Source organism: Streptomyces angustmyceticus (assembly GCF_040701845.1).
Lineage (GTDB): Bacteria > Actinomycetota > Actinomycetes > Streptomycetales > Streptomycetaceae > Streptomyces > Streptomyces angustmyceticus_A.
Map to the genome: position 1 here is coordinate 172,738 of NZ_JBFBHQ010000006.1, position 230,686 is coordinate 403,423.

At 71.7% G+C, this 230,686-nt stretch carries 195 protein-coding genes and 5 pseudogenes (1 of these 200 cut by a window edge); 128 read left to right on the forward strand and 72 right to left on the reverse strand.

Annotated elements, in window-relative coordinates; genetic code table 11:
• The first annotated feature begins 150 nt into the window (after positions 1-150).
• The 3 genes from AB0411_RS16330 (at position 151) to AB0411_RS16340 (ending at position 4,136) form a co-directional block, all read left to right on the forward strand.
• A complete protein-coding gene (locus AB0411_RS16330; RefSeq protein WP_366417954.1) occupies positions 151-1,569 on the forward strand; it encodes a purine-cytosine permease family protein in 1,419 nt (472 codons plus the stop codon).
• A gap of 445 nt (positions 1,570-2,014) precedes the next feature.
• Positions 2,015-3,148 carry a CPBP family glutamic-type intramembrane protease gene (locus AB0411_RS16335; protein WP_366417955.1) on the forward strand — a complete coding sequence of 378 codons (1,134 nt, stop codon included), beginning with the start codon at positions 2,015-2,017 and terminating at the stop codon, positions 3,146-3,148.
• 550 nt (positions 3,149-3,698) lie between these two features.
• Entirely contained in the window at positions 3,699-4,136 is a 438-nt protein-coding gene (locus tag AB0411_RS16340) for an ATP-binding protein (protein ID WP_366417956.1), read from the forward strand.
• A gap of 410 nt (positions 4,137-4,546) precedes the next feature.
• Here AB0411_RS16340 and fabV read toward each other — a convergent pair whose 3' ends face one another.
• Positions 4,547-5,755 (reverse strand): enoyl-[acyl-carrier-protein] reductase FabV, encoded by a 1,209-nt coding sequence (gene fabV / locus AB0411_RS16345; protein WP_366417957.1) that lies wholly within the window; start codon positions 5,753-5,755, stop codon positions 4,547-4,549.
• 670 nt (positions 5,756-6,425) lie between these two features.
• Here fabV and AB0411_RS16350 point away from each other — a divergent pair.
• The 7 genes from AB0411_RS16350 to AB0411_RS16380 all read left to right on the forward strand — a co-directional run bounded on the left by AB0411_RS16350 (position 6,426) and on the right by AB0411_RS16380 (position 15,287).
• Positions 6,426-7,724: a helix-turn-helix domain-containing protein gene (locus AB0411_RS16350; RefSeq protein ID WP_366418238.1), complete on the forward strand. Its 1,299-nt coding sequence runs from the start codon at positions 6,426-6,428 to the stop codon at positions 7,722-7,724.
• Positions 7,725-7,955: 231 nt separating this feature from the next.
• Positions 7,956-8,564, forward strand: coding sequence for a toll/interleukin-1 receptor domain-containing protein (locus AB0411_RS16355; RefSeq protein ID WP_366417958.1), 609 nt, complete (start codon positions 7,956-7,958; stop codon positions 8,562-8,564).
• Entirely contained in the window at positions 8,561-10,876 is a 2,316-nt protein-coding gene (locus AB0411_RS16360; protein WP_366417959.1) for a hypothetical protein, read from the forward strand. Before AB0411_RS16355 ends, AB0411_RS16360 begins: the two co-directional genes overlap by 4 nt.
• 30 nt (positions 10,877-10,906) lie before the next feature.
• Positions 10,907-11,812 carry a hypothetical protein gene (locus AB0411_RS16365; RefSeq protein ID WP_366417960.1) on the forward strand — a complete coding sequence of 302 codons (906 nt, stop codon included), beginning with the start codon at positions 10,907-10,909 and terminating at the stop codon, positions 11,810-11,812.
• Positions 11,809-13,032, forward strand: a complete 1,224-nt coding sequence (locus tag AB0411_RS16370) for an OmpA family protein (RefSeq protein WP_366417961.1) — start codon at positions 11,809-11,811, stop codon at positions 13,030-13,032. The genes AB0411_RS16365 and AB0411_RS16370 overlap by 4 nt, the downstream gene beginning before the upstream one ends.
• Before the next feature lie 15 nt (positions 13,033-13,047).
• A complete protein-coding gene (locus AB0411_RS16375; RefSeq protein ID WP_366417962.1) occupies positions 13,048-14,871 on the forward strand; it encodes a hypothetical protein in 1,824 nt (607 codons plus the stop codon).
• Positions 14,868-15,287, forward strand: coding sequence for a hypothetical protein (locus AB0411_RS16380; protein ID WP_366417963.1), 420 nt, complete (start codon positions 14,868-14,870; stop codon positions 15,285-15,287). Before AB0411_RS16375 ends, AB0411_RS16380 begins: the two co-directional genes overlap by 4 nt.
• Before the next feature lie 14 nt (positions 15,288-15,301).
• Here AB0411_RS16380 and AB0411_RS16385 read toward each other — a convergent pair whose 3' ends face one another.
• The gene (locus AB0411_RS16385) at positions 15,302-15,742 is read right to left on the reverse strand and encodes an HIT family protein (RefSeq protein ID WP_366417964.1); all 441 of its coding nucleotides are present in this window, start codon (positions 15,740-15,742) and stop codon (positions 15,302-15,304) included.
• Between the two features lie 242 nt (positions 15,743-15,984).
• Complete coding sequence (locus tag AB0411_RS16390) at positions 15,985-16,551, reverse strand: GNAT family N-acetyltransferase (RefSeq protein ID WP_366418239.1); 567 nt, start codon at positions 16,549-16,551, stop codon at positions 15,985-15,987.
• A gap of 182 nt (positions 16,552-16,733) precedes the next feature.
• Here AB0411_RS16390 and AB0411_RS16395 point away from each other — a divergent pair, with 182 nt between their 5' ends.
• Entirely contained in the window at positions 16,734-17,120 is a 387-nt protein-coding gene (locus AB0411_RS16395; RefSeq protein ID WP_403148846.1) for a DUF3662 domain-containing protein, read from the forward strand.
• 42 nt (positions 17,121-17,162) lie between these two features.
• Here AB0411_RS16395 and AB0411_RS16400 read toward each other — a convergent pair whose 3' ends face one another.
• Positions 17,163-17,474, reverse strand: coding sequence for a DUF4326 domain-containing protein (locus AB0411_RS16400; RefSeq protein WP_366417966.1), 312 nt, complete (start codon positions 17,472-17,474; stop codon positions 17,163-17,165).
• A 151-nt stretch (positions 17,475-17,625) separates the two neighbouring features.
• Positions 17,626-17,922: a putative quinol monooxygenase gene (locus AB0411_RS16405; RefSeq protein WP_366417967.1), complete on the reverse strand. Its 297-nt coding sequence runs from the start codon at positions 17,920-17,922 to the stop codon at positions 17,626-17,628.
• 415 nt (positions 17,923-18,337) lie between these two features.
• Between AB0411_RS16405 and AB0411_RS16410 the strand changes: the two genes are divergently transcribed.
• Positions 18,338-19,000, forward strand: a complete 663-nt coding sequence (locus AB0411_RS16410; RefSeq protein ID WP_366418240.1) for a GlxA family transcriptional regulator — start codon at positions 18,338-18,340, stop codon at positions 18,998-19,000.
• 336 nt (positions 19,001-19,336) lie between these two features.
• Here the strand turns inward: AB0411_RS16410 and AB0411_RS16415 are convergent, their stop codons facing one another.
• Complete coding sequence (locus AB0411_RS16415) at positions 19,337-19,633, reverse strand: hypothetical protein (protein ID WP_366417968.1); 297 nt, start codon at positions 19,631-19,633, stop codon at positions 19,337-19,339.
• Positions 19,634-20,150: 517 nt separating this feature from the next.
• Between AB0411_RS16415 and AB0411_RS16420 the strand changes: the two genes are divergently transcribed.
• From AB0411_RS16420 to AB0411_RS16455, 8 genes are all read left to right on the forward strand, one after another.
• Positions 20,151-20,762, forward strand: coding sequence for a flavodoxin family protein (locus AB0411_RS16420; protein ID WP_086720870.1), 612 nt, complete (start codon positions 20,151-20,153; stop codon positions 20,760-20,762).
• Between the two features lie 1,019 nt (positions 20,763-21,781).
• Entirely contained in the window at positions 21,782-22,786 is a 1,005-nt protein-coding gene (locus tag AB0411_RS16425) for a methyltransferase (protein ID WP_366417969.1), read from the forward strand.
• Between the two features lie 29 nt (positions 22,787-22,815).
• Positions 22,816-23,466 carry a thermostable hemolysin gene (locus AB0411_RS16430; protein ID WP_366417970.1) on the forward strand — a complete coding sequence of 217 codons (651 nt, stop codon included), beginning with the start codon at positions 22,816-22,818 and terminating at the stop codon, positions 23,464-23,466.
• Positions 23,453-25,021 carry an AMP-binding protein gene (locus AB0411_RS16435; RefSeq protein ID WP_366417971.1) on the forward strand — a complete coding sequence of 523 codons (1,569 nt, stop codon included), beginning with the start codon at positions 23,453-23,455 and terminating at the stop codon, positions 25,019-25,021. Before AB0411_RS16430 ends, AB0411_RS16435 begins: the two co-directional genes overlap by 14 nt.
• Positions 25,018-25,959 (forward strand): TauD/TfdA family dioxygenase, encoded by a 942-nt coding sequence (locus AB0411_RS16440; RefSeq protein WP_366417972.1) that lies wholly within the window; start codon positions 25,018-25,020, stop codon positions 25,957-25,959. The genes AB0411_RS16435 and AB0411_RS16440 overlap by 4 nt, the downstream gene beginning before the upstream one ends.
• On the forward strand, positions 25,956-26,633 hold the full coding sequence (locus AB0411_RS16445) for an O-methyltransferase (protein ID WP_366417973.1): 678 nt from the start codon (positions 25,956-25,958) through the stop codon (positions 26,631-26,633). Before AB0411_RS16440 ends, AB0411_RS16445 begins: the two co-directional genes overlap by 4 nt.
• 77 nt (positions 26,634-26,710) lie before the next feature.
• Complete coding sequence (locus AB0411_RS16450) at positions 26,711-27,238, forward strand: nuclear transport factor 2 family protein (RefSeq protein ID WP_366417974.1); 528 nt, start codon at positions 26,711-26,713, stop codon at positions 27,236-27,238.
• Positions 27,235-28,494 (forward strand): amidohydrolase family protein, encoded by a 1,260-nt coding sequence (locus AB0411_RS16455; RefSeq protein WP_366417975.1) that lies wholly within the window; start codon positions 27,235-27,237, stop codon positions 28,492-28,494. Before AB0411_RS16450 ends, AB0411_RS16455 begins: the two co-directional genes overlap by 4 nt.
• Positions 28,495-28,503: 9 nt before the next feature.
• Here the strand turns inward: AB0411_RS16455 and AB0411_RS16460 are convergent, their stop codons facing one another.
• Positions 28,504-29,013, reverse strand: a complete 510-nt coding sequence (locus AB0411_RS16460; RefSeq protein WP_366417976.1) for a MarR family winged helix-turn-helix transcriptional regulator — start codon at positions 29,011-29,013, stop codon at positions 28,504-28,506.
• Positions 29,014-29,185: 172 nt separating this feature from the next.
• On the opposite strand from AB0411_RS16460, the gene AB0411_RS16465 reads away from it, so the two are divergent.
• Positions 29,186-29,995, forward strand: coding sequence for an alpha/beta hydrolase (locus AB0411_RS16465; protein WP_366417977.1), 810 nt, complete (start codon positions 29,186-29,188; stop codon positions 29,993-29,995).
• Positions 29,996-30,154: 159 nt separating this feature from the next.
• On the opposite strand, the gene AB0411_RS16470 is transcribed toward AB0411_RS16465, so the two are convergent.
• A complete protein-coding gene (locus AB0411_RS16470; protein ID WP_366417978.1) occupies positions 30,155-31,081 on the reverse strand; it encodes a CAP domain-containing protein in 927 nt (308 codons plus the stop codon).
• Between the two features lie 344 nt (positions 31,082-31,425).
• Between AB0411_RS16470 and AB0411_RS16475 the strand changes: the two genes are divergently transcribed.
• Positions 31,426-32,943, forward strand: coding sequence for a sigma-70 family RNA polymerase sigma factor (locus AB0411_RS16475; RefSeq protein WP_366417979.1), 1,518 nt, complete (start codon positions 31,426-31,428; stop codon positions 32,941-32,943).
• 162 nt (positions 32,944-33,105) lie between these two features.
• Here AB0411_RS16475 and AB0411_RS16480 read toward each other — a convergent pair whose 3' ends face one another.
• Positions 33,106-34,446, reverse strand: coding sequence for a M64 family metallopeptidase (locus AB0411_RS16480; protein ID WP_366417980.1), 1,341 nt, complete (start codon positions 34,444-34,446; stop codon positions 33,106-33,108).
• Positions 34,447-34,826: 380 nt separating this feature from the next.
• On the opposite strand from AB0411_RS16480, the gene AB0411_RS16485 reads away from it, so the two are divergent.
• Positions 34,827-35,288 carry a lamin tail domain-containing protein gene (locus AB0411_RS16485; RefSeq protein ID WP_366417981.1) on the forward strand — a complete coding sequence of 154 codons (462 nt, stop codon included), beginning with the start codon at positions 34,827-34,829 and terminating at the stop codon, positions 35,286-35,288.
• 128 nt (positions 35,289-35,416) lie between these two features.
• Here AB0411_RS16485 and AB0411_RS16490 read toward each other — a convergent pair whose 3' ends face one another.
• Positions 35,417-36,352: an NADP-dependent oxidoreductase gene (locus AB0411_RS16490; RefSeq protein WP_366417982.1), complete on the reverse strand. Its 936-nt coding sequence runs from the start codon at positions 36,350-36,352 to the stop codon at positions 35,417-35,419.
• 173 nt (positions 36,353-36,525) lie between these two features.
• Here AB0411_RS16490 and AB0411_RS16495 point away from each other — a divergent pair, with 173 nt between their 5' ends.
• Positions 36,526-37,779: a LuxR C-terminal-related transcriptional regulator gene (locus AB0411_RS16495; protein WP_366417983.1), complete on the forward strand. Its 1,254-nt coding sequence runs from the start codon at positions 36,526-36,528 to the stop codon at positions 37,777-37,779.
• A 95-nt stretch (positions 37,780-37,874) separates the two neighbouring features.
• Here AB0411_RS16495 and AB0411_RS16500 read toward each other — a convergent pair whose 3' ends face one another.
• A complete protein-coding gene (locus AB0411_RS16500; protein WP_366417984.1) occupies positions 37,875-38,765 on the reverse strand; it encodes an AraC family transcriptional regulator in 891 nt (296 codons plus the stop codon).
• 262 nt (positions 38,766-39,027) lie between these two features.
• Between AB0411_RS16500 and AB0411_RS16505 the strand changes: the two genes are divergently transcribed.
• The 3 genes from AB0411_RS16505 (at position 39,028) to AB0411_RS16515 (ending at position 41,412) form a co-directional block, all read left to right on the forward strand.
• A complete protein-coding gene (locus AB0411_RS16505) occupies positions 39,028-39,618 on the forward strand; it encodes a non-oxidative hydroxyarylic acid decarboxylases subunit B (protein WP_366417985.1) in 591 nt (196 codons plus the stop codon).
• Between the two features lie 33 nt (positions 39,619-39,651).
• Positions 39,652-41,076 carry a non-oxidative hydroxyarylic acid decarboxylases subunit C gene (locus AB0411_RS16510; protein ID WP_366417986.1) on the forward strand — a complete coding sequence of 475 codons (1,425 nt, stop codon included), beginning with the start codon at positions 39,652-39,654 and terminating at the stop codon, positions 41,074-41,076.
• 87 nt (positions 41,077-41,163) lie between these two features.
• A complete protein-coding gene (locus AB0411_RS16515) occupies positions 41,164-41,412 on the forward strand; it encodes a non-oxidative hydroxyarylic acid decarboxylases subunit D (RefSeq protein WP_366417987.1) in 249 nt (82 codons plus the stop codon).
• A gap of 44 nt (positions 41,413-41,456) precedes the next feature.
• Here the strand turns inward: AB0411_RS16515 and AB0411_RS16520 are convergent, their stop codons facing one another.
• The 3 genes from AB0411_RS16520 to AB0411_RS16530 all read right to left on the reverse strand — a co-directional run bounded on the left by AB0411_RS16520 (position 41,457) and on the right by AB0411_RS16530 (position 46,319).
• Positions 41,457-42,917, reverse strand: coding sequence for an amino acid permease (locus AB0411_RS16520; protein ID WP_366417988.1), 1,461 nt, complete (start codon positions 42,915-42,917; stop codon positions 41,457-41,459).
• Positions 42,918-43,000: 83 nt separating this feature from the next.
• Positions 43,001-44,359, reverse strand: a complete 1,359-nt coding sequence (gene alr / locus AB0411_RS16525) for an alanine racemase (RefSeq protein WP_366417989.1) — start codon at positions 44,357-44,359, stop codon at positions 43,001-43,003.
• Positions 44,360-44,786: 427 nt separating this feature from the next.
• Positions 44,787-46,319: a PucR family transcriptional regulator gene (locus tag AB0411_RS16530; RefSeq protein ID WP_366417990.1), complete on the reverse strand. Its 1,533-nt coding sequence runs from the start codon at positions 46,317-46,319 to the stop codon at positions 44,787-44,789.
• A gap of 512 nt (positions 46,320-46,831) precedes the next feature.
• On the opposite strand from AB0411_RS16530, the gene AB0411_RS16535 reads away from it, so the two are divergent.
• From AB0411_RS16535 to AB0411_RS16545, 3 genes are all read left to right on the forward strand, one after another.
• On the forward strand, positions 46,832-47,170 hold the full coding sequence (locus tag AB0411_RS16535) for a hypothetical protein (protein ID WP_366417991.1): 339 nt from the start codon (positions 46,832-46,834) through the stop codon (positions 47,168-47,170).
• 551 nt (positions 47,171-47,721) lie between these two features.
• Complete coding sequence (locus AB0411_RS16540) at positions 47,722-49,206, forward strand: cytochrome ubiquinol oxidase subunit I (RefSeq protein WP_366417992.1); 1,485 nt, start codon at positions 47,722-47,724, stop codon at positions 49,204-49,206.
• On the forward strand, positions 49,206-50,336 hold the full coding sequence (locus AB0411_RS16545; RefSeq protein WP_366417993.1) for a cytochrome d ubiquinol oxidase subunit II: 1,131 nt from the start codon (positions 49,206-49,208) through the stop codon (positions 50,334-50,336). Before AB0411_RS16540 ends, AB0411_RS16545 begins: the two co-directional genes overlap by 1 nt.
• 137 nt (positions 50,337-50,473) lie before the next feature.
• Here the strand turns inward: AB0411_RS16545 and AB0411_RS16550 are convergent, their stop codons facing one another.
• The 3 genes from AB0411_RS16550 to AB0411_RS16560 all read right to left on the reverse strand — a co-directional run bounded on the left by AB0411_RS16550 (position 50,474) and on the right by AB0411_RS16560 (position 53,089).
• Complete coding sequence (locus AB0411_RS16550) at positions 50,474-51,286, reverse strand: endo alpha-1,4 polygalactosaminidase (RefSeq protein WP_403149023.1); 813 nt, start codon at positions 51,284-51,286, stop codon at positions 50,474-50,476.
• A 326-nt stretch (positions 51,287-51,612) separates the two neighbouring features.
• On the reverse strand, positions 51,613-52,287 hold the full coding sequence (locus tag AB0411_RS16555) for a hypothetical protein (RefSeq protein ID WP_366417995.1): 675 nt from the start codon (positions 52,285-52,287) through the stop codon (positions 51,613-51,615).
• Positions 52,288-52,498: 211 nt separating this feature from the next.
• A complete protein-coding gene (locus AB0411_RS16560) occupies positions 52,499-53,089 on the reverse strand; it encodes a TetR/AcrR family transcriptional regulator (RefSeq protein ID WP_366417996.1) in 591 nt (196 codons plus the stop codon).
• Positions 53,090-53,151: 62 nt separating this feature from the next.
• Here AB0411_RS16560 and AB0411_RS16565 point away from each other — a divergent pair, with 62 nt between their 5' ends.
• The 3 genes from AB0411_RS16565 to AB0411_RS16575 all read left to right on the forward strand — a co-directional run bounded on the left by AB0411_RS16565 (position 53,152) and on the right by AB0411_RS16575 (position 55,527).
• Positions 53,152-53,907, forward strand: a complete 756-nt coding sequence (locus tag AB0411_RS16565; protein ID WP_366417997.1) for an alpha/beta fold hydrolase — start codon at positions 53,152-53,154, stop codon at positions 53,905-53,907.
• The gene (locus AB0411_RS16570; RefSeq protein WP_366417998.1) at positions 53,904-54,374 is read left to right on the forward strand and encodes an SRPBCC family protein; all 471 of its coding nucleotides are present in this window, start codon (positions 53,904-53,906) and stop codon (positions 54,372-54,374) included. The genes AB0411_RS16565 and AB0411_RS16570 overlap by 4 nt, the downstream gene beginning before the upstream one ends.
• A 238-nt stretch (positions 54,375-54,612) precedes the next feature.
• On the forward strand, positions 54,613-55,527 hold the full coding sequence (locus tag AB0411_RS16575; protein WP_366418000.1) for an MBL fold metallo-hydrolase: 915 nt from the start codon (positions 54,613-54,615) through the stop codon (positions 55,525-55,527).
• Positions 55,528-55,540: 13 nt separating this feature from the next.
• On the opposite strand, the gene AB0411_RS16580 is transcribed toward AB0411_RS16575, so the two are convergent.
• Positions 55,541-56,272 (reverse strand): class I SAM-dependent methyltransferase, encoded by a 732-nt coding sequence (locus AB0411_RS16580; RefSeq protein ID WP_366418002.1) that lies wholly within the window; start codon positions 56,270-56,272, stop codon positions 55,541-55,543.
• 366 nt (positions 56,273-56,638) lie between these two features.
• Between AB0411_RS16580 and rho the strand changes: the two genes are divergently transcribed.
• Together rho and AB0411_RS16590 are read left to right on the forward strand one after the other, a co-directional pair.
• Entirely contained in the window at positions 56,639-57,817 is a 1,179-nt protein-coding gene (rho, locus tag AB0411_RS16585; RefSeq protein WP_366418003.1) for a transcription termination factor Rho, read from the forward strand.
• A gap of 175 nt (positions 57,818-57,992) precedes the next feature.
• A pseudogene (locus AB0411_RS16590) lies at positions 57,993-58,549 on the forward strand (MmyB family transcriptional regulator); the annotation flags it as partial.
• Positions 58,550-58,603: 54 nt separating this feature from the next.
• Here AB0411_RS16590 and AB0411_RS16595 read toward each other — a convergent pair.
• On the reverse strand, positions 58,604-60,286 hold the full coding sequence (locus tag AB0411_RS16595; RefSeq protein ID WP_366418004.1) for a purine-cytosine permease family protein: 1,683 nt from the start codon (positions 60,284-60,286) through the stop codon (positions 58,604-58,606).
• Between the two features lie 340 nt (positions 60,287-60,626).
• On the opposite strand from AB0411_RS16595, the gene AB0411_RS16600 reads away from it, so the two are divergent.
• Entirely contained in the window at positions 60,627-62,021 is a 1,395-nt protein-coding gene (locus AB0411_RS16600) for a tetratricopeptide repeat protein (RefSeq protein WP_366418005.1), read from the forward strand.
• 9 nt (positions 62,022-62,030) lie between these two features.
• On the opposite strand, the gene AB0411_RS16605 is transcribed toward AB0411_RS16600, so the two are convergent.
• The gene (locus tag AB0411_RS16605; protein WP_366418006.1) at positions 62,031-63,380 is read right to left on the reverse strand and encodes an MFS transporter; all 1,350 of its coding nucleotides are present in this window, start codon (positions 63,378-63,380) and stop codon (positions 62,031-62,033) included.
• 227 nt (positions 63,381-63,607) lie between these two features.
• On the opposite strand from AB0411_RS16605, the gene AB0411_RS16610 reads away from it, so the two are divergent.
• From AB0411_RS16610 to AB0411_RS16640, 7 genes are all read left to right on the forward strand, one after another.
• Positions 63,608-64,648 (forward strand): NAD(P)-dependent alcohol dehydrogenase, encoded by a 1,041-nt coding sequence (locus AB0411_RS16610; RefSeq protein ID WP_366418007.1) that lies wholly within the window; start codon positions 63,608-63,610, stop codon positions 64,646-64,648.
• Positions 64,649-64,686: 38 nt separating this feature from the next.
• On the forward strand, positions 64,687-65,475 hold the full coding sequence (locus AB0411_RS16615; protein WP_366418008.1) for a DeoR/GlpR family DNA-binding transcription regulator: 789 nt from the start codon (positions 64,687-64,689) through the stop codon (positions 65,473-65,475).
• 158 nt (positions 65,476-65,633) lie between these two features.
• Complete coding sequence (locus tag AB0411_RS16620) at positions 65,634-66,206, forward strand: AMIN-like domain-containing (lipo)protein (RefSeq protein ID WP_366418009.1); 573 nt, start codon at positions 65,634-65,636, stop codon at positions 66,204-66,206.
• A gap of 227 nt (positions 66,207-66,433) precedes the next feature.
• Positions 66,434-68,689 carry a HelD family protein gene (locus AB0411_RS16625; RefSeq protein ID WP_366418010.1) on the forward strand — a complete coding sequence of 752 codons (2,256 nt, stop codon included), beginning with the start codon at positions 66,434-66,436 and terminating at the stop codon, positions 68,687-68,689.
• Between the two features lie 218 nt (positions 68,690-68,907).
• Complete coding sequence (locus AB0411_RS16630; protein WP_366418011.1) at positions 68,908-70,425, forward strand: FAD-dependent oxidoreductase; 1,518 nt, start codon at positions 68,908-68,910, stop codon at positions 70,423-70,425.
• A gap of 63 nt (positions 70,426-70,488) precedes the next feature.
• On the forward strand, positions 70,489-71,151 hold the full coding sequence (locus AB0411_RS16635) for an SGNH/GDSL hydrolase family protein (RefSeq protein ID WP_366418012.1): 663 nt from the start codon (positions 70,489-70,491) through the stop codon (positions 71,149-71,151).
• A 194-nt stretch (positions 71,152-71,345) separates the two neighbouring features.
• Entirely contained in the window at positions 71,346-71,669 is a 324-nt protein-coding gene (locus AB0411_RS16640) for a hypothetical protein (protein ID WP_366418013.1), read from the forward strand.
• Between the two features lie 130 nt (positions 71,670-71,799).
• Here the strand turns inward: AB0411_RS16640 and AB0411_RS16645 are convergent, their stop codons facing one another.
• The 5 genes from AB0411_RS16645 to AB0411_RS16665 form a co-directional block, all read right to left on the reverse strand.
• Positions 71,800-72,681, reverse strand: a complete 882-nt coding sequence (locus AB0411_RS16645) for a carbohydrate ABC transporter permease (RefSeq protein ID WP_366418014.1) — start codon at positions 72,679-72,681, stop codon at positions 71,800-71,802.
• Entirely contained in the window at positions 72,678-74,081 is a 1,404-nt protein-coding gene (locus tag AB0411_RS16650; protein WP_366418015.1) for an ABC transporter permease subunit, read from the reverse strand. Before AB0411_RS16650 ends, AB0411_RS16645 begins: the two co-directional genes overlap by 4 nt.
• Before the next feature lie 18 nt (positions 74,082-74,099).
• Positions 74,100-75,434, reverse strand: a complete 1,335-nt coding sequence (locus AB0411_RS16655; protein WP_366418016.1) for an ABC transporter substrate-binding protein — start codon at positions 75,432-75,434, stop codon at positions 74,100-74,102.
• A 51-nt stretch (positions 75,435-75,485) separates the two neighbouring features.
• Positions 75,486-77,249: a glycoside hydrolase family 13 protein gene (locus tag AB0411_RS16660; protein ID WP_366418017.1), complete on the reverse strand. Its 1,764-nt coding sequence runs from the start codon at positions 77,247-77,249 to the stop codon at positions 75,486-75,488.
• A gap of 197 nt (positions 77,250-77,446) precedes the next feature.
• Entirely contained in the window at positions 77,447-78,718 is a 1,272-nt protein-coding gene (locus AB0411_RS16665; RefSeq protein ID WP_366418018.1) for an ABC transporter substrate-binding protein, read from the reverse strand.
• 172 nt (positions 78,719-78,890) lie between these two features.
• Between AB0411_RS16665 and AB0411_RS16670 the strand changes: the two genes are divergently transcribed.
• The 3 genes from AB0411_RS16670 to AB0411_RS16680 are packed head-to-tail and all read left to right on the forward strand — an operon-like array spanning position 78,891 to position 82,498.
• On the forward strand, positions 78,891-79,397 hold the full coding sequence (locus AB0411_RS16670; protein WP_366418019.1) for a PadR family transcriptional regulator: 507 nt from the start codon (positions 78,891-78,893) through the stop codon (positions 79,395-79,397).
• Positions 79,394-80,155 (forward strand): ABC transporter ATP-binding protein, encoded by a 762-nt coding sequence (locus AB0411_RS16675; protein ID WP_366418020.1) that lies wholly within the window; start codon positions 79,394-79,396, stop codon positions 80,153-80,155. Before AB0411_RS16670 ends, AB0411_RS16675 begins: the two co-directional genes overlap by 4 nt.
• A 3-nt stretch (positions 80,156-80,158) precedes the next feature.
• Positions 80,159-82,498: an ABC transporter permease gene (locus tag AB0411_RS16680; protein WP_366418021.1), complete on the forward strand. Its 2,340-nt coding sequence runs from the start codon at positions 80,159-80,161 to the stop codon at positions 82,496-82,498.
• Positions 82,499-82,547: 49 nt separating this feature from the next.
• On the opposite strand, the gene AB0411_RS16685 is transcribed toward AB0411_RS16680, so the two are convergent.
• From AB0411_RS16685 to AB0411_RS16695, 3 genes are all read right to left on the reverse strand, one after another.
• Entirely contained in the window at positions 82,548-84,953 is a 2,406-nt protein-coding gene (locus AB0411_RS16685) for an excinuclease ABC subunit UvrA (protein WP_366418023.1), read from the reverse strand.
• Positions 84,954-85,164: 211 nt separating this feature from the next.
• Positions 85,165-85,521 carry a VOC family protein gene (locus AB0411_RS16690; protein WP_366418024.1) on the reverse strand — a complete coding sequence of 119 codons (357 nt, stop codon included), beginning with the start codon at positions 85,519-85,521 and terminating at the stop codon, positions 85,165-85,167.
• Between the two features lie 199 nt (positions 85,522-85,720).
• Positions 85,721-86,368, reverse strand: coding sequence for a CAP domain-containing protein (locus tag AB0411_RS16695; protein ID WP_366418025.1), 648 nt, complete (start codon positions 86,366-86,368; stop codon positions 85,721-85,723).
• A gap of 492 nt (positions 86,369-86,860) precedes the next feature.
• Here AB0411_RS16695 and AB0411_RS16700 point away from each other — a divergent pair, with 492 nt between their 5' ends.
• From AB0411_RS16700 to AB0411_RS16710, 3 genes are all read left to right on the forward strand, one after another.
• Complete coding sequence (locus AB0411_RS16700) at positions 86,861-87,484, forward strand: histidine phosphatase family protein (RefSeq protein ID WP_366418026.1); 624 nt, start codon at positions 86,861-86,863, stop codon at positions 87,482-87,484.
• Positions 87,485-87,573: 89 nt separating this feature from the next.
• Entirely contained in the window at positions 87,574-87,780 is a 207-nt protein-coding gene (locus AB0411_RS16705) for a DUF2180 family protein (RefSeq protein ID WP_366418027.1), read from the forward strand.
• A gap of 99 nt (positions 87,781-87,879) precedes the next feature.
• Positions 87,880-88,608: an alpha/beta fold hydrolase gene (locus AB0411_RS16710; protein ID WP_366418028.1), complete on the forward strand. Its 729-nt coding sequence runs from the start codon at positions 87,880-87,882 to the stop codon at positions 88,606-88,608.
• A 183-nt stretch (positions 88,609-88,791) separates the two neighbouring features.
• Here the strand turns inward: AB0411_RS16710 and AB0411_RS16715 are convergent, their stop codons facing one another.
• Positions 88,792-89,403, reverse strand: coding sequence for a hypothetical protein (locus AB0411_RS16715; protein WP_366418029.1), 612 nt, complete (start codon positions 89,401-89,403; stop codon positions 88,792-88,794).
• A gap of 162 nt (positions 89,404-89,565) precedes the next feature.
• Between AB0411_RS16715 and AB0411_RS16720 the strand changes: the two genes are divergently transcribed.
• Together AB0411_RS16720 and AB0411_RS16725 are read left to right on the forward strand one after the other, a co-directional pair.
• On the forward strand, positions 89,566-90,201 hold the full coding sequence (locus AB0411_RS16720; protein ID WP_366418030.1) for a DUF4232 domain-containing protein: 636 nt from the start codon (positions 89,566-89,568) through the stop codon (positions 90,199-90,201).
• Positions 90,202-90,458: 257 nt separating this feature from the next.
• A complete protein-coding gene (locus AB0411_RS16725; RefSeq protein WP_366418031.1) occupies positions 90,459-91,112 on the forward strand; it encodes a DUF2238 domain-containing protein in 654 nt (217 codons plus the stop codon).
• A 166-nt stretch (positions 91,113-91,278) separates the two neighbouring features.
• Here the strand turns inward: AB0411_RS16725 and gntA are convergent, their stop codons facing one another.
• Positions 91,279-91,956, reverse strand: coding sequence for a guanitoxin biosynthesis heme-dependent pre-guanitoxin N-hydroxylase GntA (gene gntA / locus AB0411_RS16730; RefSeq protein ID WP_366418032.1), 678 nt, complete (start codon positions 91,954-91,956; stop codon positions 91,279-91,281).
• Between the two features lie 483 nt (positions 91,957-92,439).
• Complete coding sequence (locus AB0411_RS16735) at positions 92,440-93,066, reverse strand: hypothetical protein (RefSeq protein ID WP_366418033.1); 627 nt, start codon at positions 93,064-93,066, stop codon at positions 92,440-92,442.
• Positions 93,067-93,950: 884 nt separating this feature from the next.
• Here AB0411_RS16735 and AB0411_RS16740 point away from each other — a divergent pair.
• The 6 genes from AB0411_RS16740 (at position 93,951) to AB0411_RS16765 (ending at position 99,378) form a co-directional block, all read left to right on the forward strand.
• Positions 93,951-94,859 (forward strand): LPXTG cell wall anchor domain-containing protein, encoded by a 909-nt coding sequence (locus AB0411_RS16740; protein ID WP_366418034.1) that lies wholly within the window; start codon positions 93,951-93,953, stop codon positions 94,857-94,859.
• A gap of 111 nt (positions 94,860-94,970) precedes the next feature.
• Positions 94,971-95,564 carry a hypothetical protein gene (locus AB0411_RS16745; RefSeq protein WP_366418035.1) on the forward strand — a complete coding sequence of 198 codons (594 nt, stop codon included), beginning with the start codon at positions 94,971-94,973 and terminating at the stop codon, positions 95,562-95,564.
• A 193-nt stretch (positions 95,565-95,757) separates the two neighbouring features.
• The gene (locus AB0411_RS16750) at positions 95,758-95,967 is read left to right on the forward strand and encodes a ferredoxin (protein WP_366418036.1); all 210 of its coding nucleotides are present in this window, start codon (positions 95,758-95,760) and stop codon (positions 95,965-95,967) included.
• Positions 95,957-97,321, forward strand: a complete 1,365-nt coding sequence (locus AB0411_RS16755) for an NAD(P)/FAD-dependent oxidoreductase (protein WP_366418037.1) — start codon at positions 95,957-95,959, stop codon at positions 97,319-97,321. Before AB0411_RS16750 ends, AB0411_RS16755 begins: the two co-directional genes overlap by 11 nt.
• A 35-nt stretch (positions 97,322-97,356) precedes the next feature.
• On the forward strand, positions 97,357-98,589 hold the full coding sequence (locus AB0411_RS16760) for a cytochrome P450 (RefSeq protein ID WP_366418038.1): 1,233 nt from the start codon (positions 97,357-97,359) through the stop codon (positions 98,587-98,589).
• A 129-nt stretch (positions 98,590-98,718) separates the two neighbouring features.
• Positions 98,719-99,378, forward strand: a complete 660-nt coding sequence (locus AB0411_RS16765) for a CatB-related O-acetyltransferase (protein WP_403148721.1) — start codon at positions 98,719-98,721, stop codon at positions 99,376-99,378.
• Between the two features lie 49 nt (positions 99,379-99,427).
• Here AB0411_RS16765 and AB0411_RS16770 read toward each other — a convergent pair whose 3' ends face one another.
• Entirely contained in the window at positions 99,428-100,915 is a 1,488-nt protein-coding gene (locus tag AB0411_RS16770; protein WP_366418040.1) for an alpha/beta hydrolase, read from the reverse strand.
• 172 nt (positions 100,916-101,087) lie between these two features.
• On the opposite strand from AB0411_RS16770, the gene AB0411_RS16775 reads away from it, so the two are divergent.
• From AB0411_RS16775 to AB0411_RS16830, 12 genes and pseudogenes are all read left to right on the forward strand, one after another.
• Positions 101,088-102,344 (forward strand): ATP-grasp domain-containing protein, encoded by a 1,257-nt coding sequence (locus AB0411_RS16775; RefSeq protein WP_366418041.1) that lies wholly within the window; start codon positions 101,088-101,090, stop codon positions 102,342-102,344.
• Positions 102,341-103,201: a Rossmann-like domain-containing protein gene (locus tag AB0411_RS16780; protein ID WP_366418042.1), complete on the forward strand. Its 861-nt coding sequence runs from the start codon at positions 102,341-102,343 to the stop codon at positions 103,199-103,201. Before AB0411_RS16775 ends, AB0411_RS16780 begins: the two co-directional genes overlap by 4 nt.
• Positions 103,198-104,397 carry a PLP-dependent cysteine synthase family protein gene (locus tag AB0411_RS16785; protein ID WP_366418043.1) on the forward strand — a complete coding sequence of 400 codons (1,200 nt, stop codon included), beginning with the start codon at positions 103,198-103,200 and terminating at the stop codon, positions 104,395-104,397. The genes AB0411_RS16780 and AB0411_RS16785 overlap by 4 nt, the downstream gene beginning before the upstream one ends.
• The gene (locus tag AB0411_RS16790) at positions 104,394-105,614 is read left to right on the forward strand and encodes a mandelate racemase/muconate lactonizing enzyme family protein (RefSeq protein WP_366418044.1); all 1,221 of its coding nucleotides are present in this window, start codon (positions 104,394-104,396) and stop codon (positions 105,612-105,614) included. Before AB0411_RS16785 ends, AB0411_RS16790 begins: the two co-directional genes overlap by 4 nt.
• A complete protein-coding gene (locus tag AB0411_RS16795; protein WP_366418045.1) occupies positions 105,611-106,888 on the forward strand; it encodes an MFS transporter in 1,278 nt (425 codons plus the stop codon). The genes AB0411_RS16790 and AB0411_RS16795 overlap by 4 nt, the downstream gene beginning before the upstream one ends.
• Before the next feature lie 8 nt (positions 106,889-106,896).
• The gene (locus AB0411_RS16800) at positions 106,897-107,826 is read left to right on the forward strand and encodes a class I SAM-dependent DNA methyltransferase (protein WP_366418046.1); all 930 of its coding nucleotides are present in this window, start codon (positions 106,897-106,899) and stop codon (positions 107,824-107,826) included.
• Positions 107,827-107,884: 58 nt separating this feature from the next.
• A complete protein-coding gene (locus AB0411_RS16805; protein WP_366418047.1) occupies positions 107,885-109,471 on the forward strand; it encodes an ABC transporter substrate-binding protein in 1,587 nt (528 codons plus the stop codon).
• Positions 109,468-110,421 (forward strand): ABC transporter permease, encoded by a 954-nt coding sequence (locus AB0411_RS16810; protein ID WP_366418048.1) that lies wholly within the window; start codon positions 109,468-109,470, stop codon positions 110,419-110,421. Before AB0411_RS16805 ends, AB0411_RS16810 begins: the two co-directional genes overlap by 4 nt.
• Positions 110,418-111,230, forward strand: a pseudogene (locus AB0411_RS16815) (ABC transporter permease subunit); the annotation flags it as partial. The gene AB0411_RS16810 and the pseudogene AB0411_RS16815, both read left to right, overlap by 4 nt.
• A gap of 185 nt (positions 111,231-111,415) precedes the next feature.
• On the forward strand, positions 111,416-113,173 hold the full coding sequence (locus AB0411_RS16820; protein ID WP_366418050.1) for an ABC transporter ATP-binding protein: 1,758 nt from the start codon (positions 111,416-111,418) through the stop codon (positions 113,171-113,173).
• Entirely contained in the window at positions 113,166-113,324 is a 159-nt protein-coding gene (locus tag AB0411_RS16825; protein ID WP_366418051.1) for a hypothetical protein, read from the forward strand. Before AB0411_RS16820 ends, AB0411_RS16825 begins: the two co-directional genes overlap by 8 nt.
• Positions 113,325-113,635: 311 nt before the next feature.
• On the forward strand, positions 113,636-113,935 hold the full coding sequence (locus AB0411_RS16830) for a hypothetical protein (RefSeq protein ID WP_366418052.1): 300 nt from the start codon (positions 113,636-113,638) through the stop codon (positions 113,933-113,935).
• A gap of 126 nt (positions 113,936-114,061) precedes the next feature.
• Here the strand turns inward: AB0411_RS16830 and AB0411_RS16835 are convergent, their stop codons facing one another.
• Together AB0411_RS16835 and AB0411_RS16840 are read right to left on the reverse strand one after the other, a co-directional pair.
• Positions 114,062-115,351, reverse strand: coding sequence for a cytochrome P450 (locus tag AB0411_RS16835; protein ID WP_366418053.1), 1,290 nt, complete (start codon positions 115,349-115,351; stop codon positions 114,062-114,064).
• Positions 115,348-116,142, reverse strand: coding sequence for an alpha/beta fold hydrolase (locus AB0411_RS16840; protein WP_366418054.1), 795 nt, complete (start codon positions 116,140-116,142; stop codon positions 115,348-115,350). The genes AB0411_RS16835 and AB0411_RS16840 overlap by 4 nt, the downstream gene beginning before the upstream one ends.
• A gap of 261 nt (positions 116,143-116,403) precedes the next feature.
• Here AB0411_RS16840 and AB0411_RS16845 point away from each other — a divergent pair, with 261 nt between their 5' ends.
• Positions 116,404-118,173: an MOSC and FAD-binding oxidoreductase domain-containing protein gene (locus AB0411_RS16845; RefSeq protein ID WP_366418055.1), complete on the forward strand. Its 1,770-nt coding sequence runs from the start codon at positions 116,404-116,406 to the stop codon at positions 118,171-118,173.
• Positions 118,174-118,223: 50 nt separating this feature from the next.
• Here the strand turns inward: AB0411_RS16845 and AB0411_RS16850 are convergent, their stop codons facing one another.
• Positions 118,224-119,624, reverse strand: coding sequence for an alpha/beta hydrolase family protein (locus AB0411_RS16850; RefSeq protein ID WP_366418056.1), 1,401 nt, complete (start codon positions 119,622-119,624; stop codon positions 118,224-118,226).
• A 131-nt stretch (positions 119,625-119,755) separates the two neighbouring features.
• The gene (locus tag AB0411_RS16855; RefSeq protein ID WP_366418057.1) at positions 119,756-120,409 is read right to left on the reverse strand and encodes a TMEM175 family protein; all 654 of its coding nucleotides are present in this window, start codon (positions 120,407-120,409) and stop codon (positions 119,756-119,758) included.
• A gap of 406 nt (positions 120,410-120,815) precedes the next feature.
• Here AB0411_RS16855 and AB0411_RS16860 point away from each other — a divergent pair, with 406 nt between their 5' ends.
• From AB0411_RS16860 to AB0411_RS16875, 4 genes are all read left to right on the forward strand, one after another.
• Positions 120,816-121,796, forward strand: coding sequence for an ABC transporter permease (locus AB0411_RS16860; RefSeq protein WP_366418058.1), 981 nt, complete (start codon positions 120,816-120,818; stop codon positions 121,794-121,796).
• A gap of 78 nt (positions 121,797-121,874) precedes the next feature.
• Positions 121,875-122,939 (forward strand): ABC transporter permease, encoded by a 1,065-nt coding sequence (locus AB0411_RS16865; RefSeq protein WP_366418059.1) that lies wholly within the window; start codon positions 121,875-121,877, stop codon positions 122,937-122,939.
• Positions 122,940-123,003: 64 nt separating this feature from the next.
• Positions 123,004-125,139 (forward strand): ABC transporter ATP-binding protein, encoded by a 2,136-nt coding sequence (locus tag AB0411_RS16870; protein WP_366418060.1) that lies wholly within the window; start codon positions 123,004-123,006, stop codon positions 125,137-125,139.
• Between the two features lie 73 nt (positions 125,140-125,212).
• Positions 125,213-126,910, forward strand: a complete 1,698-nt coding sequence (locus tag AB0411_RS16875) for an ABC transporter family substrate-binding protein (protein WP_366418061.1) — start codon at positions 125,213-125,215, stop codon at positions 126,908-126,910.
• Between the two features lie 133 nt (positions 126,911-127,043).
• Here the strand turns inward: AB0411_RS16875 and AB0411_RS16880 are convergent, their stop codons facing one another.
• Positions 127,044-128,234: a cytochrome P450 family protein gene (locus tag AB0411_RS16880; protein ID WP_366418241.1), complete on the reverse strand. Its 1,191-nt coding sequence runs from the start codon at positions 128,232-128,234 to the stop codon at positions 127,044-127,046.
• 447 nt (positions 128,235-128,681) lie between these two features.
• Here AB0411_RS16880 and AB0411_RS16885 point away from each other — a divergent pair, with 447 nt between their 5' ends.
• The 3 genes from AB0411_RS16885 (at position 128,682) to AB0411_RS16895 (ending at position 132,535) form a co-directional block, all read left to right on the forward strand.
• Positions 128,682-129,383: a class I SAM-dependent DNA methyltransferase gene (locus tag AB0411_RS16885; protein WP_366418062.1), complete on the forward strand. Its 702-nt coding sequence runs from the start codon at positions 128,682-128,684 to the stop codon at positions 129,381-129,383.
• 50 nt (positions 129,384-129,433) lie between these two features.
• Positions 129,434-131,401, forward strand: coding sequence for an ATP-binding SpoIIE family protein phosphatase (locus AB0411_RS16890; RefSeq protein ID WP_366418063.1), 1,968 nt, complete (start codon positions 129,434-129,436; stop codon positions 131,399-131,401).
• 435 nt (positions 131,402-131,836) lie between these two features.
• The gene (locus AB0411_RS16895; protein ID WP_366418064.1) at positions 131,837-132,535 is read left to right on the forward strand and encodes a hypothetical protein; all 699 of its coding nucleotides are present in this window, start codon (positions 131,837-131,839) and stop codon (positions 132,533-132,535) included.
• A gap of 61 nt (positions 132,536-132,596) precedes the next feature.
• On the opposite strand, the gene AB0411_RS16900 is transcribed toward AB0411_RS16895, so the two are convergent.
• Together AB0411_RS16900 and AB0411_RS16905 are read right to left on the reverse strand one after the other, a co-directional pair.
• Positions 132,597-133,823 (reverse strand): RNA polymerase sigma factor, encoded by a 1,227-nt coding sequence (locus tag AB0411_RS16900; RefSeq protein WP_366418065.1) that lies wholly within the window; start codon positions 133,821-133,823, stop codon positions 132,597-132,599.
• 8 nt (positions 133,824-133,831) lie between these two features.
• Entirely contained in the window at positions 133,832-134,191 is a 360-nt protein-coding gene (locus AB0411_RS16905; protein ID WP_366418066.1) for a YciI family protein, read from the reverse strand.
• Positions 134,192-134,758: 567 nt separating this feature from the next.
• Here AB0411_RS16905 and AB0411_RS16910 point away from each other — a divergent pair.
• The 3 genes from AB0411_RS16910 (at position 134,759) to AB0411_RS16920 (ending at position 137,408) form a co-directional block, all read left to right on the forward strand.
• Positions 134,759-135,853, forward strand: a complete 1,095-nt coding sequence (locus tag AB0411_RS16910; RefSeq protein WP_366418067.1) for an AI-2E family transporter — start codon at positions 134,759-134,761, stop codon at positions 135,851-135,853.
• A 279-nt stretch (positions 135,854-136,132) separates the two neighbouring features.
• Positions 136,133-136,978 carry an AAA family ATPase gene (locus AB0411_RS16915; RefSeq protein WP_366418068.1) on the forward strand — a complete coding sequence of 282 codons (846 nt, stop codon included), beginning with the start codon at positions 136,133-136,135 and terminating at the stop codon, positions 136,976-136,978.
• A 154-nt stretch (positions 136,979-137,132) separates the two neighbouring features.
• Positions 137,133-137,408 carry a hypothetical protein gene (locus AB0411_RS16920; RefSeq protein ID WP_086721627.1) on the forward strand — a complete coding sequence of 92 codons (276 nt, stop codon included), beginning with the start codon at positions 137,133-137,135 and terminating at the stop codon, positions 137,406-137,408.
• A 70-nt stretch (positions 137,409-137,478) separates the two neighbouring features.
• On the opposite strand, the gene AB0411_RS16925 is transcribed toward AB0411_RS16920, so the two are convergent.
• Entirely contained in the window at positions 137,479-137,778 is a 300-nt protein-coding gene (locus AB0411_RS16925) for a hypothetical protein (RefSeq protein WP_366418069.1), read from the reverse strand.
• 900 nt (positions 137,779-138,678) lie between these two features.
• On the opposite strand from AB0411_RS16925, the gene AB0411_RS16930 reads away from it, so the two are divergent.
• A complete protein-coding gene (locus tag AB0411_RS16930; protein WP_366418070.1) occupies positions 138,679-139,158 on the forward strand; it encodes a lamin tail domain-containing protein in 480 nt (159 codons plus the stop codon).
• 238 nt (positions 139,159-139,396) lie between these two features.
• Here AB0411_RS16930 and AB0411_RS16935 read toward each other — a convergent pair whose 3' ends face one another.
• The 5 genes from AB0411_RS16935 to tap form a co-directional block, all read right to left on the reverse strand.
• Positions 139,397-141,736 (reverse strand): tetratricopeptide repeat protein, encoded by a 2,340-nt coding sequence (locus tag AB0411_RS16935; protein ID WP_366418071.1) that lies wholly within the window; start codon positions 141,734-141,736, stop codon positions 139,397-139,399.
• A complete protein-coding gene (locus AB0411_RS16940) occupies positions 141,733-142,152 on the reverse strand; it encodes a hypothetical protein (RefSeq protein WP_366418072.1) in 420 nt (139 codons plus the stop codon). Before AB0411_RS16940 ends, AB0411_RS16935 begins: the two co-directional genes overlap by 4 nt.
• A 667-nt stretch (positions 142,153-142,819) precedes the next feature.
• Positions 142,820-143,140, reverse strand: coding sequence for a hypothetical protein (locus AB0411_RS16945; RefSeq protein ID WP_366418073.1), 321 nt, complete (start codon positions 143,138-143,140; stop codon positions 142,820-142,822).
• A gap of 207 nt (positions 143,141-143,347) precedes the next feature.
• Positions 143,348-143,905 (reverse strand): telomere-protecting terminal protein Tpg, encoded by a 558-nt coding sequence (tpg, locus tag AB0411_RS16950; protein WP_366418074.1) that lies wholly within the window; start codon positions 143,903-143,905, stop codon positions 143,348-143,350.
• 9 nt (positions 143,906-143,914) lie between these two features.
• Positions 143,915-146,071 carry a telomere-associated protein Tap gene (gene tap / locus AB0411_RS16955; protein ID WP_366418075.1) on the reverse strand — a complete coding sequence of 719 codons (2,157 nt, stop codon included), beginning with the start codon at positions 146,069-146,071 and terminating at the stop codon, positions 143,915-143,917.
• Between the two features lie 172 nt (positions 146,072-146,243).
• Between tap and AB0411_RS16960 the strand changes: the two genes are divergently transcribed.
• The 8 genes from AB0411_RS16960 (at position 146,244) to AB0411_RS16995 (ending at position 155,701) form a co-directional block, all read left to right on the forward strand.
• A complete protein-coding gene (locus AB0411_RS16960; RefSeq protein WP_366418076.1) occupies positions 146,244-147,503 on the forward strand; it encodes a hypothetical protein in 1,260 nt (419 codons plus the stop codon).
• Positions 147,504-148,160: 657 nt separating this feature from the next.
• Entirely contained in the window at positions 148,161-148,985 is an 825-nt protein-coding gene (locus tag AB0411_RS16965) for an LLM class F420-dependent oxidoreductase (RefSeq protein ID WP_366418077.1), read from the forward strand.
• A 16-nt stretch (positions 148,986-149,001) separates the two neighbouring features.
• On the forward strand, positions 149,002-149,436 hold the full coding sequence (locus AB0411_RS16970; protein WP_366418078.1) for a TIGR03668 family PPOX class F420-dependent oxidoreductase: 435 nt from the start codon (positions 149,002-149,004) through the stop codon (positions 149,434-149,436).
• A 528-nt stretch (positions 149,437-149,964) separates the two neighbouring features.
• A complete protein-coding gene (gene ggt / locus AB0411_RS16975; protein ID WP_366418079.1) occupies positions 149,965-151,806 on the forward strand; it encodes a gamma-glutamyltransferase in 1,842 nt (613 codons plus the stop codon).
• 272 nt (positions 151,807-152,078) lie between these two features.
• A complete protein-coding gene (locus tag AB0411_RS16980; protein ID WP_366418080.1) occupies positions 152,079-152,999 on the forward strand; it encodes a hypothetical protein in 921 nt (306 codons plus the stop codon).
• Positions 153,000-153,434: 435 nt separating this feature from the next.
• Positions 153,435-154,088, forward strand: a complete 654-nt coding sequence (locus AB0411_RS16985; protein ID WP_366418081.1) for a hypothetical protein — start codon at positions 153,435-153,437, stop codon at positions 154,086-154,088.
• Positions 154,069-155,001 (forward strand): inositol monophosphatase family protein, encoded by a 933-nt coding sequence (locus AB0411_RS16990; RefSeq protein ID WP_366418082.1) that lies wholly within the window; start codon positions 154,069-154,071, stop codon positions 154,999-155,001. Before AB0411_RS16985 ends, AB0411_RS16990 begins: the two co-directional genes overlap by 20 nt.
• A 226-nt stretch (positions 155,002-155,227) precedes the next feature.
• Entirely contained in the window at positions 155,228-155,701 is a 474-nt protein-coding gene (locus AB0411_RS16995) for an NUDIX hydrolase (RefSeq protein ID WP_366418083.1), read from the forward strand.
• A gap of 82 nt (positions 155,702-155,783) precedes the next feature.
• On the opposite strand, the gene AB0411_RS17000 is transcribed toward AB0411_RS16995, so the two are convergent.
• Positions 155,784-156,974 carry an SLC13 family permease gene (locus AB0411_RS17000; RefSeq protein ID WP_366418084.1) on the reverse strand — a complete coding sequence of 397 codons (1,191 nt, stop codon included), beginning with the start codon at positions 156,972-156,974 and terminating at the stop codon, positions 155,784-155,786.
• A 56-nt stretch (positions 156,975-157,030) separates the two neighbouring features.
• Between AB0411_RS17000 and AB0411_RS17005 the strand changes: the two genes are divergently transcribed.
• The gene (locus tag AB0411_RS17005; RefSeq protein WP_366418085.1) at positions 157,031-163,021 is read left to right on the forward strand and encodes a TIR domain-containing protein; all 5,991 of its coding nucleotides are present in this window, start codon (positions 157,031-157,033) and stop codon (positions 163,019-163,021) included.
• 117 nt (positions 163,022-163,138) lie between these two features.
• Here AB0411_RS17005 and AB0411_RS17010 read toward each other — a convergent pair whose 3' ends face one another.
• The 3 genes from AB0411_RS17010 to AB0411_RS17020 all read right to left on the reverse strand — a co-directional run bounded on the left by AB0411_RS17010 (position 163,139) and on the right by AB0411_RS17020 (position 165,334).
• The gene (locus AB0411_RS17010; RefSeq protein ID WP_366418086.1) at positions 163,139-163,672 is read right to left on the reverse strand and encodes an LppU/SCO3897 family protein; all 534 of its coding nucleotides are present in this window, start codon (positions 163,670-163,672) and stop codon (positions 163,139-163,141) included.
• A gap of 124 nt (positions 163,673-163,796) precedes the next feature.
• A complete protein-coding gene (locus tag AB0411_RS17015) occupies positions 163,797-164,612 on the reverse strand; it encodes a thioesterase family protein (RefSeq protein ID WP_366418087.1) in 816 nt (271 codons plus the stop codon).
• Between the two features lie 62 nt (positions 164,613-164,674).
• Positions 164,675-165,334: a ScbR family autoregulator-binding transcription factor gene (locus AB0411_RS17020; RefSeq protein WP_403148643.1), complete on the reverse strand. Its 660-nt coding sequence runs from the start codon at positions 165,332-165,334 to the stop codon at positions 164,675-164,677.
• 99 nt (positions 165,335-165,433) lie between these two features.
• Here AB0411_RS17020 and AB0411_RS17025 point away from each other — a divergent pair, with 99 nt between their 5' ends.
• The 7 genes from AB0411_RS17025 (at position 165,434) to AB0411_RS17055 (ending at position 172,547) form a co-directional block, all read left to right on the forward strand.
• Positions 165,434-166,354: a ScbA/BarX family gamma-butyrolactone biosynthesis protein gene (locus AB0411_RS17025; protein WP_366418088.1), complete on the forward strand. Its 921-nt coding sequence runs from the start codon at positions 165,434-165,436 to the stop codon at positions 166,352-166,354.
• Positions 166,355-166,584: 230 nt separating this feature from the next.
• A complete protein-coding gene (locus AB0411_RS17030; RefSeq protein WP_366418089.1) occupies positions 166,585-167,304 on the forward strand; it encodes an HAD family hydrolase in 720 nt (239 codons plus the stop codon).
• 388 nt (positions 167,305-167,692) lie between these two features.
• Positions 167,693-168,781: a chitinase gene (locus AB0411_RS17035; RefSeq protein ID WP_366418090.1), complete on the forward strand. Its 1,089-nt coding sequence runs from the start codon at positions 167,693-167,695 to the stop codon at positions 168,779-168,781.
• 79 nt (positions 168,782-168,860) lie between these two features.
• Entirely contained in the window at positions 168,861-169,598 is a 738-nt protein-coding gene (locus tag AB0411_RS17040) for an SAM-dependent methyltransferase (protein WP_366418091.1), read from the forward strand.
• A gap of 180 nt (positions 169,599-169,778) precedes the next feature.
• Positions 169,779-171,377, forward strand: a complete 1,599-nt coding sequence (locus tag AB0411_RS17045) for a zinc ribbon domain-containing protein (RefSeq protein WP_366418092.1) — start codon at positions 169,779-169,781, stop codon at positions 171,375-171,377.
• A 26-nt stretch (positions 171,378-171,403) separates the two neighbouring features.
• Positions 171,404-171,775 (forward strand): hypothetical protein, encoded by a 372-nt coding sequence (locus AB0411_RS17050; protein WP_366418093.1) that lies wholly within the window; start codon positions 171,404-171,406, stop codon positions 171,773-171,775.
• A gap of 46 nt (positions 171,776-171,821) precedes the next feature.
• The gene (locus AB0411_RS17055; protein ID WP_366418094.1) at positions 171,822-172,547 is read left to right on the forward strand and encodes a hypothetical protein; all 726 of its coding nucleotides are present in this window, start codon (positions 171,822-171,824) and stop codon (positions 172,545-172,547) included.
• A gap of 59 nt (positions 172,548-172,606) precedes the next feature.
• Here AB0411_RS17055 and AB0411_RS17060 read toward each other — a convergent pair whose 3' ends face one another.
• On the reverse strand, positions 172,607-172,924 hold the full coding sequence (locus AB0411_RS17060; protein WP_366418095.1) for a UBP-type zinc finger domain-containing protein: 318 nt from the start codon (positions 172,922-172,924) through the stop codon (positions 172,607-172,609).
• A 728-nt stretch (positions 172,925-173,652) separates the two neighbouring features.
• Between AB0411_RS17060 and AB0411_RS17065 the strand changes: the two genes are divergently transcribed.
• Both AB0411_RS17065 and AB0411_RS38125 read left to right on the forward strand, forming a co-directional pair.
• Complete coding sequence (locus AB0411_RS17065; RefSeq protein WP_366418096.1) at positions 173,653-174,138, forward strand: peroxiredoxin; 486 nt, start codon at positions 173,653-173,655, stop codon at positions 174,136-174,138.
• A 301-nt stretch (positions 174,139-174,439) separates the two neighbouring features.
• Positions 174,440-174,535, forward strand: coding sequence for a hypothetical protein (locus AB0411_RS38125; RefSeq protein WP_437042326.1), 96 nt, complete (start codon positions 174,440-174,442; stop codon positions 174,533-174,535).
• Positions 174,536-174,591: 56 nt separating this feature from the next.
• Here the strand turns inward: AB0411_RS38125 and AB0411_RS17075 are convergent, their stop codons facing one another.
• Positions 174,592-175,614: an NADP-dependent oxidoreductase gene (locus AB0411_RS17075; RefSeq protein WP_366418097.1), complete on the reverse strand. Its 1,023-nt coding sequence runs from the start codon at positions 175,612-175,614 to the stop codon at positions 174,592-174,594.
• A gap of 154 nt (positions 175,615-175,768) precedes the next feature.
• Between AB0411_RS17075 and AB0411_RS17080 the strand changes: the two genes are divergently transcribed.
• From AB0411_RS17080 to AB0411_RS17095, 4 genes and pseudogenes are all read left to right on the forward strand, one after another.
• Entirely contained in the window at positions 175,769-176,425 is a 657-nt protein-coding gene (locus AB0411_RS17080; RefSeq protein ID WP_366418098.1) for a TetR/AcrR family transcriptional regulator, read from the forward strand.
• A gap of 180 nt (positions 176,426-176,605) precedes the next feature.
• A pseudogene (locus AB0411_RS17085) lies at positions 176,606-176,969 on the forward strand (molybdopterin-binding oxidoreductase); the annotation flags it as partial.
• 147 nt (positions 176,970-177,116) lie between these two features.
• The gene (locus tag AB0411_RS17090) at positions 177,117-178,355 is read left to right on the forward strand and encodes an FUSC family protein (RefSeq protein WP_366418099.1); all 1,239 of its coding nucleotides are present in this window, start codon (positions 177,117-177,119) and stop codon (positions 178,353-178,355) included.
• Positions 178,356-178,512: 157 nt separating this feature from the next.
• Positions 178,513-179,739 (forward strand): cytochrome P450, encoded by a 1,227-nt coding sequence (locus tag AB0411_RS17095; RefSeq protein WP_366418100.1) that lies wholly within the window; start codon positions 178,513-178,515, stop codon positions 179,737-179,739.
• 71 nt (positions 179,740-179,810) lie between these two features.
• On the opposite strand, the gene AB0411_RS17100 is transcribed toward AB0411_RS17095, so the two are convergent.
• Positions 179,811-182,954, reverse strand: coding sequence for a BTAD domain-containing putative transcriptional regulator (locus tag AB0411_RS17100; protein WP_366418101.1), 3,144 nt, complete (start codon positions 182,952-182,954; stop codon positions 179,811-179,813).
• 65 nt (positions 182,955-183,019) lie between these two features.
• Complete coding sequence (locus tag AB0411_RS17105) at positions 183,020-185,008, reverse strand: ABC transporter ATP-binding protein (protein ID WP_366418102.1); 1,989 nt, start codon at positions 185,006-185,008, stop codon at positions 183,020-183,022.
• Positions 185,009-185,433: 425 nt separating this feature from the next.
• On the opposite strand from AB0411_RS17105, the gene AB0411_RS17110 reads away from it, so the two are divergent.
• Both AB0411_RS17110 and AB0411_RS17115 read left to right on the forward strand, forming a co-directional pair.
• Entirely contained in the window at positions 185,434-185,727 is a 294-nt protein-coding gene (locus tag AB0411_RS17110) for a hypothetical protein (protein ID WP_366418103.1), read from the forward strand.
• A gap of 74 nt (positions 185,728-185,801) precedes the next feature.
• A complete protein-coding gene (locus tag AB0411_RS17115) occupies positions 185,802-186,296 on the forward strand; it encodes a hypothetical protein (protein WP_366418104.1) in 495 nt (164 codons plus the stop codon).
• A 149-nt stretch (positions 186,297-186,445) separates the two neighbouring features.
• Here the strand turns inward: AB0411_RS17115 and AB0411_RS17120 are convergent, their stop codons facing one another.
• Positions 186,446-187,387: a LysR family transcriptional regulator gene (locus AB0411_RS17120; protein ID WP_366418105.1), complete on the reverse strand. Its 942-nt coding sequence runs from the start codon at positions 187,385-187,387 to the stop codon at positions 186,446-186,448.
• A gap of 120 nt (positions 187,388-187,507) precedes the next feature.
• Here AB0411_RS17120 and AB0411_RS17125 point away from each other — a divergent pair, with 120 nt between their 5' ends.
• Positions 187,508-187,927 carry a tautomerase family protein gene (locus AB0411_RS17125; protein ID WP_366418106.1) on the forward strand — a complete coding sequence of 140 codons (420 nt, stop codon included), beginning with the start codon at positions 187,508-187,510 and terminating at the stop codon, positions 187,925-187,927.
• Between the two features lie 67 nt (positions 187,928-187,994).
• On the opposite strand, the gene AB0411_RS17130 is transcribed toward AB0411_RS17125, so the two are convergent.
• From AB0411_RS17130 to AB0411_RS17155, 6 genes are all read right to left on the reverse strand, one after another.
• The gene (locus AB0411_RS17130) at positions 187,995-188,705 is read right to left on the reverse strand and encodes a haloacid dehalogenase type II (RefSeq protein ID WP_366418107.1); all 711 of its coding nucleotides are present in this window, start codon (positions 188,703-188,705) and stop codon (positions 187,995-187,997) included.
• A gap of 189 nt (positions 188,706-188,894) precedes the next feature.
• Positions 188,895-189,263 (reverse strand): hypothetical protein, encoded by a 369-nt coding sequence (locus AB0411_RS17135; protein ID WP_366418108.1) that lies wholly within the window; start codon positions 189,261-189,263, stop codon positions 188,895-188,897.
• Positions 189,264-189,453: 190 nt separating this feature from the next.
• Positions 189,454-190,089 (reverse strand): DUF305 domain-containing protein, encoded by a 636-nt coding sequence (locus AB0411_RS17140; RefSeq protein WP_366418109.1) that lies wholly within the window; start codon positions 190,087-190,089, stop codon positions 189,454-189,456.
• Positions 190,090-190,170: 81 nt separating this feature from the next.
• Positions 190,171-190,566, reverse strand: coding sequence for a DUF6153 family protein (locus tag AB0411_RS17145; RefSeq protein ID WP_366418110.1), 396 nt, complete (start codon positions 190,564-190,566; stop codon positions 190,171-190,173).
• 118 nt (positions 190,567-190,684) lie between these two features.
• Positions 190,685-192,304 (reverse strand): M4 family metallopeptidase, encoded by a 1,620-nt coding sequence (locus tag AB0411_RS17150; RefSeq protein WP_366418111.1) that lies wholly within the window; start codon positions 192,302-192,304, stop codon positions 190,685-190,687.
• Positions 192,305-192,581: 277 nt separating this feature from the next.
• Positions 192,582-193,796, reverse strand: a complete 1,215-nt coding sequence (locus tag AB0411_RS17155) for a chitinase (protein ID WP_366418112.1) — start codon at positions 193,794-193,796, stop codon at positions 192,582-192,584.
• 202 nt (positions 193,797-193,998) lie between these two features.
• On the opposite strand from AB0411_RS17155, the gene AB0411_RS17160 reads away from it, so the two are divergent.
• On the forward strand, positions 193,999-194,775 hold the full coding sequence (locus AB0411_RS17160; RefSeq protein ID WP_366418113.1) for a GNAT family N-acetyltransferase: 777 nt from the start codon (positions 193,999-194,001) through the stop codon (positions 194,773-194,775).
• Positions 194,776-194,948: 173 nt separating this feature from the next.
• On the opposite strand, the gene AB0411_RS17165 is transcribed toward AB0411_RS17160, so the two are convergent.
• Both AB0411_RS17165 and AB0411_RS17170 read right to left on the reverse strand, forming a co-directional pair.
• Positions 194,949-195,179, reverse strand: coding sequence for a DUF6480 family protein (locus tag AB0411_RS17165; protein WP_366418114.1), 231 nt, complete (start codon positions 195,177-195,179; stop codon positions 194,949-194,951).
• Between the two features lie 147 nt (positions 195,180-195,326).
• Positions 195,327-195,521: a hypothetical protein gene (locus AB0411_RS17170; RefSeq protein ID WP_366418115.1), complete on the reverse strand. Its 195-nt coding sequence runs from the start codon at positions 195,519-195,521 to the stop codon at positions 195,327-195,329.
• A gap of 176 nt (positions 195,522-195,697) precedes the next feature.
• On the opposite strand from AB0411_RS17170, the gene AB0411_RS17175 reads away from it, so the two are divergent.
• Positions 195,698-196,831 (forward strand): glutathione-independent formaldehyde dehydrogenase, encoded by a 1,134-nt coding sequence (locus AB0411_RS17175; protein WP_366418116.1) that lies wholly within the window; start codon positions 195,698-195,700, stop codon positions 196,829-196,831.
• A 182-nt stretch (positions 196,832-197,013) separates the two neighbouring features.
• Positions 197,014-197,424, forward strand: coding sequence for an STAS domain-containing protein (locus AB0411_RS17180; RefSeq protein WP_366418117.1), 411 nt, complete (start codon positions 197,014-197,016; stop codon positions 197,422-197,424).
• 82 nt (positions 197,425-197,506) lie between these two features.
• Here the strand turns inward: AB0411_RS17180 and AB0411_RS17185 are convergent.
• Both AB0411_RS17185 and katG (AB0411_RS17190) read right to left on the reverse strand, forming a co-directional pair.
• Positions 197,507-198,453, reverse strand: a pseudogene (locus AB0411_RS17185) (SDR family NAD(P)-dependent oxidoreductase).
• 87 nt (positions 198,454-198,540) lie between these two features.
• Positions 198,541-200,772, reverse strand: a complete 2,232-nt coding sequence (gene katG / locus AB0411_RS17190; RefSeq protein WP_366418118.1) for a catalase/peroxidase HPI — start codon at positions 200,770-200,772, stop codon at positions 198,541-198,543.
• A 715-nt stretch (positions 200,773-201,487) separates the two neighbouring features.
• Here katG (AB0411_RS17190) and AB0411_RS17195 point away from each other — a divergent pair.
• Together AB0411_RS17195 and AB0411_RS17200 are read left to right on the forward strand one after the other, a co-directional pair.
• Entirely contained in the window at positions 201,488-201,904 is a 417-nt protein-coding gene (locus AB0411_RS17195; protein ID WP_366418119.1) for a Fur family transcriptional regulator, read from the forward strand.
• Between the two features lie 306 nt (positions 201,905-202,210).
• Positions 202,211-202,615 (forward strand): hypothetical protein, encoded by a 405-nt coding sequence (locus AB0411_RS17200; protein WP_366418120.1) that lies wholly within the window; start codon positions 202,211-202,213, stop codon positions 202,613-202,615.
• 369 nt (positions 202,616-202,984) lie between these two features.
• Here AB0411_RS17200 and AB0411_RS17205 read toward each other — a convergent pair whose 3' ends face one another.
• The 4 genes from AB0411_RS17205 to AB0411_RS17220 form a co-directional block, all read right to left on the reverse strand.
• The gene (locus tag AB0411_RS17205; RefSeq protein ID WP_366418121.1) at positions 202,985-203,593 is read right to left on the reverse strand and encodes a TetR family transcriptional regulator; all 609 of its coding nucleotides are present in this window, start codon (positions 203,591-203,593) and stop codon (positions 202,985-202,987) included.
• Positions 203,594-203,922: 329 nt separating this feature from the next.
• Positions 203,923-205,110, reverse strand: a complete 1,188-nt coding sequence (locus tag AB0411_RS17210; RefSeq protein WP_366418122.1) for a glycosyltransferase — start codon at positions 205,108-205,110, stop codon at positions 203,923-203,925.
• 414 nt (positions 205,111-205,524) lie between these two features.
• Positions 205,525-206,151: a chloramphenicol phosphotransferase CPT family protein gene (locus tag AB0411_RS17215; protein WP_366418123.1), complete on the reverse strand. Its 627-nt coding sequence runs from the start codon at positions 206,149-206,151 to the stop codon at positions 205,525-205,527.
• A 588-nt stretch (positions 206,152-206,739) separates the two neighbouring features.
• Positions 206,740-206,958: an EF-hand domain-containing protein gene (locus AB0411_RS17220; protein ID WP_366418124.1), complete on the reverse strand. Its 219-nt coding sequence runs from the start codon at positions 206,956-206,958 to the stop codon at positions 206,740-206,742.
• A gap of 575 nt (positions 206,959-207,533) precedes the next feature.
• On the opposite strand from AB0411_RS17220, the gene AB0411_RS17225 reads away from it, so the two are divergent.
• From AB0411_RS17225 to AB0411_RS17240, 4 genes are all read left to right on the forward strand, one after another.
• The gene (locus AB0411_RS17225; protein WP_366418125.1) at positions 207,534-208,652 is read left to right on the forward strand and encodes a hypothetical protein; all 1,119 of its coding nucleotides are present in this window, start codon (positions 207,534-207,536) and stop codon (positions 208,650-208,652) included.
• 8 nt (positions 208,653-208,660) lie between these two features.
• The gene (locus AB0411_RS17230; RefSeq protein WP_366418126.1) at positions 208,661-209,098 is read left to right on the forward strand and encodes a hypothetical protein; all 438 of its coding nucleotides are present in this window, start codon (positions 208,661-208,663) and stop codon (positions 209,096-209,098) included.
• 178 nt (positions 209,099-209,276) lie between these two features.
• Entirely contained in the window at positions 209,277-210,065 is a 789-nt protein-coding gene (locus tag AB0411_RS17235; protein ID WP_437042405.1) for an AraC family transcriptional regulator, read from the forward strand.
• Positions 210,066-210,222: 157 nt separating this feature from the next.
• The gene (locus AB0411_RS17240; protein ID WP_366418127.1) at positions 210,223-211,401 is read left to right on the forward strand and encodes a 4-hydroxybenzoate 3-monooxygenase; all 1,179 of its coding nucleotides are present in this window, start codon (positions 210,223-210,225) and stop codon (positions 211,399-211,401) included.
• A gap of 121 nt (positions 211,402-211,522) precedes the next feature.
• Here the strand turns inward: AB0411_RS17240 and AB0411_RS17245 are convergent, their stop codons facing one another.
• Both AB0411_RS17245 and AB0411_RS17250 read right to left on the reverse strand, forming a co-directional pair.
• A complete protein-coding gene (locus AB0411_RS17245; protein WP_366418128.1) occupies positions 211,523-212,638 on the reverse strand; it encodes a hypothetical protein in 1,116 nt (371 codons plus the stop codon).
• Positions 212,639-213,771: 1,133 nt separating this feature from the next.
• Positions 213,772-213,993, reverse strand: coding sequence for a DUF7489 domain-containing protein (locus AB0411_RS17250; RefSeq protein WP_366418129.1), 222 nt, complete (start codon positions 213,991-213,993; stop codon positions 213,772-213,774).
• Between the two features lie 533 nt (positions 213,994-214,526).
• On the opposite strand from AB0411_RS17250, the gene AB0411_RS17255 reads away from it, so the two are divergent.
• The 6 genes and pseudogenes from AB0411_RS17255 (at position 214,527) to AB0411_RS17280 (ending at position 219,082) form a co-directional block, all read left to right on the forward strand.
• Positions 214,527-215,894, forward strand: a complete 1,368-nt coding sequence (locus AB0411_RS17255; protein WP_366418130.1) for a HEAT repeat domain-containing protein — start codon at positions 214,527-214,529, stop codon at positions 215,892-215,894.
• 238 nt (positions 215,895-216,132) lie between these two features.
• A complete protein-coding gene (locus AB0411_RS38130; protein WP_437042343.1) occupies positions 216,133-217,209 on the forward strand; it encodes an MFS transporter in 1,077 nt (358 codons plus the stop codon).
• 87 nt (positions 217,210-217,296) lie between these two features.
• Positions 217,297-217,518, forward strand: a pseudogene (locus AB0411_RS17265) (aminoglycoside phosphotransferase family protein); the annotation flags it as partial.
• A gap of 168 nt (positions 217,519-217,686) precedes the next feature.
• Positions 217,687-217,854, forward strand: coding sequence for a hypothetical protein (locus AB0411_RS17270; protein ID WP_366418131.1), 168 nt, complete (start codon positions 217,687-217,689; stop codon positions 217,852-217,854).
• Positions 217,855-217,863: 9 nt separating this feature from the next.
• Positions 217,864-218,175 carry a GNAT family N-acetyltransferase gene (locus AB0411_RS17275; RefSeq protein ID WP_366418244.1) on the forward strand — a complete coding sequence of 104 codons (312 nt, stop codon included), beginning with the start codon at positions 217,864-217,866 and terminating at the stop codon, positions 218,173-218,175.
• 202 nt (positions 218,176-218,377) lie between these two features.
• On the forward strand, positions 218,378-219,082 hold the full coding sequence (locus AB0411_RS17280; RefSeq protein ID WP_366418132.1) for a DUF4232 domain-containing protein: 705 nt from the start codon (positions 218,378-218,380) through the stop codon (positions 219,080-219,082).
• Positions 219,083-219,324: 242 nt separating this feature from the next.
• Here AB0411_RS17280 and AB0411_RS17285 read toward each other — a convergent pair whose 3' ends face one another.
• A complete protein-coding gene (locus tag AB0411_RS17285) occupies positions 219,325-219,453 on the reverse strand; it encodes a hypothetical protein (protein WP_366418133.1) in 129 nt (42 codons plus the stop codon).
• Positions 219,454-220,295: 842 nt separating this feature from the next.
• On the opposite strand from AB0411_RS17285, the gene katG (AB0411_RS17290) reads away from it, so the two are divergent.
• Both katG (AB0411_RS17290) and AB0411_RS17295 read left to right on the forward strand, forming a co-directional pair.
• The gene (katG, locus tag AB0411_RS17290) at positions 220,296-222,485 is read left to right on the forward strand and encodes a catalase/peroxidase HPI (RefSeq protein WP_366418134.1); all 2,190 of its coding nucleotides are present in this window, start codon (positions 220,296-220,298) and stop codon (positions 222,483-222,485) included.
• Between the two features lie 631 nt (positions 222,486-223,116).
• On the forward strand, positions 223,117-223,695 hold the full coding sequence (locus tag AB0411_RS17295) for a TetR/AcrR family transcriptional regulator (RefSeq protein ID WP_366418135.1): 579 nt from the start codon (positions 223,117-223,119) through the stop codon (positions 223,693-223,695).
• A 63-nt stretch (positions 223,696-223,758) separates the two neighbouring features.
• Here the strand turns inward: AB0411_RS17295 and AB0411_RS17300 are convergent, their stop codons facing one another.
• Positions 223,759-224,424, reverse strand: a complete 666-nt coding sequence (locus AB0411_RS17300; protein WP_366418136.1) for a rhomboid family intramembrane serine protease — start codon at positions 224,422-224,424, stop codon at positions 223,759-223,761.
• Positions 224,425-224,826: 402 nt separating this feature from the next.
• On the opposite strand from AB0411_RS17300, the gene AB0411_RS17305 reads away from it, so the two are divergent.
• The 5 genes from AB0411_RS17305 to AB0411_RS17325 form a co-directional block, all read left to right on the forward strand.
• Positions 224,827-226,236, forward strand: a complete 1,410-nt coding sequence (locus AB0411_RS17305; RefSeq protein WP_366418137.1) for a PucR family transcriptional regulator — start codon at positions 224,827-224,829, stop codon at positions 226,234-226,236.
• 209 nt (positions 226,237-226,445) lie between these two features.
• The gene (locus AB0411_RS17310; RefSeq protein WP_437042348.1) at positions 226,446-227,930 is read left to right on the forward strand and encodes a purine-cytosine permease family protein; all 1,485 of its coding nucleotides are present in this window, start codon (positions 226,446-226,448) and stop codon (positions 227,928-227,930) included.
• A gap of 64 nt (positions 227,931-227,994) precedes the next feature.
• On the forward strand, positions 227,995-229,305 hold the full coding sequence (locus tag AB0411_RS17315; protein WP_366418138.1) for a flavin monoamine oxidase family protein: 1,311 nt from the start codon (positions 227,995-227,997) through the stop codon (positions 229,303-229,305).
• Between the two features lie 294 nt (positions 229,306-229,599).
• Entirely contained in the window at positions 229,600-230,058 is a 459-nt protein-coding gene (locus AB0411_RS17320; RefSeq protein WP_366418139.1) for a hypothetical protein, read from the forward strand.
• A gap of 95 nt (positions 230,059-230,153) precedes the next feature.
• On the forward strand, positions 230,154-230,686 hold the 5' end (the start) of the coding sequence (locus tag AB0411_RS17325) for a sensor histidine kinase (protein ID WP_366418246.1). 568 nt of this gene lie beyond the right edge of the window; the window shows 533 of its 1,101 coding nt (coding positions 1-533); its start codon is at positions 230,154-230,156; the stop codon falls past the right edge of the window.

Here is a 230,686-nt window from a genome sequence, read left to right on the forward strand (position 1 = left end):
ATCCCGTGGACGGCCCTGATCCCGGCCACCCCTGGGACGGCACACGCCTCGGCACGGCACCGGCCGGCGGTGCCGTGCCAGGGGGCCGTGACGGGCGGGCCGCCCGCGCGGCCTACCGTAGGGCGGCGCATCTGTTGAGCCTGGAGAGTCATGACCATCGAAGAATCCGCCTTCCGAGGGCGGATGCCTGCCCGGACCGGTGACCTGGCGGTCGAGCGGCACGGCATCGAGCCGGTGCCCGAGAACAACCGCTATGGCAAATCCGCCCGCCTTTTCACCGTGTGGTTCGCCCCCAACCTCACCATGACGGGGGTGTTCTCCGGCACCGTGGGCATCTCCCTGGGGCTGGACTTCTGGACGGCGCTCACGGCCATGGTGCTCGGCACGATCGTCGGCGCGGTGCCCGCCGCGTACCTCGGCACCTGGGGAAGCCAGACCGGGACGGGCCAGCTGCCGCTGTCGCGGCTGGCCTTCGGCCGCGGTGTGGCGCTGCCCGGCATCATGCAGTGGCTCTCCTCCGTCGCCTGGGACGCGCTCATCGGCCTCTTCGGCGGTGAGGCACTGGCCCAGCTGCTCGGCTGGCCGTTCTGGCCGGGCGCGCTGGTGGTCCTGCTGCTCCAGGGAGCCGTCGGCGTCTTCGGCTACGAGGCGCTGCACCAGCTCCAACGGGTGATGACCTTTGTGCTGGGCGCCGCCTTCCTGGTCCTGAGCGTCAAGCTGCTGGACGGGGTGCCGCTTCCCGCATCGGGGTCGGCGCATGGTGCCGACCGGCTCGGGGCCTTCGTCCTGACCAGCACCATCGCGCTCAGCCTGGCCATCTCGTGGGCCCCGTACGCCTCGGACTTCAGCCGTTATCTGCCCCGTACGACGTCCCGGCCCCGGATGTTCTGGTACTCCGTGCTCGGCATGGTGCTCTCGTTCGGCTGGGTCCAGGCGCTCGGGCTGTGGGGAGCCGGGCTGTTCACCGATCAGACCGCCGCGGGGGTGCACGGCCTGCTGGGCGGCGGGGTCCTCGGCGCCTGCGGCCTGCTCGCCATCGCGGCCGCCGCGGTGTGCAGCAACGCCATGAACGACTACAGCGGCTCCCTGGCGCTCCAGACGGCCGGCATCCGGGTGCCGCGGCCGCTCGCCGCGGCGGCAGCGGCCGTACTCGGCTTCCTGCTGGTGCTGTGGATGCACGCCGCGGACACCACGACGCGCTTCCAGAACCTGCTGTTGTTCGTGGGCTACTGGATCCCCGGTTTCGTGGGCATCGTGCTCGTCGACGCGCGACTGCGCGCCAGGGCCCGCCGCGGCGCGCCGATCGACGTCGTGGCCGAGTTCGCCCGCCCCCAGCCGTGGTGGCCGGCGTGCCTCGCGTTCGTCGTCGCGTTCGCCGCGGCCGTGCCCTTCATGGACACGAGCCTGTTCGTCGGCCCGGTCGCGGCCGCGCTGCACGGTGCCGATCTCGCGTACTACGTCGCGTTCGTGGTTTCCATAGCGGTCTATGCCCCTTTGCGGCTCATGCTGAGTGCGCGTGCGGAACGCCGGGCGGAGCCGGCCGCGGCCGCGCCGGTCGCGGGCGGGTAGCCGGGCTCAGGGGACGGGCGGTGCGGATCGACACGGGTCACGCCGCGCGGCGCCGGGCCACGCCGGCAGTACGGGCGGCGAACGGGCGGCACCGGGCGCGGTGCCGCCCGTCGCCGTGCCGTCATCGGGTTCCTCCGCCGCTTCGGGTACGGCGGCTGGGCCGGGGGATGTAGTCCCCGGGCGCGCCAGGTCATGCCGTAGGAGGGTTTGCCGGTCCGTTCGTGTCGGGCCTGGCGGAGGGCGGCTTCATCGCCGGTGTCAAGGGCACACGTAGCTCTCGAAAGCTTGCGGGGTGCGGCGGTCCGGTGCCCGCCCGGGTGCTTCCGGTGCCGGGGCCACGAGTCCCACCGGCCCGGTTCGCTGCGCACGGAGGATTCCGGCGGACGACGCGAACGCACACGGACGTACCCGGACGCCCCTCCCGCCGGACGCGAAGGGAGAGCCGATGACCACGACGCACGGCACGACGCCGGCTCGGGGCTCCGCGGGGCGGGCCTGGGGGAGAGCGCTGCTCGGCGGCGCGGTGATGGCGTGTGCACTGGGGGCCGGGAACGCGCTGGGGGAAGCCCTCGCCCGCATGCTCGGCGCCGACGGCTATGCGCGGCAGCTGCTGCCCGCCGTCCTGGTGAGCGCGCTGGCCGTCCCCGCCGTACTGGGCTTACGGGCCGTGCGGTCGACGAGGCGGCTTCCGCTGGGGCTCGGGCCCCGGTCGGCGGCGCCGCTCGGCTTCCTCCGTGGCATGGCCGTCACCGCCTCCTGCGCCGCAGCCGTTCTCGGCGCGGGCACGGCACTCGGGTGGGTCCGCTGGTCCGGCCTGGACCCGGCCGACCTTGCCACGTTCCTGGTGAGCAACGCCCTGGTGGCCGTGCTGCTGGAGGCGCTGCCCGAGGAGGCGACGCTGCGGGGCTACGCCTGGGTCTCCTTGCGCGACCGGCTCGGCGGCGTGGTCTCCGCGCTGGGGACGACGGCGGTCTTCCTGCTGGTGCCCGCGGCATCCACGGTGGTGCAGGCCGGGGTGTCCCGTCTGGTGGGCGTGGCGCCCGTGCCGATGGGACTCAGTCCCGCGGGACAGGACCCGATCGCCTATCTGGTGCTGCTCACGGTCTTCGGTCTCACGCTGGTGGCCGCACGGACGGCGCCGGGAGCCGCGCCGCTGTGGACGGCGATCGGCACCCATGTGGCCTTCCTGAGTGTCAATCGCGTCGTGTTCGAGGGCGTGCAACGCGATGCGGGCTGGTCGGCGAAGGTCGCCCCGGCCCATGCCGCGGTCCTCGAACTGGGGTATCTGGCGGCCACGGCGCTGGTCTTCGTCATGGCACGGCTGGCATCGTCCCTGGTGAGGGCGCGGGCGCGGCGGCTCAGGGCCGGGCATCCGTCGGCGGCGACCGCACACAGCGTGGGCGACTGGACCAGGGTCGGTCCACTGCTCGTCCCGGCCGAGCGGGAAGGGCGGTCGTCCTCGGACATCGAGCGGACGCGGTCGTCCTCGGGCGTCGAGCAGCTCCGTGCGGCGGGGGCCGGGCGGGAGTGGCTGTCGTATGACCGAGGTGCGCGGGTATTCCGGCGTAGCGGAGTTTAACGGCTATGGGTTAATTGTCCGTTTTTATCGGTGTGGAGTGAAAGTGATCGGCCGGGTGGCGGGCCGGTCCGGCCCGGGAGTCGGCGCGGGGCGGCGAGGGGCCGGCGGGCAGCACCGGAATCCCTTCCGCCCTTGCCGTGCAACGCCGTGAAGGGGTCGACTCTTACCCATCGGATCGAGAAGCAAACAGCCGTAATTTCCGATTGTCCGCGGTGGATTCGGGCACGCGATTGTCTGGAGGACGATGACGGTGGTTCCGCATCTGCCGGTACCCGTTTCTCGCGCTGATCCTTTCGGCGCGGATGCGCAGGGCAGGCCTTATGGGCATGGCGGTGACCGCGCTCGCCGTCCGGCTGCCGAGGCGGCGTGAGGTGTTCCGCATCACGCCGCTTGCCCTTGTCCGCTAAGGGCGGGCGCGGGGTCGGCCATTCCACCGTCGTGGCGAAACAAAACATTTCGTCCGACCTCGGAGAATTGTGGTTGATAGCCCGGGAAGAGGGCACGCTTTCCGGCCTGAAGGCAAGTCCACGCGATTGAGGTGAGCTTTATCATGAGCACCGCCGAGGCTCCGCGCACCCTTACGGCGTCGCCGGTGCTGGAGCTTCAACTGGACTGTCGATCCGAAGCTGTCGGGCCCGCACGGCACCTTGCCACCGCCTTTCTGGAGCAACTGGAACCCGCCGTGGAGAAGGACGCCAAGGAGGCGGTGATCCTGGTGGTCTCCGAACTGGTGACCAATGCGGTGCGGCACGCGGGCGGCACGGTCTGCGCCCTGCGCCTGAGGGCCGGCCCGGAGTCGGTGGTGGTCGACGTGCACGACTCCAGCTCCGCCCTTCCCCGCCCCCGTACCCCTGACGTCACCGGTGAGGGCGGCGGTTTTGGCTGGTCGATGGTCTGCCGCATTGCGAGCGTCGTGAAGGTGAACCGGGAATCGGCCGGTAAAACCGTGACCGCGATCATTCCCCGTCTGGGGCGCGGTTCTTCTTGACCGGCCGGGCCGTGGCGGGTGAGCCACGGCCGAGCGCAAGCGGTCCGCCGCGCCGGAGCACCGGGTCGACCGACCGGCCCCGGATGACGCGAGGAATATCTCCCCTGCCGGACCGCCCGATTACCCCGGGGTGGGAGTACGTCACCTTTCGGTGAACCTTCGTCGATCTCCCGCCGTCTGAATTCCCGGACGGCGGAACCGAATTCACCGCGCCGACGCGCGAACGGCCCTACGCGGCCCGCACCGGCCCCGCACATCATCCGGAAAACCGTCCTCGCCGCAACGGGTCTTCCGCACGGAGAGCGCGATTGCGTGATCTCTTGTCCAAGGGACGCAGGCGTCGTTCCCGTCATCAGGCGCGGGGCACCCGTCGCGAAACCTCACCCCTCCGGTCGGTGGAGGGCCGCGGATCAGGCGGTGGCGTCCGGCCAGGGAACCTGCGTCGCGGTGGGGGCCGTGTAGTCGATGCCCGGTACCGCGAAACCGTAGAGGCGCTGGACCTCGGCGTGGAACCAGTCGAGATCGGCGAGGCGGGTGATGGTCTCGGTGGTGGCGGACTCCCACCGTTCGGTGACGGCGGCCTGGACGGCGCTGTTGAGCTCCCAGCCGTCGAGCCGGACCCGGCCGTCCTCGTCGGTCTCCAGCGGGCGGACGCCGGTCAGCTGGTCCCACAGGTCGGCCAGCTGGGCGATCGGCGGCACCATCCCCTCGCCGAGTGCTCCGCGCAGCAGACCGACGTACAGGGCGATGCCGGGGATGGCGGTGGAGGACTGGGTGACCGCGGCACCGTTGACGGAGGTCACCGCGCGGCCGCCGACCAGCTTGCCCAGGCGCTCGTCGAGCGTGCGGGCGGTCGCTTCGAGATGGGTCTTGGCGGCGCCGATGGTGCCCTGCCGGTAGATACCGTCCGTCAGCGGGGAACCGATGTACGACAGGGCCGCCGTGCTGAATCCGTCGGCGAGCAGACCGCGGTCGGCGAGATGGTCGACCCACCGTTCCCAGTCCGCGCCGCCCATCACCGCCACGGTCTGCTCGATGTCGTCGCCCTCGGCCGGTGCGGTCTCCACCTCCTTGACCTCCGGCGTCCCGTCACCGTCGAAGACGAGGGTCTTGGTGCGGTACGCCTCGCCGATGGGCTTGAGGGCCGAGGCGTAGACGGCGCCGGTCTCCGGGTCGGTGCGCCGTGGTGCGGCAACCGAGTAGATCAGGTGGTCCAGACGGCCGAAGCGCTGCCGGAGGACGTCGGCGACCTGGTCCTTCATCGCGTCGGAGAACGCATCGCCGTTGAGGAACACCATCTCGTGGCCGTGCCGGCGGGCGAGTTCGGCGGTCGCGGCGGTCCGGTACCAGCCGGCGGTGGCCGTGCGCCGCTCGGTAGGGGCCTTCTCGAAGCAGACGCCGATGCCGCGGATGCCCGCCCGGGCGAGGCCGGCGATCGTCGCGGCCAGCCCGTAGCCCGCCGAGGAGCCGACGATCAGCGCCACCGGAGCGTCATTCGGGACGCGGGCGGGTCCGGGGGCGGCCTGCCACATCTCCTGCACCAGGCGCTCGCAGCCGGCCGGGTGGGAGTCGAGGAAGAGGAAGCCACGGCTGCGCGGGCTGATGACTCGTTCGCTCATGACGTACGTCCTTCGGATCGTCGAGTTCGTCGAGGTGGAGAAGCGGCCGTCACCGGAGTACCTGCCGCCCTGCCAGTCTGCGCCGTCGTACCTCCCCATGATCGTCTTGGCGGACACAGTATTGGCGGGATGGTTTTGGAGGGTTCTCCTCAGTTCGGGCTCCGACAGGTCTTTCCTACCCTTCGCGCGTCGAATGTCCTGGGGTGGGCGGCGGCATCACCCGGATCCCCCGGAGGGAGTGCGCCGGTCGGCGGTTCCGTCCGCAGGGGCAGGCGACGGCATGCGCCCGTGGCGGCGGCCGCCTCGTCCTCCGTGGGGGCGCGCCGGGTCGACTCGTCACCCGCCGGCCGGTCGGCGTGGGCTCTTCGCGGGGCGGGCGCAATGACCCCGAGGCCCTCGGCACACGCTTCCGCCGCACCGGCGAATGCGCCGAGTTCGGGGGGCGGATTCATGATCTCCACAGCTTTCGGAACGGCGGAGGGTGGCGAAGTGCCCGCTGCGTAAGCGCCCCTTCCTGCGGAGAAGCGGATTTCCCCGGTACGAAGCGGAGCGTGATGAAACCGATAGCAAGCAATGTGTGGAGAGTATGTGAGAGTCGGTGTGATGCGTGGCACACTCCCTTCACCGGTCGCGAGCGACGAGGGGGGCGAGCGGGGTGCAGCGGATTCCTGTGTGGTTCGGTGCGGAGTTACGCCGACGAAGGATCGAAGCGGGGCTGTCGCTGGGGGAACTGGCGCACCTCATTTGCTTTTCCAAAGGCCACTTGAGCAAGATCGAACGCGGCGTGAAGGCGCCCAGTCACGATCTTGCCCAGTTATGCGACAGCGCCCTCAATGCCGGCGGGCAACTCAGCGGACTGATTTCCGCACCCGAGCGCAGCACCGTCACGACACCTCTCGCCGAAGCGGATGTCACCACGCCCTGGACATTACGTATGCACGCCGGCGGCGAGAGCGACTTCGCGGCATGGGACCCGGCGTCGTTCGGTGCCGGGGCCATGCCCGCCACCCTGGTGAGTTGGTCCCTCGCACCCCCTCCCTTCGAAAGCGGGGAGTCGAATGCGGCATTGCCGTACTTCCGCAATGTCTTCGACGAGTTCCGCAGGATGGGCCAGCTCTTCGGGCCGGCGGTGGTCGCCCAACTCTGCATCGCCGCCACCAGCGCCCTGCGCGGCATGGCGCACCAGACACGGCCCGCCCACCGGGACGCCGTCCTCCGACTGGCGTCCCGGTTCGCGGAGTACACCGGCTGGATGGCGCAGGAGGCGGGCAGCGACGCGGCGTCGCTGTGGTGGACCGAGCAGGCGGTCCAGCTCGCCGCGGACAGCGGGGACCACGAACTGGCCGCCTACGCCCTGGTCCGCCGGGCCGAACTCGCCCTGTACACAGGCGATTCGATGGCCACCGTCCAACTCGCCCGGCGGGCCGCGCAGCAGGCCCGCAGTGCGCGCATCCGCGGTCTCGCCGCGCAGCGCGAGGCACAGGGGCACGCGCTGGTGGGCGACCGTGACGCCTGCCGCCGGGCCCTCGACCGCGGCGCGGAACTGACGGCCGGCGCGGCGCCACCGGGCGGTGGGGAGCCGGTTCTCGGCAGCATCCACCTGCCGGATCTGACGGCCTTCGTCGCCGGCTGGTGCATGCACGACCTCGGCTCCCCGGCGGAGGCGGTCACCCTGCTCGGGGACGGTCTGGATGCCATTCCGCCGGAATCCCGGCGGGCCAGGGCCCGATATGGCGCCCGGCTCGCGCTTGCACTGGCGAACGTCGGCGACATCGAACAGGCCTGTGCGATCGCCGAATTGGTCGCCTCCCATGTTGCCCTCATCGACTCGGCCACGATCCGTGCCGATCTTCTGCGGCTGAGTCGCGCACTCAATCGTTGGCCAAAGAATCCCACCGTCCGCCGGACCCTTCCGCACCTCGCGATCGGTCTGCACACCCACCGGACCGGCCCGGAAACTCCGGCCTGACGTCTCGCCCCTCGGCCGGCCCCATGCGAAGGCCTTCCGAAGAACCTCGTCCTGCCCCATCCGTGGTGTTCCGTTGCCCGGCCAAAAGGCCCGGGGCAACGCGTTGACCGCGCCCGAAACCCCTGTGAATCTCGGCTTCATCCCCCCTGCGCCCAGCGACAGCCCGAGTGGCCCGTGCAGCACACGGCTGCCGTAATCCACCGCTGTCACCGTGAGGAAAGGCAGAACAACATGGCCGGCGTTTTCATCAACTACCGGACCGGCGACGGTGCCGAAGCAGCCGTCCTGCTCGACGAGGAATTGAAGGACGTATTCGGTCCGGAGAATGTCTTCCGGGACCGCCGCGCCATTCCGGCCGGTGCACACTTTCCGCCCGACCTGTGGCGGGCGCTCGAGAACTGCGGGGTCCTCCTCGTACTCATCGGCCCGAACTGGCTCACCCTGCGCGACGCCGACGGCCGCCGCCGGATCGACGTACCGGGCGACTACGTCCACGACGAGATCCGCTGCGCCCTGGAGTGGCGCAGGACCGTCGTCCCGGTGCTGATCGACGCGGCCGCGCTGCCCACCAAGGCGCAACTGCCCGCAAGCATCGCCGGGTTGGCGGAACGGCAGGTCATGCACCTGCGTGTGCCGTACGCGCACCTCGACCTCCCCGTCATCGCGGAGGCCCTGCGCCCCCACGTTCCGGTGAGCGGGACCGCGCGGGAGCCGTCGCACCCCGCCGGCGGGGGGCCGCACGCGGGCCGGGACATCACGTACAAGCGCAGCGCCGTCAGCTACGGCGGACCCGCCACCTACCACGAGAACCGGGACGCGAAGGGCGGAGAGCAGCGGTGAGCGACACCGAACAGCCCGGCACGGAAGGCGCCGTGGCGGAGGACGTACCAGGTGAGGACCTCGCCGCCGCCGCTCCGGACGAGCCGGCACCGAGCGCGCCCGAACCGGTCGGGACCGACGCGGACGCACCGTCCGGTGGGACCGAGGCGGCCGCAGCGGGCCCGGCCGACGAGCCGGCGGCAGCGGACCGGAACGGCGACACCCGCCCGCCGGCCCAGGACACCGGCCGGCCCGTCCGCCGTCGGGAAACCGGCGACGGCGGCGACTTCACCCGCTACCAGCAGGCCCGGCAGCAGAACGCCCTCAACAAGCTCAAGCGCAGCGCCGTCGCCCACGGCAGCGGGTCCGCCTTCTACGCCGAGCAGCTGACCATCGGCGCGGACACCGGCGTCGAGATCCAGGTGCTGAACGTCTCCGCGCTCACCGTCGCCCAGCAACTGGACTCCCATCAGGACGTCGACCAGCAGGCGCAGATGGCCGCCCGGCTCGCGGCCCAGCACATCGTGGTGCTTGCCGGGAAACCGGGAAGCGGCCGGCAGTCCACGGCACTGACGCTGCTCGCCGGCTGCTGCCCCGACGACAGCGTCAGGATCCTGCACAGCGAGGCCCCGGGCATCCTCCAGGCGCTGTGCCGGCGCGCCGACGAACTGCTGACGCCGGGCGGCTACGTGGTGGACCTCGACGACCAGCCGCTGAAGCTGTCGACACTCGAAACCCTCGGACACCTCGCTCGCAAACAGCGCGCCTTCCTCGTCGTCATCGGCGAACCGGGCCCGGTGGACCCCGACCGCCTGCGGCCCCACGCCTTCGAGCACCGGCGCCCCGCCCTCGGGGACGTCCTGGCGGTGCACCTGCGCCGACTGCTGGCGGGGCACCCCGGCGTCTGCACCCGGCAGGACTGCACCGACGTCGACGCCACGGCCTTCGTCACCCGGATGCTGGAGTCGCCGCAGGTGCAGCGCACCCTCGACGGGGCCCCGTCCGTGGGCAGCGTCGTGGAGTTCGCCGAGGTCCTGGCGCAGAGCGTGCACAGCGAGGACACCAGCCTCGGCGAGGTCATCAACCAGTGGCGCGACCGGCTGCGCCGGCTGGCGAAACAACTCCTGCACGTCTCCGCGGAGACCGCACAGGGCCCGGTCCTCGACCCGCACCGCCAGGCGTTCCGTATCGCCTACGCCTTCTTCCACGGCCACCCGCTCTCCGATGTCTTCGAGGCGGGCGAGGTCCTCAGGGCCACCGTCCTGCCGCGCTACGAGACCCGTGAACCGGCGCCCCTCAACCACGTCTTCGAGCGGGAGCTGGACCAGCTGATCCCGCAGGAGATGCGTGCCGCCGCGGACGCCACGCCCGGCGGCGCCGACGACAACCCCCGGCGGGCCAGGCTCGTGGACGAGGAGTTGATGCACGCCGTCATCGAGGTCGTGTGGCACGACTACGACAGTCTGCGCGACCCGCTGCGGGAGTGGCTGACGGCGCTGGTCGCCGGGCCGCTGGAGCGCATCCGGGTGCGTGCCGCGCAGATCGCGGGGATCCTGCTCAGCCATGACTTCGACAGCGTCTACCGGGACCTGATCCGGCACTGGGCAGGGGACTCCGCGGCCTACCGGCAGTCCGCCGCGCTGGCACTGGAGATGGCGGCCCACGACCCCCGGTTGGTGCACCGGGTGCGCGGCCAGATCAGAAGCTGGCTGAGCAGCCCCCGCTGGCAGCTCCAGGACAGCGCGGCCCGGGCGTACGGAACCCTGGTCGGCGCGCAGGACGTCCCGGACACCCTCTGGGCGCTGCGCGAACTCGGCACCCGGCCGGAGCTGGCGCTCAGCAGCTCGGTGGCCTTCTCGATGTCCTGGCTCTACCTCGCCGGTGCCCCCGGGCCGACCGCCGACGCCCTCGACCACTGGATCACCTCGGACAACGACCATCTGCACCGGCACGCGATCCGCACCCTGCTGATCCTCAGCCGCTACGGCGCGGGCCCGGACCGCCGCGACCGGCCCGTCCTGGCCGACACCGCCATGACCGACCAGGAACGTGCCGATGCCCTGGTGCGCCTGTGGCGCCATGCGCTGATGGGGAAGGACAGCTCGACCCGCGCCTGGGACCTCCTGCGGCGCTGGCTGCTCGCGGGCGACGCCGACAAGGAACTCGCCGGCTTCCTGGAGGTCCTCGTACCGCGCATCTGCGCCCGGCCGCTCTCCCTGCGCGCCGGCTTCTACCTCGGCATATGGGCCGGCCGCCACCCGGACTCGCGCACCATACGCCAGCTCCGTCACCAGCCGGTCCGAGGCGGCGTCGCGACCGGCTCCGCGTCCTGACCGACGCCCCGTACGAAGAGGAGAACGACCATGTCAGAGCGCAACGGACTGCGCACCAGGATCCGCAACTGGTGGCACCGGATCACGGGCAGGAACGACGCCCGGACCGTGGAGGGGACCGAGCCCGCCGACGAGCCGGAGGCGGGCACCGGCACCGCGCCGGCCCACCCGGCGGCACAGGCCGAGATGGCGGTCGAGCTGCCGCCGGGCGACGAGGTGCTGTCGGTGGCGGCCCGCGGGGACGTGTTCGCCTTCGAGGTCGTCCCGCACTTCCGCTGGAGCAGCCGGGAGATGACGCTGGAGACCCTGCGTGAGCGCGCGGTGCTCCTGGAGGAGGCGGCCCGGTGCAAGCTGCTGCGCCGCGCCTGGTCCGTTGCCCGGACCTTCGACCCGGGCGATCCGGTGGCCGCGGAGAAGGCCGTCAACAAGGAGCTGCGCGGCGGGTGGTGCTACAACGACGAGAAGGGACTGATCCGCTGCCGGGCGTCGGTGCGGATGCGTATCGACCCGGGCCTGCGCGAACATGTGCTGCCCTTCCACCTCGCCGAACTGAGGCTGACGGAGGAACACCGCCTCGGTGAGCTCAAGGCGGGACAGGTGCAGGCGCGCACCGAGCGCTGGCTGCGGGTGATGAGCGAGCTGGAGCTCCTCGGCACCCTGGGCCCGGCCGAGCGGCGGCTGCTGGTGCCGTTCGCCGCTGCCCTCGCCGACGAGGACTTCTTCAAGGTCATGCAGGCGCTCAAGAACACCCGCCGCAACGGGGCGCAGGCGCTCGCCGACGTCCTCACCGCCGCGACCAAGCACCACGAGCAGGTGGGGCTGTTCGAGTACGCCAACGCCTACGACAAGGCGTTGGGCGAGTTCTGCCGGCAGATGGGACTGAGCCCCTTCTCATGGGTGGACACCGTGACCGACGTCGAGGAGCTGGCCCCGTGAACCGCGTGCCCCCGCTCGCCGGAGCCGTGGGAGTGGCGCTGCTGGCCGGCCTCCTCGGGGCATGCGGCGACTCCCCGCGCCTGGACGCCTGCGCCTGGATGAAGGAACCCGTGGACTCCGCCGGCCGGACGGTGGTCCTCGTCGACGACTCCGCCTCCGTACGGGGCCGGAACGCCGGACGCGACTACGCCCACGGCATCGGCGCGCTCCTCGCGAAGGTGGTCGCGCGCAAGGACATGGTCTCGGTGGGCAGCTTCAGCGGCGACTCGGCACAGATCACCTGGATCGCCAGGGACCGGTCGGCCGACTGGGCGACGCACAACGACAACGCCATCAACCGGGAGAAGCGCAAACAGCAGGCCGTCGGCTGCCTGACCGGCCTGGTCGGCAAGGCCGCGAGCGCCGCCCCGCACAGCGGCGGCAGCAACGTCCTCGCGGCCCTCACGGCAGGCGCCTCCTCCCTGGAGGAGGCGTCCGGCCGCCGCAGTCTGCTCGTCCTGACCGACGGGCTCTCCACCACGGGCTGCGCCGATCTCCGGTCGGCCGCTTTCCGGGACCCGAGCGAGATCCACGCCATCGCCCGGGTCTGCGCCGCCCGTGACGAGACCCCGCACCTGACCGGAGTGCACGTCACGCTCGCCGGCCTGGGCCAGCCGGCCGCCGACCAGCCCGCCCCCACCGCGGCCCAGCGCACCTGGCTGACCGCCCTGTGGCGCACCCTGTGCGGCGCAGGCGACCGGGCTGCTCCGGGCACCTCCTGCACCGTCGCCCGTACGGCCATCGGCACTGCCGCACACCGCGCGGCGCGCAAGAAGCCGCCGCAGGACCCGGTCGTCCACTACGCCGACGACCGTCCCGAGACCTACCGACTCCCCGGCGCCGCACTCTTCGACACCAACTCCTCCGCCGTCCGCGGCCGGGCACTGCCGCTGCTCAACGATGTCGCGGTCCGGGCCCGCACCACCCCCGGCAGCAGAGTCACCGTCTCCGGCTACGTCGACCCGCGCGGCCGGCCGGACAACAACCAGCAGCTGTCGCAGGCGCGGGCGAACGCGGTGAAGAAGGTCCTGATCGGGCTGGGGGCGAAGCGGGTGACGGCACACGGCAGGGGCCTGCCGACAGGGTGCGCGAAGCCGGCCCGCTCCGCCGCGGGCCGGATGACGGCCGAGGAAAGGCTGCAGTGCGACCGGCGCGTCGACATCGACATCATCAGAAAGTGAGGGTGGCGGTCAGCGATGAACACCACCAACGGAAAGCACCGGCCGGGGCCGGCCGCGCGGTATCAGGCGGCCGTCGACTGCACCGGCCAGAACCCCGCCTTCGTCGAACTGGACGTCGAGAAGCGCCCCTCGTCCCGGCCGGCGGACCAGACCGACAACCGGGAACGGGCCGCCCTCATGCGGGCCTTCACCGACGCCAACACCGTACTGACCGCCGCCCAGCCCACACTCGGCACCGCGGCCACCGCGGTCGCCCGCACCTTCCAGGAGGCGCGGACCACCATCGAAGCGGCCGAGCGGTTCACCGTCGCCCGGTCCTCCCGGCGGGCCCAGGAGCAGATCGGGGAACTGCAGGCCCGGCACGCCGGCGACGGGCCGGAGAGCCTGCGCCGCCGCCCGGTGCTCTGGCGGCGTCTGCTGTGGCCCACCCTGGTCGCGGGGGTGGCCTTCGACACCATGTTCATCGGCACCCTGATGCAGCGGTTCTTCGGACTCGGAGAGGGCCAACTCGCCTACTACCTGGCGTACTTGCCCGGGTTCGGGGTCGCCGTCTGTCTGCTGGCCGCGGGCAGCCTGCTGGCCGAATCCCTCTTCCGCCGGCGCACCCGGACCGCGCGCACGCTGGAGCGCACCCGCCGCGGTCCCATCGCCGCCCTGCGCGAGGCGCTCTGGCCCGGGACGCCGCGTACGGAGCGGCGCAGGCCCGGTGAACTGCCCTGGCCGAACGCGGCCGGCCCGGTGCTCTTCGCCCTGGCCATCCTCACGATGGTCGGCATCTGGGCCCGGATGCGCGCGGCCGACGCGGTACGCGAGCACGTCGATCTGGCGCCGGACCAGAGCGCCGTCGTCATCCTCACCCTGGTGCTCAGCACCGCCGCCATCGTGGTCAAGGTGCTCGCCCACAACCCCTGTGCCGACAGCGACCGGGAGGCCGAGCGGTCCGTCGTCGCCGCGGAGAAGAGCGGCCGGCAGCTGCTCGGGGACGCGCGACGCAGGCTGGTCGGGCACACCGAGACCTGGTGGCGACTGCACTCCACCGTCGAGGCGGCGGCGAGCGACGCCCACCGCACGCTCGAAGAGGCATGCATCCGCATCGTCGAGGAACGCGCCCGCACCGGCGTGGCCGGCCGGTACGACTTCCCCCTCACCGTGCCCGCCTGGCCGTACCCCGCGCCGGCACGCAACGGCGCCGCCCCTGCCACAGCCGCGGGCGACCGGGCGTCCGGCCGCCCCACCCCGCCCCGGGCGCGCCTCGAACTCCTCGATCGCGCCTACGCCGTCCTCGCGCGCTACGCTCCCGAACCGCTGGAGGACCGTCTCAACGGCATCGCCGATGACCTGAACGGGCAGTTCCGTGCGACCGCCGGGCAGCGGTCGGCGGAGCAGACCGGGGCGGCAGCCGGCTCCGGCGAGGATCGGGAACGGGAGGAGGCGCAAGTCTCCGGAGGGGGTCAAATCCCCGGTGAGGCCGCGGTTTCCGGTGAGGCCGCGGTTTCCGGTGAGGCCGCGGTCCCGGGGGAGGCCGCGGTCCCGGGGGAGGCCGCGGTCCCGGGGGAGGCCCGAGGTTCCGGCGCGACCCGGGCCGCCGACGAGGGCGCGATGTCCCACGGCACCCGCGACTCCGACGAGCCCCGGATCCCCGAGGGCTCCCCGGCACCGCCCGAGCAGGCCCGCATATCCGCGGCGGCCCCGGTCTCCGCGGCGGCGCCGGACCCCGAGGCCGACCGGCCGGCCGGTGAGCCCGGGGCGGCCCCCGCGCAGGAGCCCCGTCCCGCCGCTCCGGACGCTCCCGCTGCCCCGGGCGGCCCGCCGCGTGCGGAAGGAGACCCGGCGAAATGACCACGCCACCGCGCTTTTGCCCGGAGGAAGTGAAGCACCTGGAGTTCCTCCAGGCCGTGATCGCCCGGCACGCCCATACCTCCTTCCTCGTGAAGAGTTGGGCCATGACCGTCAGCGGTGCCTTCATCGCGATCGCCACCCGGGGCCCGAGCTGGAAGACGGCCGCGGTCGCCCTGGCGCTGGCGGCGGGCTTCTGGCTGCTCGACAGCTACTACCTCCGCCAGGAGCGGAGGTTCCGCACCCTCTACGAGAAGGTCGCCGACCGCGGGACCCCGCGGGTGATGCCGTTCACGATGGACGCCGAGCAGTACGGCGACCCGGTGCCCTGGCGCGCGGTGGCGCTGTCCAGGACCATGCTCCTCTCCTACGGGGTCCTGGTCGCCATCGACACCATGACGGTCGTCTTCCTCGCCTGAGGGCGGGGGAGCGGTCACCTTCCCGCGGGCCGGGCGGCGGTCCACGGCAGCAGCAGGCCGTCGCCGTCGGCGCGCGGGACGACGTGGAGATGGAGGTGGCGGACGGTCTGGGTGGCCGACGGACCGCGTGAGGTGATCACATTGCAGTCCCCGGCCTCCGCCGCGAGTTCGGCGGCGCGCAGCATCGTGGTCGCGGACACCTCCGGGTCCTCGGCGACATCCGCGACATGCACCCGGGGGATGACCAGGACGTGTCCCTCGGTGACACCTCCGTGGCGGGGCCGGATGGCGATGGTCTCCGGCCACTCGCGCAGCACCGTGGCCGGCGCCCGGCCCCGGACGATGAGACAGAAGGGGCACCCGGGCCGCTGTGCCCCGCGGGAAGTGCGCGGCAGGCGCGGGCAGGGAGCCGGCACCTCACCGGTCACGTCGTGGAACTCCCCATGACCGACCATGAATCCTCCGCACGGGGCTGTTCGGACCCGGCCGCACCGGTGGGCCGGTCGTACGGGTGGCGCCTGCCGTACCGGCCCGGCGGGCCGACGGGACCGGACCGGTGACGGCGGGCGCACCTCTGCTGCGTCCATCGCTGCGTCAATGATCGACCATGGAATCCGCTCAGGGGCGGCTTCGCCCCGTTCCGGACATGTGACTGCGGCGTTGCCGTCCGGGTGCTGCGGTCCGGCCCGGGCCCTCGTCACCACAGCTTGTCGATCTCTCCCGGGTGCAACTCGATCCGGGAGTGCGGGAAAGCGGAACGGTGCCGCCGGCCGTGGGGCGAGAAGAAGTCGGCCATGGTGACCTTGTCGAAGCCGGGGCGGTCGCTGGGGAACGGGGCCGTCGGCGTACCGCCGACGAGCACCGCGCCGGGCAGATGGTGCCAGCCCGCGCTTTCGTAGAAGGCGCGGAGCGGGCGGTCGCAGGTGAACAGGCCGAGGTCCAGGTCCATGCCGGCCATCGCCGCGTGCGCCGCCGTCACCAGCCGGCGGCCGTGGCCCCGGCTGCGTGCGGTGCCGCGGGTCACCACCGTGCTCAGCCCCGCGGCCCGGTAGCGCTCGCCGCCATGGACGAGCTGCTTGCTGAGGATGTCGAGGGCGGCGAGCACCGTGGCCCCGTCGACGAGCAGCATCGACACCGGTTGCAGGGCCGGGTCGTGAGCGAACGTGCCGGGCGCCGAAGGGGATTCCGGGGGCCAGGCCTCGTCCTGCAGCTCCGCCACCTGCGTACGCAGCGCGGGCGGGACGTCGCCTTCCGGGAATGTCATGATCGGCACTCGCCCATTGTGGCTGTCCCTGCAAGACGGGCCAAGGGCTTTCCCGCGGCCCGGCCGGCCGGGCGCCTCGCGCTCCACGGGGCTCCGGCGATCCACGACCGGCCGGCAGCATGCTTGCGTGTGCGCTGCATGTGCCCCCTGCCCCAGGGCAGACGCACTCCATGGGATTGCTGATGCGTATGGAACGTGCGGTGGAGGAATACGAGAGCGCGCTGCTCGCCAAGATTTTCCGGACCGACCCGGTCCAACTGCTCGACGCGCTACGGCAGGAGTGCGACGCCCACGCGGTCGTCTGCAGCCAGAGCCGCGTCCTGGTGCCCAATGACTACACGGTCGAGCTCGCACGGAAGGTGCACGACGAACTGGCCGCACGCGGCGGCGAGGTGGGGCGGCATCTGACCGATGTGCTGGCCCGGCACGCCGCCGACCGCGGATACGAATGGGCGGGCCCGCTCACCGTTCACGTCACCATCGGCGAGGTGCCGAACGGCCGGTACCGGATATCGAGCGCGGCCCTCGCGCACATACCCGCGGATGCCGCCGGCCCACGAGGGATGTGACCAGGGCCGGGCCCCGAACCGGCCCGGCCCCCGCCGGTCTCCTCACTCCGCCGCGTCGGCGAGCTCGGCGATCACCTGGGCATGGCAGGGCTCCGGAAGGCACCAGCAGCCGAGCCGCCGTCCGCGCAGCTCCGGCAGGAGCGCGAGCAGGTCGGGACGCTCCAGCAGATGGGCGCGGTACTTCGCCAGGACCTCCGCGCGGGACCCGTCCCGGCCCGGCCGGAACGGGCTGGCCAGCGGCGATGCGGCGAGATGCCATCCGCCGCGGTGCATCGCCCGCCCGACGTAGACCACGTCGGCGTACTCGGGATCGTCCCGATGGCCCTTGAGATTGACGACCGTCGTGCGTTTCATGCCTTCATCCTCACGCCGCCCACCGCATCCGGCAGCGTCGCGATGACCGCGCAGGGCGTGCTCGCCGGGCGCGTGGACACCGGGCCGGCCGGATGCGGTGGACCGTCTCATGTGTCGTTCTCCTGCAGTCGGATGTGCCGGGCGGCCGCCCTCAGGGGAGCTTGACCGCCAGCAGGTCCACGGGGCGGATGTCGGGGGCCGAGCGCAGCATGGTCCCCGCCGCTTCCGTCAGCGCCGCGGCGATCCGGCCCTGGAGATGACCGGTGCGGCCCTCCTCGTCGTGAAAGGTGTCGAAGACCCCGAAGGTGGTGGCGTCCTCGCGGAACGCGAACCAGGTGACGGTGTGCTCCTCCTGCCGCGCGAGCTCCAGCGCGTCGCCCAGCAGCGTCGCGACCTGCTCGGCGTACTCCGGCTGCGCCTCGATGCGTGCCAGTAGCCCGATTTTCATGTGTGTGACTCCTCGTGTCGGTGTGTGCCCTCCGTCGGGCACACACCGAACGTACGGCGGGGCAGCGCCGGCACGACAGTGTCGTAAACGACGCTGCTGATAGCGTTTCCGACATGGATGTGGCAGTGCTGGCCTACGACGGTGTCTTCGACTCCGGGCTCGCGGCGATCCTCGACGTACTCGACGGTGCCAATGCGATGCGCGGGGAGCTGGCGCAGCCGCCGCCCGCCTGGCAGGTCACCACGATCGGGTTCCGGCGCCGGGTGCGCACGGGGGCGGGACACCTGGTGAACACCGCTCCGGTGAGCGCGGCGGCGGACGCCGATCTGCTGCTGGTCCGGCCCTCGCCGAGCGACGTCCCGAAGCCCTCATCGCGCACGTCTCAGGTACCGCGTCCGCCCAGGTCCGCCGGCTGCTGGCGACCACTCGGGACCGCCGCACCCCCGTCGCCTCGGCCTGTACCGGCACGTTCCTGCTGGCGGAGTCCGGGGTGCTGGACGGGCGCCGGGCCACCACGAGCTGGTGGCTGGCACCGGTCTTCCGCACCCGCTACCCCGCGGTGGAGGTCGACCAGTCCCGCATGGTCATCACCTCGGACGGGGTCACCACGGCCGGCGCCGCCTTCGGCCACGTCGACCTGGCACTCGCCGTCGTACGGATGAGCAGCCCCGCGCTGGCGGATCTGGTGGCCCGCTATCTGGTGGTCGACGAACGCCCCTCCCAGTCGGCGTACACCATCCCCAGCGCCCTCGCCCGGAGCGACCCTCTGGTGTCGGCCTTCGAGCGCTGGGTCCGCGCCCGTCTCGACCAGCCGATCAGCATCGGCGAGGCCGCCCGCACGCTGGGCGTCAGCGAACGCACCCTGCAGCGCACGGTCCAACGGACCCTGGGCACCTCCCCGGTGCGCTTTGTGCAGGACGTCCGGGTGGAGCAGGCGTCACATCTGCTGCGGACCACCGAACTGTCCCTGGAGTCCATCGCCCGCAAGGTGGGCTACGAGCACGCCAACACCCTCCGTGTCCTGCTGCGCCGGCTCACGGGCCGGACGGTGGGGACCTTCCGCGGGCCCGACGTCTGACCGCACGCCACGCCACGCCACGCCACGCCACGGCGCGGCCGGACGGCGGCCGAAGCCGTCACCCGACCGCGCCCTCTGGCCCCCCTGGCGCAAGGTGCTCCTGCCTGCGCCGAGCGGCCGGCTGTGCGACCGTCCCCCGGGTCGTCCTGCTCGCGGTCCCCCCCCGCGACCGGCCGACCGACCGTCCCGTCCCCCGCGCGACCAGCCGGCCGGCTCCCCCGTGACCGACCGGGCGGCCGTCCCTCCCTCCCCGGCGGAGGAGTTGCGTGGGACGGACCGCCCGGTGCGGGATCGCTGCCCGCGGCTAACCGTCAGCCGCCCGATGCGGCGAGCGGTTTAGAGGGGCCGGGCCCACAGGTCCCACTGGAGACCCCCGCCGTCGCAGAAGGGGTCGGCCCACTTGCCGCTGCTGACCAGGTCGGTGCCCGCGGCCTGGCAGCCGCCGAGCGTCCAGAACTTCTTGCCGGTCCACACGGTTCCGGGCGGGCCGTCCATCGGCTTGGCCTGGACGTGGGCGGCGGCCGGTGCGGCCGCGGCTCCGGTGGCGGCGTGGGCCTGGGCGGCACCGCCCAGGCCCATGACCGTGAGTGCGGCGGCCGCGAGCGCAGTGGTGAAAATTCGCCTGTTACGCACGTGATGTCCTTTCCCCGTAGCGGCGGGCCCCGTGTGGGCCCGTCACCCTGCATACGGATAAGGCCGCTTCGCCGTATGACACGTCGCTGTGTGACGTGGGTCACATACGCGAGGGTGCTCTCCCCGCGTGTGGGCGGCGCGCCCTGCCGCCGTTCCGGTCGGTCTGAACCGGCATGGCTGAAAAGTTATTTGACGAAGCGTCACACCTCGGCGGCGACCCCGTACGTCTGATCGTGAAGTGTGTGGGGGCGTCCGATTTTGTCCGTCCGGGTGGCGTCGCGGCCGTGGCGGTTCCGGGGGTGCGGTGCCGGGCCGCGCGTGCGGGCGTCCGGAGGGCGGAAGGGGAGGTCGGCGAGTGAACTATTCCGACCTGCCGGTTTACCTGTTCTTTTCAGGGTGTTGTCCGGAGGCGCTTGCCTTGGGAGTGCGGGCATGGATAGCGTAACCAGCACCTAAAGCTTTCGAGACAGCTTTAGTGAAAGCTAAACATCGTATTGGTCCCGGGTGGGGGAGAAGTATGCAGATCAAGGTTGCGGTGGCGTACCACAGTGGATACGGCCACACCGCAAAGCAGGCGGCGGCCGTCGCGGCCGGCGCGGAGAAGGTTCCCGACACTCAGGTGCGCCTGGTCTCCCTCGCCGAGCTGAACGACGAACTGTGGGAGGTGCTGCAGGAGTCCGACGCCCTGATCTTCGGCACGCCGACCTACATGGGCGGCAGCAGCGCCGTCTTCCGCGCATTCGTCGAGGCCACCAGCCAGGTCTGGGGCGACAACATGCGCTGGAAGAACAAGATCGCGGGTGGGTTCACCAACAGCGGCAACATGGCGGGCGACAAGCTCAACGCGCTGATCGACATCGCGCTGTTCGCCGCCCAGCACGGCATGATCTGGGTCGGTCTCGCCGAGTACGGAGGCTGGAACACCTCCGCCGGCAGCCCCGAGGACATCAACCGGCTCGGCAGCTGGCTGGGCGCCATGTCCCAGTCGAACAACGACGAGGGCCCCGACGTCACGCCCTGCGCCAGCGATCTGCGGACCGCGGAGGCGCTCGGCCGCCGGATCGCCGAGACCGCCCATGTGCACCGGGCCGGCCGTGCGGCCGTCGGGTTCGACGAGGTCTCCGCCTGACCTTCGACAGCCCGTACCGAGGCAGCTGCGACCGGGGAGGGGGACCCGATGCACAGCCGTCAGCGGCACCTGACGCCGACCGTGGACACACCGTCCGAGGCGGCCCGCGGCGACGTGCCCGGCCGTCACGCCGGTAGCGGGGCGGCTGTCGCACCGGGCGCGACCGCTCGCACCGCACCGGCGGGGGCGCCGCGTCCGGCCCCGCCGGCGTCGTCCCTGTCGTCGGTGCGCGCAACTCCCTTCGTGGCAGCGCCCTCTGCCGCGGGACCCTCGGGGTCGAGTCCCCCGCATCCGGCTCGCCCGCCCCGACGGCGACGGCCCGTCGACCCGTGCGGCGCCCGATGTGGCGACGGGCATCGACTCTGCCGTCGGCCGCTCGACTCCGGGTGGAGCGGTGGTCGTGGATCCCACGGGGTCTGCGGTCTCCGATCAGGTGCCTCCCCGGGCGCTCCCCGGGCCGGGTCCGGCCGTGCCCGGCGGCTTCCGCGAGACCGGGAGGGTGCCACGGCACGGTTCTGTCCCGACGCCTGATCACCCGGCTCGCCACCGAGCCGCTTCCTCTCGACCGCACTCACCGCATCACGCGGCCGCGAACGCCGCCGTCCGCACGCCGCCACGGCAACGGACACGGCAGCGGCCGGGGAGTGCGCCGGCCCGGCACCCCGGGACCGCGATGCCCCCGGCGAACGGCCGGTCCCGCCCGTGCCGTAACGGGGCCGGGGCGCGGTCGCGGTCGTCGCCGCCGGAACACGCAACCGCACACCACCCGAGGGGCCCGCCCATCGGTGTGGAGTGCCACGGCCCGCACGGCGTGGCGCACCTCCTTCGCCCTTGTGGCACGGCCGGAGCCGTATCGCCCCGACGCATCTCCGCTCCCCGGTCCCGGCCGGCTGAAGCTCGTCCCCGTTCGGCAGTCCCATCGCTCTTCACCGTGCCCGCGGGCCGCCGCGAGCACGGCAAGCCCTGGCCGCGTGCCGTCCGCGCGGCCGTCGTCACCTGCCTTCCCGAGGAGATCAGCCATGTTCAAGACCACCACCGACGCCGAGTTGGCGGGCAACCCGATCGACGAGGTGATCGGCTCGACCATCCGCTACGCGGCCCTCACCTCGGCCGCCAAGCTCGGCATCTTCCGCACCCTGGAGGAGAACGGCCCCCAGACCCTCGACGAACTGGCCACGGCGATCGGCGCCGGTACGGACGGCACCCGCGCGGTGGCCGACGTCGCCGCGGTGCTGGGCTGGCTCACCCTGGAGGACGGCCGCTACCGCAACGGCCCGCTCGCCGAACGCTGGCTGGGCAAGAACGCCGAGTACGACTTCACCCCCGCGCTGCTGTGGGCGTACGAACTCACCAACGTCATGTGGGAACTGCCGCAGGCCGTGCGCGACGGCAAGCCCACCCAGTCGCTGTGGGAGCGCTGGGCCGACAACCCCGAGGCCGGGCGGGACTTCTCCGCGTACATGCGGGTCAAGTCGCGCCTGACCGTGCAGGCCATCGTCGACGCCGTCCCGGTGCCCGAAGGGGCGCGGCGCCTCCTCGACCTGGGCGGTTCGCACGGGCTGCACTCCATGGCCATGTGCCGGCGCCACCCCGAGCTGTCCGCGACCATCCTCGACCTGCCCGAGGCGCTCGCCGACACCGGCGCCGCGGTCGCCGAGGCGGGGCTGGCCGACCGGATCGTCCTGCAGCGCGGCAGCTTCCTCAGCGGCGACCTGGGCACCGGATACGACGTGGTCTTCCTCTTCGAGATCGTGCACAACCACACCGACGAGGAGAACCAGGACCTGATCGCGCGGGCCGCCGAGGCGCTGCGGCCCGGCGGCAAGATCGTGGTGCTCGAGGACGTCCGCGGCGAGGAGCTCGACGAGCACAACGCGGCGTTCTCGCTCGCGATGTACGCCTGCTCCGGCGACCGCACCTACAGCCTGCCGGAGATCTCCGGATGGCTCACCGGGGCGGGCCTGAAGACCGTCGAGCGGATCGCACTGCCCTCATCCGTGTCTCTGGTCGTCGGCACCAAGTAAGTCCGGCAGCCGGGGAAGGGGGGAGCACCGTGCAGATCGATCTGGCACACCGGGCGACCAGCTCATGGCTGGACGCCGCGGACCTCGCTCGCGAGGTGTACGCCCAGGCATATGGCGCCGATGTGGCGCCCCGGCCCGACTCGTTCATCGTCGCCCGGCCGGCCTGCGGCGGGGCGACCGAGCCCTGCCCGCCACTGGCCTGCGCGGGGCTCACCTTCGGCAGGGACCAAGAACTGTTCTCCGAGCGGTATCTCGACACGGGGGTCGAGGACGCCGCGCTGGCCCACCTCGGGGTCACCGTGGACCGCAGACGCGTGGTGGAGGTGGGGGCGCTGGCCACCCGCCGCGCCTCCGTCGGCCGCGAACTGATCAGAGCCACCCCGATCATCTCCTGGTGCCTGGGCATGGAGTACATCCTGTGCACCGTCACCCGGAGCCTGATCACGATGCTGGGCCGGACCGGCATCTGCTTCGTACCGTTCGGGCCCGCCGACCCCGGCCGGCTGTCTCCCGACGAGGCGGCGCGCTGGGGCTCGTACTACGACCACGAACCACAGGTCGGCGTCATCGCGCTGAACGCCCTGGACCGCCTCTTCTCCGACACCACGGGACGCTACTCGGTCACCGACCTCCAACTGAGCATCAGCGCCATGGAGGTGGCCGGTCATGCGGGTCATTAGGGAGAGCCTGGTCAGGTTCGGCGAGTCCGCGCGCCCGATGATCGAGGTGCTGGGGGAGGACGGCGTCCCGGCACGGACCCTCAGCTACCAGGAGGTCACCCGCCGGGCCGCCGAACTCGCCGACCGGATCGGTCCGGGGGACGGCCGGCCGCCGCGGGTCGGCGTGGTCTGCGGCAACACCCCCGAATTCGTGGTCGCCGACCTGGCGCTGATCGCGGCACGCGCCATCGAGGTGCCGGTCCCGCTGGCCTTCTCCGCCGAGCAGGCCGCCGGTCTGCTGGAGGAGACCGACCTGTGCCTGGCGGACGCGGCCGGGCAGGAGCGCCTGGAGCAGTGGGGGAGGGACCGGGTCCTGCGCCCGCAGTGCAGGGTGCTGCCGCTGTCCGTGGACGAGCCGGCGCCGGCCGCGCCGCTGGTGCTGCGGCCGGCCGACGCCGGCACGGACTGGGAGTGCAAGGTCATCCACACCTCCGGCACGACCTCGCGCCCCAAGGGCGTGCGGATCAGGGCGGCGGCGCTGAACGAACTGCTGGGCTCGCTGCGGTCGGTGATGCCCCGCGGAGCCTTCGCCCGCTACCTCTCCCTCGTCCCGTTCAGCCTGCTCATCGAGCAGGTCACCGGCCTCTATCTGGTCCTGCTCGACGGCGGCACGCTGGTCCTGATGCCGCCGGGCAAGGCGCTGGTCGGCACCGCGGCGGCGGCCGCCACCGACGCCCTGCCGTATGTGGCGGCGTCCCGCCCGACCGCGATGGTCGCCACCCCCGCGCTCGTCGACGCCTTCGCCACCGCCGCCGACGAGGCCGCTGACCGCGGACGCCCCGCGGCGGAGGCCCTGTTCGGGACGCCCGGCGCACCGCTCATCTGCTGCGGCGGCGCGCCCGTGCACCCCGAGCTGCTGCGCCGTCTGGAGGAGCACGGCCTGCCCGTCCACGAGGGGTACGGGCTGTCCGAGAACAGTTCCGTGGTCAGCTGGAACACCCCGTCCGCCCGGCGCCCGGGCACCGTGGGCCGCCCGCTGCCGCACGTCCGCGTCAAGATCGCCGACGACGGTGAACTCCTGGTCAAGAGCACCTCGCTGTTCGCCGGTTACACCCGCGACGACCCCTCCAGCCTCGTCCTCACCGATGACGGCTGGCTGCGCACCGGCGACCTGGCCCGGGTCGACGAGGAGGGCTTCCTCAGCATCACCGGGCGCAAGAAGAACGTCATCATCACCGCCGCCGGCCGCAACGTGGCCCCCGAATGGGTCGAGGCACAGTACGCCCGGCTTCCGTTCGTCCGCGCCGTCGCGGTGGTCGGCGACGGACTCACCGTCCTCCACGGGCTCTTCCTCGTCGACGGATCCACCGATCTCGCGGCGGCCGGGGCGGCCGTGCGGGAGTTCGGCGAGGCACACCTCTCGGAGGTGGAACGGGTCGCCGTACCGCACCTCGCGGTGGCCGACGAACGCCTCTACCGCAGGTTCTTCACCGTCACCGGCAGGCCCATGCGGGCGGCCGTCCGCACCGCGCTGTCCAACGGAACGCTGTACGACCACCAAGGAGCTGACGCATGACCACGACCGCTGACGTCCGGCCCTACGGCGCCGCCACCGGCCGGCTCGTGCAACCCGCGGGGGACAGCTCGCTGGGTGCCCTGGACCCGGCATGGGTCACCGGCCTGCTCGCCGACGCCGGCTTCCTGCTCTTCCGCGGCTTCCGCACCGACCTGGAGGAGTTCACCTCGTTCGTGAAGGCGCACTCCAGCCGGATCACCCTCGACCCGGCCCGCTCCTTCCACGGCGGCGAGGTCGCGCAGAAGGTGGACGCGGGCACCGGCGCGGTAGGCCTCCACCTGGAGAACGGCAACAGCCCCTTCGGCCCCGACCTGACCTGGTTCCTGTGCGAGAAGGCCGCCGCCAGCGGCTCGCAGACCACGGTCTGCGACGGCTACCGGGTCTGGGACGCGGCCGGTGACACGGCCCGCGCGGTCTTCGGCATCAAGGACATCATGTACAGCCGCCGGGTCGAGGAGCCCAAGTGGAAGGCGTTCGTCTGCCACCAGACCGAGGGCCGCAAGAAGCTCGACGACATCACCTTCGCCGATATGAAGGAGCTGGTGGGCGGCAATGTGTCGACCACCCTCCAGCTCAACGACGACGGCTCCCTGCACTACGCGTTCCGCACCGGCGCCGCCCATGCCACGCTCTTCGGCAGCCGCCTCGCCTGGGCCAACAGCATCTTCGGCCCCTCGTACAACTATGAGGCCCCGCACATCACCTTCGCCGACGGCACCGACATACCCGACGACCTCCTCGAGGAATTCCGCCGCCTCACCACCGAGATCACCGAGGAACTCGACTGGCGGGACGGCGACCTGGCGCTGATCGACAACACCCGGGTGATGCACGGCCGGCGCGAGGTCCTCGACACCGACCGGACCGTCTACAACGCACAGAGCTACCTCGACCCCGCGCTGCTGGCCGCCGTGCGGGACGGGAGGGCCGAGCGATGACGACCGCACCCACCGGCCTCGACGACACCCGGGTGAGCGCCGTGCTGGACGAGATCGCCCGCACCGCCGAGCACCACGACCCGGAGGTGATGAAACGCGCCTACGCCACCGCGGCGGACTGGCCGCAGCCGCCCACCGCCCAGGAGGCCGCCGACCTCTGTGCCCAGGCCGCGCTGCCCGTGCACCCCCAGGTCGGTACCTTCCTGTACCAGCTCGTACGGAGCCTGCGGCCGGCCCTCGTCGTGGAGTTCGGCACGTCCTTCGGCGCTTCGACGCTCTATGCGGCAGCCGCCCTGCGCGACAATGGCGGCGGCCGCATCATCGGCTCGGAGCTCCACCCCGGCAAGGCCGACCGTGCGCGCGGCCACCTGGAGCGCGCCGGGCTCGGTGCCTACGCCGAGATCCGGACCGGTGAGGCCCGCGAACAGCTCGCCACCCTCCCCGGCCCGGTCGACCTGGTGCTGCTGGACGGATGGAAGGAGCTCTACCTGCCGGTCCTCAAAGTGCTCGAACCCGCCCTGCGGGCCGGCTCCCTGGTCGTCTCCGACAACCTGCCGATGCTGCCGCCCGAGTTCACCGACCACGTCCGAACCGCCGGCAACGGCTACCTCTCCCAGCAGCTTCCGCTGGGCGACGGCATCGAGTTCTCGCTCCGCCTGCAGGACCCGGCATGACGCCGCCGCCGGCCCGGCCCCGCGCCCGGGCCGGCCGGCGCACCACCCCGTACGCACCGAAAGGGCACTGAAGACCCGTGAACCCCCGCACCCCACGCCGCACCCTGCTCCGGGCCGGCCTCGCCGCACTTCCCCTGGCGGCCGTCGCACCGACCGCCCACGCCGCCGAGCAGACCGGCCGCCTCACCGTCGCCGACGTCTCCCGCTGGACCGACGCCTACCTGGAGGCCTGGCGGACCAAGAACGACACCGCCGCGGTCCGGCTGTTCACCCCCGACGCCCTGTACGAGGCGGTGCCCGGCGTCCCGGCGCAGACCTTCCGCGGCCGCGATGCCATCGGCCGCTACTGGCGCGACATCACCGCCGGCCAGAGCGAGATGACCGGCCGTCACGGCACCCCCGTCGTCACCGGGAACCGGGCGGCCGTCGAACTCTGGGTCACCCTGAAGGCCCCCGCCATCAACCCCGACGGCGACCACTGGGTCACCTTCCTGGAGAGCAACATCCTGCTCTTCGCCCCCGACGGCCGCTGCCGGCGCAACACCGAGTACTGGAACCTCCAGATGGGCCGCCTGGAACCGCCGCAGGGGTGGGGCACTGCATGACCGTCGCCCGCTCGCTCGTCACCGGGGGCCGCGTCCTGACCATGGACCCGGCCCTCGGTGAACTGCCGTCCGCCGACATCCTGGTGGAGGACGGCCGGATCACCGCCGTCCGCCCCGGCATCGACGCGCCGGGGGTGGACGAGCGCATCGATGCCCGCGGGTGCCTCGTGCTCCCCGGCTTCGTCGACACCCACCGGCACATGTGGCAGGCGGCGCTGCGCGGCAGCGGCGCCGACCAGACCCTCGACCAGTACTTCGCGACCGTACTGCACACCCAGGCCCCCCGGCTCACCGCCGACGACCTCCACCTCGGCAACCTGCTCAGCGCGCTGGGCGCCCTGGACGCGGGGGTGACCACCGTCCAGGACATCTCCAACGTCCCCAAGCCGACCGAGGAGCACACCGACGCCCTGCTCGACGCCCTCACCGGCTCCGGGCTGCGCAGCGTCTTCGCGTACGGACACGGCACGGCCCAGGACGCCCGCCGGGTCCGCACGGGCAGACTGCACGCCGGGGAAGCCCTGGTGACCATGGCGCTCAACGCCGAGGCCGGCAGCGACGAGACCATCCGGCGCGGCTGGTCCCTGGCCCGTGAACTGGACCTGCCGACCGCCCTGCACGTCCGGGGCGGCAGCCCCGTCTCCCGGCTGCGCCGCCTGGGCGTCCTGCGGCCCGGGACGGTGTTCATCCACGGCACCGGGATGGACGCCGGTGAGCTGCGGCTGATCCACGACAGCGGCGGGGCCCTGTCGGTCGCGCCCGCCATCGAAATGACCATGGGCCACGGGCTGCCGCCGTTCGCCGCGGCGGTGGCCGCCGGGCTGCGGCCCAGCCTCAGCGCCGACGTCGAAGTCGCCGCGGCCGGCGACATGTTCACGCAGATGCGGGCCGCCTTCCAGATCGGCCGCTTCGCTGCGCTGCAGGGCCATGCGGGCCCGGACGCCCCCCTGCTCACGGTGCGGGAGGTCCTGGAGTTCGCCACGCTCGGCGGCGCCGAGGCGCTCGGGATGGCGGACCGCATCGGCTCGCTGACCCCGGGCAAGCAGGCGGATCTGATCGTGCTGCGGACCGACCGGCCCGGTGTGGCGCCGGTGTACGACGCCGCCGCGGCCGTCGTGTCGTCGATGGACCGCGCCGATGTCGACACCGTGCTGGTCGCCGGGCGGATCGCCAAGCGGCAGGGGAGGCTGGCGTACGCCGGGCTGCCGGGGCTGCTGGCCCGGGCCCAGGAGGTGCGCGACCGGCTGGCCGGCTGACCCGCTGCGTCAGCGGCGGATCAGCACGCCCTCCTCGATGGCGGCCAGCGCGATCCGCAGCTGCTCGCTGAGGGCCTTCGCGGTGCGCTCCGGGATGCGGTCGACGAGGCGCGCGTGCACGGCGGTGGTGGCGCGCACCGCCGCCTCGGCGGTCTCCACCCCGCGCGGCGTGAGCTGCACCCAGCTGCTGCGGGCATCGTCCTCGGCCGCGGCGCGGGTGACATGGCCGGCGGCCACCAGGCGCTTGACGACATTGCTGGTGCCGCCGGAGGACAGCAGGAGGGCGTGGGTGAGGTCGGTCGGCTTGAGACGGTAGGGAGCGCCGATCCGCCGCAGGGTGGCGAGGACGCCGTACTCGGCCTGGGTGAGCCCCAGCTTCTCCAGTTCGGCACCGGCGGCGACATCGAAGGCCGAAACGAGCAGGGCGCTCCTTTTGGCCAATTCCAGGGGGAGACCGGCGATTTCGGGCAGCTCGTGTCCCCATGCCGAGATGATCTCGTCTACGTGGTCAGGCTCCACCGAGAACCGCCTTCCCTCTACCGAATAGCTCAGTCCAAAGATATCTCACCGTCCGGACAGGTGCGTTCTGACCTGGGGAGACCGTGTGACTGCCGCATGCAGACACCGTGAAAAGCTTTCCATCTACCTTTCAATATAGCTTTTCTCAATGCTTTCTCTCTATGCTTCTCGTATGGTCAAGCGTGAGTCCAAGCGTGCAGCGACCCTGACGGTGGCCCTGCTTCTGGCGCTGACCGGTGTCACCTCCTGCGCCGGTCGCGCCACGGACACCGCCCCACAAGGGGGCGAGGTGGCGGAAAAGCGACGCTCCACCCAGGAAGGAATCGTCGGAATGCGAGAGTTCAGCGCCGCACCGGACCAGCTGCCGTCGTGCTACCGCGGTGCCCGGGACGCCACCGCGTACCGTCTGCCCGGCTCCTCGGGCCGCGGCCGTATGGTCACCGTGGGCAGCGGCCCCCGCGGGGTGGTCTTCGCGCCCATCTCCTGGGGCGACGCCTGCGAGTGGGCATCCGAGGCCAAGCGGCTCGCGGCCGGCGGCTACCACGTCGTCACCTTCGACTGGGGAACGGACCGCCGCCGGACCGTGTCCGACGCCACCCGGCTGCTCCGTTCCCGCGGCACCTCGAACGTGGCCTGGGTCGGCGGCTGCATGGGCGGCACCTTGATGCTCGGCATGCTGACGGACCGTACCGCCCGCCCCATTGGCGTCGCCGGGATCAGCCCGCTGGCCTCACTGGGCGGCTACTCCGCCGGGAGCGGCGCCTCCTACAAGGGGGAACTGCTGCTCCTGGGGACGGCCGACGACCCGCTCTCGGACGAAGGGAAGCTGCGCGAGGTGGCCCGCAGCTTCCCCGAGGCCGAGGTCACCGTGCTGCCCGGCACCCTCCACGCCGCCGAGATCTTCACCGGCCCGCACGGCGACACGGCCCGGCGCAGCCTGGACGGCTTCCTCGACCGCACCTTCGCCCCGGTACCCGGCTGACCCCGCGGTGCCGCGGCATCGCGGCCCGGGGCCAGGGCCGGCCCGGGCCGCCGGACCCCCGGGCCGCCCCCGCCCCCGTCTCTGCCGGAGAAGTCGGAGAAGGAGCGAGGGCGGCGCCGGGCCGGACCGTCCGGGGGCCGGCCAGGGCTCGGTGGCGGATCAGGAGTGGGTGGCGAAGTCCTGGGTCCACCACGGTCCGTTGGCGCTGAGATTGACGCCCACGCCGGTGGACTTGTAGGAGCAGTTGAGGATGTTGTCCCGGTGGCCCGGGCTCTTCATCCAGCCGTCCATCGCCGTGGCCGGGTCCTTGGGGCTCTTGAAGATGTTCTCCGCCCAACTGGCCCACGGGAAACCGGCCTTGGTCATCCGGGTGCCCGGGTCGACGCCCTCCGGGGTGTTGTGCTCGTAGTAGTTGCGCGCGGCCATGTCGTCCGAGTGGGCCTGCGCCGCGGCCTGCAGTCGGCGGTCGACGCTGAGCGGCCCGCAACCGTGCTGCGCCCGCTGGGCGTTGACCAACTCGACGATCTTCTGCGCGAACGCCGCCGCGGTGCCCTTCGCGGCACCCGTGCCGGCCGGGGCGCCGCCCCCTGTGCCCGACCCGGGGCGGGCCGCGCGGGGCGTGACGCTCTTGGCCGGGTCCGCGCTGCCGCCGGTGCGGGAGGCCTGCGGCCGGGGCGTCGCGTGCCGCTTGCGGTGCCGCTCGGTCGCGGACGGGGAGGCCGCGGGCTCATGGCTCTTGGGCGAGCGCGAAGCGGTCGGCTCCGGGGAGGCGGGGGTGGTGGCGGCCGGAGCGGCCTGCGCGGCCCCGTCCGCCGCGAGCGCCCGGTCGGCCCCGGAGTCGGGACGTATCAGCACCACGCAGGACCCGCCCACGACGACCACGGAGGCCACCGCCAGCAGGGTGGCCTTCCGCCCGGGGCGGCTGCCACCGCGGTGCAGGCCGCCGTTGCGTCCGTGCCGGCCGCCCGAACGGCCGCCGCCGGCCGGGCCGGAACGCCGATGCGCGGCGGACGCGTCCGCCCGGCGGCCGTTCCCGGTCGGGGCCTCGTCGTGGAACTCGGGCTGCAGGTGGTGGTCGTTGTTCATGGTTCCGTTTCCTGTGGGGGTCGGGGATCTGCCGGCCGGCGGTGCCGCGCGGCGCATGGCCCGTACGGCGGTCCGTGGCGGCCGACACAAGGGGAGACCCCGGGGCCGGGCGCCGATAACGGAAAGCGGGAAAAAAGTTTTGCCGCGTTTTCCCGGGCGCCCCACAGCCCTCTCCGGGCCGGCGCCACGACCCCTCACCGGACCACGACTCGTCGGACGACGCCCGGGCCGTTCCCCGTGCGTCGTCGCTCTCCGGATCCGCGTAGGTTTTTCTGTTATCGCGACGAGCCCACGGGATCACCTGGGTGCGGGGGCTACGAGTACGCACGAACGAACAGGGATGAATGGGCGTGAAGCAGGAAAACGGGACGGCAGCCGTCGAGGCCGCCAAGGCCGGGGACGAGCATGCCCGGGAGGAACTCCTGGCCTCCTACCTGCCGCTGATCTACAACGTCGTGGGACGTGCACTGGACGGCCATGCGGACGTCGACGACGTGGTGCAGGAGACCATGCTGCGCGTCCTGGAGTCGCTGGCGGACCTGCGGGAGCCGGCGTCCTTCCGCTCCTGGCTCGTGGCCATCGCCATGAACCAGGTGCGCCGCCGGTGGACCACCGACCGCAAGGCGCCCCTCGTCGGCCTGGACCAGGCGCCGGAACGGGCCGACCGCTCCGCCGACTTCGTGGACCTGACCATCCTGAAACTGGGACTCTCCGGCCAGCGTCGTGAAGTCGCCGCGGCCACCCGGTGGCTGGACGAGGGGGACCGGTCGCTGTTGTCCCTGTGGTGGCTGGAGGCCGCCGGGGAGATCACCAGGACGGAGCTGGTCGCCGCCGTCGGGATCGGCTCACGTCATGCGGCGGTCCGGGTGCAGCGCATGAAGGAGCAACTGGAGGCCGGACGCGTGGTGGTGCGCGCGCTCGCGGCCGATCCGCCGTGCCCCGATCTGACCCGGTTGACGGCCACATGGGACAACGAACCCTGCGCCCTCTGGCGCAAACGCATATCCCGCCACGCCCGCCGGTGCGCGGCCTGCTCCGGACACTGGAAGGACCTGCTGCCCGCCGAGGGGCTGCTGGCCGGCCTCGCCCTGCTGCCGCTGCCGTCGCACCTCGCCCCGCCCGCCGCACCGGCCCCCACCGCCGCGACGGTGGCGACGACCGCGGCACCCGCGCACCACGGCTCCGGCATACCCGGCACCCATCCGCTGCCGAAGCGGCTGCCCCGGCCGCGCCGGGTGACGAAGGGCACCGCCGTCACGGGGACCGCCACCCTCGCCGTGGCCGTCGCCGCCGCCCTGTGGTGGTGGCCCGGTGCCCCGCCGGCCGACCGGAAGGCGGAACGGAAGACGGAGCCGAAGGCGGCACGCACGGTGGCCGCGCCCTCGCCGACGCGGCACCCCACACCCACCCCGACCCCCACGCCCTCGCGCACCGCGACCGCGTCCCCCACCCCGTCCGCGACACCGTCCCCCACCCCGCCCAGCCTCGAAGAACAGGCCACCGCACTCATCAACACCCGGCGGGCCCGGGCCGGCTGCGGGCCGCTGCGCATCGACCGCAGACTCCACACCGCGGCGCGCCGGCACTCCGCCGACATGGCGGCACGGCAGTACTACGAGCACGACGCCCCGGACGGCACCGGACCCGACGACCGGATCACCGCCGCCGGATACCAGTGGAGCAGCTGGGGCGAGAACCTCGACCGCGGCCCGCGCACCGCCGCCGCGGCGGTCAACGACTGGATGGGCGACGCCATGCACCGCGGCAACCTGCTCGACTGCACGTTCACTGCGGTCGGCATCGGCGTCGTCGAGGGACCGGGCGGACCCTGGTGGACCCAGGACCTCGCGGCGCCGCGCTGAGCTGCGCGCGCCGGGCACCACTGCCGACCGCGTTCCCGTGGGGTGGCCGGGCGGCGGGCGTGAACCCGCCCGCCCCGCCACCCGCCCGGCACCAAGACGCCCGGCACCGGGGCGGCAAGGCACCGCCGCCCCGGCCCAGCGGCAGGAGTGTGACGACAGGCCCTAGCGGGCCACCCGCCAGCTCAGCTTCGCCGACAGCTGTTTGCGCAGCGCCGGGTCACGGACCGCGGCCGTACGGTCGGTGGCCCTGGCCGTGACCGTATGGGTGCGACCGTCGTGCGGGACGCCGAGGGCCCGTACGACGACCGTGGACCGGCCGCGCGCGGCCTTGCGCTCGCGCCCGTCGACATACCACTTCACCTGCGCGGAGGCGGGTGCGCCGACCCGGAGACGGGCCGTGCGGGGCACGGCGCGGTCGGTCGGCACGGGGCTGCTCAGCACGCTCGCATAGCGGTAGAAGCCCGCGATCATGCCCTCCCGGCCGGGGAGGTTGAACTCCCGGCCGAGCGTCCGCATGATCGAGTTCTCGGTGGGCCGGTTGAGCCCGTGCTCGTAATAGCCGCCGCCCTCGAACGCGCCGACCGCACCGCCGTCCGGCGACTCCTGGCCGATCCAGCGGTACCACTTCTGCCGCTGTGCGGTCATCTGGTCGGCGGAGAGTGTGGTGAGGTTGGCCTCGGCGGGCTCGGGGCCCGAGTAGGTGCCGGACTCGCCGTAGTCGTACTCGTCGGCGAGCTTGCCGAGCGAATGGCCCGTCTCGTGCACCGCGATCTGGTCGGACCGGTCGTTGTCGGAGGAGGCGGTGGCGATGCCGTCGTAACCGACCTGCGAGGAGACGTCGTTGTAACCGGCGCCGCCGTACTTGGTGGAGTTGGCGAGCACTACGACGAGGTCGGCGGCCGGGGCCTTGGAGGCGTACGACTCGACCTTGCCGGTGTCGACGCACAGCAGCCGCTCGGTGCCGTCGCAGAAGAAGGCGGAGTCGAGGGCGGTGTCGCGGACCACGTCCTGGGTGGGGTCCCCGGAGACGCCGGACTCGTTGGAGACGGCGTCGACGGCCCAGACGTTGAACAGTCCGGCGTACGAGGCGTAGGGCTCGACGGCGGACATCTTGGCCCACTTGGCGCGGACGTCGGCGTGGAAGTCCTCCTGCTGGGCGGCGGTGTAGCCGTCGCCGACGAAGACCACATCGAGCTTGGTGCCGACCGGGCCGTTCTGCACGATCGAGGTGACATCGCCGTCGCCGGCGATCGCGGTCTTCTCGGCGGGGGAGAGCGGTGGGGAGGCCGGAACGGTGGTGTGCCGGGGGTGGCCGGTCGTTTCGGTGAAGTACTCGACCTGCTGGGTGCGCGGCCCGTGCGGGGCGGGGGACGAGGGCGGGGCGGCGCCTTGGGCGGTGGCCGCGGTGGCCGTTGCGGCCAGTGTCACCGTGGCGAGGGCGGCCGACACCGCGGTGCGTATGGACAGGCGTCTGGGGGTGTCCTTGGAGGTGCGTCTGCGCATGGGGGGTTCCTCCCGAAGCCCGCCGCACAGGCGGCGGGTTGAGCCGGATTCAGGCGCGCTCAACGTAGAGGCTCCGGGGGTTCCAAGCAACGCATGAGGTCCAAGTTTCGTAGTGGTCAGGCGAGTTGCGGGAGGAGCGGGGTGTCCCCGGTGCCCCTTCCGGCGCGGATACGTGTATGTGGCGTTGTGGGGGGCGGGGCAAGCGCGGGGGCGTGCGCGCCTGGCGCGGTGTGGTGGTGCAGATGTCTGTGTTGTGTCACATCAAAGGGCATTTCCCCTGCCAAGGGGTGACGGGCGGTCAATCTATGGAGGCCCGGTCAAACCGGCCGGGCGTCCGGTTTTTGGGCGCCCGCACAGGGCTGCCCCTTGCAGGAGGTTCGATGTTCCCCAACGCTTCGCGTGTTGCCATGGTGGTCCTGGGCTCCGCGGCCCTCGCAGCCACCGCCGCCCTCCCGGCCACCGCGGCCGGCCACCATGCTCCGCACCCCACGCGGTCCGCGGTCGTGCTGGGGGCGGTCCAGTACGACAGCCCCGGACGGGACGACCGCTCCAACCGGAGCCTGAACGCGGAGTGGGTGACGGTACGGAACACCGGCCGCACGCCCGTCAACATCAAGGGCTGGAGCCTGTCCGACAAGAGCGGGCACACCTACCGCTTCGGCAACCTGCGGCTGAACGGCCGCAGCCAGGTCCGGGTCCACACCGGCATCGGCCGCGACAACCGTCATGACGTCTACCAGAACCGCCGGGCCTACGTCTGGGACAACCTCCGGGACGAAGCGACCCTGCGCAGCGACCGCCACCGGGTCGTCGACACCGTGGCGTGGGGGCGCCGTCACTGACCCGGAACGCAGGTGACCGGTGAGGGGGTCGCCCCTCCCTCACCGGCCGGAGCTTGTGCCACCCGGTGCGCCGCAGACGGCCTGTCTGCGGCGCACCGCCGTGCGGGAGCCGCCGAACGCCGCACGGCTCACACCTTGATGATCAGCTTTCCCCGCACATGCCCCGCCTCGCTCAGCTCCTGGGCCTTCGCGGCGTCGGCGAGCGCGAAGGTCTCGACGACGGGTATGGCGAGCTTGCCCTCGACGGCCAGGCGGGCGTGCGCGGCCATGATCGCCCGAACCTGCTCCGGTGGCGTACCGCCCGCGGAGAAGACCACCCCATGGTCCGCGGCGTGCATATCGGCGATGGTGACGATGCGGTCGGTCGTGCCGCCGCGCAGGGCGATCGAGACCGGCAGCGCGTCCTGGCCGGCCGCGTCGAGGACCGCGTCGACGCCCTGCGGCGCGGCCGCCCGTACCCGGTCGGCCAGGCCCGCCCCGTAGGCCACCGGGACCGCGCCCAGGGCACGCAGGAAATCGTGGTTGGCCGGGGACGCCGTGCCGACCACGGTGGCGCCCGACGCCACCGCGAGCTGGACCGCGGCCTGGCCGACGGCCCCCGCCGCACCGTGCAGCAGCAGCGTCTCGCCCGTCATCAGGCCGAGTGTGCCGAGAACCCGCTGCGCCGTCTCGCCGGCCACCGGGAGGGCGGCCGCGGCTTCGAAGGAGAGCGCGGCGGGCTTGCGGGCGACGTGCTCCGCGAGGGCGTACTCCGCGTAGGAACCCGTGCTGGTCAAGCCGAAGACCTCGTCGCCGACGGCGAGCGCCTCTCCCGAGAGGGGCCCGTGGCCGTCCGCGTCGCCGATCGCGTCCACCACCCCGGCGAACTCCAGCCCCGGCACGGCGGGAAACGTCGTCGGGTAGAAGTGCTCCACCCACCCGTAGCGCCGCTTGTGGTCCAGCGGATTGACGCCGGCCGCCACCACCTTCACCCGTACTTGCCCCGGTCCGGGCACCGGCTTGTCGGTGTGCCCGAGGGCGAGGACGTCAGGTCCGCCGAATTCGTTGTAGATGATCGCTCGCATGGAGGTCTCCCCGTTCCAGGCATGGGATATGGGACTCATCGAAGGTGTGGACCGCAACGGATGCACGGCTTCAGCTTCGGGTGCGAAGAGCGGCGCTGCGCCGGCCATCGGGACAGTTGGGCCTGGCCGAACGGCCGGGCCCCGCCCCGGCGCGTCTGGCTACGCTGAGGCATATGGAGTTGACCGGATCCGTGCCCGCCCTGACCGCCGCGTACGAGGTGATCCGCCAGCCCCTGGGCGAGATCCTGCCCCGGCTCTCCGCCGTTCTGGCCGGATCCGTGCCGCACCGGGCGGTCGCCGAACTCTCCACGCACTGCGCGCACTCCCCGTTCAAGACGTACGGCGATGCGGAGCTCACCGGCCGGCTGTCCACCGCCCACCTGGCGCCGCTGCTCGCCTCGGGCATCCCGGTCCGCCCGTGGCAGGGCACGCTCGCCGGCGTCGACCTGCCCGTCCTCGCGGTGACGAGCCACGCGACCCTCCGGGGCGCCGTCCTGCTGCTGGTCAGGGACGGTGACGCCGCCCCGGTCGACGAACCGGCGGCCGTCCTGGTGCAGGCCCTGTGGGACGTGGTCACCAGCCACTTCGACCGGTTGGCGGCGGAGGCCGTGCCCGGTGCGCTGGCCCGCTCGCGGACCGCCGCCGGGACCCGGGCCCGGGTGATCGCGGAACTGGGCGAGGCCTGTTCGGCCGCGCTCACCGGGGTGTTGGGCGTGCTGCGCAGTCGCACCCTCGACGATGCGGCGGCCCGCGCCACCGCCACGGACCTGGCGGTCTCGGCCCTGGTGGAGCTGCGGGCCGAGGCGGAACGGGACCAGGAGATCGCCGAGGAGCCGGCCGCACAGGCCTTCGCCCGGCTCGCCGACTCGCTGCGGCCGCTGGTGCGTTACAGCCCCGTACGGCTGGAGCTGGGCGCGCCGGACTCCGCCCGGACGGTGGCGGCCGACGTGGCGCACACCGCGCGGGCCGTCGTGCGGACGCTGCTGCTGAGGGTGCTGGAGCAGGCGGAGGTGAGCCGCGTCCACATCGGCTGGCAGCTCACCGACGACGTACTGCGCGCGACGGTGCGCGACGACGGGCCCGGCACGCTCACCCGCGACGAGGTGGCGCACGGCGGGGTCCTCGCGCGCCTCGACGTGCTCGACGGGCGGCTGGACGTCGACGCCGTACCCGGGTGGGGGACCACGGTCTCGGCGTCGATCCCGCTGCGCATCTCCCCGGACCCGGCCCCCGACCCGCTCACCTCGCTGGGCGAGCGGGAACTGGAAGTGCTGGCCCGGCTGGCGCTCGGCCGCCGCAACCGTGCGATCGCGCAGGAGCTGCACATCAGCGAGTCGACGGTGAAGTTCCATGTCGCCAAGATCCTCACCAAACTGGGCGTCGGCTCACGCGGCGAGGCGGCGGCGCTCTTCCACACGGTGGCGTAACGGCTGCGGGCCGGGTGCATCGGCTGCCCCGTGGCGTGCCACGAGTGCGTCGACAGGCGGCCGGCCGTCGTGGTGCCCGCGGACCCGGCGCCGGGTCACGGACGGTTCCCCCGGGCGCGGTTGCGGAAGGTGGCCGGGGTCTCGCCGGCCCGCTGGCGGAAGAACTTGGTGAAGACCGTGGCGTCCGGGAAGCCCAGCCGGTCGCCGATGGCGGTGGCGGTGAGGCCGGTGTGCACCAGCAGACGCTTGGCCTCCAGGAGGACCCGGTCGTCGATGTAGCGCTTGGCGCCGCACCCGGCGGCGGCGTGGGCTGCGCGGGTGAGCGTGCGGACGCTGTAGCCCAGCTTCCTGGCGTACTCCTCCACCCGGTGGCTGCGGGCGAAGTCGGCCTCCACGGCCTGCTGGAAACTCCGGAAGGCCGCACTGCCCGCCTCGTCCCCGCCCTGCGCGCCGCGCACCTGCGCCAGCCGCAGGACGAGGACGGCGAGCAGATGGCGCACCACCTCCAGATGCACCTCCAGCGGCAGGCCGGCCAACTGCCGGTACTCGCTCTCCAGCAGTTCCAGGACGCGCCGTACGGCATCCCCCTCCGCGCCCTGCGGGGCCAGGGGCCGGGTCCCGTCCAGCCGGTCGACGCGGGCGGCATCCGCGGTGGCCGGGCTGAGGAAGCCCGGCAGGAACAGGACGATGGTGCCCTCGGCCCGGGTGAGGTCGGACCGGTACTGACTGATCTGGCCGGGGCGCACCCACAGCCAGCTGCCCGGGGTCAGCTCGTGCTCGGTGAAGTCGACCGAGCAGCGCAGGGTGCCGGTGCGCACCGCGATCAGCTCGTGGAAGGCGAGGCGTTTGGTCGCGTACGGGTCGATGCCGTGCCCCTGTGCGCGGGCGAGCAGATCGGCGAAACCGAGGACCTCCGCGCCGGGCGGGGCTCCCGCCGAGGCCCGGAAGGGGACCTCGGTGACATCAGACGGTCCGTTTCTGTCCATAGCGTGTCCTCAGCGTACTGCTTCGAAGGGGCGACTCGCGCCTAGCGTGAGAGGTGACGAGGCCGGTCGGGCCACGTGCGGGCGGACGCGACCCGAATCCGGCATGACGATGCGGTGACCGAAAGGTCCAGTGCACCTCCACCGGTGCCAAGGCTCTGCCGGCCTGCCGTGCACCGGCCTGCCGTGCACCGGCCTCGGCACCCACCGTGCACCGGTCTCGCACCGCCCGGGTGCCGTCCGACGAACCGAGGAGCTGACCACTGTGCGACTGATCGTGGGGATGACGGGAGCGACGGGCGCCGTGTTCGGCGTCCGGCTCCTGGAGGCCCTGGCCGAACTGCCGGACGTCGAGACCCATCTCGTCCTCTCCCGCTGGGCGCGGACCACCATCGAGCTGGAGACCGGCCGTTCGGTCGCCGGGGTGAGCGCGCTCGCCGATGTCACCCACCGGCCCGAGGACCAGGGCGCGACCCTCGCTTCGGGCTCGTTCCGCACGGACGGCATGGTGATCGCGCCGTGCTCGATGAAGACGCTGGCGGGCATCCGGGCCGGCTATGCCGACGGGCTGCTGGGGCGTGCTGCGGACGTGGTGCTCAAGGAGCGCCGCCCGCTCGTGCTCGTACCGCGCGAGACACCGCTGAGCGAGATCCATCTGGAGAACATGCTCGCCCTCGCACGCCAGGGCGTGCAGATGGTGCCGCCGATGCCCGCCTTCTACCACCACCCGCAGACGGTGGACGACCTCGTCGACCACCTCACCGCGCGGATCCTCGACCAGTTCGGCCTGCCCGCGCCCGACGCCAAGCGCTGGGAGGGCATGCGCGCCGCCCGCGCGGTCAAGCCCGCCGCCTGACCCCCGACACCCCCGCCCCACCGAGGAGCACCCATGGCATACGACGACCTCCGCAGCTTCCTGGCGGCCCTCGACGAGGAGGGCCAACTGCTGCACATCACCGAAGAAGTGCGGCCCGAGCCGGACATCGCCGCGGCCGCCAACGCGGCCCCGCGCCTGGGCGACGCGGCGCCGGCCCTGTACTTCGACCGCGTGCGCGGCTTCACCGACGCCCGTATCGCGATGAACGTGCACGGCTCCTGGGCCAATCACGCCCTGGCGCTGGGTCTGCCCAAGGAGACGGGGACCAAGGAGCAGGTGGCGGAGTTCATCCGCCGCTGGGCGCGGTTCCCCGTCGCGCCGGAGTGGCGCGGCGCCCCGCCGTGGGCCGAGAACACCATGGACGGCGACGCGGTCGACATCTTCACGGTGCTCCCGCTGATCCGCCTCAACGACGGCGACGGCGGCTTCTACCTCGACAAGGCCGCGGTCGTCTCCAAGGACCCCGAGGACCCCGGCCACAGCGGCAAGCAGAACGTCGGGATCTACCGCGCCGAGGTCAAGGGCCGCCGCAGGCTCGCACTGCAGCCGGTGCCGATGCACGACGTCGCCCAGCACCTGCGCAAGGCCGAGGAGGCCGGCGAGGACCTGCCGGTCGCCCTCGCCCTCGGCAACGAGCCGGTCATCTCCCTCGTCGCCTCGACCCCCATGAAGTACGACGAGAACGAGTACGAACTGGCCGGTGCCCTGCGCGGCGCCCCGGCACCGCTCGCGAAGGCCCCGCTGACCGGCCTGCCGGTGCCGTGGGGATCGGAGGTGGTCATCGAGGGCGTCACCGAGGGCCGCAAGCGCGAAATCGAGGGCCCCTTCGGCGAGTTCACCGGTCACTACTCCGGCGGCCGCAGACTGCCCGTCCTGCGCATCGACAAGATCTCCTACCGCACGCACCCGGTCTTCGAACACCTCTACCTCGGCATGCCGTGGACCGAGGTCGACTACCTGATCGCCGCCAACACCTGTGTCCCGCTGTACCAGCAGCTGAAGACGGACTTCCCCGAGGTCCAGGCGGTCAACGCGATGTACACCCATGGCCTGGTCGTCATCGTCTCGACGAGGAAGCGCTACGGAGGCTTCGCCAAGGCGGTCGGCATGCGGGTGCTGACCACGCCGCACGGCCTCGGCTACGCCGCCACCGTCATCGTCGTCGACGAGGACGTCGACCCGTTCGACCTCCCGCAGGTGATGTGGGCGCTGTCCACCAAGATGAACCCGGCGGGCGACCTCGTCCAGGTCCCTCGGCTGCCCGTCCTCGAACTGGCGCCGCAGGCACAGCCCGCCGGTATCGTCGACAAGCTCATCATCGACGCGACCACCCCTGTCGCCCCCGACGGCCGCGGCAACTACGGCAACCAGGTCCGCGACCTGCCCGAGACGGGCCACTGGCTCGCCAAGCTCCAGCAGCTCGCCGGCCGGCGCTGACGCCGCCTCACACGACTCCCCTCCACACGACTCCCCTCCACGTGACTCCCCGCCACGTGACTCCCCTCCATGAAAGGACAGCACGCCATGACCGAGGCCGCCGCCACCTGCTGCCCGCGCTGTGCGCACACCACCCTCGCGCACCTCTTCGCCTCGCCCGTCCCCGGTGTCTGGGACGTCCTGCAGTGCGCACGCTGCCTCTACTGCTGGCGCACCGATGAGCCGGACCGTCGCACCCGCCGCGACGCCTACCCCGACGGCTTCCGGCTGACCGCCGACGACATCGACCACGCCCCGGACGTGCCTGCCGTCCCTCCCTTGCGGACCTCCGCATGAGGAACGGTCCGGGCACCAGGCCCGGACCGCTCCCACGACCCCGTTCAGGCGAGCCGCGACGGCTGTGCGGTCTCCTCGTCGGGCGGTGTCTCCGGCAGGACGGCGGCCCGGGTGCGGCGGGTGAGGCGGTAGCCGGCCACGAGGATCACCGCCCACACCGGAGCCACGTACAGCGCGATCCTGGTCTCGGCGTCGAAGGCGAGCAGGACGAGGACGAGACCGAGGAAGGCGAGGACGAAGTAGTTCGACGCCGGCGCCAGCGGCATGCGGAAGGCGACCGGCCGCAGCCGCCCGGCGCGGACCGCCGCCCGGTAGCGCAGATGGGCGCAGACGATGATGCCCCAGGTGAAGACCGCGGCAATGGTCGCCACGCTCGTCACGTACGCGAAGGCCTCCTTCGGGACGAAGTAGTTCGCGGCCACGCCCAGCAGCATGACCGCCATGGACGCGAGGATGCCCGCGGCGGGGACGCCCTGGCGGCTGACCTTCCCGAACGCGGCCGGCGCGTGCCGGTCGCCGGCCAGGGTGAGCAGCATCCGGCCGGTGGAGAACACCCCGCTGTTGCAGGAGGACAGCGCGGCGGTGAGCACGACCATGTTCACCACGCCGGCCGCGGCGGGCACCCCGACCTTGGCGAAGACCAGCACGAACGGGCTGACGTCCGGGTCGAGTTGGGTCCAGGGGACCAGTGCCATGACCGCGGTGAGGGCACCGAGGTAGAACAGCCCGATCCGCCAGATCACCCGCCGCACGGCGGAGGGCAGGGTCTTCTCGGGGTCCTTGCTCTCCCCGGCGGTCACACCGAGCAGTTCGACCCCGACGAAGGCGAACACGACCACCTGGAGGGCGAGCAACGGTCCGGCCATGCCGTGCGGGAAGAAGCCCCCGTGCGTCCAGATGTTGCTCAGCGCGGCGGTCTTCCCCAGGGGGCCGAAGCCGAAGACCAGGATGGCGGCGGCCATGACCAGCAGGACGACGATGGTGGCGACCTTGATGATGGCGAACCAGAACTCGAACTCCCCGAACAGCCGCACCGCCAGGAGATTGGCCACGCCGAGGACCGCCAGGGCGATGAGGCCCGGCAGCCACTGGGGCACCTCGGGCCACCAGTACCGGACGTAGATCCCGGCCGCGGTCAGCTCCGCCGTACCGGTGACGACCCACATCAGCCAGTAGCTCCAGCCGGTGGCGAACCCGGCCCACTTGCCGATGAACTCCTCCGCGTAGGTGGCGAACGAGCCGGACACGGGCCGGTGGACCAGCAGCTCACCGAGGGCGCGCATCACGAAGAAGACCACCAGGCCCGCCACCGCGTAGGTGATCAGCAGACCCGGGCCGGCATCGTGCAGCGCCTGGGCGGACCCGAGGAACAACCCGACGCCGATCGTCCCTCCGATGGCGATCATCTGGATGTGACGGGGCTGCAGATTCCGCTGGAGGTGCTCGGAGCCGGGGTCGTCGGGGCCGGTGGGACGTGGTGGGGAGGGCGGGGACTGGTGGGTCATGGTGCGGCCCTTTCGTCGGTGGCGGTCGGACGGGGGAGACGGTGTCGGTGGTCCAACGGGGCGGGGCGGTGGTCGGTATCGGCTCAGCACGTGCCGGCGGGTGCGTCGCCGGTGTAGGTGCGGGGCACCCGGGTGCCGATGCGGGTGACGATGTCGTGCGAGATCGTGTGGGCGGCGCGGGCCCAGTCCTGTGCGGCGGGCTCCCCGCGGTCGCCGGGCCCGAAGAGCACGACCTCGTCCCCGGGCGCGGCGGGGGAGTCGCCGAGGTCGACCACGAACTGGTCCATGCACACGGTGCCCGCCACCGTGTGCCGCCGGCCGGCCACGAGAACCGGTCCGGCCTGCGAGGCATGCCGGGGCACGCCGTCGGCATAGCCGAGGGGGACCAGACCGAGCGTGCTCTCGCGGGCGGTGCGGTAGCGGTGCCCGTAGGAGACGCCGTGCCCGGCCGGTACCCGCTTGACGGAGGCGAGCCGGGCGGTGAGGGTCATCGCCGGGCGCAGCCCCAGTTCCGCGGGCCCGGCCCGGTCGGGCACCGGGCTCAGTCCGTAGACGGCGAGCCCGGGACGCACCAGGTCGAAGCGGGCCTCCGGCAGGGTCAGGGTGGCGGCCGAGTTGGACAGATGAAGGACCTCGGGGGTGAGCCCGGCCCGCCGGGCGCGTGCGACGGCCGAGCGGAAGTGCGCCAACTGCCGGTCGCAGCCCGGGTGTCCGGGCTCGTCGGCCCGTGCGAGGTGCGACCACACCCCGACGACGTGCACGGAACCGGCCGCTTCGGCGCGCGCCACGGTGTCCAGCAGCGCCGGCCAGTCGCCCGCGCACGCGCCGCCGCGCCCGAGCCCGGTCTCCACTTCGAGGTGCAGCCGTGCCGGGCGGCCCGTGGCGTGCGCCGCCCGGACCGCTGCCCGCACCGCCCAGTCGGCACCGGCCGACAGCTCGACCCCGGCGGCCACCGCGGCATTCCAGTCGTCGCCCGGCGTCAGCAGCCACGCGAGCAGCCGGCCGGGGACACCGGCGGTGCGCAGGGCCAGCGCCTCCTGCATACCGGCGACGCCGATCCAGGTGGCGCCGCCGGCGAGGGCGGCGCGCGCCGCCGCGACCATGCCGTGCCCATAGCCGTCCGCCTTGACCACGGCCATCACCTCCGCCGAGCCCGCCGCCTCGCGCAGCCGGCCGACGTTGGCGCGGATCGCCGCGAGGTCGATCCGGGCCTGGGCGTGCGGTGGTCCGGGCCGGTGCGGCTCCCCGGTGTGGCGTGCGCGCGCGGATCCGTCGGCCGGACCCGTCCCCGGGGCCGTGGTGGGGGCCGGGGACAGCTCCGGTGCGGAGCCTGCCGCCGTCCCGCCGGACACCGCCGCGGGCCGTACGTCCGCCACGGCGGTCACCGCCGCCCCGGATCCGGCTCCGACGCTCTCGGCCTCGCGGGGAATGCCGAATGTCATGCCACCGTCCTTCCATGGAATCCATTGCCGCCCGGTGAACGAGCTGCGGGTGGAGCCATGGTTTCGGTGGGGGAACGGGCCGTCATCGTTCGATCGGCACTGTCTCGGGGCGCCGGGGAGTGGGCGCGGAACAACGGGGCGCGGGGGAGAGGGGTGACGGGCGGGCCGGGGCGCGGGGGTGGGCCGTGACGCCGGGGAGCCGGGACGGCCGACGGGCCGGGGTCTCTTCCGAGCGGCGCGGTGCGCGGTACGCCGGGGAGCGCGCTGCCGTCAGGGGATGACGCCCACGGCCGCTAGGGGAGAACGTCCACGGTCCGTGCCCCCGACGCCGCCCGCGGAGTCAGGACGGCTCGGTGCCGGGGGGCGTCGCGGAGCCGGGGGCTTTCGAGCGGGACTCAGCCGGGGGCAGGAGTCAGCCCGAGCCGGATCAGGCCGCCGACCCGCCTCCGTGTCCGTCCGCCTCCGGGCTGCCCTCCGTGCCGTATTGGCGGGCGGTGAGCTGGAGCAGCAGCGCGGTCCGGACCTCGGGATCGTCCAGCGGCAGCGCCACGACGTCCTGGAGGCGGCGCATCCGGTGCCGCAGGGTATTGGGGTGGATGTGCAGCCGCGCCGCGGCGGCCCGCGGGTCGCCCATCTCCCGCAGCCAGGCGTGGAGCGTCGGCACACAGCTCGTGCCGTACGCGCGGTCGTGGTCCACCAGCTGCTGCAGCGGCCCGACAGCAAAGATCCGGGCCGCCGCGGCGGAGCGTGCGACATGCCGGAGCACGACCGTGGCCCACACCTCGTCGTGGACGGCCTGGGAGCGCGCGATCAGGCCCGTCCGGAGCAGGTCGAGGGTGTCGTCGGCCTGCTCACGCGAGCGGGCGAGCCCGGGGACCGACGCCGCGAGGCCGCCGACCGCGACCAGCGGCGCGGGCCGGCCGGTGGCCTGGCACAGTGTCTCCAGCCAGGCGGACTCCCCGTCCGTGGCCGCGGTGACCATCTCCGCCGGCACGATCCCGTACACCACCCCGCCCACGACCGCCGCGGGGGAGCGGAGGCGTGACCCGCGGAAGCGGGACATCCGTTCCCATACGGTCAGTCGCTGCCGTTCCGCCTCGCCCTCGTCCTCGCAGCTCACCCCCACGGCGATCACCCGCCAGGGGCCGGCCGTCAGTCCCAGGCGCCGGGCCGCGTCCGCCGCTCCCTCCTGGCCGTGCAGCACCGTGGCGACCATGTCGGTCAGGACGAGGCGCTCCACATCCGCGCCGGCCCGTCGGCGCAGGAGATGCAGGGCGGCCACCGCCGCGATGTCGGCGAAGGCCTCGGCCCGCTCGGCGGCCACCGGCCCCGGCACGATCGCCCAGATCGAGCCGAGCACGTCCCCGCCGGCGTGCACCGGCACCACCAGCCGGGGCTTGGTCCCTTCCACCACGGCGGGCACGTAGATGGGGCCGGTGTCCTGGGCGATCCTGTGGAAGACGCCGTGCCGTCGGAAGTGGGCGTTGACGTCGTCGGGAACATGCCGTCCCATGATCGTGGCGACGCGTGCCTCGTCACCCCGCTCCTGCCGGGCGGAGTAGGCAAGGACGCGTGAGCTGCGGTCCTCGATGGTGACCGGTGCGTCGATCACGGCGGCGATCGCATCGGCCAGCCCGAAGAGGTCACCTGCCTCGGCGCCGACCGCCCGGGTGCCGGAGTCCGCATGGCTCTCGCTGTCGAGCACCGCACGCAGCAGGGACACCACCTGCGCCCAGCCCGCCTGCTGCTCGACCTGCACCAGGGGCAGTCCCGCCGCGCTCGCGGCCGTGACCACGTTTTCGTCGACCGCCGCCGGCGCCTTGAGCAGCAGAGCACCGGCCGACCGCTCGGCGCACGCCGACAGCAGCCGCAGCGCCTGCGAGCGGTCCGTGAGGTTCACCCCCAGGACGAGGTCGCCCGGCCGCAGATCGAAACCGCCGTCGGGTTCCGCGATCACCACGTCGCCCACCGGGACCGCCGTGCCCTGAGGGGCGCACACCCCCGACAGCACCGCTGGCCCGACGGAGCCGAGTAGCCGTTGCAGACTCATCACTGGGCATCACCCGCTCACCGTTCCGCCCACCATCGTGCCCTACGGAATGCGCACCTCCGCACGCAGCCTCTCCCGACGCCCCGCGCACGGGACCACCGCCCCAGGAACCGGTGCGGCGGGTGGCCCCGCGCGGCAACACCTGCGGTTTCCGCAGGAGAACCGATGGTCATGGAGGTGCGACGGTGAGTGAGCGTCGGTGCCGCCCCCGGCCGCCCACGCCCCCCGCCGCGCTCGTGCACGAGCCGCCCGGCAGGCGCGGAGCCCACACGGCCCGCCGCGCTCTCGTCGACCGCGCGCGTCAGGAGGAGTGCGCGGAAATCATCTGGCGGTGGCGGGAATTGAACGACGGCGGCGCCGGCTGCGTATCTCTCCATATCCGCGCCCCGTGGGGCACCGGTCCACGATGTGAGGAGGGCACCATGACTGACCCTGGTATCCCGCAGCTCCAGGCACTGCCGGAGGGAGACGCCGAAGTATCCCTGGTGATTCGTCTGCAGTGGGAGGACGTCGCCGCGCTCGGTCAGGACGCCGCCCGGCTGGCTGCCCGTTGGAAGCGGCCGGTGACTCTGGACGAGGCCGCCAGCCAGCGGCTGCGCATCCGTCCGCCCGCCACTCACGCCAAGACGGTGGCCCAGGAGCGGGCGCAGCCCGCCGTGACCTCCACGACGGTCTCGCCCCTGCCCTCCCGGTCTCCTCAGGAACAGGCCCGTCAAGCGATAGAGAAGATCAACGGCAGCGCCGCCCATGAGACGGCGTAGCGCTTCGCCGCACTGAGGAGAGCGGCGAAGAGCAGCGTCCTGGTCCCCTGGGGCAGGAGGTGGGCAGTCCTGGAACGCCGCACCTCCTGCCCTTCCGCATGCCCAGGCCCGCCGTACGTCCACGACGCAGGACGGCGACGGGCCCCCGACCGCTGCCCTGCGCCGGGAGGTTCATGAGGCGTTCGTGAGGCGTTCGTGCGGCGCCCCGGGAAGGTTCGTGAGGAGCCGCCGGGACGCGGGCTGCGCCGACCGAGGGAAGATCGTCGGCCCAAACGGCGCAACCCGGGCCCGCCGTGCGTGCTGCCCGGCCCGCCGGTGATGTGGTGACGAGCCGGGTGCGACCGGCGCGGTGTCCGCGGGGCGGGCACCGAGCGGGGCGGGGCCGAGCACCGAGGAGGCGGGCCAGCGTGGACTCCACCGTCGGTGCGGCACGAGAGCCCGGGCCGGTACGGGGCGTGGGGCCCGGCGGACCGGGCCGGCGGCGGGGCCCGCCCGTCGACGGCACCGAGGCGGCCCTCTCCTGAACGTCCCGAGCAGCAAAGGCACGGCGCATGCACACCACGGTCACCCTGCTGGCGGACGCTCCGGCCCAACTGCTCCCGGCCAGGCAGCTGATGGCGTTCACCCTGGCGTCCCACATCATCCTGGTACCGCTCGGCGTGGCGCTGCCGCTGATCACCCTGGTGATGCACCACCGAGGGCTCCGCCGCAACGACCCCGTGGCCCTGCTCCTCGCCCGACGCTGGTCGGCGGTCATGGCCGTGCAGTTCGCGGTCGGCGTCGTCACCGGCACCGTGCTGTCCTTCGAGTTCGGGTTGCTCTGGCCGGGCCTGATGGGCACCTGGGGCGGCGTCTTCGGCATCGGGTTCGGCGTCGAGGCCTGGGCCTTCTTCCTCGAAGCGGTGCTCATCGCCATCTACCTCTACGGCTGGCGCAGGCTGAAGCCCGGTACCCACTTCCTGCTCGGCCTGCCCCTCCCGGCCGCCGCCCTGCTCGGCGCCTTCGGCATCCTGGCGGCCAACTCGTGGATGAACACGCCCCAGGGGTTCACCCTCGATGCCGCCGGCAAGCCCGTGGACGTCGATGTCCGGTCGGCGATCTTCACCCCCATGTTCGGCCCCCAGTACTGGCATTTCGTCGTGGCGATGCTGGTCACCGCCGGGTACGTCGTCGCCGGTGTCTACGCCGCCGGCTGGCTGCGCGGCCGCCGCGACCGCTACCACCGGCTCGGCTTCACGGTGCCCTTCACCCTCGCCGCGGTGTTCACCCCGGTGCAGATGCTGCTCGGCGACTCCATCGCCCGGTCGGTCTTCCACAAGCAGCCGGTGAAGTTCGCCGCGACGGAGATGGTCTGGCGGACCGACACCCACGTACCGGAGTACATTTTCGGCCGGCTGCACCCCGACGGACATATCTCCGGCGGTATCAAGATCCCCCAATTCGACTCCGTGCTGGCCGGGTTCCGGCCCGGGACCAAGGTGACCGGACTGACCTCGGTCCCGGCGAGCGACCGCCCGACGCCGGCCCAGGCCACCATCGCCCACTGGGCCTTCGACCTCATGGTCGTGATCGGCTCCCTGCTGCTCCTCCTCGCACTCTGGTACGGATGGTGCCGGCTGCGGCACCGCCGGCTGCCCGACTCGCCGTGGTTCTTCCGCGGTGCGGCCTGCGCGGGTGTCGCGTCCGTCGTCGCCGTCGAATGCGGCTGGGTCACCGCCGAAGTGGGCCGCCAGCCCTGGATCGTCTACCAGCACATGCGGATCGGTGAGGCCGTGACGGCGACCCGGTCCACCAGCCTGTGGATCATGCTCGGCCTGGTGATGGTGGTGTACGTGTTCATCTTCGGCTCGCTGCTCGCCGTCCTGCTCAAGATGCGCACCGGCTGGCGGCTCGCCGACGCGAGGTCACCGGCGGGGGAGCGGCACGAGGGACCGGAGACCGACACCCCCTACGGGCCGCGCCCGCCGGTGCCGGCCGGCGATCCTCCGCCGTCCGGCGGGCCGGAGGCGCCCCCGACCGAGGGCGGCCGGCCGTGATGGCCGCGGTCATCGCCGTCGTGCTGCTGCTCGGTGTGGCCGCCTACGCCTGCGCCGGCGGCACCGACTACGGCGCCGGGTTCTGGGACCTGGCCGCCGGCGGCGCGGAGCGCGGGAAGCGGCCCCGGTGGCTCATCGACCATGCGATGGCCCCCGTATGGGAGGTCAACAACGTCTGGCTGGTCTTCGTCTTCGTCATCATGTGGACCGGGTTCCCGGTCCTCTTCCAGACCGTGTTCTCCGCGATGTGGCTCCCCCTGGCCCTGGCCGCCGTCGGCCTCGTCCTGCGCGGCGCCGGCTTCGCCCTGCGCAAGCCCCTCCGCCGGATCGCCGGGCGACGCCTCTACGGCTCCGTCTTCGCGCTCTCCTCGCTTCTCACCCCGTTCTTCCTCGGCGCGGCCGTCGGCGGCATCGCCTCGGGGCGCGCGGTACCGGGTACGGAGGCGTCGGCTCACGCCTGGGCCAACCCGACCTCCATCCTCTTCGGGCTGATCGCCATCGTGGCGACGGCCTTCCTCGGCGCCGTGTTCCTGACCGCCGACGCCGCCCGGTTCGGCGCGCCCGACCTCGCCGGCTACTTCCGGCGGCGGGCGCTGCTCAGCGTCGTCGCGCTCGCCGTACTCGCCGCGATCATGCTGACCGTGACCCGGAGCGATGCCCCGCACGTCTGGCACGGCCTCACCCACGGCGTCGGCCTCGGCCTCGTCGTCCTGGCCGGTGTCTGCTCCCTCGCCACCGGGTGGCTCCTGCTGCGCCGGTCCGGTGCCTGGTCCCGGCTCACCGCCGTCGGCGTCGTCGCGGCCGCGGTCCTCGCCTGGGGCACGGCCCAACGCCCCTATCTCATCCCCACCTCGCTCACCGTGGCCGAGGGCGCCGGCGCCCCCAGCAGCCTGCGCTGGGTCGGCCTGGTCACCCTCGTGGCCGTGGTGGTCGTCTGCCCGGCCGTGGCCTTCCTGTACTGGCTGGACACCCATGGCGAGCTGGAACCGCTCTCCGGCGCCGAACTGCAGGAGGCCGACGGGAAAGAGCCGGACCTGCAGAACCCCGGCCTGCAGAACCCCGACCTGAACGAGCCCGACCGGCCACGGACCGAGCCGGGCCGCGGCGAGCCGGAGAACCCGTCCCCCTGACCTCCAACCGTCCGCTCACCGACCGCCCGCCCGACGACGCGACCCGCCGGGCAGGGTCCCGACCGAGGCCGGGCTCCCCGTCCCCGTCCCCGTCCCCGTCCCCGCCTCCGGCGACGGCCTCCTCCCGGGAGGCCGCGTCAGCAGCGCTCCGCGACATGGCCTTCCGTGCCGGCGGCGCGCACCTCGCGGTCCCGCAGCGAGATCGACAGGGACTTGCCCCAGGCGCGGCAGGCGGCGGCGAAGTCCTTCTTCTCGTATTCGATGACGAAGACCTTGCCGGCGTAGGCCGCCGCGAAGTCGGTGCACTCGTGGTAGCGGGCGCACTCCTCGACGACGGCGAAGTCGAAGCCGATGCGGTGGTGTTGCGGCAGCAGGTCCGTGGTGTTCTTCTGCGCGACGGCCAGTCGACGCTGGTGGGCGCGCTGGGCCAGGAGCCGGGCGAAGGCCGCGGCGTGCCCGGCGGTGAGCCTGCCGTCCGACCGCTCGTAGGAGTCGAGGTTGTCGGGCTCCACGGCCTCGAAACCGGCCGTGGCGCAGCCGTCGATCCAGGGGCCGACGATGTCCATGAGCGCCCGTCGTTTGGCGGCGGTGGAGATGTCGAGCAGGGGCTCGTCCCAGTCCTCGTCGACGACGGGCTTTCCGCGCTCGTCCCGCAACAGCAGCTCGGGGTGGCGGCGCTTCCAGAGGCCGCCCGCATCGGGCTGTGCCTGGAAGGCGTTGACGTAGCAGATGTTGTAGAGACCGGGAGCGGGCCGGGCCGTGCGGTCGCGGGAGACGGCCCGGACCCCGGCGGGCGGGGGATAGGCGCCGCCGAGCTGATAGTCGAAGTCGGCGTTCGCGGCCGGCGGCCGCACGGCGGTCGGGGCGGCCGCCGTGCTGGAGGGTGCCGGTGTCCCGGCTCCGGCGGAGTGCGGGGCGCGGGCGGCGGAGCACGCCGTGCTGAGCACCATGACCAGGGCGAAGGCGCCGACGGCGAGGGGGCGTGAAGAGTGCACGGGCGGAGCTTACGGGCGGCGGCGCGCGAGGCTCCCGGTGACGGCGTCCCCGGTGACAGTTCACACCTGGCGGGCGGCGATCTCCTGGGCGCGGGCGCGGGCGCGCGGCGCGGGCAGTTGGGTGCACGGCGCGCAGCGCGGCGCCGCTGCGCACAAGAGTGCCTCCCGGCTCGCGGCAGCGAGCCGGGAGGCACCGTGGCCGACGGCGGCGGTCGTCCGCCCCGTGCCCGAAGGCGCGGGGCAGCCCCCCGGTGCGACCGTGCGGCCCCGTCGTGGTCGGCTCAGCGCTTGACCACGAACGCCCGGCCCTTCTTGGCCTCGGCGGAGCAGGACGCCTTCTCCGACGCGGTCATCTTGCGCGTCTTGACGGTCACGGCGTTGTTCCGCCCGTCCGTTCCGTTGGGCGCGGGCCCGGTGACGGTGTCCGGGACGAACCAGAAGTAGTGGCCCCACTTCGGGTCGTCGTAGTGCGTCTGCCAGGTGCCGGTGACGGTCTGCATGACCTGGGCACGGGAGATCCAGCCCACCTCGCCGGGCTTCACCGTCATGTTCATGGAGCTGTTCTCGGTGTGCGAGCTCGACCAGGTGTGGCTGTAGGTCGCGGTCACACTCAGGTCGATGATCCCGGCGATGTTCCCGCCCGCGGTGACGGAGACACCTGCGGAGTCGGTGGAGCCCACCGTGTCCGACCAGCCCATCGACTGCGTGGCGTCCGAGGTGCTGCAGTTGTAGAGGGAGTTGGAGACCTGGCGGAAGTCCCCGAGGTACGCCTTGCCGAGGGTCGGCTCGTTGAAGCTGCACTTCCCCTCACCGGAAGCGCAGTCGGCTATGAGCTGGTCCCGGGTGGGTTGGTCGTCCGCCGCGGCCGGTGCGGCCATCGCCGCGACCATGCCCAGTGCCGCCGCGGACAGTGCCAGCAGCCGGCTTCCGTGGCGGATGGTTCTGCTCTTCGTCATCGTGCTTGTTGCCTCTCGCCCAGCCTTGTGGAAGCGACGAGTCCGTGTGAGGCATTCGTCGCTGTTGCGTTTGAGACTGGTGTGAAAGCTTTGCCAACTACACCAAGAGTTGGCAAAGTTGTAGTTGATAGTGAAACAGACCCTTTACAAGGGACCGAAACGGAGGCACCATCAGGTCCTTTCGCGGCTCCGGCGCAGGGCGCGCCGGGCTTCACGCGGTCGCCCGCGCCCCGTCGAGGACGATGCTCACGGTCCGCGCCACGAAGCCCTTTTCCAGGGGTAGTTGACGCAGGACGACACGCACCCACGCGGCCCCCGCCAGCAGGTCCACCAGCAGCATGGTGTCGGTGTCCGCCGTGATCTCGCCGCGCGCCACGGCCCGGTCGAAAACCGACTGCTCGCGGGCGATCCGGTCGGCGAAGAAATCCTTGACGTGGGCGGCGAGTTCCGGGTTGTGGGTGGCGGCGCCCAGTACGGAGACGGCGATGTCCGAGGCCGGTCGTACGGTGAGGAGGGTCGCGATCGTGTCCAGCAGCGCCTCCAGGTCCCCGGCGAGGGTCCCGGTGTCGGGGGGCGTGAGTTCCAGTTGGCGTGCGCCGATCAGTGCGGCGCCCAGGAGCGCCCCCTTGGAGGGCCACCAGCGGTAGATCGTGGTCTTGTTGACGCCGGACCGCTGGGCGACGCCCTCGATGGTCAGCCCTTCGTAGCCCTTCGCCGCCAGCAGGTCCAGCGTGGCGTCGAAGATCTCCTGCGCCTTCCGCGGGCCGCCGCCGCGCCGCATCCCGTCGTGCTCCTGGTTCATGAGGAGAGGTTACCACCAAATGCAACGCAACGTTGCGTTGCATTTGGTGTAGCGTGCCGGGCATGGAGACCAACGAAACCGGTCTGCCCCTCGTCTTCGTGCACGGCACGCGGGTGAGCGGCACGATGTGGCGACCCCTGATCGACGCCATTGGACAGCGCCATCCCACGGCCGCGCCCGACCTGCCAGGCCACGGGAGCCGGAGAGGCGAACCGTTCAGCATCCCCGGCGCCGTCGAGGCGGTGACCGACGCCGTGGACGGACTCGGCGGCCGGGCCCTGCTCGTAGGGCTGTCCCTGGGCGGCTACGTCACGATCGCCACCGCCGCCGCCCACCCCGACCGGGTGCTCGGCGCGGTGGCCATGGGCTGCACCGCGCTCCCGCGCGGTCTGTTCGGCACCGTCTACCGGGGAGCTGCCCGCCTCGCGGCCGGACATCCCCGCGGCGCCGACCGGCTCAGCGCCTTCGCTTTCCGCCGCACCCTGCCCCGCCCACACGCCAGGGCGATGGTCTCGGGCGGCCTGAGCTGCGAGATCGCTCCGAGCGTCGTCGAGTCCGTGCGCGCGATGCAGCCGCTGGCCTCGCTCCGGGCGTATCCGGGACCGGTCTGGCTGGTCAACGGCGAGCGCGACCACTTCCGCCGCGACGAACGCCGCTTCCTGCGCGCCTGCCGCGACGGCCGCCTCGTCGTCCGGCCGGGGTGCGGACACCTCACCAGCCTCACCGACACGACGGAACTCACCCGCCATGTCCTCGACGCCGCGGCGGTCGTCGCGGCCCGTACCCCCACCACATCGACCCCGGAGGAGACGCGGTGACCGCCCGAGTATGGACCGTCGAGGAGTCCCTGGAGGTCCCCCTCCCGCCGCACGCCGTCTACGCGGCCCTGGCGGACGTCCGGCGGATGAGGGAGTGGAGCCCCGAGGTCATCTGGGTGTGGCCCCGCGGCGACCGCTTCGTGGGCGTCAACCGGAAGGCCGGGTGGGTGTGGTTCGCCACCTGCCGGATCGTGGTCGCCGACCCGGGCCGGGAGTTCGCCTTCGACAACATCACGTTCGGCCTGCCGGTGGCGCGTTGGGGCTACCGGCTGACCCCGACGGAGCACGGCACCCTGGTCACCGAATACTGGATCGACCACCGCCGCGACGGATGGCGCCGCCGGGCCGCCGAGGTGCTGGGCCTGGTCTTCACCGGAACCCCGGCCGCCCGGCGCGCCGACCGCAACCGCACCGGCATGCGCGAGACCCTCCACCGCCTGCACGCCGCATGCCGGCCGGCCGCCTGAACCCGACCGGCGCCCGCGTCCCTCCCGCTCGCGGCATCGGCCGGCGCGGCCTCTCACCACCCGAGCCCGCCGGCCCTTCCTGCGATCGCCGCCCGCGAGAGACGTTCCCCGTGCAAAGCACAAGATCCGAACCCTCTTCCCCTTCCGGTTCAGGGCGCGGTACTTCTGGTTCCCGTACGCGCCCACGGCACGATCCCCGTCGGGCGCACCCACCCCGACCAGGAAGGACGGACCTGTCATGACCGGCAAGCGGTTACCCGAGGCGGTACCGGAGGAAGGGGGCGGCGGAGGCTGGCACGTCGACGCGCGCTGCACCAACTGCGATGTCGCCCGGCAGCTCGCCCCCGAGCTGATCCACGAGAAGGACGGCCGGGCGGAAGTGTTCCGGCAGCCGCAGAACGACGCGGAGGCCCGGCAGCTGTATGCCGCCGCCTTCGCCTGCCACACCCGGTCGATCCGTCACCCCGTCCAACGCCTCACCCCCGACCTCGACCCCTTCCCGCTCGCCCTGGACGACACCGTCCAGCTCTGCGGCCACAACTCCCCGCACACCGCGGGCGCGAACTCCTATCTGCTGCGCCGCCCCGAGGGAACGTCGATGATGATCGATACGCCCCGGTGGAGCGGCGCGCTGGCCGACCGGTACGAGGCGCTGGGCCCCGTCACCGACGTCCTGCTCACCCACCGGGACCACGCGGCGCACGGCCGCCGGTACGCCGACCGGTTCGGCGCCCGCCTGTGGATCCACGAGGGCGACCTCGATGCCGCTCCGGACGCCGACCACATCCTGCGGGGCACCGACCCGGTCGGCATCGGCGAGGGCGTCACCGCCCACCCGCTCCCCGGCCATACGCGCGGCAGCGTGCTCTACCTCGCCGACCACCGGTACTGCTTCAGCGGCGACAGCTTCTACTGGTCACGCACCACGGCCGACCTGGAGGTGGCCGCCTCCGTCACCTGGTACTCGATCGAGGAACTGGCCGCCTCCCTGACCCGGACCGCCCCTCGGCTGCGTTTCGAGTGGGTGCTGCCCGGCCACGGCGACCGCCGGCGGCTCCCCGCCGGAGAGATGGCGCGGCGGCTGGCGCAGCTGACCGTCCGCACCCGCCAACTCCGGCCGCAGCCCGTCGACTTCACCGCGATCCGTTGGTGACCGTGCCCGTCCCTCAGGCCGGCCGGGTGGCCACCACCAGCCGGCACCGCGGGCTGCCGTCGGTGCGCCGGCCGAGTTCCGGCAGGGCGTGCAGCCGTACGTCGAATCCGGTCCGCGTCAGTTCCGCACAGACGTCGGTGAGCCGGAACGTCCGGTAGTACATGACGAAGCTCGGCCGCCACAGCGCGTTGCGGACCCGCATCGCGGCGTCGAAGGCCAGCAACGCCCAGTAGCCGGGCGATCCGGGCCGCGCCGGAGCCCCGATCGGGAAGACGAACCGGCCGCCGGGGCGCAGCACGGAATGCACCTGCGCGAACAGCCCCGGGCGTTCCCGCGGCAGAAAATGCCCGAACGCACCGAAGCTCACCGCGAGGTCGAAGACCGGCCCGAACGGGAGCGCCCGGGCGTCCGCGCGCACCCACCCGGCAGGTGTCGCACCCGCGGTCGCCCGCGCACGGGCGCGGCCCTCGGCGAGCATCCCGGCGCTGACGTCGACGCCGATCACCCGCTCCCGGCAGACCTGCCGCAGGACGTCCATGCCCGCCCCGGTGCCGCAGCACAGGTCGAGGCCGCTGCCGAACGGCCCGAGCCGCTGCAGCGCCCGCGACACGGGAGCCAGGATCGCGTCCGGGGTGCGGAACGGCGTGTGGTCGAATTTCGGCGCGAGCAGGTCATAGCCGCGCTCGACGGAGGAAAGTGCCTGCACGGCGAGTTCACGGAAGGTGGGGCCCTGAGGTGCGAACATTGCCCTCAGCATAGAACTCGTCCGCACCCGGATCGCATCGGCCGCGCTGTGTGGTAGCGTGCCGAGGGAACGCACATCATCCAGTCGCCCTTCTGGCGCCGAAGCGTTCGTCTCTTCATTTCGCGCTCGCATCGCGGTTGCGCCCGTCCTTCTCGACCGGCCATCCAGCACAAGCCGACTGGTTCCCTTTCCCGGTCCAGCGATGCGGCATCGCTTTCTCTCCGGTCGCGGGCCTTTCTGACGGCCTGCGGGGCGTGCACACACCGCCCTCTCCTGCCGGATTCCCCCTTCCCGTCGACCACCCGCAGACGCATTCCCGAGAGGACACCCGTGACCACCGATACCCACGTCGGCAGGAAACCTGCCATGACCACTTCCCCCGTCGCCCCCTCGTCCGCCTCCCGTCCCTTCGCACAGCAGCCCGCCGCCTCGGAGAAATCCGCTGTACCGGCAGCAGGGGTGCTGGATATCGCGAACGACCGGCAGGAAACCGGCTTCCTCCGCGTGGAGGGCTGCCTTGCCTCGTCCGGCGATGTCCGGGTGCCCGCCGCGCTGATCCGTGAAGCGGGCCTGCGCACAGGGGATTTCGTCGTCGGGACGTGCGTCCGGCCCCGGGTGCTCGACCGGGTCGCCTCGGTCAACGGCCGCAGCCCGGACGCCGTGCGCGGGCGGCCGCACTTCCGCGATCTCACACCGCTGCACCCGAACCAACGGATGCGCCTGGAGAGTGCGGCCGGCGGGCTGACGGCACGCATCGTCGATCTGATCGCACCGGTCGGCAAGGGACAGCGGGGGCTGATCGTGGCACCCCCGAAGACGGGCAAGACGGTGCTGCTGCAACAACTCGCCGCCGCCGTCGCCGAGAACCACCCCGCCTCCCGGCTGATGGTCGTGCTGATCGACGAACGGCCCGAGGAAGTCACCGACATGCGCCGTTCGGTACGCGGAGAGGTCCTCGCCTCGACCTTCGACCGGCCGGCGAAGGAGCACATCGCCCTCGCCGAACTGGCCGTGGAACGTGCCAGACGACTCGTCGAGGACGGGCAGGACGTCGTGATCCTCTTCGACTCCCTCACCCGCCTGTGCCGGGCCCACAACAACGCCGCCACCTCGGGCGGCCGGACATTGAGCGGCGGTGTCGACGCCGCCGCGCTGCTCGGCCCCAAGAAGCTCTTCGGCGCGGCACGGTCCGCAGAGGAGGGCGGTTCGCTGACCATCCTCGCGACGGCCCTGGTGGAGACCGGCTCCCGGGCCGACGACTACTTCTTCGAGGAGCTGAAGAGCACCGGCAATATGGAACTCCGTCTGGACCGTGCACTCGCGGGAAAGCGGCTCTATCCGGCGGTCAATATCACCGGATCGGGCACCCGGCGCGAAGAACTGCTGCTCCCGCAAGCCGAATGGGCGGCCGTGCGCCGGCTGCGCCGCGCCCTGAGGACCGGAGACGGCCAGACGAACACGGAAAGCCTGCTCGACAAGCTCCGGCGGACACCCGACAATGCGACGTTTCTCCGGCAGATACAGCACACCGCGCCGGACGGATGACCGGGTCGCCGCGAACCCGGCTCGGCAATGCCCTTGGACGGCCTCGGACCAGAGGTTTTCGCCCCGGAGCAGGTCGCACCTGCTCGCACCGACCCGCGCTCTCCTGCCGGGACACCCGTCCCCGACGACGCCCATGACGGATCACCAGGGCACGGGCGTTCCGTCCCAGGAGAACCGCCTGGCGGGTTCGAGCGCGCCGCCGGGCATCAGCGCCGTGCGTCGGGTGCGCCCCCACGCGGCCCGGATGCTGGAGCGGCTGCCGGAGACCGGTGCCCTCGTCACTGACGCGGCGTACGACGTCATCGCCTGGAACCCCTGGCCCGGGCGCTGCTCCGCGCCGACCTCGGAGGCGGGACGACGAACCTGGCCCGACGCCGTTTCCTGGGCCGGGAGCGGCTGTGCGAGAGTTCCAGCGCCGAGGAATTCGGGCACATCGTGGTGGCGCGGCGGGGCCGGGCCGCGGACCGCTACCCGCACGACCCGCGGTTGGCCGCCCTGCTGGCCGAACTGCACGCCGGCAGTGCGGAGTTCCGGCAGATCTGGCAGGCGCGTCCGGTCCACGCTCCCGGGCGCCGCACCAAGACCCTGGGCCCTCCGGAGGCCGGTGCGCTGCGGGTGAACTGCGACGTCCCGCTCGTGCCCGAGGACGACCAGGAGGTCGTCCTGATCACGGCCGACCCCGGATCACCTGCCGCGCGGTCCCTGCGCGGGCCGGCCGGGCAGACGCCCTGAAACGACGATGCGCACAGGTCTCTCCGGTGGTCACAGGGCGTCGCGCCGTCATGCTCACTGAGGCCTGTGCCCACCGGGTGCCGCCGGGAGGACATGGGCGCCGGTCCTGTCGGTGCTCAGGCACAGCGAGCAGACCACCGCGGCATGCTGGGGGCAGGCGGCCAGGTCCGGACGTTCGAACTCCTGCCGGCAGACATGGCACTCGGACAGCTCCGGGCTGGGGTTGCCGTCCGGGTCCAGCAGCGGGGCGTCGATCCCGTCCGTCGTACGCCGCAGGTAGAAACGGCCCTTGGTCAGGACGGCCATCAGCGGGGTGAGGACGAAGGCGATCACCGCGGCGGCGACGGGGGAGTACGGCTGGAGGGCGTCACCCAGCGCATGGAAGTACAGGGCGATCGACAGGCCGGACGCGACGGTGAAGGCCACCACGCCCACCGGGTTGACCGCGTAGAGCATGCCGCGGCGGAACTCGGGTGCTTGCGGGGAGAGTTTCAGCAGGTACTTGTTGACGATGATGTCGGTGGCGACGGTCACGATCCAGGCGATGGCGCAATTGGAGTAGAACCCCAGGATGCCGTTGAGGAAGCTGAACATGTCCGCTTCCATCAGGATCAGCGCGAACGCCAGATTGGCGAGCACGAACACCATCCGGCCCGGATAGCGCTTGGTGACCCGGGTGAACGAGTTCGTCCACGCCAGCGAACCGGAGTAGGCATTGGTCACGTTGATCTTGATCTGGCTGATCACAACCAGGGCCACGGCCAGCGGAACGACCAGCCACGACGGCATCATGGCCGCGAAGGCGCCGGTGAACTGCCGGATGGGCTCGGTTGCCGAGTGCGCGCCCACCCGGGAGAGGATGTAGACGGCCAGGAAGACGCCGATGGCCTGCTTGAGCGCGCCGAGCACGACCCATCCGGGGCCGGCCATCACGACGGCGGTCCACCAACTGCGCCGGTTCTGCGCGGTCTTGGGCGGCATGAAGCGCAGATAGTCGACCTGCTCGCCGATCTGCGCGATCAGGGACAGGCACACGCCCGCGCCCAGCAGCACCGACGCGGCGTTGACCCCGCCGCCGCCATGGGAGCCCGGGTAGGCGAGGAAGGTGTGCACCGTGCCGGGGTCCGTGACGACCAGGTAGACCAGCGGGCCCACCATCAGCAGCAGCCAGACCGGGGTCGTCCAGACCTGGAGCTTGGTGAGCGCCTTCATCCCGTAGATGACCAACGGGATGACCATGCAGGTCGAGATCACATAGCCCAGCCACAGCGGCAGACCGAAACCCAGCTTCAGGCCCTGCGCCATGATCGAGCCTTCGAGGGCGAAGAAGATGAAGGTGAAACTGGCGAAGATGACGCTCGTCAGGACCGAGCCGTAGTAGCCGAAGCCGGAGCCCCGGGTGATCAGGTCCAGATCGATGTTGTAGCGGGCCCCGTAGTAGGCGAGGGGGAAGCCGGTGAGGAAGATGACCACGGCGGCGACCCCGATCGCGGCCAGGGCGTTCCCCGTGCCATGGGCGAGCCCGATGCCCGCGCCGATCGAGAAGTCGGCCATGTAGGCGATGCCGCCCAGCGCCGTGGTCGCCACGACCATCGGCGTCCACCGGCGGTAGCTGCGCGGGGCGAACCGGAGGGTGTAGTCCTCCAGGGTCTCGTCGGCCGCCGTGCCGGCGGGCGGCTCGGCGGACGCGGGCCGTAGGCCGCTGTCGGGGACGGTCAGTTGTGGCTCGACGCTCATGCCGGACCTCCTGGGGGCAGTGGGAACACGACGGGCGGTCACGCGCACGGCAGGGGACCGGGCGGCGCGCGCCGGCGTCGGCGAAGCGGTGTGCGGTGCTGGGGAGATTAGGGAGCGCGTGTTTCCCGCAGCGTCCTCCCAGGTGAAGCGGGTGTTTCCGGGGCGGGGGAGGGAGGAACGGCGGCGCCATGAGCGGGATGTGCTCGCTGCGCGTCCGGGAGAGCGGGTAGACATGAGGCTGCCGGCGGCGGAGCGGAGTCCGGGAGGGCACCCGGCGTCACTCGCGCCGCCCGGCGAGCCCCTTCGCCCCCGTCCCCTCCCTCACCCCGCAGGAGCCACCATGACAGCGGACCGACACGGGCACCCGATGAGCGAGACCGGCACCGAGGCCCTTGCGCACTACGAACAGGCCCTGGACGACCTGCTGTTCTTCCGGCCCCGGGTCGCGGAGACCTCGAAGGCCGTACTGGCCGCCTCGCCGCGGTCGGTGATGGGGCACGCGCTGTCCGCCTATCTGGGGGTGCTGGGCACCGAGGAGAAGGACGCGGCCGCGGCACGCGACCGCTTCGCCCGCTTCCGCTCCGGCCTGGACACCGGACGGCTGACGCCCCGGGAACGTATGCATCTCGCCGCCGCCACGGCATGGCTCGACGGCGACCTGCACGGTGCCGGACGCACCCTCGGCGACCTCACCGTCGCCCACCCCCGCGATGCGCTGGCACTGTTCGTCGGCCACCAGCACGACTTCCTCACCGGGGACGCCCAGCGTCTGCGCGACCGCGTCGGCGGAGCCCTGGACGTCTGGGACGGCGAGGACCCCCACCACGGTCCGCTGCTCGGCATGTACGCGTTCGGACTGGAGGAGTCGGGCCATTACGAACGCGCGGAGGAGGTCGGCCTGGCGGCCCTCGCGCAGCACCCGGGCGACGTGTGGGGCATCCACAGCGTGGTGCACACCTACGAGATGCGGGGACGCTTCACGGACGGGATCCGCTTCCTCGACGCCCGTACGGACGACTGGTCCCGGGGCAGCCTGCTCACCGTCCACAACTGGTGGCACTACGCCCTCTACACACTCGAACTGGGCGCCACCGACCGGGTCCTGGAGATCTACGACGCCGCGCTCCACCACGACGCCTCGGCCGGGGTCGCGATGGAACTGCTGGACGCCGCGGCGCTGTTGTGGCGGCTGTACCTGGCCCAGGAAGAGCAGAGCGCACGGTGGGCCCGGCTCGCCGACGCCTGGGAGAGCCGCAAGGACGGCCCGCACTACGCCTTCAACGACGCCCATGCCGTCATGGCCTACGTCGGCGCGGGCCGCTTCGCCCAGGCGCAGCGGCTCGTCGAGGACCGGGAGCGCTGGGTGGCGGCGGAGTCCGGCGTGTCCAACCACGCCATGACGGCCGAGATCGGACTGCCGGTCTGCCGCGCGCTGATCGCCTACGGGCAGCAGGACCACGGCCGGGCCGCCGATCTGCTGCTGCCCGTCCGCCACCGCCTGCACACCTTCGGCGGCAGCCACGCCCAGCGCGACGCCATCCAGCGCACCCTCGTCGAGGCGTCTTTGCGCGCAGGCCGCGCCGACCTGGCGCGGACCCTGCTCAGCGAACGCATCCACCTGCGCCCGGTCTGCCCGTACAACTGGTCGGCCAAGGCCCGTCTGGAGGAGCAGCTCGGCGACCCGGTGCGGGCCGCGGCCGCCCGCGAGCGCGCCGCCGCGCAGGCGTCCGCGTGAGGGGCGGCGTCAGGGACGTCCCGCGGGCAGCTGCGCGTCCGCGACGGCCGGCGCGGCCTCGGGTGCGGTGAACTCCGGGTCGGGTTCGAGGAACCGGATGGCGACGGCGGTGGCGAGGTGCAGGCCGGCGAAGATCCAGACGATGCCCTCCACGCCGACCGGGCCCAGGGCGAGGGCGACGATGGCGGGCCCGGCGAAGGTGCTCGCTCCGGCGCCCAGGTTGAGCGCGGACATCGCCTGTCCCTTGTGGCGTGGCGCCAGCGCGGGCACCAGCGCCGAGATCGGTACGTAGCCGGCGAGGGCGATGCCGTAGAGGGCGGCGGCCACCGCGGAGGCGGCGAAGTGCGGGCCCGCGACGGCCGGTACGTAGTACAGCGCCAGGCAGGTGAGCGCGCAGGCCACGGCGCCGAACCAGGTCATGGTGCGCTGCCAGCCGAGGCGGTCGCCGACGGCCCCGAAGAACAGGTTGGCGAAGATGTTCGCGGCGAACATCACGCTGAGCAGGCGCAGCCAGGCCGAGGTGCTGAAGCCGACCGTCTCGGTGAAGAAGAACGGCAGGCAGACCAGGAAGCCGAATTGGGATCCGGTGCTGAAGACGCGCACCGCGGCGCCGATGGCCACCCGGGGGCGGCGCCGCATGATCGAGACGCTGCCCGCCAGGGTCGCCAGCGGACCCCCGCCGTCCGGCGCGAGTCCGGTCCGGCCGGTGGGCTCGCGCACCAGCAGGAGCGTGAGCAGGCCGCCGAGCAGCACCAGCGCGAGCGCGAGCCACAGCGTCCGGTACGAGCCGACCATCGGGATCGTGGCGCTGGCGACGAGCGAGCCGAGGGTCGGCAGGCCGCCGGTGAACGCGAACCAGTACCAGCCGACCGCCGTTCCCAGCCGCCGCGGCGGGGTCGCCGCGGTGACCCACACCAGGAACCCGTAGGCGAACAAGGGGTATCCGAAGCCGCGCAGCCCGTAGATGAGCAGCAGCAGCGGATAGTTCATGGCGGGCAGCGCCACCGTCAGCATGAGCACCTGGAAGACCAGCCAGACGGCGAAGCCCGCGGTCATCACCCGGCGTGGTCCCCAGAGGTCCGAGAGGGCTCCCGAGAGCCAGGCGCCGATGGCGACGGTGATGCCGTACACGGCGATGACCACTGCCGCGTCGGCCTTGGCCAGGCCCTGGTCGGCGAGGTACTTCGAGAAGAAGCCGGTCTCCACGCCGTCGCCGGTCATGAACAGCAGCACGCCCAGGAAGCCCCAGGCGAGGGCCGGGGGTATGCCCAGGCGGGCGCATCGGGAGCGGGTGCGGCCGGCCGGCGGGCGTCCGGCGTCCGGTGTTCCCGCCGGTCGGGGGCGAGCGGGGCTGCTCATGGTCTCTCCTGGGGGCTGAGCGTGATCGGGTGAGCACGGGGCGCACCGGCACCTGCGGCGGCTGTCGGTGAGCCGGCGCAAGTCTTCTCGCATTTTGTGCGAAGTCAAGACTCCTCTGATAAAAAAAGAAGCGGTACCGTGCTGACACCCAGGGGCGCGCCGGTCCGGAGGCGGACCGTGCACGGCCCCTGCCCCACTCCGCACACCGAGGGAGCCGTGACCCCGCCATGACGACCACATCCGGGATTCCCCCCACCATGCGCGCCGCCGTACTGCACGGACCCGGGCAGCTGAGCATCGAGGAACGCCCCGTGCCCGCACCCGGCCCCCGAGAGGTCCTGGTCCGCGTCGACGCGGTCGGCACCTGCGGCTCGGACGTGCACTACTACCGGCACGGGCGGATCGGCGACTTCGTCGTGCGCGAGCCGCTCGTGCTGGGGCACGAGGCGGCCGGCACGGTCGTCGCCTGCGGTCCGGACGCCGACGTGCGCCGGATGGGACGGCGCGTGTCCATCGAGCCCGGCACGCCCTGCGGCAGCTGCGAGGAGTGCCGGCCGGGCCGCTACAACCTGTGCCCGGACATGCGCTTCCTCGCCACACCGCCGGTGGACGGCGCCTTCTGCGAATACCTCGCCGTCCGCGAGGACTTCGCCCACGAGGTCCCCGACACCCTCACGGTCGAGGAAGCCGCCCTGCTGGAACCGCTGTCCGTGGCGGTCTGGGCCTGCCGCAAGGCCCGCGTCGCCCCCGGCGACCGGGTGCTGATCACCGGCGCCGGGCCCATCGGCCTGGTCGCCGCCCAGACCGCACGCGCCTTCGGCGCACGGGAGGTCCTGGTCACCGACGTCCTCCCGCACCGCCTCGCCCTCGCCCGCGCCGCCGGCGCCACCGCCGTCGACGTCTCCCGCACGCCGCTGGCCGAGGCGGACTACACCCCCACCGTCCTCCTGGAGTGCTCCGGCGTGCCCGCGGTCAGCAGCGAGGCGATCCGCACCGTGGGCCGGGCCGGGCGGGTGGTCCTCATCGGGATGGGCGGCTCCGAGGCGTCGCTGCCCGTGAGCCGGGTGCAGAACTACGAACTGGAACTGACCGGCACCTTCCGCTACGCCCATACCTGGCCCGCCGCGATCTCCCTGGTGGAGTCCGGAAGGGTCCGGCTCGACTCGCTGGTCTCGCACGGTTACGGTCTTGCCGAGGCCGAGAGCGCACTGACCGTCGCCACCCACGACGCGACCGCCGTGAAGGCCGTCATCTACCCGCAGCGGTAGGCGCGCCGCCGCTGTCCGACCGGAAAGGGGCGGCCCCGATGGCTTCCACTCGGTCGTCGCTGGCCGAGGTCGACCGGCGACGGCAGGACGTACTGGCGCATGTCGTCGAGCACGGAGAAGTGCGCATCGACGAACTCGCCGGGCACTTCGGGGTCAGCCTCGCGACCATGCACCGCGATCTGGACCAACTCGCCGAACGCCGGCTGCTGCGCAAGGAGCGCGGCCGGGCCGCGCCGTTCCCCAGCCTGACCATGGAGACCGCCACCCGCTTCCGCATCGGCGTGAACCTGGCGGTGAAGGAGGCGCTGTGCGCCGCCGTCGCCGACGAGATCCGGCCCGGCAGCACCCTCGTGCTCGACGACTCGACCACGGTCTTCCCGCTCGCGGCCCGCGTCGCGCAGACCGAGGCGGTCACCGTGGTCACCAACTCCCTCGGCGTGGCCCGGCTGTTCGACGAGACGCCGGGCGCCGACGTCACCCTCCTCGGCGGCCGCTACCGCGGCGAGTTCGGCTCCTGCGTCGGCCCCGAGGTGCTCCGCGCCCTCGGCCGCATCCACGCCGATGTCGCGGTGATGTCCGCGGTGTCCGTTCTCGGCGGCCGGCTCTTCCACCCGATCCGCGACTACGCCGAGATCAAGGAAGCCATGCTGGACTGCGCCGAGCGGTCGCTGCTGCTCGTCGACCACACCAAGTTCGGCAAGACCGCCACCCATGCCTACGGCGACATCGCCCGCTACGACCGGGTCGTCACCGACCGCGGCGCACCGGCCGGGGAACTCGCCGCACTGGGCCGCCGGGGCGTGACCCCCGAGGTCGTCGACGCCTGACGCCGCGCCGCACCGACGGGGAGGCCGAGAGACCGGCGCCCCCGTTTCGCGACAACCTCGGCCTGCCGTCGGCCAAAAGCCGCCCCGCGCACAACGTCGCGGCATCCCCGTCCGTCCTACCGCACGCACCTTTGTCCACTCTTCTTTGGAGGTCATTCATGCGACGGTTGGGGACTGTGGCCGCGGCACTCGTGCTGGCGGGTGCCGGGGTGGTGGGCACGGCCGGAGCGGCCGGTGCCGCGACCGTTCCGGCGGGCGGCAAGGCCCCCCTGGCCTGCTCCACCGCGTGGGGCAGCACCGACAAGTCGGCGACGGATGCCAATGCCGAGCCGTTGAAGAACATCACGACCAGCCACACCGCGTGCTACGACCGGATGGTCTTCGACATCAGCGGCGCCACCGGCAAGGCCGGCTACCACGTCGGATATGTCGACGCGTTCCACCAGGACGGCTCGGGCGAGCGCATACCCGTCAAGGGCGGCGCCATCCTGCAGATATATGTGTCCGCACCCAGCCACGACCCGGCGACCGGAAAGCAGACCTATGCCGGGACCGCCGGCAAGCCGCTTCCCGGGGTGAACATCAGCGGATACCCGACGTTCAAGGACACCAAGTTCGGGGCGAGCTTCGAGGGGCAGACCCAAGTCGGCCTCGGCGTGCGCGCCAAGCTGCCGTTCCGGGTGCTCCAGTCCGGTCACCAGCTGATCGTGGACGTCGCCCACACCTGGTGAACCGCCGCGCCGCGACCGCCCGGTCCGGCTCTGCGGGAAGGCCTGAGGCGGCCCGCACGGCACCCGGGTAAAGCACCGGCGGCACACAGAGAAATACCCCGGTCCGCATTGGCGGCCGGGGTATTTCTCTGTGTATATTGAGAGCTTCTGTGTCTTCATGCTGTGTCTTTGTCAAGCAATGAAGTAAGCCCAACTTCATTACCGAACTTTACCCGAGCGGAGCTGAATTGTCAAACAAGGAATTGCGGCAGGAGCAGGAATTCATCGACCTGCTCCATGAACGCCTCGCCGAACTGCGGGCCGGAGCTGAGAAGGCGGTGAACGCGGCTCTTCCGCAGGGCGGCAACAACGCCCAGGCACGGCTGGAGCGGGATGTGCTGGTGGCCGAGCACGCGGGTGTGCTGGCCGCCTTCGACGCCGGCGAGAACGGCCTGTGCTTCGGCCGGCTGATCTTCCGCGACGGCAGCGACCACCACATCGGCCGCATCGGCATCCGGCGCGACGACGCGGACCGGACCCCGCTGGTCCTCGACTGGCGGGCCGAGGTCGCCCGCCCCTTCTACCTCGCCACCGGGCACACCCCGATGGGGCTGCGCCGCCGGCGGCACCTCACGACGGAGGGCCGGAGGGTCACCGCCCTCCACGACGAGATCCTCGACCTCGCCGACACCGAACGCACCGGGTACGAGGGGACCGACGCGGACGCCGTCCTGCTGTCCGCGCTGGACGCCGCGCGCACCGGACGGATGCACGACATCGTGCAGACCATCCAGGCGGAGCAGGACGCGATCATCCGCGCCCCGCACCACGGCGTCCTCGTCGTGGAGGGCGGCCCCGGCACCGGCAAGACCGTCGTCGCGCTGCACCGCGCCGCCTACCTGCTCTACGCGCACCGCGAACTGCTCGCCCGCCGCGCCGTGCTGATCGTCGGGCCCAACCCCGCCTTCCTCGGCTACATCGAGGAGGTGCTGCCCTCGCTCGGCGAGACCGGGGTCCTGCTCGCCACGCCCGGCGAGCTCTTCCCCGGCGTGACCGCGACCGGCACCGACACCGCCGAGGCCGCCGCGGTCAAGGGCGGCGCGGCGCTGGCGGAGGCGCTGGCGGAGTACGTACAGGACCGGCAGACCCTGCCCGACCACGAGATCGTCATCGACCACGACGACGGCGAACTGCGGCTGGACGCGGACGTGGTGCACGAGGCACGACGCCTCGCCCGCGAGACCAGGCTGCCGCACAACCTCGCCCGCCCCCACTTCAAGTTCCGCATCATCGACGCACTCACCGCACAACTGGCCGAGCGCCTCGGCGCCGACCCCTTCGGCGGGCCGAACTTCCTCGGCCCCGACGACCTCGCCCAGCTCGGCAAGGCGATCGCCACCAGCGCCCAAGTGCATCGCGCCATCGAGGAGTTGTGGCCCGCCCTCACCCCGGAGCGGCTGGTCGCCGACTTCCTCGCCGCGCCCGCCCACCTCCCGGAGGCCGACGCCGAGGCGATCCGCCGCGCGGACGGCGACTGGACCCCCGCGGACATCCCCCTGCTGGACGAGGCCGCCGAACTCCTCGGCGAGGACGACTCGGCGGCCCGCGCCGCCGCCGAAGCGGAACGCCAGGAGCAGATCGCGTACGCCCAGGGCGTGCTGGAACTCTCCTACGGCTCCCGTACCCAGGAGTTCGAGGACCGTGAGGACGAGGACTCGGAGGTGCTGGCCGCGCACGACCTGCTGGACGCGGAACGGCTCGCCGACCGGCAGGAGGAGGCCGACCACCGCACCGCCGCCGAACGCGCCGCGGCCGACCGGACCTGGGCGTTCGGCCACATCATCGTGGACGAGGCGCAGGAGCTGTCCGCGATGATGTGGCGGTTGCTGATGCGCCGCTGCCCCACCCGCTCGATGACCCTGGTCGGCGACCCGGCCCAGACCGCCGAGCCGGGCGGCTGCGGCTCGTGGGAGAGCATCCTCGCGCCGTACACCGGCGACCGCTGGCAGCACGTCAGGCTCGGGGTCAACTACCGTACGCCGAGCGAGATCATGGACATCGCGGCGCAGGTGCCCCGGTCCACGGACCCCGCCTTCGAACCGCCGCGCTCCATCCGCTCCACCGGCGTGTCCCCCTGGGCACACCGCACCGACGACCTGGCGCACGCCGTCGCCGGGGCCGTCGCCCGGGACACCCACGAGGAGGGCCGCCTGGCCGTGATCGCCCCGGCCGCCCGCCACGAAACCCTCTCCGCCGCCCTCCCCGGGGCCTCCGCCGGCGCCTCCCCGGACCTGACCAGCCCGGTGGTGCTGCTCGACCCGCGGCAGGCCAAGGGTCTGGAATTCGACACGGTGATAGTCGTGGAACCGGCGGAGTTCGCAGCCAGCGACCTCTACGTCGCGCTCACCCGGGCCACCCAACGGCTCGGCGTCGTCCACGCGGCCCCCCTGCCGCCGGGGCTGGAGACGCTCCCGCCGCGGAACGCCGCCCTCACCGGTCGGTGACCGCGCACCGCCGGGGCGCCGTACGGAGCGGGACGGCGCCCCGGGGGAGGGGGTGACCCCGGGGGAGCGGGTGGCAGATCCGTGTGCCGGCGGCAGGCCGGGGCTTTCGGGCCGGTATCGGTGGTGTATCGGGGACTGTCGGTCCGATGTCGGCGGGGTCCGGCACCTTTCGAGAGGTCCAGCCGGGTGTCCACCCGGCTCCGGAAAGGGGATCTCTTGTGTATGACGTAGTGATCGTGGGCGCCGGCCCGGTCGGTCTGTTCCTCGCCTGCGAGCTCGGCCTCGCGGGCTGCTCCGTTCTGGTGCTGGAGCGGGAGCCGGATTCCCGCTCCCCGTTCAAGGGGAGGCCGCTCGGGATGCGGGGACTGTCCGCCGCTTCGGCCGAGTCGTTCCACCGCCGCGGGATGCTGCACCAGCTGCGGACGGCATCGGGCGGCACCGACGAACCCGGTGCGGACCCCGCGGCGCACTTGCAGCCGTCCCTTCGTGGCGTGGGCCATTTCGCCGGCATGCGGCTCGACCCGGCCCAGCTCGACGCCGCTGCTCTGCCGTACCGGCTTCCCGGCCAGGCGATGGACGGCATGCCGACCTACCTCGAAGCGGTCGAGACGCTGCTGTCCGAGCAGGCATCCCGGCTCGGCGTGGAGATCAGGTACGGGGTCACGGTCTCCGCCCTCACCCAGAACGAGGAGAGCGCGATCGCGCACGCCGGCGGGCACGAGTACGCGGCGCGCTGGGTCGTCGGCTGCGACGGCGGACGCAGTACGGTGCGTGGGCTCGCGGGCTTCGCATTCGTCGGCACCGAGCCGCAGTTCACCGGCTACACCATGCAAGCCACCGCCACCGGCGCCGAGAAGCTGCGCTTCGGGATCAACCCGACGCCGACGGGCATGTACCTCCAGATCGTGGAGGGGCACATCGCCATGGTGGATTTCGACGGCGGCGCGTTCGACCGCTCGCAGCAGCTGACGCGCGACCATCTCCAGGCGGTTCTGCGCCGGGTGTCCGGCACCGACGTGACGCTGAGCGAGGTACATCTCGCCTCCAGCTTCACCGATCGGGCGATGCAGACGACGACCTACCGGCGGGGGCGCGTCCTGCTCGCGGGCGACGCCGCTCACATCCACTCGCCCCTCGGCGGACAGGGACTCAACACCGGCATCGGCGACGCCATGAATCTGGGGTGGAAGCTCGCGGCGACCGTGCACGGACATGCGCCGGACGGGCTGCTCGACACCTACACCCGCGAGCGCCATCCGATCGGAGCGAAGGTGCTCGACTGGTCGCGCGCCCAGGTCACGGTCATGCGGCCGGACCCGCACAGCCAGGCGATCCAAGGAGTGGTGCGCGACCTGATCGGGACCCGGGACGGCTCGACCTACGTGTTCGAGAGGCTGTCGGGAGCGTCGATCCGTTACGACCTCGGCAGCGAGCATCCCCTGGTCGGCCGCAGCGCCCCGGACTTCTGTCTCGAAGACGGCACCCGCCTCAGCGACCTGATGCGGGACGGGCGGGGCGTCGCGCTCGATTTCAGCGCCGACCGATGCCTGCGCGATTCGGCAAAGGGCCGGGACAGCCGGATGCGGTATGCGGCCGGTCCGGCGGAAGACGACCTGGGACTGGGTGCCGTGCTCGTCCGCCCCGACGGCGTGGTCGCCTGGGCAGGTGAGCGCACCCCTGATCGCGAGGCGTTCGAGCAGGCCGCCGACCAGTGGTTCGGTGGCCCCGAAAGCTGAAGCGGCCCCCTTCTCCTGAGCGGCCGCCCGTCTGCTTTCCTCACCCGAGTTCAAGGAGCGCACATGACGATCACTGTCCGACCGGGCAGCACCGTGATGTTCACCGGAGATTCGATCACCGACTGCCAACGCCTGGAGAGCGAGGACGGACTCGGGTTCGGCTACCCGCTGCGCGTCGCGGGCGAGTGGGGCCTCAGACACCCGGACCGGCCCGTGACCTGGCTGAACACCGGCATCGCGGGCCACAAGGTGAGCGACCTCGAAGCCCGCTGGCAGACAGACGTACTCGACGCGGGCCCGGACGTGGTGTCGATCCTCGTCGGGGTCAACGACATGGGCTGGCACACACTGGACCCGGAGGGACACGTGATCCCCGTGGAGGAGTTCTCAGCGGGTTACGACCGCCTGCTGGCGCCCCTCGCCGAAGCGGGCACGGAGCTGATCCTCATCGAGCCGTTCCTGCTGCCGATCCACGGCGTCGTCGAGGCCGGTGTCGCACGCATCGGAGTCGAAGAGCGAAAGGAGTGGCGCGCCGACCTGGACCCGAAGATCCAGGCCGTACGGGAACTCGCCGACAGGTACGGTGCCCATCTGCTGGCCGCCGACCGCATGTTCGCCGAACTCGCCGCGACGACCGGACCGGAATACTGGGCCGAGGACGGCGTGCACCCGACGCCGGCCGGTCACGCCGCACTCGCGGCGGCCTGGCTGCGCCTGGTCGTGTGACCGGTGATCAGGTCACGGCGGCGGAGGCCTCGCTCTGCTCACGCGTCAGCACTTCCGGGAAGTACCGACGCACCTCGGGACGAGGGCCCTGAAGGGGGGATCTGACACGCCCTCAATCCCGTCGGCTGCACCCGCATCCGTGACCGCCGCCCGACGACGTGAACGTCGGCAACGGCTGCGGCAACATGGTGCAGGTGAGCGAATCATCGGAGCAGGTGCAGAACGCAGTTCGTCTCTGGCACGAACACCGCCGTGCGCCCTTCCCCGCGAGCCTACGAGGCGCCGAGTTCGGCGGAACAGACATGGTGTTGCTCGACGCGGACACCGCCGGCTGCGTTCTCACCTGGCTGAACAACGGCGGCACTCTCGACCCGAAGCGCACCCGCATCCTGCAAAGCTGCATCGAGGACCTGGACCGAGTCGTCCCCGAGATCACCGAACCCGCAGGAACCCGGTACTACCAGCGCCTGCGCCGGCTCGCCCTCCTCGTATCAAGGACCCTCCCCAGGCCCCGATGAGACGACGTCCAAGAACGAGCCAAGAGGCGAGAAGCCGTTGCTGCGCGGACGGTCCGATCCGTCCGCGCAGCAACGGTCCTGTCGTGAAAGGCCCGTCCGGCCACCCGCCACCGCCTCGTCGGCGGCGGGACTACTTGACCGAACCCGCCATGATCCCCTGCACGAAGTGGCGCTGGAAGGCGAAGAACACGATCAGCGGCACGATCAGGGACAGGAACGCACCGGGGGCCAGGACGCCGATGTTGCTGCCGAACTGCCGCATCTGCGACTGGAGGGCCACCGTCAGCGGCTGGGACGCGTTGTCGGCGAAGAGCAGCGCGACCAGCATGTCGTTCCAGACCCACAGGAACTGGAAGATGGCCAGACTGGCGATGGCGGGGCGGCCCAGCGGCAGGACCAGTTGGGAGAAGATGCGCCACTCCCCGCCGCCGTCCATGCGGGCGGCCTCCAGCATCTCCTTGGGGATCTCCGCGAAGTAGTTGCGCAGCAGGAAGATGGCGAACGGCAGGCCGTAGGCGGTGTGGAAGAGGACCACCCCGGGGATGGAGCCGAACAGGCCGAGCGCACCGAACAGTTTCGCCACCGGCAGCAGGCCGATCTGGACCGGCACCACCAGCATGGCGACCACCACCAGGAAGATCCAGTCCCGGCCGGGGAAGTCCATCCAGGCGAAGGCGTATCCGGCCAGGGCCGCGATCACGACCACGGCGAGCGTGGTGGGCACCGAGATCAGCACGGTGTTCCAGAACGCCTGGACGATGCCCGAGTCCTTCAGCAGCGCCGTGTAGTTGTCCAGCGACAGCTGCCCGGGCGTGGTCAGGGCGGTCCACCAGCCGCTGCCGGCGTTGGCCTCCTCCGTACGCAGCGAGGAGAGGAAGAGACCGGCGGCGGGGGTGAGCCAGACCAGGCCGATGAGGAGCAGGAACAGCTGGATCGCGCCGCGGCCGAGACGCTTCACCGGCCGTGCCGTCGCCCGCCTGCGGGGCGTGGCGGCTGTGGGGACGGTGGTCATGACTGGCTCCTGCGGAAACGTCGGATGTTGAGGGCCATGGCCGGGACCACCAGGAGCAGCAGCAGGACACCGAGGGCGCTGCCGAGGCCCTGGTTGTTGCCGCCGCCGAAGGAGACCAGCCACATCTGCAGGGCCAGGACGTTGGCGTCCTGCTGTACGGGCCCCGGGGCGATGATGTAGACGAGGTCGAAGACCTTCATCACGTTGATCACCATCGTCACGAACACCACGCCCAGGACGGGCCCGAGCAGCGGCACGGTGATCCGGCGGAAGACCTGCCACTCGTTGGCGCCGTCCATGCGGGCGGCTTCCAGCACATCGCGCGGCATCGAGGAGAGCCCCGCGCCGATGAGGACGAGCGCGAAGCCGGTCCAGATCCACATGTAGGCGCCGATGATGGCGGGGGTGACGAGGGCCGGGCCGAGCCAGGAGATGCCCTCGTACGGCGGGGCGAAGTCCTTCGCGGGGAGCTGGACGGCGTAGGACCCGGGGGCCAGGCGGGGCAGGCGGTAGGAGCCGTCCGCCGCGGTGGTGGTCCGCGCCACGACCTTGCCGTGGGCGTCGACCGCCTCGACGGCGAGCTTCGGCAGGCCGCGTTCGCGGCGGTCCACCGCGCCGGGGGTGCCGCCACCGCCGGGGGTGAAGTCGAGGTAGACCACACCGCGCAGCTCCCCTTTGCCGGCCGGGGACGTGGCGGCCTGCGCGGCGGGTCGTGCCTGCGCCGGCATGTCCTTGGGCGCGACGCCGACCAGGCCGAGGTTGACGGTGTTCCCCGGACCGGTGCGGTGCGCCGTGCGGTAGGAGCCGTCGTGGCCCTTGGCCAGCCGCTTGTCGCCGAGACGCGCCTTGGCGGTGGGGAAGGAGGTGGATTCCCCCTGGACCTTGTCGTGGATGCCCACGGTGATGGCGTTGAGCACACCGCGCTGCGGATCCTGCTCGTAGGCGAGGCGGAAGATGATGCCGGCGGCGAGGAAGGAGATCGCCATCGGCATGAACATCAGCAGCTTGAACGCCGTCTTCCAGCGGATCTTCTCGGTCAGGACGGCGAGGACCAGGCCGAGTCCGGTCAGCAGCGCGGGGGCGAAGACGACCCAGATCGCGCTGTTGCGGATGGCCCGGAGCGTGGCCGGGTCCTGGAACATCGCGGTGTAGTTGCCGGCGCCGACGAAGGTGGTGCCCGAGGCGTCGTACAGGCTGCGGACCACCGAGAACACGATGGGGTACGCGACCAGGGCGCCCAGCAGCAACAGCGCGGGGAACAGGAACAGCGCGGCGATCCGGCGGCGGCGCCGGGCGGCGCGCCGCCCGGGGGCGGTTGCCCGGCCGGGCGCGCCGCCCCGGGGGAGGGACGCGGCGGCGCGCGAGGTGGCGGGCGCCGCCGCGGAAGTGGTGACAGGCATCGATCGGGCCCTCGGTCCTTACTTTCCGTACGCCTTGGCCGCGGCGGCCTCGAGCTTGCGGGCCGTGCCCTGGGGGTCCGACGGGTCGCGCAGGAAGTCCTGGAGCAGCTTCCATTCGCCGGCTCCCTGGGTGCCGCCGAACGCGGCGGGGGCCTGGTCGGACATGTCGAAGCGCACGGAGTTCCCGGCGTCGGTCAGCGACTTGGCGGCCTTGCGGGCGACCTCGTCGTGGTACGCGTCGGCGGGCACCTTCTTGTTGGGCGAGAGGTAGCCGCCCGCCTTGGCCCAGACGCCGGACGCCTCCGGAGTGGCGAGGTACTTCACCAGCTCCATCGCGGCCTTCCGGTTCTTCCCGGCCTTGAGCACCACCGCGGCGTCGCCGCCGCTGACCACCGGCGCCTTGCCGCCGTCGACCGAGGGGAACGGGAAGAACTTGGCGTCCTTGCCGACCTCCTTGTGCAGCTCATCGGTGATCAGCGCGCTCACGAAGTCGCCCTCGTAGACCATGGCCGCCTTCGGCTCCGGGCCGAAGACCTGCTGGACGGACTCGGGGAAGTCGGTGCGCAGTGCGCCCGAACCGCCGCCCGCCACCAGGCTCTTGTCGCTGAACAGCTTGCCGAGCGCGGTGAGCGCCTTGACCACGCTGGGGTCCGTCCACGGAATCTTGTGGGCGGCGAGCTTGTCGTACTTCTCCTGACCGGCCTGGGAGAGGTAGACGTTCTCGAACCAGTCGGTCAGCGGCCAGCCCGCCTCGCCCGCGACGGAGAAGGCCGGCACACCCGAGTCGGACAGGGTGCGGCCCGACTTCAGCAGTTCCTGGTACGTCTTCGCGGGGGCGACCCCGGCCTGGCCGAAGGCCTCCGGGCTGTACCAGACCGTCGACTTGTGCGAGGCCTTGAAGTACAGGCCGTAGTACTTCTTGTCGACCGTGCCGTAGTCCTTCCAGACCTTCGCGAAGTTCTTGTCGGCCTCCGCGCCGACCTCCGCCGACAGCGGAGCCAGCCAGCCCTTCTTGGCGAACTGCTGGAGCACACCGACCTGCGGGACCATCACCACGTCCGGGGCGTTGCCGCCTTCGACCTGGCTGCCGATGACCGTCGAGACGTTGTCGCCGGTGGAGGCGAAGGTGACCTTCGCACCGGTCTTCTCGGAGAACGCGTCCAGGACCTTCTTGAAGTTCTGCTGTTCCACGCCGGTCCAGACGCCGGCCACGGTCACGGTCTGGCCGGTGAGCTCCTGCTTCTCGCCCCCGGCGGACACCGTGCCGCCGCATGCGGTGGCACCGAGCGCCAGAGCGAGGACGGCGGCGCCGGATCCGGCGGCTCGGGTGTGTCGTACTGCGGGTCGTCTCATGGTGGGTTCCCTTCGGAGGACTGACGGGGGAGGGGCGGTGCGGAGGTGGGGCTATCGGGGGGCGGGAGCGTCCATCCACCAGGCGGCGGTGGAGCCCGGCAGCGTTCCCGCGGGGCAGTCACCGCTCGCCAGCAGCGGCACTCCGGGCACGGGCGCCGGCACCGGCTCGGTACCGAAGTTCACGGCGCAGACCAGCCCGTCGCCGCGGACGAACGCGAGCACCTGCGGCGGCGACTCCAGCCAGCGCAGGGTGCCTTCGCCGAGCTGCGGAAGACTGCGGCGCAGCTGCAGCCCTTCGCGGTACAGGTGCCAGAACGAGCGGGTGTCGGCCAGCGCCCGGTCCGTGGCGTGGTCGGCGAACCAGGCGGGCTGCGGCAGCCAGGGCCGCGCGGCGCCGGTACCGGAGGTGAAGCCGAACGGGGAGGCGTGCCCGGACCAGGGCAGCGGCACCCGGCAGCCGTCGCGGATGTGCTCCCGGCTGCCCGTACGGTGGTAGATCGGGTCGGTGAGGACCTCGTCGGGCAGGTCGACGACCTCCGGCAGGCCCAGCTCCTCGCCCTGGTAGATGTACGCGGCGCCGGGCAGCGCCAGCATCAGCAGGGCACCGGCGCGGGCCCGCGCCGGGCCCAGCCCGCCCGCGGACTCCGCCGGCCCGGCGTTCCCCGGGGCGGTCGCGTACCGGGTGACGGTCCGGACCTGGTCGTGGTTGTTGAGCACCCAGGTGACCGTGGAACCGGTGCCGGCGATATCGGTCAGCGCCTCGGAGATGACCCGGCGGAAGGTGCCGACGTCCCAGTGCGCGGTCAGCAGGTGGAAGAAGAACGCCTGGTGCAGCTCGTCGGGCCGGACGTACGCGGCCTGTTCGCTCGGCGTCCTGACGGAGACCTCGCCGACCAGCAGCCGGTCATGGCCGTCGCGGGCGGTGTACTCCTCGCACACCGCGCGCCAGTCGCGCCACACCTGGTGCACCTCGGGCTGGTTCCAGGCCAGGGGGTTGACCGAGTCGCGGGTCCGCTCGTCGGCGGAGGGGTCGGGGGAGTCGGGGAGCTCGGGGTGCTTGAACAGCCCGGCGGCCACGTCGATGCGGAAGCCGTCGACACCGCGGTCCAGCCAGAAGCGCAGCACCTGGTCGAAGTCGGCGGCCACGGCGGGGTTGCGCCAGTTCAGGTCGGGCTGCTCGGGCGTGAACATGTGCAGGTACCACTGGCCCTCGGCGCCCGACGCCTCCTTGACCCGGGACCAGGCGGGGCCGCCGAACATGGCCCGCCAGTTGTTGGGCGGCAGCTCCCCGGCCTCCCCGCGGCCGTCGGCGAAGTGGAACAGCGACCGTGCCGCGCTCCCGGGACCGTCCTCCAGCGCGGCCCGGAACCACGGGTGCTCGCTGGAGCAGTGGTTGGGGACGATGTCCAGGAGCACCTTGAGGCCCAGCCGGTGGGCGTCGGCCACCAGGCCGTCGAATTCGGCGAGGTCGCCGTATACGGGGTCCACCTCGCGGTAGTCCGCGACGTCGTAGCCGTGGTCGTGCTGCGGCGAGGGGTAGAAGGGGCTGAGCCAGATGCCGTCCACCCCGAGCTTCTTGAGGTACGGCAGTCCCGTGCGGACGCCGGCCAGATCGCCGATGCCGTCGCCGGTGCTGTCGAGGAAGCTGCGGACGTAGACCTGGTAGATCACCGCATCGCGCCACCAGCGCTGTGCCGTGTCCGGGGACGGGGTCCCGGCGGCGCCCTGCGGGAGCGCGGGGGAGGCCGGGCCGGAGAGGGGGAGAGAGGGCGCGGAGTCGGCCGGAGAGCCGTTCCCTGCCGTGGCTATGAGCATCTGCCGTGATCCCGTTCTTGCAGGAGCATGCCGTGCGGCTGCGTTTCGCTGTTATGCATGCATGTTAAGTAGGGATGTCTTTTGAGTGTCAACGAAACTGTCGAAACTCGCTGCGAGATGCCCGGATTTATGGGAGATTGCCCGCCCAGCCTGTACCTAACAAGTAAGTAGGCGGGAGGGGGAGGGAGCGTCGAGCGTCAGCCGCGGCCGACGATGGCCCGCAGTTCCCGCGACAGCCGCGCGACGGTGGCATCCGTGCTCCGGCGGTGCACCAGCGCCTCGTGCACGACCGCCTGCACCGCCAGGCTCACCTGGTCGTAGTGCGGGCTCTTCAGGCGCGGCTCGGCCGCCAGGACGCCCCGCTTGAGCGTCGGGAGGTAGGGGAAGCGGCGCACCAGCCCGGGATCCGTGTACAGGTCGGCCCACACCGGAGGCAGCGCGCCCTCGGTGAGCACCCGGCGCTGGACCGATTCGGTCGTCAGGTAGGAGATCAGCTCGGTGGCCGTCTTCTGATGCCGCGACTGCGCGTTGATGGCAAGGTTGGAGCCGCCCAGCGCGCTGGAGCCCGGCCCGTGGGGACCCGGCAGCGGCACCGCGCCGAACTTCCCCGCCACCTTCGACGACGGGGCGTTGGCCAGCGCGTACGCATACGGCCAGTTCCGCAGGAACAGCAGCCGGCCGTCCTGGAACGCCTTGCGGGACTCCTCTTCCTTGTACGTCAGCGCCCGCCGCGGGATCCAGCCCTCACGCACCCCGTCGAGCAGGAAGGACAGTCCGCGACGGGCCGCGGGGGAGTCCACCGTCACGCGCGAGCCCTCGCCCGCGAGCACCGAACCGCCCGCCGACTGAACGGCCTCGCCGACATTGGCGGTCAGCCCCTCGTACGGCAGGAACTGGCCCGCGTACCCGTCCATCCCGTACTTCGGTGCGACCGTCTTCGCCAGATGCTCCAACTCGCCCCAGGTGCGCGGCGGCCGCGCACCTTCCCGGGCGAGCACGTCCTTGCGGTAGTACAGCAGCCCCGCGTTGGTCACATAAGGGACCGCATAGAGCCGTCCCCGGAACGTGGCGGTGTCCACCACGGGAGGGAGGAAGCGCTTCAGTGGGAACTGCCCGCCGTCCACCGGCTTGATCCAGCCCGCGGCCGCGAACTCCGACGTCCACGCCACGTCGATGTTGAGCACGTCGAAGCGGTCGCTGTGGGAGCGCAGCTCGGTGACCATCTGCGCCCGCACCTCGTCGGCCGCGTCCGGCAACTCCACCAGCGTGACCTTCTCGCGCGGGTGCCGGTCGTTCCAGCCGTCGAGGACACCCCGCAGATAGCCCGTGAGGTCGCCGCCCGTCACCAGGGTGATCGGGCCCCGGCCGTCCGCACCGCCGGCCGGCTCCCCGGCCTGCGCACCGGCATGGCCCGCGAACAGCAGCGAGCAGACCAGCAGAGCCCGCCCCGCGGCACGCTTCCACCGCATGGGCTCCTCCTCTTACCAGGCGTCGACGGGACACTGGACCGACAGCCCGCCCCATGTATACCTGTTAGCCATGCGGGATACTAGATGCTGCAGGAAGATGCGACGGCGACCCGGCTCACAGCCGGAGGAGTTCAGATGACCGTCAACTAGGGCGGGGAGGGAGAGGGAGAGCGTGCGGCTGCCACTCCTCGCGCTGTTGGTCAGCGGCCCCGCGCACGGCTACGAACTCAAACAGGCCCTTGAGAACCTCCTGGGCGCGGCATACCCTCAGCCGAACGTCGGCCAGATCTACGTCACCCTGGGCAGGCTGGAGAAGACGGGCCTGATCGAAGGGGAGGACGTCGAGCAGTCGGACCGCCCGAACAAACGCATCTACCGGATCACCGCGGCGGGACGCGAAACGGTGGACGCGTGGTTCGAGGAGTCCACCGCCGAACCACGGGTACGGGACGAATTCTTCATGAAGCTCGCCCTGGCCCCCCACACCGGGACCGCAGACCAGATCGCCCTGATCAACAAGCAGCGCCGCCACTACCTCAACACCATGCGTGACCTGTCCAAACTCGCGGCGGCCGAGGACCGGGACAACCGGGTCGCGCAGCTGCTGATCGAGGGCGCGATGCTGCATCTGCAGGCGGATCTCGACTGGCTGGAGCGCTGTCAGGAGGAGTTGGAATGAACCGGGACGAGCCGTCCGGCCCGATAGTCCGGGCAGCCGGCCTGGTCAAGACCCACCGGCCGGAAGGCGCCGCGCCCGTCCCCGCGGTACGGGGCGTCGATCTGTGCATCGAGCGCGGTGAGTTCGTCGCCGTCACCGGGCCCTCCGGAGCCGGCAAATCCACCCTGCTGCACCTCCTCGGCGGCCTCGACCGGCCCGACAGCGGTGCGCTCTGGCTCGACGGCCGCCGGGTCGACGCCTACCGCGAGGCACGCTGGGCGGAGCTGCGCCGCAACCACATCGGCATCGTCTTCCAGTTCTTCAACCTGGTCTCCAACCTCAGCGTCGCCGACAACGTCGAACTCCCTGCCCTGCTGGCCGGCAGGTCCCCCCGGCAGGCCCGCACCGACCGGGCCGAACTGCTCGACGAACTGGGCCTGACCGGCAAGGAGAACTGCACCCCCGGTGAGCTGTCCGGAGGCGAACAGCAGCGCGTCGCGCTGGCCCGCGCCCTGGTCAACGCCCCCAGCCTGCTCCTCGCCGACGAACCCGCCGGCAGCCTGGACAGCAAGGGCACCAGGGAGGTGCTGCGGCTGCTCGCCCGCTTCCACGGCCGCGGGCAGACGATCCTGCTGGTCACCCATGACGCCAGGATGGCCAGTGCCGCGGACCGGGTGATCAGCTTCTACGACGGCCAGGTGGCCGACGACGCGCACCTCGGCGGCAGCCGGAACCGCCCCCCGGCCGGTGTGGCCGACGTCCTCAAGCTCCAGGGCTGACCCGTGCGAGCAGCGGCACGCTGGACCCAGGCACATCTGCGAGCACACCGGCCCGCCGCCGTGCTCATCGTGCTGGCCACCGCCGGGATCACCATCACCCTGCTCCTGGCCACCGCACTCTTCGCGTACGCCACCGACCCCTGGCAACGCGTCTTCACCCAGTCCTCCGGCGCCCACGTCTGGATCCACACCCGCGCCGGCACCGCCGCCGGGTCGCTCGCCGGACTCGACGAGGTACGCGCCACCTCCGGCCCCTTCCGCACGGTCCGCGCCACCGCCGGCCTCCAGCCCGGCGGCGCCAGGGCGACCCTGGAACTGCGGGGGACGGCGCAGCGCCCCACCACCGCCGCTCCCCAGATCGTCGCGGGCCGCTGGCTCGACGCGGACACCGACGCGGGCGCCACCCCGGGCATCGTGCTGGACAGCTCGGTGGCCCGGGCCATGTGGGCCAAGCCCGGCGACTCCCTCGTGCTGAGCGGCATCGCGGCCCATCTGCGCGTCGTGGGCGTCGCGGACACCGCCGAGGCCGGCTTCCGCGCGGGCGAATCCCCGGGCGCGGCCTGGGTGCTCCCCACGACCCTCGCCGCTTCCGACGCGGGCGGCGACCAGCGTGGCCGCACCATAGGACTCCAGCTCAGCGACCCGGCGGACACCGACTACGTCGTCCAGCGGGCGGTCACCCGGCTCGGTGCCGACCAGATCACCGATGTCTCGACCTGGCGGCAGGCCAAGGCCGCAGCCGAGGGGGACAACCAGCTCCTCGGGCGGCTGCTCGGCCTCTTCGGGCTCGGCGCACTGCTCGCCGCGGCCCTGGCGGTGGGTGGCGCCATCAGCACCCGGGTGCGCGCCCACCTGCGGGACATCTCGATCCTCAAGGCCATCGGCTTCACACCCGGCCAGGTGGTCCGTATGTTCCTCGCCCTCCACCTGGGCCTCGCGCTGGGCGGTGTCGCCCTGGGGGCGCTGCTCGCCCAGGCGCTCGGCACGCTGGTCCCCGGACGGATCGGCGACGCGATGGCCCTGTGGCGGCAGCTTCCCGAGCACGCCTGGCTGCCCTGGGCGATCTCCGGCGGGGTGGTGGCCTTCATCGGCTCGGCGACCTGCCTGGCCGCGTGGCGCGCGGGGCGGGTACCGCCGGTGCCCGTCGCCCGCGCCGTCACGGCCACCGGTGGCCGGGCGACGGGCCTCACCCGGCGGGCACTCGGGCTCAGAATCCCGCCGGCCCTGGTCCTCGGCTGGCGCGGTGCCTTCCACCGACCGCTGCGCTCCTCGGCAGCCGTGGCCCGGCTGGCGGTTCCGCTGCTGCTCATCACCATCGCGCTGGGCACCTGGACCACCCTGGACCGCTTCACCTCGCACCCGGAGACGGTCGGCCTGCCCGCGGCGCTCACCGCGCGCTCCGACACCCTCGGCGAACGGGAGCTGCGCCCGCTCCTCACCTCCCGGCCCGGGGTGACCGCCTACCCCGGGGCCGAAGTACAGGCCCTCGTACCGGGGCAGACCGGGACGATCACCCTGCGCGGGCTCGGCACCGAGGCACACCCGTACCCCTTCGCCGTCGTGGAAGGGCGCGCCGCCCACGGCCCCGACGAAGCGATCGCCGGACAGGGCCTGCTGGACCTCCTGGACGCCCACGTCGGCGACTGGGTCCGGATGACCGTCGCCGGCCACCCGCACGTCCTCCACATCGTCGGCCGCACCATCGAAACCGCCGACGCCGGCCGGGTCGTCTCCACCACCCTGGACACCCTGCGCGACGACGACACCACCGGCGCCACGTCCGCCGGGTCCCCGTCGCCCCGCCCGGACTTCTACCACCTGGTCCTGCCGCACGGCGTTGACCCCGGCGTGGTGCGCGACGCCCTGACCAAGGCGTCGGCCGGCCGTCTCGAAGTGCGCGAGATCCCCAATCCCGCCGAGCAGCTGACGGCGGTCCGCGCCGTCGCCATCGGCCTGATCGCGGTACTGGTCCTCATCGGGCTGGCGGAACTCGCGACCACGATCGGCGCCGGGGTGCGCGACCGCAGCCGCGACCTGCTCGCTCTCAAGGCCGTCGGCCTCACACCCCGCCAGATCACCGCCGTCATCGTCTCGGCCACCGCCTTCGTCACGCTGGCCGCCGCGCTGGCCGGCACGGCGCTGGGCCTCCTCGCCGCCGAGTGGCTCATCAACCTCCAGGGCCGCACCAGCGGCTGGGGGACCGGCATCGCCCAGTGCCCCGCTCCGGCGGTCCTGCTGCTGGTCATCGCCGTCGCGGTGACCATCGCCGCAGCCGCCTCGCTCCTGCCCGCCGCCCGCGCGGCACGCCGCCGCCTCGCGGACTCGGCCAGCGCCGTGCTCTAGGGCATCCGCTCACACGGCGCGTCCCCGAACCCCGGAAGCGGTCCTCCGCTCAGGCGCCGACGTAGGCCGCGAGGTGCCGGCCGGTGAGGGTGGAACGGTCGGCGACGAGGTCGGCGGGGGTGCCCTCGAAGACGACCTGGCCGCCGTCGTGGCCGGCGCCCGGGCCCAGGTCGATGATCCAGTCGGCGTGTGCCATGACCGCCTGGTGGTGCTCGACGACGATGACCGACTTGCCGGAGTCGACGAGCCGGTCGAGCAGGCCGAGCAACTGCTCGACGTCGGCGAGGTGCAGGCCGGCGGTCGGCTCGTCGAGGAGGTAGACGCCGCCCTTCTCCGCCATGTGGGTGGCCAGCTTGAGCCGCTGCCGCTCGCCGCCGGACAGCGTGGTGAGCGGCTGGCCGAGGCTGAGGTAGCCGAGCCCGACGTCGGCGAGCCGGCCCAGGATGCGGTGCGCGGCCGGGGTGCGCGCCTCGCCGGAGCCGAAGAACTCCTCGGCCTCGGTCACCGACATCGCGAGCACCTCGCTGATGTCGCGGCCGCCGAGGTGGTGGTCCAGCACCGAGGCCTGGAACCGCTTGCCCTCGCAGTCCTCGCAGGGGGTGGCGACGCCGGCCATCATCGCCAGGTCGGTGTAGAGGACGCCGACGCCGTTGCAGGTGGGGCAGGCGCCCTCGGAGTTGGCGCTGAAGAGCGCCGGTTTCACGCCGTTGGCCTTCGCGAACGCCTTGCGGATCGGGTCGAGCAGTCCGGTGTAGGTCGCCGGGTTGCTCCGGCGCGAGCCGCGGATCGGGCCCTGGCCGACCGCCACCACACCCCCGTCGGCGGCCCCCGCCTGCCCGGGCAGCGACCCGTGCACGAGCGAGCTCTTGCCGGACCCGGCGACACCGGTGACGACGGTGAGGACCCCGAGCGGGATGTCGACATCGACGTCGCGCAGGTTGTGCGTGGTCGCGCCGCGGATCTCCAGGGCGCCGGTGGGCTTGCGCACCGACTCCTTGAGAGCGGCCCGGTCGTCGAAGTGGCGGCCGGTGACGGTGCCGCCGGCCCGCAGTCCCTCGACGGTGCCCTCGAAGCAGACGGTGCCGCCGGCCGCACCGGCGCCCGGGCCGAGGTCGACGACATGGTCGGCGATCGCGATCGTCTCCGGCTTGTGCTCCACGACGAGCACCGTGTTGCCCTTGTCCCGCAGCCGCAGCAGCAGGTCGTTCATCCGCTGGATGTCATGGGGGTGCAGGCCGGTGGTGGGCTCGTCGAAGACATAGGTGGTGTCGGTGAGCGAGGAGCCGAGGTGGCGGATCATCTTGACGCGCTGCGCCTCGCCGCCCGACAGCGTGCCCGACGGCCGGTCCAGCGAGAGGTAGCCCAGCCCGATCTCCACGAACGAGTCGAGGGTGTGCCGCAGCGAGGCGAGCAGCGGCGCCACCGACGGCTCGTCGAGACCGCCGACCCATGCGGCCAGGTCGCTGATCTGCATCGCGCAGGCGTCGGCGATGCTGATGCCTTTGATCTTCGACGACCTGGCGCCCTCGCTCAGCCGCGTGCCGTCGCACTCGGGGCAGGTGGTGAAGGTGACCGCCCGCTCCACGAACGCGCGGATGTGCGGCTGCAGCGCCTCCTTGTCCTTGGACAGGAAGGACTTCTGGATCTTGGGGATCAGGCCCTCGTAGGTGAGGTTGACGCCCTCGACCTTCACCTTGGTGGGCTCCCGGTAGAGGAAGTCCTGCATCTCCTTCTTGGTGAACTTGCGGATCGGCTTGTCCGGGTCGAGGAGGCCCGACTCGGCGTAGACCCGCACGGTCCAGAAGCTGTCGGACTTCCAGCCGGGGATGGTGAACGCGCCTTCGGCGATCGACTTGGAGTCGTCGTAGAGCTGGCTGAGGTCGATGTCGGAGACGGTGCCGCGGCCTTCGCAGCGCGGACACATGCCGCCCGTACGGGAGAAGGTCGCCTTCACCGCCTTCTTGGCACCGCGCTCGACGGTGATCGCACCGCTCGCCCGGACCGAGGGGACATTGAACGCGTACGCGCCGGGCGGGCCGATGTGCGGTGTGCCGAGCCGGCTGAAGAGGATGCGCAGCATCGCGTTGGCGTCGGTGACCGTGCCGACCGTGGAGCGGGAGTCGGCGCCCATCCGCTGCTGGTCGACGATGATCGCGGTCGTCAGCCCGTCGAGTACGTCGACCTCGGGCCGCGCCAGCGTCGGCAGGAAGCCCTGCACGAAGGCGCTGTACGTCTCGTTGATCAGCCGCTGCGACTCCGCGGCGATCGTGTGGAACACCAGCGAGCTCTTGCCCGAGCCGGAGACGCCGGTGAACACCGTCAGCCGGCGCTTCGGGAGCTCGATGCTGACGTCCTTGAGGTTGTTCTCGCGCGCGCCGTGCACGCGGATCAGGTCGTGGCTGTCCGCGGCGTGCGGCCCGCTCGACTGCGCGTTCGTCCCCGTGGCCATGCTCATCGTGTCTCCATCTGTGAGGCGGGTCCGCCGTCGCGGTGTCCGCCGGCGTCACCCGCTCGATCCAACCAGCTTCGATGGAGGACGTCCCGCTTTCCGCCGCCCAGGCCCACGGAACCTCCGGTCCGCCGCTACGCGAAGCTCCGGCCGGGGCGTCGGGGCCGGCCGGCCGCGGTCGGGCATCGGCCCTCGGCAGCGCGGCTCGGGCGGTGGCTCACCGGTCCTGGAGCAGCCCGAGGACGTTGCCGTCCGGGTCGGTGACGGTGGCCACCAGACGGCCGCCGCCGACCTCGTGCGCGGGCTCCTTCACGGTCGCACCCGCGGCGGTGACCTCGGCCAGCTTCGCCTCGATGTCCGGCACGTGCCAGTAGGCCACCGGCGCGGTCATGCCCTGCGGCCCGCCGCCCGGCACCAGCCCGATGTGCTGGCCCGCGACCTCGAAACCGACGTAGTAGGACTCGTCGGCCTGCGGCGGTACGCCGAGCAGCGCGGTGTACACCTCTTTGGCCGCCGCCAGGTCGGTCACCGGATGCAGCACGGTCTTGATGCCCTGGGTGGAAGAGCCGGTCATGGTCACTCCTGAGGTCGTCGGGGGGTGGGGCCCATGCCCGTCACGCTAGCCGCGGCGTGCGGAGCGCGCGCCTCGATCGCCGGCCGGTCCGGCAGCGGCAGCGCGGCAGATTCCCGTGCGCTCGATGCGCCGTGTCCTGTGCTGCGCCGCGGCGGTCCGGCCGGTCACCGGCGCGACCGGCCCCCCTCGGGGGGTGGTACTAGCCGGCCGTGCCGAAGTCCTGCGTCCAGTAGTCGCCGGGCTGCGCGAGGCCGACGCCGATCTCCTTGAAGGAGCAGTCGAGGATGTTCCGCTTGTGGCCGGGGCTGGACATCCAGCCCTTCATGACCTCCTCGGGCGTGGAGTAGCCGTAGGCCACGTTCTCGCCGTAGGAGTTCCACTGGTAACCGGCACGCGTGATCCGGTCGTCCGGGGAGGAGCCGTCGGAGCCCGTGTGGGACATGTTCTTGTGGTCGGCCATGTCCTTGCTGTGGTCCTGGGCGGCCTTGGTCAGCTTCGCATTCACCTTCAGCGCGGAGCACCCGGCCTTGCTGCGCTCCTTGTTGACGAGGTCCACCACCTTGGCCGTGTCGCCGGACGCCGCGGTGGTTTTCGAGGCGGTGGTGGTCTTCGCAGCGCCGGCGGATGCGGCGGGCTTCTCAGCGGCGTCCGCGCTCGACTCGTGGCCCCACTTCGATTTCGCCTGCCGATGATCGTAGGACGCATTCTGCCAATGGCCGTGATGCCGGCCGGCCTCGTTCTCCTGGCCCAGACAAGCCATGGCGGCGGAGGGAATTCCCACGGCTCCTACGGCCAGGGCGGCGACGGTTATCTGCCGGTAGCGCCGCGTCCTGCGATGTTTCGTCATGCGTGACCTCACTCGGTAATTGCGGAGCGTCCCTGGCGCGGCTGGCTCTGTGCAATTTCCGCGCCTGAGCTGCGGAGACGCCTTGCGGCTCGTCATTCTTGGCACCGCTGTGCAGGCAAGGCAACAAACTCGGCTACTACTGTGCTTCGTAGTAATGGCCGACCCTTGTCACGAGTGCGGGAGCGTGCTGGTCCGCCTCCCGGATCTACCGGGAATTCCTGTTGCCCTGTCAGAAGCCCTTATGTGTTCACTGCGCGGGCAATGGTGCCGAGTGGGCCGAATGTCTTTGGGTGTCGTGCGGGATATGCGCAGACCAAGACGGACAAATCTCTTATGTCGCCGAGGGGTCATCTACTATCCGGCTTAGTTGATGCCGGACCGCGCTATGACGCATGTCACGGAATCGCTTTGTCCGTAATGGGAACCGCGCCGGACGGGCCTGCGTCCACCAGGGCATCCGAAGATCATGAACGCTTGCGGGGGACCGGACTCATGACGCGAACGGCTACGCGCTTCCTCTACCTCGCCCGGCACGGCGAGGCTTCAGCGGACGAGACCGAGCTGACCGACCGCGGCCGTCGTCAGGCCGTACTGCTCGGCGAGCGGCTCCGGGGCACGCCCGTCTCGGTGTGCCATCACGGTCCGCTGCCGCGGGCGGCGCAGACCGCCCGGCTGATCTGCGCCCAGCTCGGCGACGTCCCCCGGCATGTGTCGGACGTGGCCGGGGACTACGTCCCCTACCTGCCGCAGCGGGCGGAGCTGCCTCCGGAGTGTGCGGACGGCATGCTCCACCGCCTGGGCCAGTTCCCGGCGGCGGAACGGGAGTCCGGTCCGGGACTGGCTCGGCAGGCCCTCGCCCAGTTCACCGGTCCCGTCGCCGGTGACGAGCCCCGCCACCAACTCGTCGTCACCCACAACTTCCTCATCGGCTGGCTGGTCCGCGCCGCCCTCGACGCGCCCGAATGGCGCTGGATGGGCCTTGCGCACGCCAACGCCGCGCTGACCGTCATCCGCTACACACCGGGCCGCCCCGCTTCCCTGGTCTTCTTCAACGACATGGGTCACCTCCCCACGGAGCTCCGCTGGACGGGCTTCCCGCTCGACGTCCACCCCTGAGGGCGGCGCCTTCCCGCGTCCGCCGGGCGTCGCGACGTACATTGCGCTTGGGTCCGCGTCGGCCTCCCCCACGAGATCGGACAGGTGTCATGAACTGCTATGACTGCGCGACGAGCGACGCACACGCCGCCGCGGTGGCGATCTGCCGGAACTGCGGCGCGGCGCTGTGCGACCGGCACGCCTGGGCCGCCCCGCAGACCGTGGTCCGTGTACAGGGCGTGGGGCAGAGCACGCTGCCGGAGCCGGCGCGCCGCATCGTGTGCACGGTCTGCCGAGGGGCGACGCAGCCGGTCTGATGCCGGGACGCCGGGGGTCGGGCCCGTGGATCCGGGCCGTGCCGGGAGATCCGGCCGTGACCGGGGTGCCGGGCCGCCCGCGGTGGCATGATGCGGTCGATGACGACCTTCGTACTGATTCCGGGTGCGGCATGCGATGCGTGGCACTGGCATCTCCTGGAGACGGAGCTGCGCGCCCGGGGCCGTGATGTGGTGAGCGTGGATCTGCCCTGCGGGGACGACGCGGCAGGCCTGGACGAGTACGCGGACGCGGTGGTCGAGGCGGTCGCGGGCCGTGAGCGGCTGGTGCTCGTGGCGCACTCGTTCGCCGGCTTCACCGCGCCGCTGGTCTGCGAGCGGGTGCCGGTGGACCTGCTGGTGCTGCTGGCGGCGATGGTGCCGTTGCCGGGTGAGGCGCCGCGGGAGTGGTGGCGGGCGACGCGTCACCCGGACTCCCGGGTCAGACGGGCCGGACGGGACGCACAGCGGGCCGGCGCCGACCCGGGCACGGAGGACGTACCCGAGTCCGCCGTGCCGGGCTCTGCCGCGGATCCGTTCTTCCAGGATCTGCCGCCGGAGCTGGCGGCCGAGGCGGTGGGCCGCTGGCGGCGGCAGTCCGAGACCCCTGGCGCACGGCCCTGGCCGATGGCGGCCTGGCCCGAAGTGCCGACCCGGTTCCTGCTGTGCCGTCAGGACCGCCTCTTCCCGGCACCGTTCCTGCGCTCCGTGGTGGCCGAGCGCCTGGGGATGGCGCCCGACGAGATGGCGGGCGGGCACTTCCCGATGCTGTCCCGCCCGGCCGAGCTGGCCGACCGGCTGGAGGCCTACAGCCGGTCAGCGGCGACGTGACGACCTCGCAGGCCGGCCCGCACGAACCGGCCTGCATCAGCTCGTCTGCATGAACCGGCCCGCACACGTCGGCTCGTGCAGGCCGGTCTCGCAGGCCGGTCCGTCTCGGCGGGCTCGCGGTGCGAGCGCGGCCGCCCGGCGGGCGAGACGCCTCAACGCTCCTTCACGGCCCCCGCGTTCCCCCTAGGGAAGATGGGCCAGGGCGGTGATCACCGGCACCGGGAGGTAGGTGGGCCACTTGGGGCGGGTGGCCTGGTAGGCGAAGTATCCGAGGGAGCGGCTGGCCTGTACCTCGTCCGGCGTCTCCGCCTGGTACACCAGCCGGCAGCGGCCCGATGCGCTCCTGGCGCGCTGCCACAGCGCCGCCGCGGGCTTCCGCTCCGCCTCGGTCCGCGGGGTGAAGATCCGGTCGCCGAAGTCCGACCAGGCGAACGGGCTGTTGTCCGCCCAGTCCTTGTTGATCACCCGCTTCAGCTCCGCCGCCCGCTCCGCGTCGGTGGAGCCCCACGAGGACGGCACATTGGTGATCAGTCCGACGGGGATGTGGCGGGCGCGCAGCGCGCGCAGATACCGGGCGGCTCCCGGCATGTACCGGATGCTCTTGTCCTCGGCCGTGTGCACCAGCGTTTCGCCGAGGTCGAAGTACACGACGGCGCACCCGCCGCCCCGACCTCCTTCCGCGGTGGTGCGCGGTACGCCTTGTGCTGCTACCGCGGTCGGCACGCTTAACGCTGCCGCACCGCCCAGGGCGAGCAGCGTGCGCCAGGTGGCTCTGCGAGCGGATGTCTTCTTCATGGAGATGCCTTTCCCGTAGGGGGGCATCCGATCGTACGCGCCATGTGCACGTCATCGGTGGGTTCGGTGCGGTCGGGCCAATGGATCTCGGCCGTCCTCAGGGCCACGACGGTGGCGGACGTTGGCGCGGCGTTAGTGAGCTGACAGCGCGGACGGAGAGGGTTGTTCCTGCTCGTGCTGGCAGCCGCCTCCGCCGTGGCGCTCTCCGCATGCGACACGAACATGGCCGACCCCGCCAAGGACCCGTCGCCCGTGGCCTCGTCCGACGCCGGCTCGGCCTCCGGCGGCAACGGGGGCGGTTCGGCCGGGGGTTCGCAGGGCGCCGGCGGGGCGTCGGGCGGCAGCGGTCAGCCCACCGCGGCGCAGGGCGCCGCCTCCGCGGACCACTCGGCCAACCGCTGCCGGGCCGCATCGATGCGGATGAGCCTGGGCCGGCCCGACCAGGGTGCGGGCAACATCCGCTATGCGCTGGTGTTCACCAACAACGGCAAGGAGTCCTGCACGCTGCGGGGCTTCCCGGGCGTCTCGCTCCTGGCCAAGGACGGACAGCCGATCGGAAAGCCGGCGGTCCATGAGGGCGGCGCGGGAAAGGCGGTCACTCTCGCGCCCGGCGCCAGTGCCCACGGGGTGCTGCACACCATCAACGAGGGGATGAAGGGCTCCGGCTGCCGGAAGGGCGCGGACCTGGTGCAGGCATACCCGCCGGGTTCCAAGGAGTCGATGACCACGCGCGGCGCCGGCCTGCGGGTGTGCGGCAACGAGTTCACGGTCAGCGCGCTGTCTCCTGCCGCCGGCTAGGTGCCGGACCCCCAGCCCCTCGACGGTCAACCCTCCTCGTGCCCTGGGAGGGTTGACCGTCGTTGTCTTCTCCCGCCTGTGGTGTGGCGACCGCCCCGCTGGGCATACGCGCCCTACGGCACGGACCACGCCGACCGCCTCCGCGGCGACGTAACGGCCCGCACCCGGTCGGGGCCCCCGACGCCGGTCCGCGGCCCCGCTGTCCTCGATGCCGACCCCGTGTCCCGCTCCCCCCGACGCCGATCCATGAGGGCACCATGACCACCTCCCGGAAGTTCCCCCCGATGCTCGCCGTAGCGGTGCTCCTCGCGTTGGCGCTCTCGGGCCTGCAGCCCCATGACCGGACCACCTGGGTCATGGAGACCTGCTGGGTGATGGTCGGCCTGCCGCTGCTGGTCGTGGTGTGGCGGCGGTTTCCGCTCAGCCCGCTCCTGTGCTGCCTGCTCGCCGTACACGCGCTGGTCCTGATCGTCGGCGGCCACTACACCTACGCCGAGGTCCCCTTGGGGCACTGGCTGCAGGACGCCCTGGACCTCTCCCGCAACCCCTACGACCGGATCGGGCATCTGATGCAGGGCTTTGTGCCCGCCATCCTGGTCCGCGAACTCCTGGTCCGCACCTCCCCGCTGCGCGGCAGCGCCTGGCTGTCCCCGCTGACGGTGTGCGCCTGCCTGGCCTTCAGCGCGTTCTTCGAGCTGATCGAGTGGTGGAGCGCACTGGCCGGCGGCTCGGCCGCCGACGCCTTCCTCGCCACCCAGGGGGACCCGTGGGACACCCAGTGGGACATGGCCTGTGCCCTTCTGGGGGCGATCGTCGCGCTGCTGCTCCTCGGCCGCGTCCACGACCGTCAGCTCGCGCGCTACGGCAGCGCCGGGGAGGAGCACCGGAGCACGGAACGGCAGGCCGCCTGACCGCGCTCCGGGCGGGCGACGCCGCCATGGCGGAGAGGCGGACAGCCGCCGCTCCCTGCCTGCGTATCGCGGAGTTCGCGGCACCGTACGCCGTGAGGAGCTCTCGCCACCCGCGTACCGCGAGGAGTTCCCGGCCTGAACTGCCCCGCGGCCCGGTGACGTTCCCTCAGGTCCGAGCGGAGAAGGGGCACTCCCAGTCCGCCGGCTTGCGCCGGCCCGAGTAGCGCCGGGCCTCGGAGAGCTGCTCGTACTCCACGAGGTTGGGGTTGATGTTGCCCTGCAGCTCGATGTCCTGCTTGCGGATCTTCTCCTGCAGCCGGTCCCACTGGCCCGCGGCCTTTATTCGGTCGAACTGGGCGTGGGAGTTGAAGGCGAGCATCGGGAAGGGCGGGCGACGACCGATGCGGCTGTGCGTCTCGTGCAGTCCGATCACGAAGAAGGGGTGCCCGGCGACGCTGTACGCGAAGGCGCCGGACGCCGGATCGCGGTCGTAACCGTCGGCCCACGGGTGCGTGAGGCTGTCGTAGTCGTGGACGGCCTGCAGCTGCTGCCACAGCAGCGTCTCGAACTCGACCTCCGGCACGTTCAACGGGCCCGAGAAGGTGGCCACGAAGCTGGTGAAGGGCTTGGCGGCCCAGTCCACCGCCTCCACGTACGTCTGAAGATCGGCCGCCATCAGCCGGGCTGCCTCGTCATCACCGAACCACGTGTAATGGCGATGGGTGATGCCACCCTGTCGCCATGCCGAACGGCCGGCCAAGCAGGGGAAGGCATCGCCGAGCAGGAACCGACCGACGTCGGTGGCGGCGTCAACTTCGGTGGCGGCGGAGGCGTCAACCGTCATGTTCGTGACCTTCGGTGAGTGGGGCAATACCCCCGGTGGGGGCCCTGCAGGGGTGGGACCCTGGCAGTCAAGATCGGGCAGGGCCGGTTCGTCAAGACTCGGCCGTGTCACCCCCTTCCGGCTGCCCTCACCGACGGCTCAAGCGCCGCTTTTGCTGCGTTATGTCCAAATTCGGCCGTGGTATCGCCTCGGCCGCCGGACAGCTCGCTCTCGCTGCAGGGCTTCTTGTCGATCTTCATCGTCTCAGACGATCGGCCACCTGATCGCCAGGGTGGGCCCCGGCGGCGCCACGCCCCGCGCCGCCCGGCCCCCTCTGCGGCGAGCGACCGCTCGCCCGTGCGAACCCGCAGCACGCCCGCTCCGCCCGCCGGTCGCCGATCTCGCACCTCCGCACTGCCCGCGCCCGGCGTGGGCAGCGCCGGGCGCGGCTCCCGTCTTCTGGCCGCGGTCGGCGGTCGGCGGCGGTCGGGAGCGGGAGCCCGGTCAGGCCCGGGCGGGTGCGGCCTCCTCAGCGGCTTCGGTGGCGTCGGCCGCGCTGTCCTTGGCGCCTTCCTGCGCGGCGCCCGGGACGGAGTAGAAGACGCTCCTGCCCTGCTTGCTGCGGTGCGCCAGGCCCTTGGCGACGAGCGAGGTCTCCAGGGTGTTGCGCACGGCGGTCTCCGGTGCCGTGTGGTCCGGGTGCTCCTGCGCCAGCAGCTTCGTCAGCTCTGTCACCGTGCGCGGCTGCTCGTCGAGCAGGCCGAGCACGCGGTCGGCGCGGGTGGCGTTCCGCTGGCGGGCCTTGCCCCGGGCGGGCGTGGCCTTCCGTGCCTTCTTCGCGCTCCCTGCCGTCTTGGCCGGGGCCTTCTTCGCCGGCTTGCCCTTCGGTGCGGCAGGCTTCGCGCGCCGCGCCGCGGGCACGGTCGCCGGCTTCGCCGCCGCGGTCGCCGGCTTCGCGGCCGCGGTGCCGGTCTCCACGGGTCGCGGCGCGACGGCCTTCTCCTGCGGGCCCGTGTCGAGGTGCTGTTGGAGATCCTCCAGCTTCGCCCGGAGCTTGTGCAGTTCGTCGATCTCCTTCGCGATGCTCTTCAGCTTGGCAGCCACCTGCACGGCGAATTCCGAGTCTGACATGAAAAAGCCTGCTCTCTCTTGTCTGATCGATCTGCGGTTGGCTGGATGTTACTCATCTCGCTCCGCAATTAACCCGGTACCGCTCCCTTTTATCGCCGCACACAGCGCTCCGACGGTCGGCTCCACGGCCGAACAATCCCACCGTCATGGGGTGTTCGGATGCTGCCCAACCCCTCTGTTGCAGTCAAGAAAAGGGACTTGAATGAGCCATACGGGCCGTGAATACGCTCCCACGCACAGTCAACGGAGGTACGGAACTCCGTCCGGTTGTCACTCCTTTGAGTCCTTCCGCCGGTGGTGCGGCTCGCCGGCGTCTCGCGCGCATGCGTGAGGTTGTTCCGATACCCGTCGCACCGGGGGTCGGCCTCGGCCGGGCCCGCTCCCGCCCCCGACCCTGGCGCGCCGAGTGGAGCGAGCCCGCTCCGTAGTGCTCTCGGCCGCGAGGCGACTGCCCGTGAGGGCCCGTCCACAAGCGGATCTTGCCCGGAGCGGAATGGATGCGAGTGTGACCGCTGCTCCGTAGGCGGCGGCGGTCACACTCGCATCGGGTGGCGATGCCGCGTAAGCCTCTTGAGCTGGTTGAAGCAGTGTTCGACCAGGTTGCGTCGGTGGTGGCTCGCTCGGTCGACGTCTGGTGGCCGACCGCGGCGGCGCCCTCGACGGCGCCGGTGCCGACTGTCACTCCACCCACCCTGTGCGCCGCTTCAGTGACTTGAGCAGGCAACCCTTTCGCGGAGCTTGTCCTCCTACATAAGGCGCAGGTGTGCGCATGTACGCATATCTGCATCCAGACTCACGCACACCGTGAGTCATGCACGGCCTGAACAAGACGAACGTCAACCTGTGCCACTCAGGCGGCACTTGGGATACGAGAGGTCTGCTGTATGAAGATTCGCCGCACTCTGACGGCCGCCGCAGCGGCTGCCGTGATGGCGCCCGCCGCCGTACTGGCTGCGTCCGCCGCCGCATTCGCCACGGAGCCGGTGTCCAAGGCCGGTCCCCGCACGCCCGCCTCACCCGGTGCCGCAACACCGGGGGACCGGTTAGCCGGTTCCGCAACGAGCGGCGGCGGAGCGGGTCAGTCCTGCGCGTTCGAGTCCGACCAGTTGCAGGCGGCCGTCCGCGGGCTGCCGCACCAGCTGACTGCGGGCGGCGCCTGGACCCCCTTCTCCATGAAGCTCACCAACACCACCGGCAAGCCCCTGGAGGAGGTCCAGCCCTTCCTGCTGGTGTCCTCGGCCGAAGACGTCGACCGGCCGTACTGGGAGCTGGAGACCGAGTACCGCGACGCCAAGACGGGGCGGTGGAAGACCTTCCATGACGCGGAGCCCGACGACCTGTTCGGCTCCTTCGCCGTCGGTCCGCGCAGCAGCATCACGCTCCAACTGCGCACCCGCGTGGTCAAGGACGCCAAACCCGGCGCCGGGTACGCGCTCGCCGCCGGCGACTACCGCAACCGTGACGGTTCCTGTGGTTCGGCCAAGGAAGCCTGGTACGACTTCACCATCCTCCCCGCGGGCGCGAAGCCGACGCAGCCCCCGACCAACAAGCCGGGTGGCACGGCCGGGCCGGGCCAGAGCGCCGCGTCCGGCGGTGGTACGGGTGCTTCCGGTTCCACCGGTGGCCTCAGCCCGCAGGGCGGCGCCCAGCTCGCCGCGACCGGCTCCTCGTCCGCGCTCCCGCCGATCGCACTCGCCGGCGGAGCCGCGATGGTGGCCGGGGCGGGTGCGGTCATCGGCGTGCGCCGCCGGAAGGGCCTGGCCGGTCCGGGCGCCACGGACGGCACCGCGTAGACCCCACCGTTGCTCCCAGAACCTGACAACCCAAGGATCCACGGCCTTCGGAACCCCATGACACGGGAAACCAAGGCTCCGAGGGTCCGAAGAACCAGGAAAGAGATCTGCATGAAACTGCGCCGCGCCCTGTCGGTCTCGGCCGCGACGGCCGCCCTGCTCCCCATGGCGATGGCCGCCGCGCCCGCCTCCCATGCGGCCCCTGCCGAGGAACTCCCGAAGTGCTCCGACCTCGACACCGGGCAGTACCACCACACCTTGGTGGGCCGCTCGTTCGGCATACCCGAGTCGATCACTCTCGGCACTCACTGGACGACCTACACCGCCACGCTCACCAACGCCTCGGCGAAGGAGCTGAAGTCGTTCGAACTCAGCGCCAAGCTGGGCAGTCATGTCTACAACGAGGGCGAGCGCGACCTGAGCCCGTACGGCGATCTGCAGTACTGGGACACCTCGCAGCGCGCCTGGAAGACGCTGCGCCAGGCCGATGGAAAGGCCCGCGGCACCATTCCCGGCCCGAAGACGCTGAAGCCCCGGGAGTCCGTCCACGTGCAGCTGCGGTTCAGGGTGAGCAAAGACCTGCCCCTGGACCACGCGTACGACGCGTTCACCGGCCTCACCGGCAGCTTCGCCGACCGCTACCGTGACACGGACTGCACGGCCGACGTCGACCAGGTCGGTGGTTTCTACCCCCGCAAGGGCTGACCTCTGCTGGGGGGCTGCCGCCGTCGCGCCCCGACGGCGGCAGCCCCCCAGCCCCCGGGCGGGTGCCTCGGCGAGATCCCCCGGATGGCCCAGCACCATGTGCCTCCCACCACGACCGGCTGTAGGACGGAAGCCGTACAACGCAAGCGGCAGGGCGGAAGCAATGGGTGCGGCGGTGGGAGGAGGGCCGGTGATGAACGTCGTCGTCGATCTCAATCGATGTCAGGGCTATGCGCAGTGCGCCTTCCTCGCCCCCCGCGTGTTCACGATGCACGGCGAGGAGGCCCTGCTGTACACCCCGGCCGTCCCGGAAGAGCAGCAGGAAGCCGTGCTCCGGGCCGCGGCGGCCTGTCCGGTGCAGGCGATTCTCGTGGGTGAGGAGGCGGGCGCCGATGCAGGGTGAACCGCGCGACGGCCGCATCGTCGTCGTCGGTGCGTCGCTCGCGGGGCTGCGGGCCGCCGAGACGCTGCGCGACGAAGGGTTCGCCGGCTCGCTGACGCTCATCGGGGAGGAGCCGCATCCCCCGTACGACAGGCCGCCGTTGTCCAAGCAGGTGCTGCTCGGAAAGGCGCCGGCCGACCGGGTGGGGCTGCCGCGGCGCCGTCCGGTGGATGCCGAGTGGAGACTCGGGGTGCGCGCCACGGGGCTCGATCCGGTCGGGAAACAGGTGCTCCTCGCCGACGGCGAGAAGGTCCCCTTCGACCGGCTGCTGATCGCCACCGGGACCCGTGCCCGGCCCTGGCCGAAGCCGGCCGAGGCCGCGCTGGACGGGGTGTTCACCTTGCGCACCTGCGAGGACGCGGGCCGGCTCGCGGAGCGTCTCGACGCCGGACCGGGCCGGGTCCTGGTCATCGGTGCCGGCTTCACCGGTTCGGAGATCGCCTCCGCCTGCCGGGAGCGGGGACTCGCGGTGACGGTCGCGGAGCGGGGCCCGGCACCCCTGGTCGGTGCGCTCGGCGGCACGCTGGGGGCCCTCGCCGCGAAGCTGCAGCGCGCGCACGGCGTGGATCTGCGCTGCGGGGTGACGGTCACCGCGCTGGAGGGCGACGGCCGGCTCACCGGCGCGCAGTTCTCCGACGGCACCCGCATCGACGCCGATGTCGCCGTGGTGGCCCTCGGCGCCGTCCGCAACACCGAGTGGCTGGCCGAGTCGGGACTCGCCGCGGGCCCACGGGGAGTGACGTGCGACGCGGGGTGCCGCGCCTTCGACATGTACGGAATCGTCACCGACGACATCTTCGCCGCCGGCGACGTGGCCCGGTTCCCGCACCCGCTCTTCGAGTACCAGCTGCTCTCCCTGGAGCACTGGGGCAACGCGGTCGCCCAGGCCGAGGTCGCGGCCCACAACATGGTCAATCCGGGCCCGCTCCGGCGCCCGCACCTGACGGTTCCGGCGTTCTGGTCCAGCCAGTTCGGCCTCAACATCAAGTCGGTCGGGGTACCCACCTTCTCCGACCAGGTCGTCATCGCCCAGGGGTCGCTCAAGGACGCCCGGCTGGTTGCCGTCTACGGATACCGGGGACGGGTCACCGCGGCGGTGAGCGTGAACCAGGCCAAGGCGCTGGAGTACTACCAGCGGCTGATCGAGACGGCGGCGCCGTTTCCCCCCGCCCAGGGAGCCGCCGACCAGATCGAGTCCCCGGCGCCGGTCCCCTCCGACGTACCGGATCCGAAGATGCTGTCGCACGGTCCGACCGTCGCCCTCACCGGTCATCTGCCGGACCGGCGCCTGACCCTGGTGCAACCGGCCCGCTGAGACCGCCACTCCATAGCGATGAGGAGCCCCCGCGCATGGCTGCGGACACCCTGTTCCACCGGATCACCGACTACGCCCACCGCGCCGACCCCTACCCGCTGTACGCCGAGCTCCGCGAGGAGGGGGTGGCGCGGCAGGAAGACGGCAGCTACCTGGTCGGGACCTACCACGAGATCGAAGCCCTGCTGCACGACCCGCGCATCAGCTCGGACCGCCGCAAGCGCGCCGTCCCGGACGAGACCGCACTCGCCGAGCAGGGGCTGCCGCCGGCCTTCATCGGACTCGACGACCCCGAGCACCACCGGCTGCGGAGCCTGACGATGCGCTCCTTCGGCCCGCCCCACACGCCGGACCGGATCTCCGGCATGCACGACGAGATCACCCGCATCGTGAAGGACCTCATCGGCACCTTCCCCGGCAAGGAACGGATCGACGTCGTCGACGACTTCGCCTACCCGCTGCCCGTCACGGTGATCTGCCGTCTCCTGGGCGTGCCGATCGAGGACGAACCCCGGTTCCGTGCCTGGTCGGACGACATCGTCGCGGGCATCGACCCCACCCCGGGGGAGGACCCCGAAGAGCGCCCGCGGGCCGCCGCCGAGGCCCGGAAGGCGATGGGCCTGTACCTCGGAGAGCTCGCCGAGAAGCGCCGTGCCCACCCGTCGGACGACATGCTCTCCGCCTTCGTCAGCGACGACTCCGGCGGACAGCTGACACCGCTCGAAATCATGACCACGTCCGTGCTGCTGCTCATCGCCGGCCACGAGACCACCGTCAACCTGATCACCAACGGTGTCCTCACCCTGCTGCGCCACCCCGAAGAGCTGGCACGCCTCCGCGGCGAGCCCGCCCTGATGCCCAGGGCGGTGGAGGAGCTGCTGCGCTACGAGCCGCCCGTCCAGATGCTCCCGCAGCGCACGCCGTTGGCCGACATCGAGGTCGCGGGCGTCACCGTCCCCAAGGGCGCGCCGCTCATCCTGATGCTCGCGTCCGGCAACCGCGACCCCCGCAGGTTCCACGACCCCGACCGCTTCGACCCGACGCGCGACGACAACCAGCACCTCGGCTTCGGCAGCGGCATCCACAGCTGCTTCGGCGCCCCCCTCGCCCGCCTGGAGGCACAGATCGCCCTCCACGAACTCATCCAGCACCTCGACACCCCCCGCCTGTTGGAGGATCCGCCCCCTTACCGCCGCAGCCCCGTACTGCGCGGCCCCCGCCACCTGCTCATCGAGGACGGCCGGAGCGAGGGCCGAGGGGCGCGGTAGCGCGGGGGTCTCGGCGTGCCCGGTCCGTTCGCCGCCGGCGGCAGGTCCCTCGGGGAAATGCCTGGCCGTCGCCGGAGTCGGTTGCGATCATGGGGAGTTCGTCCGCCCCGACCGCTGTGAGGATGCTCGATGGTGCCTGCCGTTCCTGTCGGTCCTGCTGACCCGACCGTGTTGCATCCGATGCCCGAGCAGCCGCGGGTGGTGCTGCTGAAGCCGTTGGTGACCTCGCCGTTGATCGAGGTGGGGGAGTTCACCTACTACGACGATCCGGACGATCCGACGGCGTTCGAGACCCGCAATGTGCTGTACCACTACGGCCCGGAGAAGCTGGTCATCGGGAAGTTCTGTGCGCTGGGGGAGGGGGTGCGGTTCGTGATGAACGGGGCCAACCACCGTATGGACGGGCCCTCGACGTTCCCCTTCCCGATCATGGGTGGTTCCTGGGCCGCGCACTTCGATCTGATCACCGGGCTGCCCGGCCGGGGGGACACCGTGGTCGGCAACGACGTCTGGTTCGGCTACCGGGCCATGGTGATGCCCGGGGTCCGTATCGGCCATGGCGCGGTCATCGCGTCCGGCTCCGTCGTCGTCGACGACGTCCCGGACTACGGGGTCGTCGGCGGCAACCCCGCCCGCCTGATCCGCCGTCGCTTCGACGATGCGGACATCGCCCGGCTGCTGGCGGTGGCCTGGTGGGACTGGCCGCTCGACCATCTCACCGAGCACCTTCCGGCGGTCATGTCGGGCAGCGTCGACGCGTTGGAGGCGGCCCGCCCCGGGGAGCGGTGACCGCGCCGCGGTGGCGGGCCGGGCTGTCCGCGGGCGTGCCCGGTCGGGTTCAGGGGGTCGGCAGTCCGGGCCCGGTGCAGTGGACGTCGGTGCGCGGGACGGTTCCGTCGAGCAGGTACGCGGCGGCCGTGCCGTCCACGCAGGCGTTGCCGCGGCTGGCGAACACGCCGTGGGAGTAGTCGTCGTGCAGGGAGACCAGGCGTGAGCCGGGCAGTCGCCGTTGCAGTGCCCGGGCGCCCGGGATGGGGGTGACGGGGTCGTGGGTGGAGGCGATGAGCAGGACGGGCGGTGCGTCGGGACTGCCGAGCGGTGTGCGGTGTGCGGGACGGTGGTGCCAGTAGGCGCACACCGAGGCCTCCATGCCGGTGAGCACCGGCTGTGGGTCGAGGCGGCGTATCCGACGGATGTCGGCGGTGATGCGGGCGGGTGCGGGGGCCGGTCCGTCGGCGCACTTGACGGTGCGGTTGGCGGCTTCGTAGGTGCGTGAGGCGGCGCCGTCGAAGGGCTCCGCCGGGCGCAGCGGGCCGGTGGTCGCTTCGCGCAGATACGTCCGCAGGCCGTCGGCGAGGCCCGTCCAGCGTTCGGTGCGGCCCAGCGCGCGGTACACGGCGCGGTCGAACTCCGCGGCGCCGAAGCCGTCCACGGGGTGCTTCGCGAGACCGTCCCGCACCCGCTGGTACGCGGCACGTACCGCCGTGCCGTCGGCGCCGAGCGCGAAGTGCCGGTGGTGCCGGGCGGCCCAGGCGAAGAACACCTCCCGCTGGCGGATCAGTGCCCGGCTCTGCACCAGGTCGAAGTCGTACCACGACCAGGGACCGACGACGCTGTCCAGCACCATCCGGCCGACCCGCTGCGGGAAGAGGGCGGCGTAGGCCGCGCCGAGACAGCTGCCGTACGAGACGCCGAGGAAGCCGATCCGGGGTTCGCCGAGCGCCGCGCGGAGGGCGTCCATGTCGCGCGCGGTCTCGGTCGTCGACAGGTACGGCAGGGCGTCCGCGACTTCGCGGGCGCAGTCGTCCGCGGTCCTGCGGAGGGTGTCGAGGTAGGTCTTCTCGGCGGGCCGGCTCTCCGGGACGGGGTCCGGTGCGGGCGAGTCGAAGAGGCCGCCCATCGGGCCGCAGTCCGCGGGGGCGCTCGCGCCGGTGCCGCGGGGGTCAAAGCCGATCACGTCGTAGGCACGCCGTACCCCTTCCGGCAGTTTGGCGCGCTTGGTGACGGCGTAGGGCAGGCCCGAGCCGCCGGGACCGCCCGGGTTGACCAGCAGGACGCCCCGTCGTGCGGACGCCGGTCCCGACGCACGGACCCGGGAGACCGCGATGCCGAGGTGCTTGCCGTCCGGTCGGTCCCGGTCCAACGGCACGCGCAGGCGGCCGCATTCGACGTGTGCGGGTGCGGGCGGGTCCGGCACGGAGTCCGGGCAGGGGCCGAAGCGGAGTGCGGGTGCCGGGGGAGTGGCGTGCACGGGGGCCGCGGGGAGCAGGGCGGCGGTGGCCGTCAGGGCGCAGAGCAGGCCGGTGCGGCGCAGGGCAGGAATCACGGATCTCGCCTTCGGGAGCGCGGCGCAGGCGCCGCTGAGCAGGTGGTAGCGATGAAAATGATTATCGTTTACAGTAATGGCCGGTCAAGCCCGGCGGCCCTCGTCATGCCGCCGCCGCACCGTCACCCACCGCCGCCGCCTGCGCGGACAACGCCTGCGAAGAAGGGACACCGTGGCTCATCTGCTGATGGTCGAGAGCTGGGTCGGAGCGATGAGCAGGCTGCTGCCACGCGCGATCCGCGAGGGCGGGCACGAGTTCACCTTCCTCACCCGCGACCTGCACCACTACCTGCGCACCGCCCCCGAGGGCACCGCGCACCCCCTGCTCGGCGCCCGCCACGTGCTGACCGCCGACACCAACGACCTCGCCACGCTGCTGCCGTACGTGGAGCGGCTGCAGCCGGCGCTCGGCTTCGACGGGGTGCTGACCTCCTGCGACTACTACCTCCCGACCGCCGCCCGGATCGCCGCACGCCTCGGCCTGCCCGGCCCGGCGCCCGAGGCCGTCGAGAACGCCTGCCGCAAGGACGCCACCCGGCACCTGCTCGCCGCCGCGGGGATACCCGGGCCGCGCTACGCGGTCTGCGCGGACCGCTCCGAAGCCGCCGCCGCGGCCGCGGAGATCGGCTATCCGCTGGTGCTGAAGCCGGTCGACCTGTGCGCGGGGATGTTCGTCCGGCGCGTCGACGACGAAGCGGAGCTGATCCGCGCCTGCCGTGCGCTCGACGGCTTTCCCGTCAACGCCCGCGGTCAGCGCAGGGCACCCGTGATCCTCCTCGAAGAGCTGCTCCACGGCCCCGAAGTCAGCGTCGAGACCGTCACGTTCGACGGCGGCACCGAGGTGATCGGGATGACCGACAAGAGCGTCGGCGGGGCACCGGCCTTCATCGAGACCGGCCATATGTTCCCCGCGGCGCTGCCGGCGGCCGACGCGGCGGCCGCGCAGGAGACGGCCGTGCGGGCCATCGAGGCACTCGGACTCGACGGCGTCGTCGCGCACACCGAGATCAAGCTGACGCCGGACGGACCCCGCCTGGTCGAGGTCAACCCCCGCCCTGCGGGCAACCGCATCACCGAACTGATCCGCCATGTCACCGGGATCGACACCGCCGCCGCCTGTGTGGACGTCGCCCGGGGACAGCGGCCCGACCTGCGGACACGGGAGACGGGACTGCGCAGCGCGGCCATCGGTTTCCTGGTGCCGCGGACCGCCGGCGTCCTGGAGGCGGTGGACGGCGGTGACCTCGTGGGCGCGGCGCCGGGAGTGCTGGAACTCCAGCTCGCCGAGCCCGGTACGGCCGTCAAGGAGGCCGGCAGCAACAACGCCTACCTGGGACACGTCATGGCCGGTGACCCCGAGGGCCAGGGCGCGCGCCGGCGCGTCGAAGCGTTGCTCTCCCAGCTGCGCCCGCGGGTGGTGAACCGATGAACCCGCTCGTCACCCGCGCCCCGGGCATCGACGCCCCCGCCGCCTCGTACGACGACCTCGTGGCCCGTGCCCTGGAAGGCGAGTTCGGGCCCGACCCGCGCAGCCGCCGGATTGCCGTCGCCTTCAGCACCCGGCAGGCCGTACGCCATGAGGGCCGCGGCGGCGGCTACCGCAACGAGGTGCTGAGCCTGCGGCTCGCGGCGGCGGTCGGCTCCTGCGCCGTGGAGCCCGGTGAGCTGCCGGACGCGGCGATCGAGGACTGCGTCGGCGCGGACCTCGCCCAGCTCCTGACGCACGAGCTGCGGCCGGTGCGGGTGGCCGCCCTCGACGCGTATCTGATGCACGTACGCCCGCACACGCCCGCGCACGGGGCCCGGCCCTGGTCGCTGCCCGCCGGGTCGTCGCTGCGGAAGTCGCGGGCCAGGGCACGGGCCGTCACCGGACTGGTCGATGCCGCGTCCGGCGCCCGGGTGCTCGTGGTCGGTGTGGTCAACTCGCTGCTGGAGGCGCTGCGGGAGCGCGGTCTGTCGTACGTGCCGTGCGACCTCAAGGGCGGCACGACGGAGTGGGGCGAGCCCGTACGCACCGATGCGCTCGCCGAGGTGGAGCGCTGCGACGCGGTCCTCGCCTCCGGGATGACGCTCGGCAACGGCAGCTTCGAGCCGCTGCGGGAACACGCCCTGCGCCACGGCAAGCCCCTGGTGATGTTCGCCCAGACCGGCAGCGCGGTGCTGCCGCGGTTCCTCGGCTCGGGGGTGAGCGCGGTGTGCGCGGAGCCCTACCCGTTCTTCTGGCTCGACGGCGGACCGGGGCTCATCCACCGCTACGGCACCGCGGCACCGGGAGCCGCCCGGTGACCACCGCCGTCGCACGGCCCACCGGCAACCGCGAACTCCTCGGTCTGCTCGGCCGCACCCCGCTCGCCCGCGTCACCACCGATCTGCCCTGCCCGCACCCCGGCTTCTGGGCCAAGCTCGAAGGGCTCGGCGCGGGCGGCATGAAGGCGCGTGCCGCCGTCTCGATGCTGCTCGGCGCCGAGGAACGCGGCGAACTGCGCCCCGGCGCCCCCGTCGTGGAGTCCACCTCCGGCACCCTCGGCATCGGCCTGGCCTTCGCGGGCCAGGCCCTCGGCCACCCCGTCGTCCTGGTCGGCGACACCGAACTGGAGCCCTCGATGCGCCGCCTGCTGCGCACCTACGGCGTCCGGCTCGAACTGGTCGACCGGCCCGCGGCCGAGGGCGGCTGGCAGGCCGCCCGGCTCGCCCGGCTGCGGCAACTGCTCGCCGAACTCCCCGGCGCCTACTGGCCCGACCAGTACAACAACCCCGACAACGTGGCCGGTTACGGCTCGCTCGCCGCCGAGATGGCAGCCGAACTCGACCACCTCGACGTCCTGGTGTGCAGCGTCGGTACCGGCGGCCACAGCGCCGGGGTCGTCGCCCCGCTGCGCCGGCACTGGCCGCGGCTGCGCCTGATCGGTGTGGACGCCACCGGATCGACGATCTTCGGTCAGCCCGCCAGGGCCCGGCTGATGCGGGGCCTCGGCAGCAGCATCCACCCGCGCAACGTCGCCTACGACGCGTTCGACGAGGTGCACTGGGTCGGGCCGGCCGAGTCCGCCGACGCCTGCCGCAGGCTCGCCGCCGGCAACTTCGTCAGCGGCGGCTGGAGCACCGGCGCCGTCGCCCTCGTCGCCGCATGGGCCGCCCGCGTCCATCCCGGCGCGGTGGTCGCCACGGTCTTCCCGGACGGGCCCCAGCGCTACCTGGGCAGCGTCTACGACGACGACTTCACCACCGCCCACGGCCTGGACCTGACCCGTGCCGCCACCCGGCCGGTCGAGATCCCGCACCCGCGGGCGGCGGAGGCGACCGGGTGGACACGGTGCCGGACGGTCGCCGACCCCCTCGCACCCCCGGCCGCCGACGGAGACCGCCCGGCCCCTCCCGCCGCCCCGCTCCCCGCGGCGCCCGGCCCCCGCCCCGTCCCCACCCCTCCCGCCGCGGAGTCCGCCCGAACCGCCCGCCGCACCACCCGGAAAGAAGCCCCGTGAAGGTCAGCCAGCGCACCGTACGACTCGCCCTCACCGAGCCGCTGCGCATATCCCGCTCCACGATGGCGGCCCGCGACGCCGTCTGGCTCGCCGTCGAACACCACGGCCTGCACGGTTACGGAGAAGCCGTCACCAGCACCTACTACGGCCTGGACACCGCCACCCTCGGCCGGCTGCTGAACGCGGCCGGACGCGAACTCGCCCGCTGCGCGGACCCCGAGAGCGCACTCGACGCCCTGCGCGCGGGCGACCTCCCCGCCCCCGGCACGCCCCCGGCGGTGACGGCAGCCGTGGAGTCCGCACTCCTCGACCTCGTCGGCAAGCGCGCCGGGGTCCCCGTCCACCGGCTGCTCGGCAGCACCGGGACGCCGCGCGCCGCCACCGCCCGCACCCTCGGCATCACCTCCTGCCGGGCGGCCGCGGAGCAGGCGGCCCGGCTCGCCCGGCTGGGCTTCTCCGTCCTCAAGCTCAAGGCCGGCGCCCCGGACCCCGAGGACGACCTCGACCGGGTACGGGCCGTACGCCGGGCCGCGCCGCACGCCCGGCTGCTGCTCGACCCCAACGGCGCCTGGAGCCCGGCCCTGGCACAGGACCTGCTGCCCCGCTACGCGGACCTCGGGATCGAGGCCGTCGAGCAGCCGCTCGCCCCCGGCGACCCCGAGACGCTGGCCCGGCTCGCCGCACGCTCGCCGCTGCCGGTCATCGCCGACGAGGACGCCGCCGGCCCCGACGACGCCCGGCGGCTGGCCGGCCGGGTGCACGGCATCAACGTCAAGCTCGCCAAGTGCGGCGGTGTCACCGCCGCACTGCGCATCGCCGACCTGATCGCCGGCAGTGGCACCGCGCTGATGCTCGGCTGTCTCACCGCCAGTTCCCTGGGCCTCGCCCCCGCCGTCCACCTCGCCGACCGGGCCCGCTGGACCGATCTCGACGGCCACCTGCTGCTCGCCCACGACCCCTGGACCGGCATCGGAGGCACGGACGGGACGGTGGCGGCCGGCCGGCGACCGGGGCTCGGTGTGCGGCCGGTCGGCGGGGCCGGGGCGGTCGGCGGCGTGGGGGCGGATGACGGCGTACGGACGGATGACGGCGTACGGCCGGGCGGTGGCGGCGCACCACCGCCGGGCGAGGCGGCGTCGGACGACGTGGTGCCTGGCCGCACCGCGGCCGCCGAGAAGGCGCCCGGGCCGGTCCGCGGGGCGGAGGCGGCGCAGTGAAGATCTGGCACGAGATGCGCCGGTTCCCGTTCGCCATCCGCCTGTTGCTGGTCAACCAGCTCGGCGTCAACACCGGTTTCTATCTGCTCATCCCGTACCTCGCCGTGCACCTGGGGGAGGACCTGGGAATGTCCGCCGCGGTCGTCGGCATCGTGCTCGGCGTCCGCAACCTGAGCCAGCAGGGGCTGTTCCTCATCGGCGGTTCGGCCTCCGACCGGCTGGGCGCGCGCGGCGTCATCATCGCCGGTTGCGCACTGCGCACCGTCGGGTTCGCGCTCTTCGCGCTCGGCGACGGCCTGGCCGTACTCGTCGCCGCGTCCGTCCTCAGCGGGCTCGCCGGCGCGCTGTTCAACCCCGCGGTCCGCGCCTACCTCGCGCAGGCGGCGGGCGACCGCAAGGCCGAGGCCTTCGCCCTCTTCAACGTCTTCGCGACCACCGGTGCCCTGATCGGGCCGCTGCTCGGCAGCGCCCTGCTGCTCGTCGACTTCCGGGCCGCCGCCCTCACCGCCGCCGCCCTCTTCGCGCTGCTCACCGTCGCCCAGGCCCTGGTGCTGCCTGCCTGTACGGTCGCCCCGGCCGAGAACAGCGTCCTCGGCGACTGGCGCGAAGTGCTCGGCAACCGCGTCTTCGTGGCCTTCGCCCTGGCCATGGTCGGCATGTTCACCCTGCAGAACCAGCTGTATCTGCTGCTGCCCGACGGGGCCCGGCGGGCGACCGGCTGGGACGGCGCGGCCGGCCTGGTCTTCCTCGTCGGTACCGTCGCCAACCTCTCGCTCCAGATGCGGATCACCCGGGCGCTCAAGGGGCGTGGCGACCGGGCGCGGTGGATCTGCGCCGGGCTCGTACTGATGGGACTCGCCTTCCTCCCGCCCATGGCCGTCGCCGGACCGGCTCCGCCGCCCGGCGGCCCCGGCGCCGCCGCACTGCACGCACTGCCCGTCCTGGCCGGGGCGCTGCTGCTCTACCTGGGCGTGATGATCGCCCAGCCGTTCGTGATGGAGCTGATCCCCGCCTTCGGCCGCGCCGAGCTCACCGGCACCTACTTCGGGCTCTTCTACGTGGTCTCCGGCATCGCCGCGGCGGTGGGCAACACCGTCATCGGCTGGGCCATGGACACCGGCGAGCACACCCGTACGCCGTGGCTGCCCTGGGCGTGCGCGCTGGCCTTCGGCCTCCTCTCCGCTTGCGGTGTCGGCTGGCTGCACCGCCTACGGGCCCTGCCGGGACGGATCACCGGGGAAGCGCCGACGGCCACGACGGCGGGAAGGGCGTGACACCCCCCATGGAAGCCCGGACGAACCACGAAGCCGCCTCGATCCATCACGGAGAGGCCCGGCCGCGAAACGAAGAAGCCCAGACGCGCCATGACGCATCCGAGCCGCACCACGACGCATCCCGGCCGCGCCACGAAGCACCCCGGCCGCGCCACGAAAACCTGCTGACCGACAATCCCGCGCTCTACGAGGCCCGCTTCCCCGACGACGACCGCCTGGCCGGCCGCTGGGCCGAGGACTGTCTGCGGCGGTACGGGGCGGGACACCGCGTCCTGGACATCGGCTGCGGCACCGGACGCGACGCCGCACACCTGCACGCGGCGGGCCGTACCGTCGTCGCGGCCGACCTCTCCGACACGATGCTCGCGTACGCCCGTACCCACCACCCGGGGCCGGACCATGTCCGCGCCGACCTGCGCGGCTTCGACCTCCGCACGGAGCCCTTCGACGCCGTCGTCTGCCTGGACAGCGCCCTGCTCTACTGCCACACCAACGCCGCACTCGACGGCTTCCTGGCGTCCTGCCGGCGCAGCCTCGCCCCCGGCGGGCTGCTGGTGGCCGAGATGCGCAACGGCGCCTACTTCCTCGGCCGCACCGACCTGCTCGACACCCCGGCCGTCAACGGCTTCACCTGGCGGGGCACCACCTACACCTCCACCACCACCCTGTCCCTCGACCGCGCCGCCCAACTCCTGCGCCGCACCCGCCTCTGGACCGCCGACGACGGCACCCCGCCGTACGAACAGCGCTCCGCCTGGCGGCTGCTCTTCCCCCAGGAACTGCGACACCTCCTCGCCGCGCACGGCTTCGAGACGCTCGCCCTCCACGACGGGCCGGGGCCGCGGACCGAACCGGCCTGGCAGGAGGGCCTCGGCCCGGGAGAGGACGCCGACCAGGACCGGCTCCACCTCGTCGCCCGGCTGACCGGGCACGGCTGACGCCCCGTCCGCCGCCCCCTCGACTCGTCCCACTCCCGCACACAGCAAGGAAACCGCCATGCATGACGGCCCCCTCGACGACCCCCGCTTCCCCGGCCTGCGCCGCCGCGGCTTCCTCGCCGCGGCGGGCGGTGCGGCCGGACTCGGCGCCCTGGCGCTCACCGGATGCACCGGCCCCGCCGGCAAAGCCGCCGACGGTGGCGGCACGCCGCGGCGCGGCGGGAAGCTGCGGGCCGCGTTCGCCGGGGGCGGTGCGAGCGAGACCCTCGATCCGCACCTGGCAAGCCTCTTCGTCGATGCGGCCCGGGCCAAGGCCCTGTTCGACAAGCTCGCCGACTTCGGGGCCGACCTCTCCGCCGAGCCGCGCCTCGCCGCGTCCTGGGAGCCGAACGCCCGGCTGGACCGCTGGACGGTGCGACTGCGCGAGGCGTCCTTCCACAACGGCAAGCCGGTCACCGCGCGCGACGTCCTCTACAGCTACCGCCGCATCGCCGACCCCCACAAGGCGTTCCGCGCCAAGGCCTCGCTGGAGCCCCTCGACCTCGCCGCGAGCCGCGCTCCCGACCAGCGGACCGTCGAGTTCGCGCTGAAGCGGCCGACCGCCGAATTCCCCAACCTGCTGGCCGCGTTCGGCGCCTATATCGTCCCCGACGGCGCACAGGACTTCGACCACGCGCCGGTCGGCAGCGGCCCCTTCCGCTTCGTCTCCTTCATGCCCGGCAGGTCGGCCCTCTTCCGGCGCCACGACGCCTACTGGGACGGCGCGCCCCACCTGGACGAGCTGGAGTTCCTGGTCGCCAACGAGGAGTCCGCGCGCCTCGACTCCCTGCTGGGCGGCCAGGTCGACTACGCCCATGAGCTGACGCCGACGACGGCCCGCGCACACGAGGGCAGGGGGCAGATCGAGATCGTACGGCTGCGCAACAGCGCCATGCAGTCGTTCGCGATGAAGACCGACCGGCCCCCGTTCGACGACAAGCGGGTGCGCGAGGCGTTCTTCCTCCTCGCCGACCGCAAGGAACTCGTCGACGGCGCGCTCTCCGGCGCCGGGGAGATCGGCAACGACCTGTTCGGCAAGGGCTACGAGTACTACGCGGACGGCCTGCCGCAGCGCGAACCGGACCTGGACCGGGCCCGCCACCTGCTGAAGCAGGCCGGCGCCGAGGGGCTCCGGGTCACCCTGGACACCTCCGCCGTCGCGGCCGGCTTCACGGAGGCCGCCGCCATCTTCCGGGACCAGGCCGCCAAGGCCGGAGTGCGGGTGAAGGTGGCGATGGGCAGCAAGGACAGCTACTGGCAGGACACCCTCGACTCCGGGTCGTTGTGCTGCTACCGCTCCGGAGCGATGCCCATCGAGTCGCACTTCTCCCAGCGGCTGCTGAGCGCCTCCACCACCAACGCCACCCAGTGGCGGCACAAGGACTTCGACGCGCTCTACCAGCAGGCCCAGTCCACCAACAACAGGCAGGACCGGGCCGCCGTCTACGCGCGCATGCAGCGCCGGCTGTACGCCGAGGGCGGCTTCCTGGTCTGGGGCTTCGCCGACTGGATCCTGGGCACCGCCCGCACCGTCCGCGGGGTGGCGCACCGGGCGCCCGCCAACACGCTCGACTGGGCCCGCTTCGACAAGGTGTGGCTCGCATGACCGGCCTGCGGTCGTGGCTGGTGCGCCGGCTGCTGCTCGGCGTCGTGCAGACCGTCGCGGTCGTCCTGCTGGTCTTCGCCCTCACCGAGGCGCTGCCCGGCGATGCCGCGGTGGCCCTTGCCGGTGACCAGCCCGACCCCGGACGGATCGCCGCCCTCCGCGAGACCCTGCACCTCGACCGGCCCGCCCCCGTCCGCCTGGGGGAGTGGGCGGCCGGGCTGCTGCACGCGGACCTCGGCACCTCGCTGACCTCCGGCCGCCCGGTCGCCTCCTACCTCGCCGCCGGCTTCGGGCCGACCCTGGTACTCACCGCGCTCACCCTGGTCCTGCTGGTGCCGGCGGCCGGCGGCCTCGGAGTGCTGGCCGCCCGCCACGAAGGACGGCTCGCGGACCGGCTCATCAGCGCGGTGACCCTGGCCGTGTACGCCGTGCCGGAGTTCGCCCTCGGTGTGCTGCTGGCCGCCGTGTTCGCGCTGCGCCTGGGCTGGCTGCCCCCGACCGCCGTCGGTTACGGCGACGAACTGCTCGCCCATCCCGCGGCGTTGGTGCTGCCCGTACTGGTCCTGCTGGCCCGGCCGGTGTGCTCGCTGACGCGCCTGGTCCGCGCCGGCATGATCGACGCGCTGGCCTCGCCGTACGTGGCCCAGGCCCGCCGCTACGGCATTCCCGGCGCGCGCATCCGCTACGCACACGCCCTGCCGCACGCCCTGGGACCCGCCGCCCAACAGCTCGCCCGCACCGTCGACTGGCTGCTGTGCGGCGTCATCGTCGTGGAGGCCCTCTTCGTGATCCCCGGCCTCGGCACCGTCCTGATGAACGCCGTGACGGAACGCGACATCCCCGTCCTCCAGGGCCTGGCCGTCGTCTTCGGAGGCACGGCCGTCGTCCTCAACCTGGGCGTCGACCTGGTCACTCACCGCTTCGTGCCCCGCACCGGGGAGGCGGCATGACCCCGCGGACGACCGGCGCGCGCCGGCGCTTCACCCTCGCCCTGCTGCTCCTCGCCGTACCGCTGCTGCTCGCCCTGCTCGGGCCGCTGTGCGCGGGGGAGCCGGGTCCCCGGGCCGCGTCCTTCACCACCGGCGGCGGCCACTGGGCCGGCACCGACTTCGTCGGGCGGGACGTCTGGCGGCAGGTGCTGCTCGGCGGCCGTCCCGTGGTCCTGACCGCACTCGCGGCGACGGCACTGGCCTACGCGGCGGCGCTGCCTCTGGGCCTGGCCGGCGCGCTGACCCATCGCCGGTGGCTGGAAGAGCTGTTGATGCGTCCCTTGGACGTCCTGCTCGCCGTGCCCTCGCTGCTGGTCGTCCTGCTGGTGGCGGCGGTCCTGACGCCCGGAGCCGGCGGGCTCGCGCTCCTGGTGGCGCTGGTCAGCATCCCCGATGCGGCCCGGACCGTCCGGGCCGCCGTCGCGGAGGCGGCTGCCTCGCCCGCGGTCGAGGCGCTGCGGATGCAGGGCGAGACCTGGTGGCGGATCGCCGTCGGCTACGCCGGCCGTTCGGCGTTGCGCACCCTTGCCGCCGACGCCGGGGTGCGGCTGACCGGTGTGCTCTACCTGGTGGCCACGGCCGCGTTCCTCGGCGTCGGCGCCGCACCGGACGCCGCCGACTGGGCGGTGATGGTCGACCGCAACCGGACCGGCATGTTCGTCCAGCCCTGGGCCGTCGCCCTGCCCGCCGTCCTGATCATGGCCCTGACCATGGGCGCCAACCTGCTCTGCGACGCCGCCCTCGGCCGCGGCCCCCGACGACGGCGCCCGGACCGGGCAGACCGGACCGCACGACCGGACCGCCCGGCCGGACCACTACGGCCGGACCACTCGTCAGGGCCGCCCCACCCCGCACCGCGGCCCGGACCCCTGCCCGGCCCGCGCCCCGACCACCTGCCCGCCACCGACGACGCCACGGCGGCCCCCGGGGCGGGGCGCACCGAGAAGAGCAGCCCATGAACGCAACCGACGCCGCATACGTCCAGGACCTCCGCATCGAGATCGGCGGCCGGGCCCTCGTCGACGGGGTGAGCCTCCGGGTGCCGCCCGGCAGGATCACCGCCCTGATCGGTGCCTCCGGCAGCGGCAAGACCACCACCGGACTCGCCCTGCTCGGCGAGTATCCGGCCGGCGCCGTGGTGACCGGCCAGGTGAGCGCCCCCGACGGTCTCATCGGCTACGTACCGCAGCACCCTGCCACCGTCCTCAACCCCGCCCGGCGCGTGGCCGCCCTCCTCCAGGACATCGCCCGCACCCAGGTCCGCCACCTGCCCCGCCGCGCCCGCCGCGCCGCCGTCCGGGAACGCGTACGGCGCGCGCTCGACCAGGCCCGGATACCCGACGGCGAAACCCTGCTGCGCCGCTACCCCCACCAGCTCTCCGGCGGCCAACAACAGCGCCTGGTGCTCGCCCAGGCCCTCCTGACCGGCGCCACCACCATCGTCGCGGACGAACCGACCACCGGACAGGACGCACTGACGAAGCAGCAGATCGTCCGCCAACTGGCCGCCCTGGCCCGGCAGGGCCGCGCGATCCTGCTCCTGAGCCACGACCTGGACGTGGTCCGCGCCCTGGCCGACGACGTCCACGTCCTGCGCGCCGGCCGCATCGTGGAGTCCGGCCCGCCGGAACGCCTCCGGCAGGCTCCACAACACCCCTGGACCCGCGCCCTGTTCGCCGACACCACGGCCACGGACACAGTCACAGCCACGGACCCAGCCACGGCTACGGAGAAAGCCACGGCTACGGAGAAAGCCGGGGACAGGGACACAACCGGGGGCAGGGACACAGCCCGGAACACGGACACAGGTACAGACACAAGGCCAGCCACAGCCACCGCAACGGACCCAGCCACCACCACCCCCCGCCACGCCGCCGCCCCCGAGACCTCCCCCGCCGCCCCGAACCCCGTGCTGCACGTGCGGGCCCTCACCGCCCGCCACGGCAGGGCCACCGTGCTGCACCCCGCCGACCTCCTCCTCCCGCCGGGCTGTTCGGCCCTCGTCGGCCGCTCCGGCAGCGGCAAGACCACCCTCGCCCGCTGTCTGGCCGGTCTCCACCGGACCTACGACGGAGACGTCCTGCTCGACGGGGCCGCGTTGCCCCGCAGCCTCCGTGACCGCACCCGCGCACAACTGGCGGCGGTGCAGTACGTCTTCCAGGACGCCCGCGCCGCCTTCGACGAACACCGCCCGGTCCTCGACCAGGTGAGCCGCAGCGCCGTGCGGCTGCGCCGGGCCCCGGCCCCCGAGGCGCTGGCCGAGGCCGAGCGCACCCTGAGCGCCCTCGGTCTGGACGGTGACCTCGTACGCCGCAGGCCCGGGGAGCTCTCCGGCGGCGAACTCCAGCGCGCCGCCCTGGCCCGCGCACTGCTGGCCCGTCCCAGGGTCCTGATCTGCGACGAGATCACCTCCGGCCTGGACACCGTGGCGCGCCGGACCCTGCGCACCGTCCTCGTCGGCCTCCAGCGAACCCACCCGGACCTGTCCCTGCTCCTGATCACCCATGACCGCGACACCGCGGCCCTGGCCACCCGCACCGCCGTTCTCGACAAGGGCCACCTCGTCGAACAGGGCCCGACCGGCCAACTCCTCACCGCGCCCCGGCACCCCCTCACCGCCGCGCTGCTGCGTCCCGCCCCCGAGCCGAACGAGGCGCCCAGGGCTCTTCGTTCGGACCATCCGCTCGAAGGCGGGTACTGCCGATATGTTTGATCGGACTCTCCTGATCAACCTGGCGAAGGACCACACCATGCGCAAGCTCACGTACTTCGTCGCCGCGACGGTGGACGGGTTCATCGCCTCCCCTGACCCCGAACCCGGGACGAGATCGACGAGCTCCTCGTCAAGATCAACCCCGTCGTGATCGGCTCGGGTGTCCCGCTCTTCGACTCCGCCTACTCCCCGCAGCACTACCACGCGGTCACGGGCCAGGTCTTCGGCAGCGGCGTCACGATCATGACCTACACCAAGCGCGACTGACCCGGCTGTGCACGGTCAGTTCGTCGTCGATGCGAATGTGCCGTTGGCCGGCAGGAAGGTGCACGAAGTCCCGTTGTCCAAAAGGCGATCACTCGTTTGAAGGACTTGGGCATACCGGGACGATCTCGTGACAAGTCTTCCGTCGGCCGTCGAGGACGGCCGAGCAGTCCAGATCACAGACGGAGGAAGTCGACGATGAGCTTCGTTCAGACCGGCAAGATCGATCTGAAGTCCGACAACGCGATCGAGACGAGTGGCGGCAACACCTCGACCTTCACGCGGGTCACTTTCCCCAGCCCGTTCCCGCCTGGTTCCAGCGTCGTTGTCCTCCCCCTGACCCAGACCTTCAACGGGCCGGAGACGCCGGGCATCCGCATCCATGACGTCACCAACACGGGCTTCCTCATCCGCCTGAACGAGGTGTACGCCGGCGCCGCCAAGAGCGACGGCAAGCACACCACCGAAACCATCGGCTGGCTGGCCGCGACTGTCTGATGCTCTGTGCTCCGGCCGGGTGTCGGCCACTTCCTCATGTGAAGAGCGCCCGGCCAGAGCTCTCCACTGTGCACTCGTGCCGATAGCGAGGCACGGAGCACCGCTCAATGATCCAGACGACAGACCTTAGCCGTGCGCCCCGTCCACCAGCCGCAGGGGCAGCGACTTCAGCCCGTTGATGAAGTTCGACACCAGGCGTCGCGGCTGCCCGGCGAGCGTCAGGGCCGGCAGCAGTCTGCTCGTCTCCTCGTACAGCACCCGCAGTTGCAGCCGGGCGAGGTGTGCGCCCAGGCAGACGTGCGGGCCGTCGCCGAACGAGACATGGGGGTTGGGGGAGCGGGCCGGGTCCAGACGGTGCGGGGTGGGGAAGGCCCGCTCGTCGTAGTTCGCCGAGCCGTGGAAGACGACCACTTTCTCACCGGCGCGGATGCGCTGCCCGGCCATCTCGGTGTCGCACACGGCGGTCCGGCGGAAGCTGAGCACCGGCGGATGCCAGCGCAGCAGTTCCTCCGCGCACGTCGCCGTCCCCACCGCGCCGGTGCGCAGCCCGTGGTAGGTCTCGGGGTGTCGGGCCAGGGCCAGCAGGCCGCCGGGGGCCGCGCTGCGTACGGTGTCGTTGCCCGCGATGGTCAGCAGGAAGAAGAACATCTCCAGTTCGGGCGTGGCCAGTTCGTCGTCCGCTGCCAGGACGGTCATCACGTCGTCGGCCGGATGCCGTCGTTTGTGGGCGGCCAGCTCGCGCGCGAAGGCGAACATGTCCTGCAGCATCGCCGGGGACCGCGGGTCGGCGGGCCGGCCGTCCGGTCCCGGTGCGCCCGGGCCCGACTCGTCCGGGTCCTGGTAGCCGATGACGCGCCGGGTCCAGTCCAGCAGCAGCCCGCGCTCGGTGGGCGGCACGCCGAGCAGATCGGCGAGGTTGAGCAGGGCGAAGTCGTCCGTGACGTCGGTGACCAGGTCGCGCACCTCGTTCCCGGCCCGCGCGGCGTCGACGGCCGCGGTCAGCAGGCCGTGGGCGCGCTCGCGTACGGCCGTCCCGAACCGCTCGACGCGGCGCGGGGTGAAGGCACGGCTGACCAGACGCCGCAGCCGCCCGTGGTCCGGGGGATCCTGGTTGAGCATCATGCGGCGGATGAACGGCAGATCGGCCGGGTCGGGATCGCGGATCTGGGTGGCGCCCAGATGGGAGGAGAAGGTGCCCGCGTCCTTGAGGACCCGTACGACGTCCTCGTGCCGGGTGACCGCCCAGAAGCCGGGGCCGGCGGGCCAGCCGAGCACCTCGTGCTCCTCCTGCCAGGCCACCGGGTGCCGGTCGCGCAACAGCCGGTACGCGGCGTGCGGCAGACCGTCCGCGTAGCCGCGGGGGTCGAAGACGTCCGGGACGTCCGGCCGGGCGGCGCTCCCCGTGGGCGCGGTCATCCGGCGCCGGGCCCGTCGCCGTCGCCGTCGGCGCGCAGGAAGTCCTCCACGGCCCGGATCAGCTCCAGCGGTGTTTCGTCCATGGCGTAGTGCCCCGCCGAGCTGAGCTCGACCAGCTGGCTGTTGGCGTACCACCGCATCCAGGTCGCCCGCGCCAGTTCGGCGGTCAGTGCGGGATCCAGCGCCCCGGTGACCGCCAGCGCGGGCACCGCCGCGCCCTCGACCTCGGCGGCGAACGTCTCCCCGGACCAGGAATCCAGCCAGGCCCGGAACGCCTTCGCATCGCTGCACCGCAGCGACCGCCGCACCATCCGGTCCAGCCAGGCGGCCGGTCGCTGCCCGCCGGTGGTGAGGTCGATGATGGCCCGTCGGTTCTCCGGCGTGTGCGCGGCCGAGGAGAACAGCTCCCACTGCTGCGGCGGCAGCGGCAGCCCGGAGGCGGGGACCGGCGAGATGCCCACGAGCCTGCGCACCCGCAGCGGAGCCGCGGCCAGTACCCGCTGGACGACACTGGCGCCCATCGAATGGCCGACCACCGAGAACCGTTCCCAGCCCAGCAGGTCGGCGAGCGCCAGCACATCGGCCGCGCCCTCGCCGGAGGTGTACGCGCCGGCCGCGTCCCTCGCCTCGCCGTACCCCCGTAGATCCACCAGCGCGTACTGGAAGGCGTCCTGGTCGAGGTCCGGCAGGACCGGGTCGAAGGCGGACCGGTCGGCGAACCATCCGTGGACGGCGATCACTTTGTGCGATCCCCGGCCGTGCAGGGCATGAGGCAGTACGAAGGAAGTCACGCGCACTCCAGTGTGTGACGAACTTGCCGACGGCCAACGGCCACGTCCGACCACAGTGGCCATAACCTCCCCGCCCCGCAAGGGCGCCCCGGACCCGGTACGGCCCGCCCGAGCAGGTGTTCCCGTTCTCCGGGCGCGGGAGCCGGACGGGGCGCCTCCCGCGTGCGCCACCGGGGCCGGAGACTGACCGAGCGCCCGCCCCTGCGCCGTGGTTACGATCGACAGGACAGGTGGGGGCCGTCAGCGTATGAGGTGGACGCCGTGGCCAGGCTGGTCTCCGTCAACGTGGGTCTCCCCCAGGACGTCTCCTGGCGCGGGAGGACGGTCCGCACGGGGATCTGGAAGAGCCCGGTCACCGGCCCCCGGATGGTACGGCGGCTCAACGTCGACGGTGACGGGCAGGGCGACCTCGCCGGGCACGGCGGCGAGATGCGCGCGGTGATGGTCTACCAGCTCGACTCCTACCGCTACTGGCAGCGCGAGCTGGGGCGCGACGACTTCGTCCTCGGCCAGTTCGGCGAGAACTTCACGGTCGAGGGGCTCGCCGACGACGAGGTGTGCATCGGGGACCGCTACCGGATCGGGGACGCGGTCTTCGAGGTGACCCAGCCCCGGGTGACCTGTTACCGGGTGGGCCTGCGGATGGACGACGCCCGGATGCCCGCCCTCCTGGTGTCCCACCGCCGGCCGGGCTTCTACTTCCGGGTCATCACCGAGGGGGAAGTGGAGGCCGGACAGGACATCGTCAAGATCGCCACGGGACCGGGCCGGATGACCGTCACCGAGGTGGACGGTCTGCTGTACCTGCCCGAGCACCCCCGCGACCGCCTTGAGCGGGCACTGCGCATCGACGCCCTGAGCCCGGGGTGGCAGGGCTCCTTCCAGGCCCTGCTGGACCAGGCGGCGCACGGCCCCGAGGGCACCACCGGCAATGCGGGCCTGCACGCCGAGAACGCCGGCGCCGGGCCGGCGTGGGACGGGTTCCGTCCCCTCACCGTGGCACGGGTCGCGCGGGAGAGCCGCAGCGTGGTTTCCCTCTGGCTCGCCGACCCCGACGGCAGGCCCCTGCCCGCCGCCGCACCCGGCCAGTACCTCACCGTGCGCCTGGACGCCGGAGAGGACGGACCGGAGCTGGTGCGCAGCTACTCCTTGTCCGGTCAGCCGGGCGGGGACCAGTACCGCATCAGCGTCAAACGAGAGCCGCACGGCGCCGCCAGCACCCGTATCCACTCCCGGGTCCGGGCCGGCCGGCGCCTGCAGGCCGCCGCTCCCCGTGGCACCTTCACCCTCGCCCCCGGACCGACCCCCGTGATCCTGGCCTCCGCCGGTGTGGGCGTCACACCGGTCGAGGCCATGCTGCGCGCGCTCGTGGACTCCCGGACGACGCGCCAGGTGTGGTGGCTGCACGGGGCGCGCAACGGCGACGACCATGCGTTCGCGGCGGAGAGCAGGCACCTGCTGGCCCAACTGCCCCGCAGCCACGTCCGGATCTGCTACAGCCGTCCCCGGCCCGAGGACCGGCACGGCGCCGACTACACCGACGCCGGGCACCTGTCCGCCGCGCTCGTCACCCGCATCGGCCTGCCCGCCGACGCCGACGCCTACCTCTGCGGCCCCACCGCCTTCATGAACGACCTCACCGATGCCCTGACGGCGGCCGGCCTGGGTCCCGGGCGGATCCACACGGAGGTCTTCGGCGCCGGCCCCGCGCTCACCCCCGGCATCGCCCCCACCGCGGCCCGCCCGCCCCATCCGCCCGCCGGAGCCCCCGGAACGGGGCCCGCGGTGTCGTTCGCACGCAGCGGCCTGACCGTCCCCTGGAAACCGGAGTACGGCACGCTCCTGGAGCTGGCCGAGGCCTGCGACGTGCCCGTGCGCTGGTCGTGCCGCACCGGCGTGTGCCACACCTGCGAGACCGGCCTCCTGGGCGGAAGCGTGGACTACGACCCCGACCCCGTCGGGCCGCCGGCCGGGGGCAACGCCCTGATCTGCTGCTCACGGCCCCGCGACGACGTGGTGCTTGACCTGTGACGGGCCGGCCGCCGCGCTGAGGCGGCCGTGACGACGGGGCCGCGCGGACGTCAGCTGCCCGGCAGCTTCTCCTGCAGCCAGTCGAAGACGACCTCGCAGTGCTGCTGCGGGGCCATCGGGGAACAGTGCAGCTGCGCGCCGGTGGCCGCGGTGAGCTTCACATAGTCCTTGGGTGCCGTCAGCTTGTCGAACATCTGGCGCGGCTGCCCCGGATAGAACTGCTCGTCCTCGTAGTCCAGGACCAGGGTGGGCATCGTGATACGGCGCACCACGTCCGTGATGTCCAGCGACGTGATGAGGGTGGCGGGGGTGTAGAAGTCGGTGAACATCGCGCCCTTGCGGGCCGCGAGCATCGCCGGAACGGAGAAGGGCTCGAAGCGCTTCTTCAGCGTCGCGGCCGCGGACGGCGGCAGCTCGGGGACGACCTCCTTGTTCCAGACGGCATTGGTCTTCTCCTTGTCCGGGGTGAGGATCTCCCGGATCTCCGGGGGGAAGCCCAGCCAGGGCTGGAGCACGCCCGGCATCGCCACCAGGGCGGCGATCCGGTGCTCGAAGGCCGCGGCCCTGGGGGCCAGGTTCCCGCCCATGCTCAGCCCGGTCAGGGCGATCCGTCGGGTGTCCACGTCCGGGCGGGCGGACAGCCAGTCGACGAGCGGGGTGACGACGTTCTCCCAGCGCGGCGTGAAGACCACCTGGTCGACGAAGAGCAGCTGCCCCTGGCCGGGCCCGTCGTACACGAGGGCGTTCCAGCCGCGCTGCAGCGCGGCCGCCACCCCGTAGGTCCACATGTCGACGTCCTGCCCGTCGCTGCCGTTCGTCAGGATCACCGTGGGGCGCCGCTCGCGGGAGGCGTCCGGCCGGAAGAACCACACGGGCAGCGGGGTCCTCCCGTACGGGACGTGTGCCGTCAGCGGGGCCGGGTCGCACCGCTCGCAGAACGCGTCCCAGGCATCGCGCCCCGCCTGGTACAGCTGCTCCTCGCTGCCGGGACGGTCGGAGCCGAGGACGAAGAACAGGGCCTGGCCGTAGTACTGCGCGGCCCGCAGCGCACGGAACCGCGTGGTCTGCGTCCCCGGCCTGCCGCTCCGGGGCGGCTCCCTCAGCCGGTCGCCGAGGTTCTTGAAGGTCCGGGTGAAGGTCTGCGCGGAGAGGCCGGCCTTGTTGATGGTGTTCACGGCGGTGAGCACCTCGCCCACCTCACCGGCGCCGTACCCGGACGCGCCCAGTGCGAGCAGCCCGTTGAAGTTGAAGCCGGGGTCCTTGAAGAGCGTCATCACGCCCGGCGTGGCACCGTCCGCCGGAGCGGGGGCCCCGGCCGTGCGGGTGGGGGCGGGCGAGGCACCCGGCGCGCTGCACCCGGCGGCCAGCACGGCCCCCGCCCCGCCGACGAGGCCGGCCAGGGTGGTGCGGCGGGTGGGGCCGGGCTCGGGGTCCCCCGATACGTAGGTCATGCCGACCGAACGTACGAGCCGTGACCCCGGGCCCCTCTCACCGACACCCGCTGTTCCCCCGAACGGCACTTCACGGCCCTGCCCCGGCGCGGGGAGGCGGGAGGAGACAGCGGCCGGCGGGGGATCCCGCTTCAGGAGCCGAACTGCTCGGCGTCCGCGCGCAGGCGCTTGCCGCGCCTGCCCGTCAGCGCTTTGACCGGGATCAGCACCGTCCACCACAGCTTCGCGCCCGTCGGGGAGACGAAGGCGAGCGGCACGGCGACGGCGAAGACCAGCACCGTGGACCCGAGGTCGGCCACGTCGTTGCGCGCGATGGCGTCGGGCACCGGCGCGCGCCCCAGCCAGGGGCGCTTCCACAGCACGACCGTCAGCGCGAGCTCCGTGGCCACCATGGCCGCGACGGCACCGGAGTAGACGGCCACCGACTCGGGCTGGTCCCCGTACTCGGCGAGCAGGGTGGTGGGGAAGGGCATCAGGGCGACCAGCCCCAGGCTCAGCAGACCGAGCCGGATGACCGTCCCGTCCACCTCCCGCACGTACCGGAAGATCTGGAAGTGGCCCCGCCAGCACGCCGCGATGACCAGCAGGCTGAGGACGTACGCCCACACCTTGGGCATCACGTGCCCGAGCGCCCGGCCGAATTCGGTGGGATCCAGCCCGTCGGGGAGCTGGATGTCCAGCGCCAGCAGCGTCATCGCGATGGCGAACACTCCGTCGGACAGCGCGAGGAGCCGGCCCGCGCTCCCCTCGTCGTCGTCCCGTACTCTCCGGACACCGTTCACCACGTCACTCTAGGATCACCCGCCCCGAAAGGCTCAGATTGGATCCTCGTGGCGGCTGTGGTGCCGCAAGTAAGGCTCCCACCAGGGGGACTGATACTCCGTCTGCCGTAAAGTCTTCGTCAACTGCCCGTCCCGCAGATCACGTTCGTGGGGTGTCCGACTATCGGGTTTCGCTACGCGGAGGAGCGGTACATGCCTGGGATTCGATACCGTAGATCCACGGCAACCGTCGAATCTGTGGGCTGGGGCGGTAATGCCCTTGGTCAACGGGGGAGTTGGCGTTACCGCTCCGTGAACATCCCGTTATCGACAAACGTGTTGAATACATGAAGGATGTGCTCGATCCGCACCGACCCCCACTTCGGCCGAGCATGGCCGATTCGGTGCGCATGAGGGAGAGACATTCAGCATGGGCCGCTATTTGGTGCGCAGGCTGGCGAACTACTTGGTGCTGGTAGTCGTCGCCGCGTCCCTCACCTACTTTCTTGCCGGGCTCAGTCTCAATCCCCGGGCCAAGTTCGAGGGCCGTAATCCGCCGCTGCCGGCGTCGTCGATCACCAAGACGCTCGACGAGTACAACATGAACCCGGACACTCCGATCCTGACCCGGTTCGGGCACTGGGCGGAGGGCGTCGTGCACGGCGACCTCGGCAAGACCATCGAAGGCGACGACGTCAACGACGACTTCGGCCGCCGGGTGGGCGTCTCGACCCGGCTGCTGCTGATCGCCACCCTCATCGGCTCCGCCGGCGGTGTCGCGCTCGGCGCCCTGGGAGCCATTCGCCAGTACCGCCTCTTCGACCGGGTCACCACCCTCGCCTCGTTCTTCGTGCTGGCGATGCCGGTGTTCGTCATCGGTGTCGCGCTGAAGATCGGCGCCACCGCGCTGAACGACGGTACGCAGACCATCAAGGTGCTCGGTGAGTACGACGCGCAGTATGCGGGGCAGTGGAACTTCGACGCCCTCGTCAACCGCGCCCAGCACATGCTGCTCCCGGCGCTGACCCTGATCATCCTTCAGGTCGCGCTCTACAGCCGCTACCAGCGTTCCACCATGCTCGACGTCCTCGGCAGCGACTTCCTGCGCACCGCCAGGGCCAAGGGGCTGCGCCGGCGAAAGGCCCTGGTCAAACACGGACTGCGGACCGCGATCCTGCCCATCGTGCCGCTGCTGGTCTACAACATCGTGCTGCTCTTCACCGGTGCGACCTTCACCGAGAAGACCTTCGGCTGGCACGGCATGGGCGAACTCCTCGTCGACTCGATCAACAAGCAGGACGTCAACTCCGTCGCCACCGTCGGACTGTTCTCGGCCATCTTGGTCCTGATCGCCGGTGTGCTGTCCGATCTGCTGTACGCGGCGCTCGATCCGCGCGTACGGGTCCGCTGACCCGCCCCCCAGCCACCGCTGGGAGGTACCCCGTTCGCCGACCGGCCCCCACCCCACCGCCCCTCAGGAGAGCGCGCGATGAGCGTCCAGCTGCCCCCCGCCACCGAACCGGCCCCCGGCCCCGTCCCACCCGGTGAAACCCCCGGCCGTTCCGCCAAGGCCCGTAGCTCACGGCTGCGGCTGACGGTCCGCCGCTTCGCCCGTAACCGACTGGCGCTGTTCGGCCTGTTCCTTCTCGTCCTGCTGTTTCTCGGCGCCTACGGCGGCCCGTTCCTCACCAAGTGGGACTACCAGCAGCACGACTTCTTGAACTTCCTCTCCAGCCCCTCCGACGACCACTGGTGGGGCACCACCCAGGGTGGCGTCGACCTCTTCGCGCTCACCATGCGCGGTCTGCAGAAGTCGCTGATCATCGGCCTCCTCGTCGGTGTCATCTCCACCTTCCTGGCCGCCACCGTCGGCGCCTTCGCCGCGTACTTCGGCGGCTGGACCGACCGGGTGCTGATGTGGCTCGTCGACCTGCTGCTGGTGATGCCCGCGTTCCTGATCATCGCCGTGCTGTCGCCCGCCTTCCGCGGCGCCACCTGGCTGGTCTTCGTCATCCTGCTCGGCGCCTTCAGCTGGATGATCACCGGCCGGGTCGTACGGTCCATGACCTTCACGCTCAAGGACCGCGAGTTCGTCAAGGCCGCCAAGTACATGGGCGTCTCCGCGCCGGTCATCATCTTCCGGCACATCCTGCCCAGCATGGCCTCGATGCTGATCATCGACACCGTCATCCAGGTCGGTGCGGCGGTCATCGGCGAGAGCGGCCTGTCGTACTTCGGATTCGGCGTGCAGGCACCCGACGTCTCCCTCGGCACGGTCATCGCCGACAACACCACCAATGCCTCCACCTACCCGTGGCTGTTCTTCTTCCCGGCCGGCTGCCTGGTGCTGATCGGCGTCTCCATCTCCTTCATCGGCGACGGCCTGCGGGACGCCCTCGACCCCAACGCGTCCGGCGCGAAGGCGCGTCCGCCCCGAAAGAAGAAGCAGCCGAAGCAGCAGGCCGCGGCCGCGCTCCCGGCGCAGGTGACGGCCTCCGGCAGCCGGCCCACCGAGCCCGGAACCCCCGCCGGCAGCCAGGGCGCCGCCTCGTGAACCGCGCCCCCCACCCCCAACACCAGCTCCCCACGCACCGCGCGCCCCAGGAAGGACCCCGACGGTGACCGAGACCAGGCCGTCCCAGCCCACCGAGGCCCTCGACACGGCGCAGCCCGTCCTGGACGTCAGCGACCTGACCGTCTCCTTCCCGAGCGAAGCCGGCGAGGTGCGGGCCGTACGCGGCGTCTCCTACGCCGTGCGGCCCGGCGAGGTGCTCGGCATCGTCGGCGAGTCCGGCTCCGGCAAGTCCGTCTCCTCCATGGCCGTACTCGGACTGCTGCCCGAGACCGCCCACGTCACCGGCTCCGTCAAGCTCGCCGGGCGCGAACTGCTCGGCCTCGGCGACGCCGCGCTGTCGAAGATCCGCGGCAAGGACATCGGCATGGTCTTCCAGGACCCGCTGTCCGCGCTGACCCCCGTCTACTCCGTCGGCGACCAGATCATCGAGGCCCTCCAGGTCCACCAGTCGCTCGACAAGAAGGTCGCCCGCAAACGGGCCGTCGACCTGCTCGACGTGGTCGGGATCCCGGACTCCAAGCGCCGGGTGGACGCGTTCCCCCACGAGTTCTCCGGCGGGATGCGTCAGCGCGCGATGATCGCCATGGCCATCGCCAACGACCCCAAGGTCATCATCGCCGACGAGCCCACCACGGCCCTCGATGTGACCATCCAGGCCCAGGTCCTGGACGTCCTCAAGACCGCCCAGGAGGTCACCGGCGCCGCCATTGTCATGATCACCCATGACCTCGGGGTGATCGCCGGCTTCGCCGACCGGGTGCAGGTCATGTACGCGGGCAAGCCGGTCGAGGCGGGCCCGGTGGACGAGGTCTACTACCAGCCGCGGATGCCGTACACCATCGGTCTGCTCGGCTCGATCCCGCGGCTGGACGAGGCCCGGGCGGAGGGCACCGAGCGCCGCGCCCTGACCCCCATCGACGGCAACCCGCCCAAGATGGTCGACCTGGCCCCCGGCTGCCCCTTCGCCCCCCGCTGCCCCGTCGCCGTCGACCAGTGCCGCACCACGGAGCCGGAACTGACGGTCGCCGAGGGCTCCCAGCACCCCACCGCCTGCCACCGCGCGCACGAGATCGGCGCCGGTCTCGACCGCGACGCCGTCTTCCCCGTGCCGGTCCTGCCGGAATCCGCGCCGATCGAGCGGCTGCCGCGCGAGGAGCGCCCCACCGTGCTCGAGCTCGACGGACTCGTCAAGCACTTCCCCCTGACCAAGGGCGCGGTCATCAAGCGCACCGTCGGCACCGTCCGGGCCGTGGACGGCATCAGCCTGGACATCCGCGAGGGCGAGACGCTGGGCCTGGTCGGCGAGTCCGGCTGCGGCAAGACCACCACCCTGCTGGAGATCCTCGACCTGCCCAGCGGACAGGCCGGCACCGTCACCGTCTTCGGCAAGGACATCCGCGGCCTCAGCAGGGCGGACCGCAAGGGGCTCCGCCGCGACATGCAGATCGTCTTCCAGGACCCGATGGCGGCGCTCGACGCCCGGATGCCGGTCGGCGACATCCTCGCCGAACCGATGAAGACACACGGCTGGGACAAGGAGCGCATCGCCGCCCGCATCCCCGAACTCCTCGACATGGTCGGCCTGGAGGCCGAGCACGCCGACCGCTACCCGCAGGAGTTCTCCGGCGGCCAGCGCCAGCGCATCTCCATCGCCCGCGCCCTGGCGCTGGAGCCCCGGCTCGTCATCCTCGACGAACCGGTGTCCGCCCTCGACGTGTCCATCCAGGCAGGTGTCCTCAACCTCCTCGACGAGCTGAAGACCCGCCTCGGCCTGAGCTACCTCTTCGTCGCCCACGACCTGTCCGTCGTACGGCACATCGCCGACCGCATCGCGGTCATGTACCTCGGCCGGATCGTGGAACTCGGCGCGGCCGACGACGTGTTCGCCGCGCCCTCCCATCCGTACACCCAGGCGCTGCTGTCCGCGGTTCCGCTGCCCGACCCGCGCAAGGAGCGGGAGCGCACCCGGATCCTGCTCAGCGGCGATCTGCCCAGCCCGGCGGACGTGCCGTCCGGCTGCCGGTTCGCGGGCCGCTGCCCGAAGTACGCCGGACTCACCGACAGCGAGCAGGCGCGCTGCCGGGACGAGGACCCCGCAACGTCGGTCCTGGCTCCCGACCATGCGGCGGCCTGCCACTACGCGAGGCCGCTCGACGTCGTCCCGCCCGCAGCGGACTGATCCGCCCGCGATCCAGCTCCGCACCCGCACATCCGTAGCCCGTACGTTCCCCACAGTTCAGGAAGAGGCATCCGTGAAGGTCTCCCGATATCCCGTCGCTCTCGTCGCGACCCTCGCCGTGTCCTCGCTGGCACTGACCGCCTGCGGCGGCTCGGACAGCGACGACGACGCGCAGCAGAAGGCCCCGCTGGGGTCGTCCGCCCTCAACATCAAGGCGACGGACCCCGCGAAGCTCAAGCAGGGCGGGACGATGAACTGGGCCATCACCACGTTTGCCACCCAGTGGAACATCACGGAGGTCGACGGCCTGCAGGCCGGCCCCACCGAGGTGATGAAGTCCCTCATGCCGAACCTGTGGCGCTCGGACGCCCAGGGTGTGCAGACGCCCAACAAGGCGTTCCTGCTGGACGCCTCGTCCGCGACGGTCAAGGGCAAGCAGGTCGTCACCTGGCATCTGAACCCCAAGGCCAAGTGGTCCGACGGCACGCCGATCACCTGGAAGGACATCGCGGCCAACACGAAGGCCCTGGACGGCCATGACAAGGCGTTCAAGGTGTCTTCCAGCGTCGGCTTCGAGCAGGTCGAGGACGTCAAGAAGGGCAAGGACGACTACGAGGCCGTCATGACCTTCACCAAGCCGTTCGCGGACTGGAAGGGCATGTTCAACTCGGCGGCCAACCAGCCGCTGTACCCGGCGAAGTACGTCTCCGACCCGAAGGCCTTCAACACCGCCTACGTCAACAAGATCCCGGTCACCGGCAACGCCTTCAAGCTGGGCAGCATCGACAAGTCCGCCAAGACCGTGACCGTCGTGGCCGACCCGAAGTGGTGGGGCGACAAGCCCAAGCTGGACAAGATCGTCTTCCATGCGATGGACCAGGCCTCGATGCCGGGTGCCTTCGCCAACGGTGAGGTCGACTACTTCGACGTCGGCGGTGACGCCTCCGCCTTCAAGCAGGCCTCCAAGGTGTCGGCGGGTGAGATCCGGGAAGCGGGTGGCCCCAACTACCGTCAGCTCACCTTCAACGGGGGGAGCGCCAGGCTGAAGGACCCGAAGGTCCGCCAGGCGCTCTTCATGGCCACCGACCGCGAGACGATCGCCAAGTCGGACCTCAAGGGCCTGGGCTGGAAGCCCTCCGCCATGAACAACCACCTTCTGATCTCCAACCAGAAGGGGTACCAGGACAACTCCGGCAAGCTCGGCAAGTACGACCCGCAGGCCGCCGGGAAGCTGCTCGACGAGGCCGGCTGGAAGCTCAGCGGCAAGACCCGTAAGAAGGACGGCAAGGAGCTGTCGCTGCGGTTCGTCATTCCTTCCGGCACGCCCGCGGCCACCAACGAAGGCTCGATGCTGACCCAGATGTACCAGCAGGTCGGCGTCAAGCTGCAGGTCCAGACGGTGCCGGCCAACGACTTCTTCGACAAGTACATCACCCCGGGCGACTTCGACGTCTCGCCCTACACCCTGCTCGGCACGCCGTTCCCCGCCAGCGGCTCCACCAACGTCTACACCATCAAGGGCGGCAACAACGACGCCCACGTCGGCAGCAAGAAGCTGGACGATCTCCTCAACGCCGCCAGCTCCAACGCCGCCGACCCGGCCGGTGCGCTCAAGCAGACCAACCAGGCCGACGCCGAGGCCTGGCAGCTCGCCGGCGTCCTGCCGCTCTACCAGCGCCCCGACATCGCGGCGATCAAGAAGAACCTCGTCAACATGGGCGCCCTCGGCATGACCGACGTGGTCTACGAGCACATCGGCTTCACCAAGTAGTCCGCCCGGCACCAGGCACACGGACGCCGGTGGCCGTACCCGAAGCGAGCGGGTACGGCCACCGGCGTTCTTCCGTACGGAGTCCGCCGACCGCGTGCGTCATCCTCCGTGCCCGCCCGGCCCGCCCGGCCCGTCACGACCAGCGGACGGGCAGACTCCGCGGTCCGCGGAGCAGGGCGCCCAACCGCCAGGAGAGGTTCGCCGGGTGGGCGTCCAGCTCCAGTTTCGGACAGCGCTCCAGGAGGGTGCGCACCGCGATCCGGGCCTCCAGCCGGGCGAGCGGGGCGCCGAGGCAGAAGTGGATGCCATGGCCGAAGGCCACATGGCCCCTGGCGTCGCGGGTGATGTCGAAGCGGCCGGGATCGTCGAACCGGAGCGGGTCGCGTCCCGAGTCGGCGATCACCGGGAGCACCACCTCGCCGCCACCGGGGATCACCGTGCCCGCGATCTCGGTCGGCTCCACGGTGAAACGGAAGGTGGACGTCTCCAGCGGCCCGTCATAGCGCAGCATCTCCTCCACCGCGCCGTCGATCAGGGACAGATCGGCGCGCAGCGCGGCGAGTTGATCCGGATGGGTCAGCAGCGCCAGGACACCGTTGGAGATGAGATTGGCGGTGGTTTCGTAGCCCGCGATCAGCAACAGCTGCGCCATTCCCAGGAGTTCCTCCTGGCTGAGCCGGTCGCCGTCCTCGTCGCTCACCGCGATCAGATCGGTCAGCAGATCGTCGCCGGGCCGGGTGCGCTTCGTCTTCACCAGGGCGTCCAGATAGCCGGCCATGGCGGTCAGGGCTTCCCTGGTCTGCGGCGTCGGTGCGCCGACCATCAAGATGTCGGTCCAGGTGCGGAAGGCGTCCCGCTCCAGGAAGGGCACGCCCAGGAGCTCGCAGATGACCGTGACCGGGAGCGGGAAGGACAGCGCCTCGACGAGGTCACCGCGACCCTCGGGCGCGGCGAGCATCGCCGTCAGCAGCCCGTCGGTCATCTCCTGGACGCGCGGCGCGAGGGACGCCACCCGGCGCGCGGTGAAGGCACGGGCGACCAGCCCCCGGATGCGGGTGTGCTGCGGCGTGTCGGAACGCAGCATCGACACGCCGATGGACACCTGCTGCAGGGGCTGTGCGGACGAGGCGTGCCGCCACTCCTTCGACAGACGGGGATCGCCGAGCGTCGCACGCACCTCCTCGTAGCCGACGACCAGCCAGACGACCGTGCCCTCCGGGAGCCGCACGCGGTGCACGGGCCCCCGCTCGCGCAGCCGTGCGTACACCTCGTGCGGATGGCGGACGTAATCCTCTCCTAATGCCGCCAGGTCGAGGGTCTCCATCGGTTCCGTTGCCATCTGGCCTCCTGTCCCCGTGACCGGTGCCTCGGTACGGCCGGGTACGGGGGAACTATCCGTGGCGGTGGCTGCGCAAACCGTCGGCGGATGCGCAACGGCGCACGGGGGAGGGGGCGTTCGGCGGTTCTGTGTCCGGATGGGGAGGGGCGGAGCGGGACCGGGTGCCGTGCGCCGGGAGAAGCAGGCGACGGCGGATTCCGGTGCGCCGAGGGGCCGGCGGGGTCGTGGTGGACGTCAGCCGCGCGGGCGTTGTCGGAACCCGTTCGTGGACGCGCCGCCACCGGGCCTTCCTACCGGCGGGGGCCGTCGGACGAGCCGTCGCTGCGGCGGCCCCACCGGGGCTCCGTAGGGCGGATGCGCGGGGCGCCGCGGCAGACGGGTCAGGTGCATCATGGAGGTAATCGAATGGACGCACATGAAGAGGCGTAATTCGTGAGCGAAGGATTTCCGGAGACCGGTTACGGGAGCGAGGAATCCGGCACCGAGGGCATCCGGCCCGACCGCGAAGGACAGGCCGAGGCCTTCGACGCGATCGGTGACCGCTACGACGAGGCGTTCCCGTACAAGAAGGGGCAGCTCGCCGCCGCCGAGTGGCTGATCGGGGCGCTGCCCGCCGGATCCCGCGTGCTGGACCTGGGCTGCGGAACGGGCCTGCCGACCGCCCGGCAGCTGGTGGAGGCGGGACTGGAGGTCGTCGGCGTCGATCTGTCGCGCGGCATGGTGGAGCTCGCCCGGCAGTATGTGCCCCGCGCAACGTTCCACCGGTTGGACATCGCCGACCTGGGGGCCGACGGACCCCACGACCTGGGGCGTTTCGATGCGGTCGCGGCCTTCTTCTCCCTGCTGATGCTGCCGCGCGGGGAGATTCCCGGCGTGCTGCGGATGATCCATGACCTGCTGGTCCCCGGCGGCCTCTTCGCCCTCTCGATGGTCGAGGCCGACGTGGACTACTTCACGATCCCCTTCCTCGGCAACACCATCCGGGTCTCCGGCTACCTGCGGGACGACCTGCGCCAGGCCATCGAGGAGGCGGACTTCGAGGTCGTCGAGGAGTCCTCGTACACCTACGCCCCCGAGATCTCGGACGTGCCGCCCGAGGAACAGCTGTTCCTCAACTGCGCGCGACACGGCTGAGGCCGCCCCGTACGGGGCCCCTGGCACCCACCGGACGGACGAGACGAGCCATGGAGCACCGCACTCCCGGTCAGGACCCCGGCAGGCTGCACGCCGGGGCCGGGGGCGGTGCTGCTCCCCGTGACATGGCGGTGGATGCCGCACCCGTGGACACGGGCGCCACCGCGCCGTCCACCCCGCCGTCCCGCCCGTCGTCGCCCGGAAGCGGCCGTTCCGACCGCGTCGCCACGCCGCCCGGGGACCTGCCCGCCGCCGGCCGTGGCACCACCCCTCCGGAGCCGGCCGCGGAGCACCCCGCGCAGAGCGCCCGGGAAGAGGCGGCACGCGTCCCCGGGACGCCGACCGACCGGCTGCGCTACCTCGAAGCCGCGACCCGGCGGATCGCCGGGGGAATCGACCGCGACGAAACCCTGCGGGAACTGTGCCGGGCCGCGATCCCCGCCTTCGCCGACGCGATGCTCGTCCACCTGCGAGACCCCCTGCCGACCGGGGACCGGCCACCGGACGGCCCCCTCGCCCTGCGGTTGCACAGCATCGCTCAGGGACCGGAGGACTCGGTCACCGGCGCGCCCCCGGGCACCGCCGACTTCGTCGAGCTGACGGTCACCGGCCCGTTCGCCGAGCTCCTGCTGGCCGGGCGCCCCGTCTTCGGCGACGCGGCGGAGATCGCGCCCGCGGTGGGCGAGCTGCTGGAGCCGGTGGCGAGCACGCCGACGACACGGTCCCCGGGCCGGTGGCTGATCATCGCTCCGCTGCACGGCCGCCACCAGCTCCTGGGCACCGCCGCCCTCCTGCGCGGCACCGACCGGCCCGCCTTCACCGGCGACGACCTCCTCGTCGCCTCCCAGCTCGCCACCCACACCGCCTTCGGCATCGACCGGGCGATGCTCTCCGGGCGCGAAGCCTCGCTCGCCGACGCGCTCCAGCTCACGATGCTGCCCTCCTCGCTCCCCGCGCCCACCGGCGTACGGCTCGCCAGCCGGTACCTGCCGGCCGCCGAGACCTCCCAGGTGGGCGGCGACTGGTACGACGCGATCCCGCTCCCCGGCAACCGCGTCGCCCTGGTCGTCGGCGACGTGATGGGCCACTCGATGACCTCCGCCGCGATCATGGGCCAGCTGCGTACCACCGTGCAGACCCTCGCCGGACTCGACCTGCCCCCGGAAGAGGTCCTCCACCACCTCGACGAGCAGGCCCAGCGCCTCGGCAGCGAGCACATGGCGACCTGCCTCTACGCCGTCTACGACCCGATTTCGCAACGCCTCCTGGTGGCCGACGCAGGCCATCTCCCTCCGGTACTGCTGCACCCCGACGGGGTCGGCGAAGTACTGCGGATCCCGCCCGGCGCGCCGATCGGCGTGGGCGGCGTCCCCTTCGAATCCGTGGAGATGCCCGCGCCCACGGGAGCGACCCTGCTCCTGTACACCGACGGCCTCGTCGAGTCCCGGACCAGGGACGTCTGGTCCGGGGTGGAGCTGCTGCGCGCCCGCCTGCAGGCGGCTGCCTCCGTGGTCGCCTCCCCGCCGCTGGAGACGCTCTGCGACGCCGTGCTGACCATCCTGGGCCGGGGCGCCCGGGACGATGATGTCGCGCTGCTCGCCGCCCGGTTCGACGGGTTTCCCCCGCGCAATGTCGCGTACTGGTTCCTCAACCCCGAGCCGCAGACCGCCGCCCGGGCCCGGCAGCTGACCCGCAGAGCGCTGCACCGCTGGGGCCTGGACCCGCTGCTCGACACGACCGAGCTCCTGGTCAGCGAGGTGGTGACGAACGCGGTCCGCTACGCCTCCCGGCCGATCGCCCTGCGGCTGCTGCGCACCGATGTCCTCCGCTGCGAGGTGGGCGACGATTCACCGCAGGTCCCCCGGATGCGGCGAGCCCAGGCGGGGGACGAGGGCGGCCGCGGCCTGTTCCTGGTCGACCGCCTGGCCCAGCGCTGGGGCGCGACCCGGCTGAGCACCGGCAAGGTCGTCTGGTTCGAGCAGCCGATCCCCGAGGAGTGCCGAACGGCCGACCCCTGAGGAGCACCCCCCGAAGCGGCGGCACACACCGTGACTTCCACGCTTCCGGACCCCTCGCCTGCCCGCGCCAACCCACCTGCGCCGCCGCGAACTTCGCCGCATCCTGTGTGTTTCGGTGAGAGTGAGCAGGGCACACGCTCCGTAGTCCCCGGCCGGCCCCCCGTCCGGCCGGGGGCCCTTCTCCGGCCGCGGAGAAGCGGGGACGTTCCGGCCGTGTCGCCGCCCGGCCACCTGAGCCGGGTGAGACGGTTCCGGTGACTACGTTCGGATGATCGGCCAGGTGTTCCACCGGCGCATTCCGCGCGATGCGTCGCGCGCCCGGCCGGTGGGAGGAATCTGCGGCCTAAACCTCCGCCCCGCATGTCGCGTTTTGCCTCACGGCTCGTTGTCGCTCACATGATTCCCTGTAGCAGCCCTGTCTCGGGTACCAAGAATATGAACAGGCCGAAGAGCGTCAGCTGGGCCGGACGCATTGCCCTGATCGAGCCCGCCCCCAAACCGGCCCGCTACGCCCGCTATCTGGCGCCCCATTGGAAGGGCATGGCGCGCCTTGACAGTGACAACGGGATCGGTGCCCTGCCGGCCGCCCTCCTTCTGCTGCTCGCCGCGGCGCTGCTCTTCGGAGGCGGCGGAGGCGCAGTGGCCCTGGCGGTACGGGCGGCCTGCGGCGAGCCCCATCTGCTGGGCCTCTGGCTGGCCTTCGACGCCGCCGCGGCCTTCCTCCTGGCCGCTTCCTACTGGCTGGTGAGCCGCTACGGCCTGCGCTTCTACGACACCGAACCCGCCGACAACGAGATCTGGCGCCTGGTGACCGTGGCCAACACCGCCTGGCGCGCCCTTCCCCGCGCCCACCGCCGCCTCCACCAGCCCCGACTGCGTGCCGCCAACACCGCGGCCCGCCTCCTGCTCACCGACCACGCCGATACCCGCACCCGTCAGGCCCTGGCCGCACACACCGAGCTCCTGCGCCATCTGTCGATCACCGTCCTGCCGGACACCCAGACGCACGGTCAGGCCGACGATGCCCTCAGCGCCCTGCTCGCCCACCACGACGCGGACGACTGCCAGATCCTGGACGCCACCGCCCCCGCACCGCCCACCTCGCTCCCGTCGCTCACCGCCGCAACGGCGTAGCGGCCACTCCCCGGAGGCCGGGCGCCGACGGGACCGCCGGGCCGCTTCGCGCACGCCGGGCTCATCCCTCCGGAGGCAGAGACCGGCGCCTGTGCTGCAGGAAGTGGCGTTCGGCCGTGTTCTCGGTGCGGGCGATGGCCTTCTCGTACGCCTCGGCCGCCTCGGTGCTGCGGCCCAGACGACGGAGCAGGTCGGCACGGACGGCGTGGAAGACGTGGTAGCGGTCGAGCCGGAGACCGTCGGCAAGGGCGAGTGCCTCCCGCGGCCCCGCCACCTCGGCCACCGCGACGGCGCGGTGGAGCGCCACGACAGGGCTCGGATCGAGGGCGAGCAACTGGTCGTACAGCTGGAGGATCTGCCGCCAGTCGGTGTCCGCCGCGGTCGGCGCGTCGCTGTGGACCGCCTGGATCGCGGCCTGGATCTGATACGGGCCCGGCTGATCGCGACGCAGGCACTGCCGGACCAGGGCGTGGCCCTCGGCGATGAGCCGGCCGTCCCAGCGACGGCGGTCCTGGTCGGCCAGCAGGACGAGGCCGCCGTCCGGGTCCGTGCGGGCCTCGCGGCGCGCCGCGGTCAGCAGCATGAGGGCGAGCAGCCCGATGACCTCGGGCTCGTCGGGCATCAACTCGGCGAGCAGCCGGCCGAGACGGATCGCCTCCCGGCACAGGTCGTCCCGGACCAGCGCCTCACCCGAGCTGGCCGTATAGCCCTCGTTGAAGACGAGGTAGACCACGGCCAGGACGGCCCGGAGGCGGTCGGGGAGGTCGGCGTCGGTGGGGATCCGATACGGGATCCGGGCATCGCGGATCTTGCCCTTGGCCCGGACGATCCGCTGCGCCATGGTCGGCTCGGCGACCAGGAAGGCCCGGGCGATCTCCCCGGTGGTGAGCCCGCCGAGCAGCCGGAGAGTGAGGGCGACCCGGGCGGCGGGGGCGAGCGCGGGGTGGCAGCAGGTGAAGATCAGACGGAGCCGGTCGTCGCGCACGGGGCCCTCCTCGACCGGTGTGTCCCCGGCGTGCAGCAGTGCGGCCCGGGCCTGCCGGTCCTCGCGGGACGCCTCCCGGCGCAGGCGGTCGATCGCCCGGTTGCGGGCGGTGGTGATGATCCAGCCCGCCGGGCTCGGGGGCAGCCCGGCCGACGGCCAGCGCGCGGCCGCCGTGGTGAAGGCGTCCTGGACCGCTTCCTCGGCGACGTCGATGTCACCGAAGACGCGGACCAGGACGGCGACCGCACGGCCGTACTCCTCGCGGAACACGCCGGAGATCTCGGCCGCGGTCGCCTTCGGCATGCGGGAGGTCACCCGCAGGACCCGTCCTGCAACGGCCTCACCTCGATGGGGAGCGTGGTGGCGCGGGCGAGCTTGCGGCCCCAGTCGAGCGCGGCGTCGAGGTCGGGAGCCTCGATGACGGTGAAGCCGCCGAGGTGCTCCTTGCCCTCGATGTAGGGCCCGTCGGTCGTCAGCGTCTCGTCGTCCTTGCGCCGCACCACGGTGGCCGTGCTCGGCGGGTGCAGACCGCCGGAGAAAACCCAGGCGCCGGACGCCTTGAGCTCGGCCTTCAGGGCTTCGACGTCCCGCATGATCGGCTCCAGGAACTCCGGCGGCGGCGGGGTCCCGTCCCCGTCGGGCTGGTAGATGCTGAGCAGGTAGTGCGTCATGGTGTGCCTCCTTGGCCGGGCGTGGCACCGGCGCTGTGCCGGCGTCTCACCCTCTATACGAACGACCTCGTCCCGGATCGACACCGGGACGCGACCGGCCGGAAGATTTTTTCGCCCGCTCCGGCGGCGGGGAGCGGAGGCGCCCGCACCTCCCAGCTTGAGCCCTCGGCCGGGGCGGCGGGCGGCGGGTCGCCGGCGTCCGTGGTCCGAGTCCGCCGGTGTCCGCCGTCCGGGCCCCCGCCTCTCCGCGGCAACGGGCCGTCCGGCGGTCCGCCGGCTGCCGCGTGCCTTTGGGGGAATGCGGGCCCGCACACGTTCGAAGGCTCCTTCGCGGTGATACCACGTTGGGGTATGCGCGGAGGCCGGACGCCCGGCCCTCGCGCGGCAGGCGACCCTCTTCCGGCCCCGGGCACGGGAGGGGTGGGAGGTGGTGGCGGCCCCGTGCGGAACCGATCCGGCAGCGAGCGCGGCCGTTCCCCTGGCGTCCACGGGGGCACGGCACGGCAGCGCAGGAACGGTGCGCCGCGGGCGGCCCGCGGGGCGCGAGCCCTACGCATGCGCCGGACGATGGGGGACCGGCCGGCTCGTGATGCGGGGGTGGTCACCGAGGTCTCCCGCTCGCTGAGGGTGGCGGCGGCGTACGGATGGCGCCTGATCGTCGTGGGTGCCGCCATCTACGCGATCTTCGCGGCGCTCGGGCGGTTCCAGCTGGTGACGCTGGCGGTGTTCTTGGCCTTGGTGCTGACGGCCCTTCTGGAGCCGTCCGTCAGCCTGCTCAACCGCTGGATGCCGCGGTCCGTGGCGGTCACCGTCGGCCTGCTGCTCGGCATCGTGCTCCTCTTCAGCGTCCTGAGCCTGATCGGGGCGAACGTGGCAGGGGAGTGGGAAGGGCTGCGCCGGGAGTTCGTCGGCGGTGTGGCCAGGATCGAGCGGTGGCTGCAAGGCCCGCCGTTTCGCGTGCGCGCGGGGACGCTCTCGGATCTGCAGGCGCGGGTGTCGCGGTTCGTGGCGAGCCATCGCGCGAGTCTGATCAGCACGGCGCTGAGCGGCGTGGGCCGGCTGGTGGAAGCACTGACGGTGGGGGTGCTGGCGCTGTTCTGTTCGGTCTTCTTCCTGCATTCCGGCGACCGGATGTGGGCGTGGTTCGGCGGCCAGCTGCCGGGACGCGGACGCCACCCCGTGCGTCTCGCGGGGCGTGCCGCATGGGTGACCTTCACCGGGTACACGCGCGGGATCGTGGTGGTTGCCGCGATCAACGCGGTGCTGGTGGGAGTCGGACTGTTCCTCCTGGGCGTCCCCCTTGCCGTACCCCTGGCCGTGCTGGAGTTCTTCGCCGCCTTCATCCCGCTGGTGGGTTCGCCCGTGGCACTGGCCGTGGCCGCAGTGGTGGCACTCGCCGCGAAGGGGCCGCTGGTGGCCGCGGTCGTCGTGCTGCTGATCGTGGTCATCGGGCAGATCGAAGGGCATGTGCTGCACCCCCTCGTGATGAGCCGGGCCGTCCGGCTGCATCCGGTGGTGGTGGCCCTCGCGGTCATCTGCGGCAGCGTCACGGCGGGGGTGCCCGGAGCGGTCGTCGCCGTACCGCTGGTCTCCGTGGCCTGGTCCGTGTACGGCGCCCTGCGGGCACACCCGCCTGAGACCTCGACGTTGCGGGAGCGCTGAGGCGAGACCCGGCGACTCCCGTCCGATGCCGGGGCCCGTTCAGCCGACCGGGACGGGAACGCCGGTCGGACGAGCGTGCCCGCCGGACGTGGGCTTCGGCGGACGGGTGCGCCGGCCGGCTGGGCGGGCCGACCGGCCGGGTGCGGTGACCGGGTGGGCACGCCGCCCCGGCGCCCGGCGGCAACTGGTACCAACCGTCCCGGCTTTGCAGGCCCTGCGCACTGTGTGAGGATCGCTCGTCGCGGCTGTGCGGGAAAACATGAGGCCAAAGGACGGTTAGTGAGCAATTCGGTCAGGCCGGGCGCAACGGAGAAGTCCCTTGTTCCGGACGAGGAACGGGTGTTGCGGCCGCGTGGCCTGGTGGATCTGCGGGGCGCGGACGACGTTCCGGCGCGGTTGTCGTACTCCGCCGGGGCGGTGGTGGTGGTCTCGGGACTGCCGGGGAGCGGGAAGAGCACCCTGCTGCGGCGGTGGTCCGGGGCCGCGTCCATTGTTGATCCGCGCGTCGTCCATGTCGCCTGTGAGGCGGTGATGCCGGCCTGGTTGCCGTATGCGGTGTACCGCCCGTGGGCGCGGTGGAAGTACTTCCGGTGGCTGCGTACGGCGGTGCGTGCCGGCGAGCCGGTGCTGGTCCACGACTGCGGTGGCCGGCCGTGGATGCGCCGGTGGCTGGCCCGAAGCGCCGGACGCCAGGGACGCGAACTGCACCTCGTGCTGTTGGACGTGGGGGTGGCCGAGGCACTCTCGGGCCAGGAGGCCCGCGGCCGATGGGCCCCGCGGCGCGCCTTCGTCCGGCACCGCAGAGGCCTCGACCGGCTGCTGGGGGCGTTGCCCGGACCGAGCACGGTGCGACCGCGTGCTCCACGGGACGCCGTGGACGAAGACGAAGCCGGCTCCGCACCCGCACCGGGCGTCGGACTCCCGCACCAGTCCGCGCCGCCGGAGCCCCCGGCGCCCGTGCCCCTCGACCCGGTGCGGGAAGCGATATCGGTGGTCCTGCTGGACCGCAGTTCACGACAGCACGTCGCCGCAGTGGAGTTCGCTCCCACGGCGTCCGGGCCTCGGTTGCCTCTGCGGGATGCCGAGCCCTCGGACAAGCTTGTTCGAGCCCGCCCCGTTCCCTGACGCCACGCGGTGGTTCCGGGGTCCGCTGCCGGCGGGCACCGCGCCAGACGTTTGCGCCCCCGGCCTGCGTGCGACCGTCGCCCGGCGGCCGTCGCGGAGGCATCCCGTGGGGGCTGGTTTGCGGGCGGCGTGAGGGGCAAGGCACCCTTGCCTCATGTCATACGTGAGGCTCGAAGCCTGGATCGGTGGAGAGTGGCTGCAAGTGGACGCCGTGAGCGTCACCGTAATGGACTCTGCGCTGACTCTCTCCTTCGAACCCCAACGAAGCGAGTCGGGGTACCGGAGCCTCATCTGGGAGCCCCTGGAGAACTTCCTCAGGGAGTACCGCGAAGAGCCGATCGTGGTGGTGCCACTGGGGCGCAACTTGCCGGTGATGTTCGGTCCCGGCGCTGCGGGCCCCTTCCGGCTGGCGGAGACGCCGGGCAAGTGAACCCCGCGCGCCGGCGCTCCCGCCGTGCTGCGTCCGTCGCGCCCCGACGCGGCGGGCACGGTCGTACGGGCTACGTCAGCCCGGTCTGCGCCTTGCTGAACAGCACACCCTCGGAGAAGAAGAACACCGCGTTGCTGCTTCCGTCGGCGCCGTAGCACGTCCAGGTGACGGGATAGTCGTCGGCGAGTTCTTCGCTGTCCTGTTGGCAGGTGCTGGCGTACGTGAACAAGAGCTTCTGGCTGCTGCCGGCCTTGAGCTTGTGGTACTCGGCGAGGGTCAGCGGGTCGCTGGTGGCGGCGCCGCCTTGGTAGGCGCCGGCGATCACGAGCAGGCCGAGTACGCAGACGCCGGCTATCGCGCTCTTCTTCACGAGTGGGATCGTCCTTTTGCGGGTCGGGCGGTGAAGCCGTGTGCCGTGGTCGGGGTCTGGGCGTGAGGGGCGGCGCGTCACGACATCACAGACGGGGCGAGGCGAGGGCGAGCGCCGCTACGAAGTCTAGGGTGCGCGCTCGCGCCGGATGCGCGGGGACTGCTGCCCGGGGGCTTCGCGGCGGTGCCGGACGACAACTGGGCCTCAGGGAGGCGGAGTTCGGCGTCCGATACAGGAATCGGATCCGGTTCGAGCCGTGACCGCTCGACGTCCGGACGATGCCCGCCGCCCACCCAACGTGCTCGCAGCCTGCGGATGCGTCAGCTCCGCACCCCGTGCGCCGCGGGGTCGGGGGCGACGGCGGCGACGGCGGGCGCGCAGAGCGCAACGGCGGCCAGAACGGCGACGGCCCCGCTCCGCGCGGACAGATGGGTGGACATAGCCGGGTTCCCTCGTGACGACAATCCGGGACGAGGGCCGATGGGCACCACGGGCCGGTTGGAGCGGCCCGTCGGCAGGCCGGCCGTTACGGCAGCATCGGGGCCTCCCGCCGCGCCGCAGCGATCCTGACGCCACGGGATTTCCGGGGGCGCACCGGGTTCGCACCGCTTGTGGGTGGCGCATGTCCTCCACGCAAGCCCGCGCCGACTGTCCTCAGTACACCGTGAGTAACCCTTGCGGCGCCTGGATGCATGTACGGGGTGTCGTTTTCGTCCTGGTGAGCGCGGGGGAGTGTGCGCCTGGCGTGGTGTGGTTGTGTATATGTCTGTGTTTTGTAACACCAAACCGGATTTCTTCCGTCAAGACATGACGAGGCGCCACTGTGTGGGGGCCCGGTCAAACCGGCCGGGTATCCGGTTTCCGGCACCTCGTCGAAGGTGCCGTATCCAGGGGGTTTTTGTGCTCCGTAACACTTCGCGTATCGCCGCCGCGGTCCTCGGTTCCGCGGCTCTGGCGGCCACCGCCGTCCTCCCGGCCGCGGCGGCCGGCCACGGCCACTCTCCGGCTCGGCACCACCGCTCGGCAGTGGTGCTCGGTGCGATCCAGTACGACAGCCCCGGGCGGGACGACCACTCCAACCGGAGCCTGAACGCCGAGTACGTGACCGTGAAGAACACCGGTCGTCTGCCGGTCAACCTGCGGGGCTGGACCCTGTCGGACCGCGCCGGCCACACCTACCGGTTCGGCAACGTCCGCCTGGGCGGTCACTCCCAGGTCCGTGTCCACACCGGTATCGGCCGTGACAACCGCTGGGACCTGTTCCAGGACCGTCGCGACTACGTGTGGGACAACCACCGGGGCACCGCGGTCCTGAGCAACGACCACCGTCGGGTCGTCGACATCGAAAGCTGGGGCCACGGTCGGGGCCACCAGCACTGATCACCCCAGGCCGGTCGGTGAGACGTGACGTCACCTCACCGACCACCGGTGCGCCGCAGGTTCCTGCACCTGCGGCGCACTGCCATGTCCGGGCCCACCGTGCCCGCCCGCCTCATGGCAGACGGGGGGATCTCAAAAAGCGCCGTGCACATGGCCGTGCACAAGGCCCGCGCCAGGTGCGCCGTTCCTCGAGACCGCCCACTGCGGCCACGAGGTGGCTCCCCCCTGGTGAACTGCCTCAGTCCTCACGGCCCATAGGACGATCGACCGCCTGCTGCGCGGCGACACATCGCGCGGTGATGGGGTGCTCGGGGCCGAGGATGCGGTGGGCATCGGCATGGGCCTTCTCGGCGAGGCGACCCGCCTCCTCGGCATCGCCCCGCAGCCCGAGCATGCGGGCCAGCTCCGCGAGCGCCTCGATGGTGAACGGGTGCTCTTCCCCCAACTCCGCGTTGCGTGCGTCGACGACCTTGCGCATCTCGTCCACGGCAACGGCCCTGTCACCGTGTTCCCAGGACGTCATCGCGAAGTTGTGCCGCGCTGCGAGCGTATGCGGATGGGCGGCGCCGAACTGGGCGGCATAGGCGCGCAGGGCCTCCTGGGACTCGTCCCACACCTGGTCCCAGCTGAGTTCCCGCACCTCGCTCGCCACGACGGACCCCGCCTCTTGGGCCGAGATCAGCCCCACTCGCATCGTCGCCGCTCGCATCAGCTTGGTCCGTGCGGCGATCTCACCGCTCCTGTCGCCGTGAAGGTCGGGCAAGAGGACCATCAGCCGCTCGGTGAGGCGCAGGGCGGCTCCGAAGCGCCCCACTCCGTAGTGACAATCCACCTGCATGTAGAGCGATTCCACGGTGTCCGCATGGGTCGGCCCGAGCACGCGCTCCCGGATCTCGCCGCCCTGACGGGCGAGGTGGATGGACTCCTCGAAGCGTCCGAGCCTGCCGAAACACCAGCCCAGCTCGACATACGCATCGGCCAGGAGCAGCGGGGCCTCCTCCGACCGCGCGGTTGCCGCATCCAGCGCCGCTCGCAGGACGGGTTCGGCGCCGGCGAAGTCCCCGCCCATGTACATGACCTTGCCCAGGGCGATGGCGTCGGCGACCCCGGCGGCGATGTTGCTGGCCGCCGTGCCCGTGCCCGTGCCCGTGTCCCTGTCCGAGGCCGCGGCCTTCGCCAGCCCGGCCGCGTGGGGCAGCGCATCGGCCCACCGGCCCGCCGCCTCGTGCTCATCCCGTACCCGACGCGCCGCGTCCAGCACTCCGCCTGCGTGCGCGGAATCCAGCAGGGCCAGGAGGTGCGGCTCCACCAGCCGCACCGCACCCGCCCGTTCCCCCTGGGGCACGGCACGGCTCACCAGCTCGGCGGCCGCCGCGTACAACTCCGCGCGCTGGGGCGCAGGTGTCGCCGCCGCCACCGTTTCCAGCAGCAGACCATGAGCGGTCAGACACCGTACGGGCCGTTCGCCGGCGTAGCCCGGTATCTCGACCAGGTCCACCAAAGACGCCGACAGCAGGCCGCGAAGGCCCGCCTCGATCCGCTCCGCCGCGGCTCCCGGCACGCCCACTTCCTGCACCACGGAGGGAGCGAGCAGCCCCACGGGTACCGGCGCCCGCCCCAGGCATGCCAGCAACCGCAACACGGCCACCGCCTCGGGCAGGCCGCGCGCTTCCAGCGCGTCCAACGACAGCTGCCAGGTGCGGCTCAGCCGCTCCCGCGCCCCGCTCTCCGCCTCCGCGCCGCGGTCCAGCAACGCGACGGGATCCTCGCCCAGCCGCTCCAGGTACTCCTCGATGGTCCAGCTCTCCAGCAACTGCTGCGACAGAAAACCCGCCGCCAGCGTCAGCGCCAGGGGGTGACAGCCCAACCGCTGCGCCAGCCGCAGGATCGCGTCCGGCTGATGGTCGCCGGGCGCGAGGTCATGGAGCAGTTGCGCCGCCTCCATCACCGGCAGCATCTCCACCCGGTGCAGCCGCGCCCGCACACCGTGCCAGGCCGGATCGACGGCCTGCCGGGACGTCACCAGCGTCATCCCCCGGGGAGAGGCGCGCAGCCACCCCTCCCGCAGCGGCCGCGGATCATCCGCGTTGTCCAGGACCAGCAGCCATGGCTCCGCGGAGGCATCGAGGCGCTGCCACACCAGGTCGGCGGCGGCCCGCCGCCCCTCCTGCGCGGCTCGTACCTCCTCCGGCGAGGCACCGCGGTCCGCGGCCACCGCCAGCATGCCGGCGCGAAGCTGCGACTCGGTGGAGGCATCCACCCACAGCGTCACCCGCGACGGCGTCATCTGGTCGAACAGCCACCGGGCCACCGCGGTCTTCCCGCACCCCCCGAACCCGTGCAGCACATGGACCCCGTCGCCCGTGTCGGCCGCTTCCAGGAGTGCCCGGCGCAGCTCCGCCCGGTCGCGCAACGATGCCCGCAGCGGCGCGGAGAGCGGTACCCGTACCGAGGCGGGGCCCGTGGGAGCCCCCGACGGTGCGTGGTGGTGGTGTTCGGTGATCTGGATGTCCCGCTCGGACTGGAAGATCCGCGCCTGCCCGTAGGCCACGGCACGCAGTGCGGGCTCCTCGGTCATGGGCCGTCCACTCGGCTGATGCGCATGTCCCGCCCGGCTTGGTAGACGCGGGCCTGGCCGGAGGCGGTGGCGTGCTGGGTGACGGCGGGTGCGGCCGCGGCCTCCGGGGCGAGTTCGGCCAGCAGAGCGCGCAGTTCACCGGCGAGCTCCGGATGCGCGGCGAGCAACCGGCGGATCCGGCCCTGCCACTCGGCCCCCATCTCGGCCGCGGCCGCCTCGTCGCCCGCTGCCTGGGCGCCGAGCAACTCCTCCCGCGTCACGTCGAGTTCGTCGGCAACGGCCGGCGCCCGGTCGGGCCGGGCCCGCTGCCACAGTGCGACCACCCGGTCCCTGACGCTGTGCCAGGTGTCGGTCGCCAGCAGCGTGACGAGAGTTGTCCCTGCGGTCCCCGCCAACGCCGCGATCTCCGGATCCACCGTCGTCCCCCTCCACCTGCGTGTACGGACAGCGTCACCCTAGGACAAGCAGGGGTCCCAAAGCACCGGGGTAGCCGGCAGCCGGCCCCCTGGCAGCACGGCGAGCCGACCGTCCGGCGCTCTGGCGGTCCGACGGTCCGACGGTCCGACGGTCCGGGCAAGGGCGGACCTCATGGAGGGAGCCGTACCGCTGTGAGCCGGTGGCGCTTGTTCAGGAGGCACTCGGCGGACGGAGGTTGCCGAGTGCGGCACCAGTCCGGGGAGGCCCGGGCCGGCCGAGTGCGGCGGCATGAGGAACCGTCCGCCGAGCGGGGGCAACCGGTACCCGCAGAGTGAAGCGCTCGGCCAGAGCCTCCCTCGGGCCGGCAGGGGGCCAGGGGTGTCACCCCCCGTGCGTCCTGCCCAGGTTGCTCAACGTCTGAGCCGAAGGACGACAGGTGTCACCCGCGGCATCAGCTGATCTGCGGCTTCGGCCGGGCGAAGGACGATGGTGGTCACCGGGACGGCGCGCGGTCCGTCAGCAGCAGCGCGCCACGCAGAATCGGTTTCCTCATCCCCGGCGCGCTCCGCCGAGCGTCGCGTCGGGGGCCGCCGCCCGGCAGCCTCGACGGACAGACGCTGTGTCAGAACCCGTGCACCGGGCCATGACGGACGTCGTTTCCACCGGTCACAGGCCGGCGACTTCCCCGGCCCTCTTCAGGGCGGAGCCGAGCGCGCTCACCGCGGAGTCGTGCCGCCTCGCGCGCGCCGCCCGGTCCGCCGGCACCAGCCGCGCGGCGGCCCGTACGGCATGGGTGTCCGGGTCACCGAAGGCGGTCCGCGGGTGCTCTCCGGTATTCGCGCAGTGCGCCGTGACCTCCTTGACCGCCTGGAGCACGACTGCCCGGTCCACGCCCGGCTGCATGGCCAGCCGTACCTGGAGACGCGCCATCCACTTCTCGCGGTCCTTCTCCCTCGCCGCGTCCGTCGTCCGGTCCTTCTTCGCCACGTGCTCTCCCGGGTGATCGTCAGCCGTTCGTCACGGGGTTGGACGTCGGAACATCGAAACGGGTTGCGGAAGCGAGAATCCGATCACGAGCCGAAGACCCGCTGTCCAGCGCGAACGCCGGTGCTCCTCTGGCCAACTCGGCTGCTCACCGGCCAGAGGAAGTGCTCAGTCACCATGAGCTCGAGGTGACCCTGTCTCCTCGCGGCGTCAGAAGTCCAGCTCGACGTAGTCGATGTCGGTGAACTCCACCTGGAGGCCGTCGGCGCGGCGGCCGCTGTCCTTGAAGTAGATCTCCTGCAGGCCTTCGGCAGCGATGTTCTGCAACTGCTGCTCGGGGGCGCCGGCTGCCTGGGCGTCGAAGAGGCGGGCGGCGTAGGCGGGCGGGAGATGCTGGGTGACCAGGCGGATCCGCCCGTCGTCGGTCGTTCCAGGGGCGGCGGTGAAGCCGAACCGGGCCCGGGTCTCGATGGTGATACCGCCGGTCTGCGCGGCGCGGCGCTGGGCGTTCTCGCGCACCCTGGGCTGCCAGCGGCGACGGACCTCGCGCTCTATGCGCGCGGCGAGATCCTTGCGAGGCCGCTTGATCTGGTTCTTGACGTACCGCTCCACCGTGCGCTGGGAGACGCCCAGGAGCTCCGCGACGGCTTTGGTGGAGCCCTTGTGCTGCTTGACCAGGAACCGCATCTGAGCGCCGGCGCTCTTCGGGATCGGGCGGGTGGCGGTGTTCTCCGCGGCCTTGTCGAGGCTGTCGCCGAGGATGCCCATCGTGTGTCCCTACTCCCCGCTGTCGGGGGCGTCGTCGCCCTTGATGTGGCGGGCCGGGTTGATCTGCTCGTCCTCGACGGTCCGGGCGAGCCAGAGGAAGTCGCGGGTGCCTTCGTGCTTGACCATGCCGGGGCTGACGCCGAGGCGGAACCCTCCGGGCAGCGGCTTGCCCTCGGGAGTGCGGGGCATGAAGTCCAGCGGGCCGGGGCCGTGGGAGAGGTAGACGGCGCAGTCGGACAGGATCGCCACGGGGAAGAGACCGGCCCGCGCCCATGCCATGAGCTTGCGGTGCTGGTTGGTGCGCACCTTGCCGATCAGCTCGGCCCGGGCATGGGGACTCCAGGTCGGGCGCTGGAGGGCCGGCCACGGCTCGCCGAACTTGTGCTTGATGCCTTGGGGGCGCTCGCGCAGCTTGCCGATGCCGCCCTTGACCGTCGACTTGATGGCCGAGAGCACGGCCGCCTGGCCCGGGTCCACGTTCTTGTGACGGTCCATCGCGGCGAGGAAGTCCTCGTCGGGCATGCCGGTGGTGACGCCGAGGTCGGCCATGGTGGCGATATAGGCGTCACGCAGGCGGGTGTACCAGGCGTCGAAGTAGGCGGCGCTCTCATGGCGGACGTACGCCTCGGCCGGCGCCACGTCGTGGCCCAGCTCCACCGCGTAGGCGACGGTCGAGGTCGCGTACCAGGCGGGCCCGGCCGGCCGGATCCCCTTGGGGGTGAAGGGGTTCGGCAGCCGGGGATCGATCTCGATGTGGGAGAGGTCGACCAGCCAGGAGCCGGGCAGCTTCGGCTCGAAGGCCGGGTTCTTCACATGGGTCGCCGGGCCGGTGCCGATGACGAGGCGGTTGGCGGCGGCGGCGAAGGCCATGTTGACGTCGAGGCCGACCGCATGGGTGTAGCCCTGGGTGCATTCCTCGTCGGTGAGGGGGCGGAACCAGTCGTACGCCTCCTCGTCGATGACCTGGTCCGGGGTGCGCACATGGTGGCGGGGGTAGAGGGCCGCGACGAGGGGATGCTCGGCGGGGGCCTCGGGCGGTGCGGGATCGAACGGTTCGGTCAGCGAGCCGGGGTTCGGTCCGGACACCCAGGAGCCGGTGGCCGCGTCCTTGACCGCGCGGGTCGGCGGGCGCAGCGCGGTCATCAGCTCCAGGCCGCAGACGGCGGTGGAGCCGCGCGGGGTGAGGACGCGGGTGGCGTACGTGCCGAGCACCGCCGCGATGTCGGGCGGCGGCAACTGGGCGGTGTCCCCCCACGAGCGGGTGTCGAGGGCGCCCCACGGCAGGATCGCGAACTGCACGCACTGCCGCTTGCCGCGCTCGGCGGGCCGGTAGACCCGGGCCCAGGGGCCGAACCCGCGCTTGGTCAGCTTCCAGTCGGCCTTGGCCAGTTGCTTCAGGACCTTGTGCTCGTCCGGGAGCCGCAGGCCGCGCCGGTCCTCCAGGACGGCCGGGAGCCCGAGACGTTCGGCGGCGGCGTTGGTGAGCGCGATCAGCGGGTCGGCGTCCTGGCCGTGCCGGTGGAGCCGCGCGGCACCCAGCTTCGCTTCGGTCAGGGCCCATTCGACCAGTGCGGGCAAGGTCTTGGCCGGGCAGTCCAGCACCAGGCCGCCCACGCAGTACGCCGATCCGTCCCCGTCCAGCACGGCGAGCGGTCCATGGGCGAAGCGGGGGTCGGTCTCGGCCGGGGCAGGCTTCTTTGGCGCGGCCCGCTTCTTGGCCGCGGCCTGGGTCGGGGCCGGGCGCCTCGCCGTGGACGGCCTCGGGGCGGGCGCCGTCGCGGGTCCGTAGGCGGGGGCGGGGGACGCTTCGGTGGGGGAGGGGGCGGGCGCTGCCGCGCCGGGTGCCGGTGCGGCAGCGGCGGGCCCGCCCGACTCCGGCGCCTGGGCGGGGAGTGCGGGGCCGTCCGACGTCGGCGATGCCGGGTGCTGGGCGGCCCAGCCCTCCAGCAGCCGCAGATAGGCCTGCAGCCGGGGCGGCCGGGGCTCGCTGCGGCCGTGCTCCCAGTTCTTCACCGTCTGTGGCGTCGTACGCAGTACCTGGGCGAGCCGGGCCTGTGTGACACCGGCCGCCTCCCGGAGCCGGGCACGCTCCGCCGGTGACGGCAGTTGCGGCTCACCTTCCAGCAGCGCGTCGACCGCCGCGAACAGCTCTTCCTCGGTGGGCATGCTTCACCTCCGCCCCGAACCTAGCATAATTTACCCTTGAATTTAACCGTAATTTTATCCAATGAGTGGGACGGATGTCCGGGTCGTGACGCCGACCCGCCGTCGGTGGCCTGCCGTCGGCAGGCATGCTCAACACGCTTGGGACGGCCGCGCGTTGGGGAGGCTGAGCCGCATGCGGATCGCGAGCAACGACGACCTCCTCCATCGCGAGGCGACGTGGTTGCGGGGCGCCGCCGCACGGACTCGCTGGTACGCCCGAGCGTTTCCCGATCTCGGCGAACTGGAGCGCCGCAGGCTCCAGATGGCCGTGCTCCACGCCTGGATCCGCCACCGCTACCCGGTCGGCCTGCAGTTCGTGTCCAACTACGTCGCCACCGTCGTGACGGCAGTCGGGATGGCGGTGGCCTCCGCCACCGCGGGTGTGGTGGCCGCACTGTTCGCGACGGGCACCGGCGGTTCCGCCCGAACGCCCTGGTGGCTCTACCCCACGGCGACCTGGGCCGCCGTCTGCCTCGGCACTCTCGTCGTCACCCGGGGCGACGTGCGCCAGGTCGTCTCCCTCTTCCGCAGGCTCGGTCTCCGGGGCACGCTCTGGCGCGTGGCGCATCCGCAGATCGCCTATTGGTTCGTACCGGCCATGGTGCTCGCGACTGTCGTCGTCGCTGCCGCGGCGTTCTGGCTGACCATGAAGACCGTGCCGTCCGCCCCGGCGGGCCAGCAGTTGATCACTGCTGCGACAGGGCTGTTCGGCGTGATCCTCGGCTTACAAGAGGTCCGTTGGATGCGCGCGGTCGAAAGACTCCTCAACCGCAGATTCCGGCAGCCTCATCGGCCTCGTCCCCTCGACGCCGTGCTCGTCGAACTCGCGGCGGCCACCTGGGCGTGTCACCGCGGTCGGGCCCGGTGGTGGGAGCCGCGGAACATCAGGACGGTGCGGGCCCGACTTGCCGTCGCAATCGAAGCTGCCGGCGACACCGAAACCGTGCGACGGAGAACCTCGATCACTGAAGTCGCGGTAAGGCGCCAGGCGAGACAGTTCCACACAGCTCTGGCGGAACTGATCCGACGTCACGACCGCGCGCTCACCCAGGTGCGCACCGCCCGGGAGTACGACGCGATCACGGACTCGCTGCGTAGGGGTGTCCTCGCCCTCGCGACGGGCGACCTGGAGGCCCTCATGCAGCACAGTGCCGCTGAGCCGCCGACGTCCCGGGCCGCCCGGCTCGTGCGCCGTACCGGCTCCAGCCTCGTCCTCATGGCATTCGCCGTGATCATCCCGCTGCTGCCCGGAGTGGACAGCGCCACCGGCGGAGGCGTGCGCGTACTGCTGCTCATGACGGCCGCACTGGCCCTCACCCCGGCCGGCGACAGCGCCTCAAGCTCCATCCGATCCGCACTCGAAAGGTCCCTGTTCACGAAGGGCACTCCGTGATGGCCCGTAAGACGCGCTGCCGCACTGCCCGAGAGCCCCGGCTCTCACTGGCTCGAGCAGGGCGGTGTGCACGCCGGCGAGGGACAAAACCTGCCCGTCGGAACAGAACTTTGTGGGCTGCCAGGGGAGTTGGGGCGGAAGCTCGTTCCTCGGTCGTCGGCGGACCCTCGCATGCGATGCCGTCTTTCCGTACGGCGAAGACGCGTGGAGTGCCGGGCGACCCGGCGAGTGCCCTCCGTGCCGACGCCCCTCTTCGGGGCGCGGGCCACATCGGGCATGAGTACGGCCACTCGGACGGGGCGGGCACGAGCGGAAGGCGCGCAGGCGCGAGAGATGACGCTTCCGGCCGTACGGGGCAGCTCCGGCCGTACGGGGCAGCTCCGGCCGTACGGGGCAGCTCCGGCCGTACGGGGCAGCCGGTGTGCGGGGCCGGCGCGTCGGTGTCCCGGGGGCGCCGCGCGCCGATGCAGCCCCGCCCGCCTGGGGCACGTATCGCTCGGTCGGCGGCACGGGCTGTTGTGCCGGGCGCGATCCGGGTACCTGGGTAGGACCGCGGGCTTGCTTGCGGACTCACGCGCCCGTGAGCCCTGCGTCTCCGCGAACCCTGCGTATGCGCGAAGCCCGCACATCCGCGAAACCGAAGCCGAGGGAGCCGTCGTGAAGTTCGGTGTGGCCACCTTCATCACCGACCAGGGCATCGCGCCCGCCCCACTCGGGCGCGCCGTCGAACAGCGAGGACTCGACTCCTTGCTCATCGCCGAGCACACCCACATCCCGGTGGACCGCCGCTCGCCCTACCCGGGCGGCGGCGAGCTGCCGGAGATCTACTACCGGACCCTCGACCCGTTCGTCGCGCTCAGCGCGGCCGCCGCGGTGACCGAGCGGATCCTGCTGGGCACCGGCATCGCGCTGGTCGCCCAGCGGGACCCGATCATCACGGCCAAGGAGGTGGCCTCCTTGGACCTGGTCTCCGGTGGGCGGGCCGTCTTCGGGATCGGCGTCGGCTGGAACAAGGAGGAGATGGAGAACCACGGCACGGACCCGCGCACCCGGGGCCGGCTCGTCGACGAGCGGCTGCGGGCCATGCGTGAGCTGTGGACGAAGGACAAGGCCGAGTTCCATGGAGAGTTCGTCGACTTCGATCCCGTCTACTCGTGGCCGAAGCCGGTGCAGCGCCCGCACCCGCCCGTCTACGTGGGCGGCGGGGAAGCGGCCTTCCAGCGGGTGGCCGCCTTCGGTGACGCCTGGCTGGCCAACAGCCTGCCGCCCCAGGAGCTGGGGCCGAAGATCGACCGCCTGCGGAGCATCGCGGGGCGGGACGTGCCGGTGACGGTCTACGCGGTGTCGAAGGACCCGGCGACCGTGGAGCAGTACACCCGGCTCGACGTGGAGCGGCTGTTGCTCTACCTGCCCACGCTGCCGGAGGCCGAGACGCTGTCCTACCTGGACGAGCTCGCCGACGTCGCGCAGCGCTTCCGGTGAGCGGCCGGGGCCCGCAGTGCCGAGGATGACGAGCGGGCAGGCCCGGGAGCAGTTCGACCGGGCCCGGATCGCCCGGCTCGCGACCGTCGATGCTTCCGGCCGGCCGCACCTGGTCCCCACGGTCTTCGCCCTCACCGGCGACACCGTGGTCTGCGCCGTCGACCACAAACCGAAGCAGTCGGTCCGGTTGAAGCGGCTGGCCAACATCCGCGCCCATGGCGAGGTGTGTCTCCTCGCCGACGGCTACGACGAGGACTGGGACCGACTGTGGTGGGCACGGGCCGACGGCACTGCCGCCGTGCTGCCACCGGCCGCGGAGTCTGCGGTGTCGGCGCGGTACGTGGAGCTGCTGGTGCGGAAATACCGGCGGCAGTACGCGGACCGTCCGCCGGATGGGCCTGTGGTGGAGATCGTGGTGGGCCGGTGGTCCGGGTGGCGCGCCACCGCGTGATCGGCCGTCGCCGAGCGGGGTGCGGAGCGGGAGCGTGGCTGCCAGGCCCGACGTGCACCTCTTGCGCGTCGCGGCGTGTACCTCTTGCGCGTAGGGACGTGCACGCCGTGCCCTGCATGGGCCTATGGGGAGCCTGCCCCGGATGGAGCCGTGGGGACCTGCCCGTATGGTCCAGCCGGACTGCCGGACTGCCGGACTGCCGGACTGCCGGATTGCCGGACCGCCGGACTGCCGGACCGCGAGACCGCGGGGCGCGCACATTGTTCGCGCCGGCGCGTTTCAGCTTCGATGCGCGGGGCACACGCCCCTTAGTCCCCGGCTGGCCTCCCCCGTCCAGCCGGGGACTGTCGTCTTCAGCGGTCGTCTTTGGAGTCGGTGGTCCGGGCTGCTGCTCCCTGCCCGACGGGTTACTAGAGGGAAACCTCAGATCTCGCGCAAACCTTGCAGCTCAGCGTTGATCCGTTGGACGAGCGGTGCCAGGGTTTCGGGAATCCCTCGCAAGCAACACAGTGAAGTCGTGGAGGCCCTATGGCTGTCCGTCGTGCCGCTGTCGTCGCCGCGTCAGCGGCAGCGCTCAGTCTTTCCCTGCTGGCCACTTCGTGCCAGGTCAACAGCGCCCCGTCGGCCGCCGTCACCAAGGAGCGGCCGCCCGCGAAGAAGGCCGTGGCCACCGGCAGCGGTGGCGCGGTCTCCAGCGTCAACCCGTACGCCTCCCAGGCGGGGCTCGAGGTGCTGCGCAAGGGAGGCAACGCGGTGGACGCGGCCGTGGCGACGGCCTCCGCGCTCGGCGTGGTCGAGCCCTACTCGGCAGGCGTGGGGGGAGGCGGCTACATGGTCTTCTACGACGCCAAGACGAAGAAGGTCCACACCCTCGACGGCCGGGAGACCGCCCCGCGCGGCATGCGCAAGGACTCCTTCCTCGACGGTTCGGGCAAGCCGCTGCCCACCGAGGACGCGATCAACTCGGGCCTGTCGGTCGGTGTCCCGGGCACGCCGGCGACATGGCAGCAGGCGCTCAAGGACTGGGGCACGGTCTCCCTGGCGAATGCCCTGCGCCCGGCCACCCGGATTGCGGACGACGGCTTCGTGGTCAACGACGAGTTCCGGGCCCAGACGGCCATGAACGAGAAGCGGTTCCGCGACTTCAAGTCCACCACGGACCTGTTCCTGCCCAAGGGCAAGCTCCCGGTGGTCGGCTCGCGCTTCCGCAATCCCGATCTCGCCCGCACCTATCGGCTGCTCGCCCGAAAGGGCGTCGACGCGCTCTACCACGGTGACGTGGGCCGCGATGTGGTGCGGACCGTCCAGAAGCCGCCGATGGCCGCCGGCGCCCAGCACAAGGCCCGCCCCGGCCTCATGAAGACGGCCGATCTCGCCGACTACACCGCCAAGCGCAGGGATCCGACCCGGACCACCTACCACGGTCTGGACGTCTACTCCATGGGACCGTCCTCGGCCGGTGGCACCACGGTGGGGGAGGCGCTGAACATCCTGGGGAACTTCCACCTCTCCAAGAAGGACAAGACCCAGGCGCTGCACCACTACCTGGAGGCCAGCCGGATCTCCTTCGCCGATCGCAACCGCTGGGTGGGCGACCCCGCGTTCTCGGACGTGCCCACCAAGCAACTGCTCTCCAAGGAGTTCGGCAAGGCCCGGGCCTGCCAGATCCGTTCCGACAAGGCGCTGACCAGCCCACTGGCTCCCGCCGACCCGCGCCACCCGGATGCGGGCTGCGACCTGAAGACCGGCAACAAGCAGCCGCACGAAGGGCCTTCGACCACACATCTGGTGGCCTCTGACCGCTGGGGCAACGTCGTCTCCTACACCCTGACGATCGAGCAGACCGGCGGCTCGGCCATCACCGTGCCCGGACGCGGATTCCTCCTCAACAATGAGCTGACCGACTTCGACTTCGCTCCGATCACCAAGGGGACGCCGGACCCGAACCTGCCGGGCCCCGGAAAGCGTCCGCGCAGCAGCATGTCGCCGACGATCGTCCTGCGGGACGGCAAGCCGATGATGGCCGTCGGCTCCCCGGGCGGCGCCACGATCATCACGACGGTGCTGCAGACCCTGGTCAACCGCTTGGACCTCGGCATGTCGCTGCCGGCGGCGGTCGCCGCACCGCGTCTCTCGCAGCGGAACCAGACGGAGACGGAAGCCGAACCGGCCTTCCTCGACTCGCCCGAACGCAAGAAGCTGGAAGCCATGGGGCACCGGTTCGTTCTCGCCCCGAAGGCGTTCACTCCCTCACCGGAGATCGGGGCGGTGGCCGCCCTGGAATTCCTTCCGCAGGGCAAGGTCACGGCGGTGGCCGAACCCAAGCGCCGAGGCGGCGGTTCGGCCATGGTGCTCCACGAATCCCGATAAGCCCACCAGCCCCGAACCCGGTGCGGTCCCCTCCGGAACATGCCCCGGAGGGGACCGCCCGGCCCGCTCCGCTCGCACGGTCGCCTCAGCCGCCCTGCCGCCTCCGCCGATGGCGCAGATGCCCCCCTTGATGATCACATTCGCTGGCGGGCCGTACCGTTCACCTCCTACGATTGCTTTACCCGGGGGAGGAGTTGGGCCACGTGGCGCGCAGAAACACACCTTCAGGACAGGTGCCTGGACGGTCTTCAGCGAATCGGATCGAGGCCGCCGTGGCCTGGGTCATCAGGCACTTCGACGGGGTCGTGGCCATTTCCGGTGCCATGGTCGTCGGCCTGATGGACATCTTCAGCGATGCCGTCTCCGACAATGTCACCTCCGGTGCGACCCTGCTGGTCCTGGCCGCCTTGGTCTTCGGGTCGCTCACCGAGCGGCGGCGCCGGGTCGCCGACATCCGGGAGGCGACGACGGGGACGCAGAAGGCGCTGGAAGACCTCGCCATGGTGCGGTCGCTGTCCGGGACCGAGGTCCGGCGCGCTCTGGACGAGGCCCGTCAGAACACCGACCGCTGGGTGTTCAAGGGCGGCACCGGCACGTATCTCCGCGCCGTCACGCTCCCGGAGTGCGTGCGGAAGGCGCAGGAGCAGCGCCGCTCCCTCACGATGAAGATCGACATCGTCAACCCGTCGGACGCCCAGGCCTGTGAGGCGTACGCCCGCTTCCGGCGCACCTTCGACGGCGGGCAGGCGGACACGACGCAGCGGCGGACCTGGAGCGCCGAGCGCACCCGCAAGGAGTCGTACGCCACCGTCCTGGCCGCCTGCTGGCACAAGCAGCGGCTGGACGTCCTGGAGATCGACGTCCACCTGTCCGCCGTGGTCCCGACCCTCCGGTTCGACCTGACCGACTCGTGCCTGATCATCACGCAGGACGATCTGCGCCGGGTCAACCTGCTGGTGGACCGCGGGCGTCCGCTCTACGACTACTACCTCACCGAGCTGCACCAGGCCCGCGAACAGGCGATCGCCCTCGACCTGCACCGCGCGCCGCCGCTCAGCGACGAGCCCACGGTCGACGAAGTGCGCCAGCTCTTCGAGAGGCTGGATCTCGCGCTTCCCTCCACCGTCACCGACACGGACGTCGCCGAGATCGTCGAGAAGGCGCTGCATGCGGAGAACCCGTACCGGAGCTGAGGCGCTCCGGGTGTCCTGCTTCACGGCCGGCTGCGGACAGGGAGGACCCTTGCCGACTGACACCAGCTCCACAGGCATGGCGCGACGTCGTTCCGCACCTCCGCCGGTCCAGGAAGCAGAGGTACCCGTGTACCGAGTCGGCCTTCCAGGGGCACGGGCTCGTGATCCGCACTCCGCCACGCGCCCGTGCAACGCGCTCCCACCCCGGGTTGGTGATGATCCGGGCCCTGCCCACCCGGTAGCCGAGGCCCGCCGTATACGCGGTCCGCGCCGTCGGCGGGGCCGGTCGGCCACCTCTTCCGCGTCCCGCCATTCCCTACGGCCCATGCAGCCCTCACATCCCTTCTGGCTCTTACGCCCCGCACGGCCCCAAGACCGCAGCGCCCTCCGGGAGGTCAGGTGAGCCGCCCCAGGCGACGTCCCATGGATTACCGCATGTTGGAACGCACCATCGAGCAGGGCAACGGGACCGCTGTGCTCTTCGGTGCGGCGGCCGCCGCGCTGGAGGACGTCACCTCCGGGCAACGTCAACTGCGCGCCATACACCACCCGCTCGGCTTCTTCTGCCTGCCGGTGCTGCGCGACGGGGACGAAGGCGTCTGTGTGCATGTCTTCGAGCCCGGCGCGAGCGACCCCGTCGAGCTCACCACTTCACCCGTGCACTGCCACAGCTGGGAGCTGACCAGCTTCGTGCTCTACGGCGAGGTCGGAAACCTGCGGTCCCGGGTGCACCAGGACGCCGCGCAGCCCACCCACCGTGTCTTCCAGGTGGACAGCAGCCCTTCCGGGGTGGACGAGATCCGGCCGACTTCGCGGCTGGTCCGTTGCGAGCCCGGGCCCGAGGAGACCAGCGCCCGCGGGCAGGTCTACCGGCTGCCGGCCGGGGCGTTCCACAGCACCGTCGTCCCGAAGGGGAGCGCGGCGGCCACCCTCGTGCTCGGCCGTTCGCTTCCCCGGCGCACCGACCTGTCCCTCGGACCCGTGAATGGCACGGGGCACCGGGTGGTACGACAGACATGCGACGCCGCGCAGACCGCCCGGACGGCGCGGTCCGCCCTCAGGAGGATCCATGGGCATCACCCGGAATGAGTCAGCCGGCCCGCAGGACGCTCCAGGGCCGTTCCCCGCGGGGCCGTTCGCGCCGGAGGCGTTCGCGTCGGCGCGGTTCGCTGCGGAGCAGCGGCTGGCCGTGGCCACGGTGCGGGAGGCCGGCGCGTTGGTGCGTGCGCGCTTCCAGGACGAGTACGACATCCAGCCGAAGGGCGACGAGGGCGATGTCGTCACCGACCTCGATCTGCTGGCCGAGCGGCTCGTCGTACAGCGCATCCGCGAGCACTATCCGCACGACCGGATCATGGCCGAGGAGTCGGGCACCCTGGAAGGCGACGGCGGGCCCGCGACGGGGCCGCGCAGGACCTGGCTGGTCGACCCGCTCGACGGGAGCAACAACGTCGTCATCGGTCTGCCCGCCTATGTCGTCGGAGTCGCTCTGTGCGTGGACGACGAGCCGGTGGTCGGCGCCATCCACGACCCCGTCACCGACCGGACCTGGTCGGCCCTGACCGGCTGCGGCGCGTACGGTCCGTACGGGCGGATGACCGGCCCCTCGGGCCCGCTCGCAGCCTCCGGGCCGTTGCTCGCCTGGACCCAGGGACATGCCGTCGCCCGCGACGATCCGGCCGCGCGCACCCTCAAATCGGCCCTGGAGATCCGCTCCCGCCGCCTGCTGCAGTTGTGGGCGCCGCTGCTGACCTGGTCGATGCTCGCCCGCGGCGACATCGACGGATTCGTCGGCTACCGTGCCGAGGCCATCGACTTCCCCGCCGGCGCGCTGCTCGCGGCGGAGGCGGGGCTGGAGATCCGATCCCTGGACGGCAGCCGGTTTCAGGGATCCATCGACGGGCCCGACACCGACCGCAGCTTCGTCGCCGGACGGCCGCAGGACATGCCGTACTTGCTCGATCTCGTCAGGCGGAGCGAGGCCCTCGACCACGTGCCCTAGAGGGGCGACGGCGGGAAGACATCCCCCGCGAGCACCCCAGGACCTGTCCGGCCGATCATGCGACTCCTGCGTCCGCAAACCGTTGATGTGAACCTGGGGCAGGGTGAGGTGACCGATGCCGAGTGGGGTCGGCTGCGGCCGTTCCTCGGTCACGCTGCGGCGGCCCCGGGCAGTTCGACGAGGTGGTCGTGGACATGGAGCTTGCGTCAGGTGGGGAGGCAGGGGGATGAGTTTCCGGCTGGCGGCGTACGCCGTGTGCATCCAGGACGGGCTGGTGCTGCTTGCCTGTCAGGTACCACCGAAGGGCGAGGCCAACTGGACTCTTCCGGGCGGCAGGGTCGAGCATGCGGAGGATCCGTTCGATGCCGTGATCCGGGAGGTCGCCGAGGAGAGCGGCTGCGACGCGGTGGTCGAACGCCTGCTGGGCGTGGACTCGAGGATCATCCCCGCAGCCGAACGCACCGTCCCCGGCGGACCGGAGCACCAGAATGTCGGCGTCTTCTACCGGGTCCGCATCACCGGCGGCCGACTCCGGCCGGAGCCGAACGGTGAAATCGCCGAGTGCGTCTGGACTCCGATCCCCGACGTCGCCGCACTGCGCCGCTCCTCGCTGGTCGACATCGGCCTCGCCCTGGCACAGACCCTTCCGGCAACCGGCCACGTCGCTCCCGTCCCGGTCGGCGGCCTGATCCAGCACTGATGCCACCACCCATCTCCCTGGCCTGCTCGACCGTCCGCCGGCCTCTGCACGGTCGGCTGGACACGTCCCAGGGCCGTCCCCGCTACCTCGTCGCCACGAGCGCCGCCGTGGAGGCCGCCACCGCGCCCGTCGCGAGGACCGCGCCGGTCGCCATGAAGCTGCGCAGCGGCACCCGGACGCCCTGCGCATGGCAGCGCTCGAACCACAGCAGGGTGGCCAGGGACGCCCACGGGGTCACCACCGGGCCCACATTGGTGCCGATCAGCAGCGTCAGCAGCTGCTGGTGGTTGCCGAGGGGCACGGCCGACTCGCCCGCCAGATAGACGGGCAGGTTGTTGAGGACGTTCGACAGGCCGGCGCCGACCGCCGAGGCCCGGAACATGCCGAGCGCGCCGCCGTCGCCTCCGATCGCCGACGTCAGCAGTTCGTGCAGCCCATTGGCGTTGACCGTCTCCACCACCAGGAACAGGCCCGGCACCATGACGAGCAGCCGCCACGGCACCAGCGACAGCCGCAGGCTGGCCGGGCGGCGGACGGCGAAGACCACCACCACAACCGCCGCCGCCACCGCGGACGCCGACCACAACGGCACATCGGCGACCAGCATGGCGATCAGGAATCCCGCACAGACCACGGCGCACACCCGGAACAGCACCGGATCCCCGGGGCGGTGCGGGGCCGGCGGAGTGTAGGCCTCCGCGCCGCGCCGTCCGCGGCGCCAGAAGAACACCCACAGACAGCCCATCGTCACGGCGATGGCGGCGAGTTGGGGAGCCCACATCGTGGCGGCCATCTCCGTGGGCCGCAGTGCCACGCGGTTCGCGGCCAGCAGGTTCGTGAGGTTGGAGACCGGCAGCAGCACACTGGCGGTGTTGGCCAGCCACACCGTCGTCATCGCCAGCGGCACCGTGGCGATCCCCACCCGGGAGGCGAGCGCCAGCATCACGGGGGTGAGCAGGACCGCCGTGGTGTCGAGGTTGAGGGTGATGGTGGTGACGGAGGCGAACGCCACGCACAGCACGAACAGCCTGCCGTAGCCACCACGCCCGGCGCGGGCCACACCCGAGGCGACGACGTCGAAGACCTCCGCCTCGCTGGTGAGCTCGGCCAGCACGATGACCGTGCCGAGGAAGGCGAGGAGGGGACCGACCCGGATCATCGCCTGGCCGGCCGATTCCGTGGGAAGCAGGCCCGTGGCCAGACACAGCAGACCGCAGGCGAGCAGCCCTCCGGCCAGCCAGTCCAGTGGATGCAGGCGTTGTATGGCGCGCACACGGAAAAGAGTAAACGCTGTACAGCCGGTTGACGACGGATCATAGGATGGCGGGCATGGTGGCTCGCCAGGAATTCGGAGAACCGGAAACCCGCCCGGAAACCGGCCCGTTGGACTTCTTCATCAGTTACTCACCGGCGGACGAGCGATGGGCCTCATGGATCGCCTGGACGCTGGAGGAAGCGGGCTATAGGACGGTCGTCCAGGCCTGGGACTTCGTCCCGGGCACCAACTTCGTGGACTTCATGGACCGCGGCGTCAGTGAATCCGCCGCCGTCATCGCGGTGCTCTCCAGCAACTACGAACGCTCCCGCTACGGGCGCATGGAGTGGCAGGCCGCGCTGCGCGCCGACCCCGACGCCCCGGAACGGAGACTGCTGACCGTCCGCGTCGAGGACATCCCCGTCGAGGGACTGCTCGCCACCATCACCTACGTCGACCTGGTCGGCGTCACCGACACCGCCGCCGCCCGCGAGATGCTGCTCACCCGTGTCGGCCAGGCGCTCGACGGGCGGGCCCGGCCCACCAGCCGCCCCGGCTACCCCGGCGGACCGGCCGCCGGCCCCGACGTCCCGGCCGGGATCCCGCGGCCGCAGTCCGGGGACGGCAGGCCGCTCGGCCGCCCCGGCTGGGCAGGGCGCCGCCGTCCCGCCGTCCCGCCGCAGTACCCCCAGGAGCCCGGAGCGCAGCACGCCCGGGAGGCCGTCACCGTGCTGCACCTGGCCGGGCCCGCCTTCGGCCGGGGCCAGGACCCGGCCGCACTCCAGGCGGCCATCTGGGGCGACCTCGTCGAACTCACCGACGCCGGCGCGCCCGCACCCGACCTCCTCGTCGTCACCGGCGACCTCACCGCCTCGGGCAGCCCCCGCGAAACCGACCAGGCCCTCAGCTTCCTCACCGGCCTGCGCTCCCTGCTCGGCCTCGAACCGCACCGCCTCGCCGTGGTGCCCGGCGGCCAGGACGTCAGCCAGGCCGCCTGCCGCGCGTACTTCAACACCTGCGAAGCCGACGAGATGCAGCCCCGGCCGCCCTACTGGCCCAAGTGGCGCCACTACGCCCGGCTCTTCCACGAGCTCTACCAGGGCCTCGACGTCGTCTTCGACAGCGACCAGCCCTGGAGCCTGTTCCCCGTCCCCGAACTGCGCACGGTCATCGCCGGCCTCAACTCCTCCATGGCGTACAGCCACCGGCCCGACGACCAATACGGCTGGCTCGGCCCCGAGCAGGCCGCCTGGTTCGCCCAGGCCCTGCGCCCGTACGAGCAGGAGGGCTGGCTGCGCCTCGGCGCGCTGCGGCACCCGGTCGTCGAGGACGACGGCCGCACCGGCTCCGCGCACGGCCCCGGCCCGCTCCGGGACACCGCCGCGCTCGCCCGTCTCACCGCACCCCGGCTGCACCTCCTCCTGCACGGCCCCACCGGGGACCGGCGCTCCGCCTCCGGAGCACCCACCGCCACACCGTCTCTCCCCCTCACCGCCGGTGAGCTGCCCGTCTACGGCGCGGCCGGCCCCGCCCGCCACCAACTGCTGCGGATCACCCGCGACGGCCTGACCCGCTGGCGGGAGCGGCCCGAGGGAGAACCCGAGCACACCGGGGCCGACTGGCGGCGTGCCCACCGCGTCTTCGGACCGCCGCGCCCGCAACCCGACGCCGGGAACGCCCCGCCCGGGGACGGCACGCCGGAGACCGCAGGGCCCGGCGTGCCCGAGCAGGAACCCGGGCTGGAGGCCCGCGCCCTCGACGACCCGCTCGACGAGCTGGTGGCCCGGGTCGCCGAGGTCTGCCGCACCCGCCACGACGGCGCCCAGCTGCGCCGTATCGCCGGCAGCCCGCCGCAACTCCTGGTCACCTGGAACGAGTCCGGCTTCGTCCGGCAGCAGCGGGTGGGGGTGTGCCACGGCACCCCCTCCGCCGAGCACATCGACGCCTTCCTCGACCACGTCCACGCCTCCGACACCGAGCCCGACGCCGAACTCGTCCACGACGGGCCCGCGCCGGCCCGCGAACTGCGCGAGCGGGCCCGCCGCCGCGGCGTCCGCATCCGCAGTTTCACCGAGTTCCAGGGCCTGCTGGACCTGCGCGACTACGTCGCCGCCCAGACCGAGCGGCTGCGCACCGACCAGCGCTACCGGCCGGACCTCTACCTCCCGCAGAGCTACCGGGAGGTCGAGCGCCCCGGCGGCGAGGAGCGCGTCGGACTCGTCGACGACATGCTGCGGCTCCTGGAGGCCGACCACGGCCGGTTCCTGCTGCTCCTGGGGGACTTCGGACACGGCAAGACCTTCGCGCTGCGCGAGCTCGCGCGCCGCATCCCCGAGGAGATGCCGCACCTCGTCCCGCTGTTCATCGAGCTGAACACCCTCGACCGCGCGTACTCGCTGGACGGCCTCGTCGCCGCCCACCTGGCGAACCACGGCGTCGACTCCGTCAACCTCCGCGCCTTCCGCTACATGTTCCAGCAGGGCCGGATCGTCCTGCTCTTCGACGGCTTCGACGAACTGGCGAACCGGGTCAGCTACGAGCGGGCCACCGACCGGCTGCAGGTCCTCCTCGACGCCGTCGTGGACAACGCCAAGGTCGTCGTCAGCAGCCGCAACCAGCACTTCAAGTCCCAGGCACAGGTGCTCACCGCCCTCGGTGAGCGCGTCGGACTGCTCCCTCAGCGCCGGGTCCTCGCCCTCCAGGAGTTCACGCCCCAGCAGATCCGCACCTACCTGGCCAACCGCTACGGCGACGACCAGGCCGCCGACCGCCGGGTGCGCCTCCTCGAAGGCATCCCCGACCTGCTGGCACTGTGCCGCAACCCGCGCCTGCTCAGCTTCGTCGCCGACCTCGACCACGACCGGCTGCGCGCCGTCGCCGGAGCCGGACGCGCCCTCAGCGCCGCCGGCCTCTACGAGGAGGTGCTCACCTCCTGGCTCCAATACGAGGAGCACCGCGGCCAGGGCGGCATCGGCGCGGCCCCGGGGATGAATCTGGACCAGCGCTGGGACGCCGTCACCACGCTCGCGCTGCGGCTGTGGTCCAGCGGCCAGAGCACCCTGAGCCTCGACGAACTCACCGATGTCGCCGGGACGCTGACGGGCCTTGCGGACATCCGGCTCTCCGCCCGGGAGGCCGCCCACGCCATCGGCTCCGGCAGCCTGCTGGTGCGCAGCGACGAGGGACTGTTCCAGTTCATCCACAGCTCCATCGTGGAGTGGCTGGTGGCCCGCGAGGCGGCCACGCGGCTCGCCCGCGGCGAGCACGAACTGCTGGCACGCCGCCCGCTCAGCCAGCTCACCGTCGAGTTCCTCTGCGACCTCGCCGACCACCGCACCTGCCAGGAATGGGCCGAGCATGTCCTGGACGTCCCGGACGAGGACGGCGAAGGAGACGGACGACGGCGCGGACAGGCCGACGAGGTCGCCCGCGCCAACGCGGTCAAGGTCCTCGCCCGGCTCCGGGTGCCCGCGCACACCGACCTGCGCGGCGCCGCCCTCGCCGGCGAGGACCTCTCGCACCGCGACTTCTCCGGCGTCGACCTCACCCGCGCCGACCTCACCGACACCCAACTGGTCGGCGCCAACCTCTCCGGAGCCGTACTGCGCGAGGCCCGCCTCGTCGGCGCCCGGCTGGACGACGCCGACCTCTCCGGCGCCGACCTGCGCGGCGCCGACCTGCGCCGGGCCCGGCTGATCCGCGCCGACCTGCGCGGCGTGCGGACCGAGGGCAGCCGCTGGAACCGCGCCGCGCTGATCGACGCGACCACCGACGAGGAGGCCCTGCGCCGCCCCGAGCTGCGCTCCGCAGCGCTGGCCCCCGGCATGCCCGTCGACGCGGGGTTCCGGCCCTCCGCGGTCGGCGTCCCCTACGGGTTCGGCATGCAGACCGTCCGGCTGCCCGAGCCGGTCTCCTACAGCACCGACGGCGAACTGCTCGCGGTGGGCAGCGAGGACGGCGGCGTCCTGGTGTGCGACGCCGCCACCGGCACGGCACTGCGCACCCTCCAGGGCCACGTCGGCCGCGTCTACGCGGTGAAGTTCCGCCAGGACCTGCTCGCCACGGGCGGGGCGGACGGCACCGTCCGGCTGTGGGACGCCGTCTCCGGTGCCTGCCTGCACCGGCTGGACATCCACCCGAGCGGGGTGTGGCCGGTGTCCCTCGACCCGGACGGCACACTGCTCGCCACCGGTGACGCGGAGGGCACCGTCACCCTCTGGGACGCGGCCACCGGCACCCGGCGCCACGAGCTGTTCGGGCACACCGCACCCGTCTACACCGCGGTGTTCAGCCCCGACGGGCGCACTCTCGTCACCGGCGACGCGGCCGCCGGGGTCCGGCTGTGGGACACCCGCACCGGCCGCCTGACCACCGAACTGCCCGGACACGAAGGCATCTGCAACCGGACGCAGTTCAGCCCGGACGGGACGCTGCTGGCCACCAGCGACAGCGGCGGCCGGCAGGGCGGCACGGTACGGGTCTGGGACGTGGCCTCCGGACGCCTGCGGCATGCCTTCACCGGCCACACCGGCCGCGTCTACACCCTGGACTTCCACCCGAGCGGCACGCTGCTGGCCAGCGGCGACACCGACGGACAGGTCCGGCTGTGGGACCCGGTGACCGGCACCCCCGCCGGGCAGCCCGGCCGGGGCAGCGGCGCCGTCTACCAAGTGGTGTTCGACACGGACGGCACGCTGCTGGCGGCCGGCGACAGCGACGGCGCCGTCCGGTTGTGGCGGGTGCAGGCGGACGGCGCCGGGACCGACGGCCGCGGGGGCACCCGCGCGGCCGCCGGCTGGTCGGTGTCCCCCCTGCGCCAGCAGCCCGCCGACCACCGCGGATCCGTCTGGACCTGCCGGTTCCGCCCGCGCGGCGGCCTCAGCGGTGCCGAGTCCGGCCCGCTGCTGGTGACGGCGGGCAACGACGGCATGGTCCGGCTGTGGGACACCGCCAGCGGACAGGGCCGCCGCATCCTGCGCGGCCACGGCCGCCGGATCGGCACCCTGGCCTTCAGCGCCGACGGCTCGTACCTGGCGGCCAGCAGCAACGACGGCGTCGTCCGGCTGTGGGAACCGGAGACCGGCCGCCGCCTGCGGGAACTCAGCGGCCACAGCAGCCGCCTGGTGTCGGCCGTCTTCAGCCCCACCGGAGCCGGCGGTGCCCTCCTCGGCACCTCCAGCAACGACGGCGACGTCTACCTCTGGAACGCCACCACGGGGGAGTACCAGCGCGCGATCGACGCCGAGACCGACCATGTGTGGGCCGAGGCGTTCAGCGGCGACGGCGAGCTGCTCGCCACCGCGAACGACGACGACACGGTGCGGCTGTGGTACCGCAGCACCGGCACCCATGTGACGACGCTCGCCCAGCACCGGGGCCGGGTGCGGTCGATCGCGTTCAGCGCCGACGGCACCCGGCTGGCGACCGGCTGCGACGACCGCTGCGTCCGCGTGTGGGACATCCGCGACAGCCGCCTCACCCTCGAACTCGACGCCCACCAGGACCGGGTGTACACCGTGGCGTTCGGCCCCGGGGACTCCTGGCTGGCCAGCGCGTCCTGGGACGGCGACGCGGTCATCTGGGCCGACGGCAGGCCGCAGCACCGGCTCCGCGGGCACTCCGGCCGGCTGTGGACCGCGGCCGCGCACCCGAGCCGCCCCCTGCTGGCCACGGCCGGGGACGACCGGATCGTACGGTTGTGGGACGCCCGCGACGGGCAGGAGGCCGGCCAACTGACCGGGCACACGGGGCGGATCCTCTCGACCGCGTTCAGTCCGGACGGCTCGCTGCTCGCCAGCGGCGGCGAGGACGGCACGGTGCGGCTGTGGACCGTGCCCGCGCAGGGCGAACCGTCGCTGCAGGCCACCTTGATCGGTGTGCCGGGCGGCTGGGCCGCGCTCTCGCCCTCGGGCGGCTACAAGTACGAGGGCGACATCGCGGGCGAGTTCTGGCACGCGGTGGGCATGTGCCGCTTCGAGCCGGGTGAACTCGACGGCCACCTACCGGGGGTGCGCCGCCTGTCCCTCACCGCACCTCTCAACGAACGGGTTTCGCACGGGAATTGAGCCCGGGGGAGTGTCTGCGCATGGCACCAGCCGTCACCCACTGCTTCGGGTGACGGCCGGCGGGGGCCCGAGGGCCAGGCCCTGGCGATGGTCACGAATGCCAGGCCTTGGTGAAGCTCAGACCTTGGTGAAGCACAACGTGTAGTTGCTGCTGTGGCGGATCGAGACGTGAATGCCGTAGTCGAACTTCGATCCGCACCGCGCGTCACCGATCAGCCGGTCGGCGGTCTTGTACTGGGCCTCGGGCGAGCCGCAGTCGACGATCTCGGCCAGCGGTTCACCCTGCGGGTCGTGGACCTTGACGCAGTCCCCGACCTGCGGGTTGTACTTCTTGTTCTCCTCGGCCCGGGCGGCCTGTGCCGCTTCCTTCTTGGCCTTGCCGCCATGAGGGTTGGTGTTGTAGTCCCACACGTACCAGGCGGCGCCGCCGAAGACCGCCAGGACGATGACGGCGGTGATCAGCCCCCGCAACGGGCTCCTCTGCGGCTGCGGCCGCTGCGGCCGCTGCGGTCCCTGCGGCCCCTGGTGCTGCTGCGGATACCCATACGGCTGCTGCGGCTGTTGCTGCTGCGGGTAGCCGTACGGCTGCTGTTGCTGCGGATACCCGTACGGCTGCTGCGGCTGATTCTGATAGGGCGGCGGCGCGGACATGCCTGAAATCCCCCATGGTTGACTGCCCGGACGAAGGGCAACTCGCAATGACCGGTGCAGGCTACCTGCCGGCCGGACCCCGCTGACCAGCAGGGTCTTCCCGCCGACGACGCGCTCTCCGCGCTCAGAGCTCGGCGACCAGCAGGGTCTGCAGGATGCGACCGCAGTCGCCTGACGCATCGTCGAGCTGCCCCAGTGCCAGCGCCGAACCCCCGGGGCTGGCCGCGGTCGACGACCGCATGCAGAGCCACTCGCCCACCGGCTCGCGGTGCAACGACACCGTCACATCGGTGTTGATGACGAACTGTTCACGATGGTCGAGCTCGAAGGCGACCGCCCAACTGCTGTCGGCCAGAGTGAGGGCCCGGGTCAGCGGTGTGTCCGGTTCGCCGGCCACCAGCGGAATGCGCTGGCGGGCCCAGACCATGCCGGGGCCCGGTGTGTCAAAGCCCTTCCCCTCCTCGAACCGCCATTCCATGGCCGAGACATAGCCGTCCAGATAGGCGCCGGTCATGGTCTGCGGCGCCTGCGGTTGCGGGAGCGACGGCGGCTCGGGTTCGGGCCGGAGCTGCGGAGTGTCGGCCGGGCCGGCGGCCATCCGCCAGGCACGCGCCAGCATCACCGTCTTTCCGTCCGCGGTGAGTTCGCCCTCGACCAACTCGGTCCGCCCACCGGAGTGGACCGTGCGCACCTCCACCCGCAGATCGCCGACGGGCACCGGGCGGGGCAGCTCCAAGGTGAGGCGGGCGATACGGAAGCCCGGCCGGGCGGCGTGCCGCTCCATCGCCCTGCCCAGCAGGGCCGAAGGCGGACCGGCGTGCTGGGATTTCGCACTCCACGGCCCCGCGGTGGCGGGGCTGCTCTCATAGCGGCCGTCGCCCAGGCCCCGGTAGAACGCCTGGTGCTGTGGTGCCGAATCGGCAAGCCAATGATCAGTCATGCGCACACCCTTACCCCCGAGACCCCGGCCGGGCAACGGCCGCCGCCGGCGCCGCGCTCCCGCTATGCCGGCCCGGGGGACTGCTGGTTCTCGTACAGCGGCCGGCGCACCCGGGCGAGCAGCGCGGCCGGATCCGGCTCGGCCTGCAGTCCGCGGAGCAGCAGCTGCCACAGGTCGTCCAGGTGCTCCTCGATGTTCCGGCGTCCGTCCAGGGCGTCGGAGACGGTATGCAGGCCGAAGAAGGCGCAGACGATGCCGTGGGCGGTGGTGGCGGGCGGCACGCCGGCGGCGAGTTCACCGTTGCGGGCGGCCTCTTCGAGCAGCTGGGTGACCGCTTCGATCCAGCCGAGGAACGGCGCGGGGAACTGGGCGTCGATGGCCTTGCGCTCGGCCCAGAGGCGGGCTCCGGCCCGTACGACGATGTCGTCACGGAAGGCCCGGGCCACCTCGAAGCTCAGGGCGACGAGTTTCTCCAGCGCGGGCAGTCCTGGCTGCTGGTGCCGGCTGATCAAATGCGGCCAGGTGGCGAAATGCTCCTCGACGACGGCGAGGGCGAGCTTCTCCTTGCTGGCGTAGTGGAAATAAATGGCACCGCTGGTGCGACCGGAATGCGCACTGATGTCGCTGATGCTGGTACCGGCATAGCCTTTCTCGTCGAACAAGGTTGCTGCCGCTTCGAGCAGGGACCTGCGCGTCGTCTTCGCCCGGATCTGCACATACACCTCGGATATCGTTCTCGTTCCGCCGGCAGGCAACCTATCGCTCCGCGCGTCCCGGAATTCAAGCGTGCGCACCCGTGCATCTCGGTATTCCCTGGTCGTATGAGCACGTCAACGGTGGGTGCCGCTGGAAAGAGTGAGCCGCTCAGCTGGTCCCGTACGGTCGAGCGGGAACTGGTGCACCGGACCTCGGTGGCGGAGGTCCTCCTCACCGACGTACGGCCGACCGGGACCGCGCACGTCTTCCGCGCGGCGGCGTCCTGGCCGCGCGCCCATGCGACCTTCCCGCGCGACGGCTCCCAGCGGCACAGTCCGCTGATCCTGGTGGAGACGCTGCGTCAGCTCGGTCTCTACGTTCCGCTGCGCCACTACGCCGTCCCGGCGGCGTGGCACGCGGTCATCACCGACCTGTACTTCCAGCTCAGCCCGGCCGACGAGGCGCCTGCCCGGGCCGGAGCGACCGAGGTCACCTGTCGCGCACGGGTGAGCGCCGTCCGTCGCCGGCCGGACGGGACCGTCGCCGGCCTGCGGCTGAACGCCACCTTCGCCGCCTGCGGGCGGACCTTCGGCTCCGGCGGCGGGGGCGTGCGCTTTCTGGACGGCGCGCGTTTCAGTGCGCTGCGCGCCGGCAGCGCGGGCGGGACCTCCTCGGCCCGCACGTCGGGCGAGGGGAGGCGCCCGTCGCCCGCCCGGCTGACCGTGAACCACCCGCACGATGCGGTCCTCGCGCTCGACGGGGACGGGTTGTTGGTGTCGCCGGCCGACCTGCAGCACCCGTTCTTCTTCGACCACCCCACCGATCACGTGCCCGGCATGGTGCTGCTGGAGGCCGCCCGCCAGGCCGCCTCCTACCGCAGCCGGGGCACGCTGAGCCGCCCCCGTTTCGGCTGGCTGAAGGCCTCGCGGTTCACCGAACTGGCTCCACCCGCACATGTGCTGTGCACCCGGCACCGCTCGACATGCGCCTTCCGCATCCTCCAGAACGGCGCCGAAACGGCGTACGGAACGCTGGGTTATACGTAGAGCACACAATATGGACATTCATGAAGCTGTTGACCACTCTGCGTGGTCGTCCGTAACGTAACGATCGTTATGTTCCGGCCTGGAGCGGGGAGAACTCCTGCCCATGAGAGCTGCCCTCTGCCGGAAATTCCCTCGGCCCGGTGACGGGCGTCCGTGAAACCGACCCTGCGCTGTCTCTCGTCGCGACCGGTCACAGCGGCGCCCCCGGGCCCCTCGGAACGGAATCTCGGATGACCGCAGACAGCATCTTTTCCTGGACCCCCGCCGCCGTCGTCTTCGACTGCGACGGCACGCTGATGGACACCGAACGCCACTGGCAGGACGCCCGTGACATGGTGCTGCAGAGCTATGGATTCACCCCCTCGGCCGCATTCGCCGAAAAGGCCAGGGGACTGCACTACACCGAATGCGGTCGCCTGATGGCCGATGTCGCCGGCCGCCCGGATCTCACCGAGGGCATGACCGAGTCACTGCTCGAGTGCTTCCGTGACCTCGTCGCCGCGGACCCCACCACCATGCCCGGGGCGCCGGAACTGGTGCATTCGACCGTGCAGTTCGCCCCGCTGGCGGTGGCCAGCAACTGCCCGCTGGAAGTCGTCGAGTCCTGCCTCGGGATGGCCGGACTCCGGGAGTGCTTCAGCCACATCGTGGTGCCCGACGCCACGACGAGGCCCAAGCCCCACCCGGACGTCTACCTCACCGCCGCCGAGCTCTGCGGGGTCGAACCTGCCGACACGCTGGCCGTCGAGGACTCCCACTGCGGCATCCAGGCCGCCGCGGGCGCGGGCATGCGCGTACTCGGCGTCGGGCCCCGGCCGAGCGACGAGGAGACGGCATTGGCCGACTGGTGGGTCCACTCCCTGGAGGAGCCGGCGGTGCAGGGCTGGGCCGGTGCCCGCATCCCCGCACAGGGCACGGGCCCGGCGCGGCCGGAGGGCAGGACGTCGTGACGCGGTGACGGTATGACGCGACAGGCGTGACGGCGGCCCGGTACGGGGCTCCGTCCCGTGGCGAGACCTCCCGGTGGCAGGCGCCGGGACCGCCTCCCCCACTGGGGGCGGTGCTGCGGCAGGGCGGCCCCCATGGCCCTGCCGCAGACGGGGGCGCCACCGAGCCCGGTCCGGCGGATCAAGTACCCTCGAGGGATGACACCTCGATGATGTATGCGTGTCTCGCGGGCGGGCCGTCCGCTCACCCCGCGGCCGCCCCGAGTGCCCCGCTCCCGAGCCGCCCGAACGCTCCCGAACCCGGCCCGCGCCACACCCCCAACTGTTGTCGCCCCCTCGCGGCAGGTCCGAACGCAACTGCCCACCCCCCACCGATGGAGGCAGCCCGACGATGACGAACAACGCAGAAGTGCCTTCCCGCCGGACGAGCCACACGGCGCGACCGACCGCCACCGCGGCAGGGACGGCAGTGATGGCGGGGGCGTTGTTGCTCGCGGGCTGTTCGAGTGCGGACGAGGAGAAGCCCGAGCGCCCGGACCCCGTGGTGTCCTCGCCGCGGCCGAGCAGTCCCGCGCCCACGCCACCCGCCAAGGAATCCACCGCCTTCGCGCCGTACGTGGACACCTCGCTCCGGCCCTCCTACGACCTCCTCAAGGGCGCCGGGGAAAGCGGCGTGAAGGAGTACAACCTGGCCTTCGTCTCCCCGGGAGGCGGCTGCGTACCGAAGTGGGGCGGCAGGCAGGCACTCGGCGACAACCCGGTGGCGCGCCAGGCGAAGGCGCTGCGTGCCAAGGGCGGCGACGTACGGATCTCGTTCGGCGGGCAGAGCGGCAACGAACTGGCCAGGGTCTGCGGCTCGGTGGACAAGCTGGTGCGCGCCTACACCGAGGTCATCGACGCCTACGGCCTGACGAAGGCCGACTTCGACATCGAGGGCCCCGCCCTGACGGACACCAAGGCCAACAACCTCCGGGCCCAGGCGATCGCCAAGCTCCAGCAGCGCGGGAAACTGGACGTGTCCTTCACCCTCCCGGTGCTCCCCTCCGGCCTGAACCGGCACTCCGTCGCGGTGCTGGAGAACGCCAAGAAGAACGGCGCCCGGATATCCGCCGTGAACATCATGGCCATGGACTACGGCACCTACTACGACGGCGACATGGGCAAGTACGCCATCTCGGCCGCCACCGCCACCCAGAAGCAGGTCAAGACGGCGCTCGGCATCCGCGACGACGCCCGGGCCTGGAAGGCCGTCGGGGTCACGCCCATGATCGGAGTGAACGACGTCAAGGGCGAGGTCTTCACGCCCGACGACGCCGCCGAGCTCAAGCGGTTCGCCGAGAAGAAGGGCCTCGGCCGGCTGTCGATGTGGTCGCTCACCCGGGACAAGGCCTGCCCCGGAGGCGCGAACCTCAAGGCGGCAGCGACCTGTTCCAGCATCGGGAAGCCGGCGAACGAGTTCACCAAGGCGTTCACGGGCTGAGCGGCCGCCGCCGGAAGGCCCGCGAAGCCGCGAAGGAAAATCACGTGCGCGCGCCATCCGGCGCTGCCAAGCTGCGCCGGTGAATCGTGAACAGATCTCCCGGCTCGCCCATGCCCACCACCCGATAAAGTCCCCGCTCGACGACGACTCGGTGCGCCGCCTGCTGGAGCACGGCCTCCCGCACGGCAACGAGCGGGTGCTCGACCTCGGTTGCGGGGGTGGGGAATGGCTGCTGCGCGCCCTGGACATGCACCCGCGACTGCACGCCGAGGGCGTCGACCTCTCGTCGGAGGACCTTGCGCAGGCCCGGCGGACCGCGACCGGCCGGGGCGTCCAGGAACGCCTGGTGCTCCACCACCAGGACGCCCACGGCTTCTCCTCGCCGCACGCCTTCGACCTGGTGCTCAGCGTCGGCGCCACACACGCCTTCGGCGGCCTGCTGCCCACCCTGGCCGCGGCGCGCAGGCACCTGGCACCCGGGGGACATGTGCTCGTGGGTGAGGGCTTCTGGGACCGTGCACCCTCGCCGGAGGCCGTCGAGATGCTCGGGGACTTCGACGACCTGGCCACGACGGTGGACCGGATCGTCGCCGACGGCTGGACTCCGGTGCACGGTCATGTCAGCACCCGCGGCGAGCTGGACGACTACGAGTGGGCCTGCTGGGGTTCGTTGGCGTCATGGGCCCTCGACCACCCCGACGACCCGGACAGCGCGCACGTGCTCGAAACGGCCGGTACGCGACGCACCGAATGGCTCCGCGTGTACCGGGAGACGTGGGGCTTCGTCTGCCTGGTCCTGCGCCGTACGTCCACCTGACGCCACCGCCCCCCCCCGCGCCCCGGGGCAGCCCGCCGATCTCCTGGCCTCTCCCGCCTCCACGGCCACCCCTTCCCGATCTGTAACGGAACTGACTCGAAGAGTGACAAGGGCGCGTTCTCGGTGCACCGTTGTGCTGCACTGGGTGGCCGTGGGGTCCATTTCCTGTGCGGGGGAGTCATGACGCAATCGACTGCGTGCCCGGAATGCGGCAGCGGCACTGTGACGGGGGCCGCCTTCTGCCCCCATTGCGGCGCGGCCGTGGAGGCCGGTGCATCGTCCGCGACGGTTCCCGCGCCCGCCGGCCACCCGCCGACCGTGCCGTCCGCGGCCACCGAGTCCCTCACCACCCTCACCGCCGACCGCCGCATGGCCGTGCCGCGGTGGGGCGACGGTCGGGACGTGACCCGGTACATCTGCGCGGCCGCCTATCTGGACCGCGCCTACGCCAAATCGCTCATCAAACAGGTCGCCGCCGAACCCCACTTGGGAGTGGCGGCCGCCCCGGCGTGCGACGTCCCCGTGGCGCTCCGGCACGCCTACCTGGCCAATGCCCGCCGTCACGGCCGGGATCTCGTCCTCACCGTCCTCTTCCTGCTGTTCTTCGTCTTCCTCTTCTGGGTCGGCAATCCGGCCCTCACCCTGCTGGTGCTGATCGCCTCCTGGGTGACGCTGTTCTCCTTCGAGCTCTCGACGAAGTACGGCCGCCATCTGCAAAGCCTCCGCCCGGACCGGTTCGACCCCGCGGCCGCGCCACCGCCGCTCAACGAGGACATCGCGACGCGACTGCGCCAGATCGGCTCGTACGCCGCGGGGAACGTCACCACCTACAGCGGCTATTCACCGTTCATCGGCTACGGTTCCGAACTCGACTCGTGGTCCCTGACCTTCGACGTCACGACGTCGGGCCGGGCGGGTGTCACACCGCGCGACTTCGAGGTGACGGAGCTCTACGCCCACATCGCCGATCGGCTCGGCACGCTGGTCCTGCCCTGTCTGGAGGTCGAGGAGCGGCTCTTCGCCGACGGGGGGAGCCTCCTGAACGACACCCGCCTCCTGCCCGATCCGCTCGGCCGGCCGGTCGCCCGGATTCCCCTCGACCTGCTCGACGAGCTGAAGCGGACACCCGAGGAGGGGGCCCGCCCCTACCTGGCCGTCCACTCCACGGGCTGGGGCGGCGAGTTGGTCACCTCGCTCTTCCTGCGCTTCGTCCGTTCCGAATCCAGCCTCTTCGTGGAGGCGGTTCCGACGGTGCTGTTCCCGCTGCTCGACCGCTACCGGGTCATCGACACCCTCATGCCCCGCCCGCCCGTGCGCGAGCTCGCCAAGCTGCTCTCGGAGACACTGGTCAGCACCGTGTTCGTGCTGCTGGCCTCGCCCGCGCGGGCGGTCGCGGGATTCGCCCCCGACTACTGGATGTCGTGGCGTCTGCGCCGTCAGGAAAAGCTGATCACGCGGCTGCGCAGGTTCGACTACGGGGCGCTCCTGAGCGTGCGCCGGCAGGCGGCGTCCGGGGACCACCACCGCTACTTCCAGAAGGCCGACAGCGGGATGGTCCTGAAGACGGTCGAAAAGCGGGTCCTGGACGCCCTCGTCGAATTCGCCGAGGCACATGACATCGACGCGGGCGGCCTGATCCAGCGTCAGGAAATGATCATCAACAACGGCATCATCGCGGCCGACGGGGCGCGCGTGGAAGGCAGTTCGGTCGCCTCCGGCGACAGGTCGCGGATCTCCGTGCGCATGCTCAACAAGATCCCGCTGCTGAATCTGGACTGACCACCGAGAAGGGATGAGGCATCGGAATGCAGAGGAACAACGGCATCACCGCGACCGGCGGCTCGAACGTCGTCGGCAACGCCGTGGCCAGCGGCAGGAACGCGAAGGCCGAGGTGCGCAACAGCGGGCTCACGCAGTCCGACGGCGGGCGGCAGCCCTCGCCCCAGGAGATCGGCGACCTGCTCACCCGGCTGATCGACGAACTCGGCAGGTCCGAACACCCGGAACGCGACGACCTGATCGAGGCCGCGGAGGACGCCCGTGAGGAGGTCACGTCGGCAGAACCCCGCAAGGGCAAGCTGAAGTTGTTCGCCAGGGCGCTGGTGGGCGCGGTGCCGGGGTTCACGGCTCTGGCCTCCCTGGCAGTGACGATCGAAGAGGCGATCCGCGGACTGTAGGCGGGGGTCACACGAAGGTGCCGGGCTCCGAGGAGCCCTGAGGAACATGGGGGAGACGACCGTGCCGTCCTGCATCCACTGCGGTGCGCAAAGCGAGGATTCCACCGCGCACTCCTGCCCGAGTTGCGGCATGCCGCGCCAGGCCGGCGCGCCGGGTGGCACCGGTCAGGCCACCGGAACCACCGGCTACGGCTATGTCCGCGTAGGGTCCACCATCCTCCCGCAGTGGCTGTTGTGGCTGGTGGTGGCCCTGCTCGCGGTAGGCGGTGTCACCGCATACCTGCTCGTGGACTCGTCGGCCGACTCGTCCTCGTACTCGTCGTCGTACTCGTCCGCCGGGTCTTCGGAGGGGGCGGACGGCATCGTCCCCTCGCCCAGCCCGTCGCAGACGGACATCGACTCCGCACCGTCGACCTACGTCGATCCGCCGTCGCCGAGCTACATCGACACTCCCACCCCCTCGGAGACATCGCCGTCCCCCGACGACGGGACCGAGGTCGTGGAGGAGTACTACCGCGACATCAATGACGAGAACTTCTCGGCCGCCTGGGACCTCGGCGGCAAGAACATCGGCGGCTCCTCCTACTCACGGTGGGTCGCGGGCTTCAACACGACGGAGAGCATCGACCTCACCGCGGTGAACGCCGGGAGCCCCGGCCAGGTCCGCGCCGTCCTCCACGCGGTCCAGAGCGACGGCTCGGTGCAGGTGTTCCAGGGGACGTACACGGTGTCCGGCGGTGAGATCGTCAGCGCCGATATCAGTCGGTACTGAGCGGCCGTCTGCTTGTGCCGAACGGCTGCGGAGGTGCGTTCTGCCCGGCGAGTGCGCGCTCACGTCGGCCGTTCGGGGCCCACACCCTCGACCTCGAAGGTCACCTGGTCCTCGTAGCACCACCACCAGGCCTCACCGGGCTCGTAGGAGCGGATGAGCGGGTGGCCGGTGGCTTCGTAGTGGGCCGTGGCGTGCTTGTTCTTGGAGGAGTCGCAGCAGCCGATGTGTCCGCAGTTCTGGCACTCACGCAGGTGCACCCACTGGTCGCCCAGCGCGACACAGTCGGGACAGCTGTCAGGGCTGTCGGGGTTGACCACCGTCACCTGATCGAGGTGCTGACAGATCAGGCCGCCCGCCGTTCCGTCGCTGATAGCCATGGTGCCTCCTCACCGCACGCAGCCGATCTCTGGCGGCCCCCTGTGGCGCGTCCGCGGACGCCGTGGAACCACTCGGGGACGCTTGCCGCAGAGGTGCGGCAAGACGCTCTGCCGCAGGGGTACGGCAGAGCCGGGTCGGCCGGTGCCATCGTCGGGAGGGAAAGGGAGGGAAGGAAAGGGAAGGGTGTGATCTTGGTCCCGCCCGAGGCGGGTGCTCGGGCGTAGCCCGTCCTTGCCCGGCGGCGAGGCCGAGATCGATACCTCTACCCTCCCACTCGGCGGCACCCTGTCAAACGGTGGACCGGACCACCTCGATGTCCACCTCGGGCGCGCCCGCCGTGTCCACCTCAAGCGCGCCGGGCATTGCCCGTCGCTTCCACCGCGAACGGCGACGGATCTGCCGGCGTCGGGGGGGGGATCGGCCTGCCGAGGAGGGCCCAGGGTGCCCGGGTGGTCACTCAGCGACGTGGGCGTCGCACACATCCGCCACTCCACCCATCCGGACCCCGGCCGGCGACGAATGTACCGGGAGGACGTCCTGAACGCCGCGCTGCTCTCTCACCGGGCCGGCTGCCGTGCGATCGGAACGGAAGGAACGGAGCGATAGTGCAGAACCTGCGGATACGGTGCCCGGCCGTTGGACGCGTGCATCGTGGGATCGCCGTACAAGAGATCATGTACGTACTCCTCGCCGACCTTCCCGTCTCTCCAGTGGATTGGACACCCAGATGGCTTCCGCACCCCAAACCGGCACGCTGGTATCCGACTTCACCCTGCCCGGCGGTGTGCTGACCGGCGACCGTTTCGAGCGACGTGACTACGCCCTCTCCCTCCAGCGCGGCCGCCCCCTCGTCCTGGCCTTCTACCCGGGCGACGACACCAGCGTGTGCACCAAGCAGCTGTGTGCGTACTCCAGCGGCCTCGAACAGTTCCAGGACCAGGACGCGGAGGTCTGGGGCATCAGTCCCCAGGACGTCGACAGCCACGAGCGGTTCGCGCGGAAGTACGACCTGCGGATGCCCCTGCTCGCCGACACCGATCGCCGCGTCGCCCGCGCCTTCGGTGTCGCCGCCCCCGGCATCGGGCTGCGCAGGGCGGTGTTCCTCGTCGGGGCGGACGGGACCCTGCGCTGGAAGCACGTGGCGCTGCTCGGCGCCACGTTCCAGTCCCTCGACACGCTCGCCCGGCAGCTCGCGGATAGGGCGGCCACCTGATCCGGTGAGGGGGAGGGGTGCCCGCCCGCGCCGTCGGCTCGGCCGCTGACGCCGCGAAGAGCTGAGGCGGCGATCGACCCATCCGCTCCCGGGCGGGTTCCGCATACGGGTTATGAGCCCGCGACGACAGGAAGTCACCGGCGCGGCAGGGCCAGCTTCGACGGCATGGCCAAGGCCCAGGTCGCCACCGCCGCCTCGAACAACCCGGCCCTGTCCACGCTGGTGACACAAGCTCGCCGACGGCTCCTTCGACACCCTGGCGAAGAACGAGCTCACCACGTCCGGCGCCGGTGAGTCGTACATGGTCGACGACTCGGCGAAGGTCGTCTGCGGAAAGGTGCGGACCGCCAACGCCACCGTCCACGTCATCGAGTCCGTCCTGCTCCCCCAGAAGTAGCGGGCGACCGTCGTCGCGGCGGCTCCGCCGTGGCGACGATCGCGGCGCACCTCGCCTCAGGCTTGTGCGTTCATCGCCACGAGCAGCTTGCCGCGGGTGTGTTGCTGCACGAATTCGAGGTAGGCGCGCGGGCCGTCGTCCAGGCTGTAGCGCCGGCCGATGGCTGCGGGCAGCGTTCCGCCGGTCGCCCGTGCTGCCAGTTCGTCCAGGTCACCGGGTCGGGCCGCACTGTAGACGGTGTCCATGGTCAGGTCGTCCCGTTCGTGGGTGCCGGGCTCCGGGGCGGGATAGGTGGCGTTCATCAGCCGCCCGCCGCGGCGCACCACCTGGCTGACGTCGATCAGCCGGTCGGCGGGCAGGGCGAGGTTCACCACGGCGTCAACACCGTCGGGGTGGCGCCGTGACACCTCGGCGACCACATCGGCGCTGCGGTAGTCGATGACCTCGTCGGCGCCCAAGCGGCGCACATGGTCTTCGTCGGCGGCGCCTGCGGTGGCGATGACATGCGCCTTCGCCGCGGAGAGAAGGGGGACCACCACGCTGCCGACGCCTCCCGTCGCACCGATGACCAGTACGGTTTCGCCGGGCTGCGGCTGCCCCGCCCGTAGCAGCGGCAACGCGGTCAGGCCGGATATGGGCAGGGCGGCGGCTCGCTCGGCGTCGAGTGCCGGCGGACGGTGCGCCAGGGCAGGAGTGTCGGCATCGAGGACCGCGTACTCGGCCATCGCCCCCGAGGTCAGGGACAACGGACTGCAGAAGGCCGCGCCGAAGCGGCCGGTCGCACGGGGGAAGGCGGTCCCGAAGACGTGGTCGCCCACGGCGAAGCGGGTGACCCCCTCGCCGACCTCGGTGACGGTGCCGGCGAGGTCGCTGCCCGGCACGTGGGGGAATTCCAGGGGCGCCGCTTCCGCCATCCGGCCGCTGAGCAGGTCGAGATCGCAGCCGTTGAGCGCCGCTGCCTCCACGCGCACCTGGATCTGGCCGGGGTCGGGCCGGGGAATCCGGATGTCCTCGACGGCCAGCACCGCCGGGGAACCGTAGCTCCGGGCGACGACCGCCTTCATGGTCCCGTTGATCATCAATGCCTCGTTCCTCAAGGGCCCGCCGTGAGCGGCCACACCATAAGCGGACCGGCGGGTCAGGTTACGGCGCGACCGTAGCACGTAACCTGACCGAGCGGTCCGCTTGCGATAGGGTGCGGATGCCGGCAGGACACCACGAACTGGGGAGCAGATGACGACCACGCCACCGGGCCGGTTGCGGGCCGATGCCGCCCACAATCGGCGTGCGCTGCTGGATGCCGCCGCGGCGACGTTCGCCGAGCAGGGCATGGACGCCTCGATCGCGCAGATCGCGGCACGGGCCGGGATCGGCAAGGGCACGGTCTTCCGCCACTTCGCCACCAAGAGTCACCTGGTCGCCGCGATCCTCTGTGACCGGCTCGCCGCATTCACGGCCGTCGGTACGGGGTTGCTGGACGCCGCCGACCCGGAGGCCGCGCTGCTGGAGTTCATGACCACCGGTGTGGAGATGCAGGCTCGCGACCGCTGTTTCTGCGAGGCCGGGACCGGCATCGCCCACAGCGATCCCGAAGTTCGCGCCGCCGGTGACCGCCTGCTCGACACCGCGGAGGCGCTCGCCGACCGGGCACGGCGTCAGGGGAGCGTGCGAGCCGACATCACGGGGGAGGACATCATGCTGCTCTCCCGTGCCGCGTATCAGGCCGCCGCGCCCATGGGCGATGTCGCCCCCGACCTGTGGCGGCGCTATCTGCACGTGATCTTCGACGGATTGCGGCCCGAGGCGGCGCACCCACTGCCCCATCCGGCGCCGACCGGTGCCGAGTTCGCCGCCGCCATGGACGAGAGCGGGGCGAGCGGTGGCCCGTAGGCCCGGCGGCTCCTAAGGCTAAGCGGCGCCGGCCAGGCGCGTGCCTTCGGGGGGCTCACACGGGTCGTCGAGTACCCGGTCGACGAGGCTGAGCATCGACCGCTCGCCCAGCGTCGTTGCCTCCATGACCTGCGGGTCCGCGGAGCGTGAGCGGGCGTCAGGCGGTAAGGACGGTGTCTTCTCAGGCGCGACCGGGCCGCCGAGGCACCGGTCAAGACGGAGTCCCGCATCGACACTCCCAAGCCGTTCGCGAACGTCAAGGCCGGGACCGTGGTCGTGGCCGGGGTGGCGTGGGCCCGGCACAAGGGGATCGAGCGGGTCGGGGTCCGTGTCGACGGCGGGGCATGGCAGCGGGCCGGACCGGCCGCCGAGGGGCCGGTCGACACCTGGCGGCAGTGGTCGTGGGAAGGGCCGGCCACGTCGGGCACCCGCACCCTCGAGGTCCGGGCCACCGACCGCACCGGCTACACCCGGACCGACCAGGCGCCCGCCCCTCCCCGACGGCGCCTCCGGTTGGCATACGGTCGTGGTCACCGTGGCCTGATCCCGGGCAGCGCTCGCGGGCTCAGAGGGTGTGGTGCGGACGTCCGCGCGGTCGCCTCACGGGTTCGTCGGGCGCCGGGTGAGGAGTGTGGGGCATTCACCGCAATGGATGTTGCCTCCGGAGCGGAACGGGGGGAGGGGACAGAGGGTGCGCGAAGTTACCGATCCCTTGCTGGATCTCGTCCGATGGCACAGCGAGCCCGTCGTCGCCCAGACGCTCCGCTCGACCGTGGCCGCCGTGATCTCCTACGTCGTCGCCCTGCTGCTGAGCAGCGAACCGGCGCCGCTGACGGCACCCCTGACCGCCCTGCTCGTCGTCCAAGTCACCCTGTACACCACCCTCACCACCAGTGTGCGCAGGGTCAACGCCGTCGTCGTCGGGGTGGTCATCGCCATCGGCTTCAGCTCCCTGGTCGGTCTGACCTGGTGGAGCCTGGGGCTGATCATCCTCGCGTCGCTGGTCATCGGGCGTTTCGTCCGGGCGGGTGAGTTCGTGCCCGAGGTGGCGATCAGCGCGATGCTGGTGCTCGGGGTGACCACGACGCGGGTGGCCGCGACCGCCTGGGACCGGGTGTTGGAGACGCTGATCGGGGCGGTCGTCGGACTGCTCTTCAACATGCTGTTCGTGCCGCCCCTGTGGGTGCAGCCCGCCAGTGAGGCCATCGAGGGGCTGGCCGCCCGGATGAGACGGCTGCTGCTGAGTCTCGGCGACGAGGTGACGGGCCATACGCCCGTGGCGGAGGCGGCCGCCAGGCTGCACGAGGCGCGGCAGCTGGATCACGACATCGTGCAGGTGGACGCGGCGCTCCGGCAAGCGGAAGACAGCCTCCGGCTCAATCCCCGGGTCAAGGAGGGCCTGCTCTCCCGGGTCGTCCTGCGCACCGGGCTGGACACCTTGGAGATCTCCGCGGTGGTGCTCCGTACGGTGTGCCGCACCCTGACCGACCTGGCCAAGGCGCGGATCGACGAGCCGCTCTTCCCACCGGCCCTCGGCACCGCCCTGCGGGAGCTGTTCCGGCACATGGCCCGCGCGGTCGAGAGCTTCGCGGTCCTCATCACCACACAGGTCAGCGCCAACGCGGAGGAGGCCGAGGAACGGCTCGGCGAGGAACTCGCCGCCAGCCGCCAGAGCCGCGAGATCGTCGCGCACCTGCTCCTCGACGGGGTGCAGGAGCATCCGCGGCAATGGCAGCTGCACGGTGCGCTGCTGGCCGAGATCGACCGGATCCTGGACGAGCTGGACGTGACGAAACGGTCCGAGCGGCTCGTGGAGGAGCTCAACCGCCAGGCCCGCGAGCAGCGGGAGAAGTACCCGATGGTGGACAAGCTGCGGGGCCGGCTGCGCCTGGGACGGCCGGGGCGCCGCACCACGGAAGCGGCGCGCTAGACAACTGCCGCCCCGCCCGGCCGGGTGCACCCTCGCCCCACGGACCACGCCCCTGTCCCGGCCATGGCCCCGGCACGGCCGGTGTCAGAGCCGTGTCAGCCCCATGTCAGGACCGTCGGCCATCGTGGCCGTCATCACCGCCACGAAAGGAACACCGATGAGCCGAACGGTTCCCGTCCCGCAGGGCCTCCCCATGGAGCGCGATGCGGGCCCCTTCGACCCGCCCCGCGCCATCACCCGGCTGCGCGAGGCCCGGCCGGTCAGCCCTCTGGTCTTCCCCGACGGTCACGAGGGCTGGCTCGTCACCGGCTACGAGGCGGTCCGCCGGCTCATGGCCGACACCCGCTTCAGCTCCCGCCAGGACATCGGCGTGCTCCACGTGCCGTACGAGATCCCCGGCATGCCCGTCGCGACCGAACCCTCCCCGCAGGTGCCGGGCCTGTTCATCGCCATGGACCCGCCGGACCACACCCGGCTGCGGCGCAGGCTCACCGGCGCCTTCACCGTCAAGCGCATGAAGATGCTCGAGGAGCACATCCACGACATCGTCGAGCGGCAACTCGACGCGATGGCGCGCCTCGCCCCGCCGGTCGACCTGGTCAAGGAGTTCGCGCTGCCGGTGCCCTCGCTGGTCATCTGCGAAATGCTCGGCGTGCCCTACGGCGACCGGGAGACCTTCCAGGTCAACTCCGCCAAGTTCCTGGTCAAGGACCAGCCGCTCGACGAGAAGATGGCCGCGTACGGCGCGCTCACCACGTACCTCGCCGAACTGGTCACGCGCAAACGCGCCACCCCCGGCGAGGACATCCTGTCCGACCTGGCCCGCCAGGACGACCTGAGCGTCGAGGAGCTGACCGGCATCGCCTTCCTGCTGCTGCTCGCGGGCCACGAGACCACCGCCAACATGCTGGCGCTGGGCACCTTCGCGCTCCTGGAGCACCCCGACCAGCTGGCCGAACTCCGCGCGGACCCGGAGCTGCTGCCCGGCGCCGTGGAGGAGATCATGCGCTACCTGTCCGTGGCCGACATCTTCTACCGCTACGCCACGGAGGACATCGAGCTCGGCGGGGAGACGATCGGCAAGGGATCGACCGTCGTCGTCTCACTGCTGGCCGCCAACCGCGACCCCCGGCGCTTCGACAACCCCGACACCCTGGACGTCCACCGCACGGCCCGCGGCCACCTCTCCTTCGGCCACGGTGTCCACCAGTGCCTCGGCCAGCAACTGGCCCGTATCGAGATGCGCGCCGGATTCGACGGACTGCTGCGCCGCTTCCCGACCCTCGAACTCGCCCTCCCCGCCCACGAGGTGAAGCTCAGGACCGACATGAACATCTACGGCGTCCACGAGCTGCCGGTCACCTGGACGGAAGCGGTCCGGTAGAGCCGTTCCCGAGCACCGGCGAAACCGGTGCCGGTGCCGGGCTGCTGGACGTATGCGGGCGGTCGCCGCGCTCAAGGAGCGAGCGCGGCCTCGACCAGCCGGGACCAAGGGGTCCGGGCCCCCTCCCGGGCCGCCTCGGCGAACCGCGCTTCGCCGAGATGGCGGCGGGCGGCCTGCTCGATACGCGCCACGTCCGGGTGGGAGCGGTCCTGCAGCCCGCGCACGCCCGCGCTCGCGGCGAGCAGCCGCGCGGCCTGCTCGTGCTCGTCGCGCCGCTGTGCCAGGTCCGCGACCCCGACGAGCACCAGCGCGATCAGCGGCGCATGTCCCGCCTCGGACGCCGCCTTGCAGGCCGCGGCGCGGTGCGCCCGGGCCTCGTCGAGGTCGTCGGCGAGGTAGCCGAGCAGGTCGTGGGCCACCGCGCGGATGTCCGCGCGCCCCGCTTCGTCGCCCAATACAGCCGTTGCGACGCCGAGTTGGTGGTGTGCCTCCTCGGCATCGCCGCGCCACCGGGCGAGTTCGGCCTTCGTGAGGGCCAGCTCGGCCAGCGCGTCCGGCCAGGTGACCCGCTTCGCGCACTGCTCGGCCTCGGCGAGGGCGGCCGCGCCCGCGTCCTCGTCGCCCAGCAGCCAGTAGAGCTGCGCCTGCCGGGACCGCATGCGGATGACGTCCTCGGTGGCACCGACCTCGGTGACGGCCGCGATCGCCTGCTCGTAGTGCGCGCACGCGCGGGCGAACTCGCCGCGCACGGCGATCCGGTCCGCCAGCTCCGTCAGCGCGAACCAGATCCCGAACCGCTCGCCGAGCGCCCGGAACTCGGCGAGTGCCCGCTCCAGATGCGCGTCCGCCTCGCATCCGTCGTGGCCGAGCGCGATCCGCATCTTGCCCAGGTGCAGCCGGGCCAGCGCACGCGCCCAGGGGTCCGCGTCCGCCAGCAGCGTTTCGAAGGCGGGCAGGACCGCGTCCGGCGCCCGGAGCATGCGTTCCAGCGGGGCCACGAACCCCATCAACGGGTGGCTGCCGCGGCTGTTCCGGCTGAACCGGTACGCCTTGTGGATCCACTCCGCTGCCTGGTGTGCGTCGCCCCGCCCGGAGTTCACGAACATCGAGACCAGGGCGTACGACGTGGCCCGGGCCTCGTCGGTCACCTCGCCGGGGATCCTGGTGGCCGCGAGGATCAGCTCCATGCCCTCGGTCTTGTGCCCGCTGAGCCACCAGTACCAGCCGGCGCCCGCCGCGAGCCGCATCGCCGCCTGCGCCTCGCCCGCCGCGAGCGCGCCACGCATCGCCGAACCGATGTTGTCGTGCTCGGCCCCGAGCACGGTCAGCCACTCCAACTGTTCGGCGCGGCGCAGACGCGGCTCCGCGGTCTCGGCCAGCTCGGTGAAGTGGGCGAGATGAGCCCGGCGCGCCCGGTCCGCTTCCCCCGCCTCCGCGAGCCGTTGCCCGGCGTACTCCTTGATCGTGCCGAGCATGCGGTAGCGCGGGGCGCCGTCTCCCTCGGCGCGCAGCAGCGACTTCTCGGTCAGCGCGGTGAGCAGATCCAGCACCTGTTCCTGCTCGACCGCGTCGCCCGCACAGACCCGCTCGGCCGCCTCCAGACCCGCCCCGCCGGAGAACACCGCCAGCCTGCGCAGGACCGCCCGCTCGGCGTCGGTGAGCAACTCCCAGCTCCAGTCGATCACCGCGCGCAGCGTCCGGTGCCGCGGCAGCGCGGTGCGGCTGCCACTGGTCAGCAGGCGGAACCGGTCGTCGAGCCGGTCGGCCAGCTGGTCGAGGGACATGGTGCGCAACCGGGCCGCGGCCAGTTCGATCGCCAGGGGCATCCCGTCCAGCGCCCGGCAGACACGGACCAAGGTCGCCGACGTGGGGGCGTCGGCCGCGAGGTCCCGGCGCACCGCTCGGGCCCGGTCGCGCAGCAGTTGGACGGCGGGTGCGGAGGCGATCTCGTCCGGACCCGCGTCCCCCGCGGGCAGGGCCAGCGGCTCGACCGGCCACAGCGCCTCCCCGGTGATCCCGAGCGGTTCCCGGCTCGTCGCCAGGATCCGCAGCCGCCGGCACTCCCCGAGCACCCGGTCGGCGAACACCGCGGCGGACTCGATCACATGCTCGCAGTTGTCCAGGATCAGCAGCGCCTCCCGCTCGCGGATCGCGGCGATGAGCCGGTCCGTCAGCTCCGCGCCGGGCGCCCCGCCGAGCAGGGCGTCCCGGAGACCGAGACCGGTGAGCGCCGCCTGCGCCACGTCGCCGTCCGCGCCGATGGCGGCCAGCTCCACCAGCCAGGCCCCGTCCGGCAGTTCGCCGACCAGCGTGCGCGCGGTCTCCGTTGCCAGTCTCGTCTTCCCCGCGCCGCCCGGTCCGAGCACGGTGGTGAGCCGGTGTTCGGCTATCAGCTCGCGGACCGCGGCGACATCGCCGCTCCTGCCGACGAAGGTCGTCAGCTCGGTGCGCAGGTTCGTCCTGCGGTCCTCCTCCGGTCGGCCCAACTCGCCCCGCAGCAGTGCGAGATGCAGCGCGGCCAGCTCCGGCGACGGGTCGACACCCAGCTCGCCGGCCAGGGCCTCCCTCGTGCGCTGGTACACCAGCAGCGCCTCGCTGTCGCGGCCGGCCGCGACGAGGGCACGCATCAGCGCGGCGACGAGCCGTTCCCGCAGTGGATGCGCGGCCACCAGGTCGGAGAGCTCCGTGACCATCTGCGCACCGCGCCCGAGGGTGACCTCCGCGTCGACCCGCTCCTCCATGGCGGTCAGGCGCAGCCCCTCGAACCGGCCGGCCGCGGCGTCGCACGCGGCACTGTCCTGCAGCCCGACGTCCTGCAGGGCCGCACCGCGCCACAGCCCGAGGGCCTCGCGCAGCAGCCGCACCCGCCGAGAGGTGTCCTCGGTGCAGCCCTGGCCCGCAGTGACGAGGCGCTCGAACCGCACGGCGTCCACGGCGTCCGGCTCGACCCGCAACCGGTAGCCGTCCGTCCGCCCCTCGACCACCCCGTCCGGCAGCGCCTTGCGCAGCCGGGACACCAAGCGTTGCAGGGCGTTCGTCACCTCGGCCGGCGGGTGCTCTCCCCAGATCCAGTCGACGAGCGACGCCTTCGGGACCACCTGACCCGGCTTGAGCGCGAGGGCGACCAGCAGTCCGCGCAACCGCGCGCCCGGCACGTCGGCCACCCGGCCGTCGTCCCCCCGCACCTCCAATGGACCCAGCATCCCGATCTGCACCCGCTGATTTTGCCATGGGTGTGCGGCAGGCCCTCAGGCGCTGACGGGAGGCGAGCCGTGGCGGATCATGAGCGGTAGGCCGCTGCCTGGAGGGTGAACATCTCGGCGTAGGCGCCCCCGAGTTCCATCAGCGCGCGGTGGGAGCCGGACTCGGTGATCCGACCGCCGTCGAAGACGTAGATCCGGTCGCACTCGACCACCGAGGCGAGCCGGTGCGAGATGAGCACCGTGATCTGGCCCGGCCTGCGCTTGCCGCGCAGAACCGCCTGGTAGACCTCGTGTTCGGCCTTGGGGTCCATGCTCGCGGTCGGTTCGTCCAGCAGCAGTACGGGCGCGTTCTTGTACAGACCGCGGGCGACGGCGATCTTCGCCCACTGCCCGGCCGACAGTTCCTGACCGCCGCGGAACCGCTTGGACAGCACCGCCTCCCACGTTCCCGGCAGGCCCGCGATCACCCGGTCCGCACCGGAAGCCACCGCGGCTTCCCGGGCCCGCTGCGGGTCCGCCTCGGTGAGCGTGCCCCGCGAGATGGTCAGATTCGCCAACGCACTGAACGGGAAGTGCACCGGATCCTGCAGCACGGTGGCGACCCGCGCCTGCAGCGACTCGGCGTCCATGTCCCGTACGTCCGTCCCGTCCCAGCGCACCGTGCCCCGGCCCGCCTCGTACAGCCCGGCGATCAGACGTGAACAGGTGCTCTTCCCCGAGCCGTTGACGCCGACGAACGCGACGGTCTCGCCGCCGCGCAAGGTCATGGAGACGTCGCGCAGCGCCGGTGTCTCCTTGCCCGGATAGGTGAAGCCGACGTCCTCCAGCGTGAGGGTGGTGACCTCGGTCGGAGCGGCCACGCCGCACCGGCGGGGCTGCAGACCGCGGCAGCGTTCCTGGAACCGCAGGAGGTCGTCGACCCACATGGCGTGCTCGTAGACCAGATGGGCCACGTCCACGAAGCCGGTCAGCGCGGTCTGTCCGGTCTGGATCGCCAGCACCGCGCCCGCCCCCGCGGCGAGGGGAAGCCATCCGGCGATCAGCATGGCACCCAGCGCGACGTAGGTGACGCCGGTCCCGACTCCGCCCAGGGCCCGGCCGCCCAGCGTCAGCACCGCGGAACTCACCCCGAGGTGGGTGTCCTCTTCGGCGATCCGGTCGGTCAGCCGGCGGTGCTCGTCCAAGATGGCGTTCTGGGCGGTGTCGGAGCGCAGTTCCGCGGCGGCGTCCCGCTCCAGCAGCAGCCAGGAGAAGACCCGCACCCGCCGCTGGAGGGCGTTCCACCGCTTGAAGCTGTGGAACCGGGCGCGCGCCGTCCGTACCGCCGCCGCACCCACCGGCAGGACCGACAGCAGGAGCAACGGGAGAAGAGCGGGGTGCAGGGAGGCGAGCACCCCGGCAGTGCCGATCAGCCCGAGAAGCTCGGAGGCCAGCGACACGACCTGGCCGACGATCTGCCGCGCGTAGAACAGACCGCGGTCGGAGGCGCGGTAGGCGTCGTCGTGCCAGTCGGCATCGTCGACGACCTCAAGGCGCACATGAGCGGTCAGCCGGAGGAAGTCGCACTCCAGCGCCGTGCGGATCTTCGGGGTCACCCGAGCCTGTGCGACGGCGACCCCCGCTTCGAGGAGCGCTCGTGCCGACAGGAATCCCACCACGAGCAGGATCTGCGGTACGGCGTGGCGAATCTTGTCCGGAGTCGCGCCCCGGCCGAACAGCTCATGGAGCACGGCCACCGACGCCACCAGCCCGAAGGCCGACATCGCCGCCGAGACCAACTGCAGCACCACGACCGCCGCGGTGGCCGCCCGGTCGGCCTGCCACGCCAGCCGGCCGATCTGCCGCACGATCCGCGGCAGCCGCGCCAGGACCTCGCCGACCGTCGACTGGGCGGCGGCGCCGTCATAGACGGACCAGTACGCCTCCTCCAGCTCGTCGGTGATGTCACCGTCGCCCGGACCCACGGGCACCGTCGCCGGCGGGAGGCCCAGCGCCTCGCGGCGGGGCCCCGGCACACCGGCTCGCACGGTCGGCGACGGGGAGGTCTCGCCGTCCGGCGCACTCATGCCCACCACCGCGCGCCCGGTCGCGAGGCGGGGCGGCGGAGACGGAACGTCGAGGCGTCAAGCGCATGCCCCGGGCGCTCCGCCGAACGGCATCCGGGCGGCCGTTGTTCGAGTCCGGGAGGGACCTTCGCGCGGACGGGGACGGCGTGCATGGCAGCTCCGGAAGGGCCGGTGAGGGGTACAGGTGCTCTAGAGAACGGCCCGGTGTGCTCCCCGTAACGGGTGACCGAGGGGCAGATCGTGAACTGATGTCCTGGCGCCCGGTGGAAGGCGGGTGTGGACTCGGCGGTCGCCCTTCGCGGGGACTCGAACGTCGAGCGTCACCCCTTCGTGGGATTGCGGGGTGCTGCGTACGGTACGGGCCTGCGGCATATGCGGACGTCGGGGGCGGGTTTCGGCCGCGGGAAAGCGGCAACCTGTTTGTCATGTCCAGACACGTGCGTAACGGCAGAAGCGAAGCAGCAAAGGTCATCGTCGTCATCGCGGACCTCACCGCGGTGATCCTCGGTCTGTGGATCCTGTTCGCCCTCCTCGACGCAAACCGCGCCAATGACCTGGTCAGTTGGGTGCAAGCCGCTGCCGCCTGGCTGGCCGGCTGGTCACACGACCTGTTCACCATGGACACGGACTGGGTGCGCACCGTCCTGAACTACGGGCTGCCCGCCGTGGTCTACGTACTCCTGGGGCATTTCGTCGCCGGCCGTCTCCGGCGCGCCTGATGAGGTGAGGGGTCTTCCCGCCCGGCAGGCTGACACCATGGCGTGCAGCGGCACGGGGATCGGAAGGTGACCGGGTGGAGGGCGACGGCGCGGGCTTCGAGGCGGCCGACGGCAACGGCCGCCCGCCGGCCGAGACCGCGCCGGGGAGGGCCACGGCCGTCCAGGCCGCGTTCAACGGGTTGCTGCAGATCCGGCGCCTGATGAACGAAGGCGCGGCCGATCCTCTGGCGGTGCCGGCGGATTGGGAACGCCACCACGTGGTGCGTGCCGTCGCGCTGGCCCTGGAGGCGGCAGGGATCACCCCGTCGGCCGCCGATGAGGAGGGGCAGCGCGTGGCGACGGGGTACTGCGTGCGCGCGGCCGAAGCACCGGGAGCGGCGCGGGTCGAGTGGCTGGGGCCGGCCGGCAGCGGCGCCGCCTACGCCGAACAGGAGGCGCTGCGGCACTGCGCAGCGGTGCTGCGCCGGCTGGGATGGGAAGCGCTGGAGTACCGCGGCCCGCGCCGCCGCCGCTACCTCGAAGTCGAACCGCCCGGCCGGGGCCTGCCCGAGAGGCCCGGCGGGCGGTGACGCTCGCGCCCTGAACCGAACCGGCCCGATTCCCCTTCCACGAAGGGACGTCGGACACCCTGCCGGCAGTCCGCGGGGCCCTTGGTGTCAGGTGTCGCAGTGGCCGGTCCCGGTGGTGCAGCTGTGGCCGGCGCAGTGGCAGATCCGGTTCACGGCGCGTGCCGGGGCAACGGCTGGTGTGCCCCAGCCGCCCCTGCTCCCTCCGCCACGGGCTCCTGCGAAGCGACTCGGGCCAGATGTCCGACGGCCGCGTCCGCCAAGGCGCGGAGCGCCGGGTGCCAGGGTCGGTCCGACGGCCCGGTCAGTACGAGGCGGCGCGAAGTCTGGGGTGCCACCGGCAGCAGGACCAGGTCGGACGGGATCAGGGAACGGGACACCTCGGACAGGACGGTCACGCCGATACCCGCCTGCACCATGCTGATCAGGGTCGCCAGGTCCCGTACCCGGTGAGTGGGGGAGAAGCGCAGTCCGGCCAGGCCGTGGAGCGTACGGATGCGGGCCTCGCAGCCGTTGGGCGAGATCAGGAACTGGTCGTCCTCCAGGTCGCGGAGGTCGACGAGCGGTTCGTCCGCCAAAGGGTGGTCCCGGGGCAGCAGCGCCCGGTAGGCGTCGTCGGCGAGCTGGACACCGGGGCCGGGCGGCGGGTCGATCAGGACCGCGGCATCGGTCGTGCCGTCCTCCAGCCAGCCCGCGATCTCGGCGCTGTCGCCCTCGAAGACCCGCACCGTGATCCGTGGCTGCTCCTCGCGCCAGTGCCGGAGCAGGCCGGGGACCAGCCCCTGGCAGACGGTCGGTGTGGCGGCCAGCCGTACGGTGCCGGTCGTCGTCCCGGTGGCGTCGGCCGCGATCCGCTCCACGGACCGGGCCGCCGACAGCGCGAGACGGGCGTGCGGCAGGACCCGCGCGCCGAGCGCCGTGGTCCGCGCCGGGGTGGCGCGCACCAGCAGCGGGGCGGCCAACTCGCGCTCCAGGGCGGCGACGGCGTGCGACACCGCTGATTGGCTCATGCCCAGTTCGGCGGCGGCCGCACTGAAGCCGCCCGCGTCGACGACGGCGAGGAACGCCCTCAACTGGGGAAGGTTGACGGTCATGCGAGGGCCTCATGGGTCTATGACATGTATGCGTTGGATCTATGGTGCCAGGTTGGCGAGGCTTGATCCGTGCCGCCGGGTCCGGCGGCCGACACACTCCAGCACGAGCCGAGGAGAGCCATGCCGTATTTCCGGGTCACCGTCCCCGACCCCGACCTCCCCGCCGACGTCCAGAGCGCCCTCGCCGAGGGGCTGACACGGCTGGCGGTCTCGGTCCTGCAGAAATCCAGCGCGCGCACCATCGTCCACATCAACCTGGTTCCGGCCGGCAGCTACTTCGTGGACGGCAGGCCCCTGGCCGGCACCCGCGATGCGCATGTGGAGGCCAGCATCACCATGGGCACGAACAGTGCCGCGGAGAAGGCCGCTTTCCTCGCCAGGGCCGGTGACCTGCTGTCGGACCTCCTCGGCCCGCTGCCCCGGGCGGGTGTCGCGCTCCACGAACTCCACCCCGAGAGCTACGGCTACAACGGAGTGACCCAGTTCGACTTCTACCGCCGCGCCGGGGACGCACCGGCTGCTGCCCTCACCACCCGCTGAGCGTCCCGCTCCCGGCCCCGCCCCCGCCTACGCCTCGCGACCGGGCCCCGCACGCCCTGCGCCCCGGTCAGCCCGATGCTCCCAGCGCGCGGGCCAGGGCGGGGACGTCGTCGGCGACGAGGTCCACCCCGGCGGGCGGACCGACGCGCTCGCTGTCCGGCCCCCACTCCAGCGGGCGGGGGATGTAGGCGGTACGGAGCCCTGCCGCGGCGGCCGCTTCGAGGTCGTCGGGGTGGCAGGCCACCATGAGGAGCCGTCGCGGCTCCACTTCGAGCAGTTCGGCGGCCATGCGGTAGACGCGGCAGTCGGGCTTGTACGACGTGGCCAGCTCGGCCGACAGGATGCAGTCGAAGCGCAGCCCCGCCTGTTTGGTGAGGCGCGCGAGCAGGCCGACCCCGCCGTTGGACAGCGTCGCGGTGACCACCCGGGTGGTGTGCAGCAGCTCCAGGCCGGGGGCGGCGTCGGGCCAGGGGCGCAGACGGTGCCAGGCCCGCACGAGCGCATCCCGTTCGGCCCCGCCGAGGTCGTCGAGTCCGTGCTCGGCCAGGGTCTCGTCGAGCATGAGCCGGTGCAGATCGTCCAGCGGGCGCCAGGGCAGCTCTCCGCTCAACAACCGTGCCAGCACCGGGCGGTAGCGTCGCCGCCAGGCGTCGGCGATGGTCGGCCAGTCGGCCTCCAGACCGGCCCGGCCGCCGATGTCGGCCAGCGTGTCGGTCACGCCGGACCGCCAGTCGGTCAGCGTCCCGAAAACATCGAACACGGCAGCATCAACGTCCATACGGCATCCCCCGACCCTTCGACGTGCCCTCCGGATTCACCGATGTGGTGCGCTTTCGATCATGCCGCAATTCGGCGGCTCAGGTGCCCGACTCAGGCACGCGATGGCAGCGTTCTTGTGAACGCGCCTGACGGAGCCGTCAGGCGCTGCCCTGATCCCAGGAGCGCCGGTACGCGATCTGTTCCTCGTTCAGGGTGTTGATGCCGACGCACAGTGTCCGGAGTTTGAGGTGTGCCACGTGGTCGTCGATGTGCGCGGGCAGGGCGTGCACCCGGTGGCCCATGTGGGCGGCGTACCGGACGAGGTACTCGCACCGGCCGCGGCGCGCAGGGCCGGCACGTCGATCCCGACGTCGACGTGACCGGGGTTGCACACGATGGCGTCGTCGGGCACCGGGGCGGGCAGCCGGGCGAAGTGCTCCGCCCGGAGGACGTTCTTGTTGCTGGTGACCGTGGTGAAGAGGTCGCCGAGCTCGGCGGCGCGGTCCATCTCCATGACCCGGTATCCGTTGCGCGGGTTGAACCTGGTGCCGGGGTGGAGACGGCGGAACGACCTCATCGCCGTTGTGACCTGCGGAGGTGCGCGCGGTGGCCTGCCACCGCTGGACCGTTGTCCGCCGACGGCGTGCCGGCGGTCGGATGTCGGCCGCCGGTCGTCGACTGCCGGCGGACCACGGTCGGTGCGGGCCGAAGCCCGCAGTCAGCGCAGGCAGAGCCCGCAGCCAGTGCGGGCTCTGCCTGCTCCGCGGTCAGCCCTTGCCGAGCAGCTCGTTCATCCGGGCGATCTCCGCGCTCTGGGTCCTGATGATGTCCGCGGCCAGCGTCTTCGCCCGGCCGAAGGCGCCCTTGTCCTGTTCGGTGCCGGCCATTTTCACCGCGCCCCGGTGATGCCCGACCATCATCTCCAGGAACGACCGGTCGAAGTCCTTGCCGGACTTCTTCCCGAGCGCGGCCATCTCCTCCATGCCCTTCATACCGGGCATGGAGGAGTGGGCGGAGTGGTCCATGCCGGGCATCTCCGCGGGCACCGGCTCGTGCCAGGCCGACAGCCACCCGGACAGGGTCCTGATCTCCGGGGCCTGGGCCTTCTTGATCTTGTCGGCGAACTCCTTGACCTGCGGAGAAGAGGCCCGGGTGGCGGCCAGGTCGGCCATCTCCACGGCCTGCCGGTGGTGCGGGATCATGCCCTTGGCGAAGGCCACGTCGGCAGCGTTGTGGCCACCGGACGGGACCCGTGCGCTCGGCGAGGCGGCGGGCTTCGCGGGGGAGCCGTCGCCGGAGTGGCTGCCGCTGTTGTTGCTGCCGCAGGCGGCCAGCGCCAGTGCGCAGACGGCAGTTGCCGCGACGAGGGGGACGCGGTGGGCGAGGGGACGGATGGGCTTCACGGTGAACTCCTGAAGACGTGCGGTATCGGAACATGCCGGACGACGACGCCACCCCGCAGCGGGGCGTGCCGTCGGGCGTTCCTAGATCCGCAGAAGTTGGAGTTCGGCCAGAGAGGGAGGCGCCCGCCCGCCGTCCCGGCCCTTCGACCCGCCTGCGTCCGCCTCGGATTCGGGCTCGGCGGGGCGGACGGGGGAGGGCACCAGGGCCGGGGGAGCCGGCGCCGCTTCGAGCGCCCCGGACGCGCAGGCCGTATCGGCGTGATGGAGTTTCCCGCCGCTTCCGCAGTGTCCCGCTCCGTGGCAGTGCGCGTGGGCGGTGGCCATCGCGGCCGTGCGGTGTTCGTGCGGGGGAGGGGCCGAGGTGACGGCGGGGGCGAGGGCGTGCATGCCCAGCAGGCCGGCCAGCAGCACGAGTACGAACAGCGCACGACACCGCCGGGCGGGCGGTGTCGGAGCGTACGGTCGGCGGGGCAGCACGCCCCCATCGTAGGCAACGGCCCGAGAGGGCGGCGCGGCAGCCCGGCCCGACGCGCGCACAGCGCAGGACGGCGTCCCGGCAACCGGTTGCCGGGACGCCGTACCCAAGGGGGGACTGCTACTTCACGTTGACGCCCGTCCATGCGGCGCCGACGGCCTTGTACTCGGCGCTCGTCGTGCCGTACAGAGCCCCCGCCGCCTTCAGGGTCGCGGCGCGCGCGGCCTTGTAGTTGGTGGTGGAGGTCATGTACGTGGTGAGGGCCTTGTACCAGATCTTCTCGGCCTTGGCCCGGCCGATCCCGGTGACCTTGGAGCCGTCGGAGGTCGGGCTGTTGTAGCGGACGCCGTTGATGGTCTTGGCGCCGCTGCCCTCGGACAGCAGGTAGAAGAAGTGGTTGGCGACACCGGACGAGTAGTGCACGTCCTTGTTGCCCACGCCGCTGGACCAGTAGTCGGCCGACGCCCCGTCCTTGGACGGCTTGTCCATGTAGCGCAGCGGGGTGCCGTCGCCGTTGATGTCGATCTTCTCGCCGATGAGGTAGTCGCCCGGGTCCGAGGCGTTCTTGGCGTAGAACTCGGCCGACGTGCCGAAGATGTCGGACGTGGCCTCGTTGAGACCGCCCGACTCGCCGCTGTAGTTGAGCCCCGCCGTGGCGGCGGTGACACCGTGGCTCATCTCGTGGGCGGCCACGTCGAGGGAGGTGAGCGGGTGCGCGTTCCCTTCGCCGTCACCGTAGGTCATGCAGAAGCAGCTGTCGTCCCAGAAGGCGTTGACGTAGTTGCTGCCGTAGTGGACGCGGGAGTAGGCACCCTTGCCGTCGCCGCGGATGCCGCTGCGGCCGAAGGTGTTCTTGTAGAAGTCCCAGGTGACGGCCGCCCCGTAGTGCGCGTCGACGCCGGCGGTCTGGCGCCCGCCGCCCCACACGTCGTCCGCGTCGGTGAAGAGCGTTCCGGTGCCCGACGTGTTCTGCTTGAGGTCGTAGGTCTTGTGGCCGCCGCGGGCGCCGTCGGTCAGTTGGTAGGTCGATCCGCTCTTGGTGGTGGTGAGCGTGACCTTGCCGCTGTAGGTGCTGGTGCCGGAGCCGGTCTCGATCGCCTCGTTCTGGAACAGCTTCCGGCCGGTGGCCGCGTCGGTGACGACGTGCAGTTCGCTGGGCGTGCCGTCCTTCTGGACGCCGGTGACGACGGTTTCGTACGCGAGCACCGGCTTGCCCGTGGCGGCCCAGATCACCTTGCGGGGCGCGGAGGAGGCGCTGGTTTTGGTGTCCTTCTTCGCCGCGGCAGCGCTGAGCGCGCTCTTCTTCGCGGCGGAGGGGGCGAGCGCGGCGGACGTGGTGGCCACGGATATCCGCGCGTCGGTCGCCTTGGTGACGCTGCGGGTCCCGTTCGCGGCCTCGTGGACCACCAGGTCGCCGCCGAGGACCGGCAGTCCCTCGTAGGTGCGCTCGTACCGGGTGTGCACCGTGCCGTCCGCGTCCTTGACGACATCACGCACGACGAGCTTCTCCGCCGCGCCGAGGCCGATCTTCGCGGCGGTGGCGGAGGCGTGGTGCTGGGCATCCACGAGTGCGGATGCCCGCTGCGCGCTGGACAGTTGGACCGCCGAAGCGCCGGTCGCACGGTCCGGCTGTGCGCTGGCCGAACCGGCCTGGACGCCGACGGCGACCATCGCGGCGGAGGCGACCAGGGCGGCAGCGCGCAGGGTGTTCTTGCGGGGGGTGGACGAGATCCGTCTCAACTCGGTCTCCCTTGTGAGGGCCGCGGCGTCACGGCCCAAGATGCGGCCGGGCAGCCGAGGGGTGGATGCCCGGTGGAGCAGAAGAGTGAATCGAGGGGAGCGTGCCAGGAGTTGACGCCTTTTGACAGATGTTCAACACAGAAGAAACAACAATTTCACCAATGGCAATGCTTTGTGATGTCTTTCGAGGCATTTGCGGCCATGGGGCGGGTGTGGCGGGGGTGTTGGCGACGGTGAGGGGAGGGGCGGCCGGCAGGAGCGCACCTCCCCTCCGGGGTCAGCAGGCGCCCAGGTCGCGCCAGACCCCCGAGCCGCCGGTGGAGGGTGTCTCGCCCTGCGTCCACCACTTCGCCTGCCAGGTATGGCCGTTGTACGAGGCGGTGTCGCCGCCCACATAGACCGTCCCGGCGCTGTAGGCGGGGGCGGTGCAGCTGCCGGGCGGGGTGGTGGGCGGCGTGGTGGGAGTGGTGGCGCCGGCGAACTTCACCGAGTACTTGGTGAAGTCGTATGCACCCTGCGGAACGCTGCTGCAGGTGCCGGACGTCCTGCCGTTGTTGTCCGGCGGGGAACACTGCCGGTCCCGGTTGACGGACCAGTTCGTGAAGCGCGCCATGCGGTGCGCGGTCGCGAAGTCCAACACCGTCTGGAAGTCCGCCTGGGTGAAGTACTCGCCGGTGTCGCTGCGCCCGTTCATCTGCGAGATGCCCTCATGGGCGTACGCGGTGGCTTCGTCCCAGCCGAAGGTGGACCGCAGGAGGGAGTTGAACGTGGTCAGGGCGGCGGTCTGGGAGGCCGCGCCGTTGAAGCCGCCGTCGAAGGGCATGATGGAGAAGTTGTCCGGGGTGAAGGACTGGGCCCTGGCCTCCTCGAGCATCTGCTTGCCGAACCAGCCGGTGCCGTCGGCGGTACCGGCCGTGGTGACGGAGAGGTAGATACCGGGGTTCTTCTGCTGGAGGATCTTGGCGGCCCCGATCTCGTTGTGGATGGCGGCGGCGTTCTCGTACTCCGGCTCCTCCAGGTCGAAGTCGAGGGCCTTGAGGCCGTACTTGTCGACGACCTGCTGGTATGCGGCAGCCGTCGCCTCCGGGGTGGCGCAGGTCTGTCCGAGCTTGGTGCCGCCGTACCCGCCGGCGGAGGCGGAGACGTCTCCCCCCTTCGCGCGGATCGCGGCGATCACGCCGGCCACCGCGGTGTCCGAGCCGACCGGGTGGGTCCCGCCCCACGTCGGCGCGCAGCCACCGCCGTTCGGGGCCAGGACGAAGGCGAGCTGGAACGCCTTGAGTCCGGTGGCGTCCATCACCGATGCGGCGTCCGGCGGGTCGTTGTCCAGCGGCATGAGGTAGGGCGCCGCGGCGTACCAGTTGCCGCCCAGGGACTGCGGGGTCGCGGCGGCCCTGCCGTCGTCGCCGGCGAGAGCCGTGCCGGCGGCGGCGAGTGCGAGGCAGGCCGCCGAGAGGACGGCGGCGAGAGTTCTGACATGACGAGGTGGCACATGCCCTCCCACGGAGCGAAGTTGGTCCAGACCAATTGCCCATAGAGTGACCGCTCGTCATGAGCGCGTCAACGCTTGGGGCCGGACGGATGCCGGTGCTCAACTCCAAGTGGGGACGCCGGTGCCTGTTCCGTCGGCCGTCTTCGGTGCGGCAGGATCGGTATCAGGGGTCGGGTGCTCGTCGATTCAGGAGGGGGTGCACGTGTCGGTGCCGTCTGCGATCCGCAGCCCGGACATGGTGCGCGGTCTGCAGGAGAGAGCGGCCAGGGCTCTGCCGGCCGGCCATGTCGAGAACGCGGACGGATGGCTGCTGCGCCATGCCCCCGGGTGCTCCTGGTGGGTGGGTACGGTGCTGCCGCACGCTGATGCCGGGCCGGGCGCATTGCTGCGCAGGGTCGTGGCGGCGGAGGAGTTCCATGCCGCTCACGGCACGGCCCCGCGGTTCCAGATCAGCTCGGGGGCGTGCCCGGAAGATCTCGACAGGGTACTGGCGGGGCGTGGCTATCACCGCCGGTGCCCGATGTCGTTGCGGGTGGCAACCACCGCCCGTGTCCGGCAGGGGGAGCCGAAGGAGTCGCTGGGGGTACGACTGGACGACCGTCCGTCACGCGCATGGTTCGCTCTCTGGCGCGCGGTGCACGATCGGTACGGGGACTGGTCCGCCCAGCGGGCCATGCTCGATCGTGTGGACCGGCCCAGTGCCTACGCCTCCGCGATGTCGGGGAACGACGTCGTCGCGGTGGGCCGTGCGGTCGCCGACGACGGTTGGGCGGGAGTGTTCGGTATGGCCACGCTGCCCGAAGCCCGGGGGAGAGGGGCCGCCCGAGGCGTCCTCGCCGCTCTGGCCCACTGGGCCGGCACGCATGCCGCCGACCGGATGTATCTCCAGGTGGAACGCGACAATCCCGCCGCTCTCCGGCTCTATCGGCGAGCGGGCTTCGGTGAGGTGTGCGGCTACCACTACCGCACCGGATCGTGAGCGTCCGTCGGCGGGTGGCAGCTCGGATCCGGGGGGCGCCACGACGGCGTTGCATCCGTCCGGGCTCTGCGGCTGACGGTGCTCGCGTTGTCGGCGCTCGGGAACGTCAGTGCTCGGGGCCGTCGGCGCTCAGGGGCGGTGCTCGGACCGTTTCCGCCCGGGACCGCCGGTGGTCACACCGTCACGATCACGGCGTAGGCGATGAAGAACGCGGCGCAGAGCACGACGAGGATGCCCAGGATGACGACGGGCCCTGTGGCCCATCCGCGGGTCTGACTGTCGCGGGGGCCGGTCTCCGCGCCCGTGCTGCCCTCGCCCGGCGGGGTTTCCCCGGGCGGCACTCCGACTCCCGGGGCGAGGCCGGGGGAGCGGCGTGGATCCTGATCGGGATATTGAGAGTCCATACCGGTAGCTTGCCCCGTTTTGCCCGAAATAAGTGACGGGCGAGGACTCCGGGAGGCCGGGCCGGGGCGCGACGGGGGAGTGGGGGCTACAGGGCCGGCGGGCGGGGTTGTGGTGCCCCTGCTCCGTTCTGTACGGGCCGCAGCAGGTCAGCGGTCGGCGGCGATGTCCTCGCGGAGGCCGTCGGAGAACTCCCACCACGACAGGGGGAGCCAGTCGCCGTTGATGAATGCATCGACAGTCGCACCGCGACCGCGGACGGTAACCGTCGTGCCCGGCGGGTACGAGGTGCCGGACAGGCCGAGCACGGGGACGAGCAGGGTCCCGAGCCGCTGTGCTGCCACGTGTGCCGCCCTCCCTCTTTCGTTTCTCGGTGCGACATTGCGATACCGCGAGTGGATATCCCGTCTCACATTACTGGCTTGCCGCATCCGATAGACCGGAGAATCATGAGGGATAGGTCACGTCGAAAAGGTGGGGGAATTCTGCGTGCTATCCGCCGAGTGGGAGGTGGCAGCAAATGAAAGCCGTCGTCTACAAAGGGCCGTACTCCGTCGAGGTCCAAGATGTCGCCAAGCCTGGTGTCCAGCACCCCAACGAGGTGGTCGTGAGGGTCACCTCCACCGCGATCTGCGGCTCGGACCTGCACATGTACGAAGGCCGCACGGCGGCCGAGCCCGGCATCGTCTTCGGTCACGAGAACATGGGGATCATCGAGGAAGTAGGCCCGGGCGTCACCTCGCTCATGGCGGGCGACCGCGTGGTGATGCCCTTCAATGTCGCCTGTGGGTTCTGCACCAATTGCCTCGAGGGGTACACCGGATTCTGTCAGACCGTCAATCCGGGATTTGCGGGAGGCGCTTACGGATATGTTGCCATGGGGCCCTGGGCGGGCGGCCAAGCGGAATATCTTCGCGTTCCCTATGCCGACTTCAACTGCCTGAAACTGCCGCCGGGAAACGAGCACGAGTCCGACTTCATGCTGCTCGCCGACATCTTCCCGACCGGCTACCACGGCTGTGAACTCGCCCAGGTACGCCCGGGCGAGAGCGTCGCGGTGTACGGCGGCGGGCCGGTCGGACTCATGGCTGCCTACTCCGCTCTCCTGCGCGGGGCGAGCAAGGTCTTCGTCGTCGACCGGATACCCGAGCGGCTGGACAAGGCCCGCGAGATCGGCGCCGTCCCGGTCAACTTCGCCGAGGGCGACCCGGTGCAGCAGATCAAGGACCAGACGCAGGGGGCCGGCACCGACAAGGGCGTCGACGCCGTCGGCTATCAGGCCATGGCGCACGGCGAGACCCGCGAGGAACCGGCGACCGTCCTGAACTCGCTCATCGAAACCGTGCGGGCCACCGGTGCCCTCGGCGTGCCGGGCCTGTACGTTCCGGCCGACCCGGGCGGCCCCGACGAACAGGCCAAGAAGGGCATGCTCGTCGTTTCGATCGGCAAGCTCTTCGAGAAGGGGCTGCGGATGGGGACGGGGCAGTGCAATGTGAAGCGCTACAACCGGCGCCTGCGCGACATGATCATCGAGGGGCGGGCGAAGCCGAGCTTCGTCGTCTCGCACGAACTCCCCCTCGACCAGGCCCCTTCGGCATACGACAAGTTCGACAAGCGGATCGAGGGCTACACGAAGGTCATCCTGCATCCGTAGACGCGACGGCTGCACGGCTTGGCCGGCGCCGGTGGCCGCCGGCCCCGGTGCCGGCCGGTGCCGCGCCCGGTGCCGGTCCGCGAGGGTTCGGCGATGCCCCCTGCGGACATCTGCTGTCGCATTGTCTGAAGGGACGATGACGGGGTACGCGGGCTCCACTGATCGATGGAAGGGTGGAGACCGTGTCCGATGCGTACGAGCTGAACGTCGAAGTGAACGTCACCGAGCCGGAGGTCGCGGTGGTGACCGTGTCGGGGGATCTCGACGGTGCGACCGGCACCTCCCTTCACCACCAGCTGGCCAATCAGATCGTGCACGGCAGGCGGTTTCTCGTGTTGGACCTGAGGGCCGTGCCGTTCATGGACTCTTCGGGGCTGAACATCATCATCCGTGCCTCCAACGAGGCCAAGCGCCTCGACGGGAGCCTGCACCTGGCAGCGGTGTCCGACGTCGTACTGCGTCTGCTCGACCTGACCGGCATCAGCGTGACCACCCCGGTCCACGCGAGCCCCGAGGACGCCCTCGCCGTGATCGCGTCACAGCGCGCGGACGAGCCCGGCCGGGCGGAAAGCTCCCGTGCTGTGCAGAGGTGACCCCGCCTGCCACCCTCACTTGGCCTCCGCCACCTGGCCGTGAGGTATCCGTTCGGCCGAAGGGACCGGCCGAACGGATACCTCATCCGCTGAACGCGTCGACTCCGGTGAGCTCGGCCGACAGCCGCCACAGCCGTGCGGCCCGCTGAGGATCAGTGGCCCAGACCTGCACCCCGCTGCCCAGATGGGTGTTCGGTACGGCGGGCTCGGCGATGTCGCAGTCCTCGCAGTACACCCCGTCCCGTCCCGCCAACTGCGGAGAGGTCGCCGCCCACACCTGAGTGGCCGCGCCCTGCTCGGGCGTCTTCCACCCGCTGTTCGTCGGACTGGTATCGATCATCTCGGTCAACTCCGCCAGCTCCTCCGCGGACATGTGCCGGGCGAGCCGGGTGGCGATGGCTCCCGGGTGCACCGAGAGCGCCCGGACTCCGGCGTCGCGTCCCAGTGTGTCCAGATGCGGCGCGAACAACGCGTTGGCCGTCTTCGCCTGCCCGTACGCCTGCCACTTGTCGTAACCGTGGCGGAAGTGCACATCGTCCCAGCGGATGTCCGAGAGCTGGTGCCCGTTGGAGGACACCGACACCACCCGCGCACCCCCGCGCGCCATGGCCGGCCACAGCCGGTTGACCAGCGCGAAGTGACCGAGGTGATTGTGGCGAACTGGGCCTCCCAACCGGGACCGACACGCGTCTGCGGGCAGGCCATGATCCCGGCGTTGCTGATCACCAGGTCGATGCCGCGGTCCGAGGACAGGAACCGCTCCGCGAAGGACCGCACGCTCTCCAGGTCCGTCAGTTCCAGTTCGTCCACCTCCACTCCGTCGATCCCGTCCACCGCCTCCCGGGCCGCTCGTCGCCCGGGCGTGGGCCGGGCGCCACTCGTGCGGGGCCGGGCACCACCACCCGCGCGAGGTCCGGCCATCGCGATGCGGGCCCCCGCGGGACCCGTGGGCCCGGCCATCTGCGTACGCCCTACGAGGCCGCACCGGCTCTGTTGCGCCCCCGGGCCCGGAGAATCGCCGGGACGCACCGCTACCGCTACCGCTTCCGCTTCCGCGGGAAACGTCCGGGCCGGCCGACGCCAACTGCTGCGCGTCGACCGGCCCGGACGTCACGATCAGACCAGGTCGTACCGGTCCAGGTTCATCACCTTGTCCCACGCCGCGACGAAGTCGTGCACGAACTTCTCCTTCGCGTCGTCGCTCGCGTAGACCTCGGCCAGCGCGCGCAGCTCGGAGTTCGAGCCGAAGACGAGGTCGGCACGGGTGCCGGTCCACTTGACCTCGCCCGTGGCGGCATCACGGCCCTCGAAGGTGCTCCCGTCCTTGGACGTCGCCGTCCAGGTGGTGCCCAGGTCGAGGAGGTTGACGAAGAAGTCGTTCGTCAGGGACCCGGGGGTGGTGGTGAGGACGCCGTGCGCCGACTGCTGGTGGTTCGCGCCCAGGACGCGGAGGCCGCCGATGAGGACCGTGAGCTCGGGGGCGCTCAGGGTCAGCAGGTTCGCCTTGTCGAGCAGCAGGTGCTCGGCCGGCAGGCGGTTGCCCTTGCCGACGTAGTTGCGGAAGCCGTCGGCGCCCGGTTCGAGCGCGGCGAACGACTCCACGTCGGTCTGCTCCTGCGACGCGTCCACGCGGCCGGGGGCGAAGGGGACCTCGATGTCGAAGCCGGCGTCCTTGGCGGCCTGCTCGACGGCCGTGCCGCCGGCGAGCACGATCAGGTCGGCGAGCGAGATCTGCCTGCCGCCGCTCCGGCCCGCGTGGAAGGACTCCTGGATCCCTTCCAGCGTGCGCAGGACCGTCGCCAGCTGGTCGGGGTCGTTGACCTCCCACCCGCTCTGCGGCTCGAGACGGATGCGGGCACCGTTGGCGCCGCCGCGCTTGTCGCTGCCACGGAACGACGAGGCCGACGCCCACGCGGTGGACACCAGCTGGGAGACGGACAGGTCCGAGGCGAGGATCCGGCTCTTGAGGTCGGCGATGTCCCCGGCGTCGACGAGCTCGTGCGTCACCGCGGGCAGCGGGTCCTGCCACAGCTGGGTCTCGGCCGGGACCTCCGGGCCGAGGTAGCGCCCGACCGGCCCCATGTCGCGGTGGGTCAGCTTGAACCACGCGCGGGCGAAGGCATCCGCGAACGCGTCGGGGTTCTCCTGGAAGCGACGGGAGATCTGCTCGTACGCCGGGTCGAAGCGCAGCGCGAGGTCGGTCGTCAGCATCGTGGGGGCGTGGCTCTTCGACGGGTCGTGAGCGTCGGGGACGGTGCCGGCCCCGGCACTGTCCTTCGGCCGCCACTGGTGCGCACCGGCCGGGCTCTTGAACAGCTCCCACTCATAGCCGAAGAGGATCTCGAAGAAGCTGTTGTCCCAGGTCGTCGGGGTGTTCGTCCAGGTCCCCTCAAGACCGCTGGTGATCGCGTCACCGCCCTTGCCGGTGCCGAAGGTGCTCTTCCAGCCCAGGCCCTGCTCCTCCAGCGTGGCGGCCTCGGGGTCGGGGCCGACGTTGTCGGCCGGGCCGGCGCCATGGGTCTTGCCGAAGGTGTGACCGCCCGCGACCAGGGCGACCGTCTCCTCGTCGTTCATCGCCATCCGGCGGAACGTCTCCCGGATGTCGCGGGCCGCGGCCAGCGGGTCCGGGTTGCCGTTCGGGCCCTCCGGGTTGACGTAGATCAGGCCCATCTGCACCGCGCCGAGCGGGTTCTCCAGCTCCCGGTCGCCGGTGTAGCGCTGGTCGTCGAGCCAGGTGGTCTCGGGACCCCAGTAGACGTCCTCCTCCGGCTCCCAGACGTCCTCACGGCCGCCGCCGAAACCGAAGGTCGTGAAGCCCATCGTCTCCAGCGCGACATTGCCGGCCAGGACCATCAGGTCGGCCCACGACAGGCTCTGGCCGTACTTCTTCTTGACCGGCCACAGCAGACGGCGGGCCTTGTCGAGGTTGGCGTTGTCCGGCCAGCTGTTCAGCGGGGCGAAGCGCTGCTGGCCGGCACCGGCGCCGCCGCGGCCGTCGCTGATGCGGTACGTGCCCGCGCTGTGCCACGCCATCCGGATGATGAACGGGCCGTAGTGCCCGAAGTCCGCCGGCCACCAGTCCTGCGAGGTCGTCAGCACCTCGGCAATGTCCTGCTTCACCGTCGGAAGATCGAGGCTCTTGAACGCCTCGCCGTAGTCGAACTCCTCGCCCAACGGGTTCGCCACCGCGGGATTCTTGGCAAGGATCTTCAGATTGAGCCGCTCCGGCCACCACTGGCGGTTTCCGCCACCCTGGGTCGGGTGGAGGGCACGACCGTGCGCGACCGGGCAGCCCCCTGCCTCCTCGGGCTTCGGGTCTGTGACGATTGCGTCGTGGTTCTCAGACATGGGAATCCTTCCGAACTGGGCGGATCACGTGCTCAGAAACTGCGGGCGATGGAGCGGTGGAGCGGCCGGGGCACAGGCCCCAGGAGACGGCCTCGGCGTCGTCGGCCGAGAGCCCCGGCTGTCGGACAGGTCCGACTGGGCAGACAAGTTGACGGGGCGGACGGGTCGGACTGGGCGAACAGGCCGGACTGGGAACAGGCCGGCGGCGTGAGTCCCGCGCCGCGGGTCGTGCACGGAGCCCGCATGCCCGGGACCCCCGCCCTGCCCGGCTTGGGCGGCATACGCGACGTAAGAGGAAATATCACCTCTACGATCACGTACCGCGCAGCCGATCCCTCGCCGTCGAAGCGGTGACCGAAACCGTCCGGACGCCGCCACTTCGCACGGGGACGAGGCACTCGTGGAGGAGGCGGAGAGAGGGCGGGAGACGAAGGAGACGGCCGGGCCTCCCCGGCAGAACCCGCTGCCGGATCCGTGCCTGGCCACAGGCGTCCGACTGCTCGCCGCTGCGTCTGTCCGCGACCAGGGCCGGATTCGGTCGTTGGCGGACCCGTCTCCTGAACCGTCACGGGCTTTCCCCTGCTGTCGTTCTGTCCCTTGGCTGTCGCCGGAACCGATCCTACGATGGACGAAATCCAAGTCAATACAACAACCAGACCCGTACGGATTCATTCATCTTCGTTCACCGAACAACGCACAGTGAGGACTGGTGGGCATGAGCGACCTGCTGGGCCGGCTTCGCGGACGTGGCTGGCGGATGACCGTCCAGCGCCGCGTAGTCGCCGAGGTACTCGACGGCGAACACGTCCACCTCACCGCGGACGAGGTGCTCGCCCGCGCCGCCGTGCGGTTGCCGGAGATCTCCCGCGCGACCGTCTACAACACCCTCGGCGAACTCGTCTCGCTCGGTGAGGTGATGGAGGTGGCCACCGACGGCCGCGCCAAGCGCTACGACCCGAACGCCCGCCGCCCCCACCAGCACCTGGTCTGCTCGACCTGCGGCGCCATCCGGGACGTCCACCCCGACGGCGACCCCTTGGCCGCCCTGCCCGCCTCCGAGCGCTACGGCTTCACCGTCTCCGCCGCCGAGGTGACCTACCGGGGCCTCTGCCCCGACTGCGCGCACGCGTGATCCGCCCCGTGAATCTCCGTTCCGTATCGCGGTGATCAGCGGCGCCGGGCCGACCGTGCCGCCGTGCCGGGGGCTGGTGGCAGGGTTCCCTGCGAGCTTCCCGTGCACAGGCACTGTCGTACGCCATTGCGGCTGACTGCTGTTCTGTCATGAGTCATGTCCGCGGCCGCATCCCATGACGACGCGGACCCACTCCCCGGAACCTGGGAGTCCGATTTTTCATGGCACATCCGCCTTGTTGGCTTGATTTCATCTGAGTAATCTGACCGATGATCATCCCGGTTACTGCAGAAAAGGGCTCTTCCCATGCGCATCCACGCTCGTGCCGGCGCCATAGTCGCCACCTCCCTCCTCGCCACCGTGGGCTTGGCGGCTCCGGCTTCGGCCGGCGAGCCGGCCGGTGCGGTCAGCAACGCGGGCCCCTCTTGCACCTCGCTGTCCAACGGCAGTTTCTGCGTGGCCATCATCGACGGCGGCCACTCCGTGAATCTCGTGTACGGGAAGACCGGCGGCTCCCCGGTGACCGTCAAGTTCGGCTACCGGAAGGGCCACACGAAGCACCTCAGCAACGCGTACACGGTCAAGAGCGGCGACACGAAGACGTACAAGTTCAAGAATCAGAACCTGGGCTGCAGCACCATCTACGGTGTCCTGGCCGTCGAGGGCCAGAGCGACTTCGAGACGCCGGGTCTGCACAACACCAGCTGCTGACCGTCGTGTGCGCGCCTGGTGCCCATGGCGCCGGGCGCGCGTCGCCCCTACCGCGAGCCGTAGTTCGGCTGCGGCAGACAAGCCACGGGTGCCGGCTTCACCATCGACCCGGGCTGGGTCGGGCCGGGCGACTGCTCGGCGGGCTTGAGCAACGCAGCTCGCCAGGGCTCGGCCGGCTCCACCTCGACACCCGCAACTCGACTCCATCACCAGCTGGTTGATCGTGCAGCGGGGCATCAGCGCCGCGCCGGGCCGGCGTCGCGGGCATCGATAATGCCGCGACGGGCGGGCGTCCCGTCCGCATGCGGAGTCGCAGGCGTCGTCACGAGCTGGACGAGTGGGTTGGCCGAGCCGCGGGGCCCGCGGAGCTTACGTCTCCGGAGCGACGAGGCTGCGGAGCAGGGGGGTGGCGATCCGCACGATGTCCTCCACGTCCGCGTCGGCCAGGTCGGGCATGTGCAGCAGAAAGCGCTGGGCGGCGATGCCCATCATGATCGAGCTGAACAATGCGGCCCGCAGTCGCGCGTCGGGGGCATCGATGGTGCCGGCGATGTGATCGGTGACCTCCGCGGTGAGATGGCGGCGCAGCAGCTCTGCCGCCTCGTCGCTCGTCATACTGGTCCGCAGGAGCACCGCCATGGGGCTGTCCGGATCCGCCGCCCAGGTGCCCAGCATGCCCCGCAGGCGGTTCTCCACCGTGTGGCCGGGGTCGCTGGTGGTGAGCTGGTCATGGGGGATCTGCCAGCGGACGGCCTCGCGGAAGAGGTCCTGCTTGCTGCCGAAGTACTGGATCACGGAGGACTTGTCCACGTCCGCTTCGGTGGCAATGGCGCGGATGGTGGCGCGCTCGTAGCCGACCTCCGCGAACTTCCGCCGCGCGGCCGCCAGGATGCGCCGACGTGTGCGCTCTCCCTTGCGCTCGCAAGGAGCTGGGTCCTGGCCCGGGCACACCGAACCCGCTTCTCTTCCCGGGTCCACTGAACCGGAATCCTTCTCCGGGCCCGCTGCACCGGACGTCCGCTGTGCGCCCTGTCCGGGCGGCGCATGTGTCACTGCATCGGCGCAGGTCAAAGTCGGTCCCCTTTCCGGTGCCGGCCCTGATGCTACAAGCACCTGCGCGCGGCGCCAGAGTCTCGGACGGACGGCGGATCGCAAGGGCTCCGTCGGGAGAGAATCCGACGCTGCTGCACGGGCAGGGGGTGACCTCACCCTCACCGCGCTCCGGCCGGTGGAGTCCTCACGGTCGGAGCGCGGGGGAACGGGTTCGGTCCACCGTTCACGCGGGCGGTGTGCGGGCCGCAGCCGGCTCAGACGGCCAGGGCCGTCGCGTCCTCCACCAGTCGGCCGAGGTCCGGCAGGGCGTGGGCCCGGCGCTGGAGTCCTTGGGCACGGGACCGGTAGGAGCGGTCCTCCAGTACGTTGCGCACCGCTGCCGCCAGCGCCTCCCGCGTGACGTCCTGGACGTCGATCCGCGTCCCGACGCCCAACTGCTGCAGTCGACTGGCGTTGTGCGACTGCTCGGCGAACAACGGCACGGCCACCATGGGCACCCCGGACGCCAGCGCCTCCCGGGTCCCGTTGAAACCGGCATGCGTGAGGAACAGATCGCTGGACCGGAGCAACAGTTCCTGCTGGACGAACGACGTCAGATGGACGTTGTCGGGGCGCGCACCGTCCCACTGCCGCGGGTCACGGTCGGCACCCAGCGCCACGACACCGGTGACCGGCAGGTCTCCGAGCGTCTCGATGATGGTCTCCAGCAGCGCGAGCGCGCCGCCGGGCAGGCGGGGAGCGTTCGAACCGAGGGTGGCGAGGACGAGCGGCCGCTCCGTGGGGAGTTGAGCGATCTCCGGGTCGAGGCCACCCGGTGTCGTCTGGGCGGGGACCTGGTAGTAGCGGGCACCGGGCAGCCGGCTGTCCGCGGGGTAGAAGTCCTCCGGAACGACTCCGGCGCGGAAGGCGCGGAACGGGTGCCAGGGGTCGCTGACCGGCGCCAGGCCGAGCTTCTCCCGCTGCCGGTTCAGCTCCTCGTGCACGGCGGGATGGGCGTACGGAGCCATCGGTGCGATGTCCAGAACGCCATGGGGTATGCCGAGGTTCTCTGCCGCCAGATAGCCGCCGTACTCGGTCGACTCATGGAGGATCAGGTCCGGCCGCCAGTCCCTCGCCACGTCGAGCAGGTCGAGGGCGCTGGGCCCGGCGAGATGCCCGACGAACGCCGCCGCGAAGAACTCCGGCGCCAGTTCGACGGTCACGGACCCGACCTTGTCCATGCCCGGCGGGGGCTGGATCTTGCCGCCCTGGAGGGCTTCCCCCATCGACTGGAGATGGGGCAGCGTCAGCGCGGTGAGCCCGCGCTTCTCGATGTGCTGGACAACCCCGGCCCCAGTGGCGATGGCCACCTCATGGCCCGCCTCCCGGGCTCGTTCCGCCACCGGCAGAACCAGGGGCGCGAGGTGCGAATAGATTGCCTGTGCGGTGATGAGGATGCGCATGGTGCTCGCTCTCCACGATGCGGTGCGGACCCCAAGGTGTGGGCCCCACCGCGGACTTCAGGGCCGACTTCTCAAAAATAAACGCTTGTTGAGAATCTACCACTCACCCTCAGGTCCTCTCCCGACTACTGGGCATCCGCTCGTGCTCGTACCTGCCCGCTCACGCGCCCACTTGCTTGCCGCACTCCACGCTTTTGGGCAGCCGCAGCGCCTCGTCCGTGACGCCCGCGCGAACCGCCGCACGGGATCGCGCCGGGGCTGCACACCACGACCTGGCGGCGCACTTCTTCGGCCCGGAGAGGGGCGCCGAATTCTCGCCGCCTGGTCAAGACGATCGCTCGGCGACTCCCCGGGCCTCACGGGAAGGCGATCGGCGGCCCATCAGGGCAAGCCACGTCCGCGACGCATCGCATCTCATAGGTCCGGGGCGCGAAGGGGATGGTCGATATCGTCGAGGTCGTGCCCCGCTGTCGATAGTTTCTGGCTACCCGTCAAGTAGCGTCGACGGAGGCGGGCGAAGGCGGTGGGGCTCGGGCGGTTCGGGAGGAACTCCTTGATCAGCTGAGCACATTCGCGTCGGCTCGCCGTACTGGTGTCGCACTCCAGGTCGTAGTCCCCGTGGCCGTGAACCAGGTCGTACTGGTGGGCTGCGAGCCCCGGGGGGCGGTCGCCCCGGGCCTGCTCGCGGCGGGTCAGTTCGTCCAGCGGGCAGTGGACCCCGACGAACAGCACGTCTTCGGGTCGCAGCACCATCAGGCAGTCGAGCAGCCGCCACGGTTCACTGAGAACATGGTCGACCACAATGTCGTTGCCCACCTCGGACATGGCCGCAATGGAGCGGTGAAAGCCCATCCTGGTCCGCCGCAACGCGGCATCGAGCTCCTCCGCCCCGAGCTCCCGCTTGCTGCGCATCGCGTTGAACCCATCCACCGCCAGGTGGAAGAAGACACCGTCGTCGAGGATGTCCACAAGCTCCCGCGCGATGCTCGACTTCCCCGAACTGGAGGTGCCATTGAGGAAGATGATCCGGCCGGATGTCATATCGGCATCGTTGCACGGCACCGCCCTGGCGCTGTGTTCAGCGCCTCAAGGCAGCAGCGCAGCAAGGGCGAACACGTGGGCCAGTCGGCGACGCCTCGTTCCAGAGCGCTCGTGCCGGGTTGATGGCGAGTCGGTAGGACTCGGTGCCTGCATTCTTCCCAGAGTCGTACGTCATCCGGCTCAGAGGTGAGACATGCACTGACACCTCGTCAGCTCCGGGAAATCGTGAAGCGGGAGCCGACTCCCCAGCGGCCATGCACGAGGCCGGCCCCTCCCTGATCCCACGTCGGCGCGCACCACACGCGACGTGTGGCGGCCAGGACGTGATCGGCGTGAAGGCGGCTCTCGTCGTACGTAATCCGGCCGATCAGCCGCTTCGCTCCTCCGGCGATCTCGGCATCGGACACCGCACCGCCCTTGCGTCGGCACCGTGGCGCAAGGCCTGCTCAGCCCTCTCCCGCCGCAGTGCCGGATCGACCTGGCCCGCGAACTGCCGAGACGGACAGGGGCCGGACCGCGCCGCGCCACCGACCAAGCGGTCGGCCGCATCATGCTCGACGCCGGCCGGCCTATCCGGACCCGGAGGTCTCAGCCCTTCATGGCCGCCCAGAACTCCTCGAAGGACATCTGGCGATCGCCGTTGGTGTCGAGCGAGTCGATCAGCTCCTGGGCCTGAGCCTGGGTGATCTCCGAGCCTTCCAACTCCGACACGACCTTGCGGTATTCGTCCGCGGTGACCAGACCGTCCCCGTCGATGTCGTAGCGCTCGAAGACCTTCCGCGCCGCCGTCTCCATGATGTCCGCCATGTGCTCCGCCTTTCCGCGATCTTCGCTGACCGGCCCAGACTATCCGGCCCGCGGAAAGGGCCGCGGGCCCGCCCCGCCCCCGCCGCCTGGATCACCATGGGTGCCGACGGGAAGAAAAACCGCCGCTGCTTTCTCACGCCGGAGGCCCAGCCCCCGGAGCCCGCACACTCCTTCGGCCTGCCTCGACGAAGCATCCTGGCAACGCATCACCATCGCACTGCTCGCCCCCGCACCTCCGGGCGACCATGCTGTTCGCCAGGGTGCGGAGGTGTCGCAACAGCGAGAGTCAGGCCCCCGCCTCAGGGCTGCCGCGTAGCCCCCGGCCGGGCGCACGACGAGAGCCACAACACCTCGCCGCGTCGCCGGATCGCCCGAATGCACCAGGTGGAGCGCCACCCTCCGCCTTGCGATGCACCGCATCCGACGCCGCGCGCTGATCCACCGTGGATTACAGGACAGCCCTCGGTTCGGCGCGATCAGGCCAATGCGCGTGGAACGTTCCCGTCCGTCGGTACCGGCAGCCGATGATGAGCGGCCGGCGGGGCCGAACCCGTCGCGACGAAGGGGGCTCCTCCATGAGACCAGTCCGCAGCAGACCCATGGCCGCCACCGCACTCGCACTGGGAACACTGCTGACCACAGCGCTTCCGGCGACCGCCGCGGAACGCCCCGGCCCGGCCTCCCGCTGCACCCCTGCCCTTCATGTCCTCGACCGGCTGCCGGGGACCGGCGCCGGGGGCTGGGGCAGCGAGAGCGTCAACGACTTCGGCATCGGAGGCTTGTCCGTCGGTCGGTCCGCCGGGCTGCCCGCCTACTGGACGGGAAGCACCGTGCACCGCGTCCCGCTCCCGTCCGGGTACGACAGCGGCTCGGTCGCCGCGGTCAACCACCGCGGTCTCATGGTGGGCAGCATCCAGGGCCCGGTCGGTGTCGCCGCCTTCAGCTACCGGGCCGGTGCCTCGGCTGTACGCATCCTCCCCGGCGGCACCTATGCCGCCGACGTCAACGACCTCGGGACCGTCGCGGGCGGCAACGACAGTTCGGACACCGCCTATCTCTGGACCGGCGCCACCCTCACCCGGACCCTCACCGTCAAACCCGGGCACACCCGTGTCCGCGTACGCGGTATCAACTCCCGGGGAACGGTGATCGGTTCCTCCTGGTACTGGGACGGCGTGAGCGACGTGAGCGGCAGCGTCGGGCTGGTCTGGCCCGGTGGCACCACAGGACCGGGACGGGATCTCAAGCCGGTCGAGATCAACGCCGACACGGACTGGCATCCGTCCGCCATCGACAACCATGGACGCGTCGTCGGCGACCGCACATCCAGCCACCAGGACCTGGCCGCCGAGACTTACTGGGACGCCCCCTACACCAAGGACGGCGTCCAGATACCGGGGCTCCCCGCTCACGAGGGCAAGGGCCGGCTCAACGACATCAGCCCCAGCAGCGGCGTGGCGGTCGGCACCGCGATGTTCCCGTACGGCATCCCGCCGATCACCCCCATCGACCAGGCCCAGATCTGGCCGGGCTCCGGCCCCCTTCGCGCCCTCCCCAGCCTCGCCCCCGACGGCCCGGCCGGCGCCGAGGCCGTCAACGACGAGGCCCGAGCGGGGGGTTGGGCCTACGACGGCGATCCATACGACGGCGCCGGCGCCCCGCACCCCGTGACCTGGACATGCGCTCTGGGCTAAGGGACGTCGTGGAGTCCACGGTGGGTCGGCGCGCGGCCTCAGATGCGGTGCATCGCAAGGCGGAGAGCCGGTGGCGCCGGCAGCTCGAAAGGCTCGGCCCGTTGGTGGGAGCGATGATGCTCGTCCCGTTCCCCGCGCACGACGTGCCCGTCGGGAAGCTGTCGGCTACCTCCGGCGGGCACCGCGTCGGTTGCGGGACGACGACATCGACGGCGGCACCAGGCACTTCTCCTTGGGCAGGAAGCTCACCTCTGCGCCTGTGGGGCACCGAGTACAACGAGCGAGCGGTGCGCTTCTACGAGCGCTGCGGGTTCAAGACCACAGGCGAGCGAGTGGTCTGGCGCGGGAAACCGCCCAATGTGCGGATGAGTTGCGACCCCACGCTGAGCGACAACCTCAGCCGAACCACACGGGACCGGATCGCTGATCAGCACCGGCTCGGCTGACGCAGCGACGGGTGGCACACGGCATGGCCTGGGGGCCCGCGGCCCCTCATCGCGGCCCACCAAGCCAGTGCAGGTATGTCGCTCCTCCTAGGAGGGACTCCAGGGTCGGCGCCGACACCATTCACCGGTAAATTGACGCCCTGTGCCCAAAACCCCCCGATCCGGCCCGTTATCCTCTCTGCCGCCGTCGACCGCGCCTCACAGCGGGGCCTGGATCTCGCACGGCTTCCAGTTCGAACCGCACTCCCACTCCGAGGGCCAGCTGGTGTACGCGGCCGCAGGGGCCCTGGCCACCACGACCGAGCGTGGAACCTGGGTCGCTCCTGCGCACCGCGTCACGTGGACACCGCCGGGGTTCGAGCATGCGCACCGCTTCTACGGCACTACCGACGCCCGCCTTGTCACGGTCCCGGTCGACCTGTGCGGCGAACTGGTCGCACACCCCAGCGTGTTCGCGGTGGGCCCTCTGCTGCGCGAGGCCCTGCTGGCGCTGACCGACCGAGCGGAGGCCCGCCCCGGCGCCGTCCGGCGATTGCTCACCGTGGTGATCGACGAGCTCGCCGAGACTCCCGAGCAGTCCCTGCACCTGCCCGAGCCCCACGACGACCGGTTGCGCGCGGTCACCGATCTCCTGCACGCCGATCCCGGCCGGAGCGCGACCCTGGCCGACCTGGGGCGGGCCGCGGGAGCCAGCGAGCGGACCTTGAGTCGCCTGTTCCACGCCGAACTCGGCATGAGTTTCCACCGTTGGCGCACCACGTTGCGCATCCACCACGCTCTGGCGCAGCTCAGCAAGGGCCGGTCGGTCACCGGCACGGCGATGGAGTGCGGCTGGTCCAACCCGTCGAGTTTCATCGACGCCTTCACCGAGATCGTCGGCCAGACCCCCGGCCGCTACCAGGCCGATCTGCGCAACCACAGAAGTGGCCGATCGCGGTCCGCCGGGCGCCCCGGCGCTGCCCGCTGACACCTTGGCGGGTTTCCGGTATCGCCTGTCCTCATCCCGGTTGGTGGGGGTGTCTGCCGCGCCCACAGTGGTGGCAGGCCGCGCTCTCCGTGCGGCACGACGGCCGTGCATCTGAGGCGCGGCCGGTTTCCTCCTAGCCGAAAGGCTCGTACAGCACATGGTTGAGACAGCGGAGAACACCACCACCGTCGTCATCGTCGGCGCCGGAGTGGCCGGGCTCACCCTCGGCAACTTCCTCCTGCACAGCGGCATCAGCTGCATCATCGTCGAGAAGCACAGCCGCGCATACGTCGAGGAACGGCAGCGTGCGGGTACCGTCGACAGCCGCGGCGTACGGATGTTCCGCGAGTGGGAGCTTGAGGACGTCGTGAAGGACGGCTCCTCCCCGAAGAAGATCACCAGCGGCATCTGGATCGACGGGGTCATGTACCCCATGGGGTTCGGAGACGATGACACGGACTCGGTCTTCCTCCCTCAGCAGGTCCTCGTCCGCAACCTCACCGACGCCTACCTGGAGGCCGGTGGCGACCTGCGCTTCAATGCCCTCGACGTCAGCCTGGAGGACATCGACAGCGAGCGCCCCACGGTGCGCTACCGCAACCCCGACAGCTCGGCCACCACTCTCACCTGCGACTTCGTCGCGGGCTGCGACGGTTTCCACGGCGTCAGCCGGGCCACCGTCCCCGCCGGCGCGCTCACGCTCTACTCCCACGAGTACCAGTACTCCTGGCTCAGCGTCATGGCCGAGGTGCCGGCGGACCCCTTCGGCATGGCGATCCACGACCGCGGCCTGGCCGCACGGTACCCCCGCGGTGCGGACGCCAGCCGCCTCTACCTCCAGTGCCCGGCCGGCGACACTCCCACGCAGTGGCCGGACGAGCGCGTCTGGAGCGAGCTGCAAGCCCGCTTCGGCGCCGACGTGCCCACCGGCCGCATCGTCGACAAGCGGATCGTGCCTCTGCGGTCCGTGGTGTACAGCCCGATGAGCTACGGCCGCCTCTACCTGCTCGGCGACTCGGCCCACATCGTCCCGCCGATGAGCGCCAAGGGCATCCACCTCGCGCTCTATGACACCGAGGTGTTCGCCCGCGCGATCATCGCGAAGGTCCAGGACGGCGACGCGAGTCTGCTCGACAGCTACTCCGACACCTGCCTGCGTCACATCTGGAACTACCAGGCCTATGCGATCTGGATCACTGATCTGATGCACAACGCCGGCGATGCCTCCTACGAGGGCGGCTTCCGCAAGCAGATCACCCGAGCGGAACTGCGGCGCCTGAACGACTCTCCCACGGCCGGCCGCCTGTACGGCGAACTGATCGACGGGCTGCTCTAGCCGTCATCCCCTACGAGTGGGCCACTGAAGAACCCCCTGGACCTCCACGTTGCCCCGCACGTGCCCGCCGGGCACGAACGGGACGAACGCGAGCAGCACCGGTGAGTCGCTGTCGGGTCGCTCAGGAATCCTGCAGGGCTCGGAACGAGTCGAACCAGACGGTGGTCCGCCCGACCTTTCCGTTTTCCTTCCGGACGGTGCGGTTCGCGTACAGGGGGTTGAGGATCCACGGCTTCTTGTGAGCGTCCCAGCCCGTCTGCATGGATTCGATCTGCGTCACCCCGTAGGTGGCCACCGCGAGCTTCCCGGTCTCCCGGAACATCCGCATCTGCTGCGTCAGATAGTCCTTGTGGGAGGCGAACCACGGGCTCATCGCCAGGAAGTCGTCCCACCTCCTCTGCGGGAAGGGCTTCTCGATGGCGCTGCCGATCACCTGCCACACGCGGGTGTTCGGGGGCACGTCGTACTTCTCGGCGTAGGCCGCCGGGATCTTGTCGCCCATGTGGTCTTCCCAGAGCTGGACCAGGGAGAACTCCGTGGCGAGGAACTTCTTGCCCCTGTCCAGGCGGGACACGACGTACTGGACGTACCTGCCGGCCGCCTGCAGGGAGTCGACGTGTGGATGGATGTCGAGGCCTTCGAGCTCCGGCGTCCTGTTGACGAAGCGGACCCACCGCTCGGTGGCCGGCGTGCGCCCGTCCTTCTCGTCGAGGCGGTTGAGAGCTCCCATGTACAGGCGGGTCCCGCAACCGTGCGGGAAGTGCTTCCTGCGGTAGCCGATGACGTGTTCGGCGACATGCTCGTAGAACACATTGAGGCGCGCGTCGCGCTCGTCCTTCAGGGTCTCGAGGAAGGGTTCGTTGCCGATGGTGAGGAGGTCCATCTTCCCCATGACGGCGTCCAGCACCCGGTCCACGCGCTTCAGCTGCGCTTCCATCGCCTTGCTGCCCACCTCGGGAAGCGACTGCCCGAGAGTCAGGAAGGGGAACTTCAGGGAGAGGATGGTCTTGAAGTCGTTCCCGCTCGCGTCGAGCAGCCTGGCGATGGACCGCTGCTGGGCCGGGGCATGCGCGTCGAGGTCTTCCGTCATCGGGACGAAGCCGCGCACCCACTTCGCCGAAAGGGCCCTCACCTGGGAGAGATCCATGTCGGAGGGATCCTCGTTGAAGTTCACCCCCAGCGCGCCGTTCGGCGCCTCGCCGGTGGGTGCGCCGCCGCTCTTCGCACGCGGCCGCACACTGCCCTCGCCACCCGTCTGGCTACTCGCCTGGGGATTGCACGCTGCTGTGAGGAGGGCCGCGCCGGACACTCCCAGCAGCCGGCGACGCGAGGTCGGCCTCGCGATGAAAGGCGTACCGCACGTGTCAGGCTGCGCGGACGACTCGTACCGCATTGCTGTTCTCCGATTCTGGTGACGTCGTTGCCGGCCGTCTTCCCCCACCGGCGCCGCCTGTGGCGCGCCGGCCGGGCGGAGGTCGCTGAACGGCCCTTGCCGACAGGCAGCTTCGTCCCGCATGCGCGACGCCCCGGCGCCGGTCCGTGCATGATCAACGTAGTTCATCGGAGTCGGAGCCGGAGCACGCGCCTCGGCCCCTGCCGGAACAGCATGCGGACCTCCCGGCGCCGCCGCCGTGACTCAGGCGTGCGGGCCGGCGCCGGATCTCCGCGGCCGCCTCGCCCGGCGGGAACGCACGAGCCGTCGGCCATCAACCGTCGGCGGCGAGACGGCTGAGCCACTCCTTCAGCAGATGTTGCTCGGCGGTGCTGATTCGTCTGGTCGGACAGCCCGGCGCGCAGGGCGCGGGCGGCGCCGTCCGGACCCGGGTCCTTCACCTCGCCAAGAGATTCCTCGGAGCGGTGCCGGCGTGGACAGCACCAGGCAGTATCGGGCCCACCGACCGCGCGCAGACCGCCCTTCAGCTGACCGGCACCCCCCGCCTCGCCGCCGCGGCTGCCCGGCCGCCTGCCGCGCCCGCACCGCCACCGTCGCCGCGGCAGGAGCGCCGCGCCACGAGTGCCTCTGCTGGTGATGACCGATCCGCCCTCACCAGCAAGACCGTGACCTGGTCTGCGCGGCCTGTCGGCGGATTCCGCTGCCGGCGGGCCGATGCAGTATGATCATGAGGCAACTTCGGTCCTCGGGCCGGAACCGCGCGTCTGTGGTCCAAGGAAAGACGTCCACCAGCCGGTGGGAGATGCAGGTGCAAGGCCTGCCGGGCGCTCTGCGAAGGGGCCCTTCCTCTTATGGGGAAGGGCCCCTTTTGAATGGCCGGCCCGCTGGCGACCACGGCTCGGCTCCGCTCGTACGGAGAGCACACCCGCTCCGGGACCGGCAGTACGGCTTCCCTCACCTCCGGGCTCCTGAAGGGGCTACTCCTTGGCCGGGTCGGCGCCCGGCCGCTTGACGATCCGATCGTCTACCTCGATCGACTTCCAGAGTCGACGGCTGATCCGGACCTTCACGGATTCGCCGTCGGCAAGGCGGACCTCGACGAAGTGATACATGTTCGAGCCATCGAGCATGCCCCGGGACTTGGTGAGGACGACGCCTTCCCAGGCATCGTCTCGTCCGACTTTGTGAGATTTGAACATGCCATGGAGCCTACGAGGACCGGCAGCCGACCTGCAGAGCCATGAGTCATCACCTGGGGATGACATATGTCCTACCGGGGCTTTGAACCCGGAGGGGCTGCGTTCGCGGCCGAGTCTGCTGAGGTGTTCTGGCACGGTGCCGCTGTCAGGGTGGCAGCTTCCCCGTGAGGGACTCCCGGCTCTTCCCGCGCCGCGTCCAGTGCGGCACGAGCATGCATGCGCCGTTGATCATTGGGGTGACGCGAGGCGGCCTGCGCGACGCGGAGACGGGCGGCATCCCGGGCTCCGGTGTCCGCCGGTGCCTCCTTCGGGTTCTTCGGCGACGCTGACCCGTTCCTCCTTGGGGCACGGGGCACGGGGCATGGGGCATGGGGCACGGGGGCGCAGGCCGCGGAGCCAGACCGCATGCCTACACGTCCGGCCTGGACGCGGGGGAGTGGCCGGCGGGGCTGAGCCGGATCTCGACGTCGGCCTCGGCGCCGTCTGGGGCCGGCGCCGGATAGCGTGCTGTCGACGGATCACCAGGGGGGAAGATGACCGCACCGCAGCACGACCTGAGCAACCCGAACGACGTGCACGGCCGGCTTGTCGCAGCCGTGACGGCCAAGGACTCCCACACGGTCCGGGCATGTCTCCAGGACGGAGCCGACCCGAACACTTCAGGCCCCGACGGCCTCCCGTTGCTCTGCACCGCCGTGGGCGGGTTCGACCACGAGACCGCCGGCGCCCTGACGGACAGCGGCGCCGACTCGGACGTCGTGCTGCCGGACGGTACGACACCGCTCCTGCGGGCGGTCGACCTCGGCTCCCCGGCACTGGTCGGCGCCACGCTCGGCAAGGACCCGCGGCTGCGGATCGCCGAGACCGAGCGAAAGCGGCTGCTCGACCTCGCTCGGCACTGGTACGAGACGGGGGAGACCGAGGAACTACGCCGCCGTACCGGGGCCCCCGGCCCGCCCAGCCGGCGACTGGTCCATGACGACGAGCACACGGACATCGAGGAGGTCTCCCTCGGCGGGCTCACCGTCCGGGCGGGCCACAGCGGCGTCCTCACCGACCTGGAGCGGGCGTTCGGAGTCCTGCCGCCGGTGGCGGAGCTGGTGGCACGAGCCGTCCCGTACCCGCACGAGCTGCACGCCAACTGGTCCACCGTCAGCTACGCCCTCGCCTTCCGCAAGAGCCCGCAGGCTTGGTCGGACCTGGCGGCCTTGCGCCACCACCCCTCTCCCGTCCACCGCAGGTTGCTCGCCGGAGTCCTGTCGTCCCGGCACTCCCTGGCGTACCACCACGACCGTCCGGACACCGCGCAGGACGTCGACTTCCTGGCGGCGTGGGCGCTCGACGAGCCGGACGGCGAGGTGCTCGCCGGTGTCTTGAACGTCTATACGGACCACGACCACCCCGACCAGGAGGCCATCGGCCTCCGCTACGCCGACCATCCGGACCCGCGCGTGCGCCGAGAGGTGCCGTACTGCCTGAACCAGCCCCCGCGGAGCGAGCCCGCCGTCACCACCCTGCTCGCCCTGGCGCGGGACCCCGAATCCGAGGTCCGGTACGTCGTCGCCCAGGCCCTCGCCCACCCGCGCCAACTGACCCCGGCGGCCCGGGAGATCCTGCTCACCCTGCTCAGGGACCCGGACCCCGATGTCCGGCGCCGTGCCGCCGAATCCCTCTCCGGCTCCCACGACCGGACCGCCGCCGTCACGGAAGCTCTCGCCGCCCTGTCGGACGAGGAGGACCAGAGCCTGCGGCTGGAGGCGGCCTACGGCCTCGCCGTCCGCGACGACCCACGCACCGATGCGGCCTACGAACAGGTGGGCCCGCTCGGTCCCGGCTACGAACACGACCACTGCGTGTCCGCTCACCGGCACTACATGGTCCGCAACCGGCCTCGCTGCTGAGTGAGAACGAGTGGTGAGAACCGATCGAAGATCAACGGGCGCCCGGCGGACTGCTTTCGATCTTGCTCCGGCAATGGGTCGTTTTATGAGAACCCGGGGGGCGAGGCCACGTTTCGCGAGTCGTCTGGCACGAGCTAGCGGCGTCGCATGGGCGGCTTGCCGGTGGCCGGGAGCGGTCCGGCCATCTTGATCGTGCGTAACACGGGCGCGCTCTTTCAACGTCCCCCTCGGCGCCGCCGTGCTGGCGGCCACGCCGCTGCTGCACGAGGAGCGTGCCGCGCTTCGGCCGCGGCTGGACCACGCCGGCACGGCGCTGGCGGTCCTTGGCAGCAGCCTGCTGGTCTATCCGCTCATCCAGGGCGGCGCACATGGCTGGCCAGGTTGGTCGTGGGCCATGCTCGCCGCCGGCGGCGCGGTGCTGGCGGGTTTCGCCGCACATCAACGGCGGCGGGCCCGCGGAGGCCGCAGCCCGCTCATCGAGCCGGGCCTGTTCGTCGACCGCGGCTTCACCGCCGCGCTGGTGTCCAGCGTGCTGTTCTTCTCCGTGGTGGGCGGCCTGATGCTGGTGGCCGTGTTGCAGATGCAGCTGGGCCTGCACCGCGACGTCCTCTCGGCCGGCTTCACGCTGCTGCCGTGGTCGGCGACGATGGCGCTGTCGTCCTGGGTCGCCGGCGTCTGGCTCGTACCCCGCTACGGGGCCCGGGGCATGAGCGTCGGCCTGCTGGCCCTGCTCGCCGGAGTCGTATCGGCCGCCGCCGTGTACGCCACCAGTCCGCCCGCCTCCTACCCCTGGCTGCTGCTGCCCGTGCTGGCCGTGGCCGGGATCGGTCAGGGCTTGTACGCCGTGCCGTTCTTCACCACAGCCCTGCACCGCGTCCGCCCGCACGAGACGGGTTCCGCCGCCGGCCTGCTCAACGCGGTGCAGCAACTCGGTGGCACTCTCGGCGTCGCCCTGCTCGGCAGCCTCTTCTTCCATGCCGCCGCGCCCGGCGACCCCACCCCGGCCGCCGCCGCGCTCACCGGCGCCCGCAACGCCTTCTGCCTCGCCGCCGCGCTCATTCTCGCCACCGCAGTGACCACGGCCATGACGCTCCCGCGGCGGCGGCCATCGCCCAAGCGCCCGGCGCACAGAGCACCGCATCCGTCAGCTCGAACAGCTCATCGCCGCGTCCGGTCGGACACGCGTACAACTCATCCCGGAAGCGTGACGCTTCCGGGAACGCTTCCCCCACAGCTATATCAGGCAGCACTCTCACCCTCACTCTCACCCTCACGCTCTCGCCTTGGTCACGTGCACCTTGGTCGGAGCACATGATTCAGACGAAGGCCGCCTCAGCGTTCGGTGAATGCCCAGCTGAGCCCCCCAGTTCGAAGCACATGTCGGAGCTGGCCCAACCACCGCCGCCTACCGCGCGCCCTCCACGCCCACCTCCGCGCACTCAAGGGGCACGGTTTCAACGCGGCTCCGACCCCTGTCCAGCTCACCGCGGACGACCGCGAGCAACTGACCAACATCCCTGGCGACGTTGCCCTGCCGCCATTTCCCCGCTGGGTGATGACGGAGACCGCTCTGAGTTCGGTGGGATGCCTGCTGCGGCGCCTGCACGAGGCCAGCGTGGCCATCCGTCCCCGTGTCCCCAGGCCGACCGGGACGTCCTCCGCGCCGGTCGATCGTTGACCGACTGGAGTCCGGACGTGACCGTTACCCACCTTCAAAGATGCCGTCACCGCCCACCGGTCCGCAGCCCCCGTGGACGGGCCTACGGCAAAGGAGCGCAAAGGAGTCCGCCCCATGGTGACCCCGCGAGAGATGACCCCCGACGACGCCCCGGCCCTCCAGCGCATCTACAGCGGTGCGTCGGTCCGCGACACCACAGGAAGGGCCCTCACGCTCGGCGAGGCGCAAGACAAGATCCGTACGGCCCTCGCGCGGGCGGCCAAGAAGCCTTGCCAACAGTAAACATGGGGAATCGCAGTCGAAGGCGAGCTGATCGGCCGCCTCGCCCTGCGTCGAAGAACCCCTGTCCTGGCCACCCTCAGCTACATCCTCCGTGAGGACACCTGGGGCAACGGCTACGCCACCGAAGCCGCCAAGCACGTCGTCCAGTTCGCGTTCACCACCGCCGGCCTGAACCGTCTGGAGGCCATGCACCACCCCGCCAATCCGGCCTCCGGCCACGCCCTCGCCAAAGCCGGGTTCACCCGCACCGGCACATGCGACCGACCCGTGGAGGACGGAAACGCCGTGCCCAACCGGGTGTACGGCATGCAGAAACCGTAGGTGCGGCCGGGGCCGCACGCGCATAGCTGGGCTCGGGCCCGCACGCCCTGCTGAGGCCAACACCTTGGACGGGCACGCCTGTTCGGGTGTTACCCGCGCGTAGCGTCGGCAGCGGCATGAGTAAGAATAGTGATCACCGACTAGGGGCCCCGAAGAGTCTTCAACCTGGTCCCTCTCTCCCTGAACGCAACGAGGAGTATCCGTGAACCGCACCTACACCGCCCGCATACGATGTGCCGCGCTCACCGCGGCTGCCGGTGTAGCGCTCGCGGCGACCGTCACCGCCTGTGGCACGAACGGTGGTAGCGGGTCGGCCGCGGCCGACGGCTCTGCGGCGTCCGCCAAGGCCACCACAGAGTCGTCGAGCGGTGCACCCCAGGAGGGCTCCGGCAGCGGCAAGGAGGCCGGTTCGGCTGCTAACGGGGGCACGTCGGCGAAGGACGGTTCGTCCTCGTCGGGCTCGAAGCCGGGCCAGTCCGGCGACAAGAAGGGCTACGGGCAGGCCTGCGGGGCCGACGATCTGAAGTTCTCGGCGCGTTCCGAGACGCAGGCGGGCGGCTACCTCCTGCTGTCCGCCCGCGCCAAGCCCGGCATCACCTGCACCATTCCCAGCGGGCTGCCCTCGATCTCCTTCGGCTCCAAGGGCATCGAGGCGCACCCCGCCGAGCAGGCGGTCGGCCCGGCGATCACGCTCAGCGGCTCGAAGACCGCCTACGCCGGCATCAACCCCAAGACCACCAACAGCGACGGCGGCGTCGAGTTCACGTTCCTCATCGCGGCCATCGGCTCGTCCGACCCGAACCCGGCGAGCGTCTCCACGGGCTCCGTCACCGTCGACAGGCCCATCGTCACCAACTGGCACACCGCCCCCGCCGACGCTGTTCCCGGTGACGGCACGGACAGCTGACGCCTCAACAGCGCGGCCCCGATCAGGCTCCGCCGGTCCGCCCGTGAGCCGGCGGGGCTCTGTGCACGACGAGGTGCATCGGCTCGGGTGGTTGGGGAGGCGCGGATGACGTCAGGCGGGCTTCGGCCGACGGCCGGTTCCACACGCGGTGATGCCGGGCGTGCATCGATCGTGTACCCGACCCGACCTATGGCGCTCGGGAGCATGTCGGTCAGCGACCTGGGGCGCAGCAGGGTTGCCAGTCACACCGTCCACTCGGGTCCGAGTTCGGCCAGCGGCTGGAGCTGTCCGCGGGGTCCGCTCAGGAACCGTGGGGGCGAACCGGTGACCAAGGTGCCCTTGGCGTCCGACTGGGCAGCGAAGGCGGCCACGAAGTCTCGGCGCGGCCGGTGGGTGCGCCGAGTGGGGGGCGCACCGGTGCACGAGTGCGCCCAGGGGCCGTGCGAGACCGGCTGCCGGAGACGAATACGGCTGACTGACCATGCGGCCTCGGCCCTCACCCCCGTGCATGGGAATCTCGGACCGTGTCCGCCCGCGAGAGAGAGGGGGGCACGCCTCGACCGGAGCCGGCGCACAGTCGAGGTCGGCCTTCGGTGGCCCGCTGGGCCAGGAGCGCGGTGAAGATCTGTTCCCGCGTGCCTTCGGTCGCCCACTTCCGCAGCCGGTGGTGGGTTCCCTATCACGAGCCGAACTCCGCAGGCGGACCCGTACAGGGCGAGCCGGTGTGGTCCTTCCATCGGACCAAGGATCAGATGATCCGAAGGAAACCGCATACCCGGGTTGTGCGGGTGTCCGCGGGGTCGAGGACCTGGGCGTGAGGGTCCACGGCCATGACGACGGGGGAAGAGTTCGGCTCGCGCAGGCCGTTTGAGCAGGCCATGCCATGTTCGCCGCGGCGGTGCCGCCAGGGCGACCGGGTCGTCTCTGGGCTTCGAGTCTTACGCGGTGGTGCTCTGCGTGTTCTCGTGGCAGTGCGGTCCACGGTGCGCGACCATACGGACGCCGACCCAGGCCCGATCATCGACGTCGTGCACGAGGGAAGTTCTCGCTGGTCGTCAGCCCGCGTTGACTGCCGCGGTCTGGTCAGGCGTCATCAGCCGGCGGGCGCCGTGGGTGCGCTATGAGCGCGGGTCGCAGTGCTCGACACCAATGGAGCAACCGACGGCAAGAGAAACCAGCCAGCAGAAGCACCGAGACAGGAAGAAGGACGGACGTGTCCGGCAGCGAAAGCGAGAACCCAGTAATCCCGTCCCCGGCCCCCACGTCGACTCGACCCCGGTCGAACCGGGACTGGTGGCCGAATCAGCTGGACCTTCAGATTCTCCACCAGCACTCCTCCCGGTCCAATCCGATGGACGAAGACTTCACCTACGCGGAAGAGTTCGCCACCCTCGACCTCGACGCGCTGAAGCAGGACGTCCTTGAGGTGATGACGACATCTCAGGAGTGGTGGCCTGCCGACTACGGTCACTACGGGCCGCTGTTCATCCGGATGAGTTGGCATGCAGCGGGAACGTACCGCACCGCCGATGGCCGGGGCGGTGGCGGTGCCGGCGCCCAGCGCTTCGCCCCCCTCAACAGTTGGCCGGACAACGCGAGCCTCGACAAGGCCCGCCGATTGCTCTGGCCGGTCAAGCAGAAGTACGGCCGGAAAATCTCCTGGGCCGATCTTCTGGTGTTCGCCGGCAACTGCGCCATGGAATCCATGGGGTTCAAGACCTTCGGGTTCGGCTTCGGGCGAGAGGACATCTGGGAACCCGAGGAAATCTTCTGGGGGCCCGAAGACACCTGGCTCGGAGATGAGCGCTACAGCGGCGACAGGGAACTCGCCGCTCCGTTCGGTGCCGTGCAGATGGGACTGATCTACGTCAACCCGGAGGGGCCCAACGGCAACCCGGATCCCATGGCTGCGGCCAGGGACGTCCGCGAGACTTTCGGACGGATGGCGATGAACGACGAGGAGACGGTTGCACTCATCGTCGGCGGCCACACGTTCGGGAAGTGCCATGGCGCGGTCGATCCCTCGTACATCGGCCCGGAACCCGAGGCGGGACCCATCGAGCAGCAGGGCCTCGGCTGGCGGAACACCCACGGCAGCGGCAAGGGCGCCGACGCGCTCACCAGCGGCCTCGAGGGCGCATGGACCTCGAAGCCGACGACGTGGGACAACGGGTACCTGGACAACCTGTTCGGTTACGACTGGGAGCTGACGACGAGCCCGGCCGGTGCGAAGCAGTGGACTCCCACGGATCCCTCGGCCCAGGGCACTGTGCCCGATGCTCATGATCCGTCGAAGAGGCACGCTCCCATGATGCTGACGACGGACCTCGCACTGAAGATGGATCCGATCTACGCACCGATCACGAAGAGCTTCCATGAGAACCCGGACAAGCTCGCGGTGGCGTTCGCCAAGGCGTGGTACAAGCTGCTGCACCGCGACATGGGACCGCTGTCGCGCTACCTCGGCCCGTGGATCGCCGAGCCGCAACTGTGGCAGGACCCCGTCCCCGACGTGGATCACGAGCTGGTCGGGGACGCGGACGTCGCTGCCCTCAAGGGCAGGATCCTCGCCTCGGGCCTGTCCATCTCCCAGCTCGTCACCACCGCTTGGGCGTCGGCGGCAAGCTTCCGTGGCACCGACAAGCGTGGCGGGGCCAACGGGGCACGAATCCGCCTGGCGCCGCAAAGGGGCTGGGAGGTCAACGATCTGCCCGAGGTGGCCGAGGTGTTGCAGACCCTCGAGCAGATCCGGCAGGACTTCAACGGTTCACAGAGCGGCGGAAGGAAGGTGTCCCTCGCCGACCTGATCGTCCTGGGCGGATGCGCGGCCGTCGAGCAGGCAGCGAAGAATGCCGGGCACGACGTCACCGTCCCGTTCGCACCGGGGCGAACGGACGCCTCGCAGGAGCAGACCGATGTGGAGTCGTTCGCCGTGCTCGAACCCAGGGCAGACGGGTTTCGCAACTACCTCCGGTCGGGAGAGAAGCTGTCACCGGAGACGCTCCTGCTGGACCGCGCCAGCCTGTTGACGCTGACCGCTCCGGAGATGACGGTTCTGCTCGGCGGTATGCGCGCCCTGAACGCCGGCTTCGCGGGATGCCCGCATGGCGTCTTCACCCACCGGCCGGAGACCCTGACCAACGACTTCTTCGCCAACCTGCTGGACATGGGAACGGAGTGGAAGGCGTCAGCCTCGGCTGAGAACGTCTTCGAAGGCCGGGATCGCGCCACGGGCGAGCTCAAGTGGACCGCCACCGCCGTCGACCTCATCTTTGGTTCGCACTCCCAGCTCCGCGCCGTCTCGGAGGTCTACGCGTCCAGGGATGCGGGAGAGAAGTTCGTGCGCGACTTCGTGGCCGCGTGGGACAAGGTGATGAACCTCGATCGGTTCGACCTGGTCTGAGAGCCCGATGCCCGGGTCGGCTCTCATCGGCCGACCTGGGCATCCGTGAGGTCGGGTGAGGGCGGCGACGCGCGCCGGGAAGAGCTCCGTCCACCAGCACGTGGACGACTGCGCCGCGACTTGGACTGCTGGTGGTCGGAGCAGCGCACCTCGGCGGCGAGGTGCGCTCCTGGACCGCGCTCGTAGGCCGCCTCGGGGCCGGCCCCTCCGCCAAGACCGTGCGGGCCGGGCGCCTGGGGCCGGCTCAGTAGTGGGACGTTCCGCGGTGCAACCCTGCTCTCGCTGCTGAGGCCCGCTGCCGCCCCCTGGCGTGCATCGGGGACGTAAGGAGGGAGCGTTAGCCCAGGTCAGCGCAACGCGGCACGGAGTTGGCCCCGTGCCGGGGCGTGGCGGTGGGCGCGGTGGGCGTTGACGCGTAGAGAGCGGCGGTGGCGCAGGCGGCATCGATCCATCAGCTTGAGCGTTCGGCCGTCGGTCCGGTTCAGGGCCCGGCAGGTTTCGTGCTGAGGGCGAACCGGTGGCAGCGCCTGCGTGCCCCGGGACGGGTCGAGCAGGGTTCTAGGTTGATCTTGCTGTCCGGTAGGTAGAATTTGGTCAGCTGTCCGCAAGAGGCAAGGAGTGCAGCCGTCCGATGACCGGGCCCCGTGGGAAAACGAGGGAGCAGATCGAGCAGACGGCGCTGCGGCTGTTCGCCGAGCGAGGTTTCGGGGCGACCAGCCTGCAGGACATCGCCAACGAGATGGGCTTCACCAAGCCGGCCCTGTACTACTACTTCCGCTCCAAGGACGATCTGCTCGAAGCTCTCGCTGCCCCTGCCCTCGACCGTCTGGAGCGCCTGGCCGAGAGCATCGGACGGCAGCCCGCCACGCCGGCGGCCCGGCGCGGCCTGCTCGCGGAGCTGCTGAATCTGTACCTGGAGCACCGGGCCGTGATGACGGTCTTCATCGGTGACCGCGCCGCCCTCGCGCACCCTGCCATCGCGGTCCGCAGCAAGCAGGCCAATGCCACGTTCCACGAGTGGCTCGCGGGGCCCGGCGCCGAGTTCGCCGCCCGAACGCGGGCGGTCGCCGCGATCGCCGCCATCCGCAGCTGCGTCGTCGCGTTTCCTGATACGCCGGACGACGAACTGCGCGGAGCGGTCCTCGAGGCGGCGCGCGCCGCGCTGGGTGTCCGGCCGGGCAGCGCCATGCAGCTGAGCGCGGACGCGTAGCTGCCCTGGGAGCGGCGGCGCACACCGCGGGTCGGTGCGTGGGCGACGCGGGGAGGAGTGGCGTCAGCCGGTGGGGGAGGGCGGCGAGTCGTCGAGCCGGGCGGATCGAAGCGGAGGGCGCGGTCTTGCCGTTCGCCGTCGAGTACGTCCGCCGACCGTGCGACCCATCGCGAGACCGGTGGTGAGGGCCACGAGGTGCCCGAGGTCGGTGAAGGTGGGAGCTGCCAGGAACACGGCGGAGAACATGGCGCCGACGGCGGCGGCGATGCCGGCTCGTCGAGGGAGCGGACAGGTGGCCAGCAGGGCGCCGAGGACGGCGACGACCCCGTAGCTGACGCCGACATCGGGCGTCGCGACGATCCTCTCGACCGCATGGTGGAAGGGGCCGAGCAGCAGAAGCGCGAAGACGATCAGGGTGGTGGCCACGTGCCCGGCCAGGTAGGCCACCGCGGCCCGACGCCAACCCCACTGCGCCTCGGCGGTGCCGAGGATCGTCAGGAGCAGGACCGTGCCGAGCGCGATATCACCGTCGACGAGGAGAGCGCTGGTCAGGAGCGGATACAGCTGTCCTGAGGAGAGATTCGCGATGTCGGTCGAGTTGTGAAGGACGAGCTCGTCCCGCAGGTGCGGCGGGAAGGTGCGGACGAGCGTGGTGAGGAGCGCCACGAGGGCGACGTAGAGCGGGGTGAGGCGCAGGCCGAGCAGCCGCGTGCGGGCGGTTCGGACCACAGGCCGTACGGCATGCGCCGCGCGAGCGGCCCGCTCACGCCACTCGGTGGAAGACCGCATCGGCAGTCGTGGCACGTGTTGCGTCCCTTCCGCCGGCGGTGCTCGGGGCGCTGCCTGGTGTGTGCGCCCGACCTTCTCATTTTTACTTAACGGATGGTAGAATTCGCATCCGTGGACGTCAAATTCGATCTTGCTCTCGGATCTGCCGTCCAGACGCGTGCGGCGCCCCCGGTGAGGGCATGGCCGGCAGTGCGGATCAAGCGCCCCCGGTGCGGATCGCCGCACCTGTCGGGCCGCGGAGCCGGCCTGCGGCTCGACCGCGGATACATGGGTCAATCAACGATGCTGGGGCTCCGGTCGGAAAGGGCGCAGGTGGTTCCCGGCGAAGCGAGGTGGTGAGGCGTGCGCGTGCGCGACCTCGTCGGCACCCCGGGTCTCGCCGTGGACCTGCGGGTGGCCGCTGACCTCGATCGCCCGATCCGTTGGGTGCAGACGATCGAGGTCCAGGATCCCGGCCCCTTTTTGCGCGGTGGTGAGGTGGTCCTCACCGCTGGTGCGTGGCGCGCCGCCGGGATCACCCCGGCCGACTTCGTGCGCAGGCTCGCCGAAGCCGGTACCGCCGCCGTGGGCTACGGTCTGCTCCCGGACTGCCCGGAGGTCCCGGACGGCCTGGTCGCGGCTGCGGAGCGGCACCGGCTCGCCTGTTTCGTCGTCCCCGTCGAGGTGCCGTTCATCGAGATCACCGAGGTGTTCATCGCCGCGAAACGGGCCGAGTGGGAAGGCCCGCTCCGCCGTCACCTCGCCCAGCACGACCGTATCGTCGCCGCGCTGCGCACCCGCAGGGGCGTGGACGCCGTACTGGGGGTGCTCGCCCAGGAGCTCGGACTGCCGGTCGCGGTGCGCTCGCAGGGTGTGGTGACTGCGGGCGAAGCCCTCGCCGACGCGCACGCGGTGCCGTTGATCGGGGAGGGCCTCGCGGACGCCGAGCTGTTGCTGCCGCGCACGCTGGGGGAGCTGGACGTGGAGCAGCGCACCGCGGTGACGCAGGCGATGCCCTTCATCGCCTTGGAAGTCGAGCGGCTGCGGGCAGTGCGTGCCACCGAGCTCCGCTACGCCACCGAGCTGATCGACTGGGCCTATGCGGGCGCTTCGTACGCACCCAGCACGGCGACCCGGCTCACCTCGCTCGGCTTGCCGCCGGAGGGGCCGCTCGTCGGCGTGGTGGTGCGGGGCGGAGAGACGGCGGAGGTGTCGGCCCGGCTCAACGGCGTCCTCGGCGCCGACGGTGTGGCGGTGCCCAGGGGAGGCGAGGTGGTCGCGGTCTGCCGGATCCGGGGTGAGGTGCGGCCACAGGCGGAGAGCTGGTACGCGTCCCTCGGCGGCGGCCTCTGCCTGGGTGTCGGGCGGCCCGGCTCGGTCACGGAACTGCGGGCCAGCCTGATGCAGGCGGCGTACGCCGCTGACGCCGTGGCCGCCCGCAGTACGGCCGGGTGGATGACCCATGACCAACTCAACAGCCCGGTGTCCCTGTTCACCGCACAGGACCCCGCCCTGGTCACCGCTACCTGCCGGGCTCTGCTGGGGCCGGTGCTCGATCACGACGCCCGGCACGGCAGCGAGCTGGTGTCGTCGCTGGCGGCGTTCCTGGAGTCCGGTGGCCGGTGGCAGGAGACCGCCCAAGATCTACATGTGCATATCAACACGCTTCGTCACCGGATGCACCGCGTGGAGGAGATGACGGGGTTGAGGCTGGCGCGCACCGTCGACCGCGTCGATCTCTACCTCGCGGTCCGGGCGCTCGACCTGTTCTGAGCGCAACCCCGACCCCTGGGTGCGGGTGAAGCGGACGACCGGAGTTCCGGCGCTCCTCCCGGACCGGTCGGCTGACCTGGGGGTGTGCACTCGTACAACGGGTCTCGCGCTCTTCGGACGATCGCCGTATCCCCTGCGAGCGGGAAGCGTTCGACGCTTACCCCCTGACAAGCGGAACGACAGTTCCGTGCGCCTCCTGGAGGTTACCCATGATGTACGAGGCTCCATCCGCTGGGACCATCCGCGTCGAGACGCACGGGGTCGATGCGATCCCCGAGCGGGAACAGTCCGGGCGGCCGCGCGATGTGGTGAACGTCCTGGTCGGTACCAACCTCTGCTTCGGCGTGATCATCTTTGGCTGGCTCCCGGTCTCCTTCGGCCTGGGGTTCTGGCCCAGCGTTGCCTCGATCGTGGTCGGCACGCTCATCGGCACCGCGTTGGTGGCCCCGCTCGCGCTGATCTCGATGCGAACCCGCACCAACCTCTCCACCAGCAGCGGCGCTCACTTCGGGGTGCGCGGCCGGTTGCTCGGTTCGGGTATCGGTCTGCTGCTCTCGCTCGGCTACACCGCACTGACGCTGTGGACCGGCGGCGACGCGGTCGTAGCCTCGCTCCACCGCTTGGCCGGCCTTCCTGCCGGCGGACCGGCGCACGGAGCCACCTACGCGGTGATCGCCGGATGCACGGTGGTCGCGGCCGTCTACGGCTTCAAAGTACTCGTCCGTTTGGGGCGGTGGCTTACTTGTTCCATGACCGTGTTGCTGGTGCTGGGCCTCTGGGCCTACTCCGGTGACCTCGGTGCCGTGTGGGCAAGCGGCTCGGGCGGCGACTATCTGCTCGGCGACTTCTGGACCACCTGGCTGCTGGCGGTGGTCGCCGCCGGCATCAGCGGACCGGTCGCCTTCATCACCATCCTGGGCGACTACACCCGCTACCTCTCACCGGCCCGCCACTCCAATGCCCGCGTCCTGGGCGCCACCAGCCTGGGGCTGGTGCTCGGCCTGCTGATCCCGCAACTCTTCGGCACCTTCACCGCGGTGGCGGCCGGTGCCGGCGATGACTTCATCGGCGCGCTGGTCGCAGCGGCGCCGACGTGGTTCCTGCTCCCGCTCGCACTCACCGGCGTGTTCGGCAGCATCGGCAACGGTGGCCTTCTCCTCTACAGCATGGGCCTCGACCTCGACGCCATCGTGCCTCGGCTCAGTCGTCTCCAGGCCACGGTTGCCGTCGGTGTGACCGGAACCGTCCTGGTCTTCGTGGGCCACTTCGCCTGGAACGCGCTGGACTTCGTCACCGCCTTCGTCCTGATGCTCACCTCGGTCGGCACTCCATGGGCTGTGATCACTTTGATCGGCTTCCTGCGCTGCCGAGGCCGCTACGACGCCGACGCCCTCCAGGTGTACAACCGCCGGTCCCGGGGCGGCATTTACTGGTTCACCGGCGGCTGGAACCCCGCTGCCACCGCCGCGTGGACGGCCGGGGCGCTCATCGGCCTGCTCGCGGTCGACACCACCTTTTACCAGGGGCCGCTCCTGCGCCTGACCGGCGGTGTCGACTTCAGCTTCCTGCTGTCCGGCGCGGTCACCGCTGCGGCCTACCTCACCCTGACCGCACTGTCCCGGCGGCCGAGGCCGCATCCGGGCTCCCCGGCCGCCGCCTACCCGATGCCGGAGCCCCGGCAGGCTCGCGGCTGACGCCCACGCCCGGACCCCGGAAACATTCCCGGATCCCATCGCACAACGAGAGGTAACACATCCCGTGGATCGCTACGACGCTGTTGTCATCGGCGCCGGTTTCTCCGGCCTCATCGCAGCACGTGACCTTGCCGAAGCCGGGGAGCGGGTGCTCCTCCTGGAAGCCCGCGACCGCATCGGCGGGCGGACCTGGTACCTGCCGGACGGCTTTCCCGGCTACGGGCTGGAGATGGGCGGAACCTGGGTGGTCCCGCAACAGACCTTTGTCTTCGAGGAGCTGGCCCGCTATGCCCTCACGACCACGGAATGCGAGCTGCCGGCCCGCATGACGTGGTCCGACGGCGGAAAGCTGGTGGATTCGCTGCTCCCCGTCCCGCCTGCGGAGCTCGGCCGGCTCGAACAGGCCATGCGTCGGCTGATCGAGGCCAGCACCCGGCTGGACCTCTCCCGGCCGCTGTCCGAGCAGGGACTGGCCGACCTCGATGTCTCCATCGAGGAGTGGGCCGACCGGACGGGATTCACCGGCACCGTCCGTGAGCTCGTCGTGTCCTGGTTCTCCGGGTGCGGTAGCGCCCGGCCGGATGAGGGGTCGGCGCTGGACATCCTGCGCTGGATCGCCGCGATGGACCACTCGATATGGGGCATGTTTCAGGCGAGCCTGCTCGGCCACACCTTCGTCGGCGGTACCACGAGGCTTGTCGATGCCATCGCCGCGGACGCCCGGGCCCACGGCGCACACCTGCGGCTGTCCGCGCCGGTGGCCGAAGTGCGTCAGCAGGCTGACGGCGTACTGGTCCGGTACGCCGGAGGCGCGATCACCGCTGGGCGCGTCCTGGTCACGGTGCCCATCGGCGTGCAGCGCCAGATCGCCTTCACACCGGCGCTCTCCGAAGCCAAGTTCGCCATCTCGGCCGAGAACCACGCCGGACAGGGGCAGAAGGTGTGGGCACTCGCCCGCGAGGTGCCCGAGGACCTGAGCGGCTTCGGGTGGAACACCGCCTTCGACTACGTCGGGGCGATGGGCACCACACCCGACGGAGTGGTGCTCGTCTGTTTCGCCCCCGAACACGACCGGGTCGACGGCGAGGACACCGCCGACGTCCAGCGGGCGGTGCGCGAATTCGCACCCGACGCCGAAGTGGTCGCGGTCAGGACCCACGCATGGGTCGACGACAAGTGGTCCCGCGGTACCTGGACCACCTTCCGCGCCGGTCAAATCAGCATCTACGAAAAGGATCTGGCCAAGCCCGAAGGCCGCGTCCACTTCGCCGGGGCGGCCACCGCCCGGCGCTGGCCGGGCTTCATCGACGGCGCGATCGAGAGCGGCCGACGAGGAGCTGCGGAGCTGCTCGCCGCCGCGCATCCCGGCCGATGACGCCGCCCCGGCCGGGACGTCCTGGGAAGGGCGGGTGACCTGCTGCCGCAGCACCCGGTGCTGCGGCAGCTTTCGCCGTCAGCGGCTCATATGGCAGGTGTGATTCCTCGGGCGCCGGCGCTCCCGCAGGGATGCCATGTCCTGGCCCTCGACACCACCGGCGGTGCGGTGCGTCTTCACACCCTCTTCATGCGCGCCCACGCATCCGCTTCGCGGGCACCCTCTTCACTGGGTGACGGGACCCGCTCCATCCGTGCGACATCTCGCCCGGCGCGACGAGAAACCGAGGCAAGCATGATCACTACGATCCGCCCGACCCGCTACCGCGACGCCCGGGTGGACGCCCGTATGCGGCTGGCCCGCCGTCTGGGACTACTGGGACTGACGGCCGGCGCGATCAGTCTTTTCCAGACCGTGGGGCATATCGCCGATCCCGCGTATCTGATCCCAGGGCTCGACGACGGAAGCCGGCACGTGCAGTACCACATGGCGCGGGAGTCGCTGGTCTCGGTGGCGGCCTTCGCGGTGATCGTGTTGGGGCTGTTCGCCGGCCCGGCTGCTCGTACCGTGCAGCTGTGGCGGACGATGCTGGCGGCGGTGCTCGGCTATGTGGCGGCGATGTGGAGCGGGGTCGCTGCTGCGGGCACCGCCGCTCCGAACATCATGGCGTTGACCGTGCACCTGGTGTCGAGCGCGGGGCTGCTGTGCGCGGCCTTCGTCGCCCGGCCGGGCTTTCGCGCGGCCGCACGGTGACCGGCTCCGGAGGAGCGCACCCAGCCGGCGCGACAGGCAGGATTGCCACCACGAGACCGGTGCGGTGGGGGAGCGAGAAAGGAGGCCCAGCGGTGATGCGGTCGTCGGGCGGTCCGTGGTGGTGCCGGGTAAGCCTGCGCAAGCGGCTTTTCCTCTCCCATCTGGCGGCCGCACTGATCTCGGTCGTCGTCATGCTCGCGGTGGCGCCTCTTCTGGTGCCGGCCGGCTTCGAGCCCGAGGGGGACCAGCGGACGGGCCTGGTGCCCTCCCACGAGATCGAGCGAGCATTCAACGAGGTGCTGACCATCGCGTTGCTGCTGGGTCTCGCCGTCGCCGTGGTGGCCGCGGCGGTGCTCTCCCGGCTGCTGCTGCGTTCGCTGGACCGGATCCGTGCCGCTACCCGTCACATGGCGGCCGGGCACTACGGCGAGCAGATGCCGCTGCCCAGCGAGCCGGAGCTGCGTCGGCTGGTGTCCGGCGTCAACCGGCTCTCCGCGGAACTGGCGGATGTGGAACGGCGGAGGGCACGGCTCGTCTCCGAGGTCGCGCACGAGATGCGTACCCCGCTCACCACCCTGCGCGGGCAGCTCGACGGCCTCGTCGATGGTGTCTTCCCACCGACGAACGA

Coding starts and splice junctions, on each gene's coding strand:
- rho (WP_366418003.1), top strand. CDS start 56,639: ATGACCACTTCCCCCGTCGCCCCCTCGTCCGCCTCCCGTCCCTTCGCA.
- AB0411_RS16890 (WP_366418063.1), top strand. CDS start 129,434: ATGGAGCACCGCACTCCCGGTCAGGACCCCGGCAGGCTGCACGCCGGG.
- AB0411_RS17310 (WP_437042348.1), top strand. CDS start 226,446: ATGATGTACGAGGCTCCATCCGCTGGGACCATCCGCGTCGAGACGCAC.
- AB0411_RS17010 (WP_366418086.1), bottom strand. CDS start 163,672: ATGTCCGCGCCGCCGCCCTATCAGAATCAGCCGCAGCAGCCGTACGGG.
- alr (WP_366417989.1), bottom strand. CDS start 44,359: ATGACATTCGGCATTCCCCGCGAGGCCGAGAGCGTCGGAGCCGGATCC.
- AB0411_RS16895 (WP_366418064.1), top strand. CDS start 131,837: ATGAACAGGCCGAAGAGCGTCAGCTGGGCCGGACGCATTGCCCTGATC.
- AB0411_RS16675 (WP_366418020.1), top strand. CDS start 79,394: ATGAACCGGGACGAGCCGTCCGGCCCGATAGTCCGGGCAGCCGGCCTG.
- AB0411_RS16375 (WP_366417962.1), top strand. CDS start 13,048: ATGAACACCACCAACGGAAAGCACCGGCCGGGGCCGGCCGCGCGGTAT.
- AB0411_RS16605 (WP_366418006.1), bottom strand. CDS start 63,380: ATGAGCAGCCCCGCTCGCCCCCGACCGGCGGGAACACCGGACGCCGGA.
- AB0411_RS16705 (WP_366418027.1), top strand. CDS start 87,574: ATGAACTGCTATGACTGCGCGACGAGCGACGCACACGCCGCCGCGGTG.
- AB0411_RS16635 (WP_366418012.1), top strand. CDS start 70,489: ATGACGATCACTGTCCGACCGGGCAGCACCGTGATGTTCACCGGAGAT.
- AB0411_RS17175 (WP_366418116.1), top strand. CDS start 195,698: ATGAAAGCCGTCGTCTACAAAGGGCCGTACTCCGTCGAGGTCCAAGAT.
- AB0411_RS16465 (WP_366417977.1), top strand. CDS start 29,186: ATGGTCAAGCGTGAGTCCAAGCGTGCAGCGACCCTGACGGTGGCCCTG.
- AB0411_RS17215 (WP_366418123.1), bottom strand. CDS start 206,151: ATGACATCCGGCCGGATCATCTTCCTCAATGGCACCTCCAGTTCGGGG.
- AB0411_RS16695 (WP_366418025.1), bottom strand. CDS start 86,368: ATGACGAAACATCGCAGGACGCGGCGCTACCGGCAGATAACCGTCGCC.
- AB0411_RS17165 (WP_366418114.1), bottom strand. CDS start 195,179: ATGGACTCTCAATATCCCGATCAGGATCCACGCCGCTCCCCCGGCCTC.
- AB0411_RS16900 (WP_366418065.1), bottom strand. CDS start 133,823: ATGCCGAAGGCGACCGCGGCCGAGATCTCCGGCGTGTTCCGCGAGGAG.
- AB0411_RS16500 (WP_366417984.1), bottom strand. CDS start 38,765: ATGGACAGAAACGGACCGTCTGATGTCACCGAGGTCCCCTTCCGGGCC.
- AB0411_RS16340 (WP_366417956.1), top strand. CDS start 3,699: ATGAGCACCGCCGAGGCTCCGCGCACCCTTACGGCGTCGCCGGTGCTG.
- AB0411_RS16620 (WP_366418009.1), top strand. CDS start 65,634: ATGCGACGGTTGGGGACTGTGGCCGCGGCACTCGTGCTGGCGGGTGCC.
- AB0411_RS16700 (WP_366418026.1), top strand. CDS start 86,861: ATGACGCGAACGGCTACGCGCTTCCTCTACCTCGCCCGGCACGGCGAG.
- AB0411_RS16750 (WP_366418036.1), top strand. CDS start 95,758: ATGAACGTCGTCGTCGATCTCAATCGATGTCAGGGCTATGCGCAGTGC.
- AB0411_RS17065 (WP_366418096.1), top strand. CDS start 173,653: ATGGCTTCCGCACCCCAAACCGGCACGCTGGTATCCGACTTCACCCTG.
- AB0411_RS17035 (WP_366418090.1), top strand. CDS start 167,693: ATGACGAACAACGCAGAAGTGCCTTCCCGCCGGACGAGCCACACGGCG.
- AB0411_RS17135 (WP_366418108.1), bottom strand. CDS start 189,263: ATGAGGTCGTTCCGCCGTCTCCACCCCGGCACCAGGTTCAACCCGCGC.
- fabV (WP_366417957.1), bottom strand. CDS start 5,755: ATGAGCGAACGAGTCATCAGCCCGCGCAGCCGTGGCTTCCTCTTCCTC.
- AB0411_RS17320 (WP_366418139.1), top strand. CDS start 229,600: ATGATCACTACGATCCGCCCGACCCGCTACCGCGACGCCCGGGTGGAC.
- AB0411_RS17025 (WP_366418088.1), top strand. CDS start 165,434: ATGAGCACGTCAACGGTGGGTGCCGCTGGAAAGAGTGAGCCGCTCAGC.
- AB0411_RS16580 (WP_366418002.1), bottom strand. CDS start 56,272: ATGTTCGCACCTCAGGGCCCCACCTTCCGTGAACTCGCCGTGCAGGCA.
- AB0411_RS17195 (WP_366418119.1), top strand. CDS start 201,488: ATGAGCGACCTGCTGGGCCGGCTTCGCGGACGTGGCTGGCGGATGACC.
- AB0411_RS16710 (WP_366418028.1), top strand. CDS start 87,880: ATGACGACCTTCGTACTGATTCCGGGTGCGGCATGCGATGCGTGGCAC.
- AB0411_RS16420 (WP_086720870.1), top strand. CDS start 20,151: ATGCAGATCAAGGTTGCGGTGGCGTACCACAGTGGATACGGCCACACC.
- AB0411_RS17270 (WP_366418131.1), top strand. CDS start 217,687: ATGGTGACCCCGCGAGAGATGACCCCCGACGACGCCCCGGCCCTCCAG.
- AB0411_RS16535 (WP_366417991.1), top strand. CDS start 46,832: ATGACTGACCCTGGTATCCCGCAGCTCCAGGCACTGCCGGAGGGAGAC.
- AB0411_RS16400 (WP_366417966.1), bottom strand. CDS start 17,474: ATGAAACGCACGACGGTCGTCAATCTCAAGGGCCATCGGGACGATCCC.
- AB0411_RS16330 (WP_366417954.1), top strand. CDS start 151: ATGACCATCGAAGAATCCGCCTTCCGAGGGCGGATGCCTGCCCGGACC.
- AB0411_RS16405 (WP_366417967.1), bottom strand. CDS start 17,922: ATGAAAATCGGGCTACTGGCACGCATCGAGGCGCAGCCGGAGTACGCC.
- AB0411_RS16565 (WP_366417997.1), top strand. CDS start 53,152: ATGGAGACCAACGAAACCGGTCTGCCCCTCGTCTTCGTGCACGGCACG.
- AB0411_RS16550 (WP_403149023.1), bottom strand. CDS start 51,286: ATGGTGCTCAGCACGGCGTGCTCCGCCGCCCGCGCCCCGCACTCCGCC.
- AB0411_RS17295 (WP_366418135.1), top strand. CDS start 223,117: ATGACCGGGCCCCGTGGGAAAACGAGGGAGCAGATCGAGCAGACGGCG.
- AB0411_RS16880 (WP_366418241.1), bottom strand. CDS start 128,234: ATGGAGACCCTCGACCTGGCGGCATTAGGAGAGGATTACGTCCGCCAT.
- AB0411_RS16820 (WP_366418050.1), top strand. CDS start 111,416: ATGAACGCAACCGACGCCGCATACGTCCAGGACCTCCGCATCGAGATC.
- AB0411_RS16445 (WP_366417973.1), top strand. CDS start 25,956: ATGACGACCGCACCCACCGGCCTCGACGACACCCGGGTGAGCGCCGTG.
- AB0411_RS16835 (WP_366418053.1), bottom strand. CDS start 115,351: ATGACCGCGCCCACGGGGAGCGCCGCCCGGCCGGACGTCCCGGACGTC.
- AB0411_RS16470 (WP_366417978.1), bottom strand. CDS start 31,081: ATGAACAACGACCACCACCTGCAGCCCGAGTTCCACGACGAGGCCCCG.
- AB0411_RS16910 (WP_366418067.1), top strand. CDS start 134,759: ATGGGGGACCGGCCGGCTCGTGATGCGGGGGTGGTCACCGAGGTCTCC.
- AB0411_RS16485 (WP_366417981.1), top strand. CDS start 34,827: ATGTTCCCCAACGCTTCGCGTGTTGCCATGGTGGTCCTGGGCTCCGCG.
- AB0411_RS16545 (WP_366417993.1), top strand. CDS start 49,206: ATGGCCGCGGTCATCGCCGTCGTGCTGCTGCTCGGTGTGGCCGCCTAC.
- AB0411_RS17200 (WP_366418120.1), top strand. CDS start 202,211: ATGCGCATCCACGCTCGTGCCGGCGCCATAGTCGCCACCTCCCTCCTC.
- AB0411_RS17220 (WP_366418124.1), bottom strand. CDS start 206,958: ATGGCGGACATCATGGAGACGGCGGCGCGGAAGGTCTTCGAGCGCTAC.
- AB0411_RS16760 (WP_366418038.1), top strand. CDS start 97,357: ATGGCTGCGGACACCCTGTTCCACCGGATCACCGACTACGCCCACCGC.
- AB0411_RS16595 (WP_366418004.1), bottom strand. CDS start 60,286: ATGAGCGTCGAGCCACAACTGACCGTCCCCGACAGCGGCCTACGGCCC.
- AB0411_RS16510 (WP_366417986.1), top strand. CDS start 39,652: ATGGCATACGACGACCTCCGCAGCTTCCTGGCGGCCCTCGACGAGGAG.
- ggt (WP_366418079.1), top strand. CDS start 149,965: ATGGCTGTCCGTCGTGCCGCTGTCGTCGCCGCGTCAGCGGCAGCGCTC.
- AB0411_RS17240 (WP_366418127.1), top strand. CDS start 210,223: ATGGTTGAGACAGCGGAGAACACCACCACCGTCGTCATCGTCGGCGCC.
- AB0411_RS16665 (WP_366418018.1), bottom strand. CDS start 78,718: ATGCGGTGGAAGCGTGCCGCGGGGCGGGCTCTGCTGGTCTGCTCGCTG.
- AB0411_RS16660 (WP_366418017.1), bottom strand. CDS start 77,249: ATGCTCATAGCCACGGCAGGGAACGGCTCTCCGGCCGACTCCGCGCCC.
- AB0411_RS16610 (WP_366418007.1), top strand. CDS start 63,608: ATGACGACCACATCCGGGATTCCCCCCACCATGCGCGCCGCCGTACTG.
- AB0411_RS16960 (WP_366418076.1), top strand. CDS start 146,244: ATGCGGATCGCGAGCAACGACGACCTCCTCCATCGCGAGGCGACGTGG.
- AB0411_RS16380 (WP_366417963.1), top strand. CDS start 14,868: ATGACCACGCCACCGCGCTTTTGCCCGGAGGAAGTGAAGCACCTGGAG.
- AB0411_RS16865 (WP_366418059.1), top strand. CDS start 121,875: ATGAGCGTCCAGCTGCCCCCCGCCACCGAACCGGCCCCCGGCCCCGTC.
- AB0411_RS16850 (WP_366418056.1), bottom strand. CDS start 119,624: ATGACCTACGTATCGGGGGACCCCGAGCCCGGCCCCACCCGCCGCACC.
- AB0411_RS16425 (WP_366417969.1), top strand. CDS start 21,782: ATGTTCAAGACCACCACCGACGCCGAGTTGGCGGGCAACCCGATCGAC.
- AB0411_RS16905 (WP_366418066.1), bottom strand. CDS start 134,191: ATGACGCACTACCTGCTCAGCATCTACCAGCCCGACGGGGACGGGACC.
- AB0411_RS16335 (WP_366417955.1), top strand. CDS start 2,015: ATGACCACGACGCACGGCACGACGCCGGCTCGGGGCTCCGCGGGGCGG.
- AB0411_RS17210 (WP_366418122.1), bottom strand. CDS start 205,110: ATGCGCATCCTCATCACCGCACAGGCAATCTATTCGCACCTCGCGCCC.
- AB0411_RS16995 (WP_366418083.1), top strand. CDS start 155,228: ATGAGTTTCCGGCTGGCGGCGTACGCCGTGTGCATCCAGGACGGGCTG.
- AB0411_RS16825 (WP_366418051.1), top strand. CDS start 113,166: ATGTTTGATCGGACTCTCCTGATCAACCTGGCGAAGGACCACACCATG.
- AB0411_RS16515 (WP_366417987.1), top strand. CDS start 41,164: ATGACCGAGGCCGCCGCCACCTGCTGCCCGCGCTGTGCGCACACCACC.
- AB0411_RS16560 (WP_366417996.1), bottom strand. CDS start 53,089: ATGAACCAGGAGCACGACGGGATGCGGCGCGGCGGCGGCCCGCGGAAG.
- tpg (WP_366418074.1), bottom strand. CDS start 143,905: ATGGGCATCCTCGGCGACAGCCTCGACAAGGCCGCGGAGAACACCGCC.
- AB0411_RS16395 (WP_403148846.1), top strand. CDS start 16,734: ATGCGTATGGAACGTGCGGTGGAGGAATACGAGAGCGCGCTGCTCGCC.
- AB0411_RS16690 (WP_366418024.1), bottom strand. CDS start 85,521: ATGACCGGCTCTTCCACCCAGGGCATCAAGACCGTGCTGCATCCGGTG.
- AB0411_RS17095 (WP_366418100.1), top strand. CDS start 178,513: ATGAGCCGAACGGTTCCCGTCCCGCAGGGCCTCCCCATGGAGCGCGAT.
- AB0411_RS17250 (WP_366418129.1), bottom strand. CDS start 213,993: ATGTTCAAATCTCACAAAGTCGGACGAGACGATGCCTGGGAAGGCGTC.
- AB0411_RS16365 (WP_366417960.1), top strand. CDS start 10,907: ATGTCAGAGCGCAACGGACTGCGCACCAGGATCCGCAACTGGTGGCAC.
- AB0411_RS16575 (WP_366418000.1), top strand. CDS start 54,613: ATGACCGGCAAGCGGTTACCCGAGGCGGTACCGGAGGAAGGGGGCGGC.
- AB0411_RS16475 (WP_366417979.1), top strand. CDS start 31,426: ATGGGCGTGAAGCAGGAAAACGGGACGGCAGCCGTCGAGGCCGCCAAG.
- AB0411_RS16435 (WP_366417971.1), top strand. CDS start 23,453: ATGCGGGTCATTAGGGAGAGCCTGGTCAGGTTCGGCGAGTCCGCGCGC.
- AB0411_RS16740 (WP_366418034.1), top strand. CDS start 93,951: ATGAAGATTCGCCGCACTCTGACGGCCGCCGCAGCGGCTGCCGTGATG.
- AB0411_RS16390 (WP_366418239.1), bottom strand. CDS start 16,551: ATGACATTCCCGGAAGGCGACGTCCCGCCCGCGCTGCGTACGCAGGTG.
- AB0411_RS17225 (WP_366418125.1), top strand. CDS start 207,534: ATGAGACCAGTCCGCAGCAGACCCATGGCCGCCACCGCACTCGCACTG.
- AB0411_RS16650 (WP_366418015.1), bottom strand. CDS start 74,081: ATGCCTGTCACCACTTCCGCGGCGGCGCCCGCCACCTCGCGCGCCGCC.
- katG (WP_366418118.1), bottom strand. CDS start 200,772: ATGTCTGAGAACCACGACGCAATCGTCACAGACCCGAAGCCCGAGGAG.
- AB0411_RS16745 (WP_366418035.1), top strand. CDS start 94,971: ATGAAACTGCGCCGCGCCCTGTCGGTCTCGGCCGCGACGGCCGCCCTG.
- AB0411_RS17110 (WP_366418103.1), top strand. CDS start 185,434: ATGTCCAGACACGTGCGTAACGGCAGAAGCGAAGCAGCAAAGGTCATC.
- AB0411_RS16990 (WP_366418082.1), top strand. CDS start 154,069: ATGGGCATCACCCGGAATGAGTCAGCCGGCCCGCAGGACGCTCCAGGG.
- AB0411_RS16800 (WP_366418046.1), top strand. CDS start 106,897: ATGGAAGCCCGGACGAACCACGAAGCCGCCTCGATCCATCACGGAGAG.
- AB0411_RS16715 (WP_366418029.1), bottom strand. CDS start 89,403: ATGAAGAAGACATCCGCTCGCAGAGCCACCTGGCGCACGCTGCTCGCC.
- AB0411_RS16645 (WP_366418014.1), bottom strand. CDS start 72,681: ATGACCACCGTCCCCACAGCCGCCACGCCCCGCAGGCGGGCGACGGCA.
- AB0411_RS16385 (WP_366417964.1), bottom strand. CDS start 15,742: ATGGTCGGTCATGGGGAGTTCCACGACGTGACCGGTGAGGTGCCGGCT.
- AB0411_RS16985 (WP_366418081.1), top strand. CDS start 153,435: ATGTTGGAACGCACCATCGAGCAGGGCAACGGGACCGCTGTGCTCTTC.
- AB0411_RS16780 (WP_366418042.1), top strand. CDS start 102,341: ATGAACCCGCTCGTCACCCGCGCCCCGGGCATCGACGCCCCCGCCGCC.
- AB0411_RS16725 (WP_366418031.1), top strand. CDS start 90,459: ATGACCACCTCCCGGAAGTTCCCCCCGATGCTCGCCGTAGCGGTGCTC.
- AB0411_RS16455 (WP_366417975.1), top strand. CDS start 27,235: ATGACCGTCGCCCGCTCGCTCGTCACCGGGGGCCGCGTCCTGACCATG.
- AB0411_RS16495 (WP_366417983.1), top strand. CDS start 36,526: ATGGAGTTGACCGGATCCGTGCCCGCCCTGACCGCCGCGTACGAGGTG.
- AB0411_RS16860 (WP_366418058.1), top strand. CDS start 120,816: ATGGGCCGCTATTTGGTGCGCAGGCTGGCGAACTACTTGGTGCTGGTA.
- AB0411_RS16810 (WP_366418048.1), top strand. CDS start 109,468: ATGACCGGCCTGCGGTCGTGGCTGGTGCGCCGGCTGCTGCTCGGCGTC.
- AB0411_RS16935 (WP_366418071.1), bottom strand. CDS start 141,736: ATGACCGAGGAGCCCGCACTGCGTGCCGTGGCCTACGGGCAGGCGCGG.
- AB0411_RS38125 (WP_437042326.1), top strand. CDS start 174,440: ATGGTCGACGACTCGGCGAAGGTCGTCTGCGGAAAGGTGCGGACCGCC.
- AB0411_RS17120 (WP_366418105.1), bottom strand. CDS start 187,387: ATGACCGTCAACCTTCCCCAGTTGAGGGCGTTCCTCGCCGTCGTCGAC.
- AB0411_RS16920 (WP_086721627.1), top strand. CDS start 137,133: ATGTCATACGTGAGGCTCGAAGCCTGGATCGGTGGAGAGTGGCTGCAA.
- AB0411_RS16480 (WP_366417980.1), bottom strand. CDS start 34,446: ATGCGCAGACGCACCTCCAAGGACACCCCCAGACGCCTGTCCATACGC.
- gntA (WP_366418032.1), bottom strand. CDS start 91,956: ATGACGGTTGACGCCTCCGCCGCCACCGAAGTTGACGCCGCCACCGAC.
- AB0411_RS17105 (WP_366418102.1), bottom strand. CDS start 185,008: ATGAGTGCGCCGGACGGCGAGACCTCCCCGTCGCCGACCGTGCGAGCC.
- AB0411_RS16520 (WP_366417988.1), bottom strand. CDS start 42,917: ATGACCCACCAGTCCCCGCCCTCCCCACCACGTCCCACCGGCCCCGAC.
- AB0411_RS17050 (WP_366418093.1), top strand. CDS start 171,404: ATGCAGAGGAACAACGGCATCACCGCGACCGGCGGCTCGAACGTCGTC.
- AB0411_RS17015 (WP_366418087.1), bottom strand. CDS start 164,612: ATGACTGATCATTGGCTTGCCGATTCGGCACCACAGCACCAGGCGTTC.
- AB0411_RS17005 (WP_366418085.1), top strand. CDS start 157,031: ATGGTGGCTCGCCAGGAATTCGGAGAACCGGAAACCCGCCCGGAAACC.
- AB0411_RS16735 (WP_366418033.1), bottom strand. CDS start 93,066: ATGTCAGACTCGGAATTCGCCGTGCAGGTGGCTGCCAAGCTGAAGAGC.
- AB0411_RS17130 (WP_366418107.1), bottom strand. CDS start 188,705: ATGGACGTTGATGCTGCCGTGTTCGATGTTTTCGGGACGCTGACCGAC.
- AB0411_RS16440 (WP_366417972.1), top strand. CDS start 25,018: ATGACCACGACCGCTGACGTCCGGCCCTACGGCGCCGCCACCGGCCGG.
- AB0411_RS17030 (WP_366418089.1), top strand. CDS start 166,585: ATGACCGCAGACAGCATCTTTTCCTGGACCCCCGCCGCCGTCGTCTTC.
- AB0411_RS17075 (WP_366418097.1), bottom strand. CDS start 175,614: ATGATCAACGGGACCATGAAGGCGGTCGTCGCCCGGAGCTACGGTTCC.
- AB0411_RS16540 (WP_366417992.1), top strand. CDS start 47,722: ATGCACACCACGGTCACCCTGCTGGCGGACGCTCCGGCCCAACTGCTC.
- AB0411_RS16490 (WP_366417982.1), bottom strand. CDS start 36,352: ATGCGAGCGATCATCTACAACGAATTCGGCGGACCTGACGTCCTCGCC.
- AB0411_RS16600 (WP_366418005.1), top strand. CDS start 60,627: ATGACAGCGGACCGACACGGGCACCCGATGAGCGAGACCGGCACCGAG.
- AB0411_RS17045 (WP_366418092.1), top strand. CDS start 169,779: ATGACGCAATCGACTGCGTGCCCGGAATGCGGCAGCGGCACTGTGACG.
- AB0411_RS16755 (WP_366418037.1), top strand. CDS start 95,957: ATGCAGGGTGAACCGCGCGACGGCCGCATCGTCGTCGTCGGTGCGTCG.
- AB0411_RS16355 (WP_366417958.1), top strand. CDS start 7,956: ATGGCCGGCGTTTTCATCAACTACCGGACCGGCGACGGTGCCGAAGCA.
- AB0411_RS16805 (WP_366418047.1), top strand. CDS start 107,885: ATGCATGACGGCCCCCTCGACGACCCCCGCTTCCCCGGCCTGCGCCGC.
- AB0411_RS16765 (WP_403148721.1), top strand. CDS start 98,719: ATGGTGCCTGCCGTTCCTGTCGGTCCTGCTGACCCGACCGTGTTGCAT.
- AB0411_RS17055 (WP_366418094.1), top strand. CDS start 171,822: ATGGGGGAGACGACCGTGCCGTCCTGCATCCACTGCGGTGCGCAAAGC.
- AB0411_RS16555 (WP_366417995.1), bottom strand. CDS start 52,287: ATGACGAAGAGCAGAACCATCCGCCACGGAAGCCGGCTGCTGGCACTG.
- AB0411_RS16685 (WP_366418023.1), bottom strand. CDS start 84,953: ATGAGCATGGCCACGGGGACGAACGCGCAGTCGAGCGGGCCGCACGCC.
- AB0411_RS17060 (WP_366418095.1), bottom strand. CDS start 172,924: ATGGCTATCAGCGACGGAACGGCGGGCGGCCTGATCTGTCAGCACCTC.
- AB0411_RS17125 (WP_366418106.1), top strand. CDS start 187,508: ATGCCGTATTTCCGGGTCACCGTCCCCGACCCCGACCTCCCCGCCGAC.
- AB0411_RS16830 (WP_366418052.1), top strand. CDS start 113,636: ATGAGCTTCGTTCAGACCGGCAAGATCGATCTGAAGTCCGACAACGCG.
- AB0411_RS16655 (WP_366418016.1), bottom strand. CDS start 75,434: ATGAGACGACCCGCAGTACGACACACCCGAGCCGCCGGATCCGGCGCC.
- AB0411_RS17080 (WP_366418098.1), top strand. CDS start 175,769: ATGACGACCACGCCACCGGGCCGGTTGCGGGCCGATGCCGCCCACAAT.
- AB0411_RS16615 (WP_366418008.1), top strand. CDS start 64,687: ATGGCTTCCACTCGGTCGTCGCTGGCCGAGGTCGACCGGCGACGGCAG.
- AB0411_RS17255 (WP_366418130.1), top strand. CDS start 214,527: ATGACCGCACCGCAGCACGACCTGAGCAACCCGAACGACGTGCACGGC.
- tap (WP_366418075.1), bottom strand. CDS start 146,071: ATGCCCACCGAGGAAGAGCTGTTCGCGGCGGTCGACGCGCTGCTGGAA.